The sequence below is a fragment of the Pseudomonas sp. AC169 genome (genome assembly GCF_979258515.1).
Genome location: NZ_OZ409866.1, coordinates 6,616,364 through 6,836,193, shown reverse-complemented (window position 1 = coordinate 6,836,193; position 219,830 = coordinate 6,616,364). Strand labels below are relative to the sequence as shown.

Annotated in this window: 167 protein-coding genes and 3 pseudogenes (1 of these 170 cut by a window edge); 73 read left to right on the top strand and 97 right to left on the bottom strand. The window is 60.1% G+C overall.

The features are described 5' to 3' along the window. Positions 1-459 (bottom strand): annotated as a pseudogene (locus ACZZ0G_RS30350) (copper homeostasis membrane protein CopD); the annotation flags it as partial. Between the two features lie 3 nt (positions 460-462). Beyond that, positions 463-825, bottom strand: a complete 363-nt coding sequence (gene copC / locus ACZZ0G_RS30345) for a copper homeostasis periplasmic binding protein CopC (RefSeq protein WP_463558804.1) — start codon at positions 823-825, stop codon at positions 463-465. Positions 826-964: 139 nt separating this feature from the next. On the opposite strand from copC, the gene ACZZ0G_RS30340 reads away from it, so the two are divergent. Then, entirely contained in the window at positions 965-1,585 is a 621-nt protein-coding gene (locus ACZZ0G_RS30340; RefSeq protein ID WP_463558803.1) for a TetR/AcrR family transcriptional regulator, read from the top strand. 282 nt (positions 1,586-1,867) lie between these two features. On the opposite strand, the gene preA is transcribed toward ACZZ0G_RS30340, so the two are convergent. The 3 genes from preA to hydA form a co-directional block, all read right to left on the bottom strand. Continuing rightward, a complete protein-coding gene (gene preA, locus ACZZ0G_RS30335) occupies positions 1,868-3,142 on the bottom strand; it encodes an NAD-dependent dihydropyrimidine dehydrogenase subunit PreA (protein WP_463558802.1) in 1,275 nt (424 codons plus the stop codon). Then, positions 3,143-4,510: an NAD(P)-dependent oxidoreductase gene (locus tag ACZZ0G_RS30330; RefSeq protein ID WP_463558801.1), complete on the bottom strand. Its 1,368-nt coding sequence runs from the start codon at positions 4,508-4,510 to the stop codon at positions 3,143-3,145. A gap of 159 nt (positions 4,511-4,669) precedes the next feature. Then, positions 4,670-6,109 carry a dihydropyrimidinase gene (gene hydA / locus ACZZ0G_RS30325; RefSeq protein WP_463558800.1) on the bottom strand — a complete coding sequence of 480 codons (1,440 nt, stop codon included), beginning with the start codon at positions 6,107-6,109 and terminating at the stop codon, positions 4,670-4,672. 624 nt (positions 6,110-6,733) lie between these two features. Between hydA and ACZZ0G_RS30320 the strand changes: the two genes are divergently transcribed. The 6 genes from ACZZ0G_RS30320 (at position 6,734) to ACZZ0G_RS30295 (ending at position 13,861) form a co-directional block, all read left to right on the top strand. After that, positions 6,734-8,218 (top strand): NCS1 family nucleobase:cation symporter-1, encoded by a 1,485-nt coding sequence (locus ACZZ0G_RS30320; RefSeq protein ID WP_463558799.1) that lies wholly within the window; start codon positions 6,734-6,736, stop codon positions 8,216-8,218. Positions 8,219-8,354: 136 nt separating this feature from the next. Continuing rightward, a complete protein-coding gene (locus tag ACZZ0G_RS30315; protein WP_463558798.1) occupies positions 8,355-9,638 on the top strand; it encodes a Zn-dependent hydrolase in 1,284 nt (427 codons plus the stop codon). A 196-nt stretch (positions 9,639-9,834) separates the two neighbouring features. Continuing rightward, positions 9,835-10,884: a selenide, water dikinase SelD gene (selD, locus tag ACZZ0G_RS30310; protein WP_463558797.1), complete on the top strand. Its 1,050-nt coding sequence runs from the start codon at positions 9,835-9,837 to the stop codon at positions 10,882-10,884. 1 nt (position 10,885) lies between these two features. Beyond that, positions 10,886-11,656, top strand: coding sequence for a sulfite exporter TauE/SafE family protein (locus tag ACZZ0G_RS30305; RefSeq protein ID WP_463558796.1), 771 nt, complete (start codon positions 10,886-10,888; stop codon positions 11,654-11,656). Between the two features lie 70 nt (positions 11,657-11,726). Further along, the gene (locus tag ACZZ0G_RS30300; RefSeq protein ID WP_463558795.1) at positions 11,727-12,923 is read left to right on the top strand and encodes a cysteine desulfurase family protein; all 1,197 of its coding nucleotides are present in this window, start codon (positions 11,727-11,729) and stop codon (positions 12,921-12,923) included. Continuing rightward, positions 12,920-13,861 carry a DHH family phosphoesterase gene (locus tag ACZZ0G_RS30295; protein WP_463558794.1) on the top strand — a complete coding sequence of 314 codons (942 nt, stop codon included), beginning with the start codon at positions 12,920-12,922 and terminating at the stop codon, positions 13,859-13,861. Before ACZZ0G_RS30300 ends, ACZZ0G_RS30295 begins: the two co-directional genes overlap by 4 nt. Here the strand turns inward: ACZZ0G_RS30295 and ACZZ0G_RS30290 are convergent. Then, complete coding sequence (locus ACZZ0G_RS30290) at positions 13,831-14,697, bottom strand: CAP domain-containing protein (protein WP_463558793.1); 867 nt, start codon at positions 14,695-14,697, stop codon at positions 13,831-13,833. The genes ACZZ0G_RS30295 and ACZZ0G_RS30290 overlap by 31 nt on opposite strands. A gap of 88 nt (positions 14,698-14,785) precedes the next feature. Then, a complete protein-coding gene (locus ACZZ0G_RS30285; protein ID WP_463558792.1) occupies positions 14,786-15,556 on the bottom strand; it encodes an alpha/beta hydrolase in 771 nt (256 codons plus the stop codon). Between the two features lie 117 nt (positions 15,557-15,673). Between ACZZ0G_RS30285 and ACZZ0G_RS30280 the strand changes: the two genes are divergently transcribed. After that, positions 15,674-16,618, top strand: a complete 945-nt coding sequence (locus ACZZ0G_RS30280) for an aldo/keto reductase (RefSeq protein ID WP_463558791.1) — start codon at positions 15,674-15,676, stop codon at positions 16,616-16,618. A gap of 322 nt (positions 16,619-16,940) precedes the next feature. Here ACZZ0G_RS30280 and ACZZ0G_RS30275 read toward each other — a convergent pair whose 3' ends face one another. Next, positions 16,941-17,834 carry a LysR family transcriptional regulator gene (locus ACZZ0G_RS30275; protein WP_463558790.1) on the bottom strand — a complete coding sequence of 298 codons (894 nt, stop codon included), beginning with the start codon at positions 17,832-17,834 and terminating at the stop codon, positions 16,941-16,943. A gap of 97 nt (positions 17,835-17,931) precedes the next feature. Here ACZZ0G_RS30275 and ACZZ0G_RS30270 point away from each other — a divergent pair, with 97 nt between their 5' ends. After that, a complete protein-coding gene (locus ACZZ0G_RS30270; RefSeq protein WP_463558789.1) occupies positions 17,932-18,408 on the top strand; it encodes a (R)-mandelonitrile lyase in 477 nt (158 codons plus the stop codon). Between the two features lie 1,159 nt (positions 18,409-19,567). Here ACZZ0G_RS30270 and paoC read toward each other — a convergent pair. The 4 genes from paoC to ACZZ0G_RS30250 all read right to left on the bottom strand — a co-directional run bounded on the left by paoC (position 19,568) and on the right by ACZZ0G_RS30250 (position 25,381). Then, positions 19,568-21,766, bottom strand: a complete 2,199-nt coding sequence (gene paoC, locus ACZZ0G_RS30265) for an aldehyde oxidoreductase molybdenum-binding subunit PaoC (protein ID WP_463558788.1) — start codon at positions 21,764-21,766, stop codon at positions 19,568-19,570. Next, a complete protein-coding gene (locus ACZZ0G_RS30260) occupies positions 21,763-22,719 on the bottom strand; it encodes an FAD binding domain-containing protein (RefSeq protein ID WP_463558787.1) in 957 nt (318 codons plus the stop codon). Before ACZZ0G_RS30260 ends, paoC begins: the two co-directional genes overlap by 4 nt. Further along, the gene (gene paoA / locus ACZZ0G_RS30255) at positions 22,716-23,339 is read right to left on the bottom strand and encodes an aldehyde dehydrogenase iron-sulfur subunit PaoA (protein ID WP_463558786.1); all 624 of its coding nucleotides are present in this window, start codon (positions 23,337-23,339) and stop codon (positions 22,716-22,718) included. The genes ACZZ0G_RS30260 and paoA overlap by 4 nt, the downstream gene beginning before the upstream one ends. Before the next feature lie 287 nt (positions 23,340-23,626). After that, positions 23,627-25,381, bottom strand: coding sequence for an L-lactate permease (locus ACZZ0G_RS30250; protein WP_463558785.1), 1,755 nt, complete (start codon positions 25,379-25,381; stop codon positions 23,627-23,629). Positions 25,382-25,624: 243 nt separating this feature from the next. Here ACZZ0G_RS30250 and ACZZ0G_RS30245 point away from each other — a divergent pair, with 243 nt between their 5' ends. Beyond that, positions 25,625-25,828 carry a hypothetical protein gene (locus tag ACZZ0G_RS30245; protein ID WP_463558784.1) on the top strand — a complete coding sequence of 68 codons (204 nt, stop codon included), beginning with the start codon at positions 25,625-25,627 and terminating at the stop codon, positions 25,826-25,828. A 55-nt stretch (positions 25,829-25,883) separates the two neighbouring features. Here the strand turns inward: ACZZ0G_RS30245 and ACZZ0G_RS30240 are convergent, their stop codons facing one another. After that, on the bottom strand, positions 25,884-26,162 hold the full coding sequence (locus ACZZ0G_RS30240; protein ID WP_007918828.1) for a hypothetical protein: 279 nt from the start codon (positions 26,160-26,162) through the stop codon (positions 25,884-25,886). 286 nt (positions 26,163-26,448) lie between these two features. On the opposite strand from ACZZ0G_RS30240, the gene ACZZ0G_RS30235 reads away from it, so the two are divergent. Continuing rightward, positions 26,449-27,531, top strand: coding sequence for a hypothetical protein (locus tag ACZZ0G_RS30235; protein WP_463558783.1), 1,083 nt, complete (start codon positions 26,449-26,451; stop codon positions 27,529-27,531). 2 nt (positions 27,532-27,533) lie between these two features. After that, complete coding sequence (locus ACZZ0G_RS30230) at positions 27,534-27,887, top strand: DUF1428 domain-containing protein (RefSeq protein ID WP_463558782.1); 354 nt, start codon at positions 27,534-27,536, stop codon at positions 27,885-27,887. A 161-nt stretch (positions 27,888-28,048) separates the two neighbouring features. Here the strand turns inward: ACZZ0G_RS30230 and ACZZ0G_RS30225 are convergent, their stop codons facing one another. Beyond that, positions 28,049-28,243, bottom strand: coding sequence for a hypothetical protein (locus ACZZ0G_RS30225; RefSeq protein WP_463558781.1), 195 nt, complete (start codon positions 28,241-28,243; stop codon positions 28,049-28,051). A 107-nt stretch (positions 28,244-28,350) separates the two neighbouring features. Here ACZZ0G_RS30225 and thpR point away from each other — a divergent pair, with 107 nt between their 5' ends. Next, on the top strand, positions 28,351-28,872 hold the full coding sequence (gene thpR, locus ACZZ0G_RS30220; protein ID WP_463558780.1) for an RNA 2',3'-cyclic phosphodiesterase: 522 nt from the start codon (positions 28,351-28,353) through the stop codon (positions 28,870-28,872). Positions 28,873-29,032: 160 nt separating this feature from the next. Here thpR and ACZZ0G_RS30215 read toward each other — a convergent pair whose 3' ends face one another. From ACZZ0G_RS30215 to ACZZ0G_RS30195, 5 genes are all read right to left on the bottom strand, one after another. Next, a complete protein-coding gene (locus ACZZ0G_RS30215) occupies positions 29,033-30,130 on the bottom strand; it encodes a polyamine ABC transporter substrate-binding protein (protein ID WP_463558779.1) in 1,098 nt (365 codons plus the stop codon). A 79-nt stretch (positions 30,131-30,209) separates the two neighbouring features. Then, a complete protein-coding gene (locus ACZZ0G_RS30210) occupies positions 30,210-31,085 on the bottom strand; it encodes an ABC transporter permease subunit (protein WP_064120851.1) in 876 nt (291 codons plus the stop codon). Continuing rightward, on the bottom strand, positions 31,082-31,963 hold the full coding sequence (locus ACZZ0G_RS30205) for an ABC transporter permease subunit (RefSeq protein ID WP_463558918.1): 882 nt from the start codon (positions 31,961-31,963) through the stop codon (positions 31,082-31,084). Before ACZZ0G_RS30205 ends, ACZZ0G_RS30210 begins: the two co-directional genes overlap by 4 nt. Positions 31,964-31,992: 29 nt before the next feature. After that, positions 31,993-33,135: an ABC transporter ATP-binding protein gene (locus ACZZ0G_RS30200; RefSeq protein ID WP_463558778.1), complete on the bottom strand. Its 1,143-nt coding sequence runs from the start codon at positions 33,133-33,135 to the stop codon at positions 31,993-31,995. 346 nt (positions 33,136-33,481) lie between these two features. Continuing rightward, positions 33,482-34,243: a gamma-glutamyl-gamma-aminobutyrate hydrolase family protein gene (locus ACZZ0G_RS30195; protein ID WP_463558777.1), complete on the bottom strand. Its 762-nt coding sequence runs from the start codon at positions 34,241-34,243 to the stop codon at positions 33,482-33,484. 282 nt (positions 34,244-34,525) lie between these two features. Here ACZZ0G_RS30195 and ACZZ0G_RS30190 point away from each other — a divergent pair, with 282 nt between their 5' ends. From ACZZ0G_RS30190 to ACZZ0G_RS30175, 4 genes are all read left to right on the top strand, one after another. Beyond that, a complete protein-coding gene (locus ACZZ0G_RS30190) occupies positions 34,526-35,902 on the top strand; it encodes a glutamine synthetase family protein (RefSeq protein WP_064120847.1) in 1,377 nt (458 codons plus the stop codon). A 270-nt stretch (positions 35,903-36,172) separates the two neighbouring features. Further along, positions 36,173-37,663 (top strand): aldehyde dehydrogenase, encoded by a 1,491-nt coding sequence (locus ACZZ0G_RS30185; protein ID WP_034155535.1) that lies wholly within the window; start codon positions 36,173-36,175, stop codon positions 37,661-37,663. Positions 37,664-37,712: 49 nt separating this feature from the next. Continuing rightward, positions 37,713-38,996 carry an NAD(P)/FAD-dependent oxidoreductase gene (locus ACZZ0G_RS30180; protein WP_463558776.1) on the top strand — a complete coding sequence of 428 codons (1,284 nt, stop codon included), beginning with the start codon at positions 37,713-37,715 and terminating at the stop codon, positions 38,994-38,996. 631 nt (positions 38,997-39,627) lie between these two features. Next, positions 39,628-40,176 (top strand): cupin domain-containing protein, encoded by a 549-nt coding sequence (locus ACZZ0G_RS30175; RefSeq protein ID WP_007950154.1) that lies wholly within the window; start codon positions 39,628-39,630, stop codon positions 40,174-40,176. Between the two features lie 186 nt (positions 40,177-40,362). On the opposite strand, the gene ACZZ0G_RS30170 is transcribed toward ACZZ0G_RS30175, so the two are convergent. Together ACZZ0G_RS30170 and ACZZ0G_RS30165 are read right to left on the bottom strand one after the other, a co-directional pair. Then, the gene (locus ACZZ0G_RS30170; RefSeq protein WP_463395774.1) at positions 40,363-41,103 is read right to left on the bottom strand and encodes a hypothetical protein; all 741 of its coding nucleotides are present in this window, start codon (positions 41,101-41,103) and stop codon (positions 40,363-40,365) included. A 515-nt stretch (positions 41,104-41,618) separates the two neighbouring features. After that, the gene (locus tag ACZZ0G_RS30165) at positions 41,619-41,912 is read right to left on the bottom strand and encodes a fructose-bisphosphate aldolase (RefSeq protein WP_463558775.1); all 294 of its coding nucleotides are present in this window, start codon (positions 41,910-41,912) and stop codon (positions 41,619-41,621) included. Positions 41,913-42,440: 528 nt separating this feature from the next. On the opposite strand from ACZZ0G_RS30165, the pseudogene ACZZ0G_RS30160 reads away from it, so the two are divergent. Together ACZZ0G_RS30160 and ACZZ0G_RS30155 are read left to right on the top strand one after the other, a co-directional pair. Then, positions 42,441-42,765: pseudogene (locus tag ACZZ0G_RS30160) on the top strand (cupin domain-containing protein); the annotation flags it as partial. 389 nt (positions 42,766-43,154) lie between these two features. Beyond that, positions 43,155-43,421, top strand: coding sequence for a hypothetical protein (locus ACZZ0G_RS30155; protein ID WP_463558774.1), 267 nt, complete (start codon positions 43,155-43,157; stop codon positions 43,419-43,421). A gap of 770 nt (positions 43,422-44,191) precedes the next feature. Here the strand turns inward: ACZZ0G_RS30155 and ACZZ0G_RS30150 are convergent. After that, positions 44,192-44,980, bottom strand: coding sequence for a DUF4225 domain-containing protein (locus ACZZ0G_RS30150; RefSeq protein ID WP_463558773.1), 789 nt, complete (start codon positions 44,978-44,980; stop codon positions 44,192-44,194). Continuing rightward, on the bottom strand, positions 44,973-45,473 hold the full coding sequence (locus ACZZ0G_RS30145) for an Hcp family type VI secretion system effector (RefSeq protein ID WP_463558772.1): 501 nt from the start codon (positions 45,471-45,473) through the stop codon (positions 44,973-44,975). Before ACZZ0G_RS30145 ends, ACZZ0G_RS30150 begins: the two co-directional genes overlap by 8 nt. A gap of 351 nt (positions 45,474-45,824) precedes the next feature. Between ACZZ0G_RS30145 and ACZZ0G_RS30140 the strand changes: the two genes are divergently transcribed. After that, entirely contained in the window at positions 45,825-46,109 is a 285-nt protein-coding gene (locus ACZZ0G_RS30140; protein WP_463558771.1) for a hypothetical protein, read from the top strand. Between the two features lie 77 nt (positions 46,110-46,186). On the opposite strand, the gene ACZZ0G_RS30135 is transcribed toward ACZZ0G_RS30140, so the two are convergent. Continuing rightward, on the bottom strand, positions 46,187-46,618 hold the full coding sequence (locus ACZZ0G_RS30135; RefSeq protein WP_463558770.1) for a hypothetical protein: 432 nt from the start codon (positions 46,616-46,618) through the stop codon (positions 46,187-46,189). 118 nt (positions 46,619-46,736) lie between these two features. Here ACZZ0G_RS30135 and ACZZ0G_RS30130 point away from each other — a divergent pair. The 4 genes from ACZZ0G_RS30130 (at position 46,737) to ACZZ0G_RS30115 (ending at position 50,064) form a co-directional block, all read left to right on the top strand. Next, positions 46,737-47,878 (top strand): IS3 family transposase gene (locus tag ACZZ0G_RS30130; protein WP_463556477.1). Its coding sequence is split into 2 segments (ribosomal slippage): positions 46,737-46,998 and positions 46,998-47,878, totalling 1,143 coding nucleotides; the frame shifts between segments, so codons are not numbered across the junction. Between the two features lie 165 nt (positions 47,879-48,043). Next, positions 48,044-48,433: a hypothetical protein gene (locus tag ACZZ0G_RS30125; RefSeq protein WP_463558769.1), complete on the top strand. Its 390-nt coding sequence runs from the start codon at positions 48,044-48,046 to the stop codon at positions 48,431-48,433. A 15-nt stretch (positions 48,434-48,448) separates the two neighbouring features. Next, positions 48,449-48,871, top strand: coding sequence for an HD domain-containing protein (locus ACZZ0G_RS30120; RefSeq protein WP_095113587.1), 423 nt, complete (start codon positions 48,449-48,451; stop codon positions 48,869-48,871). 170 nt (positions 48,872-49,041) lie between these two features. Continuing rightward, positions 49,042-50,064, top strand: coding sequence for an AbrB family transcriptional regulator (locus ACZZ0G_RS30115; RefSeq protein WP_463558768.1), 1,023 nt, complete (start codon positions 49,042-49,044; stop codon positions 50,062-50,064). 344 nt (positions 50,065-50,408) lie between these two features. On the opposite strand, the gene ACZZ0G_RS30110 is transcribed toward ACZZ0G_RS30115, so the two are convergent. After that, the gene (locus ACZZ0G_RS30110; protein ID WP_463558767.1) at positions 50,409-51,185 is read right to left on the bottom strand and encodes an NAD(P)H-dependent oxidoreductase; all 777 of its coding nucleotides are present in this window, start codon (positions 51,183-51,185) and stop codon (positions 50,409-50,411) included. 85 nt (positions 51,186-51,270) lie between these two features. On the opposite strand from ACZZ0G_RS30110, the gene ACZZ0G_RS30105 reads away from it, so the two are divergent. Further along, on the top strand, positions 51,271-52,164 hold the full coding sequence (locus tag ACZZ0G_RS30105) for a LysR family transcriptional regulator (protein WP_463558766.1): 894 nt from the start codon (positions 51,271-51,273) through the stop codon (positions 52,162-52,164). A 255-nt stretch (positions 52,165-52,419) separates the two neighbouring features. Beyond that, positions 52,420-53,205, top strand: coding sequence for a DeoR/GlpR family DNA-binding transcription regulator (locus tag ACZZ0G_RS30100; RefSeq protein ID WP_463558765.1), 786 nt, complete (start codon positions 52,420-52,422; stop codon positions 53,203-53,205). A 132-nt stretch (positions 53,206-53,337) separates the two neighbouring features. On the opposite strand, the gene ACZZ0G_RS30095 is transcribed toward ACZZ0G_RS30100, so the two are convergent. From ACZZ0G_RS30095 to ACZZ0G_RS30060, 8 genes are all read right to left on the bottom strand, one after another. Next, the gene (locus ACZZ0G_RS30095; RefSeq protein ID WP_463558764.1) at positions 53,338-54,621 is read right to left on the bottom strand and encodes an NAD(P)/FAD-dependent oxidoreductase; all 1,284 of its coding nucleotides are present in this window, start codon (positions 54,619-54,621) and stop codon (positions 53,338-53,340) included. 148 nt (positions 54,622-54,769) lie between these two features. Beyond that, entirely contained in the window at positions 54,770-56,134 is a 1,365-nt protein-coding gene (locus tag ACZZ0G_RS30090) for a glutamine synthetase family protein (protein ID WP_463558763.1), read from the bottom strand. A gap of 407 nt (positions 56,135-56,541) precedes the next feature. Continuing rightward, a complete protein-coding gene (gene chrA / locus ACZZ0G_RS30085; RefSeq protein WP_463558762.1) occupies positions 56,542-57,885 on the bottom strand; it encodes a chromate efflux transporter in 1,344 nt (447 codons plus the stop codon). A 460-nt stretch (positions 57,886-58,345) separates the two neighbouring features. Beyond that, positions 58,346-58,807: a molybdopterin synthase catalytic subunit MoaE gene (moaE, locus tag ACZZ0G_RS30080; protein WP_463558761.1), complete on the bottom strand. Its 462-nt coding sequence runs from the start codon at positions 58,805-58,807 to the stop codon at positions 58,346-58,348. 3 nt (positions 58,808-58,810) lie between these two features. Further along, positions 58,811-59,062: a MoaD/ThiS family protein gene (locus tag ACZZ0G_RS30075; protein WP_463558760.1), complete on the bottom strand. Its 252-nt coding sequence runs from the start codon at positions 59,060-59,062 to the stop codon at positions 58,811-58,813. After that, complete coding sequence (gene moaC, locus ACZZ0G_RS30070) at positions 59,059-59,544, bottom strand: cyclic pyranopterin monophosphate synthase MoaC (protein WP_463558759.1); 486 nt, start codon at positions 59,542-59,544, stop codon at positions 59,059-59,061. The genes ACZZ0G_RS30075 and moaC overlap by 4 nt, the downstream gene beginning before the upstream one ends. Continuing rightward, a complete protein-coding gene (gene fdhD, locus ACZZ0G_RS30065) occupies positions 59,541-60,386 on the bottom strand; it encodes a formate dehydrogenase accessory sulfurtransferase FdhD (RefSeq protein WP_463558758.1) in 846 nt (281 codons plus the stop codon). Before fdhD ends, moaC begins: the two co-directional genes overlap by 4 nt. 216 nt (positions 60,387-60,602) lie before the next feature. Further along, complete coding sequence (locus tag ACZZ0G_RS30060; protein ID WP_463558757.1) at positions 60,603-61,502, bottom strand: LysR family transcriptional regulator; 900 nt, start codon at positions 61,500-61,502, stop codon at positions 60,603-60,605. A 288-nt stretch (positions 61,503-61,790) separates the two neighbouring features. On the opposite strand from ACZZ0G_RS30060, the gene moaB reads away from it, so the two are divergent. Next, positions 61,791-62,330 carry a molybdenum cofactor biosynthesis protein B gene (moaB, locus tag ACZZ0G_RS30055; protein ID WP_038365659.1) on the top strand — a complete coding sequence of 180 codons (540 nt, stop codon included), beginning with the start codon at positions 61,791-61,793 and terminating at the stop codon, positions 62,328-62,330. Then, the gene (locus ACZZ0G_RS30050) at positions 62,327-63,532 is read left to right on the top strand and encodes a molybdopterin molybdotransferase MoeA (RefSeq protein WP_463558756.1); all 1,206 of its coding nucleotides are present in this window, start codon (positions 62,327-62,329) and stop codon (positions 63,530-63,532) included. Before moaB ends, ACZZ0G_RS30050 begins: the two co-directional genes overlap by 4 nt. Positions 63,533-63,672: 140 nt before the next feature. Here the strand turns inward: ACZZ0G_RS30050 and ACZZ0G_RS30045 are convergent, their stop codons facing one another. Then, entirely contained in the window at positions 63,673-64,572 is a 900-nt protein-coding gene (locus tag ACZZ0G_RS30045; RefSeq protein ID WP_463558755.1) for a bestrophin family protein, read from the bottom strand. A gap of 35 nt (positions 64,573-64,607) precedes the next feature. Next, positions 64,608-65,606, bottom strand: a complete 999-nt coding sequence (moaA, locus tag ACZZ0G_RS30040) for a GTP 3',8-cyclase MoaA (protein WP_463558754.1) — start codon at positions 65,604-65,606, stop codon at positions 64,608-64,610. A 355-nt stretch (positions 65,607-65,961) separates the two neighbouring features. Here moaA and ACZZ0G_RS30035 point away from each other — a divergent pair, with 355 nt between their 5' ends. From ACZZ0G_RS30035 to ACZZ0G_RS30020, 4 genes are all read left to right on the top strand, one after another. Continuing rightward, positions 65,962-68,286 (top strand): FdhF/YdeP family oxidoreductase, encoded by a 2,325-nt coding sequence (locus ACZZ0G_RS30035; RefSeq protein ID WP_463558753.1) that lies wholly within the window; start codon positions 65,962-65,964, stop codon positions 68,284-68,286. A 106-nt stretch (positions 68,287-68,392) separates the two neighbouring features. Continuing rightward, entirely contained in the window at positions 68,393-69,796 is a 1,404-nt protein-coding gene (locus ACZZ0G_RS30030; RefSeq protein WP_463558752.1) for a cytochrome ubiquinol oxidase subunit I, read from the top strand. Between the two features lie 3 nt (positions 69,797-69,799). Continuing rightward, on the top strand, positions 69,800-70,816 hold the full coding sequence (gene cydB / locus ACZZ0G_RS30025) for a cytochrome d ubiquinol oxidase subunit II (protein WP_007918423.1): 1,017 nt from the start codon (positions 69,800-69,802) through the stop codon (positions 70,814-70,816). After that, positions 70,803-70,958 carry a DUF2474 domain-containing protein gene (locus ACZZ0G_RS30020; RefSeq protein WP_080762077.1) on the top strand — a complete coding sequence of 52 codons (156 nt, stop codon included), beginning with the start codon at positions 70,803-70,805 and terminating at the stop codon, positions 70,956-70,958. Before cydB ends, ACZZ0G_RS30020 begins: the two co-directional genes overlap by 14 nt. A gap of 184 nt (positions 70,959-71,142) precedes the next feature. Here the strand turns inward: ACZZ0G_RS30020 and ACZZ0G_RS30015 are convergent, their stop codons facing one another. After that, positions 71,143-71,994 carry a CAP domain-containing protein gene (locus ACZZ0G_RS30015; RefSeq protein ID WP_463558751.1) on the bottom strand — a complete coding sequence of 284 codons (852 nt, stop codon included), beginning with the start codon at positions 71,992-71,994 and terminating at the stop codon, positions 71,143-71,145. A gap of 199 nt (positions 71,995-72,193) precedes the next feature. Between ACZZ0G_RS30015 and ACZZ0G_RS30010 the strand changes: the two genes are divergently transcribed. Continuing rightward, positions 72,194-72,814, top strand: coding sequence for a cell wall hydrolase (locus ACZZ0G_RS30010; RefSeq protein WP_463558750.1), 621 nt, complete (start codon positions 72,194-72,196; stop codon positions 72,812-72,814). Here ACZZ0G_RS30010 and ACZZ0G_RS30005 read toward each other — a convergent pair. Continuing rightward, positions 72,811-73,698 (bottom strand): LysR family transcriptional regulator, encoded by an 888-nt coding sequence (locus tag ACZZ0G_RS30005; protein ID WP_463558749.1) that lies wholly within the window; start codon positions 73,696-73,698, stop codon positions 72,811-72,813. The genes ACZZ0G_RS30010 and ACZZ0G_RS30005 overlap by 4 nt on opposite strands. Before the next feature lie 103 nt (positions 73,699-73,801). On the opposite strand from ACZZ0G_RS30005, the gene ACZZ0G_RS30000 reads away from it, so the two are divergent. Further along, entirely contained in the window at positions 73,802-75,214 is a 1,413-nt protein-coding gene (locus tag ACZZ0G_RS30000; RefSeq protein WP_463558748.1) for an MFS transporter, read from the top strand. A gap of 56 nt (positions 75,215-75,270) precedes the next feature. On the opposite strand, the gene ACZZ0G_RS29995 is transcribed toward ACZZ0G_RS30000, so the two are convergent. The 4 genes from ACZZ0G_RS29995 to ACZZ0G_RS29980 all read right to left on the bottom strand — a co-directional run bounded on the left by ACZZ0G_RS29995 (position 75,271) and on the right by ACZZ0G_RS29980 (position 78,584). Then, a complete protein-coding gene (locus ACZZ0G_RS29995) occupies positions 75,271-76,674 on the bottom strand; it encodes a heavy metal sensor histidine kinase (RefSeq protein WP_463558747.1) in 1,404 nt (467 codons plus the stop codon). Next, on the bottom strand, positions 76,671-77,342 hold the full coding sequence (locus ACZZ0G_RS29990; protein WP_016985270.1) for a heavy metal response regulator transcription factor: 672 nt from the start codon (positions 77,340-77,342) through the stop codon (positions 76,671-76,673). Before ACZZ0G_RS29990 ends, ACZZ0G_RS29995 begins: the two co-directional genes overlap by 4 nt. 9 nt (positions 77,343-77,351) lie before the next feature. Beyond that, on the bottom strand, positions 77,352-77,609 hold the full coding sequence (locus tag ACZZ0G_RS29985) for a DUF2790 domain-containing protein (protein WP_463558746.1): 258 nt from the start codon (positions 77,607-77,609) through the stop codon (positions 77,352-77,354). A gap of 261 nt (positions 77,610-77,870) precedes the next feature. Next, entirely contained in the window at positions 77,871-78,584 is a 714-nt protein-coding gene (locus ACZZ0G_RS29980; protein ID WP_463558745.1) for a murein L,D-transpeptidase catalytic domain family protein, read from the bottom strand. 151 nt (positions 78,585-78,735) lie between these two features. Here ACZZ0G_RS29980 and ACZZ0G_RS29975 point away from each other — a divergent pair, with 151 nt between their 5' ends. Then, complete coding sequence (locus ACZZ0G_RS29975; RefSeq protein ID WP_463558744.1) at positions 78,736-80,352, top strand: L,D-transpeptidase family protein; 1,617 nt, start codon at positions 78,736-78,738, stop codon at positions 80,350-80,352. 3 nt (positions 80,353-80,355) lie between these two features. Here ACZZ0G_RS29975 and ACZZ0G_RS29970 read toward each other — a convergent pair whose 3' ends face one another. From ACZZ0G_RS29970 to ACZZ0G_RS29950, 5 genes are all read right to left on the bottom strand, one after another. Further along, positions 80,356-80,871, bottom strand: coding sequence for an HvfX family Cu-binding RiPP maturation protein (locus tag ACZZ0G_RS29970; protein ID WP_463558743.1), 516 nt, complete (start codon positions 80,869-80,871; stop codon positions 80,356-80,358). 204 nt (positions 80,872-81,075) lie between these two features. After that, positions 81,076-82,221: an integrase core domain-containing protein gene (locus tag ACZZ0G_RS29965; protein WP_463556462.1), complete on the bottom strand. Its 1,146-nt coding sequence runs from the start codon at positions 82,219-82,221 to the stop codon at positions 81,076-81,078. A gap of 615 nt (positions 82,222-82,836) precedes the next feature. Then, positions 82,837-83,466 (bottom strand): DNA-3-methyladenine glycosylase family protein, encoded by a 630-nt coding sequence (locus ACZZ0G_RS29960; RefSeq protein WP_463558742.1) that lies wholly within the window; start codon positions 83,464-83,466, stop codon positions 82,837-82,839. Position 83,467: 1 nt separating this feature from the next. After that, positions 83,468-84,265: an isocitrate lyase/PEP mutase family protein gene (locus ACZZ0G_RS29955; RefSeq protein WP_463558741.1), complete on the bottom strand. Its 798-nt coding sequence runs from the start codon at positions 84,263-84,265 to the stop codon at positions 83,468-83,470. 32 nt (positions 84,266-84,297) lie between these two features. Next, complete coding sequence (locus tag ACZZ0G_RS29950; protein ID WP_463558740.1) at positions 84,298-85,380, bottom strand: bifunctional transcriptional activator/DNA repair enzyme AdaA; 1,083 nt, start codon at positions 85,378-85,380, stop codon at positions 84,298-84,300. A 192-nt stretch (positions 85,381-85,572) separates the two neighbouring features. On the opposite strand from ACZZ0G_RS29950, the gene ACZZ0G_RS29945 reads away from it, so the two are divergent. Further along, the gene (locus ACZZ0G_RS29945) at positions 85,573-85,986 is read left to right on the top strand and encodes a VOC family protein (protein WP_463558739.1); all 414 of its coding nucleotides are present in this window, start codon (positions 85,573-85,575) and stop codon (positions 85,984-85,986) included. On the opposite strand, the gene ACZZ0G_RS29940 is transcribed toward ACZZ0G_RS29945, so the two are convergent. Then, entirely contained in the window at positions 85,983-86,603 is a 621-nt protein-coding gene (locus ACZZ0G_RS29940; protein WP_463558738.1) for a LysE family translocator, read from the bottom strand. The two genes, ACZZ0G_RS29945 and ACZZ0G_RS29940, sit on opposite strands and share 4 nt — an antisense overlap. Before the next feature lie 275 nt (positions 86,604-86,878). On the opposite strand from ACZZ0G_RS29940, the gene ACZZ0G_RS29935 reads away from it, so the two are divergent. From ACZZ0G_RS29935 to ACZZ0G_RS29925, 3 genes are all read left to right on the top strand, one after another. Next, positions 86,879-87,493 (top strand): biliverdin-producing heme oxygenase, encoded by a 615-nt coding sequence (locus tag ACZZ0G_RS29935; RefSeq protein WP_463558737.1) that lies wholly within the window; start codon positions 86,879-86,881, stop codon positions 87,491-87,493. Continuing rightward, positions 87,490-89,727, top strand: coding sequence for an ATP-binding protein (locus tag ACZZ0G_RS29930; protein WP_463558736.1), 2,238 nt, complete (start codon positions 87,490-87,492; stop codon positions 89,725-89,727). Before ACZZ0G_RS29935 ends, ACZZ0G_RS29930 begins: the two co-directional genes overlap by 4 nt. A 217-nt stretch (positions 89,728-89,944) precedes the next feature. After that, complete coding sequence (locus ACZZ0G_RS29925) at positions 89,945-90,532, top strand: LysE family translocator (RefSeq protein WP_122600306.1); 588 nt, start codon at positions 89,945-89,947, stop codon at positions 90,530-90,532. Positions 90,533-90,649: 117 nt separating this feature from the next. Here the strand turns inward: ACZZ0G_RS29925 and ACZZ0G_RS29920 are convergent, their stop codons facing one another. From ACZZ0G_RS29920 to ACZZ0G_RS29885, 8 genes are all read right to left on the bottom strand, one after another. Continuing rightward, positions 90,650-90,958: an antibiotic biosynthesis monooxygenase family protein gene (locus tag ACZZ0G_RS29920; protein ID WP_463558735.1), complete on the bottom strand. Its 309-nt coding sequence runs from the start codon at positions 90,956-90,958 to the stop codon at positions 90,650-90,652. Between the two features lie 21 nt (positions 90,959-90,979). Continuing rightward, a complete protein-coding gene (locus ACZZ0G_RS29915; protein ID WP_463558734.1) occupies positions 90,980-91,963 on the bottom strand; it encodes a zinc-dependent alcohol dehydrogenase family protein in 984 nt (327 codons plus the stop codon). A 61-nt stretch (positions 91,964-92,024) separates the two neighbouring features. Further along, the gene (locus ACZZ0G_RS29910) at positions 92,025-92,327 is read right to left on the bottom strand and encodes an ArsR/SmtB family transcription factor (RefSeq protein ID WP_077572353.1); all 303 of its coding nucleotides are present in this window, start codon (positions 92,325-92,327) and stop codon (positions 92,025-92,027) included. 185 nt (positions 92,328-92,512) lie between these two features. Continuing rightward, the gene (locus tag ACZZ0G_RS29905; protein ID WP_463558733.1) at positions 92,513-93,346 is read right to left on the bottom strand and encodes an AraC family ligand binding domain-containing protein; all 834 of its coding nucleotides are present in this window, start codon (positions 93,344-93,346) and stop codon (positions 92,513-92,515) included. Positions 93,347-93,380: 34 nt separating this feature from the next. Further along, positions 93,381-93,884 (bottom strand): VOC family protein, encoded by a 504-nt coding sequence (locus ACZZ0G_RS29900; protein ID WP_463558732.1) that lies wholly within the window; start codon positions 93,882-93,884, stop codon positions 93,381-93,383. 91 nt (positions 93,885-93,975) lie between these two features. Next, positions 93,976-96,399 carry a TonB-dependent siderophore receptor gene (locus ACZZ0G_RS29895; RefSeq protein ID WP_463558731.1) on the bottom strand — a complete coding sequence of 808 codons (2,424 nt, stop codon included), beginning with the start codon at positions 96,397-96,399 and terminating at the stop codon, positions 93,976-93,978. 87 nt (positions 96,400-96,486) lie between these two features. Further along, positions 96,487-97,452: a FecR domain-containing protein gene (locus ACZZ0G_RS29890; RefSeq protein ID WP_463558730.1), complete on the bottom strand. Its 966-nt coding sequence runs from the start codon at positions 97,450-97,452 to the stop codon at positions 96,487-96,489. Positions 97,453-97,456: 4 nt separating this feature from the next. Next, a complete protein-coding gene (locus ACZZ0G_RS29885) occupies positions 97,457-97,981 on the bottom strand; it encodes a sigma-70 family RNA polymerase sigma factor (protein WP_463558729.1) in 525 nt (174 codons plus the stop codon). A gap of 287 nt (positions 97,982-98,268) precedes the next feature. On the opposite strand from ACZZ0G_RS29885, the gene ACZZ0G_RS29880 reads away from it, so the two are divergent. Beyond that, positions 98,269-98,520 carry a transmembrane sensor/regulator PpyR gene (locus ACZZ0G_RS29880; protein ID WP_463558728.1) on the top strand — a complete coding sequence of 84 codons (252 nt, stop codon included), beginning with the start codon at positions 98,269-98,271 and terminating at the stop codon, positions 98,518-98,520. A 156-nt stretch (positions 98,521-98,676) separates the two neighbouring features. Here the strand turns inward: ACZZ0G_RS29880 and ACZZ0G_RS29875 are convergent, their stop codons facing one another. From ACZZ0G_RS29875 to ACZZ0G_RS29835, 9 genes and pseudogenes are all read right to left on the bottom strand, one after another. Further along, the gene (locus ACZZ0G_RS29875; RefSeq protein ID WP_463558727.1) at positions 98,677-99,345 is read right to left on the bottom strand and encodes a class I SAM-dependent methyltransferase; all 669 of its coding nucleotides are present in this window, start codon (positions 99,343-99,345) and stop codon (positions 98,677-98,679) included. Between the two features lie 49 nt (positions 99,346-99,394). Further along, positions 99,395-100,288 (bottom strand): LysR family transcriptional regulator, encoded by an 894-nt coding sequence (locus ACZZ0G_RS29870; protein WP_463558726.1) that lies wholly within the window; start codon positions 100,286-100,288, stop codon positions 99,395-99,397. An 81-nt stretch (positions 100,289-100,369) separates the two neighbouring features. After that, complete coding sequence (locus ACZZ0G_RS29865; protein WP_463558725.1) at positions 100,370-101,422, bottom strand: alpha/beta hydrolase; 1,053 nt, start codon at positions 101,420-101,422, stop codon at positions 100,370-100,372. A gap of 49 nt (positions 101,423-101,471) precedes the next feature. Then, positions 101,472-102,416: an alpha/beta hydrolase gene (locus tag ACZZ0G_RS29860; protein WP_463558917.1), complete on the bottom strand. Its 945-nt coding sequence runs from the start codon at positions 102,414-102,416 to the stop codon at positions 101,472-101,474. Between the two features lie 121 nt (positions 102,417-102,537). Continuing rightward, positions 102,538-103,311 carry a carboxymuconolactone decarboxylase family protein gene (locus ACZZ0G_RS29855; protein ID WP_463558724.1) on the bottom strand — a complete coding sequence of 258 codons (774 nt, stop codon included), beginning with the start codon at positions 103,309-103,311 and terminating at the stop codon, positions 102,538-102,540. A 228-nt stretch (positions 103,312-103,539) separates the two neighbouring features. After that, positions 103,540-104,007, bottom strand: coding sequence for a (R)-mandelonitrile lyase (locus tag ACZZ0G_RS29850; RefSeq protein ID WP_463558723.1), 468 nt, complete (start codon positions 104,005-104,007; stop codon positions 103,540-103,542). A 68-nt stretch (positions 104,008-104,075) separates the two neighbouring features. Continuing rightward, positions 104,076-104,666 (bottom strand): flavodoxin, encoded by a 591-nt coding sequence (locus tag ACZZ0G_RS29845; RefSeq protein ID WP_463558722.1) that lies wholly within the window; start codon positions 104,664-104,666, stop codon positions 104,076-104,078. Next, positions 104,663-105,652 carry an aldo/keto reductase gene (locus tag ACZZ0G_RS29840; RefSeq protein WP_463558721.1) on the bottom strand — a complete coding sequence of 330 codons (990 nt, stop codon included), beginning with the start codon at positions 105,650-105,652 and terminating at the stop codon, positions 104,663-104,665. The genes ACZZ0G_RS29845 and ACZZ0G_RS29840 overlap by 4 nt, the downstream gene beginning before the upstream one ends. Before the next feature lie 158 nt (positions 105,653-105,810). After that, positions 105,811-106,177: pseudogene (locus ACZZ0G_RS29835) on the bottom strand (DUF6124 family protein). Positions 106,178-106,730: 553 nt separating this feature from the next. On the opposite strand from ACZZ0G_RS29835, the gene ACZZ0G_RS29830 reads away from it, so the two are divergent. The 3 genes from ACZZ0G_RS29830 to ACZZ0G_RS29820 are packed head-to-tail and all read left to right on the top strand — an operon-like array spanning position 106,731 to position 107,723. Further along, on the top strand, positions 106,731-106,877 hold the full coding sequence (locus tag ACZZ0G_RS29830; protein ID WP_463558720.1) for a hypothetical protein: 147 nt from the start codon (positions 106,731-106,733) through the stop codon (positions 106,875-106,877). A 6-nt stretch (positions 106,878-106,883) separates the two neighbouring features. Further along, positions 106,884-107,303, top strand: a complete 420-nt coding sequence (locus ACZZ0G_RS29825) for a type II toxin-antitoxin system YafO family toxin (protein ID WP_463558719.1) — start codon at positions 106,884-106,886, stop codon at positions 107,301-107,303. 27 nt (positions 107,304-107,330) lie between these two features. Further along, entirely contained in the window at positions 107,331-107,723 is a 393-nt protein-coding gene (locus ACZZ0G_RS29820) for a GFA family protein (protein ID WP_463558718.1), read from the top strand. 111 nt (positions 107,724-107,834) lie between these two features. Here the strand turns inward: ACZZ0G_RS29820 and ACZZ0G_RS29815 are convergent, their stop codons facing one another. Next, entirely contained in the window at positions 107,835-108,665 is an 831-nt protein-coding gene (locus ACZZ0G_RS29815; RefSeq protein WP_236429279.1) for an alpha/beta fold hydrolase, read from the bottom strand. Between the two features lie 265 nt (positions 108,666-108,930). Here ACZZ0G_RS29815 and ACZZ0G_RS29810 point away from each other — a divergent pair, with 265 nt between their 5' ends. The 4 genes from ACZZ0G_RS29810 (at position 108,931) to ACZZ0G_RS29795 (ending at position 113,176) form a co-directional block, all read left to right on the top strand. Then, a complete protein-coding gene (locus ACZZ0G_RS29810; protein ID WP_463558717.1) occupies positions 108,931-109,386 on the top strand; it encodes a (2Fe-2S)-binding protein in 456 nt (151 codons plus the stop codon). A gap of 22 nt (positions 109,387-109,408) precedes the next feature. Continuing rightward, on the top strand, positions 109,409-111,571 hold the full coding sequence (locus ACZZ0G_RS29805) for a xanthine dehydrogenase family protein molybdopterin-binding subunit (protein ID WP_463558716.1): 2,163 nt from the start codon (positions 109,409-109,411) through the stop codon (positions 111,569-111,571). 1 nt (position 111,572) lies between these two features. Then, entirely contained in the window at positions 111,573-112,148 is a 576-nt protein-coding gene (locus ACZZ0G_RS29800; protein WP_463558715.1) for a hypothetical protein, read from the top strand. A gap of 62 nt (positions 112,149-112,210) precedes the next feature. Continuing rightward, positions 112,211-113,176 (top strand): sensor domain-containing diguanylate cyclase, encoded by a 966-nt coding sequence (locus ACZZ0G_RS29795; protein WP_463558714.1) that lies wholly within the window; start codon positions 112,211-112,213, stop codon positions 113,174-113,176. A 151-nt stretch (positions 113,177-113,327) separates the two neighbouring features. On the opposite strand, the gene ACZZ0G_RS29790 is transcribed toward ACZZ0G_RS29795, so the two are convergent. The 9 genes from ACZZ0G_RS29790 to gloB form a co-directional block, all read right to left on the bottom strand. Then, on the bottom strand, positions 113,328-116,483 hold the full coding sequence (locus tag ACZZ0G_RS29790) for a hypothetical protein (RefSeq protein ID WP_463558713.1): 3,156 nt from the start codon (positions 116,481-116,483) through the stop codon (positions 113,328-113,330). 152 nt (positions 116,484-116,635) lie between these two features. Next, positions 116,636-117,430, bottom strand: a complete 795-nt coding sequence (fabI, locus tag ACZZ0G_RS29785; protein ID WP_007910591.1) for an enoyl-ACP reductase FabI — start codon at positions 117,428-117,430, stop codon at positions 116,636-116,638. Positions 117,431-117,449: 19 nt separating this feature from the next. Then, entirely contained in the window at positions 117,450-119,060 is a 1,611-nt protein-coding gene (locus ACZZ0G_RS29780) for an ABC transporter ATP-binding protein (protein WP_463558712.1), read from the bottom strand. Position 119,061: 1 nt separating this feature from the next. Further along, positions 119,062-120,081, bottom strand: coding sequence for an ABC transporter permease (locus ACZZ0G_RS29775; protein ID WP_064587187.1), 1,020 nt, complete (start codon positions 120,079-120,081; stop codon positions 119,062-119,064). Between the two features lies 1 nt (position 120,082). Then, a complete protein-coding gene (locus ACZZ0G_RS29770; protein ID WP_016987121.1) occupies positions 120,083-121,156 on the bottom strand; it encodes a microcin C ABC transporter permease YejB in 1,074 nt (357 codons plus the stop codon). A gap of 4 nt (positions 121,157-121,160) precedes the next feature. After that, the gene (locus tag ACZZ0G_RS29765; RefSeq protein WP_463558711.1) at positions 121,161-123,002 is read right to left on the bottom strand and encodes an extracellular solute-binding protein; all 1,842 of its coding nucleotides are present in this window, start codon (positions 123,000-123,002) and stop codon (positions 121,161-121,163) included. Further along, on the bottom strand, positions 122,999-124,831 hold the full coding sequence (locus ACZZ0G_RS29760; protein WP_463558710.1) for an extracellular solute-binding protein: 1,833 nt from the start codon (positions 124,829-124,831) through the stop codon (positions 122,999-123,001). The genes ACZZ0G_RS29765 and ACZZ0G_RS29760 overlap by 4 nt, the downstream gene beginning before the upstream one ends. Positions 124,832-125,265: 434 nt before the next feature. After that, positions 125,266-126,729 (bottom strand): lytic transglycosylase domain-containing protein, encoded by a 1,464-nt coding sequence (locus tag ACZZ0G_RS29755; RefSeq protein ID WP_463558709.1) that lies wholly within the window; start codon positions 126,727-126,729, stop codon positions 125,266-125,268. 99 nt (positions 126,730-126,828) lie between these two features. Next, positions 126,829-127,596, bottom strand: a complete 768-nt coding sequence (gene gloB, locus ACZZ0G_RS29750; protein WP_463558916.1) for a hydroxyacylglutathione hydrolase — start codon at positions 127,594-127,596, stop codon at positions 126,829-126,831. Between the two features lie 66 nt (positions 127,597-127,662). Here gloB and ACZZ0G_RS29745 point away from each other — a divergent pair, with 66 nt between their 5' ends. From ACZZ0G_RS29745 to ACZZ0G_RS29725, 5 genes are all read left to right on the top strand, one after another. Continuing rightward, positions 127,663-128,421, top strand: coding sequence for a class I SAM-dependent methyltransferase (locus ACZZ0G_RS29745; protein WP_463395838.1), 759 nt, complete (start codon positions 127,663-127,665; stop codon positions 128,419-128,421). A 91-nt stretch (positions 128,422-128,512) separates the two neighbouring features. Beyond that, positions 128,513-128,983 carry a ribonuclease HI gene (rnhA, locus tag ACZZ0G_RS29740; RefSeq protein WP_007910572.1) on the top strand — a complete coding sequence of 157 codons (471 nt, stop codon included), beginning with the start codon at positions 128,513-128,515 and terminating at the stop codon, positions 128,981-128,983. Between the two features lie 137 nt (positions 128,984-129,120). Then, on the top strand, positions 129,121-129,879 hold the full coding sequence (gene dnaQ / locus ACZZ0G_RS29735; protein WP_305442941.1) for a DNA polymerase III subunit epsilon: 759 nt from the start codon (positions 129,121-129,123) through the stop codon (positions 129,877-129,879). A 189-nt stretch (positions 129,880-130,068) separates the two neighbouring features. Next, on the top strand, positions 130,069-132,324 hold the full coding sequence (locus ACZZ0G_RS29730) for an Orn/Lys/Arg family decarboxylase (RefSeq protein WP_463558708.1): 2,256 nt from the start codon (positions 130,069-130,071) through the stop codon (positions 132,322-132,324). Between the two features lie 14 nt (positions 132,325-132,338). After that, positions 132,339-132,953 (top strand): GNAT family N-acetyltransferase, encoded by a 615-nt coding sequence (locus ACZZ0G_RS29725; RefSeq protein ID WP_463558707.1) that lies wholly within the window; start codon positions 132,339-132,341, stop codon positions 132,951-132,953. Here ACZZ0G_RS29725 and ACZZ0G_RS29720 read toward each other — a convergent pair. Next, positions 132,919-133,812, bottom strand: coding sequence for a LysR family transcriptional regulator (locus ACZZ0G_RS29720; RefSeq protein ID WP_463558706.1), 894 nt, complete (start codon positions 133,810-133,812; stop codon positions 132,919-132,921). The genes ACZZ0G_RS29725 and ACZZ0G_RS29720 overlap by 35 nt on opposite strands. An 85-nt stretch (positions 133,813-133,897) precedes the next feature. Next, positions 133,898-134,128, bottom strand: coding sequence for a hypothetical protein (locus ACZZ0G_RS29715; RefSeq protein WP_463558705.1), 231 nt, complete (start codon positions 134,126-134,128; stop codon positions 133,898-133,900). A gap of 184 nt (positions 134,129-134,312) precedes the next feature. Between ACZZ0G_RS29715 and ACZZ0G_RS29710 the strand changes: the two genes are divergently transcribed. Further along, the gene (locus ACZZ0G_RS29710) at positions 134,313-134,870 is read left to right on the top strand and encodes an NADPH-dependent FMN reductase (RefSeq protein ID WP_038366013.1); all 558 of its coding nucleotides are present in this window, start codon (positions 134,313-134,315) and stop codon (positions 134,868-134,870) included. Between the two features lie 165 nt (positions 134,871-135,035). Further along, positions 135,036-136,319 (top strand): arsenic transporter, encoded by a 1,284-nt coding sequence (locus ACZZ0G_RS29705; protein ID WP_463558704.1) that lies wholly within the window; start codon positions 135,036-135,038, stop codon positions 136,317-136,319. A 104-nt stretch (positions 136,320-136,423) separates the two neighbouring features. Here the strand turns inward: ACZZ0G_RS29705 and ACZZ0G_RS29700 are convergent, their stop codons facing one another. Beyond that, on the bottom strand, positions 136,424-137,374 hold the full coding sequence (locus ACZZ0G_RS29700; RefSeq protein ID WP_463558703.1) for a DUF1853 family protein: 951 nt from the start codon (positions 137,372-137,374) through the stop codon (positions 136,424-136,426). 115 nt (positions 137,375-137,489) lie between these two features. On the opposite strand from ACZZ0G_RS29700, the gene ACZZ0G_RS29695 reads away from it, so the two are divergent. Genes ACZZ0G_RS29695 through pepN form a run of 6 tightly spaced genes read left to right on the top strand, consistent with a single transcriptional unit; the run spans position 137,490 to position 144,006 of the window. Beyond that, positions 137,490-138,380 carry an NAD(+) kinase gene (locus ACZZ0G_RS29695; RefSeq protein WP_003224174.1) on the top strand — a complete coding sequence of 297 codons (891 nt, stop codon included), beginning with the start codon at positions 137,490-137,492 and terminating at the stop codon, positions 138,378-138,380. Next, positions 138,380-139,351, top strand: a complete 972-nt coding sequence (locus tag ACZZ0G_RS29690; protein WP_463395845.1) for a metallophosphoesterase — start codon at positions 138,380-138,382, stop codon at positions 139,349-139,351. Before ACZZ0G_RS29695 ends, ACZZ0G_RS29690 begins: the two co-directional genes overlap by 1 nt. After that, entirely contained in the window at positions 139,348-140,217 is an 870-nt protein-coding gene (locus ACZZ0G_RS29685; RefSeq protein ID WP_463558702.1) for a rhomboid family intramembrane serine protease, read from the top strand. Before ACZZ0G_RS29690 ends, ACZZ0G_RS29685 begins: the two co-directional genes overlap by 4 nt. A 33-nt stretch (positions 140,218-140,250) precedes the next feature. Further along, entirely contained in the window at positions 140,251-140,511 is a 261-nt protein-coding gene (locus ACZZ0G_RS29680; RefSeq protein ID WP_007919229.1) for a YeaC family protein, read from the top strand. Beyond that, entirely contained in the window at positions 140,508-141,338 is an 831-nt protein-coding gene (locus tag ACZZ0G_RS29675; protein WP_038366003.1) for a DUF2797 domain-containing protein, read from the top strand. Before ACZZ0G_RS29680 ends, ACZZ0G_RS29675 begins: the two co-directional genes overlap by 4 nt. A 10-nt stretch (positions 141,339-141,348) precedes the next feature. Continuing rightward, positions 141,349-144,006: an aminopeptidase N gene (pepN, locus tag ACZZ0G_RS29670; protein ID WP_463558701.1), complete on the top strand. Its 2,658-nt coding sequence runs from the start codon at positions 141,349-141,351 to the stop codon at positions 144,004-144,006. A gap of 388 nt (positions 144,007-144,394) precedes the next feature. Here the strand turns inward: pepN and katG are convergent, their stop codons facing one another. Further along, entirely contained in the window at positions 144,395-146,665 is a 2,271-nt protein-coding gene (gene katG, locus ACZZ0G_RS29665) for a catalase/peroxidase HPI (protein ID WP_463558700.1), read from the bottom strand. 275 nt (positions 146,666-146,940) lie between these two features. On the opposite strand from katG, the gene ACZZ0G_RS29660 reads away from it, so the two are divergent. After that, positions 146,941-147,354: a hypothetical protein gene (locus tag ACZZ0G_RS29660; protein ID WP_463558699.1), complete on the top strand. Its 414-nt coding sequence runs from the start codon at positions 146,941-146,943 to the stop codon at positions 147,352-147,354. Between the two features lie 67 nt (positions 147,355-147,421). Here ACZZ0G_RS29660 and ACZZ0G_RS29655 read toward each other — a convergent pair whose 3' ends face one another. Next, a complete protein-coding gene (locus ACZZ0G_RS29655) occupies positions 147,422-149,632 on the bottom strand; it encodes an LTA synthase family protein (protein ID WP_463558698.1) in 2,211 nt (736 codons plus the stop codon). Positions 149,633-150,067: 435 nt separating this feature from the next. On the opposite strand from ACZZ0G_RS29655, the gene ACZZ0G_RS29650 reads away from it, so the two are divergent. Both ACZZ0G_RS29650 and ACZZ0G_RS29645 read left to right on the top strand, forming a co-directional pair. Next, on the top strand, positions 150,068-151,087 hold the full coding sequence (locus ACZZ0G_RS29650) for a sterol desaturase family protein (RefSeq protein WP_463558697.1): 1,020 nt from the start codon (positions 150,068-150,070) through the stop codon (positions 151,085-151,087). A gap of 74 nt (positions 151,088-151,161) precedes the next feature. Further along, positions 151,162-152,178, top strand: a complete 1,017-nt coding sequence (locus ACZZ0G_RS29645) for an ABC transporter substrate-binding protein (RefSeq protein WP_038365959.1) — start codon at positions 151,162-151,164, stop codon at positions 152,176-152,178. 36 nt (positions 152,179-152,214) lie between these two features. Here the strand turns inward: ACZZ0G_RS29645 and ACZZ0G_RS29640 are convergent, their stop codons facing one another. Both ACZZ0G_RS29640 and ACZZ0G_RS29635 read right to left on the bottom strand, forming a co-directional pair. After that, a complete protein-coding gene (locus tag ACZZ0G_RS29640) occupies positions 152,215-152,412 on the bottom strand; it encodes a helix-turn-helix transcriptional regulator (protein ID WP_463558696.1) in 198 nt (65 codons plus the stop codon). Next, positions 152,409-152,783 carry a hypothetical protein gene (locus ACZZ0G_RS29635; RefSeq protein WP_102899169.1) on the bottom strand — a complete coding sequence of 125 codons (375 nt, stop codon included), beginning with the start codon at positions 152,781-152,783 and terminating at the stop codon, positions 152,409-152,411. The genes ACZZ0G_RS29640 and ACZZ0G_RS29635 overlap by 4 nt, the downstream gene beginning before the upstream one ends. 234 nt (positions 152,784-153,017) lie before the next feature. Between ACZZ0G_RS29635 and ACZZ0G_RS29630 the strand changes: the two genes are divergently transcribed. Next, positions 153,018-153,518 (top strand): hypothetical protein, encoded by a 501-nt coding sequence (locus ACZZ0G_RS29630; protein ID WP_463558695.1) that lies wholly within the window; start codon positions 153,018-153,020, stop codon positions 153,516-153,518. Between the two features lie 78 nt (positions 153,519-153,596). Here the strand turns inward: ACZZ0G_RS29630 and ACZZ0G_RS29625 are convergent, their stop codons facing one another. The 4 genes from ACZZ0G_RS29625 to ACZZ0G_RS29610 all read right to left on the bottom strand — a co-directional run bounded on the left by ACZZ0G_RS29625 (position 153,597) and on the right by ACZZ0G_RS29610 (position 157,061). Next, entirely contained in the window at positions 153,597-154,076 is a 480-nt protein-coding gene (locus ACZZ0G_RS29625) for a copper chaperone PCu(A)C (protein WP_463558694.1), read from the bottom strand. After that, a complete protein-coding gene (locus tag ACZZ0G_RS29620; RefSeq protein WP_008079652.1) occupies positions 154,076-154,681 on the bottom strand; it encodes an SCO family protein in 606 nt (201 codons plus the stop codon). Before ACZZ0G_RS29620 ends, ACZZ0G_RS29625 begins: the two co-directional genes overlap by 1 nt. Before the next feature lie 157 nt (positions 154,682-154,838). Beyond that, positions 154,839-156,233, bottom strand: coding sequence for an efflux transporter outer membrane subunit (locus ACZZ0G_RS29615; protein WP_463558693.1), 1,395 nt, complete (start codon positions 156,231-156,233; stop codon positions 154,839-154,841). Positions 156,234-156,266: 33 nt separating this feature from the next. Continuing rightward, positions 156,267-157,061, bottom strand: coding sequence for a helix-turn-helix transcriptional regulator (locus tag ACZZ0G_RS29610; protein ID WP_463558692.1), 795 nt, complete (start codon positions 157,059-157,061; stop codon positions 156,267-156,269). A gap of 488 nt (positions 157,062-157,549) precedes the next feature. On the opposite strand from ACZZ0G_RS29610, the gene ACZZ0G_RS29605 reads away from it, so the two are divergent. The 5 genes from ACZZ0G_RS29605 to ACZZ0G_RS29585 all read left to right on the top strand — a co-directional run bounded on the left by ACZZ0G_RS29605 (position 157,550) and on the right by ACZZ0G_RS29585 (position 198,186). Further along, positions 157,550-163,960 carry an amino acid adenylation domain-containing protein gene (locus ACZZ0G_RS29605; RefSeq protein WP_463558691.1) on the top strand — a complete coding sequence of 2,137 codons (6,411 nt, stop codon included), beginning with the start codon at positions 157,550-157,552 and terminating at the stop codon, positions 163,958-163,960. Positions 163,961-164,154: 194 nt separating this feature from the next. Continuing rightward, on the top strand, positions 164,155-177,171 hold the full coding sequence (locus ACZZ0G_RS29600; protein WP_463558690.1) for an amino acid adenylation domain-containing protein: 13,017 nt from the start codon (positions 164,155-164,157) through the stop codon (positions 177,169-177,171). Beyond that, on the top strand, positions 177,168-195,011 hold the full coding sequence (locus ACZZ0G_RS29595) for a non-ribosomal peptide synthase/polyketide synthase (protein WP_463558689.1): 17,844 nt from the start codon (positions 177,168-177,170) through the stop codon (positions 195,009-195,011). The genes ACZZ0G_RS29600 and ACZZ0G_RS29595 overlap by 4 nt, the downstream gene beginning before the upstream one ends. Before the next feature lie 65 nt (positions 195,012-195,076). After that, entirely contained in the window at positions 195,077-196,225 is a 1,149-nt protein-coding gene (gene macA / locus ACZZ0G_RS29590) for a macrolide transporter subunit MacA (protein ID WP_095118444.1), read from the top strand. A gap of 2 nt (positions 196,226-196,227) precedes the next feature. Continuing rightward, positions 196,228-198,186: a MacB family efflux pump subunit gene (locus ACZZ0G_RS29585; protein WP_463558688.1), complete on the top strand. Its 1,959-nt coding sequence runs from the start codon at positions 196,228-196,230 to the stop codon at positions 198,184-198,186. 298 nt (positions 198,187-198,484) lie between these two features. Here the strand turns inward: ACZZ0G_RS29585 and ACZZ0G_RS29580 are convergent. Together ACZZ0G_RS29580 and ACZZ0G_RS29575 are read right to left on the bottom strand one after the other, a co-directional pair. Further along, positions 198,485-199,626 (bottom strand): IS3 family transposase gene (locus ACZZ0G_RS29580; RefSeq protein WP_463554965.1). Its coding sequence is split into 2 segments (ribosomal slippage): positions 198,485-199,374 and positions 199,374-199,626, totalling 1,143 coding nucleotides; the frame shifts between segments, so codons are not numbered across the junction. A gap of 128 nt (positions 199,627-199,754) precedes the next feature. Continuing rightward, the gene (locus ACZZ0G_RS29575) at positions 199,755-200,501 is read right to left on the bottom strand and encodes a helix-turn-helix domain-containing protein (protein WP_463558687.1); all 747 of its coding nucleotides are present in this window, start codon (positions 200,499-200,501) and stop codon (positions 199,755-199,757) included. A gap of 321 nt (positions 200,502-200,822) precedes the next feature. Here ACZZ0G_RS29575 and ycaC point away from each other — a divergent pair, with 321 nt between their 5' ends. Next, positions 200,823-201,455 carry an isochorismate family cysteine hydrolase YcaC gene (gene ycaC / locus ACZZ0G_RS29570; RefSeq protein ID WP_007916011.1) on the top strand — a complete coding sequence of 211 codons (633 nt, stop codon included), beginning with the start codon at positions 200,823-200,825 and terminating at the stop codon, positions 201,453-201,455. Positions 201,456-201,525: 70 nt separating this feature from the next. Here ycaC and ACZZ0G_RS29565 read toward each other — a convergent pair whose 3' ends face one another. The 4 genes from ACZZ0G_RS29565 to ACZZ0G_RS29550 all read right to left on the bottom strand — a co-directional run bounded on the left by ACZZ0G_RS29565 (position 201,526) and on the right by ACZZ0G_RS29550 (position 206,859). Continuing rightward, complete coding sequence (locus ACZZ0G_RS29565) at positions 201,526-203,961, bottom strand: TonB-dependent siderophore receptor (RefSeq protein WP_463558686.1); 2,436 nt, start codon at positions 203,959-203,961, stop codon at positions 201,526-201,528. A 101-nt stretch (positions 203,962-204,062) separates the two neighbouring features. After that, positions 204,063-205,031, bottom strand: coding sequence for a FecR domain-containing protein (locus ACZZ0G_RS29560; RefSeq protein WP_463558685.1), 969 nt, complete (start codon positions 205,029-205,031; stop codon positions 204,063-204,065). Further along, positions 205,028-205,534, bottom strand: coding sequence for a sigma-70 family RNA polymerase sigma factor (locus ACZZ0G_RS29555; protein ID WP_463558684.1), 507 nt, complete (start codon positions 205,532-205,534; stop codon positions 205,028-205,030). Before ACZZ0G_RS29555 ends, ACZZ0G_RS29560 begins: the two co-directional genes overlap by 4 nt. A gap of 74 nt (positions 205,535-205,608) precedes the next feature. Next, positions 205,609-206,859 carry an MFS transporter gene (locus tag ACZZ0G_RS29550; protein ID WP_463558683.1) on the bottom strand — a complete coding sequence of 417 codons (1,251 nt, stop codon included), beginning with the start codon at positions 206,857-206,859 and terminating at the stop codon, positions 205,609-205,611. 266 nt (positions 206,860-207,125) lie between these two features. Here ACZZ0G_RS29550 and ACZZ0G_RS29545 point away from each other — a divergent pair, with 266 nt between their 5' ends. Next, on the top strand, positions 207,126-208,682 hold the full coding sequence (locus ACZZ0G_RS29545) for a sensor domain-containing diguanylate cyclase (protein ID WP_463558682.1): 1,557 nt from the start codon (positions 207,126-207,128) through the stop codon (positions 208,680-208,682). On the opposite strand, the gene ACZZ0G_RS29540 is transcribed toward ACZZ0G_RS29545, so the two are convergent. The 4 genes from ACZZ0G_RS29540 to ACZZ0G_RS29525 form a co-directional block, all read right to left on the bottom strand. After that, positions 208,644-211,106: a PAS domain-containing protein gene (locus tag ACZZ0G_RS29540; RefSeq protein WP_463558681.1), complete on the bottom strand. Its 2,463-nt coding sequence runs from the start codon at positions 211,104-211,106 to the stop codon at positions 208,644-208,646. The two genes, ACZZ0G_RS29545 and ACZZ0G_RS29540, sit on opposite strands and share 39 nt — an antisense overlap. A 127-nt stretch (positions 211,107-211,233) precedes the next feature. Continuing rightward, positions 211,234-212,772: a cryptochrome/photolyase family protein gene (locus tag ACZZ0G_RS29535; protein ID WP_463558680.1), complete on the bottom strand. Its 1,539-nt coding sequence runs from the start codon at positions 212,770-212,772 to the stop codon at positions 211,234-211,236. Positions 212,773-212,953: 181 nt separating this feature from the next. Next, positions 212,954-214,078, bottom strand: a complete 1,125-nt coding sequence (locus ACZZ0G_RS29530; RefSeq protein ID WP_463558679.1) for an alkene reductase — start codon at positions 214,076-214,078, stop codon at positions 212,954-212,956. A gap of 104 nt (positions 214,079-214,182) precedes the next feature. Further along, positions 214,183-214,860 carry a type 1 glutamine amidotransferase domain-containing protein gene (locus tag ACZZ0G_RS29525; RefSeq protein WP_463558678.1) on the bottom strand — a complete coding sequence of 226 codons (678 nt, stop codon included), beginning with the start codon at positions 214,858-214,860 and terminating at the stop codon, positions 214,183-214,185. A gap of 212 nt (positions 214,861-215,072) precedes the next feature. On the opposite strand from ACZZ0G_RS29525, the gene ACZZ0G_RS29520 reads away from it, so the two are divergent. Further along, entirely contained in the window at positions 215,073-215,657 is a 585-nt protein-coding gene (locus tag ACZZ0G_RS29520; RefSeq protein ID WP_463558677.1) for a TetR/AcrR family transcriptional regulator, read from the top strand. 165 nt (positions 215,658-215,822) lie between these two features. Beyond that, positions 215,823-217,949 (top strand): TonB-dependent siderophore receptor, encoded by a 2,127-nt coding sequence (locus ACZZ0G_RS29515; protein WP_463558676.1) that lies wholly within the window; start codon positions 215,823-215,825, stop codon positions 217,947-217,949. Between the two features lie 250 nt (positions 217,950-218,199). Here ACZZ0G_RS29515 and ACZZ0G_RS29510 read toward each other — a convergent pair whose 3' ends face one another. Both ACZZ0G_RS29510 and ACZZ0G_RS29505 read right to left on the bottom strand, forming a co-directional pair. After that, positions 218,200-219,156: a 2-hydroxyacid dehydrogenase gene (locus ACZZ0G_RS29510; protein ID WP_463558675.1), complete on the bottom strand. Its 957-nt coding sequence runs from the start codon at positions 219,154-219,156 to the stop codon at positions 218,200-218,202. A gap of 32 nt (positions 219,157-219,188) precedes the next feature. After that, positions 219,189-219,830: the 3' portion of an SDR family oxidoreductase gene (locus ACZZ0G_RS29505; RefSeq protein WP_463558915.1), read on the bottom strand. Its footprint extends 117 nt past the window's final position; 642 of the gene's 759 nt are visible here — the last part of the coding sequence; its start codon lies beyond the right edge, outside the window — the gene reads right to left on this strand; it ends in the stop codon at positions 219,189-219,191.

Sequence of the window (219,830 nt, the reverse complement as noted above, 5' to 3'; positions counted from 1 at the left end):
ATGTACGATCTGGTTGAGAATCAGCAATTGCCCGCTGACGCCATCGAGCATGGCGCCATGCCCAACCGGTGCGAGGGTTGCCAATAGCAAAGCGCTCAAGCCCAGCCGCAACGGCATATTTGAACGCCAAGGCGAAAACAACAGCGCCAACAGCACAGCATTGATCAGCAGATGCCAACGCCACACCTGACCAAAAAACGTGTTACCCAGCACCAGCGCAACCGTGTCCGGATCAAACGCCGCCGCTGCCGAACCGGCCATGCTCGCGGTGATCAACAGCGCCCAGGCGATCCCGCTGAGCAGTGCCACAGTGCTCAGCCAGCGCGCCAGCCGCGCCAGGTGCCGATCCACTTGTGGCGCTTCATCCTTGAGCAGCAACGGCCTGAACAGCCAGGCCCCGAACAGCATCAACACCACGATGAAATGCACAAAGCGGCACAGCACCAGCGCTTCACTCATGAATTACTGGCCCACCTTGAACTGGTAGGCGCCTTCGCTTTTGTGCGTGTCGACCGATACCGCGTGCCATTCGACTTTGTATTCACCGGCCGCCAGTGGTGCGGCGGGGGTGACGATCAGGGTTTTCTTGTCGCCTTCGGTGGTCAGCGGCTTGATCGCGACTGCTGCGCCATCCTTGGTCACGGTGACCTTAGTGAACGTGGCCTCGACACCTTCGGAAAAGGTCAGACGCAAATCGGCGGGAGCAGCGACGGTGCTGTCGGCAGCCGGGGTCTGGCTTTTCAGGTGGGCGTGGGCGAACACGGAAGATGCGGCGAACAGCGAAGCGAGCAGGGCAGTGGTGGTCATGACGTTCTTGAACAGCATCGCGAATACCTCTGAGGCAGGAGTAAAGAAGCGTCAGTTTAGCCATCCGCTTGCCGCTGTACGAAGTTTTGTTTGCAGCGGTCGCCCGCGGACCAGAGCGGATGCTAGTCTTGGACAACGCTGTTGTCAGGGAGCCCTCATGGGCAATCACAAGATCGAGATTCGTCGCAACAACGTCGAGAAAATTCTCCTCGCGGCGGAAAAAGTCTTCGCCGAAAAAGGCTTTGGCGGCACGGCCATGGCCGACATCGCGGCTGAAGTGCAACTGCCGCGCTCCAACCTGCATTACTACTTCTCAACCAAGAGCGAGCTGTACAGCGCGGTGCTGTTCGACCTGCTGGAGGTGTGGAAGCAGGACGCGTTGTGCTTCGAGATGTTCGACGACCCGCGTGTGGTGCTCAGCAGTTACATCCGCGCCAAGATGAACCACTCGCGCAGCCGGCCGTACGGCTCGAAAGTCTGGGCCAACGAAATCATCCACGGCGCGCCGACCTTGGGCGAGGCGCTGGATGTCAGCCTGTATGACTGGGCGAAGATGAAGGAAGCGAAGATTCGTCAGTGGGTCGAGGACAAGCGGATCTTGCCGGTGGAACCGTCGGGTTTGCTGTACATGATCTGGGCGTCGACGCAGCACTATGCTGACTTTGATCATCAGGTGAATATTCTGAATGAGCATCAGCCGTTGTCGGACATGCAGTTTGAGCGGGCGGTGCAGACGGTGACGAGTGTGATCTTGCGTGGGATCGGGCTGGAACCTTGAAGAGCAAGATCAAAGGCTGACCCTCACCCCAGCCCTCTCCCGGAGGGAGAGGGCCCCTACGGACGTGTCTCTCGAGGTACATCGACCTGAAGAACCGCGTCGATTATGGATTCAAAGGGGTTCTGGCTTGTTCATGCATCAGTTATGGATACAAAGCGGTTCTTGCCTTCGAACTCTGGTCGATTCTGGATTCACAACAGCTCTTTCAGGTCGGCGGAGTTTGCCAGCATCCCCCAATCAGTCCCCTCTCCCTTTGGGAGAGGGCTAGGGTGAGGGGCTTTTTCAGACTGCAACGTGATACGGATTGCGCGGATCATGATTCCAATCCAGAAACGGCTTCCCAGTCTCCGTCGGCACCATCTCGATGCAGTCCGCCACCGGACAAGTGATCTGGCACAAGTTACAACCCACACACTCCTCATCAATCACTTCATATTTATGCGTGCCGTCCGCCTGCTTCAGACTGCCAATCGCCTGGTGTGAAGTGTCCTCACAAGCAATATGGCAACGCCCGCAACCAATGCACGCCTCCTGATCAATCTTGGCGATCACTTGGTAGTTGATGTCGAGGTACTTCCAGTCCGTAGTATTTCCCACCGCACGCCCGCCAAACTCGGCGATGCTGGCGTAACCCTGACTGTCCATCCACCGCGACAACCCGTCCTTCATCTCCTCGACAATGCGGAAACCATGCAGCATCGCCGCCGTGCACACCTGCACCGCGCCGCTGCCCAGCGCCATGAATTCCGCCGCATCGCGCCAACTGCCGATGCCGCCAATGCCGCAGATCGGCAAGCCTTGGGTTTCTGGATCGCGGGCAATCTCGGCGACCATGTTCAGCGCAATCGGCTTCACCGCTGAACCGCAATAACCGCCGTGGGTGCTTTTGCTGCCGACGGTGGGCAGGGCGACCATGTGTTCCAGGTCGACACTGGTGATCGAGTTGATCGTATTGATCAGCGACACCGCGTCCGCACCACCACGATGGGCGGCGCGGGCGGCGACGCGGATGTCGGTGATGTTCGGCGTCAGTTTGACGATCACCGGCAGCGAGCAATAGGTCTTGCACCAGCGGGTGACTTGTTCGACGTACTCCGGCACCTGACCGACCGCCGCGCCCATGCCGCGCTCCGGCATGCCGTGGGGGCAGCCGAAATTCAGCTCGATGCCATCAGCTCCGGTGGCTTCTACCAGCGGCAGAATGTACTTCCACGACTCCTCGACGCACGGCACCATCAGCGAAACGATCAACGCGCGGTCCGGCCAGTCCTTCTTCACCTGAGTGATTTCGCGCAGGTTGATTTCCAGCGAACGGTCGGTGATCAGCTCAATGTTGTTGATGCCCAGCACTTCACGGTTGTTGCCGTAATGCGCCGAGTAACGCGACGACACGTTGACCGCCGCCGGATCCTCACCGAGGGTTTTCCAGACCACGCCACCCCAGCCCGCCTCGAAAGCGCGGACCACGTTATAGGCCTTGTCGGTCGGCGGCGCGGAGGCCAGCCAGAAAGGGTTCGGCGCTTTGATGCCAGCGAAGACTATCGACAGATCGGCCATTTACGCAGCCTCCACGTTGAGCATCAGTTGAACGTTGATCGCCTCGGCGGCGCGTTTGCCGTGCTGCACGGCTTGCACGGTGAGGTCTTGATCGAGGCTGGTGCAGTCACCGCCGGCATACACGCCGGGGATGCTGGTGCGCAGGTTTTCATCGACCTGAATGCGCTCGCCCTGACGCTTGAGTTCGCGAGCCAGCGGATCGGCGAGGGCGCTGCCGTCGAAGGCCTGGCCGATGGCTTTGAAGATTGCATCCGCGGCCAGTTCGAAGGTCTCACCGGTGGTTTGCAGGCGACCGTCGACCAGATCGGTACGGGCGAAACGCATGCCGCGCACCTGGCCCTGATTGTCGAGCAGCACCTCTTCCGGTTGTGCCCAGGTCAGCAGGCGTACCTGATTGGCTTTGGCGATGTCTTGTTCGTGATCGGTGGCGCCCATGTCGGCGGCCCCACGGCGATACACCAGATTCACATCACGGGCGCCGAGGCGAGCCATTTGCACGGCCATGTCGATCGCCGTATTGCCGGCGCCGAGGACGATGCAGCGTTCGGCCAGTGGCAGTTGCGTGAGGTCATCGGCCTGGCGCAATTCGCGGATGTAATCGGTGGCGGCGAGCAGGCCCGGGGCATCTTCATGGGCCAAACCGAGTTGCTTGCTGGCGTTGAGGCCGAGGCCGAGGAACACCGCGTCGAACTGTTGATGCAATTCGCTGAGGGTCAGATTCTCGCCGAGTTTTTGCCCGTGACGAATCTCGATGCCGCCAATCTGCAGGAGAAAATCCAGTTCCTTCTGCGCGTAGTCGTCGACCAGTTTGTACTTGGCGATCCCGTACTCATTGAGGCCGCCAGCCTTCTCCCGCGCTTCGAAAATCACCACGTCATGACCGTGCATGGCGCTGCGATGGGCGCAGGACAACCCGGCAGGGCCGGCACCGACCACGGCGATGCGTTTGCCGGTGGCGGCGGCGCGCTGGAACGGGTGTTCAGTGAAGTGTGCGTTGTCGACGGCGTAGCGTTGCAGCAGGCCGATCAGCACCGGCGCGCATTCCTGAGCGTTGTTGCGCACGCAAGCTTGTTGGCAAAGGATTTCGGTTGGACAGACGCGGGCGCAACTACCGCCGAGGATGTTCGCCGAAAGAATTTTCTGCGCCGCGCCGGGGACGTTGTCCTGATGAATGTTGCGGATGAACGACGGGATATCGATCTCGCTCGGGCACGCATTCACGCACGGCGCGTCGTAGCAATACAGGCAGCGCGAGGCTTCCAGATGCGCTTGCCGGTCATTGAGCGGCGGCGCCAGATCGGTGAAATGCCCGGCGAGGGCGGCCGCGCTTTCGTGCGGGTGGGGGAGATGGTTCAGGGTCTCGATCACGGTTTATGGCCTCACGGTTATTTGAGGTGCTGCCTCTGATGGGCAGATCGTTCCCACGCTCTGCGTGGGAATGCCTCTAGGGACGCTCCGCGTCCAGTGACGCGGAGCGTCACGGGCTGCATTCCCACGCAGAGCGTGGGAACGATCATCTTCGGGGGATCAGCGTTTAACGGCAGTCGGCCGGTGCAACTCAGCCCGCTTGCTCAGCAAATCAAACACCGCCGGATAAGCCGGCCGTTCGATATACCGCCCGGCACCGCGCTCGGCGCGCAGGTCGCCATCGGTCCAAACCACGCGGCCCTGGCTGACGGTATGGCTCGGCACGCCGCGCACGGTTTTGCCTTCGAAGATGTTGAAATCCACCTGCTGATGGTGGGTCTTGGCGGAAATGGTCCGGGTGCCTTGCGGATCCCACAGCACCAGATCGGCATCGGCACCGACGCGAATCGCGCCTTTGCGCGGATAGAGATTGAAGATCTTCGCCGTGTTGGTAGAGGTGAGGGCGACGAAATCCTGCATCGACAAACGCCCACTGTTGACGCCTTCGTCCCACAACACCGCCATGCGATCTTCGATACCAGCGGTGCCGTTGGGAATTTTGCTGAAGTCATCGCGCCCGGCGGCTTTTTGCTCGGCGCAGAAGCAGCAGTGATCAGTCGCTGTGGTGTGCAGATTGCCGTTTTGCAGCCCGTGCCACAGCGCCTCTTGATGGCCACGCGGGCGGAACGGCGGGCTCATCACGTAACCGGCGGCGGTCTGCCAGTCCGGGTGTTGATAGACGCTGTCGTCGAGCAGCAAATGCCCTGCGAGGACTTCGCCGTACACCGGCTGACCCTTGCTGCGCGCATAAGTGATTTCGTCGAGGGCTTCCTTGGTCGAGACGTGCACCAGATACAGCGGCGTGCCGATGGTTTCAGCAATACGAATCGCCCGGCTCGCCGCTTCACCTTCAACCTGCGACGGACGCGACAGCGGATGCGCCTCCGGCCCGGTGATGCCTTGGGCCATCAACTTGCGCTGCAGGTGATAGACCAGCTCGCCGTTTTCCGCGTGCACGGTCGGCACCGCGCCGAGTTCCAGACACCGCTCGAAACTCGCCACCAGCGTGTCGTCGGCGGCCATGATCGCGTTCTTGTATGCCATGAAATGCTTGAAGCTGTTGATGCCGTGATGGCTGACCAGTTCGGCCATTTCCTCACGCACCTGCTCGCTCCACCAAGTGATCGCGACGTGAAAGCCATAGTCGGACGCGGATTTCTCGGCCCAGCCGCGCCACTGATGAAACGCTTCCATCAGCGACTGCTGCGGATTGGGAATTACAAAATCGATGATCGACGTGGTGCCGCCGGCCAGACCGGCCGCCGTGCCACTGTAAAAATCTTCACTGGCCACGGTGCCCATGAACGGTAGTTGCATGTGGGTGTGCGGGTCGATGCCGCCGGGCATCAGGTATTGGCCGCTGCCGTCGAGCACTTCTGCACCGGCGGGAATATCCAGGTTTTCACCGATGGCTTTGATCACGCCGTCAGCGCAATAGACGTCGGCGCGGTAACTTTCATCATGGGTAACAACGGTGGCGCCACGGATCAACAGAGACATTCCGAGTTCCTCGCAGGCATTGACCGACTTTTGTCGGTTCTAGATGTTTTATTGATGTACGGCGTGCAGGGTGTATTCCTGTCAGCGCTGTCAGGAATAGAAACTAGTCGCAGATTTGCAATAGAGCAAGAATATTTTTTATAAGCTTATGGCTGTTTTAAGTTGCTGAAAAATAACGATAAAAATACAGAATCACCAAAATGGTGAGGCCGTTCACCATTTTGACGCACTTGACAGGATGGAAATATGAGCAAGATTTCCTATGTGAAATCAGCCGCTTGAAGTTGAGCTGCGGCTGCTCGCTCACAATGAAAATAAATGCAGTGCACCAGATTGAGTCCTGTCTGTTCGGACAACTTGCCAAGTGTTTAGCCTGAGCACCCAGACAAGTTTCCGCAAACTCACCCGGTGAATAATTAAAACTGATGAATATCAGAAAGTTGCAACGCGTTTAACGCTCGGCCATAGCGCGAAGCGGGGCACCCGGCACGTTTATTGATGCCGCCGCTGACACCATGGCCGGTGCATGAAAGTTGTCAGTTCCTCCGGCCATCGTCCGGCTCGCACCCTCGTGTGCAGCCGCCTGATGAGCAAAAAAATAATCAGAAGAACAGTGGAGCGGCCATGCAACAGAACAGATCGCAAGTGACCGAGCGCGACGGCTTGTTCGAACTCGAAGCCGGTAGCGACGTCCTCGACAGTCCCCGTTACAACCACGACATGGCACCGACCAAGGTGCGCGAACGAACCTGGAACAAATGGCACATCACTGCGCTGTGGGTCGGCATGTCGATCTGCGTGCCGACTTACACCCTCGGCGGCGTGCTCACGGCGTACTTCGGTTTGAGCGTTGGCGAAGCGCTGCTGGCGATTCTGTTCGCCAACATCATTGTGCTGATTCCGCTGACGCTCAACGCTTTCCCCGGCACCAAGTACGGCATTCCGTTTCCGGTATTGCTGCGCTCATCGTTCGGGATTCTCGGCTCCAACGTACCGTGTCTGATCCGCGCGCTGGTGGCGTGTGGCTGGTTCGGCATTCAGACGATGTTCGGCGGGCTGGCGATTCACCTGTTTCTCGGCTCGGTGTTCGAGGGCTGGAAATCCCTCGGCGGCACGGGGGAGGTGATCGGCTTCATGGTGTTCTGGGCGCTGAACCTGTGGGTGGTCATTCGCGGCGCCGAGTCGATCAAGTGGCTGGAAACCTTGTCGGCACCGCTGCTGGTCGCGGTCGGCATCGGTCTGCTGGTGTGGGCGATGCCCAATGTGTCGATGACTGAACTGATGGCGATCCCGGCCAAACGCCCAGAAGGCGCCAGCGTCTACGGTTACTTCGCCGCCGGGTTGACGGCGATGGTCGGTTTCTGGGCGACGTTGTCATTGAACATTCCGGACTTCAGCCGCTATGCCAAGAGCCAGAAAGATCAGATTCTCGGGCAGATCATCGGCCTGCCGCTGACCATGTTTCTGTTCGCTGCGCTGGGCGTTGTGATGACCGCCGCCTCGGTGAAACTGGTCGGTGTGACTGTCTCTGATCCGGTCACGCTGATTGGTCACATTCAAAGTCCGGTGTGGGTCGCGGTGGCGATGGCGCTGATCATCATCGCCACGCTATCGACCAACACCGCAGCCAACATTGTCTCGCCGACCAACGACTTTCAGAACATCGCGCCCAAGGTGATCAATCGCACCAAAGCGGTGTTGCTGACCGGCTTGGTCGGGCTGTTGCTGATGGGGCATGAGTTGCTGAAAAAACTCGGCTGGATCGTTTCCGAGGTCAGCCTGGAAAGTGTCTATTCCAACTGGCTGCTGGGTTATTCGAGCCTGCTCGGACCGATCGCCGGGATCATGGTGGTGGACTATTTCCTGATCAAGAAACAGCAACTGGACCTGGCCGGGTTGTACCGCGATGACGTCTATCCGGCGTGGAACCGGGCCGGTTTTGTCGCGTTTGGTGTGCCGGTGGTGCTGACCGTGATGTCGCTGGGCAGCGATGCGTTCAGCTGGTTCTACAGCTATGGCTGGTTCACCGGCTCGGCGCTGGGCGGGATTATTTATTACGGGTTGTGCGTGATGCGTGCGCAGCCTTCGGTCGTGAAGTCGGCGGTGTAGCACATGATCGTTCCCACGCTCTGCGTGGGAACGCAGCCCGGGACGCTCTGCGTCCCAACAGCGGACGCAGAGCGTCCATGGATGAGTTCCCACGCAGAGCGTGGGAACTATCGGCATCAACACTGAGGAGATCCCCATGAACGCAGCCGTAGACGTTCTGCAATCAACCCATCAGCACATCAACCGCGATCGCCTGTGGGCGTCGCTCATGGAACTGGCCAAACTCGGCGCGACGGTCAAGGGCGGCGTCTGTCGCCTGGCCCTGACCGACCTCGACCGTCAGGCCCGCGACCTCTTTGTGCAGTGGTGCAAGGACGCCGGATGCAGCGTCACGGTCGATGAGGTCGGAAACATCTTCGCCCGCCGCCCGGGGCGCAATCCCGACCTGCCACCGGTGATGACCGGCAGCCACATCGATACCCAACCCACCGGCGGCAAGTTCGATGGCTGCTTCGGCGTGCTGGCCGGCGTCGAAGTCCTGCGCACCCTCAACGACCTCAAAGTGGAAACCGAAGCACCGCTGGAAGTGGTGGTCTGGACCAACGAAGAAGGCTCGCGCTTCGCTCCGTGCATGATGGGTTCTGGCGTGTTCGCCGAGAAATTCACCCTCGAAGAAACCCTCGCCAAAGTCGATGCCGACGGCGTCACCGTTGGTGAAGCGCTCAACGCCATCGGCTACGCCGGCCCGCGCACAGTCAGCGGGCATAAAGTCGGCGCTTATTTCGAAGCGCACATCGAACAAGGCCCGATCCTCGAAGACGAACAGAAAACCATCGGCGTGGTGCTCGGTGCTCTGGGGCAGAAGTGGTTCGACCTCAAGCTGCGCGGCGTCGAAGCGCATGCCGGCCCGACGCCGATGCATCTGCGCAAAGATGCACTGGTCGGCGCCTCGGTGATCGTCGGTGCGGTCAACCGCGCCGCGCTCGGCCATCAACCTCACGCCTGCGGCACCGTTGGCTGCCTGCAAGCCTACCCCGGCTCGCGCAACGTCATTCCCGGCGAAGTGCGCATGACCCTCGATTTCCGTCACCTGGAACCGGCGCGCCTCGACTCGATGATCGCCGAAGTGAAGCAGGTCATCGAGGCCACTTGCGAAGAACATGGCCTGACCTATGAACTGACGCCGACAGCAGATTTCCCGCCGCTGTACTTCGAAAAAGGTTGCGTGGAAGCGGTGCGCGGTGCGGCGAAAGGCCTTGGCTTGTCGCACATGGACATCGTCAGCGGCGCCGGGCATGACGCGATTTTCCTCGCCGAACTCGGCCCGGCCGGGATGATTTTCGTGCCGTGCGAGGGCGGCATCAGCCACAACGAAATCGAGAACGCCGCGCCGGATGATCTGGCCGCAGGGTGCGCGGTGTTGTTGCGGGCGATGCTGGCGGCTTCGGCGATGGTCGCGGAAGGGCAACGCGCGGCTTGAGTGCGTAGTAACAACGGGATAACGCGTTATGAGCTGTTATCCCGTTGTCATTGTTCAGACGTCGAAATCTATTCGCCTTGTCATATTTCCGTCATCAGAGTGTGCGATTTTGCCCCTGCCTGAAACATGATGTAACAGGTGCTGGGCGGCGTAATACGCTGTTTTTAAAACGGAATATGGATTCTAAGGAAGTGTGATGTCGACGTTTTGCCAGATTATGGATAAATCTGAGAGTGGCGGATGCGGGTGCAAGATCCCATCCAGCGTTTTAAGCAAAATCCTGTCGGAAACCGCAGCGGCCAATACCGTTTCGGATGACAAAGTGGTGCTGGGTTTCGAGTCCTCCGATGATTGCGCCGTGTATGACAACGGCGACAATTACCTGCTGTTCACAACCGACTATTTTTCGCCGATCGTCAACGATCCTTACGTGTTCGGCCAATTGGCGGCCAGCAACGCGGTCAGCGATATCTTTGCGTCCGGCGGTTACCCGTTGATTGCCAACTCGATCATGGCGTTCGATCCGGAGCGGGTACCGGTGGAGCAGGTGACCCAGATGATCCTCGGCGCCCAGTCAGTCATGAACAAGTTCAATGTCAGCATCGTTGGCGGGCACACGATCAAGAACAGCCAACCGCTCTACGGCTTTTCAATCATCGGCCAGGTCGAAAAAAATCGTTTGAAAAAGAACAACACCGCCAAGGCCGGCGATGTGTTGGTGATGACGCGTCCGCTGGGCGTAGGCATCCTCGCCAACGCGCTGAAGGCCGGGATTCTCGAGCAAGCCGATATTGCTCCGCACACCCTCGCGCTGATCACGGGTGACAACGAATTTGGCCGCACCCTGAGCGCCAGTCCCGAGGTCAGCAGCCTGACCGACATCACCGGTTTTGGCCTGATCGGTCATATCAGTGAAATGGTCGGGCTAGGGCAGCTGGATGTGCCGCTGGATACCGCGGCACTGGCCTTTTATGACGCTGCCGAATCACTGGCGGTGGCGGTGACTTCCTCTGAAAGCGGCGTTTTCGCCAACATCAGAAAGTACGCGCAGCACGTCGAATACCTTGGCGAGTTGTCGCTGGCGCACAAGTTCCTGCTGCACGATCCGCAAACCAACGGCGGGTTGCTGTTTACCGTCAGCGAAGCGTGCCTGGCGGAAAACCGACAAGCGTGGCAATCGTTGTCTGCCGATCTGATGGTGATTGGCCGGGTGACGGACGGGACGGGCAAGATCAAGGTGAGCTGAGATGACTGCCATGACGTTCTACCCGGTCATGACCGGTGTGGGAGTGATGGCCGGGTTCATGTCGGGCCTGTTCGGTATCGGTGGAGGCATCATTGTGACGCCTCTTCTGGTACTGGTTTATCCGATGTTGTCCGGTCAGAAGTTACCGATTGAAGTGGTCACGGGGCTGTCTTCCGCACAGGGGTTTTTCTCTTCGCTGGTTTCGTTTGCGCTGCACCGGGTCCGCTTTGAGCCAGATTGGCGAGTGATCAGAAGTTTTGCGATACCAATGGCCGTTGCCAACTTTTTTGCCTCGGTTCATGCCGATGCGTTCAGCGAAAACTTCATTCTGTTTGTTTTCGGGCTGCTGGGTTTGTTGTCGCTGCTGGTGACGTACCTGTTCCGTCAGCCGGTTGCCCTGTTGTGCAACCACCCGGCGCTGTCGCTGCCGTTGACCGGGCTGCTGCTCGGCGTGGTGTGCGGACTGGTCGGGCAGGGGGGCGGCTTCATTTATCTGCCGGTATTGATCAGCCTGTTCGGCCTACCCATCAAACAGGCCATTTCGACCTCGGCGCTGATCGGCATCATCGGCGCCAGTGGGGCGTTGTTTGGCCGGCTGGGCTCAGCGGGGGAGTTTCTCGGTTACACCGGTGAACTGGTGATCGGGATTGTGTTGGGCGGATTTGTGGGCGCGGCCTTGTCTCATCGACTGGAGGCCAGGCATTTGAAACGTGCACTGAATGCCTTCGTTCTGCTCTGTTCGATTCAGCTCATGGCGCGCTTGATCATTTGAATAATCACGACTGTCCGAGGACTCGGGCAGCATCCTAATGACATAAAACAGAAAACTGGAAGTGTTTGATATGGATATCGCTGTGGATGCAATTTATGCCGATGTTTGTGGTTCGGCACCGGTCTCGATGGGCGTCAGCAACATGCTCCAGGCGCTGTTCTCGACTCGTCAGTGCGCTAACCCCAATGCCAACCATGCCCTCGGTGTGCAGTTGCTGGAACGGGTGGAGCGGGCGCGGGGCAGCGTCGCTCGACTGTTGAATGTCGACACGCAATGTCTGATTTTCAATAGCGGTTCCAGCGAAGGTTGCGCACAGGTTTTCCATGATTTTTTCGAACGCTACAAGCACGAGCGGCCGGTGGTGCTGTACTCGGCCATAGAACACGCTTGTACGCTGCAGAACATCAAGCGTTATTGCCTGGAAGGCCTGCACGCCGTGGCTGTCGGTCATGACACCAGCGGGTTGCTCGACCTCGAACAGCTGCAGCAATTGTTGATCGCTTATGCAGGGCGACCGACGCTGGTCTGTGTCATGGCCGTGCATAACGAAACTGGGGTGATTCAACCCCTCGAAGCCATTGCTCGTCGGGTCAAGGCGCAAAGCGGGTTGCTGTTTTCCGACATGACCCAGGCCATCGGTAAAATCCCCGTGGATCTGCAGGCATCCGGCGTCGACTTCGCCATTGCCTCGGGACACAAGTTCGGCGCACTGCCGGGCGCGGGGTTTCTGTATGCGAAGAATCGTTACGACTTATCGCCGTTGATTGCAGGTGGTGGCCAGGAGGGCGGGCTGCGCGGTGGTACGCAGAACTACCCGGGCATTCTTTCAATCGAAACCGCTTTGCAGGAAAAGCACGCCAAGTACTCGCTCGGTAAAGACGAGGTGCAACACGCGAGGGAGTGCTTTGAAAACACACTGCAAGACCTGCTCGGTGAAGTGGTCGTAATCGGACAGCAAGCGCCTCGAGTGCCCTGCGTCAGCTTCGTCGCACTGCCGGGGATCAACACCAAAAAACTGCAGTGGGCATTGAACAACCAGGCAATCTACATCACGGGTGGATCAGCCTGTTCGGACAAGAAAAACAACCTGTCCAATACCGTCACGCAATTGGGCTACCCTGAGCGGATCGCCGCGAGCACGGTGCGGATTTCCATTGCAGAGGAACAGTGTCAGGTTGCCTACCAACGGATTCTGACCGGCATCGCTCAGGCCCTGAATCTACCGCTGGGCACATCGGCAGAACGGCTTGAGGAGCACGCGTTGTGAGAGTGGTGACGTCCGGTTCGGCTTACCTGGACATTGATGCATATGCCTGCTGCATAGCGTATGCCGAACTGCTGAACTGCCAGGGCGTGGCGGCCCGGGCGGTCAGCGGTGCGCCGCTCAATGCCAGCATTCCTGAACGCCTGAAGATCAACGGTGACTCGCTCGACGATTACCTGCCGACAGCTGAAGATGAGTTCGTTCTGGTGGATGTCTCGGATCACCACCATTTCGACCCGATAGTGGTGCTCGATCAGGTGGTGGAAGTCATCGACCATCATCCCGGTTACGAGCATTACTGGGCGCAGAGACTTGGCTCTGCCGCCGATATCCGCCCGATCGGGGCTGCCGCCACGCAAGTTTTTCAGCGTTGGGAGAGGGCTGATTTGTTGCCGAACATCAGTCAGCGAAGCGCCGCGCTGTTGGCCACGGCGATACTCGACAACACCCTGAATTTCACCGGGCAAATGACCACGGCGCAGGATGTGCAGGCGTATGCGCTGCTCGCCCGGCTGGCGAATTTGTCGGCGGACTGGCCGGCGCAGTATTTCATCGAGTGCCAGGCTGCCGTGGAATCTGATATTTGCGCCGCTTTGGCCGCCGATCTCAAACAGATGAAGCCCGAAACCTGTCTGCCGCAGGTCTTCGCGCAAATGACCGTGTGGGATGCCGATACGCTGTTGCAAAAGCACGGTTCAACGATCAAGCGCTGGATGGCCGAGCAGGGCGATGACGGGCTGTTGAATGTGATCAGTATCCGCGATCGTAAAAGCTGTTTTCTGGCGCCAGCCGAGGTCAGCCAGCAAAAGCTCAATCGCTTGTTGCCACTCGACTGGCAGGCCGGATTGGCCGTGCTGGCGCCGTCAATGCTGCGCAAGGAACTTTTGAAATTGGCACTGGACGCGACCAGTCACTGCGCGCCAAACACCATCGTCCAGTAAACCCCTTCATCACTGCGTGCCTCACTGGCAAACCCGGCGCCGACCTGGGTAAACATCGGGTTCATCAGGTTGGCGCAGTGGCCGGGGCTGGCCAGCCATCCGGCCATGGCTTTGCCCGGTGAACGCTGTCCGGCGGCGATGTTTTCGCCGATTTGCCGGCCGCGATAACCCGCCGCGCGGGCGCGATCGGCAGGCAGGTCGCCGTCCGGGTCCTGATGGGCGAAATAGTTGCCGTAGGCCATGGCTTTGCTGTGCCCCTGCGCGGCGGCGCCCAGTGCGGCGTTCCAGCTCAATGGCCGGGCGGCGGCGAAGCGCTGGCGTCCGCACATCCGTGGCCGGGCGCGCGCGGCGTTGACCTCGGCAAGCAGTGCCTTGCCGACCCTGCGATTGTCGCCGACACGGCTGTCGAGCACCGGTTGCGCCAACACCACTTGCCATTCATTGCGCGAACGACTGACACCGATGTCGGCATAGCTCGCATCCAGCAGCGCGGCGCAGTGGTCGTTCTGCAGCAGGTCGAAAGCTTCTTCGGCATCCTCGGCGCCGATCACGCGAATACTACGCACCGCGACGGCGGAATAGCCGGACGACTTCAACGCTTCACGCATGCCACCGGCGTAGCGATAACCGACCGGCAAGGCCAGGTTCGACTTCAGCGCCAACGGTGCCAGGCGCTGCGCCGGGCGCCGATCACAGCGTTGCGGATGGGCACGATAGTCGTTGATGGCAGCCACCAGTTGGCGCTCCGCACCGGCGTGGGCGGTTTCAGCGAACAGTGGTGAAAGGATCAGCAGGCACAGCGAAACGAAGCGAGGCGAGCGAACGGCGTGGCGCATGGGACGGGCAGCTCTGAAGGAGGACAGCGCGAAGGTTGAGTGAACCGCAGAAAGCGGCGCGGGTAGGACTGAGGAATCGGGACTTGGTTCACCGATTCAACACATCCGCCATCCACTGCAAATATTGCGCTCGGTCGGAAATCGAGTTATGCCCCGAATCCGGCACCACCCGGAGCATCGCCACGCCTTGCGGGAAGTTCTCCAGCAAACGCTGGGTGCTGGCACGTGGAATCACCTCGTCGTCACTCGCCGCCAGCAGCAATGTCGGCACGCGGATATGCGCGGCGTATTTGCCCGACTCGAAGCGTTCCTTGAGCAACCACGTCACCGGCACCCACGGATACTGCCGTGCAGCGATTTCTTCGAGGCTGTTGTAAGGCGTTACCAGAATCAACTGTTGCACCGGCCGTTGACTGGCCAGACGCACCGCCACGCCGGAACCGAGACTGCGCCCGACCACGGCCACTTGCGGGTGACTGGCGTAGACCTGATCGAACAGCGCCAGCGCATCCTCGGCAATCGCCGCCTCGGACGGTGAACCATCGCTGCCACCGAAACCGCGATAGTTCAGCAGATACACCGCGTATTCGGGAAACGTCTCGGTAAACTCCGGCAGATTGCGCGACACGTCCTCGGCGTTGCCGCCGAAATAGATCAGCGCCCTTGGCCCGACGCGCTCGCGGGTGACCACTGAAACCTGGGCGTCCGGCATCGCCAGTGTCATCCGTGAATCAGCCGAGTTGACGGCATTGGGCTGCGGAAAATAGATCAGCGAACGCTGAAAAAAGAACAGCGCCGCGCACAGCACCAGGTACACGGCAACGATCAATGCGACGAGTGACATCAGGGTTCGGGACATTCGGCTACTTTTAACGGGGTGTGGAGGGTTCGCTGTCGCAGTGTAGTCCAGCGCTGCCACCGGGCCGCTCGCACACACACACAACATGCAACAGATCCACGCAGCAGGGGAACCAGCATGAGCCACACTGAGGGTTACTCCCGTCGCCGATTGCTCACGCTGGCTGCCGGGGTTTCGGCGGTCTTCACCTTTGATCGGGCGTTGGCCACCGCTACGACGCCCGCGACCACCGGAGGCCAAGCCATGCAGACCCGCGCCATCCCGTCCAGCTCCGAGTCGCTGCCCATCGTGGGGCTGGGCACCTATCGCGGTTTCGACGTCGCCCCCGGTGATCCGGCCTACCGGCAATTGCCGGCGGTGCTCGATGAGCTGTTCACCAAGGGCGGCATGCTGATCGACAGCTCACCGATGTATGGCCGGGCAGAGGAAACCACCGGTGAGCTGCTGTCGATCCACGAACCGCGTTCGCCGGCGTTTCTGGCGACCAAAGTGTGGACGCGCGGGCGCGAGGAGGGCATCGCGCAGATGGAACAGTCGTTCAACCTGCTGCGCACCGAACGCATCGACCTGATGCAGATTCACAACCTGCTCGACTGGCAAACCCACCTGCCGACCCTGCGTGAATGGAAAGCGCAGGGGCGCATCCGCTACATCGGCATCACCCATTACACGCCCTCGGCTTACGACGAAGTCGAGACGGTGTTGAAGGCCGAACCACTGGATTTTCTGCAAATCAACTACGCCCTCGATGACCGTGGCGTGGAAAAACGCATCCTGCCGTTGTGTCGCGAACGCGGGGTGGCGGTGATCTGTAATCGGCCGTTCGGTGGCGGCGATTTGCTCGCCCGGCTAAAGGGTAAGCCGCTGCCAGGCTGGGTGTCGGATGTGCAGGTCAACAGCTGGCCGCAACTGGCGTTGAAGTTTCTGCTCTCGCATTCGGCGGTGACTTGCGTGATACCCGGCACGGGCAATCCGCGTTACATGGCCGATAACGCCAGGGCCGGGTTCGGGCCGATGCTCACCGATGCGCAGCGCCATCAGTTGATTGCGTTGGTGGGCTGACGATGTCGCCAGCGACCGTCATTTAGAGTTGGTTCCTGAGCACATTAATTTCCAAATGGTCTGAAGGACTGTCATATCTGACAGTTGGAAGGCTTTTGGTGGCGAGCAATCATGGACGTGCACAGCCGGAGATGTGCTTATTTCACTGGGGTGTGTCTCGTCTTGATTTTGTTCGGGGCCTACGCCTTTGAGGAACAGTACGTGTGCATGGGCATGCAACGCGGGCAGATTGCGACGGTATCTGCAAGCTCTGTGGAGGCAGCAGTCAAAATCGCCAAGGCGTGCTGGGGCGCTGCCGGTTGTTATAAAAAGTGACAAGCCATCAACCGCGATAGCGCAACGCCTCCAGCAACAGGGCAAACGCCGGCGCAGCCTGACGTCGGCTCGGGTAATACAGGTGATACCCGGAAAACGTCGGGCACCAATCCTCAAGCACCTGCAGCAAACGGCGGTCGGCCAGATACGGCGCGACGACGTTTTGCGGGATGTAGCTCAATCCGAAACCGTCCAGCGCAGCGTCGAGCAACGGGTAAACGCCGTTCAGGGTGATCTGCCCGGACACCCGTACTTTCAGGCTTTCGCCAGCCTTCTCGAATTCCCAACTGTACAGCCCGCCGTTGGTAGGCAGTCGCAGGTTGTTGCAGGCGTGGTCGGTTAGATCGCGTGGCGTTTGCGGTGGGGTGCGTTTGGCGAAATAGGCGGGTGATCCCACCACCGCCATGCGCATGTCGGGGCCGATGCGGGTGGCGATCATGCCTTGCGCGACGTCTTCGCCCAGGCGCACACCAGCGTCGAAACCCTGGCCGGCGATGTCGACGAAACCATAGTCGCAACTCACCTCGATGCTGATGTCCGGGTACTGCGGCAGAAAGTCCTTGAACACCGGACGCAGCAACCAGTTCAGCGAGTGATCGGTGGCATTGATGCGGATCTTGCCCGCCGGGGTGTCGCGCAGGTTGCTCAGGGCGGCGAGTTCCAGTTCGATTTCTTCGAAGCGCGGGCCGATGGTTTGCAGCAGATGCTCGCCGGCTTCGGTGGGGGAGACGCTGCGAGTCGTGCGGGTCAGCAGGCGCAGGCCCAAACGCGCTTCAAGCGCGCGAATCGTGTGACTGAGCGCCGATTGCGAAACGCCGAGTTTGGCCGCCGCTTTGGTGAAACTGCGCTCGCGGGCGACGGCGAGGAAAGCGAGCAGGTCGGTGGCATTTTCACGCAGCATTGATGATTGTCCTGCATAAGTTTTTTCGAATTCTAGTCGATTATCTGAAGAGTTGATGCCGTTAGAGTAGTGGCACTGTTTATTTGGAGACATTGCCATGAACCCGATCGCCGCTTCTGCGTTGACCCTTTCCCTGTTGGCGGGTGAGGTGCAAGCCAATGAACTCCCACGCGTGACTGTTACACCGAATGGTTCGCAACCTTCGGCCAAGGGCCCGGCAGATTGGTTCACTGGCACTGTGCGGGTGGATGCGCCGTTCAAAGGCTCCGAAGCGGCGCGGGTCAGTGGTGCGACGGTGACGTTTGAGCCGGGCGCGCGTACCGCGTGGCATACCCATCCGTTGGGGCAGACCTTGATCGTCACGGCGGGTTCCGGTTTTGTGCAGGAGTGGGGGCAGCCGGTTCGTGAGATTCGTCCAGGGGATACGGTTTGGATTGCGCCGGGGGCCAAGCATTGGCATGGGGCGGCGCCCACCACTGCAATGACGCATATCGCGATTGCTGAAGTGCTCGATGGCAAGGTGGTGGAGTGGATGGAGCAGGTGAGTGCCGAGCAATATCCGCGATCCGAGTGAAGCGCTTCCCTCACCCCAGCCCTCTCCCGGGGGGAGAGGGGGCCGACCGAGGTGTCTGACGCCATACATCGACCTGAGTGACCGAGTCGATTATGGATTCACAGCCGATCCTTCAGGTCGGTGAGACTATCCAATTTCCCTCACCCCAGACCTCTCCCGGGGGGAGAGGGGGCCGACCGAGGTGTCTGGCGTCATACATCGACCTGAGAGACCGAGTCGATTATGGATTCACAGCCGATCCTTCAGGTCGGTGAGACTATCCAATTTCCCTCACCCCAGCCCTCTCCCGGAGGGAGAGGGGGCCGACCGAGGTGTCTGACGCCATACATCGACCTGAGAGACCGAGTCGATTATGGATTCACAGCCGATCCTTCAGGTCGGTGAGACTACCCAATTTCCCTCACCCCAGCCCTCACCCCCGGAGGGAGAGGGGGCCGACCGAGGTGTCTTGTGTCATACATCGATCTGAGAGACCGGGTCGATTATGGATTCACAGCCGATCCTTGGTCGGTGAGACTATCCAATTTCCCTCACCCCAGCCCTCACCCCCGGAGGGAGAGGGGGCCGACCGAGGTGTCTTGTGTCATACATCGATCTGAGAGACCGAGTCGATTATGGATTCACAGCCGATCCTTCAGGTCGGTGAAGACTATCCAATTTCCCTCACCCCAGCCCTCTCCCGGAGGGAGAGGGGGCCGAGCGAGGTGTCTGGCGTCATACATCGACCTGAGAGACCGAGTCGATTATGGATTCACAGCCGATCCTTCAGGTCGGTGAGACTACCCAATTTCCCTCACCCCAGCCCTCTCCCGGGGGGAGAGGGGGCCGACCGAGGTGTCTGGTGTCATACATCGACCTGAGAGACCGAGTCGATTATGGATTCACAGCCGATCCTTCAGGTCGGTGAGACTATCCAATTTCCCTCACCCCAGCCCTCTTCCGGAGGGAGAGGGGGCCGACCGCAGTGTCTTGCGTCATACATCGACCTGAGAGACCGAGTCGATTATGGATTCACAGCAAAGCGTTATCTATCGACTTGAAAATGCTCTATCGATAACGGATTCACAGCAAGACGTTCAAGTCGGCGCAGCTCCCGAAAATCCCCCAATCGGTCCCCTCTCCCTCTGGGAGAGGGCTAGGGTGAGGGGCTTTTCAGGGTTCAGATCATCTCCGGCAACGACGACAATATCTTGTCCAGCGTAATCGGATACTCCCGCACCCTAGCCCCCGTAGCGTTGTAGATCGCATTCGCCACCGCCGCACTGACCCCGCAAATCCCCAATTCACCAACACCCTTGGCCTTCATCGGCGAAGACACCGGATCGGTCTCATCGAGGAAAATCACCTCCTGATGCGGAATGTCGGCATGCACCGGCACCTCGTACCCGGCCAGATCATGGTTGACGAAAAAGCCCAGCTTCTTGTCCACCGCCAACTCTTCCATCAGCGCCGCACCGACGCCCATGGTCATTGCCCCGATAACCTGGCTGCGCGCCGATGTCGGATTGAGAATCCGCCCCGCTGCACACACCGCCAACATGCGCCGCACGCGTACTTCACCGGTGGCAGCGTCGACAGCGACTTCGACGAAATGCGCACCAAACGTCGACTGCTGATACTTCTCGGCCAGATCACCGAACTCGATGCTGTCCTCGCCGATCAGCGCGCCGCCTTCAGTCGCATTGCGCAATGGCACGCTCTTGCTGCCGAGCCGCACCTGACCGTCGACAAACTCCGCCTGATCCGCCGCCATGCCCAGCTTGCCCGCCACCGCTTCGCGCAATTTCATACACGCGGCATACACTCCAGCAGTCGAGCAGTTGGCGCCGAATTGCCCGCCGGAGCCTGCCGACACCGGAAAACTCGAATCGCCCAGATGCACGCTCACATCCTTCAAATCAACGCCCATCATCTCGGCCGCCGTCTGCGCGATGATCGTGTAGCTGCCAGTGCCGATATCGGTCATGTCGGTTTCCACGGTGACCTTGCCGTCACGCTCCAGCCGTACCCGCGCACCGGACTTGACCAGCAGGTTGTTGCGGATCGCCGCCGCGACACCCATGCCGATCAGCCAGCGACCCTCACGCCGCGTACCCGGTTGCGCATGGCGCTGACTCCAGCCGAATTTCTCCGCACCGGTTTGCAGGCATTCGACGAGACGTCGCTGCGAAAACGGCCGCTCGGTTTTCACCGGATCGACCTGGGTGTCGTTGAGAATGCGGAACTGGATCGGATCAAGTTTGAGCTGCTCGGCCATCTCGTCCATGGCGATTTCCAGCACCATCAACCCCGGGGTTTCACCGGGCGCACGCATGGCGTTGCCTTCGGGCAGGTCCAACGGAGCCAGGCGCATGCTCACTAGTCGATTTTCAGCGGCGTACAGCAACTGACTCGGCTGCGCCGCGACCTCGACTTTGCCTTCCGCCAGATTGCCCGACCAGCCTTCATGGGCGATCGCGGTGAGTTTGCCGTCCGCCGTTGCGCCCATGCGAATGCGCTGAATCGTCGCTGGGCGGTGGGTGGTGTTGTTGGCGATCTGCGGGCGGGCGAGGGCGACTTTCACCGGTCTGCCGGCCATACGTGCACCGAGGGCGGCGAGGATGGCATCGGCACGTATGAACAACTTGCCACCGAAACCGCCGCCAATGTACGGCGATACCAGCCGCACCTTTTCCTTGGGCAAACCGAGCGTCGTGGCGATGTCGCCGACGCTCCAGGCGATCATTTGATTGGAGGTCCACAAGGTCAGTTGATCACCTTTCCACGCCGCCAACGTGGCGTGCGGTTCCATCATCGCGTGGGACTGATCCGGCGTGGTGTAGGTCTGATCGAACTGCACCGGCGCGGCGGCGAATGCCTTGGCGAAATCGCCGTGGCTGACGTCGGGCAATTCCTCTTTCGGTTCGACGCCTTTGTCGCGCACGCTGGCCAGCTCGAATTCGCCCTTGGCGGCGACGTAGTCGACTTTGACCATTTGCGCCGCCGCACGGGCTTGCTCGAACGTCTCGGCAACCACCAGCGCGACGGCCTGGTGGTAGTGCTGAATCTCCGGCCCGGCCAACAAATGCGCGGCGTTGTATTTGCCTTTGCCGAGTTTGCCGGCGTTGGCGGCGGTGACGATGGCGAGCACACCGGGCGCGGCTTTGGCTGCCTCAAGATCGATGTTGTTGATCCGCCCCTTGGCGATGGCCGAGCCGACCATGACGCCGTAAGCCTGATTGGCCACCGCCTCATGTTGTTCGTAGGCGTACGGCGCCTGGCCGCTGGTTTTCAGTGGGCCTTCGATGCGCTCGGTGGGCTGGCCAATGACCTTCAACTGGTCGATCGGGTTGGTGGTGGCGGGCGTGTCGAATTTCATGCTTCATCCCTCGCTTGCGCCAACACCGAACCGAGCGTGCGCTCGACCAGGGTCAGTTTGAACTGGTTGTCGTGAGTCGGCGTAGCGCCGTCGAGCAGGCGTGCGCTGACGGCTTTGGCGCCTTGGGGCAGCAATGCTTCGGCGGCTTCAACCCGCCATGGTTTCGGCGCGATACCGCCGACGGCGACGCGGCCGCTGCCGTCCTTTTGCAGGATCAGACCGACCGAGACCAGCGCGAACGCATAGGACGAGCGATCACGCACCTTGTGATAAACGTGAGTGCCGCCGAGCGGCGCAGGCAACGTCACCGAGGTGATGAACTCGCCAGGCGTGAGGCTGGTTTCGATGTTCGGCGTAGTGCCCGGCAATTGATGAAAATCGGCGATGGCAATGCTGCGAGACGTGCCATCGGGTTTCACCGTTTCAATCTGCGCATCGAGGGCACGCATGGCGATGGCCATGTCGCTCGGGTGCGTGGCGATGCATGCCTCGCTGACGCCGATGATCCCCAGTTGTCGACTCACGCCGCCAATCGCCGCGCAACCGCTGCCGGGTTGGCGTTTGTTGCAGGCCTGATTGGTGTCGTAGAAATACGGGCAGCGCGTGCGTTGCAGCAGGTTGCCGGCGGTGGTCGCCATGTTGCGCAACTGCCCGGAAGCCCCGGCGAGCAAGGCGCGGGAGAGTAGTGCGTAATCTTTTCTGACGCGCGTGTCAGCCGCCAGATCGGTGTTGCGCACCAGTGCGCCGATGCGCAATCCGCCTTCGGGCGTGGCCTCGATCTGGTCCAGCCCGAGGTGATTGACATCGATCAGGTGCAGCGGGGTTTCGATGTCGAGTTTCATCAGGTCGAGCAAGTTGGTGCCGCCAGCGATGAAGCGCGCGCCTTCAACTTGCGCAGCTTGTGCGGCGGCCTCGGCGGGGGAGTCGGCGCGGCTGTAATTGAACGGTCTCATGCCGGCACCTCCGCGACTTCCGTGATCGCTTCAATGATGTTCGAGTAGGCGCCGCAGCGGCAGATATTGCCGCTCATGCGCTCCTGAAACTCACGGGCAATCAACTGCGGCGCCTCGGTGAGGCTCTCACTGACGTGGCTGGGGATGCCGTCGCGTATCTCTTTGATCACCGCCACTGCCGAGCAGATCTGCCCCGGCGTGCAATAGCCGCACTGATAGCCGTCATGCTTGATGAACGCGGCCTGCATCGGGTGCAGATTGTCGGGCATGCCGAGGCCTTCGATGGTGGTGATCTCATTGCCTTCATGCATCACCGCCAGGGTCAGGCAGGAATTGATGCGCCGGCCATCGGCGATCACCGTGCAGGCGCCGCACTGGCCGTGGTCACAGCCTTTTTTGCTGCCGGTCAGGTGCAGGTGCTCGCGCAAGGCGTCGAGGAGGGTGATGCGGGTGTCGACGTCAAGCTCGCGCGGCTTGCCGTTGACGTTGATCGTCACTTTGCTCATGGCCGGTTGCTCCAGGTTAGCCGCGTAGGCCTTGAGGCTGATAAACGGCGGCATCGCGAAGGCGGTAGCGGTCACGGCGCCGAGTATCAGAAATCTGCGTCGGGAAATCGTCATGGTTCGATTCCTTTTCTCTTCATCAGGGCAGCGGGGTGCGAATGGCCCAAACGGGCAGCCAGCGTCATCGCCGGTCTCGTTAAGGAGTGACTGTCGGAGAGAGGAAAAGGTTTTGTCGGATTTGCGCTATAGAGTTATGCGTGTGGCTCATTAATCGTCTGGACCACACACAGCCCTGTGGGAGCGAGCCTGCTCGCGAAGAGGCCGGCACAGCCAATATCTTCACTGGCAGACCGGACGCCTTCGCGAGCAGGCTCGCTCCCACATTGGATTGGTGTATGGCCGCCCTAATGCCCGCCCACCACCATCGAAGTAAACGGCGCCACATATGCCTGCAATGTCACCAGCCCGCCGACCAGGATCGCCAACACAATCGAGTGAAAGAACACGTAGCGCAGAATCTCGCCCTCATGCCCATACCAGCGGGTCGCAGTGGAGGCGACCACGATCGATTGCGCATCGACCATTTTGCCCATCACCCCGCCGGAACTGTTCGCCGCCGCCATCAAGACCGGGCTGATGCCGAGCTGTTCCGAGGTGACCCGCTGCAAGCCGCCAAACAGCACGTTCGACGCGGTATCCGACCCGGTCAGTGCCACACCCAGCCAACCGAGCAACGTGCCGAACATCGGATAGAAAATTCCCGTCGCCGCAAACGCCAGACCCATGGTCGCGTCGAGTCCCGAGTAACGCGTGAGAAACCCCAGCGCCAGCATTGCCGCAATGGTGATCAACGAAAACCGCACCACCCACAATGTGCGCAAGTACTGCTTGATCAGCTGCGGGATCGAATAGCCCATCAGCAAACCGCCGACAATCGCTGCCAGCAAGATCCCGCTGCCGGTGGCGGTGAGCCAAGTGAATTTGTACACCGCTTCTTCAGCCTTCGGTGCCGCGACCACCGGCGGTACTTTTTCGATTTGCAGGTGCAGGGTGGTAAAGGTCACCGCCGGAGCGAAAATCGGGTTGGCCTCGCGCAGCGGTTTGCCTGCGGGATCAAGCTTGGCCGACTGGGTGACCGGATCAATCGCTGGGCGGGTGTCGAACATGTTCTTGAAACCCTGTGTGCCCCAGGCAAACACGAACACCGTGAGGATGATCCACGGCATCCACGCGCGCATCACCGCCGGCCGCGCCTGATCACTGAACGCGGCGCTGGCAGTGACTTTTTCTTCTTCGACCTTGGAGTTGTCGACGCGCCCCGAAAGCGCAGCGGAGGTGTGAATGGTCGCCGGTTTCCACACCTTCAGGAACAACGTCAGACAGGCCATGGAAATCAGCGCAGCAATCACGTCCACCAGCATCGGCCCGTGGTAGTTCGAAACGAGAAATTGCGGCACGGCGAAACTCACCCCGGCTACCAGAATCGCCGGCCAGATCTCGAGCATCTTGCGCCACCCGGCAAACGCCCAGATCAACCAGAACGGCACCAGCACCGAGAAGAAGGGCAACTGCCGACCAACCATCATCGACAGTTCCATTTCATCCAGCCCGGTGACTTTGGCCAAGGTGATGATCGGCGTGCCCAGCGCACCAAACGCGACCGGCGCGGTGTTGGCGATCAACGCCAGACCCGACGCCGCCAACGGCGAAAAACCGAGACCGATCAGAATCGCCCCGGTCACCGCCACCGGCGTACCGAACCCCGCCGCACCTTCGAAAAACGCACCGAAGCAGAAGGCGATCAGCAGCAACTGCAAACGACGGTCATCGGTAATGCGCGCTAGAGAATCCTGCAGCACTTTGAACGAGCCGTTCTCGGTGGTCAGGCGATGCAGAAAGATGATGTTGAGGACGATCCAGCCGATCGGCAGCAAGCCATTGGCCGCGCCGAACAACGCGGCAGAACCGGCCATGCTCGCCGGCATGCCGAAGGCAAAAATCGAGATGAGCAGGGCGGACGCCAGCGCCAGCAACGCCGCGAGATGCGCTTTGACATGAAAGAACGCCAGCGCAGCGAGCATCACCACCACCGGTACGGCGGCCATGAGCGTGGAGATCACCGGGTTGCCGAACGGGTCGTAAATTTGCTGCCAGACCATGGTCCACCTCTGCTTGTTGTTTTTGAGGGCGCAGATCCATTGCGTGGGGCTAGGTTGCAAGCAGTATAGGTGGCATTTCGCCGCCGCTCGGGCCGCACGGGCGGGGCGACAAACGGTCAATAGTGGCCACTGAATCAACGGCGTTTTGCCCGGTCGTATCTGCGGCTGCGCGCACCGCGTCCTGAAGGCGTGGGCAGCGTCGCCGACTCCGTCGTCAAGACCTTGGTTTTAGGGAAGTATTGAATGAAGCGCGCTACAACGATGCTGCTGACCGTGACCGCCGCCGTATTGCTCGGCGGCTGTGTCGCGGATTTTGATGATGACCACCGCCATGGCCGGCATTATGACCACGACCATGGCCGCAATTACGATCATGACCGGCGCTGGGATGATCGCGATGATCGCCGCGACGGGCGTCGCTACTACCGTGATCGGGATGATGATTGATTGAACGCAAGAGGGCGTCCCGCGATGGGACGCCCTCTTTGTTTAGAGCTGTTGCTTAAGAAAAGTGAGCGCTCGCCCGGACGCTGGATCGCGCAGGCACAGAGGCCTCGATGTCCAGCAAATGGGTGGCGAGAATGTCGCTCAGAAAACGGAACTGATCGTTGATGCCGACCACTTCATTGCTGAAATGATTGGTGGCGGCGGGCATCAGCAGATCTTCGAAATCTTCGTTGAACACCAGTGCCTGAGCCTTGTGCGATACGGCGTGCTGGTCGTAATAGTTGCTGCCGAACACCGGGAAACTCACGGAGAGTGTGACGTGGGTGTGAATCATGTTGTGAACTCCTCGTTGTGTTTCGGATGGCTTAATCGTGCCTTTGCTGGGCGGTGGGCGGAAGGCAATCGTGGCGATGGTGAATATCGATGGCAGTGATGGTTCGGGTTTTTGGGGTGTTGCTGGTGGCGCCTTCGCGAGCAGGCTCGCTCCCACTTTGAAACGCATTCCCCTGTAGGAGCGAGCCTGCTCGCGAAGGCGCCAGTCCAGCCACAACCGGACAAACGGCCTTGCACCCACACCTATACTCAATCTGCATCCTCCCTGTTTAAAGGAAACCACCACCGTGAACCCGCGTGCGCTGCTCGTCGCCGCACTGTTGTTGCTGGCCGGCTGCGCCACCTCGGCGCGGGCGCCGGTGGCAGCGCCGCAAGCCGTGTTTGTCTCGCCGCAGACCTGGCAGCAGATCGACCGCGAAATCGTCAGCGCTTCGCAGCAGTCCACCGAGCAAGTAAAGGTATTCGCCCGTGGTTCGATGGAACATTGGCGTACTCGCGTCTATCAGCAAACTGAAGAAAATTTCATTCCGTGGTTCAGCAGCTACTGGACCCAGGAATGGCTGTCGATGAAGGTCAGTTGGTACACGATCAATGCCGGTGGCGAACAGGACGCCTCGGCCAAGCGGCTGGCGGCGTATCTGCTTGAGCAATATCAGGAAAGGGTGCTGGCGCCGGTGGCGGTGGAAATCGATCCGGATGCGATTCTCGGGCAGGCCACGGCGTTCTATGCGCAGTTGATGGCGCAGCAGATGCCGCTCATCGCCCAGCGCCATGGTGTGCCCGTTGGTCAGCTCAATGGACGCTTGCAGAAAATCCCCGCCATCGCGCTCGGCCCGCCACCGGCGCGGGATGCTTCGCTGTTTAAGGTCATCAGTACCGAGCCGCTGAATACGCTGCCGGCCTACGCCGCGTTGATCGACAAGATCCACACCGAGGGCGGCGCCAAAGGTATTGCCTCGACCGATGCCGGCATGGCGCCGGTGGCCAAGCGCGCCAGTCAGCGGATGGAAGCGGAAATGGCCCCGCGTGGCGCTGCCAGTGCGGTCGCCGCTGCTGCAGGGAAACTGGCCGGCGGGTTGATTTCAGTGGGTGTGGCGGGCATTCGCGCGATCATCCAGGCCAATGACCGTCCGGACAGCGAAGCGCTGATCCGCAGCAGTCTGGGCAGCACCTTCGACAAAGCCTGGCTGAAGCTGGTGCAAAACCCGACCACCGGGGTCATGGCCGGCACGCTGCACATGGCCGGGCAGGTCGAGCGCAATCTGGGCGGGGGCGAGGAACCGTCGGTCGGTTTGGGTGTGAATCGTGTCGAATGGCAGCCACCGCAATCGACCAGTCAGCAGATCGAACCCAACGTGCAAGGAGAGTGATCATGGCTTACATCGATATTTTTGTAGCGCCTGTGCCGAATGCCAACCGCGAGCAGTACAAAAAGCACTGTGAAATCGCCGCGAAACTGTTCAAGGAATACGGTGCACAGGAGGTGATTCAGTGCTGGGGCGATGACGTGCCGGAGGGCAAAGTCACCTCATTCCCGATGGCGGTCAAACTCAAGGAAGGCGAGACGGTGTCGGCCGGCTGGCTGATCTGGCCGGACAAAGCCACCCGCGATACGGGCATGGCCAAAATGATGGAGGATCCGCGCATGCAACCGGACGTCAACCCGATGGGGTTCGACGGCCAACGGATGATATTTGGCGGCTTCAAGAACATCCTTGAGCCCTGAACGCCTGCCAAATTTTGAATGGGCAAGATGCATGCTTCACCACAAAACCCTGTGGGAGCGAGCCTGCTCGCGAAAGCGGTGAATCAGTCACCGTTTTGCCGACTGACACACTGCCTTCGCGAGCAGGCTCGCTCCCACAGGGTTAGGTTTCAATGCTGCGATCACTCGGTTGAGGGAGTGATGCGGCAACTTTTGCGCTCGCGGATCTGTTCATCCGTGGGGCGTTCGCGGACGAACTCGAAGCGCGGCTCACCCTCGCTGTAATGCACCAGCCAACCCCATTCCAGTTCCTTCTCATCCTGCCCGGGATGCGGCGGGCGGGCCCACCACGGTTCTTTGCTGAGGATCTCGCGCATGGCGGCCTCCGGTTGATGGCAATCCTTGAACTATAGCTTCCTGTCGCGAGTCGTCAGATCAGGCTGTGTAGAATCCGGCGGATCACGATGAACAGGGGAGCAGGGCCATGACCGATGAAACAAAGCGACTGTTTTTCGCCCTCGATTGCCCGCCGGCGCAACGCAAGGCGATTGCTCAGTGGCGAGGGGAGTTGGGCTTGCGAATCGGTAAACCGGTGCCGGCCGACAATTTTCATCTGACGCTGCTGTTTCTCGGTGCGGTGCCATTGGCGCACATCAATGAAGTCTGCGAGGCTGCGGGGCAAGTGCGTACGCCGGGTGAGGCGCTGAAGATTGCGCTGGATCGCTTGCAGGTCTGGCATCGCGCAGGCGTGTTGTCGCTGGCGCCGGAGCAGGCACCGCAGGCGTTGTTGCGCTTGGTTTATGCGTTGGAGCAGGCGATGTTGCCGTTTGGCTTTGAAGAGACGCCACGCGAGTTTCGCCCGCATCTGACCCTGGCACGTGAGTACCGTGCGCCGGAGCCGGAATCCGCCACGCCGCCGGAGTTTTTCCTGCGTGCCGAGCGCTTCGCCCTGTTCGAATCACACAAGGGGCGCTATCGGGTTCTGCAAGACTGGCCGTTGATATGACGGCACAAAAAAAGGCGCCCGAGGGCGCCTGAGAATTCACCTGAGCCGAGGGAGCCAGGTGAGGCCGTTCATAGCAGGGTGCAGCGGTGGTAAGGCGCTGCGTGAACGGGAAATTTTTACACTGATCGTTCCCACGCGGAGCGTGGGAACGATCATCGGCTCACTTACCGAGTTTCACCCGGGTCCAGCCACGGGTCATGATTCGCTGCGTGGCAATCGGTTGATCCGGCACCGCATACAACGTCGCCATTACCGCTTGCGAAGGATACGAGCCAGGATCGTTGCGGATCGCTTCATCCACCAGTGGCGTAGCCGCCGCGTTGGCGTTGCTGTAGCCGTTGCTGTTGGTGATCTCGGCGATGATGTCCGGACGCATCAGAAAGTCCATGAACAGGTAAGCGTTCTCGACGTTCGCCGCATCGCGCGGGATGGCGATCATGTCGTAGAAGCTGCCGGCGCCTTCCTTGGGAATGCTGTAGTCGATCACCACGTTGTTGCCCGATTCCACCGCGCGGGCCTTGGCCTGCAGCACGTCGCCGGAGTAACCGACCGCCACGCAGATGTTGCCGTTGGCCAGATCGGAGATGTATTTCGAGGAATGGAAATACGCCACGTTCGGGCGAATCTTCATGAACAGCGCCTCGGCTTCCTTGATGTGCGCGGTGTCCTTGTCGTTCACCGGATAGCCCAGGTAGTGCAGGGCGGCCGGGATCATTTCGGTCGGCGAGTCGAGGAAACTGATGCCGCAGGCTTTCAGTTTTTCTGCGTTTTCCGGCTTGAACAGCAAGTCCCAGGAATTGGTCGGGGCGTTGGCGCCGAGCACTTCCTTGACCTTGGCCGGGTTGAACCCGATGCCGATCGAGCCCCACATGTACGGGAACGCGTGGGCGTTGTCCGGATCACTGGCGGCGGCGTTTTTCAGCAGCACCGGGTTGAGATTCTTCCAGTTCGGCAGCTTCGATTTGTCCAGCGTTTGATACACGCCGGCCTTGATCTGCTTGGCCAGGAAACTGTTCGACGGCACGACCAGGTCGTAGCCGGATTTGCCTGCCAGCAAACGTGCCTCAAGGGTTTCGTTGCTGTCGAAGACGTCATAAGTCACGCGGATGCCGGTCTCGTCTTCGAACTTCTTGACGGTGTCCGGCGCGATGTAATCGGACCAGTTATAAACACGCAGCACCTTGTCGTTGGCCTGGGCGCCCATGACCATTGCGCCCATTAAGGACAGTGTCAGCAGAGTCCTGCCAAACATTTTCATCGGTACAACTCCATTGTTTTTATTCACGTTACGCAAAGCCCCCTGACCCCCTCCCGAGGGAGAGGGTCAGGGATACAGGTTAAGCGGTTGCTGCGGATTGCTGAGGTTGCCACGACTCGTTCGCCGTCTGATCCATCGCTTCCTGAATCGCTTTTTTGCGGTTGGCTTCTGCCTTGCGACCGAAGTACCAGACCAGAAAGGTCACCAGCGACACCGCCAGCAGAATCAGGCTGGCCACGGCGTTGATCTCAGGCTTCACGCCCAGGCGCACCGCCGAGAATACTTCCATCGGCAGGGTCGTCGAACCCGGACCGGAAACGAAGCTCGCCAACACCAGGTCATCCAGCGACAGAGCGAACGACATCATCCCGCCCGCCGCCAGCGACGGCGCAATCATGGGAATGGTGATCAGGAAAAACACCTTGAACGGCTTCGCACCGAGGTCCATCGCTGCTTCTTCGATCGACAGATCCAGTTCGCGGAGGCGCGCGGAGACTACCACCGCGACATAAGCGGCACAAAACGTGGTGTGGGCGATCCAGATCGTGACGATGCCGCGCTCCTGCGGCCAACCGATCAACTGTGCCATGGCCACAAACAGCAGCAACAGCGACAGACCGGTGATAACTTCCGGCATCACCAACGGCGCGGTGACCAGGCCACCGAACAAGGTGCGACCCTTGAAGCGCGTTACACGGGTCAGGACGAAAGCGGCGAGGGTGCCCAATGCAACGGCGGCAATCGCGGTGTAGCAGGCGATTTCCAGTGAGCGCACCACCGAGCCCATCAGTTGCGTGTTGTCGAGCAAACCGACGTACCACTTCACCGACCAGCCGCCCCACACCGTCACCAGTTTCGAGGCGTTGAACGAGTAGATCACCAGAATCAGCATCGGCAGATAAATGAACATCAGGCCGAAGATCAGCATGAACTTGGAAAAACCGAAGCGTTTCATCCCCGTGCCTCCATCTCTTTGGCCTGGCTGCGGTTGAACAGCAGAATCGGCACAATCAGGATCAACAGCATCACCACCGCCAGCGCGGACGCCACCGGCCAGTCGCGGTTATTGAAGAACTCTTGCCACAGCACGCGACCGATCATCAGCGTCTCCGGGCCACCCAACAGTTCAGGAATCACGAACTCACCGACCACCGGAATGAACACCAGCATGCAGCCGGCAATAATCCCGTTCTTGGCCAGCGGTACGGTGATTTTCCAGAAGTTGTTGAAGTTGCTCGAACCCAGATCCTGCGCGGCTTCCAGCAGGCTGCCGTCGTGCTTGACGAGGTTGGCGTACAGCGGCAACACCATGAACGGCAAATACGCGTAAACCACACCGATATACACAGCGGTGTTGGTGTTGAGGATCTCGATCGGGTGATCGGTGAGCCCCGTCCACATCAGAAACGCGTTGAGCAGGCCGTTGTTGCTGAGGATGCCCATCCACGCGTAAACGCGGATCAGGATCGCAGTCCAGGTTGGCATCATGATCAACAGCAGCAGGACGTTTTGCGTTTCCTTGCCGGTCTTGGTGATCGCGTAGGCCATCGGAAAACCGATCAGCAGGCACATCATCGTGCTCAGCGTCGCGACTTTCAGCGAACCGAGGTAGGCCGACAGGTACAGCTCGTCTTCGCCGAGCATGGTGTAGTTGCCGATGTTCAGCAGCAGCTGGAATTTCTGTTCGGCGTAGGTGTAGATCTCCGAGTACGGCGGGATCGACAGCGCGGCTTCCGAGAAACTGATCTTCATTACCAGAAAGAACGGCAGCATGAAGAACAGGAACAGCCAGATGAACGGAATGCCGATCACCAGTTTTCGCCCGCTGGGCACCAGGCGCAGGAATTGCTGATTGAAGGTTTTCATGAGCGCAGTACCACGCCGCTGTCGTCTTCCCACCACACGTAGACTTTGTCGTCCCAGGTCGGACGTGCGCCACGGCGTTCGGCGTTGGCCATGAACGACTGGACGATTTTGCCGCCGGGCAATTCGACGTAGAACACCGAGTGACCGCCGAGGTAGGCGATGTCGTGCACCTTGCCTTCGGACCAGTTGTAGCGAAACTCGGGTTGGGTGGTGCTGACGAGCATTTTTTCCGGACGAATCGCGTAGGTGATCGACTTGTCCTGCACCGAGGTGCTGACGCCGTGACCGACGTAAATCTTTTGCTGCAAGTCCGGGCTGTGGATGATCGCGTGACCTTCAAGGTCTTCCACCACGGTGCCGTCGAAAGCGTTAACGTTGCCGATGAACTCGCAGACCATGCGGCTGACCGGTGCTTCATAGATGTCGACCGGGCTGCCGATCTGGGCGATCCAGCCGAGGTGCATGATCGCGATGCGCTCGGCCATGGTCATGGCCTCCTCCTGGTCGTGAGTCACCATCACGCAGGTCACGCCAACGCGTTCGATGATCTGTACCAGCTCCAGTTGCATCTGCGAACGCAGCTTTTTATCCAGTGCACCCATCGGCTCGTCGAGCAGCAACAGCTTAGGACGCTTGGCCAGCGAGCGGGCGAGGGCGACGCGCTGACGCTGACCGCCGGACAACTGGTGCGGGCGGCGTTTGGCGTATTGGGTCATGTGCACCAGACGCAGCATTTCATCGACACGGGCGTCGATTTCGCTGGCGGGCAAACGGTCTTGCTTGAGGCCGAAGGCGATGTTCTGCGCGACGGTCATGTGTGGGAACAGCGCGTAGGACTGGAACATCATGTTGATCGGCCGCTCGTACGGCGGCATGTCGGTGATGTCCACGCCGTCGAGCAGAATCCGCCCTTCGGTCGGGCGCTCGAAACCGGCGAGCATGCGCAGCAGGGTCGATTTGCCCGATCCGGAGCCACCGAGCAGGGCAAAGATTTCGCCCTGATGGATCTCCAGGGACACATCGTCCACTGCCACGGTTTCGTCGAACTTCTTGGTGACACGATCGACTTTCACCAGCACCTTTTTCGGTTGCTGATGACCTTCAAGTGCCTTCCTGTAAGTGCTGGAGGCGTTTGCCATGTGAAACTCCCAACAGGTTTCGTTCGCCTGGCCAATGTGGCCGGGCTTAAGTGGATTGCAAGCCAGGAACAACCATCCCCCTCGCATATGGCCCTGTAGGAGCTGCCGAAGGCTGCGATCTTTTGATCTTGTTTTTTACAATCAACATCAAAAGATCGCAGCCTTCGGCAGCTCCTACAGGGGCCACATTTTCAGTGGGCTGTCCTGGCTTGTTCGGCGCCGCCGTCCTGGCTGCCTGGGTCGTACTTGTTGTTATTACGGGTGTTGTTGTTCACGAATGACGGATGCGCAAAGGCACACCCGACATCCATGGGGGCAGTAAATCGTTGCGTATTCTTGGGTTGAATCAGCGCTTGTTGCGCCCCGCTGCCCGTTGCCGGCAAGCCGCGCCGAACGCCTGGAAAATCTTCAGGTAATTCGGGTTGTCGAGTACTTGCCATTCCGGGTGCCATTGCACGCCGAGGGCGAAGGTCGGGCTGTGCTCGACCGAGACCGCCTCGATCAATCCGTCCGGCGCCATCGCTTCGGCGCGCAGGCCGGGGGCGAGGCGATCGATGCCCTGGCTGTGAATCGAGTTCACCTGAAACTCGCTCGGCAGTTCCAGTGCTTCGAACACGCCACCGCCGAGCACAGTCACCGCATGGGCCGGTGCGTATTGCACGGCCACATCAGGGCTGTCGGCTTCGCGGTGATCGAGCATGCCCGGCAGCTCGTGCACCTTCTGGTGCAGGCTGCCGCCGAACGCCACGTTCATTTCCTGGAAACCACGGCAAATGCCGAGCACCGGAACGCCCGCCGCGATGGCTGCACGCAATAAAGGAAGGGTGGTGGCATCCCGCGCCGGATCGTGATCCGTGCCGGGTGCGCTGGCCGGGCCTTGATAGTGGAAAGGTTCCACGTTCGAGGGCGAGCCGGTCAGCAACAGACCGTCGAGTTGACCAAGCAGGTCGTCGATTTCAGTCAGGTTGCCAAGAGAAGGAATGACCACTGGCAGCCCGTTAGCGCCAACGCTGACAGCACGTACGTACTTGTCGCCGCTGATGTGGTAGGGGTGCAGGCCAATCTGTTTGACGCACGCAGTAACGCCGATCAATGGCTTGAATGCCATTTTTATTCACCTCGAAGTTTGACACTTGAACGAGCTTTTCCGGAGCTTAGCCTCGTTGATTTTAATTAACAACTGCCATGTAAAAAATTCTAAACGCCGTTCATCAAATCTTCATGATTCTCGGGGCTTTGGCACCTCTATTGGCACGCAAGTGTTAAAAAAAGCCCGAAAAATAAACCCTGAGCGGTCATCTGTTCGCTATTGACTTCACTTTGCCGTTCGGGTTGACTGGCTCGGCGAAACAGCAGTGAACATAATAATTAACAGCTAAATAGGTGCATCATGTCGGTCCCTCTGCGTACCGTTCAACTCAACGAAGCAAACGCATTCCTTAAGAAATATCCTGAGGTTTTGTACGTCGACCTTCTGATTGCGGATATGAACGGTGTGGTGCGCGGCAAGCGCATCGAACGCACCAGTCTTCATAAGGTTTACGAGAAAGGCATCAACCTGCCGGCCTCGCTTTTCGCCCTCGACATCAATGGCTCCACGGTGGAAAGCACCGGCCTGGGTCTGGACATCGGCGACGCTGACCGCATTTGCTATCCGATCCCCGGCACCTTGAGCATCGAGCCGTGGCAGAAACGCCCAACCGCACAACTGCTCATGACCATGCACGAGATCGAAGGCCAGCCGTTCTTCGCTGACCCGCGTGAAGTGCTGGCCAACGTCGTACGCAAATTCGACGACCTCGGTCTGACTATTTGCGCGGCGTTCGAACTCGAGTTCTATCTGATCGACCAGGACAACGTGAACGGCCGTCCGCAGTCGCCACGTTCGCCAGTGTCCGGCAAGCGTCCGGTGTCGACTCAGGTGTACCTGATCGACGATCTCGACGAGTACGTCGATTGCCTGCAAGACATCCTCGAAGGCGCGAAAGAGCAGGGCATCCCGGCTGACGCGATCGTCAAGGAAAGCGCCCCGGCGCAGTTTGAAGTCAACCTGCATCACGTCTCCGACCCGATTAAAGCGTGCGACTACGCCGTCCTGCTCAAGCGTCTGGTGAAGAACATCGCCTACGACCACGAGATGGACACCACCTTCATGGCCAAGCCGTATCCGGGCCAGGCAGGCAACGGTTTGCACGTACACATTTCGATCCTGGACAAAGAAGGCAACAACATCTTCGCCAGCGAGGATCCCGAGCAGAACGCCGCATTGCGTCACGCGATCGGCGGTGTGCTGGAGACCCTGCCTGCGCAAATGGCGTTCCTCTGCCCGAACGTCAACTCATACCGCCGCTTCGGCGCGCAGTTCTACGTACCGAACTCGCCGAGCTGGGGCATCGACAACCGCACCGTGGCCGTGCGCGTACCGACCGGTTCACCGGACGCCGTGCGCATCGAGCACCGTGTTGCCGGTGCTGACGCCAACCCCTACTTGCTGATGGCTTCGGTGCTGGCCGGTATTCACCACGGTCTGACCAACCAGATCGAGCCGGGCGCCCCGGTGGAAGGCAACAGCTACGAACAGAACGAACAGAGCCTGCCGAACAACCTGCGCGACGCACTGCGCGAGCTGGACGACAGCGAAGTCATGGCCCGCTACATCGACCCGATGTACATCGACGTGTTTGTCGCTTGTAAGGAGAGCGAGCTGGCCGAGTTCGAGAACTCGATTTCTGATCTTGAGTACAACTGGTATCTGCATACGGTGTGATTGGCTGAGGCCCCCAAAAGCCAAAAGCCCCTCACCCTAACCCTCTCCCAAAGGGAGAGGGGACTGACCGGGTTGTCTTGAGATATTCGGCGACCTGAACGATCCAGTCGATTATGGATTCGGCAAAGATTTTTCAGGTCGGCGGAGATTCTGAGCATCCCCCAATCGGTCCCCTCTACCTCCGGGAGAGGGCTAGGGTGAGGGCAGCCATCCCAAGCCAGACATCGCAGCCAGACAACACCCCCAATCCCCCCTTGTCGAGCCACAACAATGACAACGACCCGCAACGACTGGGAACAACGCTTCCAGTCCCTGACCATCGAAGCCCGCGCGTTCATCAATGGTGAATACCGCCCGGCCATCAGTGGCGATACCTTCGAATGCCTGAGCCCCGTTGACGGCCGTTTCCTCGCCTCCGTGGCCAGCACCGATGAAGCCGACGCCAACCTCGCCGTCGAAGTCGCACGCCAGTCTTTCGAATCCGGCATCTGGGCGAAAAAAGCCCCGGCCGAGCGCAAGCGCATCCTGATCCGCTTCGCCGATCTGATCCTGCAGAACCAGGAAGAACTGGCGCTGCTGGAAACCCTCGACATGGGTAAACCGATCAGCGATTCGATGAGCATCGACATCCCGGCGACCGCCAACGCGATCCGCTGGAGCGCCGAAGCCATCGACAAAATCTACGACGAAGTCGCCGCCACACCGCACGACCAACTCGGCCTCGTCACTCGCGAGCCTTCCGGCGTGGTCGCGGCCATCGTGCCGTGGAACTTCCCGTTGATCATGGCCAGCTGGAAGTTCGCCCCGGCGCTGGCAGCGGGCAACTCGTTCATTCTGAAACCTTCGGAAAAGTCGCCACTGACCGCCATCCGCATCGCGCAACTGGCGCTGGATGCCGGCATTCCGAAAGGCGTGTTCAACGTCCTGCCAGGCTTCGGCCACACCGTCGGCAAGGCGCTGGCGTTGCATATGGACGTCGACGTGCTGGCCTTCACCGGCTCCACGGCGATTGCCAAACAACTGATGATTTATGCCGGCCAAAGCAACATGAAACGCGTCTGGCTCGAAGCCGGGGGCAAGAGCCCGAACGTGGTGTTTGCCGACGCACCGGACTTGCGCGCGGCAGCACAAGCGGCGGCCGGCGCCATTGCCTTCAATCAGGGCGAAGTCTGCACCGCCGGTTCGCGTTTGCTGGTCGAGCGTTCGATCCGTGAACAATTCATTCCGCTGCTGGTGGAAGCGCTGCAAGCGTGGAAACCGGGTCATTCACTCGATCCAGCCACCACTGTCGGCGCCGTGGTCGATCAGCGTCAACTCGACAACGTGCTGCGCTACATCAGCATCGGTCGCGAGCAGGGCGCCGAGCTGATTGCCGGCGGCCAGCGCACCCTCGAAGAAACCGGCGGCCTCTATGTGCAACCGGCGCTCTTCGACGGCGTGACCAACGCGATGACCATCGCTCAGGAAGAAATCTTCGGCCCGGTGCTGTCGCTGATCACCTTCGACACCGCCGAAGAAGCGCTGCAGATCGCCAACGACAGCATTTTCGGCCTCGCCGCCGGCGTCTGGACCAGCAACCTGAGCAAGGCGCACACCTTCGCCCGTGGTCTGCGCGCCGGCAGCGTCTGGGTCAACCAGTACGACGGCGGCGACATGACCGCACCGTTCGGTGGCTTCAAACAGTCGGGCAATGGTCGCGACAAATCGCTGCACGCGTTCGACAAGTACACCGAGCTGAAAGCGACCTGGATCAAGCTCTGACTCTATTACAGCGGTGGTCGCTTTCTATTGGCGACCCTCGGAGAAACGTATGAAACAGCAACACGTAAACAGCTACTACGCCGCCACCCGCAACGAAGTCATCGACTTTCCGGTTCTGGAAGAGTCGGTCGAGTGCGACGTCTGCATCATCGGCGCCGGTTACACCGGCCTGTCTTCGGCGCTGTTCCTGACCGAAGCCGGCTACAAAGTGACGGTGCTGGAAGCGGCGAAAGTCGGCTACGGCGCCAGCGGTCGCAACGGCGGTCAACTGGTCAACTCCTACAGCCGCGACGTCGACGTGATCGAAGAGCGCTACGGCGACAAGACTGCAGAAATTCTCGGCAGCATGATCTTCGAAGGCGCCGACATCATCCGTTCGCGCATCAAGGAATACGACATCAAGTGCGACTACCGCCCGGGCGGCATTTTCGCAGCGATGAACAAAAAACAACTTAACGGTCTGGCCGAGCAAAAGCGCGGCTGGGAGCGTTACGGCAACCGCAATCTGAAGATGCTCGACGCAGCGGATATCCGGCGTGAAGTTGGCTCCGATGCTTATGTCGGCGGTCTGTTGGACATGCAGGGCGGCCACGTTCACCCACTGAACCTGGCGCTCGGTGAGGCGGCTGCGATCACGCGTTTGGGCGGCAAGATCTACGAGCAGTCCGCTGCCGTGGAAATCACCTACGGCGAGCCGATTACCGTGCGTACCGCCAAAGGCCAGGTTCGCGCCAAGTACCTGCTGATCGCCGGCAACGCCTACCTGCCACAAGGCCTCGACAACCGCGTGACCGCGAAAAGCATGCCGTGCGGCTCGCAGATTGTCGTCACCGAACCCTTGACCGAGAAACAGGCGCGCAGCCTGATCACCAACAACTACTGCGTCGAAGACTGCAACTACCTGCTGGATTACTACCGCCTCACCGCTGACAACCGACTGCTGTACGGCGGCGGTGTGGTCTACGGCGCACGTGAGCCGGACGACATCGAACAACTGATCCGCCCGAAGATCCTCAAGACTTTCCCGCAGCTCAAAGACGTCAAGATCGACTACCGCTGGACCGGCAACTTCCTGCTGACCATGTCACGCATGCCGCAATTCGGCCGCATCGAAAAGAACGCCTACTACATGCAAGGCTACAGCGGCCACGGCGTCACCTGCTCGCACCTCGCCGGCAAACTGATCTCGGAAATGATCCGCGGCGATGCCGAACGTTTCGACGCATTCGCGTCCTTGCCGCACATGCCAATGCTCGGCGGCCGCACCTTCTCCGCGCCACTCACCGCCCTCGGCGCCGCCTACTACTCCTTGCGCGACCGCTTCGGCATCTAGGTTACCTCCCCGGCGGCGGCCCAAGACCCCGCCGGTTTTTTTACCTGACGCACCGAAGCTCCAACTGTAGGAGTGAGCCTGCTCGCGATGAGGCCAGCCCAGTCATCCTCCCTCCCACAGAAACATCTGGAACCCTGTGGGAGTCTGGCTTGCCAGCGATGACAGTCTGACATCTGCCACCAAGCCAACTGACACAAAAGAGATCCAACTGTGGGAGCGAGCTTGCTCGCGAAGAGGCCATATCAGCCAACTTCCATGTCGTCTGACACACCGCTTTCGCGAGCAAGCTCGCTCCCGCAGTGACTGCATTACCAAGGCCAGAAGGACTTTTACCCCACCGTCCATCGAACCTGCTGAGCAACACCGGCAAACGTGATTTAATAGCCGCCTTTCACGGTTCCGGGACACGGGAGCAACGTGATCCGCGCCCCTCGCGCGGCACCCGCCACCCACCCCCATTACCCGTGGGTCTGCGCGAGAACCGCCGAGCGGCGATCAGGCAAGGCAAAAACAGGCGAGGAAGCGGAGTGTAGGGCCCTACATGAGCATTCCGAGCCTGTTTTCAACGCAGCATGATCGTCGCGCAGGCAGTTTTCGCGCAGAGCCTAAGTACTTCTCACATAAGGCAGTCATGGATACGGGTTCTCGACTCAAACTAGTACGCGAAAGCTACAAACTCTCCCAGCGCGAGCTGGCCCGGCGTAGCGGCGTGACCAATGCCACCATTTCCCTGATCGAACAGAATCGCGTCAGTCCTTCCGTCAGCTCACTGAAAAAGCTGCTCGAAGGCATACCGATGTCCCTGGCCGACTTCTTCACCTTCGACCAACCCCCGCGCGAACACCAATACGTCTTCCGCGCCAACGAACAACCCGACCTCGGCCGCCACGGCCTGCGCCTGCTGCTGATCGGCGCCTCCGTGCCCAGCCGCCAGATGCGCTTGCTGCGCGAGCAATACGCACCGGGCGCGAGTTCCGGGGAAGAGCCGATTGTGCATGCTGAGGGCGAGGAGTGTGGGTTGGTGACGCGGGGCACGGTGGAGTTGACCGTGGATGGGTCGGTGAGTGTGTTGAATGCGGGGGATGGGTATTATTTTCCGACGACATTGCCGCATAAGTTTCGGAATATCGGGGCGGATGAGGCTGAGATTATCAGTGCGAATACGCCGGCGAATTTTTGAATGTGCATAACTATTGTTGTTTGAGATAACAACTTTACGGCTTTACGCCTCCTTTCATAAGGACGTGGTAAGCCTGTAGTGATGATGGCAGACCTTATAATTAGGTCTGCCATTTTTTTGATTTTAGATAATTTGGTTTGGAGTGTTGTCAGTTATAAGTATTAATATTTTTGATTTTAGAGTGATTCATAATTTTTGAAGGTTGTTTTCTATTTTTGTGGCGAAGGCCCAAATAAATGCTGCAGGCACAGTCCAGAAGAGAAGTATTATAAATAGATTTTTTATTGTTGTGGTTGGAGCGATGCCTGGGGCGCATGCAAGTATGTATAGAGGTAATGCAAGTAACATCTGGAAGATGACGATAAGGAAAGAGTTTCCATGTTCGCGCATGTGTTTATAAGATTCTACATATCCTGAATTTTCAGGTTTTTGTCGCCGCTCAATAATTTTTTTATAGAAGCGAATTACCATCTTCCATTTTCTATTGAAAATATTGATTACTATCTGTAGCTGAAAGAATACTAGTAGAAGATATGCGCTCCATGCTCCGGCTTCGGCTACGGTTAAAACCCCGCAGGTAGCGAGATAGGAAGGAACTGTTAGCGAGAATATAAAAAGCCAAAGAATGCGCGAAATCATTCCGTCATAAGGGTTTGGATTAATAGCACTTTTGAATATCATTGCTCGTCCGGCGTGAAGAACAAGTATCGGTGCGCTTGCAATATAACAATATGTCAGTCCATAAATGGCTAATAATACTAGATGCGCCATGCCAAAATCTTTAGCTTCGGTTGGCAGAAAGAGAAGTTTTTTTAGGTTTTCATTTTGAGAAAATAGGAAATATACAATCATTGCGCCGATAACAGTGCCTTGTGCGTATCGTATTCCGTAAAATTCCCACCAGTTTTTGTCCGAATTGTTGCTCATGGTTTTAAGGTCCATTTTTGAGTTGGTGCGTGGTTTGTTTGTTTTGATTATGTTGCAGGTGGTCTGGTTTGTTGTTTTAGGGTGTTGCTGGTTTTTTATATTTTCTGTGCATCGTTAAGTTATTTCATAATAGTGGTTGATGAGTTTTCAGAAAATTTCTTGCAGTGATAAAGGCGCTAACTGGTTTTAAGTTTCCGGTCAATCGTAATTCGCCCAAATAATGAAAGTATTCAGCATGGCAATCGGTTTGTTTGAAGAATATGAACGTGGAGAACTCTTTTTATCCGGGAATCCTTTCCTTCGAAGTAGGTGTATTGCGTGACGTTAAGAAGAGTCAAAGCCACTACCCCGGTATTTTGCTCTGATGGGTGTCAGAGTGCCATCAGATTTTCAACCGGGGGAAGGGTTTTAGGCTTTAGTCGGTGAGGCGTGGTAAAGATCTCATGGGTAATCACCTACTTTTTGGGGTTGCGCCCTGGAAAAAACAACGGCAAGGGGGCGTTACATTAAAAATTCTACCGCTGAATATGCATATCAAACCCCCGCAGCTCAATCACCCGAAACACATCACTCACATCCTGCACCATGATTCTGGCGATGTTGGTTACGGTGTTGATGTCGTGTTCTGCGTGATCGGCGAGGCGGGTACAGGCGATGAGGTCAAGGTATTTGAGGACGGCGTTGAGGCGTTCGGCTGCGCAGGCGTGGAGGTCGCGTAGTGGGGCGTTGGTGTCGATGAGGAGGACGGGCTGGTCGGTGGCGGGGTGGGACATGTGGGCGTAGTGGTGGAGCGGTTTTTTGATCGTCATAGCAAAGGCCTCTCAGTAAAAATGAGCCACCGTTTTGCTGCGAAACAAGATGGGTGGCGGTTGTGAGCGGGTTCGCAGACCGAGGAGAAACCAGACTCGGCAGACTCGAAAGTCTCCCGCACACAACCGCCATAAAACGTAATGCCGGCGAATTTTGCCAGAATTGTCGCTAGACGGTGTTAGCCAATTTCTCGTTAGGGCTGCGAAACCCATCGCTAACGGCGGTCAGCGACAGATCCACTCTAGGCAGCAATTTCACCATCCACAACCGACCTGTAGGACGTGAAACGCGCACCTGTGGCGAGGGAGCTTGCTCCCGCACGGCGATGCAGTCGTCGTAATCCGGGGCGTACGGTATGTCTGGGAGAAACGGACTATCTGGCTTTGGGGCCGCTTCATAGCCCAGCGGGAGTAAGTTCCCTCGCCACACGGGGTGTTTTCCTACGAAGTTTTCAGATATCGAAATTGCGCGAGCCGTTAGGCGATAACTACTCGTCTGGCGCACCGCACCTTCTTCGCACACCCTCTTCCAATGCTGTAACTGACCTTGGCTGCCACGACCGGCGCCTGCTGCTTATCGGCCTCTCCGTGCTCAGCCGCCAGATGCGCTTGCTGCGCGAACAACATGTACCGGCGCAAGTTCTGGGGAAGAGCGGATTGTGCATGCGGAAGGCGAGGAGTGCGGGCTTGTCACCCGTGGCACGGTTGAGTTGCGGGGGATGGGTATTACTTTCCGACGACGCTGCTGAATAAGTTTCGGAATATCGGGGCAGATGAGGCGGAGATTATTAGCGCGAATACGCCGGCTAAACTCTGGATGGTGTCTGTAAGAACCGTCGTAGGGTGTGAATAATCCGATATCTGTTTGGGTGTCGGATTTTTTATTAATTTTTATTTTGAACGGGGCAGGTCGCTGCTTTGAACTCGACCAGTTCTATTGGGAAACGCTTGTAAGAGTTTTCGCGAGGTGCTGTAAGACGAGTATGAATTTTTACTGGTGATGTGGCCAAGAAGTGCTCGTCCTTTCTGGTTGTGTGTATATTGATTTTGTTTTTATCTTTCACTAATTGGGAGTGTGAGTGGAGATATGTTGGTTCGAGAGTTTGGTGTTGTTATTGGTCTTTTTATTGTCACTCTCCTTCTCAGTGCGCTGTATAGTGCGTTACTGGTGCATAATTTGGAAAAGCTTGTTCCTCTGGGTGGTGTTGTCAGAAAAGTTATTTTAGGTGGTGTTTTTTTGGAATGTTGTTTATTAATTTTCGTTATTTTTTTGTTGGGGAGCTTGCGGAGTGGCTTGGTCGAGATGCAGGGAGAGAAGAAACTCCAGTAATTGTCGGCTATATTTATATTTTTGTTTCCGCATTGTTTTGCGCTGAGATTGTTGTTCAATTCATCGTCCAATTTATCGGTGGCGGGTTCGATTTTACCGATCTTCATCGTGGTGTCATAGGTGTAGGGGCGTTTGTAATAATTTTTATTTGGCTCTGGTTGCGCACGATAGATTTGTGATGGTGCTAGTTTGTTGTTGGTGTGTTTGTGTTGTCTTTGTCTGTCATGCTTTTTATTGTAAGTGAACTGGTCATTGCTTCAAAGCCAAGGCCAATTTCCCCATCTGATTGTAGGTGTGTTCTTAATTCATTGGATCTCGAATAAATAGTTTGGTTGAGTTGGTTTTTCGAGTCAGTCTAAAGATGCCAATGATAGAGCGGCTCAAATCTGCTGAGTAGTAAATTATGTTTCCATCGGGTTGTCCTAGATAATGTTGATAGAACTGCCCAATAGAGGGGCGAGGATTTTGATTTGTAGAAAATATCTGAATGGTTGCATGAAGGTGCAGGGTCGGTGATGTTATGGATTTTTTGGCGTGTTTACATTGTGTTGCGGTTCAATTTTTTGAGGCTGAGAATTGGTCTTGAGGTTTTAGGGTGAGTTAATGAAACTGTATGACCTTCGGTATTATTTTAGTGTCTTCTGTCTTATTGTCGGTTCCGCTGGTTTCTGGGCGGTAATGATTGTGAGTGGTATTCGCCAGCTCATCGATCTAGAGGGAGGTTGGCTTTGGGTAGTTTTCTGGGGTATTTATATATTTCTTGTGGTGTTTGATTTGGTTTATAATTTACCGCGACTTCGTAACGTGCTCTATGGCGAAATGATTGAGGAAAAGTATTATAGCTTACGAGTTGCATGGATTCAGATAGTTGTTGTATCTATAACTGCGACTTTTATTTTTACTCCTTTTTTAATGGGGGTTGATTTATTTGTTGATGTCTCTTGCTGGGTTATGGCTGGTGGGCTGTTTTTTTTGTTTCTTGGGTTATTTTGTTATTTGAGTTTTTTCCAGCGATCATTTCGTTCTCGCCGTTGATAAAGCCGTCACTTGATAATTTTGCAGGAATCGACTCCTTTATAATGGTTCTCAGTGTGATGCTATCTGCAAGTGCTTCGAGGGCTAGTGCGAGCGCTCCCATTTGTTTGTATCCGCGCTCGTAGTTTATCGGGTCTCTATTGAAAAACTGTACCGAGTCAGGCTTTCGAACAAAACTCATCATTCCGTTAATAGATAGGTAGAAATCGAAGGTGTAATAGGCCAAGTTGCCATTTTCAATGCCGAAAGTTTTTTGATAACCCATCCTTATAGGCCCCAAAATACCTGGTTTTTCAGGGCCGACGTAGATGTTTCCCACTCCCTCGTAAATGTTGTTGATGCCATGAGCCACTAGGGCAGCGCCCTTGACACCGGCCCTCCCTCGGCTAGCTGAAATTACTAAGGCGCCCGCCTGAAGTTGCATGCTTCCCGCAGCGATAGTCACCCCATTCTGAAAATAAAACATGGATTTGGCAGAAAGCTCTGAATGCTCATCCCTGAGCTCCTTCAATCCTTGCTTTGCACTAATAACACCTTCATCCACCGCCCGAATAATCTCATTCGCATAAGCCGACACAATCTCGCCAAACTTGAGTTGGCTGAAACTGTCGTACAACTGCGTGGCGCCGATCTGGCAGCCGAAAGCGACCAGGTCTGACGCGGCACGGGTAACGTCGTTAATGTCGCATGAGTCCTCATTCATCGTTATTTCCCCACGTGCTGGAACCGCACGTGCCCGCTTGAATATGCGTCCAACTGATTTCGCGATAAGTGAACGACACCAGTTCCTGTGGTTGTGCGTCATTGAGGTGAATGGCGTGGGGTACTTGAAGGTTGATGTGGGCGACTTTGGCGCCGGTTATGTGGATTTTGAAATATTTATCTTGAGTGCCGGCGGGCGAGGTTCGGTAGAAAAATATTGTGCATTCCAGAACTTCGCGTTCGTGAAGTGCGGCGGACAGGAGAGGGGAGGATTTGTCGATGTTCTTGGTGATCATGATTGGCAGGTGTTGGCCTCGGTCGGCGCCCACGCTGCCGTTATTACCGGCGGTCATGTTGTGTGAGTAGGCCAGTACCATGATTTCATCCAGGTGGCCCAACTGGCATTTGTTGCCGATTGAATTAGTGTCGGAACATCCGCCGGAGATCAGTCCTTGTCGGTTTCCGGTGATAGTCATGTAACTGTGATTGGCCATGGCTGCTCTGCTTTATTAAAAGATTAGTCTTGTCTGCAGATTAACCGTCAAATAAGCCTATGGCGGAGAGGAAGAGGTTCAGTGGTTTTTAAACTCGGACGCGTCTTACAGGAACGGCGGAAGTCAGGAAGTGAATGTTCTGAAGTGGTAATAAAGTTATGTCCGATTTTTAGGCCGCTTTGTATCCCGGCGGGAGCAAACTCCCGCGCCACATGGGGTGTTTTTCTGCGAAGTTTTCAGACATCGAAATTGCGTGAGCCATTTGGGCGATAACCATTCGTCCGGCGCACCGCACGTTCGCCGCACACCTTCTTCCAATGCTGTAACTCACCCAGCAAAGGAAGAGCCACCATGCTGAACCATAAAATCGCGGTGTTCACCCTCGCGGCGTTGCTGTCCGGCAGTTCGCTTTATGCGGTCGCGGCCGGCGAAACGTCCACCCCAACGGCAAACGACGGCACCAGCCAGACTCGCGCCCCGGCATCCCCAGCCACCAATGCCGATCCCGATGCCAATTCGCTGCCCAAAGGTGGCGACGGCGGCAAGACTGATAGTGGTCCTGTGCCTTCAGCCACCAAACCCAGTGGTGCCGGGCAGACCACCGGTAGCAGCAGTGGTGGTAGCGGCGGCGGTTAATGGATATCGCGCACTAAAAAGCCCGGTTTTTTGAGCCGGGCTTTTCTTTGTGTATCGCCAGCGCAAATATCAAACGCTTACTTCGCCTTCCAATGCCCCCCGCCATTCTCACAATCAATCCGTGCCTGCGCCAAATGCTCCACGTCGTAGTAATACGTGGTCACTTGCGCGTTGTCGGGAATATTCAGCGCCTTGGCGTTCTTGTCTTTGCTGGTGGAGTGCGGGTTAGCCAGGGATTCCTGGGTGATCGTGGCGATGCACGTCGCCTGGTAGTGGTCGGCGCAGTGTTCGACCTTGGTTTTTTTGCTATTGAGCATGTCTTTGCTTTCATTGCTGCACGACCAGTCGATGGAGTTGACCGGCATGCCTTCGTATTCATAGCAGCTGTGGCTTTCGACCGCCGGCACCGAGGCGCTGGAGGATTGGGTCTGGACGTCGCAGCCTTCGGCCATGACGCAGGTGGGGATGATGGCGAAGGTGGCGATCAGAAGCAGGAAGCGAATGTTCATCGGGATTTCCTCTTCAAGGGCGCCGTGTCTGATCGGGGATTTGGCGCTGATTGATCTGGCTTAATGATTCTGGACACCCCTAAAGGGCGTTAATCTACGCCCAACGACGAGGTGTGATTTGACCAGACGCTATTTTTCGACAGATTTCAAACGGGACGCGGCTTGCCTGGTTTTGGATAAAGATTATTCGGTGAGCGAAGCCTGTGAAGCAATGGGTGTAGGCCCTACAGCTCTGCGCCGCTGGGTTGAGCAACTGCGTGCAGAGCGCAGCGGGAAGACACCTGAGAAGTCCAAGGCCATGACCGCTGACCAACAACGCATCCAGGAACTGGAAGCAACAATCCGACGGATTGAGCGCGAGAAGGAAATTTTAAAAAAGGCTACTGCTCTCTTGATGTCGGATTCCCTCGATCGGTAAAGCTGGTCGAGGAGTTAAGCGAGCAATATCCAAGATCCGAGTTGTGTGGCGTATTTGGTATCAACCGCAGCAGTTATTACGAGCGTCTGAAACGGCGGACAAAAGTGGATGTCGAGCGCGATCGCCTCAAGATCAAGGCTGCCGAACTACATGAGCAAAGTCGCGGCTCAATGGGCGCGCGCAGCCTGGCAAAGGCGTTGTGTAACGAAAAGGAGTCGGTAGGTCGTTACATGGCTCGTAGCCTGATGCGCGAGATCGGATTGAAGAGCCAGCAACGGCGCAGGCATCGTTACAAACCTAGCGGCGCGGAGGCTCAATACGCCCCTAATCATTTGCAGCGTAAATTCAACGTTGAGGCGCCCAATCAAGTGTGGTGTGGCGACGTGACTTACATTTGGGCCGGTACTTACTGGGTTTATCTGGCCGCGGTACTAGACCTGTATGCCCGACGCATCGTCGGCTGGGCGATATCCAGGAGTCCCGATTCGGCTCTGACCTGTAAAGCGTTGAAGATGGCTTTCGAGTCGCGAGGACGTCCTGCAAACCTGATGTTCCATTCGGATCAGGGCTGCCATTACAGCAGTAAAATGTTTCGTGAAACGCTGTCGGAGATGCGGATAAAACAAAGCATGAGTCGACGAGGAAACTGCTGGGATAACGCCCCGATGGAGCGTTTCTTCGGCAGTTTGAAATCTGAATGGATACCCAAGGCTGGCTACCGAAACGAAGACGAGGCCAGTACCGATGTGTTGCGCTACCTGACCCACTATTACAATCGGATCAGGCTACACAGTTACAACGGCTATCGAACTCCCGTAGCCATGGAAGCCCTGGCGGCATGAAAAAGGGTAAAACCCTATAACCGTGTCCAGTATCGTTTGACCAGATCAGATACAGTTTCGAGATTGTGCGGAGGAGGGAGGTTCCATCGGGTTTTTGATTTGCTCCCGTCGCGTACACTGCGAAACAATCGGAAACATTCAGCGCCCAAGGAATGGAACATCGCCATGATGGTTATCGGCAGCCGCAACAACGCTCCCACACCGCAACACAAAACCCACGACGTTTACATTTTCAGCCTCGACCTGTCCCGGCCGGCTACGCCTTTGTGTTTTGAGCAGTCAATCGGCGGCGGACATGCCGAACAGGGCGGTGCGCGGTGGCTGGCGCTGAATGAGCTGGATGCCTGGCCCGGCGACTGGCGTGAACATCTGAGAAAGGCTGATTGCGCCTGGGTGGCCGAGATAATCGATGCCGATCCGCAAGCTGACCAAGTCAGCATCGTGTCGTTGATTCTTCAGCGCCATTCCGGGCCCGCGAAGCCAGTCGGACGGTTGAAAGCTATCGGCGGCTGGCTTAAACGCAATTTCCACGTCGGCGGCCGCTACGGCGTTTAACCCTCGGAGACTCCCATGACCCAAACCCTCGAACGCGCTATCGCCATCGCCGCCACGGCCCACGCCGGGCAGGTGGACAAGGGCGGTGCGCCGTACATTTTGCATCCGCTGAAAGTCATGTTGCGCATGAGCACCCTGGAAGAACGTATCGTCGCCGTGCTGCATGACGTGGTTGAGGATTGTGGTATCAGCCTCGATGATTTGCGCAAGGAAGGCTTCAGCGAGGAAGTTTTGAGCGCTATCGAATCGGTGACTAAAGTGCCGGGCGAGTCCTACGAGGATTTCGTCGATCGCGCCGCGCAGAACCCTATCGGTCGGGTGGTCAAATTGGCAGATCTGGAAGAGAACAGCGACCTGTCGCGAATTGCCTCGCCAAGTTGGGAAGATCTCGAACGAATCGAAAAATACCGCCGCGCGATTGGCCGGTTGCGCGGGTAAAAACAAATAAATCCCCTGTAGGAACTGCCGAAGGCTCGGGCCGCGATCGGACGATCTTTTGATCTTGATCTTCAAAAACAAAGGCAAAAGATCGTCCGATCGCGGCCCGAGCCTTCGGCAGCTCCTACACGGGGTTGTGGTGTGTCAGGTAAATAGCCAGGAAGGCGACTATGAAATCCATTCTGTGTTTGTTGATTGCCGCCGGTTTCGGCGCACTCTTGCAGTTCCAAGGCGTGCCCCATGGCTTGCTGTTGGGGTCGATTGTGGTCACCGCGTTGTTCGCCAGCAATACCGGCATCGCCCCGGCAACCCCTTATGGACTGGGCTACATCCAGGTCACGCTGGGCATCGCCACCGGGCTGATGTTTGAAGCGTGGGACAGCGCGACGGCCTCGACGATGTTGCCGAGCCTCGGCGTGTTGCTGATTTGCCTGACGGTGCAGATCGCATTGGCCGGCTGGTGGCTGACGCGCGGCGCAGGCTGGAACCGCACTGATGCACTGTTGGCGGTTTATCCCGGCGCACTGGCGGCGGTGTTTGATTTGCTCGAGTCGGAGAAAGCCTCGAGCAAGGTCATCATCGTGCACTTGATGCGCTTGCTGTTGATCACGGTGTTGGTGAGTTTCCTGATTCCTGGCCAGGCCGCAGCGGTAGCCGTCGCCGATGGTGATCCAATGACCACAGGCATGGCGTTGACCGCGTTTTCGGTGATCGCGTTGAGCGTGCTGCTCGGGCGCTTGCTGCTGGTGATCGGCGTTCCGGCGCCGTTCATGCTCACCGCGATCATCATTACGGCGGTGTTTGTGAAATCGGGATGGCTGCATGGCTTTCACATGCCGGACTGGAGTCTGAATCTGGCGGCGCTGATTCTCGGTGTGCGGATTGGCTCAAGGTTTCAGGGGCTGGGCGTCGCGGAACTGGGACGTCATGGGCGCACGGCGTTGGTCTCGGTCGGGTTGATGATTGTGGTTGCGGCGGTATTTGCTGAAGTGGCGGCGCGCTGGTTGGGCAGTGATCCTCTGTCGCTGTGGCTGGCGTACATGCCGGGGGCGATCGAGACGATTGCGATTGTCGCGTTTGGTGGTGGGCTGAATGTGGTGTTTATTCTGACGCATCATTTGAGCCGGATGGTGTTGCTGCACTTTGCGCCGGCGTTGTTGGTGCAGGTGCGGCGGGCGCGGGAGGGAGCCTGACTCGAGCTGATGCCAATGTGTTGCGGTGTGTCAGTTAGAACCATCCCCCTCACCCCAGCCCTCTCCCCCAGGGGGGGCGAGGGGGAAAGGGAGCCGATTGTGGGCTGTTCAAAACTTGAGTTCGGCTCGATATTCCAAGTCGGCGTAGCTCGAAAAAACAACTCGGTCAGTCGCCTCTCTCCCTGGTGGTCGAGGGGGAAGGGAGCCGATTGTGGGCTGTTCAAAACTTGAGTTCGCGCGATATCCCAAGTCGGTGTAGCTCGAAAAAACAACTCGGTCAGTCCCCTCTCCCTCTGGGAGAGGGTTAGGGTGAGGGGCTTTTGCTCTACGTGGTCGATGCGGCGCTAGCGGATATGTGCGTCGAAGCCTTCGCTATCCGGCGCGATATCGCTCTTTAAAGTCAAAGCGGGGATTTCGTATTCGCCGGCATTCTGCTGCCGAAACCCAATCGGCCTTGCACTCCACAACTCATCCAGTCGCCGCCCCAACTCATCGCAAGTCTCGGCATACCGCGCCGCATCCATCCGGCTAGTCCGATACACCACAAACGGCGGCACCACTTCAAAACCGGGGTAGTACAAAATCCCGTGCTGAATCGGGAACAGCAAATCATCCATCGGCCCGTTAATCCCACGCGGCGCGTAATGCGATTCCCAGCCGCCAGTGGTGACCATCAACATCGCCCGTTTGCCTTTCATTTTCCCTTCGCCATAACGCTCGCCCCAACGACTGTCGGAGTGCTCGCCAACGCCATAGGCAAAACCGTAGGCATACACCCGATCAACCCAGCCTTTGAGGATCGCCGGCATGGTGAACCACCACAGCGGAAATTGCAGAATCAGCGCATCCGCCCACAACAGCTTTTCCTGCTCGCGGGCGATGTCGGCGGATTGGGTGCCGTCGGTGTAGGCGACTTTCGAGTCGAGGGAGGAGTGAAACGGCTTCGTCGCATCGCGTTGCGGGGCGTCATCGGCGTCAAGGGTGGCTTTCCAGTTCATCGCATAGAGGTCGGAGACCTGCACGGTATGGCCGGCGGCTTGCAGGCGCTGGACGCTGAAGTTGCGCAGCGAGCCATTGAGGGACGTCGGTTCCGGGTGTGCGTAGACGAGTAATACGTTCATGTTGAAGCTCCGTTAGCTGAGTGACAGCAGGATCGGCGCTCAACCGGTATATTGGAAATGAATGTCTGATATGTCTGGTATAGCCATGAATAATTTGAGACGGCTGGATATCAATCTGCTGCTGACCCTCGATGTGCTGCTGTCGGAGCACAACGTCACCCGCGCGGCGCAGCGGCTGAACCTGTCACAGCCTTCGGTGAGTGTGCATCTGGCCAAGTTGCGCGACATCTTTGGCGATCCGCTGTTGTTGCCTGGGCCGCGCGGCATGCGCCCGACGGCACGCGCCGATGAATTGCGTGAACCGTTGCGCGAGGCATTGGAAGCGTTGGAGAGAGCGGTGGCGCCGGCCAGTGCGTTCGACCCGGCGCATGCGACGCACACCTGGAAAATCGCCGCGACCGATTACGGCGAGTCGACGGTGGTGTTGCCGGCGTTGAGCGGCTTGCGCGAACAGGCGCCGGGCACGCGTCTGGCGGTGATCGATCTGACCCCGGCACATTTGGTCAAACAGGCTGAGCAGGGCGTGTTCGATCTGGCGCTGCACATCAGCGAAGACGCGCCGCCGGAGTTGCATCGACGACCGCTGTTCACCGAGCGTTATGTGCTGGCCGGTCGAGTCGGACATCCGGGATTAAAGTCTGCACCCACGCGCAAACAATTCTGCGCATTGGAACATGTGATGGTGTCGCGCGAGGGCGGGGGCTTTTTCGGGGTGACCGACCGGGCGTTGGCCGATGTCGGGCTGATGCGCAAAGTGGTGCTGTCGGTGCCGCACTTTCTGATGGCGATGTCGGTGTTGGCCAGCACCGATCTGGTGGCGATGCTGCCGTCACGTCTGGTGCGTGGCAACCCGGCCTTGCAAGTGGTCGACGCGCCGCTGGAAGTGCCCGGTTACGAGATGGCGATGTTCTGGGGCGAGCGTTCGCATCGCGATCCGGCGCACAAATGGTTGCGCGAGCACTTGCTGGCGTCGGTCTGAGGTGCTGTCAGGCGTGACCCAAGGCAATCGCAAACGACACGACGATCATGCACGCAAACGCAAAATTGAGATTCATGAGGTGTTCATCCTGAACCTTTTGGAAGTGGGGCCATTCTGAACAGGTTGAAAGCAAAGAAAAAATTCGCCTTGTCGATTCCAATGATCGAAACAATTGATACCCCGTCGGTTTGTGTTTGTTGACGCCTTTCGCTACTCTCGCAAAACATGCAATTACAAGCACAAACAGGCATAACCATGCGCGATCATTCTTCAGCCGAACTGCCCTCCCTGCGCCGGCAGAAAATCCTCTTGCTCCTCGAACGTGACGGCAAGGTCATGGCCTCCGAGTTGAGCCAGCACTTCGCAGTCTCCGAAGACACCATCCGCCGCGACCTCGCCGAACTGGACAACGCCGGTCTGGTACAGCGCGTGCACGGCGGGGCGCTACCGCGTCCGAAGGACTCCGGCAAGGACTACTTCACGCGGCTGGACGAGACGGATGAGATCAAGATCCGTTTGGCGCAACGGGCGGCGCAAGAGATTGAAGACGGGCAGATTGTGCTGTTCGACTCCGGCTCGACCACGCTGCAAGTGGCGCGCTCGTTACGTGCAGATATCAGCATCACGGCGGTGACCGCTTCGCCGATGACGGCGATTGCGCTCTCGGAATTCAAGGGTGTGAAGGTGATTCTCGCTGGCGGCCAGTTGAACCCGCGCACGATGGCGGCGGGTGGGCATGAGGCGCTGCGGCTGCTGGCCGGGATCAGGGCGGATCTGGCGATCACCGGCGTCTGTGCGATTCATCCGGAAGTGGGGATTACTTCGCTGCATTTTGATGAAGTGCCGGTGAAGCAGGCGATGCTGGAGGGCGCGGCGCGGGTGATTGCGGTGACATCGGCTGACAAGCTCGGCGCGGTGGAGCCGTTTGTGGTGGCGCCGTGTACGCGCCTGCATACGCTGATTACCGAGCGGCATGTGGCGTCGGGGAGTGTCGAGGATTATCGGCGGTTGGGGATTGTGGTGGAGCAGTTGCAGGATTGAGATTTTGCGGTGCATTCGAGGGCCCTTTCGCGAGCAAGCTCGCTCCCACATTCGAACGCGTTCCGAGATAGAACCCGGTCAACTGTGGGAGCGAGCTTGCTCGCGAAGGGGTCGGTACATTCAACCCATCTTTCAGCGCAGGCGCTCAAGCATTTGGTAGTACCACATCCCGGCAGCCAGTAACGGATTGCCCAACAAATCCCCCATCGGCACGCGAATGTGCTGGCACTGGGCAAACGTATCGAACTGCTCCATCTGCCCGGTGATCGCGCGGCTCATGATTTCACCCATGATGTGCGTCGTCGCGATGCCGTGCCCCGAGTAGCCCTGGCAATACCAGACGTTGTCCGAGAGCTTGCCCAGTTGCGGGATGCGGTTGATGACGATGCCCATCGCGCAGCTCCACTGGTAGTCGATCTGCACGCCTTTGAGCGCCGGAAAGGTTTGCTCGATGCACGGGCGCAGTTCGGCGGCGATGTCCCGTGAATCCTTGCCGCTGTAGTTGGCGCCGCCGCCGAACAACAGACGGCCATCAGCGGTGAGGCGGTAGTAGTCGAGGACGAAGCGGCAGTCGTATACGGCCAGATCTTCCGGGTTGATCTGCTTGGCCAGATCGCCGAGCGGTGCGGTGGTGACGATGCCGCCCATGGCCGGAAAAATCTTGCCCTTGAGCTGCCCCGGTTCGAGCTTGTGATAGACGTCGCCGGCGAGCATCACCTGATTGGCATCGATCTGGCCGTGAGCCGTGCGTACGCCCGGCGTAGCGCCGTGAGTGATCTCCAGCACTTCGCTGTTTTCGAAGATCAGCGCGCCGAGACTTTCCGCCGCCCGTGCCTCACCGATGCACAGGTTGAGCGGGTGCAGATGCATGTTGCGGGTGTTCTTGATTGCACCGTGGTAGAGGTCGCTTTGCAGCAGGTCACGCACTTGGCTGCGGTCGAGCAGGCTGACCTCATCGCCCAGTCCGCGCCGCACGGCTTCTTCGTAATCGTTGCGCAGACCGGTCATGTGACTGGGTTTGTACGCCGCGTGCAAATGGCCGTGTTTGAGATCGCACTGGATGCCGTATTTCTCGACACGCTGCTTGATGATTTCATGCCCGCGCCAGCGCAGGTGCCAGATGAAATCATCGACGTCATCGCCGAGTTTCCAGCGCATCTGTTTGCGCATCGCGCCGTCGCCGGAAAGGCTGCCGGTGACTTGGCCGCCATTGCGCCCGGTGGCGCCCCAGCCGATCTTGTGGCTTTCGACGATGGCGACTTTCAGGCCTTTTTCGGCGAGTTCGACAGCGGTGGCGACGCCGGTGAAGCCGCCGCCGATAATCACCACGTCGACGGTGTGCCGGCCTTGCAGGGTAGGGTAGTCGGTGTCCTGGTTGAGGGTGGCGGTGTAGTAGGAATTGCAGCGTTCGGTCATGTCAGTGTCCACACAAAATTCGGGAGGCTAAGCAGGATCCTTGTGGGAGCTGGCTTGCCAGCGATAGCGGAGTGTCAATCACCACAGAAGGTGAATGTGCTGGCCTCATCGCTGGCAAGCCAGCTCCCACAGGATCTATGTCCAATGGTTAAGCTTCGGTGAGATACCACCGCCAATCCTGCTCACCCACCTCGGCCATGAACTGCCGGTACTCGGCACGTTTCACCGCCAGATACACCCCGAGAAATTCCTGTCCTAACGCATCCCGTGCCCACACCGAATTCTCCAGCGCCTGCAGCGATGTCAGCCAATCCGTCGGCAGCAATTCCTTCGCTTGCGCATAGCCGTTGCCCTCAACCGGCGCACCCGGATCAAGGTCTTCACGAATGCCACGATGAATCCCGGCAAGGATTGCTGCTGCGGCGAGATACGGGTTGGCGTCGGCGCCGCAGATGCGGTGTTCGATGTGCCGGGTGTTGGCCGGGCCGCCCGGAACCCGCAGGCTGACGGTACGGTTGTCGACGCCCCAGGTCGGCGCCAACGGCGCGTAGCTGTTGGCCTGAAAGCGCCGGTACGAGTTGGCGTTCGGGCAGAACAGCAGCAACGAATCGAGCAAGGACGCGAGCATGCCGCCAATCGCCGTGCGCAGCAGCGGCGTGCCGGCCGGGTCTTCGGAGGCAAACAAATTATGTCCCGCGCCATCGGCCAGACTCACGTGCATGTGCATGCCGGTGCCGGCCAGATCATCGAACGGCTTGGCCATGAATGTCGCCTGCATGCCGTGCTTGTGGGCGATGGCTTTGACCAGACGTTTGTAGCGCACGGCCTGGTCCATCGCCTGCAGTGCATCGCCGTGTTCGAGGGTGATTTCCACCTGACCCGGCGCGTATTCGGAGATCGCCGTGCGTGCCGGAATGCCGTGCAGTTTGCAGGCACTGTAGAGGTCGGCGAGGAACGGTTCGATCTGCTCCAGTTCACGCAAACCGTAAACCTGAGTGTGTCGCGGTCGGCCTCCGTCAGCGTCCAGCGCCGGTTGCGGACGGCCGTTGTGATCGCGTTTGGCGTCGAGCAGATAGAACTCCAGTTCACACGCCATCACCGGGTGATAACCCTCCGCTTTGAGGCCGTCGATGACCTTGATCAGCAGGTGGCGTGGGTCGGCGATGCTCGCCGGCATGCCCTCGGTCGGGTGCATGCTGACCTGCACGGCGGCGGTCGGAATCTTGCGCCACGGCAGGCGCACCAGACTGCCCTCAAGCGGATAGGCGCGGCAGTCGATATCGCCGACGTCCCAGACCAGACCGGAGTTCTCGACGTCTTCACCCTGCACGGTCAGGCCGAGAATGGTGCTCGGCAGTGGCCGGCCGCTTTGGTACACAGCGAGCAATTCTTCGCGGTGCAACAGCTTGCCGCGTGGCACGCCGTTGGCGTCGAGGATGAACAGTTCGATCATGTCGATATCGGGGTTCTGTTCAAGGAACAGGCGTGCGTCTTCAAGGGCTGCGAATTTCATAACGATCACTCACGATGGCGCCGCACAGGCGCGCAGATTCGGGCCGGACACGACGCGGCAAAAAGGCGTGGGTGTCCTGGCAGGGATATCAGGAAGTAGGGGCTGTCGCGGTTCTTTAACGGACGCGATCAGACAGGCAGGGCGATATCCGGCGGGCGTGCGGAGTGACGTAGCTTGGATCGGCGCAGGGCCATGGGGAGATTGACGATACGATTCATACGCCGCCCCTGTGAGAGAGGGCGCGCAGGGTAGAGACGTTCAACGCTTCTGCTGGTTGTGGTGACGTACTCATAACGCGTGTTTCCGTTGGCGGAAAACGTCGGTGGCGGGCTGACCCGCCGACCGGTGTGCCCGGATAGTAAGGGGGAATTCGCGGGCGTGTAAACGGGAGATTCGCAGGCCGGGGTTTAGCCCATCAGCTCAAAGCCCAGCCCGGCGAGGGCGCAAACGATCAACACGCTGATCACACCGCGCTTGAAAACGAACAAGGCCAATGCCGCCGCAACGGCCAGCGTCAGCGAAAACAGATCCAGCGCCCCGGCAAAGCCATTCGGCCAGAACACGTGATAGGCGAAAAAACACGCCAGATTCACAATCACCCCGACCACGGCGGCGGTGATTGCCGTCAGCGGTGCGGTGAACTTCAGTTCGTTGTGCGTCGATTCCACCAATGGCCCACCGGCCAAAATGAACAGAAACGAGGGCAGAAAGGTGAACCAGGTCACCAGCGTTGCTGCCAGCGCGCCGGCGGCAAAGGCATGTTCCGGGCCGAATGCCGGTTGCACATAGGCACCGACGAAACCGACGAACGCCACCACCATGATCAGCGGGCCGGGGGTGGTTTCGCCGAGGGCGAGGCCGTCAATCATCTGTGTCGGCGTCAGCCAGCCGTAATGCCCGACGGCGCCCTGATAGACGTAAGGCAGCACCGCGTAGGCGCCGCCGAAGGTGAGCAGGGCGGCTTTGGTGAAGAACCAGGCCATTTGCGTGAACGTTCCGTCCCAGCCGAACAGCACCGTCAGTAACGCCATCGGTAAACACCAGAGCACCGCACCAACCGACACCAGGCGCAGCAGCTTCGGCAGGCTGAAACGGGCATGTTCGGGGGCTGGCGTATCGTCGTCGATCAACGCCGCGCCGAAGGATTTCTCGCTGTTGCGCGCACCTGCGTTGCTGAACTGTTGCGGCGCGAAACGTCCGCTCAGATAGCCGATCAACGCCGCCACGAGGACGATCAAGGGGAAGGGCACATTGAAGGCGAAAATCGCCACGAACGACGCCCCGGCAATCGCCCACAGCCAGGCATTCTTCAATGCGCGCGAGCCGATGCGATGCGCGGCGTGCAGGACAATGGCGGTGATTGCCGGTTTGATCCCGTAAAACACCCCGGCCACCGCCGGCACGTCACCAAACGCGACGTACAGCCAGGACAACGCGATCAGAATGAACAACGACGGCAACACAAACAGCGCACCGGCAATGATCCCGCCCCAGGTGCGATGCAGCAGCCAGCCGATGTAGGTCGCCAGTTGTTGAGCCTCGGGGCCGGGCAGCAACATGCAGTAGTTGAGTGCGTGCAGGAAACGCTTTTCAGAGATCCAGCGCCGCCGCTCGACCAGCTCCTGATGCATGATCGCGATCTGCCCGGCCGGGCCGCCGAAACCGATGCAGCCGAGTTTCAGCCAGAAACGCCAGGCCTGGCGCAGGGTGACGGGATCGGGACGGGGCAGATTGTTCGGCGCTGTGCTCAAGCGTGACTCCGGAGTTGAATCCTGGCGGAGCGGTTATCTAATCAGACTTTCAACCCTCACCCCAGCCCTCTCCCGGAGGGAGAGGGGGCCGACCGAGGTGTCTTGTGTTATCCATCGACCTGAAAGACCGAGTCGATTATGGATTCAGAGCCAATCTTTCAAGTCGGTGAATCTCTGCAATGTTCCCCAATCAGCCCCCTCTCCCTCGGGGAGAGGGGGCCGACCGCGGAGTCTGGTGCTATCCATCGACCTGAAAAATCGAGTCGATTATGGATTGGGTCATCAGCCAAACGCCTAAGGGAGAAGGGCCGACGGAGGTGTCTGGCGTCATCCGTCGACCTGAAAGATCTTATCGATTATGGATTCACCGCAACTGCTTCAGGTCGGCGTACTTCTGCAATATCCCCCAATCAGTCCCCTCTCCCTCCGGGAGAGGGTTAGGGTGAGGGGCTTTTGCTTTTCAGGCATGCGCCAGACTCCAGCGCAACGCCGCATCCTGATCGCTTTCCCGACCCTCGACCCAGTTAGAACCCTCAGGCGTAGTCTCACGCTTCCAGAACGGCGCGCGGGTCTTGAGCACGTCCATGATGAACGCGCAGGCCTCGAACGCCATATGCCGATGCTTGCTGCTGACGCCGACAAACACGATCGGCTCACTCACCGACAACGCGCCGACCCGATGCACAATCTCCACACCCAGCAGCGGCCAACGCTCACGGGCCTCTGCGGCAATCTGTTCAAGGGCTTTTTCAGTCATGCCCGGATAGTGTTCAAGAAATAGCTCGTTCACAGTCTGGCCAATGTTCAGATCACGCACGTAGCCAATGAAATTCACCACCGCGCCCACCCGTGGATTGCGCGCGTGCAGGTCGGCAGTCAACTGGCCGACATCGAAACTTTTGTGCTGGACTCGAATAGCCATCGATCAACCCCCGGTCACTGGCGGAAAAAACGCGATCTCATCGAAATCCTCAATCACCTGACTCGGCTGACACAGCTCCTGATTCACCGCGCACATCAGATTCCCGGCGCTGAGCACTTCACGCCACAGATCACCGCGCTGCATGAGCATCTGCCGCACGTCTTCAACGCTGCCCAAAGCCTCAGTCAGCGGGATTTTTTCACCACCGAGATTGAGCCGGTCACGGTAGCTGGCGAAGTAGTTGATCAGAATCATTGCGCGTCCTCCCATTGAAAGTGGCCCGATTGGCCGCCCTGTTTGCTGAGCAGGCGCATGTCGCCGATGACCATCGCCCGATCCACCGCTTTGCACATGTCGTAAATGGTCAACGCGGCAACGCTGGCGGCGGTCAGGGCTTCGAGTTCGACACCGGTCTGGCCGGTGAGCCGGCAAGTGCTGGTGATCTGCACGCGGTCCGGTTCGCAGGCCTTGAGTTCGACGTGAATCGAACTGAGCAACAGCGCATGGCACAGCGGGATCAGTTCATGCGTGCGCTTGGCCGCCTGAATCCCGGCGATCCGCGCCACAGCGAAGACATCGCCTTTCGGGTGACCGTTGGCCTGAATCATCTGCAGGGTTTCCGGACGCATCTGCACCCAGGCTTGCGCGCTGGCTTCGCGGTGGGTCGCGGCTTTGTCGCTGACGTCGACCATGTTGGCGCGGCCCTGATCGTCGAGGTGGGTGAGGGTGTGGCTCATGCGGAATATTCCTGGATCGGGCTGTAAATTCGCGGGGCGTTGCGGTGCGGCACATGGATCAGATTGAGCCGGTGCTTGAGCGCCCAGCGCACGGTCAACGCGGTGGGCGCTGACAGGCTGACGAGGGTGCCGAGGCGCGCACGCACGGCTTTGTGGATCAGTTCGAGGCTGCAACGGCTGGTGACCACGACGAAGCCTTCAGCAGCATCGATGGCGTCGATCTGCATTGCGCCGATCAGCTTGTCGAGGGCGTTGTGGCGGCCGATGTCTTCGCGGCACAGCAGCGCTTCACCGTCGACGTCGAAGTACAGCGCGGCGTGCAGAGCACCGCTGCTGCGCGCCAGTTGTTGAGCGGCTTCGATGCGTTGGCGGATGCCGTCGAAATGCTTGGCCGGCGGTAACGGCGAAGGTTGCAGGATCTGCAGTTGCGGCAGTGCCTGCTCCAGCGCTTCGACGCCGCAGATGCCGCAGCCGCTGGTGCCGGTCATTTGCCGACGATGATCCTTCAAGGCCCAGAACGCGCGACTGGAAATCTGCACATCGGCCTGACAGGCCTGATCGAAATGCGTGAGGCGGATGTCGTAGATCTCGTCGACGCTGTCGATGATCGCGTTGCTCAAGCTGAAGCCACGGATGAAGTCTTCGAGGTTGCCGGGCGAGACCATCATCACCGCTTGGCTGAGGCCGTTGTAGGTGATGGCAAGGGCGATTTCCGCGGCCAGCGCCGCTTGGGAGAGCGGGGCGTCCGGCAGGTATTCGCGAAACGCCACCTGCGCCGGTTGCGGGGCGGGGGCGTTGGGTTCGCGGGTGGATTCTGTGAGGGTTTCGACTTGGCAGAGCATCTTGAAAGTCCCGAAGCGCTGAAGAGTGTTCAGGCTACGGGGACGTTAAAAGTGCGTCCAATCGCTTGTTCCGATGTGGTGATTGCTTTGGTCGATCAACCAAAATATGTGTTGTCCGGTCAGGCCCCATCGCGAGCAGGCTCGCTCCCACAGGGGAATACATTTCAATTGTGGGAGCGAGCCTGCTCGCGAAGGCGGTCTGACATTCAACATCAATTATTCGGCTGGAACCTCAACCCCAAACAACTTCCGCGCCTCGGCAAAACACTTCTCGGCAATCGCCGAACGCGGTTCGGTCTTGCGCATCACCAGCCCCAACGGCGCGAGCACACTGGCATCCGGCAACTGCATGAACGACAGATGCTCGATCGGCTCTTCCAGGCCACTGTCCAGCGGCATGATCGCGCAGCAGAAGCCTTGGTGAATTGCCTGCAACAGCTGATAGGTGGAGTCGCTTTCCATGATCGGCTGCGGGCTGAGCCCACGGCTGCGGAAACTCAGGTCGATGGATTTACGGTAATGCATGCCGGCGGTGATCATCCCCAGCGGCAGTTCGGCGGCGTCTTCCCAGCTCATTTCTGTGCCTTCGAAATGGAAGTGGCGGTTGTCGTAGAGCAGGCCGACACGGGTTTCGCCGATCTCGAAAAACTCGAAATAGTTCGGGTTGACGTGGTCCAGATAGCACACGCCCAAGTCGAGTTGGTTATTGCCCAGACCGGCGATGATCTCGTCGGAGCTGAGCGACGACAGGCTGAATTTCAACTCCGGATAAGTGCCGGACAACCCCTGAATGTAATTGACCGGGTTGAAGCTGCTCAGCGGCACCAGACCCAGACGCAAACTACCGACCAATTGCCCGCGACACGCCGCCGCTTCGGCAAACAAACCGTCATGGGCGGCGAGCAAGGTGCGCGCCCAGGCCAGCACGCGCTCGCCAGCCTGGGTGAAACCTTCAAAGCGCTGACCACGATTGACCAGCACCAGATCCAGCTCATCTTCCAGATTGCGCAGGCGCATCGACAATGTCGGCTGGGTGATGTGGCAGCGTGCGGCGGCCTGGCCGAAGTGACGGGTTTCGTCCAGCGCGATCAGGAACTTGAGTTGTTTGATGTCCACGATGGCACCTGCTCGATGGAAATTTTTTGATTGAGTATTGACGCAGATGCGCGAGACGCACGAAAAGCGCAGGGTGCGACAATCTCATTTGAACTGTTGTTCGTCCAATCGGAAGTGTTTAAGGGACTATCGATCAGCTCTATCGGCCCCGGATTCATTGGCTTCGCGCGGGGCGAAAAACACCGATAGAGCCGGTCGATAATGTAGTTGGCGAGAGTGATTAGACAGTCCTGTAAGTGGCACTTAGGCTGCTTGGCAATGTTGATTGATTGCTGCCGGAGAACTGCCATGAGCGCAAAAGCCGATGCCCTGTTTGTCCCCCTGAATATTGCCGTGCTGACGGTCAGCGACACTCGCGACTATGCCAGCGACACGTCCGGTCAGTTATTGGTCAGTCGCTTGCTGGAAGCCGGGCATACCTTGAGCGAGCGCAATTTGCTCAAGGATGATCTTTACAAGATTCGCGCTCAGGTAGCGAACTGGATCGCCGACGAAGGCATTCAGGTGGTGCTGATCACTGGCGGCACAGGTTTCACTGGTCGCGACAGCACGCCGGAAGCAGTGGCCTGTTTGTTTGATAAGCAGATCGACGGTTTTGGCGAACTGTTCCGCGCCATTTCGATTCTGGATATCGGCACGTCCACCGTACAAAGCCGCGCGCTGGCCGGGCTGTCCAACGGCACGCTGGTGTGCTGCCTGCCGGGTTCCACGGGCGCTTGCCGTACCGCGTGGGAAGGCATTCTGGCCGAGCAACTGGATAACCGTCATCGCCCGTGCAACTTCGTCCCGCACCTGAAAGCCGTGCAAGCCTGCGGGCCACGCGGATGAGCAAGGCACCGTTGATGCCGGTCGAGGACGCCCTCGACCAATTGCTCGGCATGGCCAATGAGCAATGCCTGGCCGACAGCGAACTGCTGGCGCTCGACGATGCGCGTGGGCGGGTGCTGGCCAGTGATCTGGTGGCGACACTCGACCTGCCGCCATGGCCGAACAGCGCCATGGACGGTTACGCGCTCAATCTCGCCGATCTGCACCGACAGCCGCTGAAAGTCTCGCAAAAGGTTTACGCCGGGCTGGCGCCGGACACATTGCTGCCCGGCACCTGCGCACGGATTTTTACCGGCGCACCGCTGCCGCCCGGCGCTACCTGCGTCGAGATGCAGGAAAACGTCGAAGTGCTGGAGGACGGCCGCGTGCGCTTCTTGCAGCCGCTGAAGGCGGGGCAGAACATCCGCGCGCAAGGTCAGGAGAATCGCGTCGGCGACATCCTGCTGCGGGCCGGCAAACGTCTTGGGCCGTTCGAGCTGGCGGTCGCCGCCGGGCAAGGGCTGGCGCAATTGCACGTGGTGCGTCGCCCGCGTGTGGCGCTGCTGTCGACCGGTGACGAACTGGTCGAACCGGGTCGGCCACTGCGCCCAGGCAGCATCTACAACAGCAACCGCGTGTTGCTCGGCCACTGGTTGCGGGAGTTGGGCTGCGAAGTGATCGACGCCAGCATCCTCCCGGATCGCCCGGCACAGACGCGGCTCAAGCTTGAGCAACTGCAGGTGAGCGCGGATCTGATTCTGACTACCGGCGGCGTGTCTGCCGGTGATGCCGATTGTCTCGGGCAGGTGCTGCGCGACAACGGCAAACCGCTGTTGTGGAAACTCGCGATCAAGCCTGGCAAACCGCTGACGGTCGGGCATTTCGGCACGGTGCCGGTGATAGGTCTGCCGGGCAATCCGACCTCGGCGCTGGTGACGTTTGGCTTGTTGGCACGGCCGTATCTACTGCGCATACAAGGCGTTCAAGATGTCATGCCGCTGAGTTTCACAGTCAATGCAGGTTTCGATTGGCACAAGGCGGGCGGTCGTCGTGAATATCTGCGGGTGAGGCTTGAAGCGGGGCGTGCTGTGCTTTATCCCAATCAAAGCTCCGGCGTCCTGCTCGGCGCGACCTGGGCCGATGGCCTGGTGGAAATCCCCGAGAACAGCACGCACAACGCCGGCGACCCGCTGCGCTTTATTCCCTTCAGCGAACTCCTCTAAACCGACAACACAAATCAAAACTGTGGGAGCGAGCCTGCTCACGAAGGCGGTGGACCAGTCAACATCTGCATTGGCTGGTCAACCGCTATCGCGAGCAAGCTCGCTCCCACAGGGTTTTGAGGCGTCTGGAGAGCCAAGGATCAGCTCAGCACATAGTCCACCGGCATCAGCATCGGCGGCAGATCGGTCAGGCCCAGCTCGCTGAGGATGTCGCGTTCGATGGTGCGCACCAGTGAGTCGGTTGCCAGGTCGTTTTCATCGCGACCGAACGGGTCTTCCAGTTCATCGGCAATCGCATCCAGGCCAAAGAACGTGTAGCTGACAATCGCCGTAAACAACGGGGTCAGCCAGCCCAACGGCTCGGCCATGGCGAACGGCAGCAGGATGCAGAACAGGTAGATCGTGCGGTGCAGCAGCAGGGTGTAGGGGAAGGGCAGCGGGGTGTTCTTGATCCGTTCGCACACCGCTTGCGCCTGGGTCAGGCTGGTCAGGTGATTGGCCAGTAGCATGTAGCGCCATTCGCTGAGTTCGCCGTTCTGATGCAGGTCGGAACACTGCTGGCCGACCTGCTGCAAAATTCGCCCGCTGTAGTCCGGGACCTGCGCATCGTGTTTCGGCGTGATCCAGGCACTGCTGGCCGCCGCTTCGCTTTCCCGGCGCAGCCGCGCATTCAGTGCATGGGCAAAGCCACACAGGTTGAGCAGCAAAGGCTTGCGCTCAGCCGATTCACGAATCACATGGGTTTCGCGAATCACCGAGCGAATATGCACCAGCACATCGCCCCAGGCTTTACGCGCCTCATACCAGCGGTCATAGCAAGCGTTGTTGCGAAAATTCATGAAGATCGACAGCGACAAACCGAGCAAGGTAAACGGCGTGGCATTGACCTTGGTGAAGTTGCTCGGATGGAGGATTTCCACCAGCACGATAGCCGAAGCGAGCAGGGTGACCATCAACGTGCGCAGAGCGATGCGCTTGGCGATCGAACCTTTGAGGGTGAAGAGAATGGCGAACTGATTGACCTTGGGTCTGATGATCATGCTGTGCGGTTCCGATAACCCTTGGAAGGGGCGGTCTAGCCGCCCGTCATGTTCATGAAGCGCACGACCTGAACGTCGTCGTTCACTTCGAAATTGTGTCGGTACGGCTTGAGCTTCATCGCCTCGATGATGGCTTTCTCCAACCGCTGCGGTTGCCCTGGATGCGCACGCAGCACTCCTTTCAGATCCACCGAATGCTCGTTACCCAGACACAGTAGCAGGCGCCCTTCGACGGTGAGCCGCACGCGGTTGCAGGTACCACAAAAGTTGTGGCTGTGCGGCGAGATAAAGCCCAGGCGAATCTCCGGCGCTTCCGCCAGCCGCCAGTAGCGCGACGGGCCTTGAGTCGATTCCGCCGAGTCGATCAGGGTGTAGCGTTCGGCAATCTTTTCCCGCACCTGCGCACTGGAGAAAAACGACTCGGCGCGGCTGTGTTCGCTGATGATCCCCAGCGGCATCTCTTCGATGAAAGAGACGTCGAGCTGGCGGTCAATCGCGAAGCTGACCAGATCATTGATCTCCTCATCGTTGCGGCCCTGCATCACCACCACGTTGAGCTTAGTGCGGGTAAAACCGGCCTTGCGCACGGCATCGATGCCGTTGATCACCTGCGCCAGATCGCCGGTGCGGGTCATCTGTTTGAAGCGCTGCGGATCGAGGCTGTCGAGGCTGATGTTCAGGCGTTTGACCCCGGCGTCGAACAGCGGCGCAGCGAGTTTGCCCAGTTGCGAGCCGTTGGTGGTCATGCACAGTTCGCGCAGGCCGGGCAGGGCGGCGATTTGCTCGCAGAGCCTCACCACGCCCGGACGGATCAGCGGCTCGCCACCGGTAAGGCGGATCTTGCGTGTGCCGAGGGCCACGAAGCTCTGCGCCAGTTGGTAGATCTCCTCCAGCGTCAGCACTTGCTGGCGTGGCAGAAACTGCATGTCTTCGGCCATGCAATAGACGCAGCGGAAGTCGCAGCGGTCGGTCACCGACATGCGCAGATAGTCGACGCGGCGGTTGTAACCATCGATCAAGACACGCTCTGACATGACAGCCTCGCAGGAATGAAAAACCACTGTAGAAGCGGTTTGGTCAGCGCAGGTTATGGGCAACTTTCAGTGCCGTCCAATCACTGTTAATGAACGGCTGATTGATCCCGTCGATGATGAATTATATTTCGCCGAAAGTTGCTGTTTTAGTTTTGTAAGTATCAGTAAATAAAGGGTTTTTAACCGTGATAGATGCTTTCGATAAAGCGGTCATTAATAGCGATTAGACAATGTTTTGTAACGGTTCATATCCTTGCCCCGGCAAACCCAACGACCACTTTGCAACCTTGAAAGTCGGCCGTCGCTGTTTAACCGAATCAGGTTCATGCCTGTGTGCATCGTCATGGAGAGTCCCATGTCACAAGTCGACCGTTACAAACCCTACAAAGGCGCCGCTGCCGGTTGGGGCGCTGTCATCAGCCTGACCAAGAGCTGGCTGGGCAGCGAAAACGCCCTGAAAAACATCCGTGCCATGCTCAAGACCAACCAGAACGGCGGCTTCGACTGCCCGGGTTGTGCCTGGGGTGAAGCGCCGGGTGCGAGCCTGTTGAAGTTCTGCGAGAACGGCGCCAAAGCGGTGAACTGGGAAGCGACCGGGCGTTTGGTCGACCCGGCATTCTTCAACAAGTACACGGTGTCGAGTCTGGCCGAGCAGAGCGACTACTGGCTGGAATATCAGGGTCGCCTGACCCACCCGATGCGCTACGACGCACGGGTCGACCGCTATGTGGAAATCAGCTGGACAGACGCTTTTGCGCTGATCGCCGATCACCTGAAAAACCTCAAATCGCCCCACGAAGCCGAGTTTTACACCTCGGGCCGCGCGAGCAACGAGGCGGCGTTTCTCTATCAATTGTTCGTCCGCGCATTCGGCACCAATAACTTCCCCGACTGCTCGAACATGTGCCACGAAGCCAGTGCGGTGAGCATGAACGAGACACTCGGCGTCGGCAAAGGCACCGTGGTTTACGAGGATCTGCACCACGCCGACGCGATTTTCGTCATCGGCCAAAACCCCGGCACGAACCACCCGCGCATGCTCGAACCGCTGCGTGAAGCGGTAAAGCGCGGCGCTCAAGTGGTGTGCATCAACCCGCTGAAAGAGCGTGGCCTGGAGCGTTTCCAGAACCCGCAGAACCCGCTGGAAATGCTCAGCAACGGCTGGGAAGCGACCAACACCGCGTACTTCCGCCCGGCACTGGGTGGCGACATGGCGATGATTCGCGGCATGGTCAAATTCCTCCTGCAGTGGGAACGCGAAGCCCAGGCCACGGGTGGCGAACCGGTGTTCGATCATGCGTTTATTGCCGAGCACACCACAGGCCTCGACAGCTATCTGGCTGAAGTCGAGGCAACCAGCTGGGAGCACATTCTCGAGCAGTCCGGCGTGCCGCTGCATGACATCGAACTGGCCGCGCGCATGTATGGCCGCGCCAAAAGCGTGATCATGTGCTGGGCCATGGGCCTGACTCAACACGTGCACTCGGTGGCGACCTTGCAGGAAGTCATCAACCTGCAATTGCTGCGCGGCAATGTCGGCCGTCCGGGCGCGGGGCTGTCGCCAGTGCGCGGCCACAGTAACGTGCAGGGCGACCGCACGATGGGCATCAACGAACTGGCGCCGAAAGACTTGATGGACGCGCTGGAAAAGCGCTTCAACTTCGACGTGCCGCGCATGCACGGGCACAACACGGTGATGGCGATCGGCGCCATGGAACGTGGCGAAGCCAAGGTGTTTATCGGTCTGGGCGGCAACTTTGCCCAAGCCACGCCGGACACCCCGCGCACCCACGCGGCGATGCGCAAACTCGATCTGACCGTGCACATCGCGACCAAGCTCAACCGCAGCCATTTGGTGACCGGTCGCGACGCGTTGATCCTGCCGTGCCTCGGGCGTACCGACATCGATATTCAGGCTGAAGGTCCGCAAGGCGTAACCGTCGAAGACACCTTCAGCATGGTGCATTTGTCGTTCGGCCAGTTGAAGCCGAAGTCGGCGCAGTTGAAGTCCGAGCCGGCGATCATTGCCGGGATCGCCGCCGCAACGTTGGGCAAGCACCCGATCGATTGGGAATGGGTGGTGGGCGACTACGGGCGCATCCGCAACCTGATTGCCGACGTGATTCCGGGCTTCGAGAACTTCAATGAAAAACTGCTGATTCCGGGTGGCTTTCACCTCGGCAACGACGCCTCGGATCGGGTCTGGAACACCGAAAGCGGTAAGGCCCAGTTCACCCCGTGCGTGCTGCCGGAGCACTTGATCAGCGAAGGCGTGCGCAACCTGCCGGTCAAGCCGCATCTGATTCTGCAAACCATGCGTTCCCACGATCAGTACAACACCACGCTGTACGGCCTCGATGACCGTTATCGCGGGGTTTACGGCATGCGCGATGTGATCTTTGCCAACGAGCAGGACATCCAGCGCTTGGGTTTCGAGCCGGGGCAGAAGGTTGATCTGGTGGCGCTGTGGGATGACGAACGTGAGCGTCGGGTCAGCGGTTTTACCTTGATCGCCTACGACATTCCGGCTGGGCAAGCAGCGGCATATTACCCGGAGACCAATCCGCTGGTGCCGCTGGAAAGTTACGGCGACCGCACGTTCACGCCGACTTCCAAATTTGTGGCCATTCGCCTGGAAGCCGCGCAGGTCAGCAACCTGATCCCGTCGTCGGTGGCGTAACCCGCAACCCATAAAAACACTGGCAATTTGACTGGCTGCAGGCGTTCGCGCCTGGCGGTGGCCCGGGTTCGTGCTGCCGCTTTTCAGCCTGGATGAGGACATCATCATGTTCAATCTGGAGGCACTGGACCTGGCGCGGATTCAATTCGCGTTCACGGTTTCGTTCCACATTATTTTCCCGGCGATCACCATCGGCCTGGCGAGTTTCCTCGCGGTACTCGAAGGCCTGTGGCTGAAAACCCGCAATGACACGTACCGCGATCTCTACCATTTCTGGTCGAAGATTTTCGCGGTCAACTTCGGCATGGGCGTGGTTTCGGGGCTGGTCATGGCGTACCAGTTCGGCACCAACTGGAGCGGGTTTTCGGACTTTGCCGGGAGTATCACTGGGCCGCTGCTGACTTATGAAGTACTGACCGCGTTTTTCCTTGAAGCGGGTTTCCTCGGGGTCATGCTGTTCGGCTGGAACCGCGTGGGTCGCGGCTTGCACTTCTTCGCCACGGTGATGGTCGCGATCGGCACGCTGATTTCGACGTTCTGGATTCTCGCGTCGAACAGCTGGATGCAGACGCCGCAGGGCTTCGAAATTGTCGATGGCCGGGTGATGCCGCTGGACTGGCTGGCGATCGTGTTCAACCCGTCGTTTCCGTTCCGTCTGGCGCACATGGCGATTGCCGCGTTTGTCGCGACGTCGTTCTTCGTCGGTGCGTCGGCTGCCTGGCATTTGCTGCGCGGCAACAACACCGCGCCGGTGCGCAAGATGTTTTCCATGGCGTTGTGGATGGCGTTGATCGTGGCGCCGATTCAAGCGGTGGTCGGTGACGCTCATGGCTTGAACACGCTGGAGCATCAACCGGCGAAGATCGCCGCCATCGAAGGCCACTGGGAAAACGCCGACAACGGGCCGACGCCGCTGGTGCTGTTCGGCATCCCTGATATGGACGCGGAGAAGACCAAATATGCGTTGGAAATCCCGTACCTCGGTAGCCTGATTCTCACCCACAGCCTCGATAAGCAGATCCCGGCGCTGAAGAGCTTCCCGAAAGAAGACCGGCCGAATTCGACCGTGATTTTCTGGAGTTTCCGCGTCATGGCGGGGTTGGGGATGTTGATGATCCTTGTCGGATTGCTCGGTCTGGCGTTGCGCCGTGGCGGCAAGCTTTACCGGCAGCGCGGCTTCCAGCGTCTGGTGTTGCTGATGGGGCCGAGCGGTTTGATTGCGCTGCTGGCCGGTTGGATCACCACTGAAGTCGGGCGTCAGCCGTGGGTGGTTTACGGTTTGCTACGCACCCACGATGCTGCGTCGCATCACTCGGTGGCGCAGATGAGCACGTCGCTGGCGCTGTTCGTGGTGATCTATTTCACGGTGTTCAGCGTGGGCATCGGCTACATGATGAAACTGGTGAAAAAAGGCCCGCAACCTCACCACGAGCACCCGCCTGAGGGCGATGAATTGCAGACGCCGCGTCGGCCGATTTCGGCGGCTACCGCCCTTATGAAGGAGCATTGAGTCATGGGTATTCAAGGTATCGATCTGTCGTTGATCTGGGGCGTCATCATCGCCTTCGGGGTGATGATGTACGTGATCATGGACGGCTTCGATCTGGGCCTGGGGATTCTGTTTCCGCTGATCCCGGATGAACAGGAACGCGATGTGATGATGAACACCGTCGCACCGGTCTGGGACGGTAACGAGACCTGGCTGGTGCTCGGTGGCGCGGCGTTGTACGGGGCGTTTCCGCTGGCGTACGGGGTGATTCTCGAAGCGTTGTATCTGCCGCTGATTCTGATGCTTTGCGGGCTGATTTTCCGTGGCGTGGCGTTCGAGTTTCGCTTCAAGTCCTCGCCGCAAAAGCGTCATTGGTGGGACAAGGCGTTTATCGGTGGTTCGTTGCTGGCAACGTTCTCTCAGGGCGTGGTGATTGGCGCCTATGTGTCCGGGATTCCGGTGGTTGATCGTCAGTTTGCCGGTGGCGGGCTGGACTGGTTGGCGCCGTTTCCGCTGGTGTGTGGCGTGGGGCTGGTGATTGCCTACGCGTTGCTCGGCAGCACGTGGTTGCTGGTCAAGACCGAAGGCATGCTGGAGTCGCGGATGCGCCTGTTCACCCGGCCGCTGGCCTTGCTGTTGATGGCGATGGTGCTGGTGATTGGCGTGTGGACGCTGCAACTGCATCCGGAGCTGGCGACGCGTTGGTCGACGCACGGGCATCTGCAGGTGTTCGCCGGGCTGGTGGTTTTGGCGTTGCTGGCGCTGTTCGGGCTGCTGCGCACGTTGCGTCAGCGGCATACGCACTGGCCGTTCGTGTTCACGCTGGTGCTGATGTTGCTCGGTTACATCGGTCTGGCATTGAGCATCTGGCCAAACATCATCCCGCCGTCGGTGAGCATCTGGGCCGCCGCATCACCGCCCTCGAGCCAGTTGTTCGCGCTGATCGGCGCACTGTTCATCCTGCCGGTGATCCTGATGTACACCTTCTGGAGCTACTACGTATTCCGCGGAAAAGTGAGGATTGGCGATGGCTACCATTGATTCGCGCGAAGTGAAAAACAGTCGCTGGTACAAGCGTTTGGGCTGGTTGTTGTTGATCTGGCTGGGTAGCGTGGTGTCCCTGGCTGTTGTCGCCAGTCTGCTGAAACTGGCGATGTATGCGGCGGGCATGAGAACCCATTGACCGCAAAAAAACCGGAGCCTGGCTCCGGTTTTTTATGGTCAGGAATTTCGGAGGTACCACCGAACATTGTGGGAGCGAGCTTGCTCGCGAAGGCGTCAGGACAGACAACATTGATGTTGAATGTAATGGCCTCTTCGCGAGCAGGCTCGCTCCCACAGGGGAGGGTGGTGAACTTGAGAGCGGTTTATTGGGCGCCGAACATGGCGGTCCAGTAGATGCCCGCGCTGCTTTTCGGGTCGGTGGCGTAGGCGGCACCGAGTTCCTGGTATTGCGGGTTCATCAGGTTGGCGCAATGGCCGGGACTGGCGAGCCAACCCTCGACGACTTTGTGCACGGTGTCTTGCCCGGCGGCGATGTTTTCGCCAACCCGTTGGCCGCTGTACCCGGCGAGTTCCGCACGATCGCCCGGGGTACGGCCGTCTCGGTCCTTGTGGTCGAGGTAATTGTTGTTGGCCATGTCGCGGCTGTGATCCTGAGAGATCGTGCCCAGTGTCGCGTTCCAGGCCAGCGGTGCGGCAGCGGCGAACGCCTGACCGCCACACTGACGCGCCTGGCTGCGGGCGGCGTTGAGTTCACTGAGCAACTTCTGCCCCTCACTTTGCGCATCGCCCAACTTGGCCGACAGCAGCGGCCGCGCCAGCACGATGCGCCAGTCGCGGTCGTCGCGGCTGACACCGACATCGACAAACTGCGGATCAAGCACCACCTGACAGAAACTTTCCTGAATCGCCTGCATCGCCGATGCCGCGTCGCGCGGGCCGTTCAGGGTGATCGCCTGCACATTGACCATCGGGTAACTGGCACTGGCCATGGCTTGCTGCAGATCGACAGCACCGGTGGCGCGTAATCTCAGTCGTGGATCCGCTGAAAGCGGTGGCAGTTCATTCGACGCCTGCGAACCACACCGCTGCGGCTGGCTGCGATAGCTGTTGATCGACTCGATCAATTGCGATTCATCGCCAGCCAGCGCCGGGATGGCAAACATGACGCCCACGGACAACGCGGCAAGACGCAAAACGGATGGCATGAAGCGCATGGAAATCTCCCTTGAGCTGAATGCGCCCATGATGCGCGAAAGCCCCCCGGTGGGTGCAATGTCTTTTTTCTTCATTCAGCCGTTTTCCTGCGCAACTTTGCCTCTGGATTTGCCGTCTACACTCACCGAAGACCCCGGGAGCCGGGTGTCTCCCCGACGTAACACCTTGCCCGACTCGGGCGCTGCCGGAAGAATAGACATGGGATTGAAAGGCTGGGCGGGTTGTCTCGTATTCACCCTGTTGGCAGGCTCTGCATGGGCCACCGATCAGGCCCCGATCAAAGCGAAGGCTGAAGAAAAAGCCCAAGTACTGGAAGAGAAAGCGGCGGACAAAGTCAGCGTCGCCCCGGCACCGAAAGCCGAAGCCATCACCCCGACCGAAGTCCAAGCGGTCGACCCGGCCGGCGCGGCGCCGCTGGATGATCCGATTACCTGTCTGGCACGCAGTATCTATTGGGAAGCCAAAGGCAAGGACACGCCGGAAATGGAAGCCGTGGCCAGTGTGGTGATGAATCGCCTCGGCCACGAAGGCTTTCCCGACACGGTGTGCGCTGTCGTCAAACAAGGTTCGGAAACCAAGAGCTGCCAGTTCTCCTGGTGGTGCGATGGCAAGCCGGATCAGGTCAAAGAGGATTCCGAGTACGCGCTGGCCAAGGACATCGCCCGAAAAGCGCTGAACCGCCAGCTCAAGGACCGCACCAACGGCGCGCTGTATTTCCACGACCGCAACGTTCATCCGAGCTGGGCCAAGGAATACCGCAAGACTGCCGAAACCGGCAAATTCCTCTTCTACAAGCCGGCCGGTGGTGACGCGCGCTAGGCGCAGACTTGCCGCACACACTCACGCAACCAACGATGCGCCGGATCGGCATCCATGCGCGGGTGCCAGAGCATCGACACGCTGATGTCAGGCATCGCGAAGGGCAGGGCGAAGCTGTGCAGACCGGTGCGCAGTTTGCTGGTGTGACGCTGCGGGACCGTGGCGATCAGCTCTGATTCACGCACCAGCGTCAGCGCCGCCGAGAATCCACCGAATGAGGTGACGATATCCCGCGTCAGGCCGAGCGCGAGTAACGCTTCGTCGACCGGACCGCTGCTGCGCCCGCGCCGTGAAATGAGAATGTGCTCGCCGCCAGCGAAGCGTTTGCTGGTGACTTTTCCCGCGCTCAAGGCATGCCCCTCACGCACCACACCAATCCACTGATCCTGAAACAGGATGCGGCTGTGCAGCGTCGGATCGGTCGTGTCGTCGACCACGCCGGTTTCCAGATCGACACGACCTTCGCGCAGCGGCGTGCTGTCCTTGTCGGCTTTCTGTACAAAGCGCAGGCGTACATCGGGCGCCTCTTCAGCGATTCGCGCAAGCAGGGCGGCGGCAAAGGTTTCGACAAAGCCGTCGGTGTTGCGCAGGGTGAAGGTGCGTTGCAACCGACGTGGGTCGAGCACTTCGGCAGGACGCAAAACCGCCTCGGCGTCTTGTACCAGATGACTGACTCGCTCGCGCAGTTCCAATGCGCGGGGTGTTGGCACCAAACCACGGCCCGCTCGCACCAATAACGGATCGCCGGTGGTTTCGCGCAGACGGGCGAGGGCGCGGCTCATGGCCGATGGACTCAACCGCAGGCATTTGGCGGCGCGGGCGACGCTGCCTTCGCGCAGTAATACGTCGAGGGTGATCAGCAGGTTCAGGTCCGGGGCGGTCATGACATGGCGTTCCATGCAGGTATTGAGTGCAAAGCATGCGTCTTGCGCCGCGTGTTGTCGAGGCTCAGGCTATGCCCGGTCACCTTTGCATTGTGAGCCCGCCATGTCCCACGAATCCCTGAGCACCCCGGCCCGTTGGGCGCTGACCAGTCTGGCCCTGTCGATGTTGATGCCTTCGCTGGACACCAGCATCGCCAACGCGGGTTTGCCGATTCTGGCGACAGCGTTTGAGGCGACGTTTCAACAGGTGCAGTGGATCGTGCTCGCCTACCTGCTGGCGGTCACCACGCTGATTGTCAGCGTCGGGCGTCTGGGCGATGGCTTCGGTCGGCGTCGATTGCTGTTGATCGGCATTGGCATTTTCACCAGTGCTTCGCTTGCCTGCGCGCTGGCCCCGGGACTCGGTTGGTTGATCGGTGCGCGGGCGGTGCAAGGCGTCGGCGCGGCGATCATGTTCGCCTTGACGGTGGCGCTGGTGTCAGAAGCCGTGCCCAAATCGCGGGCGGGCAGCGCGATGGGCTTGCTGGCGACAATGTCTGCGACGGGCACCAGTCTCGGGCCGTCGCTGGGCGGGCTGTTGATGGCGCATGTCGGCTGGCAGGCGATATTTCTTCTCAACGTGCCGTTGGGGTTGCTCAATATCTGGCTGGTGTACCGCTTTTTGCCAGCGGATCGGGCAACAGGGCCACGCGCAGCGTTCGATTATTCTGGCAGCGCGGTGTTGGTGCTGACGCTGGCGGCCTATGCGCTGGCAATGACGCTTGAAGGTTTGCTGTTGCCATTGCTGCTGGCCAGCCTGTGCGGCGCGGGATTGTTCATCGTGGTCGAGATGAAGGCCAAGTCGCCGTTGATTCGTTTGTCACTGTTTCGCGACGCGCGACTGAGCAGCAGCCTGACGCTGACGTTGCTGGTGACGACGGTGATGATGACCACGCTGGTGGTGGGACCGTTTTACCTGCACCGGGGTTTGGGCCTCAGCAGCACCATGGTCGGCGTGGCGTTATCGATCGGACCGTTGTTGTCGGCACTGAGCGGGGTCCCGGCGGGACGTTTGGTGGATCGCTTCGGCGAGCGACGGATCGTGCCGGGCGCGTTGCTCGGAATGGCCGCCGGTTGCAGCTTGCTGGCCCTCCTGCCCATGAGTATGGGGCTGCCCGTGTACGTACTACCGATCATGGTGATTGCCGCCAGTTACGCGTTGTTCCAAGCGGCCAACAACACCGGATTGATGGCCGGGGTCAGTCAGGATCAGCGCGGCGTGGTCTCGGCCATGCTCGGGCTGGCGCGCAACCTCGGTTTGATTACTGGCGCAGCGGTCATGGGCGCGGTGTTTGCGCTGGCAGCGGGGAATCCGACGCAGGCGCCGGCAATGGCCATTGCCAGCGGATTGCACATCACTTTTGGCGTAGCGGTGGCGTTGATGCTCATGGCGTTGGTCATCAGCCGAGCACAGTTCAACTGTAGGAGCGAGCCTGCTCGCGAAGAGGCCGCCACAGCCAACATCTCCGCTGACTGACACACCGCTTTCGCGAGCAGGCTCGCTCCCACAGGGATTTGTGGTGTGTTGGCGATTTATGTTGGTTGGCGGGCGGGGAAGAACAGTTCGAAGCAGGTGATGCCATCTACACTGCTGACGCTGTAGCGGCCTTGATGCAATTGCATGATGGTCGCCACGATCGACAGGCCCAAACCGTTGGATTGCGCCGAGCGCTCGCGTGACTGGTCGACGCGGTAAAAGCGTTCGAACAGCCGCGCCAGATGCTCTGGCGCAATGGTTGTGCCGTGGTTGCGGACTCGCAGATAAGCGCCGTCGAGTTCGTTAACCGCTTCCACCTGCACCGTCGAATCCGCCGCGCCGTACTTGATCGCATTGGCGCACAGGTTGGCCAATGCGCGGCGCAGCAGCATCGGCTCGGCCCAGATTACACCGCTGCCGCGAGCCTCGATGCACACGCCGACATCCGCAGCCAGCCCTTCAAAATAATCGGCAATGCGCTGCATCTCATCCGCCGCGTCCAGTTCCTGGCGCTGGCTCAAGGCACTGGCCGGATCGGTGCGGGCGAGAAACAGCATGTTGTCGAGCATCCGCGTCAGGCGCTCGAGCTCTTCGACGTTGGAGGCGAGCAACTGCTGATAGGACTCGATGCTACGGTTCTGCTGCAACGCAACCTGGGTTTCGCCGAGCAGGTTATTGATCGGCGTGCGCAGTTCATGAGCCATATCGGTGGACACCTGACTCAGTTGCGCAAATCCCTTCGCGAGCCGATCGAGCATGGCATTGAACGCCTCGATCATCGGCTGCAATTCGCGCGGCGCACCGCTGCTGGCAAGGCGCTCGCCAAGGTTGCCGACGCCTATGCCGTGTGCGTGCTTCGCCAGTCGCCGCACCGGCAGCAAACCGCGATACACCAGCAAACAACCCACCACCGCCAGCAACAGCGCCGCCAGCGAGGCGAGGCCATAAACACTCAAGCGGTAGTTGGCGAGCATCGCCGTGCGCTCGCTCATCAAACGTCCGGTGGTGACTTGCAGATTGCCCAGTTCGCCGGAATCGATACTCGCCGCCACCGCCGAAAACGGCACGCCGTCGACGCTGGGCAGATGCTGCACATCTTTGAGCGTCATCGCTTGGTCGATGGGCACTGCTGGCAACGTCGGCGTGTTCAGATTGCCCGGGTTGACTACCAGCAGCGGCGGTTGCCCCGGCGCGCCGATGGTCAGCAGTGCTTCGCGGTTGCCGAGCATGTTCTGGAACAGCGCCGGTTTGTTCTTGATCAGCTCCAGGGTGTTGCTGTCATTAAGGAAGGTGCGCAACTGATCGACGCGACTGACCAGCGCAGTGTCATCACGGCGGATCAACTGTTGCTCCAGTTCGTTGTACAACGCGGCACCAAGCCCGGCCAGCGAGGCGAACGCGAGCAGGGCGAACACCAGCGCCAGACGCAGGGTCAGCGAATGCGGGCGATGGGCACTCATGGCTGCGTATCGAAGCGATAACCGATGCCGCGCACGCTGTGGATCAGCTTGAGCTGGAACGGATCATCGATCTTCGCCCGCAAGCGGCGCACGGCGACATCGACCACGTTGGTGTCGCTGTCGAAATTCATGTCCCACACCCGTGAGGCAATCAGCGAACGGGCGAGGACCTGCCCGGTATGCGTGGCGAACAACTGCAGCAACGCGAACTCCTTGTTGGTCAGGGTGATGCGCACCCCGGCGCGGGTCACGCGGCGTTTGAGCACGTCGATCTGCAGGTCGGCGACTTGCAATTGTTCGTCTTCATGGATCGGCCCGCGCCGGGTCAGGGTGCGCAGGCGCGCCACCAGTTCGGCGAAGGAAAACGGTTTGATCAGGTAATCATCGGCACCCAGTTCCAGGCCTTTGACGCGGTCGGCGATATCGTCGCGGGCGGTGAGGAACAGCACCGGCGTGTCGGCTTCCTTGCGCAACCGGCGCAGGACTTCCCAGCCATCCATTTTCGGCATCATCACGTCGAGCACGATCACATCGAAACTGTGTTCCAGCGCCAGGTGCAGCCCGTCGGCACCGTCGCGGGCGAGACTGACGCTGTAACCCAGTTCCTGCAAACCGTTTAGCAGGTAATTGCCGGCCTTGGGTTCGTCTTCGACAACCAGAATATTCATCGATCAGTCTCAATGGTCATTGGTGCAGCCGCTGCCTTGTACCTGATAGTCCAGCACATGTTCGCGGCCCTGATGGTCGAGGTAATTCAATTGCGCCGGGACCACACCGCACGCTTGTGAAATATCGGTGCTGGACAGGACTTTGTCGACATCCAGATTGACGTAGAAACCGGATTTGTCATGAATCACGGCGGTGTCGGGCATGTTCGCGGCGAACGCGGAACCGGTGGCGAGGAGGGCGGTGAAGGCGAGCAGAAGGGTTTTCATGGTCAGTCACTCAGTGGTCATGGTTGATCGGCATTGGCGCCGGGACAACCTCAGGCTACCGAGCGATCCGCACGGCAAACCGACAGCTGAATGACAAAGTTGTAATGAAACGGTGTGCGAAGATTTTCCAGGCTCAACGCTAACCCTGTGGGAGCGAGCTTGCTCGCGAAGGCGTCAGGTCAGGTGACATGCATGTTGAACGTGCCGGCCTCTTCGCGAGCAAGCTCGCTCCCACAGGGAGTTGCGGTGCAGGTGAAATCGTTAGCTCGCGTGGGTATTGAGAATGCTCGCCACCTGCTGCGGCTGGCAGTTCAGGTACGGCGACGACTTCAGCCAGCGCTGATCCGGGTACCACGAAAACATGAACTGGCCGTTCTTCAATCGGTCGATCACCTGCTTGGCAATCTGCGGCCGCACCGCCGGGCAACCCTGGCTGCGGCCGATGCGCCCCTGTTTCTTGCTCCACAACGGGTTCACATAACTGGCGGCGTGAATGACGATGGCGCGATCACGGGCCATGTCATTGAAGCCCGGTTCCAGACCGTCCATGCGCAGCGAATAACCGTGGGTGCCGCTGTAGCTTTCCTGGGTGCGGAACAGGCCGAGGCTGGATTGGTAGCTGCCTTCGACATTGGAAAACTGCGTGGCGAAGTTTTCCCCGGAATTGGAGCCGTGGGCGACCAGATCGCGCAGCACCAGTTTCTTTTTGCTGAGGTCGAAGATCCACAGGCGGCGTTCGGTGGACGGCTGCGAATAGTCGATGATCGCCAGATGGCGGGACGCTTTCGCACCGTTGTTGACCGCGCATTGCATGGCGTTCAACGCACCTTTCAGCGCTTGGGGATTGAGTTCTGGCGCGGCGTGCGCGAGGCTGGTGTAGAGAACCGGCGATGGTTTGCCGGCGGCAAAAACGGGACTGGACACCACGACCAGGGTCGCGGTGGTCAACAGAAGTCGGCGCAAAAACGTCAACATTTTATAAAGTGTCCTCACTTGTTACTTATTTGGCACTTTGGCTCCTGACTCCCAGTCAATACCCGCAAGCCCGTCGATCGAGCCTGACTGTTCAGCGCACCTGATGTAAGGTTGGCCATCATTTGGACGGCCATGGATTGGAGTAAAGCAGTTGTTCAAAAAGTACGCATGCTACTTGAGCATTTGTTTGCTCGCTGCGCCGTTTGTCGCTTGTGCCGATGAGCCGCTGCCGCCGCTGGAGACATTGCCTACGCCACCGGCGGAAATGCCGGTCGAGCCGCAAAGTCCGTTGCAGGCTGTATTAATCAGTCTGGCGCAGTCTTGCCCGGGGATTGCCGCACAGCTCAACCGCCCGGCGCTGACGCAATTGCAGGCGTTCTACCAGCAGCAGGACTGGATGCCGGTGTGGGCTGGTGAGTCGGCACGATTGCCGGTTTTGCGAGCGCAATTGCAGCTGTTGGCCGATGATGGCCTCAATCCAAAACGCTATCCGATCGCGACCACGGCGCCGCAAGATGGCGAGTTGTGTGCCGACATCGACATCAGTCGCAACTATCTTCAGGCCCTGCAGGACCTGCATTACGGTCGCCTGCTGCAATCGCACTTCGAACCGCTGTGGCATGCCGACGCCAGCCCCCGTGACCGTCAGGCGGAATTGTTGGCCATCGCCGTTCCCGGCATGCACGACATTCCCGCCGCATTTGATCTGGCTCGGCCGCGTCTGGCGCAATATCAGGACCTGCGCCAGCTGTATGCCGCGCAACGGCTGAAAGCCTTGCCGCAGTGGCAGTCGGTGGGCAGTGGACCGCTGTTGCGCCCGGACATGGAAGACAAACGCGTGCCGGAACTGGCCCAGCGTCTGTACAGCGAAGGTTATCTGACTCAGATCAATGGTACGCCGGGCAATGCGTATGACGGGGTGCTGGTCGACGCCGTGAAAAGTTTCCAGGCCAATCATTCGTTGCAGGCCGACGGTGTGGTCGGGCCTGGCACGATTGCCGAACTCAACATCAGTCCACTGACTCGCCGTGAACAACTGCGCGTCAACCTCGAGCGTTTCCGCTGGATGGCCCAGGACATCGAGCCCGATGGCCTGCTGGTCAATGTCGCCGCCGCTGAACTGACGCTGTATCAGGGCGGCGTAGCCGTGTGGCAAACACGCACTCAGGTAGGCCGCGCCGAGCGCCAGACGCCGTTGCTCAAATCCCGGGTGACGCGCCTGACTCTGAACCCGACCTGGACGGTGCCGCCGACCATCTGGAAGGAAGACAAACTGCCGGAGATCCGCAAGGACCAGACCTTTCTCAGCCGTCAGAACCTGCAAGTGCTCGACGCGAACGGTCAGCCGCTGGCGGCGGCGGACATCGATTGGGACAACCCCGGCAACATTCTGCTGCGTCAGGACGCCGGTCCGCGTAACCCGTTGGGGCAAATGGTCATCCGTTTCCCCAACCCGTTCTCGGTGTACCTGCACGACACGCCAAGCAAGGCGCTGTTCGAAAAAGGTCCACGCGCCTTCAGTTCCGGTTGCGTGCGGGTCGAGCACCCGATGCAGTTGCGCGATCTGCTGCTGACCCCGGCGGAAAAGGCCCGCACCGAAACCCTGCTGGCCACCGGCACCACCCACGAATTTCGTTTGTCGGCGCCGGTGCCGATTCTGATGACGTACTGGACGGCACAGGTCGACAGCAGTGGCCGCGTGCGTTACTCACCGGACATCTACAGCCGTGACAGCGCCTTGCTCGTCGGGCTTGATCGCGCGCATTGAGCCTCAGCGGGTGCTTCTGTTCCAGAACACCCGCGCCAGCCACGCATCGACACTCAACTTGCCCGCCCCGGCGAACACCAGCGGCAGCAGCGCGGCCAGGTAAATCGCCGGCAGCTTGAAGTTGCCGAAGCCTTTGTTGGTGATCGCATAACCCTGCGCCAGTTCGCTCAGCGTCGACCAGTCGGCCGGCCAGTGCACAGCGGCGGTGGCAACAACGGTGACCACGATCAGCGAGATCGCCGAAATCCGTGTGCCGAACCCCACCAGAATCGCCAGCGCGCAGATCAGCTCGGCCCACATCGACAGCTCCCAGTTGAGCGTTGCCGGCAGGTGATCGAACGGGAAGGGGAATTTGTCCTGGATGTCTTCGAACCAGTTCTGCCCGTTGAATTTCTCCAGCCCGGATTCGAAAAATTCCCAGGCGATGAACAGGCGCAGGGTCAGAGGAGCGAGCCAGGTGCCGGCGCGGTCGAGGTTCAGGTGTAGGTCTTTGACGGCGGTTGCAAGGGTGGTGGTCATGGTGCAGCTCCGGTGATGTGGGCAGGTTGGATCGACCGGGGTATTTCAGCGTCGGGGTGTATCGGGGGTGTGTCGGCGGGGTGGGGGATTGTGCTTTTGATGTGTCTGCGACGGGGGGATATACAGTGCGATACAGTCAGTCGGCCCTCACTGTAGAGACCGGTACATCCTTTACAAATTAGACCGGGGACATCGTTTACACCTTTAAAGGCTTGAAACGCGTTTGGCGCCGTTTTCAAGCCTGCCTAAACAGTGGGTGCAAAGGTACAGTTCCCAAGCGTCATCAGCCACTTCCTTCAGCGCGATGTCCTCTCCAATCAGAGCCTCTCCTAGAAAAATCAGCTGTCCTTTCCATTTAATTTCCCCATTTGACCGAACCTTGCGTACTTCAACATCGGAACCGTATTCAAACGCAGGCAAGTAACCAGGATAAGCGCGTGTCGACGGGCTATAGACAGATGCCGGCGGTTTCATGCCCAGCGCGGTGTGCGGTCGGTGGTGGTTGAAGTCTTGGATGAACTCCTGAAAAGCCAGCTGCTGGCGCACCATGTTTTCCGCCGGTGGCACTGCTGCCTTTAGCGTTCTATGCATCCGTTCATGTCGCCCATTTTGGTCGGGACGGCCAGGCGTAATCGTTTCGACATGGATTCCAAGCCTGATGAACCAAACCGATAACTTCGAAAGTCGCGCCAGACCTGTCGACGCAAAAGGAGCGCCATTGTCAGTGCGGATCACATCCGGCAGCCCATATTCTCGAAAAGCCCACTCGAAGCCTTCCCGCGTCGGCGCTCCGTGCGTACTGGGCAAGGCGCGACAGACGAATAAAAAGCGGCTCATCTGATCGGTAATGGTCAACGGGTAGCACCAATTACCGTCCTGCATTTTGAACTGCCCTTTGTAATCAGCACACCAAGTCTGGTTGGGCGCGTCGACCGGACGCAAATGTGTTGGAGCACGGGGACGCGGGGGATAGGGCCGTCGCGCCACCACCAAACCAGCTTTCTTCAACCACTCCCCGGCGGTGCTCGCGGCCGGCCATTGGATATGCGGATCGGAATCGCGCAGGCGACCAATGATCTGCTTGGGTCCCCGATCGGGATGTTCGTTTTTCTTGGCCAGCAGCGTGGCAATAATTTCGTCGGGCGTTTGATGAGGACAGTTCAACGGCTTGCGCGATTGCTCTTTCAAGCCATCTACGCCCAACGCTGCGTATCGTTCCAGCCACTTGTCGATGGTTGGACGGCTGACACCATAGCGCCGGCTTAATTGGCTCTTGGTGTAGCTGCCGCCAAGCCAGTCACTGACTAACTTCACTCGTTGATCCATTGGGGACTCTTGATTCCAGGGCATGGTCAGCACCTCCTGACCATGATTAATACCTGTAAACCATGTCCCCGGTCTCAAACGTAAAGGATGTACCCGGTCTTTACCCACCCCAGCCCTCTCCCGGAGGGAGAGGGAGCTGACCGAGTTGTCTTGCGTCATCATCGACTTGAAAAACCGAGTCGATTAAGGATCCAACCAGGCACGTTCAGGTCGGTGTAAATCTCCAATATCCCCCAATCAGTCCCCTCTCCCTCTGGAAGAGGGTTTGGGTGAGGGCAGTCGATTATGGGTTTGAGAAGTCTTGGCGATTGTGGATTCAGAGGCGCTATTTCAGGTCGGTGTAAATCTCCAATATCCCCCAATCAGTCCCCTCTCCCTCTGGAAGAGGGTTAGGGTGAGGGCAGTCGATTATGGGTTTGAGAAGTCTTGGCGATTGTGGATTCAGAGGCGCTATTTCAGGTCGGCGTAAATCTCCAATCTCCCCCAATCAGTCCCCTCTCCCTCTGGAAGAGGGTTTGGGTGAGGGCAGTCGATTATGGGTTTGAGAAGTCTTGGCGATTGTGGATTCAGAGGTGCTATTTCAAGTCGGTGTAAATCTCCAATATCCCCCAATCAGTCCCCTCTCCCCCCGGGAGAGGGCTAGGGTGAGGGCAACAGTTTCGGCACACGCCACAAATACCACGCCGCCACCGTCCGATACGGACTCCACGCCACCCCGATCTCAACCATCTGCTTACGCGTCGGCTGCACCTCCAGCCCCTTCAACCGCCGATACCCCTCACGCACACCAAAATCATCCGCCGGCAGAATATCCATGCGCTCCAGGCTGTAGATCAACAACATCTCCACCGTCCAGCGACCCACCCCGCGCAAACTGACCAGACGTTCGATCAACGTCTCATCGTCCATCGCCAACGCCGTGGCGTAATCCGGCACCACGCCATCCAGCGTCGCCTGAGCAATCCCCTGGATCGTCGCAATCTTGCCCGCGGAAAATCCACAACTGCGCAGGCGATCAAAATCCGCCGCAAGAATCTGCTCGGGCCGCGGAAACGACTGACTCGGAAACAGCCCGATCAAGCGTCCGACAATCGCATCCCCAGCCTTGGCATGCAGTTGCTGATAAGCAATCGCCCGCACCAGCGACTCGTACGGATCACGCGTCGGATGTGGTTGATGCAGGCACGGGCCGACAGCCGCGATATGGCGCTGCCAGTCTGGATCAAGCGCTGTCAGAAATTCGCTGGCCGCTACATAGGCGTCAGCCATGCTATTTCAGCAGGCCGTTGACTTCGCCGTAGGTCAACGCCTTGAGGTCATGGCTGTCGAGTTTGCCGCTGGCCAGAAAGCTTTTCACCAGCCCGCCCATGGCGCCATAGAGGAACTCAGCGATGCCGGAACCCGCGCTCAATCGGCGCACGCCCAGCGCTTGCAGCTCTTGCGGCGAAGGCAGGCAAGCGAAGCCAAGCACGTTGACTGGCAGCGTTGTGCCCTTGCAGATGGCCTCGATTTCATAGGCCGACGTGACGCCTGCCGCGAACAAACCATCGGCACCGGCCGCTTGATACAGCGCCGCACGCCGCAGGGTTTCGGCGACGCGATCTTCGGCAGGCACAAGGCTCTTCAGATAGACATCGGTGCGCGCATTGATGAACAGCTGCACATCGCGCTTGCCGGCAGCCTGCCGCGCCACTTCGATCTTGCGTGCGAGCAATTCAGGATCCGCCGAACCATCCTCGATATTGATGCCCACGGCACCCGCCGCGATCACCGCATCCAGCACTTCGGTCACGCGCCCGAGGTCATCGGAATAGCCGGCCTCGACATCCACGGTCAATGGAATACTGATCACCCGGGCAATGGATTCCACTGTCGACACCAGCCGTTCGAGGGGCAGGGCGTTGCCGTCCGGGTAACCGTGAGCCCAGGCCACTGCGGCGCTGCTGGTGGCCACCGCTTTACCGCCCAGGTGCTCGACCAGTCGCGCCCCGGTGGCGTCGGCGACGTTGGTCAGAATCAACAGGCCTTGCTGGTGCAACTGGTGAAACTGCGTAGCGAGCGCGTTCATCAAAATTCCTTCTTGTCAGTTGATTCAATTCGTCAGAATGCCAGGGGCTGCGTGAGCTGCACGGCGGCGTTTTCCAGTCGCAGCAGAAATGCTTTGCGCGGCTGCCCACCACCATAGCCGGTCAACGAGCCATCCGCGCCGATCACCCGATGGCAGGGCACCACGATCGACAGCCGATTGTGCCCGTTGGCCAGACCAACTGCGCGACTGGCGCCGGGCTTGCCCAAACCGGCGGCGATCGCGCCGTAAGTGCTGGTGTGGCCGAAAGGGATCTGCAGCAGCGCCGACCAGACCTGCCGGGCGAACTCGCTGCCGGGCAGGTGCAGTGGCACGCTGAATTCGCTGAGCTTGCCGGCGAAGTACGCCGCCAATTGCTGCTCGATCTGCTGCAAGTGCGCGTTGTGGCCTGGCGCGACCGCATAGCCGTAACGGTTCTGCAGTTCCTCGACTTCGCGGGTCAGCGCCGGGCGATCGAGAAACTCCAGCAACACCAACCCGCGCCGTTCAGCCATGGCAATCATCGGCCCCAGCGGAGTAGTTAATCGCGTGAACAACAGCGGCTCGCTGTGTTCGGCGCGGCCCGGGGTGATGTGGAAGGATTTCTGGAAGGCATCACGAAAACCGCTGAGCGACTCATAGCCTGAATCAAACGCGGCGTGATCAATCGAGGTGCCTTGCTTGATCCCGCCCAGGGCCATGCCCAGCCGGCGCGTGCGCAGCCATGCATGGAAGGTCATGCCGAAATGCTGCTTGAACCAGCGCCGCAGCTTCAGCGGTTCGATACCTTCGGCGAGCAATTGTGCATCGCTCCAGCGCACCTCCGGATCGGCTTCAACGGCCTTGAGCAAGCGTTGCACCCAGTCCGGCGCAATGGCCGCAGCGTCCAGCGGTTTGCAGCGCAGGCAGGCGCGATAGCCCGCCGACAGGCAATCGTCGGCATGGGCGAAAAACTCGACGTTCTCCGGCTTCGGCTTGCGCGCCGTGCAACTGGGGCGGCAGAAGATCCCGGTGGTTTTCACCGCCGTGAAGAACACGCCTTCATAGGCAGTGTCGCGTTCGAGCATGGCGCGAACCATTTCGGCGTGGGGCGGCAGGACAGCGGTCTGTATGTTCATGGCTTGAGAGTAAAACCAGATTCTCGATGGCTCCACCGAAAAATCGACAGTGAATTTTTTCGATTCTGCACCACAATGTCCGCATTGCAGGATCGTTCCCACGCTCTGCGTGGGAATGCAGCCCGGGACGCTCCGCGTCCCAACAAGATCGCTGCCCACGGGTAGCTAACAAGTTTTCGAGGTGCCGGGTTTATGCATCCATTTTCCATCCAACACATTGATCACATCGTCCTGCGCGTCGCGGATCTGCAACGCAGCATCGACTTCTACAACCAAGTCTTCGGCGCCGAAGTGGTCAAGCGCAACGAACCGCTGGGCCTGATCCACCTGCGCGCCGGCACTTCGATGATCGACCTTGTCGACCTGCAAGGTGAACTCGGCCGCAAGGGCGGCGGGGCGGCCGGTGCCGAGCGGCGCAATGTCGACCACTTCTGCCTGCGCATCGAACCGTTCGATGAGGCGGCACTGATTGCCCATCTGCAAACCTTCGGCCTCACCGCCGCAAAAGCCGAATCACGCTTCGGCGCCGAGGGCAAAGGCTTGTCGCTGTACTGCTTCGACCCGGACGGTAATCAGGTCGAACTCAAAGGCCCGTCCGAGGCTTAAGCGCGTTTCGCCATCAACAGCACCGAAGCCGCTGCCGAGAGCAGGCCTGCGCAGCAACGATTGAAGATCCGTTTGCCGCGCGGCTCGGCGAACCAGCGGCGCATGTGCAGGCCCATCCAGGCGTAGGCACTGATTGCGATCCACTCCAGCAAAAGGAACAGCACGCCAAGTACCGCGAATTGCGCCGGCACTGGCTGCGCCGGGTCGACAAACTGCGGCAGAAACGCAGTGAACAGCAGAATTGCTTTCGGATTACCTGCCGCCACCAGAAACTCCTGCCGGGCCAAGGCAAAGAGGCCAACGGTCGCGCCCGTTACCTGCTGCTCGGCCTCAGGGTTGGCCCGCCATAACTGCCAGGCCAAGTACAGCAGATACGCCGCGCCAATGATCTTGATCGCATGGAACAGCCATTCCGAGGTCTGCAACACCATCGACAGACCCGCGCCGGCCAGCGCAATCATCCCGGCGAACGCCAAAATCCGCCCGATACCCGCCGTGCAGGCGCGGCGAAAGCCATAGCGCGTAGCGTTGCTGACCGATAGCAGATTGTTCGGCCCCGGGGCCATGTTCAGGGCGAAGCAGGCCGGGAGAAACAGGGTGAGCGTGGCGAGATCCATGACGGCACTCCAGAAACCAGAGCGATATTTTTATCACAGCCTCAACGCGCCCAGACCCATACAGTCACGCAACGCTGTCGCGGTACAGCGCCCGGCGCTGTTGGGCAATGCGGTCGAACTTTTTGCAGATGCCATCACTCTGTATCAATCTGAGAGTGAGGGTTTCGTCAGAAAAAACTATCGGTCCGGTCAGAAACGGCGATTGCCGTGTAAGATTTCGCCGACGTTGCACTCATCCCGTTTGGCCCCAGGCGGCCCCACCAAGAGCGATTTACATGCAAGCAAAGGCCCGTGAAGTTTATGTGCCACCGGTGCTGCAAGATCTGCGAGCCGGCACTGCCGAACTGCACATCGCACTGGAAAAACGCCTTCCCTTTTTCTCCGATACTCTCGATACCCAGGCGTTTGTGCGGCTGGTCCAGGCCTATTACGGCTTCTATTTGCCCCTGGAAAACGCACTGCAACACAGCGGCGCAGTCCCGGCCGATTTTGATCTGGCGCCCCGTCTCAAAGCGCAGACATTACACGCCGATTTGCAGGCGCTGGGCGTATCCGCCGAGGCGCTGCAAAGCCTGCCGCACTGCCAGCAGTTGCCGATCATCGACTCGAGCGCTGCCTGCCTTGGCGTGCTCTATGTCCTCGAGGGTGCGACGCTCGGCGGGCAGATTCTGCGCCGCGAAATCTCTTCACGATTAGGCCTGGAAGCCAACAACGGCGCGGCCTTTCTCGATATCTACGGCGCCGCCACGGGTCGGCGCTGGCGCGATTTCATCGAATATCTGGGCAATCGGCCGATGAGCGCCGATGAGCGCGCCGCCGTCGTCACAGCGGCACAAACCACATTCAGTTGTTTCGAGCGCTGGCTCGAAAGCCGGGAGGTACTGGCATGAACCCGCAAGACAAAGAAGCCTTTGAAGAACTGCTGGCCAACTGTGCCGACGAACCGATTCGTTTCCCCGGCGCGATCCAGCCCCACGGTTTGTTGCTGACTTTGAGTGAGCCTGACCTGGCGATCATTCAGGTCAGCGCCAACGTCGAAACCCTGCTGGCCCGGGAGCCGCAGAGCCTGATCGGCCAGCCACTGGAAAATCTGATCGGTAATGCCGAAGCGGAAAAAGTGCGCGAAGCCTTGCTGCAACCGTCGCTGTCCGATGCACCGCCGCTGCGCTTCAGGCTCAACGGCACGGCGTTCGAAGGCTTGCTGCACCGTCATCAGGGCGTGCTGATTCTTGAGCTGGAAATCCACGTCGAGAACTTCCAGCCGCGCAACGTCGCCGGCAACCAGACCCATCTGGGGCGCATGCTCCAGCGTCTGCAAGCGGCCACCACGCTGCAGGCGCTGTACGACATCAGCGTCAAGGAAATCCAGGCGATGACCGGTTACGACCGGGTGTTGATCTATCGGTTCGAGGAGGAGGGCCACGGTCAGGTCATCGCCGAAGCCTCCGACCCGTCGATGGAAGTGTTCAATGGCCTGTTCTTCCCGGCGTCGGACATTCCCGAGCAGGCGCGCGAGCTGTATCGCACCAACTGGTTGCGGATCATCCCCAATGCCGACTACCAACCGGTGCCGCTGCTGCCAAAGCTGCGCCCGGACACCGACACGCCGCTGGACCTGAGTTTCGCCACGCTGCGCAGCGTGTCGCCGATCCATTGCCAGTACATGAAGAACATGGGCGTGCTTTCGTCGATGAGCATTTCCCTGCTCAAGGGTGACAAGCTCTGGGGCTTGATCAGTTGCGGCAATCGCCAGCCACTGCACGTGCCGCATGAGTTGCGCGCGGCGTGCCAGACCATCGGTCAGGTGCTGTCGCTGCAGATCAGTGCCATGGAAGCGCTGGAGATCAGCCGTCAGCGTGAGGAAAAAGTCGATGCGTTGGCGCTACTCAATCAAGCGATGATCGACTCGCCGCAGAACGTTTTCGACGGCCTGGCCAACCAGCCGCAAACGCTGATGGCGCTGACCAATGCCGGCGGTATCGCGATCATCGAAGACAAACAATTGCACCGCTACGGCAACTGCCCGGAGCCGGAACAAATCCGCGCCTTGCACAAGTGGCTGCAGGACAGTGGCGAGGCAGTGTTTGCCAGTCATCATCTGTCTAGCGTCTACCCGCCGGCCGCGCAGTATCAGCAGGTGGTCAGCGGCGTGCTTGCCATGAGCTTGCCGAAACCGGTGGACAATGGCGTGTTCTGGTTCCGCCCGGAGGTCAAGGAAAACATCAATTGGAGCGGCGATCCGCGCAAGCCGCTGGACCTGGAAAACTCCGACGCCGGCCTGCGCTTGCGCCCACGTACCTCGTTTGAAATCTGGAAAGTCGAGATGGCCGGGATCTCCACCAAGTGGAGCCACGGCGACCTGTTCGCTGCCAATGACCTGCGCCGTTCGGCGCTGGAAAACGATCTGGCCCGACAGGTCCGTCGCGAGCAGGAAGCGGTGCGCGCCCGCGACGAGCTGGTGGCGGTGGTCTCTCACGACCTGCGCAACCCGATGACGGTGATCTCGATGCTCTGCGGCATGATGCAAAAGGCGTTCAGCTCCGACGGCCCGCACACTTCGCGCCGGATCTCCACGGCCATCGACACCATGCAACAGGCTGCCGGACGCATGAATACGCTGCTGGAGGACTTGCTCGATACCTCGAAAATCGACGCCGGGCGCTACTCCATCACCCCGCAAAAACTCGATGTCGGGCAGATGTTCGAGGAGGCGCAGGCGTTGCTCGCGCCATTGGCACTGGACAAGGACATCAGCATTTCTTTCGACGCCGATCCTGATCTGCGTATCCACGCTGACCCGGAGCGGCTGTTTCAGGTGTTGTCGAATCTGGTCGGCAACGCGATCAAATTCACCCCGCGCCTGGGCACGGTGGGCGTGCTTGCCACCTCCGTCGGCGATGACATCGTCTTCACCGTGCGCGATAGCGGCGAGGGCATTCCCAAGGAGCACCTGCCGCACGTGTTCGACCGTTACTGGACGGTGAAAGAGGGCAATCCGACCGGCACCGGCCTGGGTTTATACATCACCCAAGGCATCGTCGAAGCCCACGGCGGGCGGATTTTCGCCGAGAGCGAACCGGGGCAGGGCAGTGAATTCCGCTTCACCGTGCCACGTCTGGACTGAGCGTCGATTTTTTGTGTTTGATCGTTCCAACGCTCTGCGTGGGAATGCCTCAACGGACGCTCTGCGTTCGGCTCTGGAAGGGACGCGGAGCGTCCCGGTCTACATTCCCACGCAGAGCGTGGGAACGATCAGGATCACAGGGGCATTTTCTTCAATACCGGGGATTGGGCGCTCGATACCGTGTGCACCTTGTTCCTCGATTTGAAGCAGGTGTGCGATGAGTCTGATTGTATCCATGGCGGCGTTTGCGCTGGCGGCGTCCATCACGCCGGGGCCGGTGAATATCGTGGCGTTGAGTTCCGGGGCGCAGTTCGGTTTTCGCGCCAGTCAGCGGCATGTCGCCGGGGCCACCTTAGGGTTTGTGTTGCTGCTGGTGCTGATGGGGCTGGGTTTGCACGAGGTGCTGAAACTCTGGCCGTTCATGACCCGAGTGGTGCAACTGGCCGGCGTGGCGTTTCTGCTGTTTATGGCGTGGAAACTCGCCGTGGATGATGGGCAGTTGAACGCCAAGGATTCCGGACGAGCGCCATCGATGCTCTACGGCGCGGTGATGCAATGGCTCAACCCGAAAGCCTGGCTGGCGTGTGTCGCGGGCATGGGCGCGTTCGTCGCCGATGGCGAAGCGCGGCTGGTGTGGCAGTTTGCGGCGGTGTATCTGGTGATCTGTTATCTGTCGGTCGGCTGCTGGGCGTATGCCGGGACGTTTTTGCGCGGGTATTTGAGCAATGCAGCGGGGATGCGCTGGTTCAATCGGAGCATGGCGGGACTATTGGCATTGAGTGCAATCTACCTGCTGTTCACTTGACCCTGTGGGAGCGAGCTTGCTCGCGAAAGCGGTGTGTCAGTCAATGGATGTGCTGACTGATGCACTGCATTCGCGAGCAAGCTCGCTCCCACATTGATCGGGCGTCGCTGCCAGAGATTAGTTGAACGGTTGCTGAAAGGCGCCTCCTTCAATGTGCCAGACCTTCGGCTCGTCCGAAAAATATTCCTCCAGACCCAGCATGAATAACCGATGGTCCTCACTCGCTTCAAACCCGGGCGAGTGGTCCTCGAGGGATTGCCAGCGCACGATCAGGTTGAAGACTTCGGGCGATTCAATCCCCTGCGCAAGCAAGTGACCGTCGTAACCCTTGGCGCGGCTGAGCAAAGGCTCGACCTCGGCAAAGGCCTGCCGGAAAGCTTCGATTTGCCCTTGGTGAACGGGTAGCAGTGCGATCTCGTAAATCATGATGTTGTCCTCGAAGTGAGCTCAGCGATTTTCGACTTGAGACGATGGTTCGACAGCAATCGCGATCTTCCCTTGGACGCCGTTGTTGGGCGTTTCCAGCCGGGCATGGGCGAGACCGACGTCGGCCAGCGAATAGACGGCGCCAACGTGTGGACGCAACTGACCGTTGGCGATCAATGCGCTCAGCTCATCGAGCTTGCCGCGGTTCTGTCGGGTGAACACGAAGTGATAACTGGCGTTCTTGCCCCAGGCCTGAATCAGGTTCTGTGGCTGGGCAAGGTCGACGATCGATACCACGCGGCCAAGCTGTGCGAGGGCGTCCGGGCTGCGTGTCAGCGTATTGCCGCCAATGGTGTCGAACACCACATCGACGCCGCGACCCTCGGTTTCGCGCAGGATCGCATCGACGTAATCTTCCTTTTCGTAGTCGATCAGCACATCGGCGCCCATGCGCCGGGCGAACTCGAAATTGCCTTCACGCACGGTGGTGAAGACCTTCGCGCCGATGGCTTTGGCCAGCTGAATCGCGACATGACCGACACCGCCCGCACCGCCGTGAACCAGAATGCTCTCGCCGACTCTGAGCGCCGCCCGCACGACCAGCGCTTCCCACGCCGTGCCGCCAACCAGACTCAGGCTCGCCGCTTCAAGGTGGCTGAGCGTGGCCGGCTTCTTGCCGACAATGTTTTCGTCCGCGACGTGGTACTCGGCATAACTGCCCGGGCCGTCGAATATTTGCGGGGTGTACCAGACTTCGTCACCCGGTATGAACGCTGTCACCCCCGGGCCGACCGCTTCGACAACGCCAGAGACGTCGTGCCCGGTGATGGCGGGGAGGGGCACCAGGTCGGCATAGTCGCCACGGCGCACCTGATAATCCAGCGGATTGATGGAGGTGGCGTGCACCCGCACCAGCACTTCGCCGGCTTGTGGCACTGGCTTGGGTACGTCGCGCAGTTCGAACGATTGCGCGCCACCAAATGATGTAAGGATCATCGCTTTCATTGCATTTCCTCGTTTCGGTAAAAAGGGATATCGGGAATTCTCGATATCTTGGGGCAAAAAATTACAGCTCGCTGCCGATGATCTCGGCCAGCGCACTGATCGCTGCTTCGTTGCGTTTGTAGTAAGTCCACTGGCCGATACGCCTGACTTCGACCAGGCCGGCGCGTTGCAGCGTCGCCAGGTAATCGGACACCGTCGACTGCGACAGCCCGACGCCTTCCTGAATACTGCTGACGCAAACACCCACCGTGTGCACGTCACCTTCATCCTGGGGAGGAAAGTGTTTCTCGGGATCCTTCAAGCCTTTGAGGATTTCCAGGCGTGTGCGGTTCGAGAGGGCTTTGAAGATTTCGAGTAGTTCCATGCCGCGAAGATATCGGAATTTACCGATATGTCAATATCTGAATATATTGGCCAGAAATTGATCGTTCCCATGCTCCGGGTGGGAATGCCTCATCGGACGCTCTGCGTTCGGCTCTGGAAGGGACGCGGAGCGTCCCGGGCTGCGTTCCCACGCAGAGCGTGGGAACGATCAATCGGGGCAAGGTGTCAGCCGCGATATTGGCCGGGTGTGGCCGCCAGATGCTGTTTGAACGCCCGCTGAAAATGCGCCTGGTCGGCAAACCCTGCCTCAAGCGCTACATCCGCAATCAACTGCCCGCTGCGCAAACGCTCGCGGGCGAACTGGATGCGTTGGTTGACGACAAAGGCGTGGGGCGTCATGCCGTAATGCTGTTTGAAGGCGCGGATCAGGTACGAAGGCGACAGTTGTGCCGCCGTGCAGATGTCGTCGAGGTTCAGCAGCTCGGTGCAGTGCTCACGGATGAAATCGGCCGCGCGTTCCAGCTTGAAATTGGGTTCGCGCAGCGGGGGGGCGGCGGGATTCAACCGCAGTTGCAAGTCGCTGAAAAACTCCACCGCAGCGCTTTGTTTGCGCAGTACGTCCTGCTGTTCGTCGACCAATGTTTCATAAAGTCCATTCAGGTCGTTGAACAGCGCGGTGTCGTCGAGATGAGTAGTGGAGAAACGCAGAAACTCAAGATCACTGGCGAAGCCCAACTGATGCTGCAAATCCGTCAGCCACGGCGTTTCGATGTACAGCATCACATACGACCAAGGCTGATCATCGATCGGATTGCATGCATGCACATCGCCGGGATTCATCAGCACCACGGTGCCCGCCGCGACTTCGAACTGCTCTTGCTCATGCACATAGGTGCTGCGCCCGGCAGTGATTGCACCAATGGAAAAATGCGCATGGGAATGCCGCGCGTAGCAGACCTCGCGGCCATCGGCGATGGCCCGCGCTTCAATGAACGGCAGCGCCGCGTCGCGCCAGAAACGCGGGGCTTTTTCAGGGTTTTTGGCGGCAACGTGTTTCATTGTTGTATTCCCGGCAGGCCAGGGTGCCAGTGTATTAGCTCTGGCCGGCAAAGGCCCGTTCCAGTTCGGCAATGTCGAGTTTTTTCATCGTGAACATGGCCTGCATCGCGCGCTGCGACTTGGCGGTGTCCGGGTCCAGCATCATGTGCATAAAGGCCACTGGCACGATCTGCCACGACACGCCGAACTTGTCCTTGAGCCAGCCGCATTGCTGGGCTTCGACGGGACCACCCGCGGACAGGTTGCCCCAGAAATGGTCGACTTCTTCCTGATTCTGGCAGTTGACCTGAAACGAGATCGCCTCGCTGAACTTGAACATCGGCCCACCGTTGAGGCCGGTGAAGGTCTGGCCATCGAGTTCGAAACTGACGGTCATCACCGCACCTTCGGGCTTGCCGTGAAATTCCTGGCCGACCTTGCTGTAGTGGGTCAGGCCGGTGATTTTCGAGTGGTCGAAGATCGAGCAGTAAAACTTCGCGGCCGCTTCGGCCTGATCGTCAAACCACAGGCAGGGCGTGAGTTTCTGAAAGCGTTGCATGGCAGTCATCCTCGGCAGGTTAGACACGCTGGATTAACAGCGTAGTCAGTCCTTGGTCGACTGGAGGTGCCGTAGATCGACAAGTTGCGCTTCAGAAATCCCAGCGCGCGGTCAGTTGCAGGCTGCGCGGTTCGCCGTAGAAACCGGTGCCGAAATTGCCCAGACCGGTGTAGTAGGTCTTGTCGAACAGGTTCTTGATGTTGAGCGAAGTGCTCAGGTGTTCGTTGAAGCGATAGCGCGCCATCGCGTCGACCAGGAAGTAACTGTCCTGCGTGATGCGCACGTTGTGCTCGGTGCCGGGCTGGAACACCTCGCCGAAGAATTCGCTCTGCCAACTGACCCCGCCGCCCAGGGTCAGATTCTGCCAGACGCCGGGCAGGCGATAGCTGCTGAACAGCCGTACCAACTGCTCGGGCGCGGTGGTTTGCAGAATCGAGGCGTAAACCGGATTACCCTTGGCATCGCGAGTGTGGTTATAGGCGTAGCCGGCCGAGAGATTCCAGCCTTCGGCGATTTCACCGGCCAGCTCGAACTCGAAGCCCTTGGTCGTCGCGCCTTGCACGGCGCGGTACACCGCCTGATTGTCGAAGCCGCTGACCTGTTCGGCGATGTTGTCCTGCTCGATGCGGAACACGGCAAAACTGGCGTTGAGCCGGCCGTCGAAGTATTCGGCTTTTATCCCCGCTTCGTAGCTATCGCCTTGCACCGGGTCAAGCACTTGGCGCGAGGCGTCCTTGCTCAGTTGCGGTTGATAGATGCGCGTGAAACTGCTGTAGATCGAGTAGGTGTCATCGAGGTCATAGACCGCACCGGCATACGGCGTGATCACACCGGTCTGGCGGTAGCCGTCGCGGACATTGGCGGTGTTCGAGTCGCTGTAGTCGAGGTGGTCGCTGGCGCTGAAATCACTCACCCGTCCACCGACGATCAGCGCCAGATTGTCGCTGGCCTTGAAGCGGGTAGAAACGTACGCGCCGGTCTGACGCTGGCGGATGGCGTCCGTGCCGATCTGCGGGATATCCGGTTTGGCGAACTCGCCGTGCCAGTCGAAAATGCTGCTGCTCAACGGCGGATAGACTGAGCCGTAGACCGGGTTGTCCTGGCGGGTGTTCATCGACATGAAACCGACGAGCACCTGATGCTCGCGACCGAACAGACTGAACGGTCCGCCAAGATTGATATCGATGTTGTCCTGCACCTCGTCGCCCTTGAATTTGCCCATGTAGAGGAACATGCCGTCGCCGCTCAGCGGGTCCGGATTGCCGCCGCTGGCCGAGCCGAGCAGGGTGTCGTGCTCGCGGTGTTTGCGGTCGTAGCTGAGCTTCAAAACCCAGTCATTCTGCAGTTGCCGGGTGAGGGCGGCGAACAACGTCTGGTTGGTGAAGTCGCGGCGGCTCCAGTCTGTGGCCGGGTTGAACGAACGGGAGAAATTCGTCCTTGAACCGTCGCTGTAGAACATCGGAAAACCGGTCCACGTGGCACCGCGTGAGCGGGTGTTTTGTTGGTCGAAACCCAGCGTCAGCAGAGTGTCCGGGGTCAGGTCGGCTTCGACGATGGCGTAGGCGATGTCTTTGCTGTTCTGGTAGTGATCGGCGTAGGCGCTGCGCTCCTGATGGACACCGATGAAGCGCGCGCGCAGCTTGTCGTTGAATGGCCCGGAAATGTCGAATTCGCTGCGGTAGTTGTCCCACGAACCGACGCTGCCGCTGAGTGAGGCTTTGAACGCGGGGGTAGGGCGTTTGCGGATCAGGTTGACCGTGGCTGACGGGTCGCCCGAGCCGGTCATCAAACCCGTGGCGCCCTTGATGATTTCGACGCGGTCGAAGGTCGCCATGTCGGTGCTGGTGGTGCCGTAATCGTAGACGCCGTCGTAGTCGGTATTGACCCCGTCGTACTGGAAATTGCTGATCGGCGCGCCACGGCTGGAAAACTCCCAGCGCTCGCTGTCGTAGTTCTGCACGCTGATGCCCGGCGCGCGGCGCAACACGTCGGCGATGCCGTTGGCGCCCTGATCGTCGAGTTGCTGGCGGGTGATCACCGTGACCGATTGCGGGGTTTCGCGCAGGGACAGCGCCAGGCCAGTAGCGGAGGCGCTAAGGCCGCTGGTGTAGGCGTGAGTGTCTTCGGTGATGGCGCCGAGGGTTTTGCCGCTGATGGTGGTGGCGTCCAGTTGCAATGGATCTGCAGTGGCTGTGCCGCGCAGGACATAACCGCCGCCGCTCAGACGCTGCGCTTGCAGGCCGCTGCCCTTGAGGAGAATCTGCAAGGCCTGTTGCGGGGTGTACTCACCGCTCAGACCGGCGCTGCGTTTGTCCGCTGCCAGATCATTGTGCCCAGCGATGAAGATGCCGCTCTGTTCGGCGAAGCGGTTGAGCACAGCGACCAATGAGCCAGGCGCCACCGAGTAATGCTGCTTTAGCGCCTGATCCGCAGTTGCCATCGACGCACACAGCCCCGGCACGGCAGACGCCATGGCCAAGGCAAAACGAATGCGGGCGAGGGTGGAGCGCAACATGGAGTTCCCGGGGGCGATCAACGAAATGAGGGCTGCTGAGGGTTAACCGAATGAACCAGCGAAAAGGGAACCGTGATATGAAAATCCTCAGGCTTTCGGCCCGACGCTGACCCACCAGTTGAAGGTTTTATCGACGCGTATCGGCAGCGCCGCTTCCAGCAGAAGCAAGGCCTGATCGGTGTCCTTGAGCGGGAACGAACCCATCACCGGCAAGTCCGCCACCGCCGGATCACAGTGCAGATGCCCCGGGCGATAACGGCTGAGTTCTTCGATCAGTTCACCGAGCGGCAGGTTATCAGCCAGCAACACGCCTCGGCGCCAGGCTTCGCGGGATGGATCCGCTGCAGTCGCGGTGTTCAGCCGGCCTGCGCTGAACACCAGTTGCTGTCCGGCTTGCACCACTTGGCTTTTGCCCTGGCGATTACTGGCTTCGACGGCGCCCTCGTAGACATTCAGCACCGTACTGCGATCATTCTGGCGCACGCTGAAACGCGTCCCCAGCGCACGCATCCGGCCCTGTTCGGTCTCGACCCAAAAGGCGCGACCAAGGTCTTTCGCCGTGTCGATCAGCACTTCGCCAGCGCGCAGTTGAAGCAAGCGCTGGCGGGCGTCGAAGCGCACATTCAAGGCACTCAAGGCGTTGAGCCAGATGCGACTGCCATCGCTCAACGTGGCCTCGCTGGTTTCTCCGGTGCCAGTGGAGAGGTCAGCGTTCAAGCGATCGATCGAGTCCAGCAGTGGCGTGTTGCGCCCGACCGCCCAGCCCGCCAGCCCGGTGGCCGCGAGAATCAGCAAACCCTTGAGCGACTGACGGCGGCTGATCGAACTGCGCGCGCTGTTGCGCAGGGTGTGGCTGACGGCTTCGCTTTCGTTCTGCAATGGCGCGAATCGCTGGCCGACCCGCTCGACATAACGCCATGCGGCCTGATGCTCGGGGCTTTGCGCCAGCCACGCCTGCCAGCGCAGACGTTCAGGCTCGGCAACCTGTTCGTCATGCAATCGCACGTACCAGTTCGCCGCCTGCTCAAGGCTGGCATGGCTGAGTGTGTTCATGGGGTTACTCAATCAACAGGCCGTCGAGTTCAGCTTCGAGGATCGCGCAATGCATCATCGCCTGCGCCAGATATTTCTTGATCATCCGCTCGCTGACGCCGATCTGTTCGGCAATCAGTTTGTAAGGCATGCCGTGCAGTTGCGCGAGGATGAACGCCGCGCTGACCCGTTGCGGCAGGCGCTGAAGCATGGCGTCCACTTCGTGCAGGGTTTCGACAATGATTGCCTGTTGCTCAAGCGACGGTTGCAAGGCAGGCGGGCGACTGGCGAGGGATTCCAGCCAGGTTTGTTCCAGTTGCTGACGGCGCCAGTGATCGATGCACAAACCCCGGGCGATGGTCGCCAGATGGGAGCGCTCGTGAACTTCGCCATTGAACGACTGCGGGCGTTTAAGCACACGGATAAAGGTGTCGTGGGCGAGGTCGGCGGCATCCATCGCGTTGCTCAGGCGTCGACGCAATAGCTCGTGCAGCCAGCGATGGTGGCTGAGGTAGAGATTGTGCACGAGCGAGGCATCGGCGACGGTCATCAGCGCAAGCGTCCAGGGCGACCGTTAACGGTCTAAATAAGAATGGGTCGCGATTAAATCAAAAGGATGAGTGCCGCGCAAATGATATTGGTTTGCTTTTAGGTGAGGAGTTTCTGGTTTTCTCTGTGTTGTAGTCGTAATGACAAGTATTCGAGTCAATTTGACTTTGGTGCATATGTGTCAAATTGACTCGTTAACGCGCAAGTGGCTGATTTTACGGGACTGAAAAGCTGGCACGGGACTTGAAGTATTCACACTACACAACGACCGATCAGGAGTCCGCCACCATGCTCACTTTCTTCGAAAGCCCGCTGAACGTTCTGCACCTGTCGAGCAAAGTCCTCGTCGCCGGTCTGATCATGCTGCTGGCCGGCATCTATGGCGCCTACCTCTACAGCGGCCAGATGCCGATTGCGTTGCTGGTGGCGATGCACGCCCTGACCATCCTCGGCCCGACCCTGATCAAGATCGGCTACGTCATGCGCCTGCTGGCGCAGTACCGCATCCATGACACGCAGATGATCCCGCAAACCGCATAATCCCTGTAGGAGCGTTCCCTGGATATTTGGATAACGCAAAACCCTGTGGGAGCGAGCTTGCTCGCGAAGGCCTCGGCACAGTCGGAAACTGCGTTGCCTGACACACCGCTTTCGCGAGCAAGCTCGCTCCCACCGAGTGGTGGTGTTACTGAAATTTCAGCGGCGCTCGGCAACCATCAGCAATGACTGCGGCAGCTGACTTTGCGGGTGTTGTGGCTCTTGCAGGCCGGCCAGTTGGAACCCGGCCATATCCAGCGCATTCAGCCAACTCGACAACGTGCGGAAATACCACGGCATCGGCTGCCACTGGCCCTTGAACCCGGCAAAGGTTTCTTCGCGCCAGCCATCCTGGTAATCCCCAGCCGCCACAGCCCATGGATGCAAGGTCTGAATGACCAAACACCCACCGGCGCCCAGCAGCGCATTCATCGCGCAAAGCAACGGGATGATGTCCTGATGCAGCAAAGAGAAATTCGCGCAGATAAGGTCGTAGTCGTGCCCGATGTCGACCTTGCCATCGACCAGCGCTTCGTAGCTCGCAACATGCACCCGCGCCGCCCCCGAAAGGCGCGCCGCCTCGATCAGCCGCGTATCGCCATCCACACCGACAGCATCAATCCCGCGATCCGCCAGCGCCCGCAACAACCAGCCTTCGCCGCAGCCAAGATCAAGCACGCGCTGCGGCTGACGGCCCATGATCGCCAGCAGAATCGCCTGATCGGTAACCTGCTGACGGCTTTCGATGGCGCCGCTGCGAATCACCTCGATCCAGGCGTCAGCGTTGTCGTGCCAGCTCTGCAAAAGGCTGGATTCGGGGGAGGGCATGGCGGTTTCCCAGTTACTCAAAAACCACAGTATGGACGCTGAACGCAAGCTAGGGCTTGTAGATCAGCGCATCCACCACAACCCCAAACGCCGACGAATGCTCACGACGATTCGGGTAATAAAGATGATAGCCGGCAAAGGGCTGGCACCACTCCTCCAGCACCCGCACCAGACTGCCATCGGCCAAATTCCCGGCGACCATGTCTTCTGGCAGAAACCCCAGACCGCATCCCGCCACGGCCGCGCGCAGGATCGGCACACTGCTGTTGAACGTCCATTGTCCCTCAACCCGGGCTTTCAACTCGTGCCCGTCCTTTTCGAAATCCCATTGCATCAGGCTGCCATGCGTCGGCAGACGCAGATTGATGCAGTTGTGCGCGGCCAGATCACCGGGCTCTAAGGGTATCGGCCTGCCGTTGAAATACTCAGGCGACCCCACAACCGCGATGCGCAACGATGGCCCGATCGGCACGGCGATCATGTCCTTGGCCACCTGATCACCCAGGCGAACACCCGCGTCATAGCGCTGCGCAACGATGTCGGAGAGGGCGTAATCGACGGTGATTTCGACCTTGATGTCGGGGTAGTCGGGCAGCACCTTCAGCAGCTTCGGCCAGAGAATATTGTTCGCCGCATGCTCGGACGCCTGGATACGCACATTGCCGGCCGGGGTGTCGCGAAACTCGCTGACTGCGGCCAGTTCCAGTTCGATCTCGTCGAAGCGCGGCGCCATCGATTGATACAAGCGTTGACCGGCCTCGGTCGGGGAAACGCTGCGCGTGGTCCGCGTCAGCAAGCGCACTCCCAATCGGCTTTCCAGCGCGCGCATGGTGTGGCTCAGCGCCGACTGCGAGACGCCCAGTTGCGCGGCGGCGCGAGTGAAGCTGCCTTCGCGAGTGATGACCACGAAGGCTTGCAGGTCGTTGAGGTTGGCGCGGGACATTGATGAGAACCTCTCATGAGGAGCGCGTGATTATTCCATGTAAGCAGGTCGCACACGGATGCGCGACCCTCAAAGCGCTCATCACAGGGTGCGTGCGTAGAACTCGCTCAGTTTGCCAATCGCCGCATCGACATAACGCGGCACCCAATAGGTTTCGATGTGGGTGGCGCCGTCGAGGATAAACACTTCCTTGTCCGTGGTGCCGGTGGCTTTGGGGAACGCATCCTGAGTCATGTACAGGCTGTCGGCCTTGCTGCCGGCGATCATCAGCAACGGTTGGTTGATCAACTCGATCTGATTGGTGGCGTCGAACCGCATCAAGTCGATCAGGCTGCTGGTGGTGTACTTGAAGGTCGAGTTCGGGTGCGCATGGGTCTTCCAGTAGTACTCGTAGCCTTGGCGATACAGCTCGAAGGGCAGCTTCGCGATCTGCTCATCGGTGAGGTTGGCATCGCCCGAATACAGCACCGCGCCGCCGGCCGCTTCTTGCGCGCGTGCCGCTGACGCCTGTTGCAAACGTTGCTGGATGCTGTCGATCTGCGAGTCGTTGTAGCCGTTGCGGCGCACCCGGCCCGAGTTGAACATGCTCACCGTCGCCAGCGATTTGAAGCGTTTGTCGGTTTGCGCCGCCGCCAACGAATAACCACCGCCGCCACAAATGCCGAGCAGGCCCAGACGCTTGTTATCGACGCCGGCAAACTGGCTGATGAAGTCGGCCATGCCGTGGATGTCTTCGATGCGATACGCCGGTTTATCGATGCTGCGCGGCTGACCACCGCTGGCGCCCTGATAGGCCGCATCGGCCGTGATAGTGATGTAGCCCTGTTCGGCCAGGCGCTGGGCATACAGACCGGCGACTTGTTCTTTTACGCCGCCATTGGGGTGCGCGACGACCACGGTCGGGTAGGTCTTTTTCGCGTCGTAATTGGCCGGGGTGTAAACGTTGGCGGCGATGTCCAGACCGTTAAGCTTGTAGCTGACCGGGTGGATGTTGACCTTGCCCGCTTCGTTCTTGCTGATCGCGCCGTCGTAGGCGAGGGTGAACGGGTTCTTTTTGTAGTCGGCGGCCAAGGCTTCGCCGCCCGAGAGGCCGACCAGTGCCGACATGAACGTGGCTTTGAGGGTGTTTTTCACGTGAAGCTCCTGAGCAATCAAAAGGGCGGCAGTTCAAACGAAGGGCGGGTCAGTCCAGCTGTTTTTCTTTGAAGAAATGCGCCACCAGGTCAGTGATCTGCACGTTGTTCAGATCCGACATGGGGAAGTGGGTGTTGCCGTGGATGCCAATCTCCGGCAGATGGATCAGGCGCACATCGCCGCCGTGGCGATTGACCGCATCACGCCACAGGCGGGCCATCTTCAGGCGCGCGCGCCAACTGTCCTGCGCGGGCAGGTCGACGGCCTGTTCAGGGATGTTGTCGCCGTAGAGGATCAGAATCGGAATGCGCGTCAGCGCCATGAATTGCGCCATCGGCACCGCTGCGCCTTGGACCGTGTCGAACGCGCTGGGGATCGGCGCCGGCACTTCACCGTCAGCAAACACGAAACTGCTGCCCGGTTCGAACGCCACGATGGCTTTGACCTTGTCGTTTTTGATCGCCGTCAACCAGCCCGGCCCGCCACCCTGAGAATGTGTAAACAGGATGCCGGGGCCGATTTTATCGAACAGCGCCGACACACCATCGGAGACCACGCCCATGTCGAACGGTCCGGTGTTCGGCGTCATCGCGCGGAAAAACTGCTCGCGGGTCTGGGCGTCCTGTGCCACTTGCACGTCGTTGAAGTAGCGGGGCCACAGGCCGATGCGGAACTGGTTGAACCACAGTTGTTCGTCCGGCACCGGTTTGATTGTGGTCTCGACCATGCTGCGTCCGGCGTCGCCACGCCGTGGTTGATCGATCAGATAAACGCCGTAATGGCGACGCAGGAAAATGTTCTGAAAACCTTCGCGGCCATCGGCGGTGGTTTCCCAGGTCTTGGAGAACTGACCCGCACCGTGCCACATGACGATGGGCAGTTTTCGCGCATCGACCGGGATCTGGTAGAACGCGTAGGCGTGATCACCGTGATAGGTCTGGCCGTCGGGCATCATCGGTTTGCGTGGATCGAATGTGCCCGGCGCGGTGGTCATCGTACCGCCAGCGGCGAAGCTGCCTTGCTGCTGAATCAGCAACGGGCTATCGGGTTGGTTCGCGCACGCCGCCAACAGGCTCAACAGCGTGACGCTCAGCAGATACTTCGCAGGTTTCATGTCATTTTCCCGAGGCCGCGAGGGCTTGGGTCAACGCTGCGTTGGCGCGTTCGGCAGTCTGTGCATCGCCATGTTTTTTCAGCAGATCGGTGACTTGGCGCAACTGTGCCGCGCTGAGCCCGACGCGCAGGCTCGCCGCCATGTGCGAGCGCAATTGCGATTCCACGCCCGGGGTTGCCGCCAGCGCCCCGACGGTGGCCAGTTCGCGGCTTTGCCAGTCGAGGTTGTCGCGCTCGAAGATATCGCCGAACAGGTGGGTTTGCAGAAACTGGTTGGCCACCGGCGCGAACTCGAATACCGGGCCTTTGACCGGAGCGCCGGAGATCTTCGTTTGATTCGCGGTGCCGGCGGCCAGCAGCTCATCACCGACTGGAATTGCCCGGCTCGGCTCACGTCCCGGCGCATCTTCGATGCCGCGTTGTTTGCGCGCCTGCACCACGGTCATCAGCTCGTTCAAGGCGTTGAGGCTGCGCGGGAAACCGACGTAGGCGTAGAGCTGAACAAGAATCTCCCGGGTTTCGCTGATGCTCAGGCCAGCATCGAGACCTTGATTGAGGGCTGCGTTGAGGTTGGGCATGTCGCTGGTCGCCATGAATGCGGCGATCAGTGGAATGGTTTGTTGTTTATCCGACAGGGTTGCTGCGCTGGCTGGCGTGCTGGTCATGGTTTGCGATGCCTCGGCTGCTTGAGTGGTAACGCTGAATATCGCCCCGACGCTCAGGCAGAGCGCCAATAGCGTTGGGATGGCAGTGCGGTTGCGTGCGTCAGTGTTCATCGTGAAAGGCTCCATCCATTGCAGGTCACTGCGGTGTCGCTGGATCGTACGGAGGATGGTTGGGGCGATTAACCCCGAAAATGCGCATGGACTCCTGAGTAGTACTCATGAGTGTGGTTTGCAATAACTGCTGAAATCCTGGCGTAACCGCGCAGCGGCGGGGCCTTGAGGTCGTGTGGCACTTTCTGGGACAGTGCCGGGCGAGATGCTTCGACACATTCCGTAACTTCATTGGCCTGCGTATTGCGCCTCTGAAACTTGTTCTGCCCAGGTGACGGTCTTGCCATCCTCGGCTTCAGCGATGGCGATGTGGGTCATGCCGTTGCTGGCGGAGGCGCCATGCCAGTGGCGGGTGTGCGGCGGGATCCAGACAATGTCGCCCGGTCGAATTTCCTGACGCGGGCCACCTTCTTGCTGCACATAGCCGACGCCTGCAGTGACGATCAATGTTTGGCCCAGCGGATGGGTGTGCCACGCCGTGCGTGCGCCGGGTTCAAAGGTCACCGTGCCGCCACCGATGCGCGCTGGCAGTTCTCCTTTGAACAGGCCATCGACGCGTACGGAACCGGTAAAGTTTTCCGCTGCGCCCTTGATCGAGGGCTGAGCGCCGTTCGGGGTAATGCGGATTTCGCTGGCGGCCCCGGCCTCAGCGGTCATGAGCGACAAGGCAAGAAATGGCGCAATTAATCGGTTCATTGGATGAACTCCGGTCAGACAGTGAAGTGATCCGTGCAGGGAATCGCCGTGGCAGGGCAAGTGATCGCCTAGCCCTTGAGAGGGTTATCCGATAGCCAGCCGTTTACGCGTTCCATGGTTCTGCGCTCCTGCTCGCCCTCCATTACAAAACCTTCGATCAGCCTGGCATTGGGCGCGTGCTGTTCGAGGACACTGCGGCTATTGCCCAAACCAAATCCACCGTGGGTGTTGAAGGGGATGAGGGTCTTGCCGGTCAGGTCGTGGGCGCTGAGGAATGCGCGCACGATCGGCGGGGCGGTTTCGCCCCAGATCGGAAAACCCAGATAGATCGTGTCGTAGTCGCTGAGGGCATGAACCGTGTTTTGCAGCTCGGGTTCGAAGCCGCTGTCTCGCTCCTGACGTGCCTGCTCCACGGTTTGCAGATAGTCCTCGGGGTAGGCGTGGGCCGGGCGAATCTCAAAGAGATCGGCACCCAGTCCACGTTGAATCAGCCCGGCGACCACGCGGGTATTGCCCGAGCGCGAGAAGTACGCGACCAGAATCCGCGAGCCTGAGCGCGGTGTTTCACTGGCACTCTGCGTGTCGGCGAGCGACAGCAGCGGGGCGCTGGCCAGTGCGGCGATTACCGTGCGCCGCAGCGGATCGTGATCGTTACTCATCGGCCGACGCGCGCCTTGAGGGCCTCGGGATAACGCTCGCCTTCGATGCGGATTTGCGCCAACGCGGTGTCAATTGCCTTGAGTTCAGCAGCGTCGAGCGTGATGTCCGCGCCGCCGAGGTTTTCTTCCAAACGATGCAGTTTGGTCGTCCCCGGAATCGGTACGATCCACGGTGCCTGCGCGAGCAGCCAGGCCAGCGCAATCTGCGCGGGTGTCGCTTGTTTCTGCGCGGCGATCTGACGGATCAACACCACCAGGCCCTGATTGGCCTGCAGCGCCGACTGGCTGAAACGCGGGACGATGCTGCGGAAGTCATCGCTGCCGTAAGTGGCCTCGGCCGACACCGTGCCGGTGAGAAAACCTTTACCTAGTGGGCTGAACGGCACGAAGCCGATGCCCAGTTCCCACAGCGTCGGCAGGATTACCTGCTCGGGCTCGCGCCACCACAGCGAGTATTCGCTTTGCAGCGCCGTAACTGGTTGCACCGCATGGGCGCGGCGAATGGTTTGCGCACCTGCTTCCGACAGGCCGAAGTGCTTGACCTTGCCTTCGCCAATCAGATCTTTCACCGCGCCGGCGACGTCCTCGATCGGCACGTCCGGATCGACGCGGTGCTGGTAAAGCAAATCGATGTAGTCGGTTTTCAGTCGGCGCAACGAACCCTCGACGGCTATTCGAATGTGCTCGGGGCGGCTGTTGAGAATCTGCTGCTTATTGTCATCGCCGAAGGTGAAGCCGAACTTGGTGGCGATGACCACTTGATCGCGAACCGGCGCCAGTGCTTCGCCGACCACTTGCTCGTTCAGGTAAGGGCCGTAGACCTCGGCGGTGTCGAAGAACGTCACGCCTCGGTCAACGGCTGAGCGGATCAGTGCGATGGCTTGTTGGGTATCCGTGGCCGGACCGTAGCCGTGGCTCAGGCCCATGCAGCCAAAGCCGAGGGCGGATACTTCGAGTGAACTGTTGCCGAGTGTGCGCTTGTGCATGTCGATCTCCCGTCGGGCGTGGGGAGAACAGTAAGCGAGGTGACTGGTGAGGACTAGACAGGTAAATCGGGATGGCTTGATGAGTTCTGTTCATTAATCGACAGAGGGGGGCAAACGCAAAAGTGAGGGGGGAACCCCTCACTTATTCGGTCTGGTGATTATTGCGGTACGCGCAGCTTGTCCAGCAGTCGATTGACCAACAGCTCGTTCAGCATGATCACCTGTTGCAGCGCCAGCAGTGGTTTGCGCTCCGGGCCGCCTATCGAATTGGCGATGTTACCCGCCATGGAGTGGGCGTATGAAAGCGACTCACAGGCTTCGACCAACAGGGTTTCTTCATCCAGCGTGGGGTCGACCAGATAGACCGGGCGAAACGGGGGGCGAGCCTGGTGGAGCACCCAGTGCTTCGGGTCGCAGGTAGTAGTCGAGGGCGCGGTCGGTGGCTTCTTTGACCTTTTGCGGGTTGAGCGCGGGGTCGTGAGGGATTGGGTCGGTGGGCGGTGGATTTGGCGTGATTTTGAACATGGATAAAACGCCTATCGCAGTTTAAGGAGCCATCACTCTCGCTACCAAACGAGTGGGTGGTGGCCATACGCGGGTTGGTAGACCGGCTGCAATAGGAACCCGGCGCTCACGAGTGAGCCCCACGCATGACTACCATTGAACTGAGCCTCCACAAAGAGACAGCACAGGGTGTTGTCACACGGCTTTTACAGGCGGGCTACCAAACCCGATCACTGTTTTGCAGTGACAGGCAAACGATATGGCCCGAACCATAGCCGTGTAAGCCGGCGGATTCTGGCGTACGCGTAGGTAACGACGCAAGGTGTTGTAGGGAGGATGGCGTAACGGTTTGTGTGTTTTAAACGCGGTAACCGGATGACGTTTGCCAATGGGCAGTGCCGAGCAATGAGATCCAAATTCAGGAGTTTTACGGACTACAATTTTGGGTGTAATGACCTACAGATCTGCAAGAATCCGCCGACTTGTCTGCCTTGAAACAAGATCCTATCGTTTGCCGGTCAAAACTTAATCACTTAAGCTGGTCAGCATGAATACACATCCTTCGGAGGCTCCGATGGCCACCACCAAAAAGATCGACAAACCCAACAAAAAGGAAGTTCGTGATGAGCTGACATTCCTTGATGTTCGGCAAGCCGCGCGTGATGGGCAGAAAGTGTTCGATAAATTTGTGATCACTGGCAGGCTACCTATTACAAAGTAGGGCTGAATGCCAGCCATCAAGATTTCTGCGCTTTTTGAACAAATCACTAACTGGCAAAACTTCGCTGCACATTTTTATAACTACAAGGTGTGCGGTGAATTACCCGGGATTTTCGGGCGTGACGAACGACTCGATCTGACCGATATGCACCATATCCACCTTGCCAGTACTTCGTCACTGCAAGCTCGATGGGCAAAAATAAATCGTCAGTATTACCGCACTGTATTGGTTGACGATGCTGATAATGACTTTTGGCTGATCTATGCCTATGACGCGTTTCGGGATGAATATCTGTTACTGACGGTCACCGGCCCGGATGCGCATAACCGAAGCGAGTGGGGTTCATTTCTGCGCAATGTGCATTGCCAGATTGTTGAGCCTTGGACGCTGGGCAGGATTGTCTTTCCCGATTTGGACGATCTGTAGTTTGATGTCGAGCAGAGGAGGTGTGACATGAATCGATTGACTGGCGGTTGCCTGTGCGGCGATGTCCGTTTCGAAGTGACAGGCCAGCCTTACCGCGTCGGCATCTGCCACTGCCTCGACTGCCGCAAACGCCATGGCGCGCTGTTCGGCGCCTCGGCCATATTTCCCGAGGATGCGCTGAAGGTCACCGGCGAAACCCGCGACTACAACGGGCGCTTTTTCTGCCCGCGCTGCGGCTCTCCGGTGTTCACGCGTTCGGCAGATGAAGTAGAGGTCAACGTCGGATCGCTCGATGAGCCTAATCAGTTCAAACCCACTTACGAACTCTGGACCATTCGGCGTGAATCATGGTTGCCGGCGCTTCCACTGGCTCACCACTATGACCGTGATCGCGAAAACACTGGCCGAACCGAAGATTAACTGCAGCCCACAATCTGCCTGTGTAGGAGCTGCGGAACGCTGCGATCTTTTGACGTTGATTTTCAAGGCGAAAAATCAAAAGATCGCAGCGTTCCGCAGCTCCTACATTGTTCAGCCGCGAATAAAGGCCAGCAGATCCGCGTTGATCGTTTCGGCCTCCGTCGTCGGCATCCCGTGCGGGAACCCCGGATATGACTTCAACGTGCCGTTCGGCAGCAACTTCGCCGACAGCGGCCCCGAGTCCGCATACGGCACAATCTGATCATCCTCACCATGCATTACCAGCACCGGCACCGTGACCTTCTTCAAGTCCTCGGTGAAATCCGTCTGCGAAAACGCGACGATCCCGTCGTAATGCGCCTTCGCCCCGCCAATCATCCCTTGCCGCCACCAGTTGGCAATAATCCCCTCCGAAGGCGTGGCACCCGGTCGGTTGTAGCCATAAAACGGCCCGGTCGGAATATCCCGATAGAACTGCGCGCGATTCGCCGCGAGTTGCGCCTGAAAATCATCGAACACCGATTTCGGCAGCCCACCCGGATTGCTCTCGGTCTGCACCATCAGCGGTGGCACCGCACTGATCAGCACGCCTTTGGCGACGTTGTCCTGGCCATGCCGGGCGATGTAATGGATCACCTCACCGCCGCCGGTCGAATGGCCAACGTGGACAACATTCTTCAGTCCCAGATGATTGACCACCGCCAGCGCATCGTCCGCGTAGTGATCCATATCGTGTCCATCCCAGACCTGGCTCGAACGCCCATGCCCACGCCGATCATGGGCAACCACCCGGAAGCCCTTGCCGAGGAAGAACAGCATCTGCGCATCCCAATCGTCCGAGCTGAGCGGCCAGCCGTGGTGGAAGTGGATCACCGGCGCGTCTTTCGGGCCCCAGTCTTTGTAGAAGATTTCGACGCCGTCTTTGGTGGTGACAAATCCCATGTTCGCGACTCCAGACCAATGTGATGGATAACCCGCGCGGCAAGCGCGGACCGGTTTTGCTCAGGATGGATTTCTGCTGCGCAGGCTCAGTGCGAGCCGTTATCAACTGTAGGATTAAAGTCGACATCTGCATGACCGGTGGTCGCAACGTCTGGCTTCGTGCGCAAATTAGGCTTTGCTGAAAGGGATAAGCCGAGGCGCGCGTAGGCTTTGATGGCCACAGCGACGCCCCTTCAGAACACCGTGAGTCTGAGGAAATTTCCCGATGCTGACCTTGAATATCAATGGCAAGGATCAGGAGCTCGATGTCCCCGCGGACATGCCGTTGCTCTGGGTCCTGCGCGATGTCGCGCACCTGACCGGCACCAAATTCGGCTGTGGCATGGCCCAGTGCGGGGCCTGCACCGTGCACGTTGACGGCGCGCCGTTGCGCGCCTGCATCACGCCCGCAACGGCTGTGGCCCACGGCCAGAAAATCCTCACCATCGAAGGCCTGTCCACCGATGGTTCGCACCCGGTGCAGCAAGCCTGGGCCGAACTCGACGTGGTGCAGTGCGGCTACTGCCAGTCGGGGCAGATCATGTCTGCGGCGGCACTGCTGGCGAAAATCCCCAAACCCACCGACAGGGATATCGATCAGGCGCTCTCCGGCAATATTTGCCGCTGCGGCACCTATCCACGGATCCGCGCGGCTGTGAAGCGTGCGTCGGAAATCGGCTGATTCAATCTGTGGGAGATAGACGATGAACAGTCCTGTATCGCGTCGGGGTTTTCTCAAGGGCAGCGCCGTGTTGGGTGGCGGGTTGGTGGTGGCGTTTGTCGTCCCCGGCGGCCACAAGTTTGCTTATGCGGCCGAGAATGAAGGCAAGGTGTTCGCGCCCAATGCGTTCCTGCGCATTGCCGCTGACAACAGCGTCACCGTGTTGCTCGGCCATTCGGAAATGGGCCAGGGCATCTGGACCGGCCTGACCATGTTGATTGCCGAAGAGCTGGACGCGGACTGGTCGAAGATCCGCGTCGAGCACTCGCCAGCGTCGGCGGCGGATTACGGCATGCCGGGGTTTGGCGGCATGCAGATTACCGGCGGCTCAACGTCGACGTGGATGGAGTTCGACCGTTATCGCCTGGCCGGCGCGACCGCGCGGCAGATGTTGGTGGAAGCGGCAGCGAAGCGTTTTGAGGTTGCGCCTTCGGCCATTCGCACCAAATCCGGCGTGGTGATTGCCGGCGACAAACGCGCCACCTATGGCGAACTGGCAGATGCCGCTGGGCAACTGCCGGTGCCGGATCCGAAGTCGATCACCTTCAAGGAAGCCAAGGACTGGAAAATCATCGGCAAACCGACCAAACGCCTCGACACGCCGGAGAAGATCACCGGCCGCGCCAAGTTCGGCATGGACGTGCAGTTTGAGGGTTTAATGACGGCAATGGTCGCTCGCGCTCCGGTATTCGGCGCCAGCGTCAAATCCTTCGAAGGTGCTGAAGCGCTGGCGGTGCCCGGCGTGCATAAGGTGGTGCAGGTGCCGAGCGGGGTCGCGGTGATCGCCGAGCATTACTGGGCTGCGAAGCTGGGCCGTGATGCGCTGAAGGTCGATTGGGATTTGGGCCCGAACGCGGATCTCAGCAGCGCGAAATTGCTGGAAAGCTTCCGCAAACTGGCCGCAACGCAAGGCACGTCGGCGAGTCAGGCCGGCGACGCCAAGAGCAACTTCGGCAAAGCCGCGAAAAAGATCGATGTCGAATACAGTGTGCCGTATCTGGCCCATGCGCCGATGGAACCGCTCAATTGCACGGTGAAAATCAGCACCGAGAAATGCGAAATCTGGACCGGTACGCAGTTTCAGACGCTGGATCAAATGGTCGCCGGCAAGATCACCGGGCTGAAACCGGAGCAGGTCGAAATCCACACTGAGTTTTTGGGTGGCGGTTTCGGGCGCCGGGCCAACCCAACGTCAGACTTCGTCGCCGAAGCGGTGCAAGTGGCGAAAGCCGCCGCGATGCCGGTGAAAACCGTGTGGTCGCGTGAGGATGACATTCGCGGCGGTTACTACCGCTCGATGTTCCTGCATCAGGCCAAGATCGGTTTGGGCGCCGATGGTTTGCCGTCGAGCTGGCAGCACGTGCTGGTTGGGCAGTCGATCATGGCCGGCACCATGCTGGAAAAAACCATGGTCAAGAACGGCGTTGATGCAACGTCGGTCGAGGGCGTCTCCGACAGCCCTTACGTCAAAGGCCTGGCCAATCATCAGGTCGACCTGCATTCGCCGCAGACCGGCATCAATGTGCTGTGGTTGCGCTCCGTGGGCCATAGCCACACAGCGTTTGTCATGGAATCGCTGATCGACGAAATGGCCACGGCGGCCGGCAAGGATCCGGTCGAATACCGACGATCGTTGCTCAAGGATCATCCTCGGCATTTGGGCGTGCTCAATCTGGCGGTTGAAAAAGCCAACTGGAAAGCGCCGCTGCCGGATGGCCATAGCCTCGGTGTGGCGGTGCACGAATCATTCGGCAGTTACGTGGCGCAGGTCGCCGAGGTGTCGCAGGACAATCTGGCGATTCGCGTGCATCGCGTGGTTTGTGCGGTGGACTGCGGGATTGCGGTGAACCCGCAGAGCATCGCCGCGCAGATGGAATCGTGCATCACCTTCGGTCTGGGCATGGCGCTGCACAGCAAACTGACGCTCAAGGACGGCGCGGTGGTGCAATCCAACTATCACGATTATCAGGTGCTGCGGCTCAACGAAATGCCGGTGGTCGAGGTGCATATTGTGCCGAGCAGCGACAAACCCGGCGGCATCGGCGAGGCCGGTGTGCCGCCGACCGCTCCGGCCGTGGCCAACGCGGTGTTCGCCCTGACCGGGCAACGTCTGCGCGAGTTGCCGCTGCAACTGTCGGGGGTGTGAGATGAAACGACATCTAGTGTTGGGCACGGTGGTTCTGCTGGGGCTCGGCGGTTATGCCTCGGACTTGTTTGCCGATGATCAGGAAGCGTTGAAGGCATTCGGCACGGTGCAGAAAGTCTTCCAGAGCCCGCGTTGCCAGAACTGTCACATTCCCGGTGATTCGCCGCTGCAGTTCGACGCCGGCATCCCCCAGATGAACGTGGTGCGCGGTATGGACGGCAAGGGTGCCGCCGGTTTGCCCTGTGCAACCTGTCACGCAGAAAACAATCCGCCGGCGAGTTACGGCCCGCATGCACCACCGGGGGCGCCGCACTGGAGCCTGCCGCCAGCGGCGCACAAAATGGCCTGGATCGGCCTGCCGCCGGACAAACTCTGCGCGATGATCAAGGACCGCTCCAGCAACGGTGATCGCGACTTTGCCGCACTGATCAAACACGTCAGCGAAGACAAACTGGTGCTGTGGGGCTGGAACCCCGGGGCAGGGCGCGCGCCGGTGCCGGTGCCGCACGATATTTTTGTCGCGCAATTCAAGCTCTGGGCCGATGCCGGTGGGCCGTGTCCGGTGGCGGGGATCTGACGGGGTGAAGCCTCGCTGATTTGCGCTACGCTCAAGTGCATTGATGACAATGGAGTGTGCTGATGCTGGTTCCAGGAAAACCCGCCAATGAAGCTGCGCGGATTCAGGTGTTGCACGGCCTCGACCTTCTCGATTCGGCGCCCGAGGAGCGTTTCGACCGCCTCACGCGGTTGGCCAAGCGCCTGTTCAATGTGCCGATTGCGCTGGTAACGCTGGTCGATAAGGATCGCCAGTGGTTCAAGTCCTGTGTGGGGCTGGATGTCTCTGAAACGTCGAGGGATGTGTCATTTTGCGGCCACGCGATCCTTCAGAACGAACTCCTGCTGGTGCCCGATGCCCGCGAGGACGTGCGCTTCCATGACAACCCTCTGGTGACTGGCGCGCCGAACATCCGCTTCTATGCCGGCTACCCGCTGACCGTGCCCAACGGCAATAAAATGGGCACGCTGTGCCTGATCGACACCAAGCCCCGCGAACTCGACGATGAGGAGCGCGCGCTGTTGCGGGATCTGGCCGAGATGGCTGAGCAAGAGCTGACGGCCGTGCAGATGGCGAGCATGGACGAACTGACCTTGCTGTCCAATCGTCGCGGCTTCAAGCAGTTGGCCCAGCATGCGCTGGACGCCTGTGCACGGCTGGAGCGGCCGGCGACCTTGCTGTTTTTCGACCTCAATGACTTCAAGCAGATCAACGATCTCTACGGCCATGCCGAGGGTGACAGTGCGCTGAAGACCTTTGCCGATGTGCTGCGCATCGCCTTTCGCGAGAGTGACGTGGTCGGGCGGCTGGGCGGTGACGAATTCGTCGCGCTGCTGACTGGCTCCAGCCATGTTGAAACCACGACGATCATGGCGCGGCTCAAGGAAATCCTCGAAGAGCGCAATGCCACGTTGCACCGCGGTTATGCGATTCGCTTCAGCGTCGGGCAGATCGAATACGACGCCAAACGCCATGAGACGGTGGATCGATTATTGGCGGATGCCGATGGTGCGATGTATGCGCACAAGCAGGCCCTGAAGCGCTGTTAGCACAGCTCTCTCAGATCCTTTTAGGAGTGAGCCTGCTCGCGATGGCGTCCGTCCATTCAACATCTTCATTGACTGACCCATCGGCATCGCGAGCAGGCTCACTCCTACCGCGCTCACAAAAACCTGGTTCACCTCAGATCTGGCCTGGCCATCACTCGGGTGGACTCAGGTCGGCGTAAAACTTCAGCCATTTTTCGTGACTGGCCTCGGCATCCTTGAGTTCGGGGGCGATCAGCGCGTCTTGCAGGGCTTTCGACTCATAGGCATCGAACAGATGCCGGGCAGCGGTATTGGCGATGGCGTTGACCTTGCTGGAGGCAAAGGTATCGGGAACGGCGCGGCGGACTTGCTGCGGCAGCGGCGCCCCTTCAATGTCGAGGCGCTTGATAATGGCTTGGCAGGTGGCGTTGGCTTTGGCGGTGGTTCCTTGCCGGTACGCCTCGGCGTCGAAGGGCAGGGTTCGTGCTGCCTCGCCCGTGGCTGACGGATTCAGCAACGCAAGGTCGATATCCCGGCGCAAGGTAACAGTACCCAAGCGGGTAAAGACCTCGAACACCCTGCGCGTCGAGCCGCGCAGGAGCGCAACAATCGCGAACGGTGCGGTTTCGCTCACGGTGGCGTGCTTTGTTGTCGATTTGGCTGGCACCAAGGGGTACAGGGCCAACAGTTCCAGCGCGTTGTCTTCGATGTCGAGCCTCTGCGCCAGCGGCAATTGGCAAAAAGCCTCTTTGATCATCGAGACGTAAGCCTCCTTCATTCTTGCCAGACGAGCACCCAGTGCGGCGTGGAAGCGTGCCGCCACGTTGTCGAGTCTTGCCAATTGCGCCGTCATTGACGCCAGCTTCACGTGCTCGCTGCTCGAACGCCAGCCTTGCACACCGGCTGACAGTTTGCCCGCCAGATGCAACTCGGTCAGCGAGTGCTGAGGCGCGGCGGAGTCTTCGCTCGCAGGGGCGGCGGGGTCATACAGAACCTTGTCCTCCAAATAGGCATTATCGGTAAAGACTTTGCGCAAATCCGCCAGAGCAACGCTCGCGGGCGTAGGGAATTTCGCCTGAAACGCCCGAAGATGCAGGCGGCGCAATTGCCGGTTGTGATTGCGGAAAACCCCATCGGCCTGTTTCAGCACAACCGCGTCATAGGGAGTGGCCGGCTGTTCGCGATCGCGGGTGGTCAAACCTCTGGACACTGCCCAGTCCAGGACGACAGACGCGCAGACGTGGTTGCCCAAGAAGGTGCGAAGACTGTTTGCTTGTGGCCCTTTCGTCAGGCTGAGCAGTTGCTCGAACGTCATCAACCGGGCCACCCCTGGCATCGAGTGCTCAATGTAAAGCACCCTCTGTTTCAGCCTGACCCACTGGGAAGGACTCATGTAATTGAGGCTCGCGGGGATGTCGCGGATCAAGAACTCCGGGGCGATGCCTGACAGCAAAAGGTGGGTGGCCAGGGTCTTGTTCCTGACTTTCGCCAGATCGAACTGATGATCAATGAACCGGCGTGCCTCGGCGCAGCTTTCGCCCCATAAAAAGCTGTCGTTCAGAGGTTGGCCGATGATTCGGTCCAGATGCTCGCCGGCCTGCGGGTCAAGGCTGAGAATCAATGCCGCGAGTAACAGACGTTCGCGATTGCTGGCCAGCAGCCCTTTGTTCTGCGCGGGTGGGGCGAGTTTCTTCAGCAACTGATTGCCCAGCGTGTGGGCACGAGCAGTGATCAGTATCCGGCCGATCAGGTAGTCAGCTTTTGCCTTGAGGGTGGCGAGGGGCAAGTCCGTGTCGACGCCGTCACTCAGGTAGTCGATCAGCGGCTCCGCGCCTGCGGGCAAAAACGCTTGGGTCGTGGCGATGATGAGCTGGCGTTGCGCGGCTGTGAAATGCTCGCTTTGTGTACCGGGCTGACCGAGCAGATACCAATGGTTCATGTGCCCGGGGCGCAGGTGCAAAAACAGTTTTTCGTGGCGTGCGATGGTGCGGGCGGCCTCGACGTTTTTCGGCAGGGCGATGTCGTAGTAGCGCAGCATTTGCTCAAGGCTGGCCTGGCCATTGCTGCGCAATGCGCCGCCTGCCTCTCGCGCCATGGCTTTGAGGCGATCACGGTGGCTTTTCAGGGCTGCACGGCCTTCCACTGCCGCCGTCAAAGTCACCCATCCGTTGTTGCCGGGAGCGCCTACGTGGCCGCTGGCGGTCACCAGCAGGCGCGCGTCGGTCGCGAGTTTGTGACCGCTCAAAATAGTCTGAAAGGCCGGGAGGCGTCTGAACTTGTCCAGTTCGATCTGGCCGCTGGCGAGCAATTTTCCCAGCGTCGAGTCCGAGTGCACGCTGTTATGTTCCTCAAGATCGATTTTGCTGTTCGGCGCCTTGTTCCAGCTCAGTGCTTCGAGGCGCCGGATGATGTGCCGACAGTCTTCGATTTCCGCAAAGTTCCTGCGATAGCGCCAGATGTGCTCGCCGGTCTGCACATATTCGCTGACATAGGGCAATGGCGGCCATGTGTGCTGGCGCAACCACTGCGCGAGTGACCGGGCTTCGTCGATGTTTTGTGGCAGCGCCAGTTCGTAGCGTCTGATGATCTGTTCGAGCGTCAGCGGGTTGCCGCCCAGCGCTGCCAGATAAGAGCAGGACGTCAGGGGCACGAGTGTGTCGGCAAGGCTCGAGGCGGCGAAGTTTTTTTTGCCTTGCTCGTTGGCGAGGAGTACTTCATCGATTTTCGCCGCTACGGTCTGGTAGTCCTGAAGCTGCGCATTGCGTTCGCTGACCACGGCCGAAGTGGTGTGGCCGTGCTCATCGAAACCGGCAAGCCCCTGCGCCTTCAGCTCGGTAACGATAACCTGCGCCTGAATTGCGTTTTGCGGTTCCGGATAGCCGTAAAACCCCAGCACCACAGCACGCGGAAACAGGTCAAGCGGGTTGGCGGACTTGCCGCCGATGTAGGGCAAACCGAGTGCCGCAGGATCTATACGCTGCGAAATCATCAGCAGCATCGGTGCCATTTGCCACCAGCCGGAGTCGTCTTCCAGGGTGAACGTGCGTTGCCCTGCAGTGCCGTTCGATGAGGTCTGTACTTCCAGGGTGTCGCCTTTGAGGCGCAACGTATCGAGGTCAATGTTGAATTTGCTGGCCCAGTCGAGAAATTCCGGGCGCTCCAAGGCGCTCCAGTACAGCTCCATCCATTCGCGCAGCAGGCAGGAACGAGGAACCTGCAGGGTTCGCGGAGGATCGGAGGAGTTGACCACGGGCACGGCGGTCAACTCGGCGATCAGGTGCTGAATCAATGTTTGTTCGGGACGAGGTGTTCTCAGGGATTGGCTCATCTGCATGCTCCTTGGCAACGGTCGGGCGGGGAGTGCCGATTGTCGAATGCGTGGAAGCGGGGCGGGCGGTACATATGTAGTGCGGTAACGGTTTTTTGCAGGCATAAAAAAACCCGCCGGATCCGGCGGGTTTTTCATTGGCTAGGCGAAGATCACTCTTCGATGTTGCCCATGGCGGTGGTGTTGAAGCCGCCGTCGACGTACATGATTTCGCCGCTGATGCCCGACGCCAGGTCGGAGCACAGGAAGGCGCCGGCGTTGCCGACTTCGTCGATGGTGACGTTGCGACGCAGCGGGGTTTGCGCTTCGTTGGCGGCCAGCATTTTGCGGAAGTTCTTGATGCCCGAGGCTGCCAGGGTACGGATCGGGCCAGCCGATACGCAGTTGACGCGGGTGCCGTCCGGGCCCAGGGAGCCGGCCAGGTAACGCACGCCAGCTTCCAGCGAAGCCTTGGCCATGCCCATGACGTTGTAGTTCGGCATGGTGCGCTCGGCGCCGAGGTACGACAGAGTCAGCAGGCTGCCGTTGCGGCCTTTCATCATTTCGCGGCCGGCTTTGGCCAGGGCCACGAAGCTGTAGGCGCTGATGTCGTGAGCGATGCGGAAACCGTCACGGGTGGTGGCTTCGGTGAAGTCGCCGTCCAGTTGGTCGCCCGGGGCGAAACCAACGGAGTGGACGATGCAGTCCAGGCCGTCCCACTTCTTGCTCAGTGCTTCGAAGACCTTGGCGATTTCTTCATCGCTGGCCACGTCGCACGGGAAGCACAGCTCAGGGCTCGAACCCCAGCCTTGAGCGAATTCTTCAACACGACCTTTCAGTTTGTCGTTCTGATAAGTGAAGGCAAGCTCAGCGCCCTCGCGATGCATGGCGGCAGCGATGCCGGATGCGATGGACAGCTTGCTGGCGACACCGACGATCAGTACGCGCTTACCGGCGAGAAAACCCATGTGTTGCTCCTCTTTCAGGTTATTGCGCAGTGGCTGGTGCCAAAAAAGCGGCTTCCAGCAACTGCTGTGTATACGGATGTTGGGGGGCGGCAAAAATACTTTGCGCGTCTCCCTGTTCGACCACTTGGCCATGCTTGACCACCATCAACTGGTGGCTCAGCGCTTTGACGACAGCCAAATCATGGCTGATAAACAAATACGTCAGGTTGTACTTGGCTTGCAGTGAACGCAACAGCTCCACCACTTGCCGCTGCACCGTCCGGTCGAGCGCCGAAGTCGGCTCGTCCAGCAGGATCAGCGCCGGTTTCAGCACCAAAGCCCGGGCAATGGCAATTCGCTGCCGTTGCCCACCGGAAAATTCGTGGGGGTAGCGGTGCCGGGTTTCCGGATCCAGACCTACCTCCTTCAATGCCGCAATAATCGCCGCCTGTTGTTCCTCGGCGGTGCCCATCTTGTGAATCCGCAGGCCTTCGCCAACGATGTCGCTGACACACATGCGCGGGCTCAGGCTGCCAAACGGGTCCTGAAACACCACCTGCATCTCCCGACGCAACGGGCGAACCTCGTTCTGCGTCAGGCAGTCTAGCTGCTTGCCTTCAAAGCGGATCGCGCCTTGGCTGCCGATCAGCCGCAAAATCGCCAGACCCAGCGTGGATTTGCCGGAACCGCTTTCCCCCACAATCCCCAGGGTCTGACCCTGCGGCAGGCTGAAATTGATGCCGTCCACTGCCTTGACGTGATCCACCGTGCGTTTGAGCAGGCCTTTCTTGATCGGGAACCAGACTTTCAAGTCCTCGACCTCAAGCAGCGGCGCGCCGATTTTATTGCTTGCCGGGCCGCCGCTGGGCTCCGCGCCGAGCAATTCCCGAGTGTACGGATGCTGTGGCGAACGGAACAGCTCTTCGCACGATGCCTGTTCGACGATGCAACCGCGCTGCATGACACATACACGATGCGCAATTCTTCGCACCAGGTTCAAATCGTGACTGATCAGTAGCAGCGACATACCCAATCTGGCCTGCAATTCCTTGAGCAGATCGAGAATTTTCAGCTGAACGGTCACGTCCAGCGCCGTGGTCGGTTCGTCGGCAATCAGTAGTTCCGGTTCGTTGGCCAAGGCCATGGCGATCATCACCCGCTGACGCTGGCCGCCGGACAATTCGTGGGGCAGGGCCTTGAGGCGCTTGTGCGGCTCAGGGATGCCGACCATCTCCAACAGCTCCAGCGTACGCTTGGTCGCGACTTTGCCGGTCAGGCCTTTGTGGATGCCGAGCACTTCGTTGATCTGCTTCTCGATCGAGTGCAGCGGATTCAGCGAGGTCATCGGCTCCTGAAAGATCATCGCGATACGGTTGCCACGAATGTGGCGGATGGTTTTTTCGCTCAGGCCCAGCAGGTTTTGCCCGGCGTAGTTGATGCTGCCGGCCGGATGGCGGGCCATCGGGTAGGGCAGCAAACGCAAGATCGAATGCGCGGTCACCGATTTGCCCGAGCCGGATTCGCCGACCAGCGCGAGGGTTTCGCCACGCTTGATGTCGAAACTCACGCCTTCAACGACCCGGTGTACGCGCTCGCCGAAACCGAATTCGACGGCGAGGTCGCGCACTTCGATCAGATTGTCCTGATTCATTTCACTTCCTCGGGTCGAAGGCATCGCGAGCGGACTCGCCGATAAACACCAGCAAACTCAACATCAACGCCAGCACGGCGAAGGCACTCATGCCCAGCCACGGCGCTTGCAGGTTGGATTTGCCCTGAGCGACCAGTTCACCCAGCGACGGACTGCCGGCCGGCAAGCCGAAACCGAGGAAGTCCAAAGCGGTGAGGGTGCCGATGGCGCCGGTGAGGATGAACGGCATGAAGGTCATGGTCGAAACCATCGCGTTGGGCAGGATATGGCGGAACATGATCGCGCCATTCTGCATGCCCAACGCCCGCGCTGCGCGCACGTATTCAAGGTTGCGGCCACGGAGGAACTCGGCGCGCACCACGTCGACCAGGCTCATCCACGAGAACAGCAGCATGATCCCCAACAGCCACCAGAAATTCGGCTGGACGAAACTGGCGAGAATGATCAGCAGGTACAGCACCGGCAAACCCGACCAGATCTCCAGAAAGCGCTGCCCGGCCAGATCGACCCAGCCGCCATAGAAGCCCTGCAACGCACCGGCAATCACGCCGATGATCGAACTCAACACGGTCAGCGTCAGCGCGAACAGCACGGAAATGCGGAAGCCGTAAATCACTCGCGCCAATACATCGCGGCCCTGATCGTCAGTACCGAGCAGGTTGTCCGCCGAGGGCGGCGCCGGGGCCGGGACTTTCAGGTCGTAGTTGATGCTCTGGTAGCTGTAGGGAATCGGCGCCCACAACACCCACGCATCCTTGGCCTTGAGCAGTTCGCGGATGTACGGGCTCTTGTAGTTGGCTTCCAGCGGGAATTCGCCGCCAAACGTCGTTTCCGGGTAGCGCTTGATCGCCGGGAAGTACCAGTTGTTGTCGTAATGCACCACCAGCGGCTTGTCGTTGGCAATCAGCTCGGCGCCGAGGCTCAGGCCGAACAGGATCAGAAACAGCCACAGCGACCACCAGCCACGCTTGTTGGCTTTGAACAGTTCGAAGCGACGGCGGTTGAGAGGGGACAGGTTCATCTCAATGCTCCCGGCTTTCGAAGTCGATGCGCGGATCGACCAGGGTGTAGGTGAGGTCGCCGATCAGTTTCACAACCAGCCCGAGCAGGGTGAAGATGAACAGGGTGCCGAACACCACCGGGTAATCGCGATTGATCGCCGCTTCGAAACTCATCAGGCCGAGGCCGTCGAGGGAGAAAATCACTTCCACCAACAAGGAGCCGGTGAAGAAGATGCCGATGAATGCCGACGGGAACCCGGCAATTACCAGCAGCATGGCGTTGCGGAACACGTGGCCGTAGAGCACACGATGGCGGGTCAGGCCTTTGGCCTTGGCGGTGACCACGTACTGTTTGTTGATTTCGTCGAGGAAGCTGTTTTTGGTCAGCAGGGTCATGGTCGCGAAGTTGCCGATCACCAGCGCCGTCACCGGCAGCGCCAAGTGCCAGAAGTAATCGAGGATCTTGCCGCCGAAACTCAGTTCATCGAAGTTGTTCGAGGTCAGCCCGCGCAACGGGAACCAGTCGAGATAACTGCCGCCGGCAAACACCACGATCAGCAGGATCGCAAAGAGGAACGCCGGGATCGCATAGCCGACGATGATCGCCGAACTGGTCCACACATCGAAGTGGCTGCCGTGCCGGGTGGCCTTGGCGATCCCCAGCGGGATCGACACCAGGTACATGATCAGCGTGCTCCACAGCCCCAGCGAGATCGACACCGGCATCTTTTCCTTGATCAGGTCGATGACCTTGGCGTCGCGGAAAAAGCTGTCGCCGAAATCCAGGGTCGCGTAGTTCTTGACCATGATCCACAGGCGTTCCGGGGCCGACTTGTCGAACCCGTACATGTGCTCGATTTCCTTGATCAGCGCCGGATCCAGCCCTTGCGCGCCGCGATAGGACGAACCGGCCACCGACACCTCGGCACCGCCGCCGGCAATGCGGCTGGTTGCGCCTTCGAAGCCTTCGAGCTTGGCGATCATCTGTTCCACCGGGCCGCCGGGCGCAGCCTGGATGATCACGAAGTTGATCAGCAGAATGCCGAACAGGGTCGGGATGATCAGCAGCAGTCGCCGAAAAATATACGCCAGCATCTGATTACTCCGTGCCCGCAGGGTCGGCTTGCAGTTTGGTTTCGACTTCTATCGCAGGTTTCGCGTCAGGCTTGACCCACCAGGTGTTGATGCCGATGTCGTACTTGGGTGAGACCTTCGGGTGGCCGATGTGATTCCAGTAAGCCACGCGCCAAGTCTTGATGTGCCAGTTGGGCACCACGTAAAAGCCCCACTGCAATACGCGATCCAGCGCACGGGCGTGGGCCACCAGACTGATCCGTGAATCGGCATTGATCAGGTTTTCCACCAGTTGATCGACGATCGGATCCTTCAGGCCCATGGTGTTGCGGCTGCTCGCCTTGTCGGCGGCGGCGCTCATCCAGTATTCGCGCTGCTCGTTACCCGGCGAGTTGGACTGCGGGAAACTGCCGACCATCATGTCGAAATCCCGCGAACGCACGCGGTTGATGTATTGCGAAACGTCGACGCGGCGGATTACCAGATCGATGCCGAGGTCGCTGAGGTTGCGCTTGAACGGCAGCAGAACCCGTTCGAATTCGGTCTGCGCGAGCAGGAACTCAATAACCACCGGTTTGCCCGTGGCGTCGACCATTTTATCGTCGACGATCTTCCAGCCGGCCTCTTGCAGCAGTTGATAGGCTTCGCGCTGCTGGGTGCGGATCATGCCGCTGGCGTCGGTCTTGGGGTTTTCGAAGGCTTCGCTGAACACCTGCGCCGGCAGCTTGCTGCGGAACGGGTCGAGGATCGCCAACTGATCAGCATCAGGCAGGCCGGTGGCGGCCATTTCCGAGTTTTCGAAATAGCTGCGGGTGCGGAAGTAGGCTGCGTTGAACAGTTGTTTGTTGGTCCATTCGAAATCGAACAGCAGGCCGAGCGCCTGACGCACGCGCACGTCCTGGAACACCGGGCGACGCAGGTTGAAGACGAAACCCTGCATGCCGGTCGGGTTGCTGTTGGCGATCTGTTCCTTGATCAGGCGTCCCTCGGTGACGGCCGGGATGTTGTAAGCGTTAGCCCAGTTTTTTGCGGTCATTTCCAGCCAGTAATCGAACTGGCCGGCCTTCAAGGCTTCGAGTGCGACGGTGTTGTCGCGGTAGTAATCAGTGGTCATCGTGTCGAAGTTGTAGAAGCCACGGTTGACCGGCAGGTCTTTGCCCCAGTAATCCTTGACCCGCTCGTAACGCACGGAACGCCCGGCCTTCACTTCGGCGACCTTGTATGGGCCGCTGCCGAGCGGAATTTCCAGATTGCCTTTGCTGAAATCGCGATCGGCCCACCAGTGTTTTGGCAGCACCGGCAATTGGCCGAGGATCAGCGGCAGCTCGCGATTATTGGTGTGTTTGAACTTGAACAGCACTTTCAGCGGGTCTTCGGCGATGACTTCGGACACGTCGCTGTAGTAGCCGCGAAACAGTGGCGAACCTTCTTTGGTCAGGGTGTTGAAGCTGAACACCACGTCGTCGGCGCGCACCGGGTGACCGTCATGGAAGCGTGCTTCGGGGCGCAGGTAAAAACGCACCCAGCTATTGTCCGGGGCCTTTTCGATTTTACCGGCGATCAGGCCGTATTCGGTGAACGGCTCGTCGAGACTGTGCTTGGTCAGGGTGTCGTAGATCTGCCCGATGTCATCGGCCGGCACGCCTTTGCTGATAAACGGGTTGAGGCTGTCGAAGCCGCCGAACCCGGCCTGACGGAAGATCCCGCCCTTGGGCGCCTCGGGGTTCACATAATCGAAATGCTTGAAATCGGCGGGGTATTTCGGCGGCTCGTTGTACAGGGTCACGGCGTGTTGCGGGGCGGCAAAGGCCAGCCCGGCGAACAGCAAGCCGCTGGCCTGGACGAGCAGGGCGCGGATAGGGTTCATCGATCTTTCTCCGAAGACTTCAGCCACCACGCGCTCAGGCCCAGGGTGTAGGGCGGCGTGGTGACAAAGGCCAACCGATTGCGGTAGGCCAGACGGTGATAATTGAGGTACCAGTTAGGAATGCTGTAGTGCTGCCAGAGCAGCACGCGGTCGAGCGCCTTGCCGGCGGCGACCTGTTCGTCGCGGGTGCGCGCGGCGAGCAATTGTTCGAGCAGGTGATCGACTACCGGGTTGGCGATGCCCGCGTAATTCTTGCTGCCCTTGACCCCGACCTGACTGGAGTGGAAGTACTGCCACTGCTCAAGGCCCGGGCTGAGGGTCTGGTTGAGCGTCATCGAGATCATGTCGAAATCAAATTGGTCGAGGCGCTGCTTGTACTGCGCCCGATCCACGGTGCGCAGGCGCGCGTCGATGCCAATGCTGTTGAGGTTCTCGATGTAGGGCTGGTAGAGGCGCTCAAGGTTCGGATTGACCAGCAACAGCTCGAACCGCAGCGGTTGGCCGTTAGCGTTTTGCAGGCGCTGACCGTTGAGCTTCCAGCCGGCTTCGGCGAGCAATGCCAAGGCTTTGCGCATGGTTTCCCGGGGAATGCCGCGACCGTCGGTTTTTGGCAGGGTGAACGGCTCGGTGAACAGCTTGGCCGGCAGTTGATCTTTGTACGGCTTGAGCATCAGCCATTCATGTCCGACCGGCAGGCCGGAGGTTGTGAATTCACTGTTGGGGTAGTAACTGGTGGTGCGTTTGTAGGCGTCGCTGAACAGCGCGCGATTGGTCCACTCGAAGTCGAACATCAGACCCAGCGCTTCGCGGGTCTTCACATCGGCGAAGGTGGCGCGGCGGGTGTTCATGAACAGGCCCTGACTCTGGGTCGGGATCTGATGCGGGATCTGTGCCTTGATCACATCGCCACGGCGTATGGCGGGGAAGTTGTAGCCGTTGGCCCAGTTTTTCGCCTGATGTTCGATGTAAATGTCGAACTCGCCAGCCTTGAACGCTTCGAAGGCGACATCGCTGTCGCGGTAGAACTCGACTTCCATGCGATCGAAGTTGTATTTGCCGCGATTGACCGGCAAATCCTTGCCCCAGTAATCCTTGACCCGCTCGAAGATCAACTGCCGGCCCGGCGTCACCGAGGTGATGCGATAGGGACCGCTGCCCAGTGGCGGTTCGAAGGTGGTGGCCTTGAAGTCGCGGCCTTTCCAGTAATGCTGCGGCAGCACCGGCAATTCGCCGAGGCGCAGGATCAACAGCGGATTGCCCGAACGTTTGAGCACGAAGCGGATGCGCTGTTTGTTGAGAATGTCGACCCGCAGCACTTCCTGCAGGGCGGTGCGGTACAGCGGATGGCCGTCCTTGAGCAGCGTTCGATAGGAGAACGCTACGTCGTAGGCGGTGATCGGCGTGCCATCGTGAAAACGCGCCTCGGGACGCAGATTGAACACCACCCAGCTGCGATCTTCGCTGTATTCCACCGATTGCGCGATCAAGCCGTAACTCGACGCGGGCTCGTCACCGGATGGCGAATATTGACCGGTGCCGACCATCAACGGCTCGTTCAGCTCATTGATGCCGTATTGGAGGAAATTCGCTGTAGTGACCGGGCTGGTGCCCTTGAAGGTGTACGGGTTGACCGTATCGAAGGTGCCGAACGCCATCACCCGCAATGTACCGCCCTTGGGCGCTTGCGGGTTGACCCAGTCGAAGTGGGTAAATCTGGCCGGGTACTTGAGCGTGCCGAACTGCGCATAACCGTGACTTTCGGTAATCGTCGCGCTTGCGGTTGAGCTCAAGGCCAGGCTGATCAGGAGCAGGAGGAGGGGACGCTTCAAGTCAGATCCGATCCAGGCGGCTTGGGCTTTGTGGGCCGTACAGTAACAGCTTGTCTGGGCAGGAAAAAGATGGGAGTTAATGCGCGGTTAATCGTTTGCGCGAAGAGCCCCTCACCCTAACCCTCTCCCAGAGGGAGAGGGGACTGACCGAGTTGTTTCTTTGAGCTGCACCGACCTGAACTGTCGAGTCGAGTGCACGTTTTGAAAAGCCCCTCACCCTAGCCCTCTCCCGGAGGGAGAGGGGACTGATTGCGGTGTTTAAGCGAATTGCGTCGACGTGCAATATCGTTGAACTCGGATTTTGAAAAGCCCCGGATCGGCTCCCTTTCCCCTCTACCCCTTGGGGGAGAGGGCTGGGGTGAGGGGGATCGATCTAAAGCGCTCCACAAAATCCGAATCAAAAAAAAGCCCTCGAAATCTCGAGGGCTCTTCTGTCAGTGCGGCTGATAAACCGTGAGCATCTGCCCCGGCTTCAACGCTTTACCCGCACCCGGATTCCAGCGCTTGAGATGCTGCATCTCAACGTTGAAGCGCTTGGCCACGACGTACAGCGTATCGCCACGCTTGACCTTGTACCGAGTCTGCTGCGCGCTGTCGTCCTTGCCTTTGCTCTTGCTGTTGGCCGCAACCACCGTGTTGACCCGGCCGGATTTGCGTGCCGGGGCGCGTTTGGTGGTGTCTTGCATCACCAACGTCTGGCCAACCTTGAGGTTCTTGCCGGTCAGCTTGTTCCAGCGTTGCAGATCCTTGACTTCGACCTTGTTGGCCTTGGCAATGGAACCGAGGTTGTCGCCACGCTTCACACGATAAGCACGCTTGAGCTGCGCTACTTCTGACGGATCCACACCTTCAAACACCGGTTTCAGCGAACGCGGGCTGATCAGCTCGTCAGGTCGCATGGTTTGCAAACTGGCGGTCAGCAATTGCGCCTTCGACGTCGGCACCAGCAGATGCTGAGGGCCGTCGATGGTGGTGCGTTGCTTGAACGCCGGGTTGAGCTGGAACAGTTCGTCTTCGTCGATGTTGACAACCGCGGCGACCTTGGACAAATCCATGCGCTGGTTGATTTCGACGACCTGGAAGTACGGTTCGTTGGCGATCGGGTTGAGGTTGACCCCGTAGGCTTCCGGCGCCAGTACCACTTGCGACAGTGCCAGCAGTTTCGGCACATACGCCTGGGTTTCTGCCGGCAGCGGCAGGTTCCAGTAATCGGTTGGCAGGCCAAGCTTTTCGTTACGCTCGATGGCGCGGCTGACGGTGCCTTCGCCAGCGTTATACGCCGCCAGGGCCAGCAACCAGTCACCGTTGAACATGTCGTGCAGACGGGTCAGGTAGTCCATCGCTGCCGTGGTCGAAGCAGTGATATCGCGACGGCCATCATAGAAGCGGGTCTGACGCAGGTTGAAGTAACGCCCGGTGGATGGAATGAATTGCCACAGACCCACAGCATCGGCCCGGGAATAGGCCATCGGGTTGTAGGCGCTCTCAATCACTGGCAGCAGGGCCAGTTCCAGCGGCATGTTGCGTTCTTCGAGGCGTTCGACGATGTAGTGAATATAGAGACTGCCGCGTTCGCCGGCGTTCTCGAGGAAAGAGGGATTGCTGGCGAACCACAGGCGCTGTTGCTCGATGCGCGGGTTGACGCCGAGGCCTTCCTGCAGCTGAAAGCCCTGGCGCATGCGTTCCCAGATATCCTGGGGAACCTGTGGGCTGGGCTTTTCGGTCAGCCAGATCGGCTTCTGCTTGGCTCGCGCAGCAATGTTCGGCGTATGGGTCGCTTCAGTCTGCGGAGCATGGCTGGAACAGCCCGCCAGCGTGGCGGACACAGCCACCGCGATGGCTTGCACCAGGCGGGTCAATGCGTCTGAATTGACGGACTTACGTATGGATGACGACATTGGCTGGAAGTAAGTTCCGGGCAAAAATGTCGGGCGATTCTAGAAAGCGCACCCCCCTAGGTCAACCATTCAGAATTTTTGTACCAAGGGGCGGGGTACTTAGAACTTATCTTTCCAGGCCCGCAGAGCCGCAAATACCTCACTCGGCGCCCGGTTTTGAGCGCCCGCCCGTTCGTCCACTTTTTGTGTAACTAATGTTTCAGAGGTGCGCAAAAACGGATTGGTGAGCTTTTCCAGGGCCAATGTCGAGGGCAGGGTCATGACGCCGTTCTGCCGCTGTTGAGTAACTTTTTCCAGACGGGCGGCAATGTCCGGGTTCGTCGGTTCGACGGCGGCGGCAAACTTGAGATTGCTCAAAGTGTATTCATGCGTGCAGTAGACCAGCGTATCTTCCGGTAAAGCGGCGAGACGGCTGAGAGAATGGTGCATTTGCTCCGGCGAGCCTTCGAATAAACGCCCGCATCCGGCAGCGAACAGGGTGTCGCCACAGAACAGCAAGCCGTGGTGGTAATAGGCAATGTGGCCCAAGGTGTGACCGGGCACCGCATAGACGTCGAAGTCCCAGCCGAGCACGCTGACCGTGTCGTTATCCTTGAGCGCCACATCGCGCGCCGGGATGCTTTCGCTGGCCGGTCCGTAGACCTTGGCGCCGGTCGCCGCTTTCAGGCGTTCGACGCCGCCAACATGATCATGATGGTGGTGGGTGATCAGAATATCGCTCAGCACCCAGCCTGTATGGGCGGCGAGCCATGCCTGCACTGGCGCGGCATCGCCCGGGTCGACCACCGCGCAGCGCTGGGTGCGGTGATCCTGTAACAACCAGATGTAGTTGTCGGTGAACGCGGGCAGGGCACTGATCTGTATCATCGTCGGAATTCGCCAAGCGGAAAACATTGGCGCATCTTAGTAGTTCCTGGCGCTTTGGAGAATGCGATGAGTGATAAAGCGTTCGCACAGGCTGATCCTGACTGGCTGGCCCTGATCGGTGCAGCCCGTGAATGGCTGTCCGGCCCGCTCGGGCAATTTCTGCTCGACGAGGAGCGGCGCATGCTCGAAGACGAGCTGGGCCGGTTCTTTGGCGGCTATCTGGTGCATTACGGGCCATCGGCGGAAACCCCGCCGGCAGCGCCGCAAGTGCAGCGCAATGTGCGTCTTGGCGCGCCGTTGCCCGGTGTCGAGATTGTCTGCGAAGAGCAGGCCTGGCCGCTGAGCGAGCACGCCGCCGACGTGGTGGTGATGCAGCACGGGCTGGATTTCTGTCTGTCACCCCATGGTTTGCTGCGTGAAGCGGCGAGCAGCGTGCGCCCCGGCGGGCATTTGCTGATCATCGGCATCAACCCTTGGAGCACCTGGGGATTGCGCCATGTTTTCGCCCACGACGCCTTGCGGAAGGCGCGCTGCATCTCGCCTTCGCGGGTCGCCGACTGGCTCAATCTGCTCGGCTTTGCGCTGGAGAAACGCCGCTTCGGGTGCTATCGTCCGCCGCTCGCGTCAGCCAAGTGGCAGGCCCGACTGGCCGGCTGGGAACGCAAGGCCGGTGACTGGCAACTGTCGGGTGGCGGCTTTTATTTACTGGTCGCGCGCAAGATTGTGGTGGGGCTGCGACCGTTGCGTCAGGAACGTCGCGAGCCGATGGGCAAGCTGATTCCGCTGCCAATGGCCAAGGTCAATCGCCGCCGCATTGAACCGTAAACCTTCTTTTATTTGTGGCCGGGCATGTCCCGGCCCGGGCCATCGTCGATCCGTGATCGACGAGGCAGGCATTTATTCTGGATAGAGTGGCATGAGCGAAAGCGTTGAAAGTGTCGACACCGTAGAACTGTTCACTGATGGCGCCTGCAAGGGCAACCCCGGCCCGGGCGGCTGGGGCGCCTTGCTGGTGTGCAAGGGCGTCGAAAAGGAACTGTGGGGCGGCGAAGCCAATACCACTAACAACCGTATGGAACTGCTCGGCGCGATTCGCGGCCTCGAAGCCTTGAAGCGGCCGTGCGAAGTGCTGCTGGTGACCGACTCGCAATACGTGATGAAGGGCATCAACGAATGGATGGCCAACTGGAAGAAGCGCGGCTGGAAAACTGCCGCGAAAGAGCCGGTGAAAAACGCTGATCTGTGGAAAGAACTGGATGAGCAGGTCAACCGCCACAAGGTCACCTGGAAATGGGTGCGTGGGCACATTGGCCATCACGGTAACGAGCGGGCGGACCAGTTGGCTAATCGTGGCGTTGACGAAGTGCGCGGTTACAAGCAGAGCTGATTTCACTTCTGAACCGTGGTGCGGCCATTCGCGAGCAAGCTCGCGAATGGGACACCACGGTCTGACTAAAACACCCCCACCGAGCGTGTTAACATCCGCGTTTTTTGCAAGATCGCCCCGTTGAGAGCTGAACACTGATGGCCACCAGATCCGTTGTACTCGATACCGAAACCACCGGCATGCCGGTGACCGATGGTCACCGGATCATTGAAATCGGCTGTGTCGAACTGATCGGTCGGCGCCTGACGGGCCGGCATTTTCACGTTTACCTGCAACCGGATCGCGAGAGTGATGAAGGCGCCATCGGCGTTCACGGCATCACCAATGAATTCCTGGTCGGCAAGCCGCGCTTTGCCGAAGTCGCTGATGAGTTCTTCGAGTTCATCAAAGGCGCGCAGCTGATCATCCACAACGCGGCGTTCGACGTTGGCTTCATCAACAACGAATTCGCCTTGATGGGTCAGCAGGATCGCGCTGACATCACGCAACACTGTTCGATCCTCGACACCCTGATGATGGCCCGGGAACGTCACCCGGGGCAGCGCAACAGCCTCGATGCATTGTGCAAACGTTATGGTGTCGACAACTCTGGCCGTGAACTGCACGGCGCTTTGCTCGACTCGGAGATTCTCGCCGACGTCTACCTGACCATGACCGGTGGCCAGACGAGTCTGTCGCTGGCGGGTAACGCGTCTGACGGTAATGGCACGGGCGATGGCGCGGACAACTCGGCGACCGAAATTCGTCGTTTGCCTGCGGATCGCCAGCCAGCGCGGATCATTCGCGCGACTGAGGATGAATTGGCGGCGCATCTGGTGCGGCTGGAAATTATTGCCAAGTCTGCCGGTGGGCCGGCGCTGTGGACGCAGATCGCCGAGGCCGACGCTCAAGCCTGAAAGATCAAAAGATCGCAGTCTGCGGCAGCTCCTGCATTGGAATGCAATCCCCTGTAGGAGCTGCCGCAGGCTGCGATCTTTGCTTTTGGCGGCATGAAGCCAAGTGGCCACCCTCGCCACTTTCGCCGCAACCCTCTACCCTGAGTGCATTGGCAGATTCCAATCGGCCGCCTCAGGACACTGAGCCTCATGTACAAAGATTTGAAGTTTCCGGTGTTGATCGTTCATCGCGACATCAAGGCCGACACGGTCGCCGGTGACCGTATCCGTGGCATCGCCCGGGAGTTGGAGCAGGAAGGTTTCAATATCGTTTCGGCCATCGACTACACCGAAGGGCGGTTGGTCGCATCGACCCACCATGGCCTCGCGTGCATGTTGATTGCCGCCGAGGACGCCAGTACGAACTCGCACCTTCTGCAAAACATGGCCGAATTGATCGGTCTGGCACGGGTGCGTGCGCCGGATCTGCCGATCTTCGCCCTCGGCGAGCAAGTCACCCTGGAAAACGCGCCGGCCGATGCCATGGCCGAGCTCAATCAACTGCGCGGCATTCTCTATCTGTTCGAAGACACCGTGCCGTTTCTGGCACGGCAAGTGGCGCGGGCCGCGCGTAAGTATCTGGATGGTTTGTTGCCGCCGTTTTTCAAGGCGCTGGTGCAGCACACCGCCGATTCCAATTATTCATGGCACACCCCCGGCCATGGCGGTGGTGTGGCGTATCACAAGAGTCCGGTGGGGCAGGCGTTTCACCAGTTCTTCGGTGAAAACACTCTGCGTTCGGATTTGTCGGTGTCGGTGCCGGAACTTGGCTCGCTGCTCGATCACACCGGGCCACTCGCCGAAGCGGAAGCGCGTGCGGCGCGCAATTTCGGCGCCGATCACACCTTTTTCGTGATCAATGGCACCTCGACCGCCAACAAGATTGTCTGGCACTCGATGGTCGCTCGCGATGATCTGGTCTTGGTTGATCGCAACTGCCACAAGTCGGTGCTCCACGCGATCATCATGACCGGCGCGATCCCGTTGTACCTGTGCCCGGAGCGCAATGAGCTGGGCATTATCGGCCCGATCCCGTTGAGTGAGTTCAGCCGCGAATCGATTCAGGCGAAGATCGATGCGAGCCCATTGACCAAGGGCCGTGCGCCGAAAGTCAAACTCGCCGTGGTCACCAATTCGACCTACGACGGCCTCTGCTACAACGCCGAGCTGATCAAGCAAAGCCTCGGCAACAGCGTCGAAGTGCTGCATTTCGACGAAGCCTGGTACGCCTATGCGGCGTTTCACGAGTTCTTCGCCGGGCGCTACGGCATGGCCACTTCGCGCAGTGACGATAGTCCGCTGGTGTTCACTACCCATTCCACGCACAAACTGCTCGCCGCGTTCAGTCAGGCATCGATGATCCATGTGCAGGATGGCGGCGCACGGCAACTGGATCGTGACCGCTTCAACGAAGCGTTCATGATGCACATCTCGACATCGCCGCAGTACAGCATCATCGCTTCGCTGGACGTCGCGTCGGCAATGATGGAAGGCCCGGCCGGGCGTTCGCTGTTGCAGGAAACCTTCGACGAAGCCCTGAGTTTCCGCCGTGCGCTGGCCAATCTGCGCCAGCACATTGCCGCTGATGACTGGTGGTTTTCGATCTGGCAGCCGCCGGGTGTCGAGGGCATCGACCGCGTGCGGACCGAAGACTGGTTATTGCAACCGGATGCCGAATGGCACGGCTTTGGCGAGGTGAGCGACGATTACGTGTTGCTCGATCCGATCAAGGTGACACTGGTGATGCCAGGGCTGAATGCCGGCGGCGCGCTGAGCGAGAAGGGCATCCCGGCGGCGGTGGTCAGCAAGTTCCTGTGGGAGCGCGGCTTGGTCGTGGAGAAAACCGGGCTGTATTCGTTCCTGGTGCTGTTCTCCATGGGCATTACCAAAGGCAAATGGAGCACGCTGCTCACCGAATTGCTCGAATTCAAGCGCAGTTACGATGCCAACGTGCGTCTGGAAACCTGCCTGCCGTGTGTGGCACAAGAAGACAATGTGCGTTATCGCGGCATGGGCCTGCGCGATTTGTGCGATCAGTTGCACGCCTGCTATCGCAGTAACGCCACCGCCAAACACCTTAAGCGCATGTACACCGTGCTTCCGGAAATCGCCATGAAACCGGCCCACGCCTACGATCATCTGGTTCGCGGTGAAGTCGAGGCGGTGCCCATCGATGAGCTGGAAGGACGCATTGCTGCAGTGATGCTGGTGCCGTATCCACCGGGGATTCCGCTAATTATGCCCGGCGAACGCTTCACCGAATCAACCCGCTCGATCATCGATTATCTGAAATTCGCTCGCACGTTCGATAGCAGCTTCCCCGGTTTTGTCGCGGATGTGCATGGATTGCAGCACGAAGACGAAGGCAATGGACGGCACTACACCGTCGATTGCGTCAAGGAATGAGGACTTTCCCGAGTATGCAACCGGTCATGAATCCAAAGTATCCAGGGCTGTCGGTGCGCGTCGCCGACGAAGGCTTTGCGCCGTATATCTGGGGCAGCGATTTCAGTTTCGAGGTCGCCGCCTATGGTGCCGCCGTGATTGGCCAGCCTGTTGAGCAATGGCGGGTGACGCCGATCGTGCCGTATCGCAAGTGCTACGGCATCGATCCTGAGGAATTCAGCAGTTTCCACAACGCGGCCGACAGCGCGATTTTCATGGCTTATCTGGACGATGAGCCAGTGGGCCATCTGGTGATCAGCACCAACTGGAACGGCTTCGCGCATATCGATGAGCTGGCAGTGCATGCGCCAGCCCGCCGGCATGGCGTGGCCAAGGCATTGCTGGATGTCGCGCAGTTCTGGAGCCGCAAGAAAAAGCTGCCGGGGATCATGCTCGAAACCCAGAACAACAACCTTGGCGCCTGTCGGCTGTATGAGCGTTGCGGCTATGTGATTGGCGGGGTCGACCAATTGCGCTATCGCGGCATTGATCCGAACACCGCCGAAGTGGCGTTGTTCTGGTATCGATTGTTCGATAATCCGCTGGAAAATTCCCTCAGTTCGCCAGCATCGCCTCGGCTTGTTCCGTGACGATAGTGAGCAAAGTCTCGATCGCCACTGACGGCGCAGCATGCTTGAAGGTCAGGGCGTAGAGGCTGACCGGTACGGCCGGTGACAGCGGACAGACATCCAGCCCGGCAGGGCGCGCGCCCAGTGCAGTGAACGGGTCGACGATGGCCAGGCCTTCGCCGGCTTCGACCATGCCGCGCATCATCTGATGGGTTTGCACCCTCGTCTGCACGCTCGGTGCCGGGCGCAAGGCCTGGAGTTTGTTTTCCAGCGCCGGGCTTAGCGGGTCCTGGCCTTCAAGGCCGACCATGGCCTGACCGGCCAGATCCTGCAGGGAAATGTATTTCTGTTTCGGTTGCAGCCAGCCGTGGGGCGCCAGCAGTTGCAGCTTGCCCTGGGCCAGTGGCCGGCAATCAATGTCGGGGTGTTCGGGATCGTGCAGACTCAAACCGAGATCGCTTTCGCGCAATAACAAGCTGCGGACGATATCGCGGGTTGCTGCGCTGAGCAGGCTGCACGGTGCATCGGGCAGACGTCGACGCAGGGCGGCGAGGCTTTGTGGCAGTAATTGTTGCGCCAGCGGCGGGGTGCCGATGATGCGCAAGGGCGGGGCGAGGTATTGCTTGAGGCTGCTGGCCAGGCGCTGTACCGGCTCCAGCGCTTCGTAAACGTGGGCGATTTCGACCTGCAATGCCCGCGCCTCGGGCGTCGATTGCAGACGTCCGCGCACACTGGCGAACAGCATGAACCCCAACTGACTCTCGGCTTCGCGCAAACGCTCTTCGACCTCGGCCACCGGCAACTGCAACCATTCGGCGGCGGTGCCCAGGTGACCAGTCTGCAAGAGCGCCTGAATCACTTCGATATGACGTAAACGCATGCGTGAAGTCCATGTTCAGCAGGTGGGGTCAGTGGCTGAATCCTACCCCAAGTCTGCGCATATGACTTCTGCTCATAACGGTTCGTTATGAAGCGACGGTTGGCTCGGGTTCGCGGGTCAGCATGACGCCCGATTGAACCAACTCAAATTGGTTGTCGTCGATCTTTTTAATGCGATCGCCAATGGCCAGTCTGTAAATAGGCTCCGAACCAGTGGAACCGTCTGCCGACGGGTTGGATTCCTGGAACTCATGCACGGAATAAACGCGGCCTTCCGCATCTCTTGCATGGAACTGACCGACGAGTACTGCTGCCATCTGCTTAGAACCTCTGGAGATAAAACGCTTGATTTGCGGCTTGGTAGACCGTCATCAAGGCCTGTAAGTTTTCCTACAGGAAAAAAATAATCAACACGCGGGAATTTACCTCGGGTGCTGGTGGAATCGTCACCGGATCATCTATAACTACGGGCTCCTCCCACGGACCATCGAGAGTTCTTCCATGAGCAATGTCTACAACGTCGCTGTAGTGGTCGGTAGCCTGCGCAAAGCTTCGATCAATCGCAAAGTCGCCCTGGCGCTGGCGGAGCTGGCCCCGGCGAACCTCAAGCTTGAGATTGTCGAAATTGGCGATCTGCCACTGTATAACGAAGACATCGACGGCGATTCACCGCCGGCAGCCTACAGCACTTTTCGACAAAAAGTGGGTTCATCCGACGCGGTGCTGTTTGTCACGCCGGAATACAACCGTTCGGTGCCGGCGCCGTTGAAGAACGCCATCGACGTTGGTTCGCGGCCTTATGGCAAGGCCGTCTGGAGCGGCAAACCGGGGGCGGTGATCAGTGTCTCGCCCGGTGCCATTGGTGGTTTCGGGGCGAATCAGCATCTGCGCCAGTCGTTCGTGTTTCTCAATGTGCCGTGCATGCAGCAGCCGGAAGCGTATCTGGGCGGGGCGGGTTCGGCGTTTGATGAGGCGGGCAAGTTGAGTGAATCGGTGAAACCTTTCCTGCAAAGCTTTATCAATGCTTACGGACAATTCGTAGAGCAACACAAGAAGTAAGCTCACCGAAATCCTTGGCACAGCAGAGATCCTGTGGGAGCGAGCTTGCTCGCGAAGAGGCCGTCAGCCACACATCATGGGTGACTGACAGTCCGCTTTCGCGAGCAAGCTCGCTCCCACAGGTTTTAGTGTTTAGCTCTTCTACTTAATTTAAGGCTGTTGCGGATGCTCGCTGCGTCACTGATTTTTCTGCTGACCATCACCCTGGTCATCTGGCAACCCAAAGGCCTCGGCGTCGGCTGGAGTGCAACGCTTGGCGCAGTGCTGGCGCTGATTTTCGGCGTCGTTCACCTCAGCGATATCCCGCTGGTTTGGCAGATCATCTGGAACGCCACCGGCACGTTTGTCGCGCTGATCATCATCAGCCTGCTGCTCGACGAAGCCGGATTCTTCAATTGGGCCGCGCTGCATGTGGCGCGATGGGGGCGGGGCAGTGGGCGCAAGCTGTTTGCTTTTATGGTGCTGCTCGGCGCTCTAGTGTCGGCGTTGTTTGCCAATGACGGCGCGGCGCTGATTCTCACGCCAATCGTGATTTCGATGTTGCTGGCGCTGCGCTTTTCTCCGGCGGCGACATTGGCCTTCGTCATGGGCGCGGGCTTCATCGCCGATACCGCGAGCCTGCCGCTGGTGGTGTCGAACCTGGTCAACATCGTCTCGGCGGACTTCTTTCACATCGGCTTCAACCGCTACGCGGCGGTGATGGTGCCGGTCAACTTCGTCAGCGTGGCGGCGACGCTGGGCATGCTGCTGTGGTTTTTCCGCCGTGACATTCCGGCGGCGTACGACCCTGAGCAACTCGAACATCCCGAAACCGCGATCCACGACAAAGCCACGTTCTTTGCCGGTTGGGCGGTGTTGGTGATTCTGCTGATCGGTTGTTTTGCGCTGGAGCCGCTGGGTATTCCGATCAGTGCCATTTCCGCCGTGTGCGCCGCGCTGTTGCTGGGCATCGCCGCTCGCGGCCACAAGATCTCCACGCGCAAGGTGATGAAAGAAGCACCGTGGCAGATCGTAATTTTTTCGCTGGGCATGTACCTGGTGGTGTATGGCCTGCGCAATGCCGGGCTGACCGGGTATCTGGCGGGTTGGCTGGATGTCTTCGCAGGTCACGGGGTGTGGGGCGCGGCCATGGGCACGGGTGTGCTGACGGCGTTGCTGTCGTCGATCATGAATAACTTGCCGACCGTGTTGATTGGTTTGCTGTCGATTGATGCCAGTCAGGCGAGCGGGGTGGTCAAGGAAGCGATGATTTATGCCAACGTGATTGGCAGTGACCTGGGACCGAAGATTACGCCGATTGGTAGCCTGGCGACTTTGTTGTGGCTGCATGTGCTGGAGCGCAAAGGCATTCACATTGGCTGGGGGTATTACTTCCGGGTCGGGATTGTGCTGACGGTGCCGGTGTTGCTGGTGACGTTGGCGGCTTTGGCTTTGCGGCTTTCACTTTAGACCGAGTCGGCCCCTTCGCGAGCAAGCTCGCTCCCACATTAGAATGCATTCCAAATGTGGGAGCGAGCTTGCTCGCGAAGGGGCCATATCAAACACCACATATCTCAGGATTGGCCCGGTACATTCGGCCAAAGGTCGGAAACCAGAAACAAGCGCTCAGCCTCTTCCCATTCCCCTCGCGCATTTTCGATCAGGCGCACCATCAACTGCGCCGGGGCCAGCGGCTCAAGATCTTCCAGCCACATCCGTAAATGCTCCAAAGACCACGTCTGATCCGCCGGATAATGCGCCGGCGCCAGCCAGGCATGGCGGGGCAGCGGCTGCCAGCGTCCCGCCGGACGTTGTGCGACAAACGCCGGCCAATCCTTTTGATGCAGCCAACTACCGCGCAAATGCTGCGGATGTGCACCATTTGGTGATTCGGCCTGCCCCGGCCACGGATACAGCAGATAACCACCGAGCCACAGCTGAGCACTGAACACCTCGATATCCAGCGCCGCCAGCACTTCGCGGCTTTCCGGGCGCGCCGAAATCGGCAACTGATGTTCGGCCAGATGCGCCAGTTTGCGATCCAGCCGATCATGACAACCCGGCCCCAGCCACTGCGCCGCATCACGCCCATCGCCATTCTGTGGACCGAGATAAAGCTTGATCGCCAGTTCCAGGTGATGCACGCCGTCGCGGTCACGCAGCAGCATGTCCAGCTCGCCCAACGTATGGCCTTCGCGGCGGATCGGCAGGTTGGCGGCGATCAGCTCAATGCCCGGCGCATGCTCCACGGCAAACTGCCACAGCCGTTCGTAATACAAGCCCAGACGCCGCGTGCGTGCCTGCGACAACCAATGCAGCAAGCCATAACTGTCGCGATCAAGCTGGCGCAGCCAGTGTTCCAGTCGCTCGGGATCGTGCACCCAGTCGCTACCGGCCAGCGGATGGCGCTGCGGCCACGGCGTGATGGCGAGCATTGGCGGGGCGAGGATCACCCACGCCAGATCCCGCACTTCCGGGTGGCGTAATTGGTGGGGCAACTGGAGCAAGTCGGGAAACAGGATCATCTTGCGAGCATAGCCTGAAACATGAGCGCACCCTTGAGGCTGAAAGGATTTTGTCTAACCGGCGCTTTCGCCCATAATCGGGTTTTTCGCGTTTTCGATTGTCCGCAGAGGTCCCATGGAGCAATTTCGTAATATCGGCATCATCGGTCGCCTGGGCAGTTCCCAGGTGCTGGATACCGTCCGCCGACTGAAACGCTTTCTGCTCGATCGTCACCTGCATGTGATCCTCGAAGACACCATCGCCGAAGTCCTGCCGGGCCACGGCCTGCAAACCTCGTCGCGCAAGATGCTCGGCGAAGTCTGCGACATGGTCATCGTCGTTGGCGGTGACGGCAGCCTGCTCGGCGCCGCGCGGGCGCTGGCCAAACACAATATTCCAGTGCTGGGGATTAACCGTGGCAGCCTCGGTTTTCTGACGGATATTCGCCCGGATGAGCTGGAAGTCGAAGTCGCCAAGGTGCTCGACGGCCACTATCTGGTGGAAAACCGCTTCCTGCTGCAAGCCGAAGTGCGCCGCCACGCCGAGGCTATCGGCCAGGGCGATGCACTCAACGATGTGGTGCTGCACCCGGGCAAGTCGACGCGGATGATCGAGTTCGAGCTGTACATCGACGGCCAGTTCGTCTGCAGCCAGAAGGCCGACGGCCTGATCGTCGCGACGCCGACCGGTTCCACCGCGTACGCATTGTCTGCCGGCGGGCCGATCATGCATCCCAAGCTCGATGCCATTGTGATCGTGCCGATGTACCCCCATATGTTGTCGAGCAGGCCAATTGTGGTCGATGGCAACAGTGAGCTGAAAATCGTCGTGTCGAAAAACATGCAGATTTACCCGCAAGTCTCCTGCGATGGGCAGAACCATTTCACCTGCGCGCCGGGCGACACCATCACCGTCAGCAAGAAAGCACAGAAGCTGCGGCTGATTCATCCGCTCGATCACAACTACTACGAAGTCTGCCGCACCAAGCTCGGCTGGGGCAGCAAGTTGGGTGGTGGAGGCGACTGATGCTCGATCCCGCGCGCAGTTATGACCTGATTGGTGACGTGCACGGATGCGCCTTGACCCTCGAACACTTGCTTGACCGCCTCGGTTATCACAAGCAGGGCGGGGTCTGGCGGCATCCATCGCGCATGGCCGTGTTCGTTGGCGACATCATCGACCGTGGCCCGCGCATTCGCGAGGCGCTGCACATTGTTCACGACATGGTCGAGGCCGGGCAGGCCTTGTGCATCATGGGCAATCACGAATTCAACGCGTTGGGCTGGAGCACGCCGGCGCCACCCGGCAGCGGCAAGCAGTTCGTCCGCGAACACACGCCGCGCCACGCACGCCTGCTGCACGAAACCCTGACCCAGTTCGAAGACCATCCCGGCGACTGGCATGATTTCCAGCGCTGGTTCTACGAGCTGCCGCTGTTTGTCGACGCTGGACGCTTCCGGGTGGTGCATGCCTGTTGGGATGCCGGCCTGATCGAACCGTTGCGTGCGCAATATGCGAATGGCTGCATTGATGAACACTTTCTTCAGGCGTCCGCCGTGCCCGGCAGTTTTGCCTGCACCGTGTTCGACCGCTTGCTGCGCGGCACCGACATGCGCCTGCCGGATGGCCTGACCATGACCAGCGGCGATGGTCTGGTACGTTCGTTCTTCCGCACCAAGTTCTGGGAAGACGATCCGAAAACTTACGGCGACATCGTTTTCCAGCCTGATGCCCTGCCGGAACCGGTGGCGCAGAAGCCGCTGACCTCCAGCGAGAAAAACAACCTGCTGCGCTACGGCGTCGACGAGCCGTTGCTGTTCGTCGGGCATTACTGGCGCAGCGGCAAACCGGCGCCGATCCGCCCGAACCTCGCGTGTCTGGATTACAGCGCGGTGCTCTACGGCAAACTGGTCGCCTATCGTCTGGATCAGGAAACCCGTCTGGATCCGCAAAAATTTGTCTGGGTCGATGTCGAGCGGCCGGAGGTGTTGCAATGAGTGCGGTAGCGGTATTGCGTCTGCCGTTGGCGGTGGACTTGAGCGGTTTCGTCAAACTGCTGCAACGCATGCAGGTCCCGCATCGGGTCAGCGAAGAGGCGGGCGAACAAGTGTTGTGGGCGCCGGCGGAAATCAGCGAAGACGTGCGTTCACTCTACGAACGCTTCCCGGCTGGCGATCCCGATCAGCAAATGGACATTCCCGTCGCGCCGACCGTCAAGCGGCCGAGCTTTGCCGAGCAACTGAAATACGCCAAGGCCACCGGGTTCATCCTGTTGTTGTGCCTGATCGTTGGCGGGCTGACGTACCTCGGCGAAAACCTGCAGACGTTGCGCTGGCTGACCTTCCTCGATTTTCAGGTAGTCGGCGAATACATCCATTTCACGCCGCTGGCTGACAGTCTGGCGGCGGGGCAGTGGTGGCGACTGGTTACGCCGATGTTGATCCACTTCGGCATCCTCCACCTGGCCATGAACGGCATGTGGTACTGGGAGCTGGGCCGGCGCATCGAGTCGCGCCAGGGCAGCATAAACCTGATCGGCCTGACGCTGCTGTTCAGCCTGGTGTCCAACTACGCGCAGTTTGTCTGGAGCGGCCCGACCTTGTTTGGCGGTCTGTCCGGCGTACTTTACGGTTTGCTCGGGCATTGCTGGATCTTCCAGCTGCTGGCGCCGAACCCGGCCTATCGCCTGCCGCGTGGCGTGCTGGTGATGATGCTGGTGTGGTTGCTGGTGTGCATGTCCGGGCTGATCTCGGTGATCGGTTTCGGCGAAATCGCCAACGCCGCCCACGTCGGCGGGTTACTCATCGGATGCTTCACCGGTTTGTTGGGCGGTTTGTATAACCGCCGTAAACTGGCCGCCTGAAATTTTCAGTAGATAAAGAGCACGGAGACCCTGATGTCCTCTTTTAACGACATGATCAACAACATTACCCCGGACATCTACGAGAGTCTGAAACTGGCCGTGGAAATCGGCAAATGGTCCGACGGTGGCAAGCTCACCGCCGAACAGCGCGAGCTGTCGCTGCAGGCGATGATCGCCTGGGAAATCCAGAACCTGCCTGAAGACCAGCGCACCGGTTACATGGGCCCGCAGGAATGTGCATCGAAGTCGATCGAAGTGCCGAACATCCTGTTCAAGTCGGATGCCATCCATTGATCGAGATTGGCCGCGGTGCAATCAGCAAAATGTCGGCGCGCCTGGACGGGCCGAACGTGCAATACGCGTTTCGTCTGGATGACGTCGAGGTGCCGGTCAACCCATTGATCGGCACTACGGTGCGTCTGGAATACCTGGGGGCGATCCACTGCACCCATTGCGGGCGCAAGACCAAAACCAGTTTCAGCCAGGGTTACTGCTATCCGTGCATGACCAAACTGGCGCAGTGCGACCTGTGCATCATGAGCCCGGAGCGTTGCCACTATGACGCCGGCACCTGTCGCGATCCAGCGTGGGGCGAGCAGTTCTGCATGACCGATCACGTGGTTTACCTGTCCAATTCGTCGGGCATCAAGGTTGGCATTACTCGTGCTACGCAACTGCCGACGCGCTGGATTGATCAGGGCGCATGTCAGGCATTGCCGATCATGCGCGTGTCGACACGTCAGCAATCGGGCTTCGTCGAAGATTTGTTCCGTAGCCAGGTGGCTGATAAAACCAACTGGCGCGCGTTGCTCAAGGGCGATGCGGTGGCGGTCGATCTGGCGCAGGTACGTGACCAGTTATTCGAAAGCTGCGCTGAAGGCCTGCAAGGTTTACAGGAGCGATTCGGCCTACAGGCTATTCAGACCATTGCCGATGTCGAACCGCTGGAAATCCGCTATCCGGTCGAGCAATACCCGGCCAAAATCGTCAGCTTCAACCTGGACAAGAACCCGATTGCCGAAGGCACGCTGCTGGGGATCAAAGGCCAGTACCTGATCTTCGACACCGGCGTGATCAATATTCGTAAATACACGGCTTATCAGCTCGCCGTGCATCAATAAGGACTTCAGCATGCGCACCGAACAACCGAAGATGATTTACCTCAAGGACTATCAGGCGCCCGAGTACCTGATCGACGAAACACACCTGACCTTCGAGTTGTTCGAGGATCACAGCCTGGTGCACGCGCAGTTGGTGATGCGCCGCAACCCGGCGCGTGACCCGGGCCTGCCGCCGCTGGTACTCGATGGCCAGCAGCTGGAATTGCTCTCGGTGACCCTGGCCGATAAAGAGTTGGGCGCCGCTGACTATCAATTGTCCGAGAACCACCTGACCCTGCAACCGACCAGCGAAACCTTCACGGTCGATACCAGCGTCAAGATCCACCCGGAAACCAACACCGCGCTGGAAGGCCTGTACAAGTCCGGCACGATGTTCTGCACCCAGTGCGAGGCCGAAGGTTTCCGCAAGATCACCTATTATCTCGACCGCCCGGACGTGATGAGCAAGTTCACCACCACCGTGGTCGCTGAACAACACAGCTATCCGGTGCTGCTCTCCAACGGCAACCCGATTGCCTCGGGCCCGGGCGAAGACGGCCGGCACTGGGCAACCTGGGAAGACCCGTTCATGAAACCGGCGTACCTGTTCGCGCTGGTGGCCGGTGATTTGTGGTGCGTTGAAGACACCTTCACCACCATGACCAACCGCAACGTCGCATTGCGCATTTACGTCGAGCCGGAAAACATCGACAAGTGCCAGCACGCGATGAACAGCCTGAAGAAGTCGATGCGCTGGGACGAAGAGGTCTACGGTCGCGAATACGATCTGGACATCTTCATGATCGTCGCCGTCAACGACTTCAACATGGGCGCGATGGAGAACAAGGGCCTCAACATCTTCAACTCCAGCGCCGTGCTGGCCCGCGCCGAAACCGCCACCGACGCCGCGCACCAACGCGTTGAAGCAATCGTCGCCCACGAATACTTCCACAACTGGTCGGGCAACCGCGTGACCTGCCGCGACTGGTTCCAGCTGTCGCTGAAAGAAGGCTTCACCGTGTTCCGTGATTCCGGCTTCTCCGCTGACATGAACTCGGCGACGGTCAAGCGCATTCAGGACGTCGCGTATCTGCGAACCCACCAGTTCGCCGAAGATGCCGGCCCGATGGCCCACGCCGTGCGCCCGGACAGCTTCATCGAGATTTCCAACTTCTACACCCTTACCGTGTACGAAAAAGGCTCGGAAGTGGTCGGCATGATCCACACCTTGCTCGGCGCCGAAGGCTTCCGTAAAGGCAGCGATCTGTACTTCGAACGCCACGATGGTCAGGCAGTGACTTGCGATGACTTCATCAAAGCCATGGAAGATGCCAACGGCGTCGACCTGACCCAGTTCAAGCGCTGGTACAGCCAGGCCGGCACGCCGCGTCTGGCGGTGAGCGAGTCTTATGACGCCACCGCGAAAACCTACAGCCTGACCTTCCGCCAGAGCTGCCCGGAAACCCCGGACAAAGTTGAAAAACTGCCGTTCGTGATCCCGGTCGAGTTGGGCCTGCTCGATAGCAAAGGCAACGAGATTGCCCTGCGTCTGGCTGGCGAAGCATCGGCACAAGGCACTACTCGCGTAATTTCGGTGACCGAAGCCGAGCAGACTTTCACCTTCGTCGACATCGCTGAGCAGCCACTGCCATCGTTGCTGCGCGGTTTCTCGGCGCCGGTGAAACTGAGCTTCCCGTACAACCGCGATCAGTTGATGTTCCTGATGCAGCACGACAGCGACGGTTTCAACCGCTGGGATGCCGGTCAGCAACTGTCGGTGCAAGTGCTGCAAGAACTGATCGGCCAGCAGCAGAAGGGCGAAAGCCTGAAGCTCGACCCGCGTCTGGTCTCGGCACTGCGTACGGTGCTGTCGGACGAATCGCTGGATCAAGCGATGGTCGCCGAAATGCTGTCGTTGCCGGGTGAGGCGTATCTCACCGAAATCAGCGAAGTGGCGGATGTCGAGGCGATCCATATCGCCCGTGAATTCGCTCGCCAGCAATTGGCCGAAGGTTTGTTCGAGGCGTTGTGGCTGCGTTATCAGGCCAACCGTGACCTGTCGAAGCAAACCCCGTACGTGGCCGAAGCCGAGCACTTTGCTCGTCGTGCGCTGCAGAACATTGCGCTGTCGTACCTGATGCTCAGCGGCAAGCCGGAAGTCCTCGCGGCGGCGCTGGAGCAATTCGAAACGGCCGACAACATGACCGAGCGCCTGACCGCGCTGGCGGTGTTGGTCAACTCGCCGTTCGAAGAGCAGAAAGCGCTGGCACTGGCCAGTTTCGCCGAGCACTTCAAGGACAACCCGTTGGTCATGGATCAGTGGTTCAGCGTGCAGGCTGGCAGCACCTTGCCGGGCGGGCTGGAACGTGTGAAAGCGTTGATGCAGCACCCGGCGTTCAACATCAAGAACCCGAACAAGGTGCGTGCACTGGTCGGCGCGTTTGCCGGGCAGAACCTGATCAACTTCCACGCGGCCGATGGCTCGGGTTATCGCTTCCTTGCGGATCTGGTGATTGAGCTGAACGGCTTCAACCCGCAAATCGCTTCGCGGCAATTGGCACCGCTGACTCGCTGGCGCAAATACGACGGTGCGCGTCAGGCGTTGATGAAGGGCGAGTTGGAGCGGATTCGCGCGTCGGGGCAGTTGTCGAGTGATGTGTATGAAGTGGTGAGCAAGAGCCTGGCTTGATGGTGGATTGGAGTCGGTGTTCCAGCTGTGGACCGGCCCTCACCCTAACCCTCTCCCAGTGGGAGAGGGGACTGACCGAGGTGTCTTTTGCTATACGCCGACCTGAATGACCGAGTCGAACTCAGGATCTGAAAGGCCCCTCACCCTAACCCTCTCCCAGTGGGAGAGGGGACTGACCGAGGTGTCTTTGCGCTATACACTAACCTGAACGTCCGGAGTCGAACTCTGGTTTTGAACAGCGCGAAGATCGGCTCCCTTTCCCCCCTCGCCCCCTTTGGGGGAGAGGGCTGGGGTGAGGGGGTAAGATTTATGCATCAACACAACTCTCGAAGCCGTACACACAAAAAAACGCCGCATTAACCAATGCGGCGTTTTCATTCACCGAAAATTACTTCAAATCAAACCGATCCAGATTCGTCACCTTCGTCCACGCAGCAACAAAGTCCTTAACAAACTGCTCCTTCGCATCCGAACTGGCATACACCTCAGCCAACGCCCTCAACTGCGCATTGGAACCAAACACCAGATCAACCCGCGTCGCCGTCCACTTCACGCTGCCGGTTTTACGGTCGCGCCCCTCGAACTCATCGGCATCCCTTGAAGTCGGCTTCCACTCCACGCCCATGTCCAACAGGTTGGTGAAGAAGTCGTTGGTCAGCGCTTCAGTCTGTGAAGTGAACACGCCGTGCCGGGTTTGCCCGACGTTGGTGTTCAACACCCGCAGACCACCGAGTAGCACAGTCATCTCCGGCGCGGTTAGGGTCAGCAGTTGCGCCTTGTCGATCAGCAGCGCCTCGGCCGAAACGGTGTATTTGCCCTTACTGTAGTTGCGGAAGCCATCGGCGATCGGTTCAAGGAAACCGAACGAGTCGACATCGGTTTGCTCTTGCGAGGCATCCGCACGTCCCGGTGTGAACGGCACCGTGACCGAATGGCCGGCGTTTTTCGCCGCTTGTTCGATCCCGGCATTGCCCGCCAACACGATCAGGTCTGCCAGCGAAACTTTCTTGCCAGTGGCGCCGCCGTTGTATTCGTTCTGAATGCCCTCAAGGGTTTGCAGCACTTTGGCCAGTTGCTCAGGCTGGTTGGCCTGCCAGAACTTCTGCGGCGCCAGACGCAGGCGTCCACCGTTGGCGCCGCCACGTTTATCCGAACCGCGGAACGTCGAGACTGCGGCCCATGCAGTCGAGACCAACTGCGACACCGAAAGCCCTGACGCAAGGATTTTGCCTTTCAGCGCAGCCGCATCGCTGTCGTCGATCAACGGGTGTGTGACATCAGGAATCGGGTCCTGCCACAGCAGTTCTTCGTTCGGCAGTTCCGGGCCGAGATAGCGAGACAGCGGGCCCATGTCGCGGTGGATCAGTTTGTACCAGGCGCGGGCGAAGGCGTCGGCCAGTTGATCCGGGTTGGCGAGGAAGCGCCGGGAGATCTGCTCGTAGGCCGGGTCGAAACGCAGCGCCAGGTCAGAGGTGAGCATGGTTGGCGAAAGCTTTTTGCTCGGATCATGGGCATGGGGAACGGTGCCGGCACCGGCGCCGTTTTTTGGTATCCACTGGTGTGCACCGGCCGGGCTTTTGCTCAGCTCCCACTCGAAGCCGAACAGGTTCTCCAGATAATTGTTGCTCCACTGCGTCGGTGTAGTGGTCCAGGTTACTTCGAGGCCGCTGGTGATGGTGTCGGCACCCTTGCCGGTACCGAACGCGTTGCGCCAGCCGAGGCCTTGCTCTTCGAGGCCGGCCGCTTCCGGCTCCGGGCCGACGTTATCGGCAGGGCCGGCGCCGTGGGTTTTCCCGAAGGCGTGACCGCCAGCGATCAACGCCACGGTTTCTTCATCGTTCATGGCCATGCGGCCAAAGGTTTCGCGGATGTCGCGAGCTGAAGCGACCGGGTCAGGATTGCCTTCCGGACCTTCGGGGTTGACGTAGATCAGGCCCATTTGCACTGCGGCGAGCGGGTTTTCCAGATTGCGTTCGCCCTGATCGGTGCGGCTCTCTTCTTCGCCATGCAAATCCGGCTCGGCGACCAGCGTGCCGTCACCGGGCTCCTGCATGGCGGACTTGTCTTTGCCGTAACGGCTGTCGCCACCCAGCCATTCGTGTTCCGAACCCCAATAAACGTCTTCGTCCGGTTCCCACACATCGGGACGGCCACCGGAGAAACCGAAAGTTTTGAAACCCATGGATTCCAGCGCGACATTACCGGTGAGAACGATCAGGTCAGCCCAGGAAATATTGCGGCCATATTTCTGTTTGATCGGCCACAACAGCCGGCGGGCCTTGTCGAGGCTGACGTTGTCCGGCCAGCTGTTCAGTGGTGCAAAACGTTGTTGACCGGAACCGGCGCCACCACGGCCATCAGCGGTGCGATAGGTGCCTGCACTGTGCCAGGCCATGCGGATGAAGAGAGGGCCGTAATGGCCAAAGTCGGCCGGCCACCAGTCCTGAGAGTCGGTCATCAGTGCGGTGAGGTCTTGTTTCAGTGCCTGGAAATCCAGGCTCTTGAAGGCTTTGGCGTAGTCGAAATCCTTGCCCAGCGGGTCGGACTTGGGCGAATGCTGGCTGAGGATTTTCAGGTTGAGTTGATTCGGCCACCAGTCACGGTTCGTCGTACCACCACCGGCGGCGTGGTTGAACGGGCATTTCGATTCGTTTGCCATGTTCGGGTCCTTATCAGGTCTGCTACGGCCGGCTCGTGCCGACTTCGGATTAGTAAGGCTAGACCCGACTTGGGGAGTCAGCTAATAGGCCGACTATTGGAGGCTGATAGGTAAAGTCTTCAGCGTGTTGCAAAAAAGTTTACTGGCTAGTTTTTTTATTTCTTATAGATATAAAAAACTAGTATTTATGACAGTGGTCGAGAAAGGAGTGCCCGCCTACAGTAGCAGCGTTCCAAACGAAAATTTAACTATGAAAAGTGCGTTGAGGAGAATGTATGGACCGCAATCTTATTGAAGCGCGTATTAAATCCTTCTTGGAAGCTAAAGGAACTGACGGAGGATTTGTTTATGGGAAATTAAGTAATGGGGTGGTTTATGCGGCTGACGATGTGGCTCTCTCATTCGAAGGGCCCTATTGTTACGTTCTCTCTCGCGCTGGCCCTGGAAATAATACGTGGATGAGTTTTATGGCCAATGTAGTGGGTAATGGGCCTCATGAAATAGAGTTGTCCGAGCTCCCTTCTGCTGCGCCTTGGCAGGTTGCGTCGGGCAGTGTTTATTATGATTTCGTCCAAGGTTCCGCCGTTTATACTTTCAATGATGATCGCAATACGATTCATGGAGTTTTTGATCTTGTACTTGATGATGGCATAACAATGGTCGGCGGGTTTTATTTGACGAAAGCTTAGTTATAAGTACGCGGGGTGCCGTCAACTAGTACCCCGTTTTTACATGGAATTGTCTGGAAGCATTTGATCAGCTGGCTTGCTCTTCTTCAATCTGCGAAGTTTCATCCAAAGTATCCTCCTGTCCCGGCAATTCAGTAATCACACTGAAATCCGTCACTTCAACCGCACCCAGCCCATACCCCAGCAAATGGAAAGAAAACGCTTTGCGCTCTTGCGGGTTGTCGAAGCTGAAGTTCATTTGCAGTGGCTGCTCGGCGGTCGCCACCATTTCCTGCGGCAAACCGATCTGCACATCCTGTTCAAACTCCTTGGCCTTGAGCTGAATGTACGCCGCCTGTTGCGGATCGACCGAGCGTACGGTCAGGCGCACGCGGGTGTGCGAGCCTTTGGGCATTTCCAGGTACTGCGCGCCGATCAGGTTGTCCGCCCAGTCATCGTTGATCTGCGCTTGCAGCGGGATGACGTTGGTGCTGCCGAACTGATATCGGTGATTGAGCGGTGTGCGCAGTAACGACAGGTCGAGGGCATTGGCGCGGGCGGCGATTTGCCGGGCCGGGTGGCCGCTGTAGTTGCCTTTATAGATGGCGCTGTCGGCGATGAAGCCGGTGCTTTCGTAGTAACGGCAGCGACGCGGCATGTCGCACTCGGAGAAGATCCCCTGACCGTTGTGATAGCGCAGTTTGCCGTTGGTGAACGACATGATTTCGCGGCCGCTGTCGTAGTCACGAAACAGCGAGCGACCGCTCAGCGCGGAAGGCACCGGCAGGTCGAAGTAGTCGAGGATCGAGGTGCTCAGATCGACGTGACCGTAGACGCCTTTGTTCAGTCGTGGCAGTTGTTCATGCTCCGGCGCCAGGGTCAGATTGAAGCCCCACGACGAGGCCAGTCGCACACCGTCGATGCCGTGGGATTCGTCCGAGGTGATCACCACCAGCGTGTCTTTCAATACGCCTTGGCGTTCGAGGCCGCTGAGGAACTGCTCCAGTGCATCGTCGAGATAACCGACGGCGGCCTGTTTTGGCGTTTCGTAACGCTCCAGGTATTCCTCGGGCGCGGAGTAGGGCTGATGGGTGCCGACGGTCAGCAGAGTCAGCATCCACGGTTTTTTCTGCTTTTTCAGTTGGCCGACATAGTCCAGCGCACCTTCGAAGAACGCCTTGTCATCCTTGCCCCACGGGAATTCCAGATAGTTGCTGTTGCTGAACCACTCCAGACCGTGCGTCGCATCAAAACCGATGTGCGGCATGATCTTGTCTTTGGCCATGAAGCGCAGGCCGGCACCTTGCAGATAGTGCGTGCTGAAGCCGTGTTCACGCAGTTGCGCCGGCAGGCAGGCCTGATTGCGCTCGTTGAGGGTAAGCATTTCCACGCCTTTGGGCGTGCCGTTGTTGAGTTTGTCGTAATCGCCGCAAAGCATCGCGTACAGACCGCGAATGGTCTGGTGTGTATGCAGCACGTAATCCGGGGTGTTCATGCCGCGCTCGGCCCAGCGGCTGAGATTCGGCATCAGGTCTTCCTGATAGTGGCTGCCGATGGCCTCGCGGTTGGCGCGGATGTAGGCGCCGGGAATGCCTTCCAGGGCGATGACCAGCACATTGCGCGCTTGCCCCGGTGCGGCCAGCAGTTTCTGCCCGTTGAGGTCGACGTCGGTGAGTCCGGCCATGGCCGGCGCAGGTTCTTCGACATCGCCGTCCAGCCATTCCTCGGCCTGAATCTGCAGATCGGCGACCTCGTTGGCCAGCAACTGATGCGGCAGGTTGTACTGGCGCCATGGATCGGCTTCACTCGGCCACAGGTTCTGCGCGCCCCAGTGTGCGGCGAACAGCACCAACGGTGCGCCCCAGATTGCGCGGGGCAGGGGCGGACGCGGAAGATCGCGGTTGGCAAACTGTGTCAGCAACCAGAACAGCAGGGCCAGCAACAAGGAGATGCCCAGGGCAGGATGCGCCAACCCGCCACCGGTGGAGTTCTCGACGAACTGCGGATCGATCAAATAATGAATGTCGGAAGGCGTCGGAAAACGGCCGACGGCGCTGACCAGTTCAGCGGTCGCCACCGCCAGCAATCCCCAAAACAGCAATACCGGCAAGGCCAGCCACCAAGCCCGGCGATGCAGCAACACCACCAGCAGGCTGCCGATGGCCAGGTCCGACAAATAGCCCAATGGTGCCGACCAGCCCAGCGCCGCACGCAGGCACACCGGCACCACCAGCACCAGAACAATCAGCGAAAAAAGGCGGGCATGTGGCTGCCGCAACCGGTTAAAAAGAGCGCTCACAAAAAAGACCTTCCAGCCATTAAATCGTCATAAAAGTGTGGGCGATGATACCAAGGGTGAGCTGTCTGATCGCCTTTTTAAGCGCTCATCTGATGCGCTGGTGCGGTGCTCTTTGAAGGTGATGGAATGTCTGCAGCCCTGACCGGCCCTGATGTGGCAGGGCAATCGGCGATATTGCTGTCGCTGGATTTATTGTTTCAGGCTGTTAAACCCGTCACCTGCCGACGAAGATCCAGTGTAGGAGCGAGCCTGCTCGCGAAGGCAATGTTCCAGTCGACAGAGTTTTTACCTGGGCCGACGCTTTCGCGAGCAGGCTCGCCCACCATTTGCTGTGTATGCAGACCAGGCAACAACAATGATCCTTTGATCCGCAAAAGCTGCACTTGCGAAACGTTGCGATTTACAATGCCCGACCTCTGATGGAGATCGGCCTCCGTGGATGTTCTCGCGCAACTCTATGTCCATCTTGATCGGTGGATCATCGCCCCGGTCAGCGGGCAGTTCATCGGTCTGTTCGATCTGAATGGCCGCCTCGGCGTGACCTTTCTTGTCGCGTCCTACAGCGTCGCTTACGTCCTGTTTCGCTACAGAAAATCCCGACAACTCACCGAAGCCATTTCCTTCTGGCAATTCATCGGTGGCAGTCGCGTGTTCGGACATCGCTCGGCGTGGCTGGACTATCGCTACTTTTTCATCAAAGCCGTTCTCAAAGTCGTCTGGGTGCTGCCGATTGTGGCGCTGGTCGATCCGTGGATCCTGCGCTCCGGCGACTATCAGCAGTTTTTTACCCAACTGTGGGGCGCCCGCGAACAAGTGCCGAATCACCCATTGATTGCGTTGTGCTACGGCTTGGGTGTGTTCCTGCTCAGAGACTTCCTGCATTACTGGATTCATCGCGCCTTTCATTCGCGCTATCTGTGGGACTTTCACAAGGTTCATCATTCCGCGCCGGTGCTGGTGCCCGCTACGGCGAGCCGGATTCACATCGTCGAAACCCTGGTAGAACGACTGGTGATGACGGTCGGCCTTGGGGCATTTGCCGGTGTGATATGGTACGCGTGCGGAGGGGAAATCAGCCGTTACACCTTGTTCGGTGTGACCTGGCTGGTGTTGATCGTCAACAGCCTGGCGGCCAATCTGCGCCACAGCCACGTCTGGTTATCGTTTGGACCGACGATCGAACACGTGCTCAATAGCCCGGCGCAGCACCAGATTCACCACAGCGATGCGCCACGCCACCACAACAAGAATTTCGCCACCAATCTGTCGATCTGGGACTGGATGTTCGGCACGCTTTACCTCACCACCTCGGCACCGGAACCTTTGCGCTTTGGCACGGGCGAGGCCGATCGCGAGCGTTACCTCACGCTGTATGGCTTGATCGTCACACCCTTCGTCGACAGCGCGCGGCGCCTTCTGCCCACCAGACGTCCTCGTGCTATCGATATGCGATAAAGGTATTTAATTTCTGTTTTTTATAGCGATAAAGTCAGGCCTTTCAGCAAACCACCCCATGCTGCGAGGTTGTCATGGCCACACCGTTCAAACGTTCCGCACTGACTCTGTTGGCCGCTTCTCTGGCCGCGAGTGCGTTGTTCAGCACCGGCGCTCAGGCTGAAGGCAAGATCAGCATCGCTCAACAATTCGGCATCGGTTACCTGATTCTCGATGTAGTGCGCGATCAGAACCTCATCGAAAAACACGGTAAGGCGCAGGGTCTCGACATCAAGGTCGACTGGAACAGCATTTCCGGCGCCACCGCGATGAACGAAGCGCTGCTGACCGGTTCGCTCGATGTAGTGTCTGCCGGTGTACCGCCGATGCTCACCGTGTGGGATCGCACCAAAGGCAAACAGAACGTCAAAGCCATCGCCGCACTGGGCTCGATGCCCAACTATCTGCTGACCAACAACCCGAACATCAAAACGCTCAAGGACTTCACTGACAAGGACCGGATTGCCGTGCCTGCCGCCGGTGTGGGCTTTCAGTCGCGCACCTTGCAGATCGAAACCGCCAAGGAGTTCGGTGACGCGCAGTACAAGAAATTCGACGACATCTCAGTCAGCCTGCCGCACCCCGATGCGACGGCGGCGCTGATCGCCGGCGGCTCGGAAATCAACTCGCACTTCTCCAGCCCGCCATTCCAGTACCAGGCGCTGCAGAATCCCAACGTGCACAAAGTGTTGAGCTCTTATGACGTGCTCGGCGGCCAAGCGACATTCAACGTGCTGTACACCACGGAAAAATTCCACGACGAAAATCCGAAAACCTACAAGGCGTTCTACGACGCTTTGGCCGAGGCCGAGAAAATAATCAAGGCTGACAAACCGGCGGCGGCTCAGGCGTACATTCGTGTCGAGCAGTCGAAACTGCCGCTGGCGCTAGTGGAGCAAATCGTCAAAGACCCGGAAATCGATTTCACTGTGGTGCCGCAGCGCACCTTTATCTATGCCGAGAAGTTGCAGGAGCTGGGCGTGCTGAAGAACAAGGCCGATAGCTGGAAGGATTACTTCTTTGAAGAGGCGCATGGTGGTGCGGGGAGTTGATAGAAAAGGGGCAACGTCTGTTGCCCCTTTTTCCATTCAGGATTCGCCATCATCAAAGATGCTTTCAATCGGCATCTCGAACGCCCGGGCAATCTGAAAGGCCAGTGGCAGACTCGGATCGTAGCGTTCGTTTTCGATGGCGTTGATGGTCTGGCGCGACACGTTCAAGCGCTCCGCCAAATCAACCTGCGACCATTTGCGCTCGGCGCGCAATTCCTTGAGGCGGTTTTTCATTGGTAGCGGCGTCGTGCAATTTGCAGGCCGACAATCCACATCAGCCCCATCACCGGCCACACACACGTCCATGGAATGTGCGGGGCGCCGACGTTTTCGAGAAAACCGTAGCTGAAGGTCAGCAGTGCCGAGGCGGCGAAGGCAAAGCCCAGCGCTTCAAACTGGATGCGCAGATGCATTTCGTCCATACGCCGCATGTTGCGCACGATCGCCCAGCACATCAGTCCCGCCGGAATGATCGGCGTCAGTGCGACGGCCGAGCGCAGCACAATGGGGGCGTCCATCAGGTATTGCGAGGCAATCAATGAGGCTGTCAGGACCAGCATGTAGATGATCAATGCTGCGCCCAATTCGAGGTAATAGCGGTTCATTCTTCACTTCCTATGTAAAAGACCCTTTACATGGTCGCTGAAGATTTATCCGATGTAAAGCACGCTTTCCATTATGGGTGATAGCCTCGAACAGACTCATGCCGGAGGATTTTCGCCTAGGTCTTTAGCTTAGAGGCACGCTTTCTGGACAGCGTAATAGCCACTCAGTAGCATTCGAGCCCAACGGATTATCCCTTCGCATGTCGTCCGACGTGGAACGCTCAAGGAATCGACATGCGCGACACCCGCATTGGCCAAAAACGAACGGTCGTGACCCAAGTCAACGGCGAGATTCACTATGAAACCCAGATTAGTTTCAGCTCCATGTCGCTCGTCGATGGCGAAATTCGTGTGCATCGTGCTGAAGGCAATCAGCTAGACGTTCCGGTGGCCGGGGCGGACTTCGCTTTGCGCTTTGATCTGGATGGCGTGCATAGAGTACCGGTGACGCAGCAGGCAGCGGTTGAGCCGGTGGAAACGCTGCCTGTCGATGACAGTGTGAAGTTGTTCACCTCGAAAACCGTGTGGATCACCCTCGGGCTGTGGTTCTTCGTCAGTTCGGTTTTCGGTTGGCTGGGGATTGTGGCGGCAGGCGGATATCTCGGTTACCAGTGGCGTGAGGTGGAAAAGCGCAAGGAACAGTTGGCCAAGGCAACCGTTGTTGAAGCCGTTCCCCGTTCCGGCTCGGGGATGTCACGAGAAAGCGTGCGCAGGGCATTGGCCCGCAAGCGTTAATTCGGCACAGATCAAAAACAAAAAAGGGGCGGTCTGATCATCGATCAGGCCGCCCCTTTTTATTGCCGCTCAGTCAGATCAGTGCATTTTGCTGTGATCGTGACCTTCCATGTTGGTCAGCGCGCGAACCGGCGCGTTGACTTCGATGGTCTCTTTCTCGCCCTTGGCGTTTTCCACGGTCAGGGTCAACGGCACTGTTTCGCCTTCCTTCAACTGACCGGTCAGCCCCATCAGCATCACGTGGTAGCCGTTCGGATCAAGCTTGACGGCTTTGCCGGCCGGCAGTTCGACGAACTTCACCGGGCCCATGCTCATGACGTCGTTCTTCATGGTCATTTCGTGGATCTGCACGTCTTTGGCCACGGGCGTCGCGACGCTGAGCAACTTGCTGTCGCTGTCGGCGGTGAGGGTCATGAACGCGCCGCTGGCGGATTGGGTCGGCACGGTGGCACGGACCCAGGCGTCGTCGACCTTGGTCTGCGCCGAGACCTGGAATGCCAGGCCCAGCAGCGAAAGACCCAATACCACGTGTTTGATCTGGTTCAGCACAGGTTGCATCAGCAAACCTCCATAACAGTAAGCAAATCTTCCGTGCATTGTTCTGCCGAAAGCGAGGTGGACAGACCCAGGCGCAAGCCGCCGTTGGAGTCGTAAACGTAACTGGTGGCAGTGTGCGAGATGGTGTAGGTGTCGCCGGCCGGGACTTTTTCGTAGAACACGTCGAATTCCTTGGCGGTGGCGGCGGTTTCCTCAAGCGTGCCGTAGAGCGCAACGAAGGTCGGGTCGAAGGCTTTCATGTAAGCGTCGAGGATTTCTGGCGTATCGCGCTCGGGATCGAGGCTGATGAAAATCACCTGCAAACGGTCGCCATCAGCGCCCATCAGCTTCTTGATTTTCGCCGCGCGGGCGAGGGTGGTCGGGCAGACTGCCGGGCACTGGGTGAAGCCGAAGAAGACCATCGGCATCATGCCGCGAAAGCTCGACAGCGTCATGGTTTCGCCATCGGTGTTCTTCAGTTTGAAGGTGCGCCCCATGATCTTGTTACTCAGATCCTTGCCGTACTTGTACGACAGTTGGCCGCGGGTGTCGCAGCCGGCGAGCAGGCCTAGCCCGAGCACGCCCATTCCCGCAAGCACCTTGCGGCGAGTCAACAAAGCCGTCATCTAATACCGCCTTTTGCAGCCCGTCAGTCAGCAGGACTGGCGGGGGGTTAACCGTAAAAGCGGCGCATGATACCAAACTGAAGGCAGAGGCCGGCCACGGATCGCCGCACGGCGCAGGATCGAGCGACAAAAGGTGTAAGAAAAAGTGACGGGAGGCTCACTGCACGCGCGCTTCATCGGCGCTCCAGCCACCGCCCAACGCGGTGTACAGATTGACCTCGGCGACCAGTTGCGCGAGGCGATCGGTGATCAGGCCTTGCTGCGAACTGAACAGCGAGCGCTGCGCATCGAGGAACGTCAGGCTGCTGTCGACGCCATTCTGATAGCGGTTCTGCGCCAGGTTGTAGTAGGTCTGCGTGGCCTCTACCAGATCGCGCTGCGCCTGCAATTGCTGCTGATACGTGCTGCGTGCGGCGAGACCGTCGGCGACTTCCTGGAATGCGGTCTGAATGGATTTTTCGTATTCGGCCACTGCCACGTCTTTCTGCAACTTCGAATAATCCAGGCTCGCGCGCAGGCTGCCGGCGTTGAAAATCGGCAGGTTGATCTGCGGCTGAAAGGTCCACGCCCCAGAACCGGCGCCGAACAATCCGGACAGGTCACGACTGGAGGTGCCGGCATTAGCGGTCAGGCTGACACTGGGGAAAAACGCCGCCCGCGCCGCACCGATATTGGCATTGGCGGCTTTCAATTTGTATTCCGCTTGAAGAATGTCCGGGCGCCGTTGCAGCAGATCCGATGGCAAACCGGCGGGCAGTTGTTGCACCAGATCGCTGGCCAGTGGACGGCCGGGCAGGGCCTCGGGCACCGGTGCGCCGACCAGCAAGGTCAAGCTGTTCAAGTCCTGCGCGACCTGCCGCTGGTAGCGCGCCAGATTGGCCCTTGAACTGTCGACGCTGGTCTTCGCCTGCGCCTGCTCCAACGCCGAAGACTTGCCGGCCTCGCGGTTGCGCGTGGTCAGGTGCAGGCTCTGTTCATCGGCGGCGAGGGTGTCGCGGGTCAGTTCCAGCAGTTCCTGATCGGCGCGCCAGGTCAGGTAGGCGTTGGCGACGTTGGCCACCAGACTCAGCTCGGCACTGCGTCGTGCTTCTTCAGTCGAGAGCCAGGTCTGCAAGGCCTCCTCGCTGAGGCTGCGCACGCGGCCGAAGAAGTCCAGCTCATAGGCGCTGATGCCGAGGTTGACCGAGTACGTCGAGTTGATCAGCGCTTTGCTGCCGGTCACGCTCGGCGGCATCCGTTGGCGTGATCCTGCGGCATTGGCCGACACGGCCGGCAGCAGATCGGCGCGCTGAATGCGGTACTGCGCCTGGAATGCCTCGACGTTAAGTGCCGCCACGCGCAGATCGCGGTTGTTGACCAGCGCGCTTTCGATCAGTTGTTGCAACGCCGGATCAGTGAACAGCGTGCGCCAGTCCTCGGTGCTCGTTGCAGCTTGTGTCGCTGTCGGATACTGCGCGGCGGTGGGTGAAGCTGGCCGCTGATACTCGGGAATCAAAGAGCAACCGCCCATCAGCAGCGCCGTGGACAGCAGGGAAAGTCGCAACGTCAACATCGAACTGCCTCATGCATTAAAAGAGCGTTGTGCTCAGGCTCCGGCCATCCATTTCGCCAGACCATGGCGACCACTGACCCCGAGTTTGGCCGTGGCGCGTTTCAGGTACGTCTCGATCGAGCTGTTTTTGACTCGCAGTTGTTCGGCCATTTGCGGCACGGTGCCGCCGGTCAACAAGCCCAGGCAGACTTCTTTCTCACGCACCGACAGGGCGATGTCGCTGATCGCCAGGCGCTCATCGAACACCTGCGCCAGTGGCGCCTGATCCAGCTCGGCCAAGGGTTGGCGCGGTTGCCGGGCGAGGATTTGCCGACTGATCTGCGCATGGCGTTCGATCAAAGGCAGCAAGGTGTCGGACAGACGCTTGAGAAACGACAGTTCGGGCAGAGAAAACACTCGCTGGGTATGCGGTCGGTAAAACGAAATGACGCAACGCCGGTTGGAGGTGCGCGAGACCAGATTGCATTGATGGACGCTGTGTTGCGGGTGGCGAGGCTGGAGTGAGGCTTTCAGTTGAATCAACAGCGAGTCGTTCATCTCGATCATCTTCTGCAACAACGGGTGATCGTCGGGGCTGTCCAGCGGATCGGCCGGTGCGCAGGTCTGCGTCAGACCGGCACTGCCCAACGGCTTGATGTCGACCACGCTGGCCTGACGCTCATCCAGTGTCCACTCGCTGAGATCTACCCGATTGACCGGCACCAGCGTGTCGACCAACTGGAACATGTTCGTGGCAAAGTGATCATTGCCCGTGCTTGCAATCAGTTCACCCAGTTGCCAGTAGAAATGCGGGTTTTCCATATTGCGAATACTGCCGGTCAGATTCATATCCTTGTCATCCCTGGTTCAGAACCTTCACTGAATCGTCTGCCGTCTATGCAAAAGCCGCCCACGCCGTCCTTTCTCCTTGAACACGATCTGGAGCGGGATTTAAGCCCATGGATTTGTCCTACGTCTGTAGGGGAAAACAGGGACACAAAGTGCCACTATTTCTGATTGTTGGCGCCGGGGTTCTGACAGCACTGAACTCAGGCGTACCAGCGTGAGTGACTATTCAGTCACGTTCTAGCCCCGGAAACCCGGACGATGATCAATTCTGATCGGCAGTGCTCGGGCAAATAGCGGCGCTGGTATGTGGTTTTTTTCCTACAAGCTTTTCAGTATTTCCTCTCCGATTTTTTAGATCTTGCCTGCGATTACCGCGCCAGCAACGTCTGCCGGGCGTCTCCCGCCGCGTTGATTGTCCGGGTTTCAGGTGTCATGTCGGTGGCGGGGCCGATGCTTGAATACTGGCAAAATCACATGAGAAGGATCTTATGCAGCCTACTTCTGCCAACGTGGCGGGCGATCTGTCCGTGCCTGTCGAGACATTCGCGCTGACCGCTGCCCAGCGGGATATCTGGCTGGACCAACTGAGCCGCGGTGATTCGCCGCTGTATAACATTGGCGGTTACGTCGAACTGAGCGGGCCGCTGGATCCGGCATTGCTGCAATCGGCACTCGAATGCCTGGTCGCAGCGAACGACGCCTTGCGCATCGTGCTGCTGGCGGACGTCGGGCACGACGGGTTGCCGTTGCAAGGGTTCGCACAGAAGTTGCCGGTGGCCATGCCGCTGTTCGATTTCAGCGGGCACCCCGATCCACAGTCGGCGGCTCGGGCGCTGGTCGAAGAGCAAATGGCGCAGGCGTACGTGATGAGCGGGCAAGCGCTGTTCCGCTTCTGTCTGATTCGCCTCGATCATCACCGTTATTGGCTGGCGGCGCAGGCCCATCACTTGATTATCGATGGCTGGGGGTTTGGTCTGCTGTTCAAATCAGTGGGCGACATCTACAGCGCGCTGTCCCGTGGCGAGCGTCCAGATGTGGCGGCACCGTCCTATGTCGGCTTCATCGAAGATGACGCACGCTATCACCAGTCACCACGCTATGCGCTTGATCAGCGCTACTGGCTGGACAAGTACCGCAGCCTTCCCGAACCCTTGTTGATTCCCCGTCACCGCGAACCCCTAGACCCGGAAACGGCGCCCAGTCGCATTCACGTCGAGGCTTTTCCGGCCTTGCTGCATGAACGCATGAAAGACACCGCGCGGCACCTCGGCGGTTCGGCCTTTCATGTGTTGCTGGCGGCGCTGCATGTGTATTTCAGTCGTACCGCGCAACGGGACGAGTGGGTGGTCGGCTTGCCGATTCTCAATCGCTCCGGTGCCCGTTTCAAAAGCACCTTGGGCTTGTTCACCCAGGTCAGTGCAATGCACATGGGCTTCGGTCGAGCGTTGTCATTCGCTGAATTGATCAAGGCAATCGGCGATAGCCTGAAACAGGATTTTCGCCATCAACGCTACCCGCTGAGCGAGATGAACCGCGCGCTGGGCCTGTTGCGTGAAGACCGCGCGCAACTGTTCGAGCTGTCGGTATCCTACGAGCAGGACGACCATGACTACCGTTACGCTGAGGCGCCGGGGCACGTGGTCAAAGTCTCCAACCAGCACGAGGCGACACCGCTGGCCATCCACCTGCGCAGCAATCGTTTCAACGACAAGGCCTGGTTGCATCTGGTGTACTCGCCGGCCTATTTCGCGGCCGATGAGATCACGGCATTCACCGAGCGCTTGTTGCTGATTCTGGAGCAAGGCCTGGAACAACCGCAGTTGTCCGTCGCCGATTTCAACCTCAATAGCCCGGCAGAGCTAGCCCTGCTCAAGGAGTGGAACGACACCCGCGTCAGTTATCCGCAGGGGCAACTGATTCATCAGCGATTCCAATCCCGGGTGGCCGAACAGCCGGACGCTGTGGTCGCCACTTATCAGGGGCGGTCGCTGACTTACGCCGAGCTGAACCAGCAAGCCAATGCGTTGGCTCATCATCTGCTGGGCCTCGGTGTGCGGCCCGATGACAGGGTCGCAATTGTCGCGCGCAGAAGCCTGGAGACATTGGTCGGGCTGCTGGCGATTCTCAAGGCTGGCGCCGCTTATGTGCCGATTGACCCGGCGCATCCACCCGAGCGCCTGAGTTATCTGCTCAGCGACAGCGCTCCGGTGGCGCTGCTGACCCAAAGCGATCTGCGCGAGCGTTTGCCTGCCACCGCGCTGCCGGTGATCGAGCTTGATCGGCGCGAGTGGTCGCTCGACAACTTCACCGATCCGCTCGTGGTGGCTTTGAGCACCAGCCACCTCGCCTATGTGATTTACACCTCCGGCTCAACCGGGTTGCCGAAAGGCGTGATGGTCGAACACCGCACGCTGGGCAATCTGGTCGACTGGCATTGTGCGGCGTTCGGGCTCGGCTCCGGCCAGCACACCTCGAGCCTCGCCGGCTTCGGTTTCGACGCGATGGCGTGGGAGGTCTGGCCGGCGTTGTGTGCCGGGGCGACGCTGCATTTGTCGCCCGCAAGCGAAGGCAGTGAAGACATCGATGCGCTGCTCGCCTGGTGGCGGGCGCAGCCGCTGGACGTGAGCTTTTTGCCAACGCCGATTGCCGAATACGCTTTCAGCAAACAACTCGATCACCCGACCTTGCGCACACTGTTGATTGGCGGTGATCGCCTGCGCCAGTTCAACCGTGCGCAGTCGTTTGCGGTGGTCAACAACTACGGCCCGACCGAAGCCACGGTGGTCGCCACTTCAGGACTGATCGCACCGGGCCAGGCATTGCACATCGGCAAACCGGTGAGCAATGCCACCGCCTACCTGCTCGATGATCAGCAGCGCCCGGTGCCGATCGGCATCATCGGCGAGTTGTATGTCGGTGGCGCCGGGGTCGCTCGGGGCTATCTGAATCGCCCGGAATTGACCGCCGAACGCTTCCTCGACGACCCGTTCAGTGCGCAGCCGGATGCGCGCATGTATCGCACCGGCGACCTCGCGCGGTGGCGCGCCGACGGCAATCTTGAGTACATCGGTCGCAACGATGACCAAGTGAAAGTCCGCGGTGTGCGTGTCGAGTTAGGCGAAATCGAAGCGGCACTGGCCAGCCATGACGCGGTGCAGGAGGCCGTGGTGTTGGTGCGCGACGGTCAATTATTGGCATGGTTCACCGAGCGCGAAGCACTGGACATCCTGCAACTGCACACGCACATGAGCTCCCGTTTGCCAGCCGCGATGCTGCCGGCCGCCTACATTCGCCTGCCGACGTTGCCGCTGACCGCCAACGGCAAACTCGATCGCCAGGCATTGCCGGCACCGGGGCCGGAAGCGTTGATCCGCCGTCAATACGAGGCGCCACAAGGTGACGTCGAAATTGCCTTGGCGCAGATCTGGGCCGAGGTCCTGCAGGTCGAACGGGTAGGGCGTCACGACCATTTCTTCGAGTTGGGCGGGCATTCCTTGTTAGCCGTCGGCCTCATCGAACGCATGCGCCAGATCGGCATGAGCAGCGACGTTCGCGTGTTGTTCAGCCAACCGACACTGGCCGCATTGGCGGCGGCAGAGGGCAGCGGACGTGAAGTCGAGGTGCCGGCCAATCGCATTGCGGCCGATTGCACGCACATCACGCCAGACCTGCTGCCGCTGGTGCAACTGGATCAGGCGATGATCGAGCGTATCGTCGCGACAGTGCCGGGCGGTGCCGCCAATGTGCAGGACATCTACCCGTTGGCGCCGTTGCAGGAAGGCATTCTCTATCATCACATCACTGCCGCGCAGGGTGATCCGTATCTGCTGCAATCATTGCTGGCATTCGACAGCCTCGAACGGGTCGAGGCCTTCGCCGCTGCGCTGCGTCAGGTCATGGCGCGGCACGATATCTTGCGTACGGCGGTGGTTTGGGAAGGGCTGACGTCACCGGTTCAGGTGGTGTGGCGCGAGGCGATTCTGCCGGTGCAGGAGGTCGAGTTCGATCCTGCCTGCGGTGCGATCATCGATCAATTGCACGCGCGTTTCGACGCGCGGCGCTATCGCCTTGATGTCAGTCAGGCCCCGCTGCTGCGGCTGATGTATGCCCGTGATCCCGCCCATAACCGGGTGGTCGGCATCTTGCTGTTCCATCACCTGGCGATGGATCACATTGCGCTGGAGGCGATGCGTGAAGAAATTCACGCCAGCCTGTCCGGGCACGGCGAACCGCTGGCGGCACCGGTGCCGTACCGCAACTATGTGGCGCAAACACGCCTGGGCGTGAGTGAGCAGGAGCATGAAGCGTTCTTCCGGCAGATGCTCGGCGACATCGACGAGCCGACATTGCCGTTCGCTTTGCAGAACGTGCAGGGCGACGGCAGCAACATCGAAGAAGCCGAGCAGGCGCTGGCGAGCGATCTCTATCAGCGCTTGCAGCAGCAGGCGCGTCTGGCCGGCGTGAGTGTCGCCAGCCTGATTCACCTCGCCTGGGCGCAAGTACTGGCGGCAACCTCGGCTCAGCAAAGTGTCGTATTCGGCACGGTGCTGATGGGGCGTATGCAGGGCGGCGCCGGTGCCGACCGGGCGCTGGGTGTGTTTATCAACACTTTGCCGCTGCGGGTCGATGTCGGCGAGGGTGCGCGTGCAGCGGTGAAATCCACCCATGCACGCCTGACCGCTTTGCTCGCCCATGAACACGCGTCCCTGGCGCTGGCCCAGCGGTGCAGCGGCGTTGCTGCGCCAGCGCCGTTGTTCAGCGCCTTGCTCAACTATCGGCACAGCGATGATGTCGAGCAAAAAACCTCCCGGCAGACCTGGCAGGGCATCGAGACCCTGGCCAACGAGGAACGCACCAATTACCCGTTTACCCTGAGTGTCGATGACCTCGGCACGGGCTTGCGTTTGACCACCCGAACCCTGTCGAGCATCGGCGCGCAACGGATTTGCGCTTACGTGCAAGCAGCTTTGAGCGGGTTGGTCGAGGCGCTAGAGAACACACCGCAGCAGCCGCTGAACAGCCTGCCGTTGTTACCGCAGGAAGAACAGCAACGGCTGCTGATCGAGTTCAACGCTACTGAAGTCAACTGCCCCATAGACCAGCCGCTTCAGGCGCTGTTCGAACAACAGGTGCAGCGCAAGCCGGATGCCATCGCCGTGCAGTTCGCCGAACAGCGCCTGACCTATCGCGAGTTGAATGAGCAAGCCAATCGCTTGGCTCATCACCTGCGCGGGCTCGGCGTACAACCGGATTCGCGAGTCGCAATCTGCGTCGAGCGCGGGCCGGAACTGGTGATCGGTCTGCTGGGCATTCTCAAGGCCGGCGGTGCTTATGTGCCGCTCGATCCGGATTATCCGCTGCAACGCCTGAACTACATGTTGCAGGACAGCACACCGGTAGCGCTGCTGGTGCATGCCGCGACGCGTGATCTGCTTGGCGATTCTGACGTGCCGTTGATCGATCTCGACCTCGGCGCCTGGCAGGACCAGCCGCACGACAATCCGCAGGTACCCGGTCTCGGCGCGACGAGTCTGGCCTACATGATCTACACCTCCGGCTCCACCGGCACGCCCAAAGGCGTGATGATCGAGCACCGCAGCGCCTGCAACATGGTGCATTGGGGCTCACAGTTGTCGCCGCCGACCGAGCATGGGGCATTGCTGCAAAAGGCCTCGTACAGTTTCGACAGTTCGGTGTGGGAGATTTTCTGGCCGCTGTGCTCGGGCATGCGCCTGGTGCTGGCGCGGGCCGATGGCAATCGCGATTCGGCGTATGTCACGCAAGTGATCCGCGAGCAGAACATTACCGTGGTGAAGTTCGTGCCGGCCTTGTTGCAGCAGTTCATCGAACAGGGCGATGTCAGCCAGTGCACCAGCCTCACCGACGTGCTCAACGGTGGCGGTGAGTTGACCGTTGCGCTTGCTCGGCAAGTGCGCGAGCGCCTGCCGTGGGTGCGCCTGCACAACGTCTATGGGCCGACCGAAACCACGGTCGACAGCAGTGGCTGGACGCTGCAACCCGGCGAGCCGGTGCCGCCGACAGTGGTGCCAATCGGCAAGGCGCTGAGCAACACGCGCCTGTATGTGCTCAATGCCGGCGATCAACCGGTGCCGTTTGGCGTCAGCGGGCATTTGCACATTGGCGGGGTGGGCGTGGCGCGGGGCTATCTGGGACTGCCGCAATTGCAGGCCGAGCGCTTTATCGACAGTCCATTCGTGGCCGGTGATCGCTTGTATCGCACCGGCGATCTGGTGCGTTACGACGCTGACGGCAATCTCGAATTCCTCGGTCGCAATGACTTCCAGGTCAAGCTGCGCGGGGTGCGTCTCGAGCTGGGCGAGATAGAAGCGCGGCTGCTTGAACACCCGGCCATCCGCGAGGCGGTGGTGCTGGTGCGCGACGAGCGACTGGTGGCGTATTACAGCGTGCGCGCCGAGCAGGCAGCACCGACGCTTGAAGCGTTGCGCGCGCATGTGTTGGCGCGCTTGCCGGAGTTCATGGTGCCTGGTGCCTACGTGATGCTGGCGGCATTGCCCTTGACGCCCAACGACAAAATTGACCGTAAGGCGTTGCCGGAACCGGGGGCGGAGGCGCTGCTCAGTCGGCCTTATGCGGCACCCGAAGGCGACGTGGAAACGGCCCTGGCGCAGATCTGGGCGCAGGTGCTCAAGGTCGAGCAGGTCGGGCGCGACGACAACTTCTTCGAGCTGGGCGGACATTCGTTGCTGGCGGTCAGTCTGGTCGCGCGCATGCGTCTGGCCGGCCTGCATGTCGACGCGCGCACGCTGTTCAGCCAGCCGACGCTGTCGGCGCTGGCGGCCCAGACCTCGCGGCAGGCGAAGCATGTCGAGATCGCCCCGACCACCATCCCCAACCTCAACCGCAAACGCCGGCTCTGACGGCGCACCCAAACCCTGTGGGAGCGAGCTTGCTCGCTCCCACAGGGGGCTTGCGGTGCTCAAGCACGCGGCTTGTCCCCGCTTCCCATGTCAGACACCCACGCCCCGATGTTTTAGTTTTTCCAGGCTGCGCGCCACGTGCACGGACTCGCTGCTGCGCGCTCCTTTTTTCCGTATTTACAGCAGGTTACCTCATGCATTTCAGCGAACTGATGGCTGCCATTTCCACCCATGCGATCCGCCTTCAACAGGAAGATGAAGACCTGGTCATTCTGGGCAGCGACGACGCGCTGGACGACGCGTTGTGGGACAGCCTTTCGGCGCACAAGGCACAGTTGCTGGAGTTGGTCGCCCAACACGGCGGCGACTGGCTGAGTCCTGCGTTTCGCATCACTCCGGACATGCTGCCGCTGGTGAAGCTGAATCAGGACACGCTTGACCGCATCGTCGCCACCGTGCCGGGTGGCGCCGCCAATGTGCAGGACATTTATCCGTTGTCCGCGTTGCAGGAGGGCATGCTGTATCACCATCTCTCGGCCGCTGCCGGCGATCCTTACATCTCTCAGGCGCGCTTCGTGTTCGACAGCCCTGAGCGGCTGGACGCCTTCGCCGACGCGCTGCGTTGGGTGGTCAAACGTCACGACATTCTGCGCACTTCGTTCGTCTGGGAATACCTCGACGAAGCGGTGCAAGTGGTCTGGCGCGAGGCGCCGCTGGTGTGTGAGGAAGTCAGCGTCGACAGTGGCGCCGACGTGCTGACGCAACTGCTCGAACGCCACGACCCGCAGCATTTTCGCCTCGACATGCAGCAGGCGCCGTTGCTGCGCATGGTCTATGCGCAGGATCCTGCTCAGGGCCGCGTGGTGGCGCTGCTGCTGTTTCATCACATGATCATGGACCACGTGGCGCTGGATGTGCTGCGCCGGGAAATCCAGGCTTGTCTGCTCGGGCAGACCGCGCAAGTGCCTGCGGCCGTGCCGTATCGCGATCACTTGGCGATGGCGCGCAATGCCGGCAATCAGCAGGCGCAGGAAGCGTTTTTCCGCGACATGCTCGCCGACATCGACGAGCCGACATTGCCCTGTGGCTTGCAGGATGTGCAGGGCGACGGTCATGCCATTGAAGAAGCTTCTTTGATGCTCGACAGCCGCTTGAGCCAACAGTTACGTGAGCAGGCGCGGCAGCTCGGCGTCAGCGTCGCGAGTCTGACGCACCTGGCGTTGGCGCGGGTGCTGGGGCAATTGTCCGGGCGCACGGCGGTAGTGTTCGGCACCGTGCTGTTGGGGCGGATGGACGCGGGCGAGGGCGGCGAGCAGGCGTTGGGCATGTTCATCAACACCTTGCCGCTGCGGGTTGATGTCGGCGCGCAAAGCGTGCGTGCCGGCGTGCGGGCGACCCATCAGCGCCTGACTGCGTTGCTGGCGCATGAGCAAGCTTCGCTGGCGTTGGCACAACGCTGCAGCGCCGTCGCGGTGCCGACGCCGCTGTTCAGCGCGATCCTCAACTATCGGCACAGCAGCGTCGAAGAAGTCGCTGACGTGGTCGACATTGCCCCCGGTGTGCAGGTATTGGGTGCCCGCGAGCGCACCAACTACCCGCTGACCGTCAACATCGATGACCTCGGCGCTGACTTGCGCATCACCGCACTGGCAGATGCGGCGCTGGGTGCCGAGCGCATGGCCGCGTACCTGCACACGGCGCTGGAGAGTCTGCTTACGGCCCTGCAAACCGGCGCCGATGTGCCGCTGCAAACCCTGCGCATCCTCCCGGCGAGCGAACGCGAACACCTGCTGCGCGGCGTCAATTCGCCGCTGGCACAGTTCCCGCAAACCCCACTGATTCACCAGCAATTCGAAGCCCATGCACAGGCCCGGCCTGATGCTACGGCGCTGATTTTCGAGGGGCAGACGCTCAGCTACGGTGAGCTCAACCGTCGCGCCAATCAGGTTGCGCATCATCTGCTGGCCCTGAACATCCGCCCGGATGACCGCGTGGCAATCTGCGTCGAACGCGGCCCGCAAATGATCATCGGCGTGCTCGGTGTGCTCAAGGCAGGCGCCGGTTATGTGCCGATCGATCCGGCCTATCCGCTCGACAGAATCAGCTTCACCTTGCAGGACAGCGCCCCGGCAGCGCTGCTGATGCAGGCAGCGACCCGCGATCGCGTGGCCGCTCTCGATGTGCCGCAGATCGATCTCGACAGCACTCACCTCAAAGCCGAACTCGACAGCAATCCGCAGATTCCCGAACTGACCCCCGCGCATCTGGCCTACGTGATCTACACCTCCGGTTCCACTGGTCTGCCCAAAGGCGTGATGGTCGAGCATCGCAACGTGGCGCGCTTGTTCACTGCCACCGATGACTGGTTCCAGTTCAATCAACAAGATATCTGGGTGCTGTTCCATTCCTTCGCCTTTGACTTTTCGGTGTGGGAAATCTGGGGCGCGCTGGCGTTCGGCGGGCAACTGCTGTTGATTTCGCAAGCCGTCAGCCGCTCGCCGGACGACTGCTATGCATTGCTCTGCCAGACCGGCGTGACCGTGCTCAACCAGACGCCGAGCGCGTTCCGCCAACTGATCGCCGCCCAGGGCCGCAGTCCGCATCAACACTCGTTGCGGGAAGTTGTTTTCGGCGGCGAAGCGCTGGAGCCGGGCCTGCTCAAACCGTGGTATGCGCGGGTCGGCAATGCCGGAACGCGGCTGGTGAACATGTACGGCATCACCGAAACCACGGTGCACGTGACGTATCGACCGCTGCAAGCCGCCGACGCACAGTTGCTCGGCGTCAGCCCGATTGGCGTGCGCATTCCCGACCTGCAACTTTATGTCCTCGATGCTCAGCGTGAACCCGTTCCAGCCGGGGTGATTGGCGAGTTGTACGTCGGTGGCGCGGGTGTGGCGCGCGGTTATCTGAATCGCGAGGCATTGACCGCCGAGCGCTTTATCAATGATCCGTTCAGCGAAAACGCCGAGGCACGGTTGTATAAAACCGGTGACCTCGCGCGCTGGGCGGCAGATGGCAGCCTCGAATACCTGGGGCGCAACGACGACCAAGTGAAAATTCGCGGTTTCCGTATCGAACTGGGCGAAATCGAAGCGCGGCTATCTACTTGTGAAGGTGTGCGTGAAGCCGTGGTCATCGCCCGTGAGGACAGCCCCGGTGATCAACGTCTGGTTGCCTACTGGCTGGCTGACGAAAGCGCCGCGCCTGACGTGGCGCAATTGCGCGATCATTTGCTGGCCACGCTGGCTGACTACATGGTGCCAAGCGCGTTTGTGCGCCTCGAGGCCTTCCCGCTGACCACCAACGGCAAGCTTGATCGCAAAGCCTTGCCGGCACCGGACAGTGATGCATTCGCCCATCGTGGTTTCGAAGCGCCGGTTGGCGCCGTGGAAAATCTGATCGCCGGGCTCTGGCAAACCTTGCTCGGTGTCGAGCAGGTCGGTCGTCACGACAACTTCTTCGAACTGGGTGGTCATTCGTTGCTGGCGGTCAAGCTGATAGAGCGCATGCGCCAACAGGATCTGCACTGTGACGTGCGCGTGCTGTTCGGGCAGCCGAGCGTGGCGGCACTGGCAGCGACCTTGAGCAGCGAGCGCGGCATCGTCGTTCCCGACAACCAGATCGAACCGGGTTGTACGCGCATTACTCCGGCGATGCTGCCGCTGGCCAATCTCGATCAAGCCGCGATCGACCGCGTCGTTGCAACTGTGCCGGGCGGCATCGCCAATGTGCAGGACATCTACGGTCTGGCGCCGTTGCAGGCGGGGATTCTCTATCACCATCTGGCCACCAGCGCCGGCGATCCGTATGTGTTGCAGGCGCAATTCGCCTTCGACGGTCTGGCGCAGATCAAGGATTTTGTCCGTGCCTTGAATGGCGTGATCAAGCGCCATGACATTCTGCGCACCGGCATCGTCTGGGAAGGATTGGAAGAGGCGGTGCAAGTGGTTTGGCGTGAAGCACCACTGGCACTGGAACGCGTCGATGCCGATGAACTCGACGGCGACGTGCTCGAGCAGATGCAGGCGCGTTTCGATCCACGCCACTATCGTCTGGACCTCAATCGCGCGCCGCTGATGCGCTTTGTCTACACCGAAGATCAGCCTAACCAGCGCTGGATCGGCATCCTCCTGATGCACCATATCGTTCTCGATCACACCGCGCTGGAAGTGCTGGTCACGGAAATGAACGACGTCATGCTTGGTCGCAGCAGCGACCTGCCGCCGCCGGTGCAATACCGCCACTTTGTCGCGCAGGCGCGGCTCGGCGTTGATGATCAGGCCCATGAGGCGTTCTTCCGCGAGATGCTCGCCGATATCGACGAACCGACGGTTGCCTTCGGTTTGCAAGACGTCCATGGCGACGGCAGCGCCATCCTCGACAGCCATGCCGAACTGGACGCCGGCCTCGGCCAACGTCTGCGCGAGCAGGCGCGGCGGTTGGGTGTGAGCGTCGCGAGTCTGGTGCATCAGGCCTGGGCTCAGGTGTTGGCGCAGGTTTCCGGCCAGCAAGACGTGGTGTTCGGCACCGTATTACTCGGGCGGATGCAGGGCGGCGAGGGCGCTGATCGGGCGTTGGGCATGTTCATCAACACCTTGCCGTTGCGCGTCAGCGTCGGGGCGGACTCGGTAGAAAGCAGCGTGCGTGCCACCCATGCGCGTCTGGCGCAGTTGCTTGGCCATGAGCAAGCCTCGCTGGCACTGGCCCAGCGTTGCAGCGCTGTCGCCGGTTCGCAGGCGCTGTTCAGCACCTTGCTCAACTACCGCCACAGTGCGCCGGAGTCGGCCGCTGTAACGTGGGACGGCGTGCAGATTCTCAGCTCCCGCGAACGCAGCAACTATCCGCTGGTGGTCAGTGTCGACGATCTCGGCGAAGGTTTCCGCTTGAGCGTGCAAGCCGTGCCGCAGGTTGATGGCGCACGGGTCTGCGATTACTTGCAAACCGCATTGCACAGCCTGGTCACGGCGCTGGAGTACACGCCGACGGCGCCGTTGCAGCAGCTGTCGATTGTGTCGCCAAGTGAGCGGCAGCGGGTACTGGTCGGCTTCAATATCAGCGGTCGTCAATATCCGCCCGCGCAGACAGTGCCGCGTCTCTTTGAAGCGCAAGTGTTGGCGCATCCCGAGGCGCTGGCGGTGGTGCAGGGCGAGCGACAGCTCAGCTACCGCGAACTGAATCAGCGCGCCAATCGTCTCGCTCATCACTTGATCGGCCTCGGGGTACAAGGCGATGACCGCGTCGCGCTGTGCCTGCGTCGCGGCCCGGACATGCTTGTTGCAATGCTGGCAATTCTCAAGGCTGGCGCGGGTTATGTGCCGATCGATGCGGATTATCCGGCAGAACGTATTGCCTACCTGTTGCAGGACAGCGACCCGATCGCGGTGCTGGCACAGGCGTCGACGCGCGACCTGCTCGGCGTTGTCCCGGTGATTGATCTGGACGCCAGCGACTGGCGCCACCTGCCTGACAGCAATCCGCAACGGCCGGGGCTGACGCCGGCGAATCTGGCCTACGTGATCTACACCTCGGGTTCTACCGGGCAGCCGAAAGGCGTGATGGTCGAGCACCGTACCCTGGAAAACCTCGTGCACTGGCACGCCGAAGCCTTCGACCTGCACGCCGGTATCCACACTGCCAGCGTCGCCGGTTGTGGTTTCGATGCCATGGCCTGGGAAGTCTGGCCAGCGCTGTGCGTCGGCGCGACCGTGCATCTGCCGCCGCCCGCGATCAAAAATGAACACCTCGATGAATTGCTCGAGTGGTGGCGCGCGCAGCCGTTGCAGGTGAGCTTTCTGCCGACCCCGGTGGCCGAATACGCGTTCAGTCGCGAGCTGAGCCATCCGACCCTGCGTACGCTGCTGATCGGTGGCGACAAGTTGCGGCAGTTCCCGCGTGAGCAGACGTTCGACGTGATCAATAACTACGGCCCGACCGAAGCCACGGTGGTAGCGACTTCCGGGCGCATCGAACCCGGGCGGATTTTGCACATCGGCCGGCCAATCGCCAATGCGCGGATTTATCTATTGGATCGCCAGCAACAGCCCGTGCCGACCGGTGTGCAGGGCGAGTTGTATGTCGGTGGCGCCGGGGTTGCACGCGGCTATCTGAATCGCCCGGATTTGACCGCCACACAGTTCCTCGACGACCCGTTCAGCGACGAGCCGCACGCACGGATGTACCGCACCGGTGACCTCGCGCGCTGGCTGGCTGACGGCAATATCGAATACCTCGGGCGCAACGACGATCAGGTGAAACTGCGCGGCGTGCGCATTGAACTCGGGGAAATCGAAGCGGCGCTGAGCGCTCACGCCGCGGTCCGCGAATGCGTGGTGCTGGTGCGTGACGGGCGTTTGGTCGCCTGGTTCACCGCAATCAAATCGGTCGAGATCGGCGACTTGCATCAGCATCTGCAAGCACGACTGCCCGACACATTGGTGCCGGCGGCTTATGTGCGCCTGGACAGCCTGCCGCTGACCGCCCATGGCAAACTCGACCGCAAGGCCTTGCCCGAACCGGATCAGGATGCGTGGCTCAGCCGTGAATATGCAGCGCCGCAAGGCCCGGTCGAGATCGCGTTGGCGCAGATCTGGGCCGACGTACTCAACATCGAGAAGATTGGCCGTCACGACAATTTTTTCGAACTCGGCGGCCATTCGCTGTTGGCGGTGAGCCTGATCGAACGCATGCGTCAGGCCGGTTTGAGCGCCGATGTGCGCGTGCTGTTCAATCAGCCGAGCCTGGCTGCACTGGCGCGTGCCTTGGGCAGTGGCCGGGAGATCGCAGTGCCGGCCAATCTGATTGCGGCCGATTGCACGCACATCACCCCAGAGATGTTGACCCTGACCACACTCGATCAGGCCAGCATCGAGCGCATCGTCGCGACGGTCCCGGGCGGCGCTGCCAACGTGCAGGATATCTATCCGCTGGCACCGTTGCAGGAAGGCATTCTTTATCACCATCTCAGTGCCGAGCAGGGCGATCCGTATCTGCTGCAATCGCGTCTGGCTTTCGACAGCCTCGAACGTTTACAGACCTTTGCCGCGCACTTGCAGCAGGTCATTGCGCGCCACGACATTCTGCGCACCAGCGTAGTCTGGGAAGGCTTGCCCAGCCCGCAGCAAGTGGTCTGGCGTCAGGCGCAGATGGTCGTGCAAAAGGTGCCGCTGGATGCGCAGGACGGCGACATTCTCGAGCAGTTGCATGCGCGTTTCGATGCCCGGCATTTCCGCCTCGACCTCAATCAGGCACCGTTGATCCGCATGGTCTACGCCGAGGATCCGGCACAACAGCAAGTCGTCGCCATCGTGTTGTTCCATCACTCGATTCTCGACCACACCGCCATGGACGTGATCGGCCGGGAAATGCACGCGTTGATGTTCGAAAGGATCGACACGCTGACGCCGCCGATGCCTTACCGCAATTACGTGGCGCAGGCACGCTTGGGCGCCGACGAGCAGGCGCACGAAGCGTTCTTCCGCGAGATGCTTGGCGATATCGACGAGCCGACCTTGCCCTTCGGTCTGCAGGATGTGCAGGGCGACGGACGTGGCATCGAAGAAGCGCTGCAAGCGGTCGATGCCGGGCTCAATCTGCGCCTGCGTGAACAGGCCCGGCAGTTGGGGGTCAGCCCGGCGAGCCTGATGCACATGGCCTGGGCGCAGGTGCTGGGCGTGGTCTCCGGCCGCCGCGACGTGGTGTTCGGCACCGTGTTGATGGGGCGGATGCAGGGCGGTGAGGGCGCCGACCGCACGCTGGGGGTGTTCATCAATACCTTGCCGCTGCGAGTTGATCTCGCTGAAGGCGTACGCGCCGGGGTGAAGTCCACCCATGCGCGGCTGACGGCGTTGCTCGGCCATGAGCACGCCTCGTTGGCGCTGGCTCAACGATGCACTGGCATGGCCGGTTCCGCGCCGCTGTTCAGCGCCTTGCTCAACTACCGCCACAGCGCCGCCGCACAACAGCCGCGCGACGGTCAGGGCATCTGGCAGGGCGTGCGCATGCTTGGCGGTGAGGAGCGCAGCAACTATCCGCTGACTCTGTCGGTGGATGATCTGGGCGAAGGGTTTGCCCTCGACGTACTGGCAGTCGCCGAGATCGGTGCGCAACGGATTTGCAGTTACATGCACACCGCACTCGAACATCTGGTGACGGCACTGGAAGAAGCACCGCAACGTCCGCTCAACCGTTTGCCAGTGCTCTCGGTGACGGAATACGAACACCTGCTGGCCGGCTTCAACCAGCACTCAGCGGCTTATCCGCGTGGCGCGACGATTCACCGCCTGGTCGAGGCTCAGGCCGAGCAGCAACCAGATGCACCGGCAGTGGTTCAAGGCGCCCGGCAACTGACCTACGCTCAGCTCAATCAGCGCGCCAATCGTCTGGCCCATCACTTGCTCGGGCTCGGCGTGCAGCCCGACGACCGCATCGCCGTGTGTCTGCGCCGTGGCCCGGACATGCTCGTTGCGCTGCTGGCGATCCTCAAGGCCGGCGCCGCTTATGTGCCGGTCGATCCGGCGTACCCGGCGGAACGCATCGCCTATCTGCTGCAGGACAGCGCGCCGATGGCGGTGCTGGCGCAGGCTGCGACGGCTGATTTGCTTGGCGTTGTGCCGTTGATTGATCTGGACCATCCCACTTGGCAGCACTTGTCCGAGAGCAATCCGCAAGTACCGACGCTGACCCCGGCGCATCTGGCCTATGTGATCTACACCTCGGGTTCCACCGGCCAACCGAAAGGCGTAATGGTCGAACACGCGACGCTGGAAAACCTCGTGCATTGGCACAATGGCGCCTTTGACCTGCGCGCTGGCAGCCACACGTCGAGTGTCGCCGGTTTCGGTTTCGATGCGATGGCGTGGGAGGTCTGGCCGGCGCTGTGTGTCGGCGCGACCCTGCATCTGCCACCGCAATCGGTGAGTAACGAGCACCTCGACGAGTTGCTGGAATGGTGGCGCGCGCAGCCGTTGCAGGTGAGTTTCCTGCCGACGCCCGTCGCCGAATACGCGTTCAGTCGCGACCTCGGCCACCCGACCTTGCGCACGCTGTTGATCGGTGGCGACAAACTGCGCCAGTTCCCCCGCGAGCAGACTTTCGCGGTGATCAATAACTACGGCCCGACCGAAGCCACGGTGGTTGCCACCTCCGGCGCGGTCGAGGCCGGGCAGGTGTTGCATATCGGTCGGCCGATGGCCAACGCGAAGATTTACCTGCTTGACGACCAGCAGCGGCCCGTACCGGTCGGTGTCGCTGGCGAGTTGTATGTCGGCGGCGCCGGTGTCGCGCGCGGTTATCTGCATCGCCCCGAACTGAGCGCCGAACGCTTCCTCGACGATCCGTTCAGCGACGAACCGCAGGCGCGCATGTACCGCACCGGCGACCTCGCACGCTGGCTCGCCGACGGCACAATCGAATTTCTGGGACGCAACGATGATCAGGTCAAACTGCGCGGCATGCGCATCGAACTGGGGGAAATCGAAGCGGCATTGAGCGGTCACGAAGCGGTGCAGGATTGCGTGGTGCTGGTGCGCGACAGCCAGTTGCTGGCGTGGTTTACCGAACGCCTGAATGTCGAGATCGAGGATTTGCGCAGTCATCTGCAGGCGCAGTTGCCGCAAGCGCTGGTGCCTGCCGCTTACGTGCGCCTGCAATCGCTGCCGCTGACCGCCAACGGCAAACTCGACCGCAAGGCCTTGCCGGAGCCGGATCAAACGGCGTGGCTGAGCCGCGAATACGCCGCGCCACAGGGTTCGGTGGAAATCGCCCTGGCGCAAATATGGTCTGACGTGCTCAAGGTCGAGCAGGTCGGTCGCCACGACAACTTCTTTGAACTGGGCGGGCATTCGTTGCTGGCGGTGACGCTGATCGAACGCATGCGTCAGGTCGATCTGAGCACCGACGTGCGCGTGCTGTTCAGCCAACCGACATTGGCCGCGCTGGCGGCGGCGGTGGGCAGCGGTCGCGAGGTCGCCGTGCCGGACAATCTGATTGCCGCCGATTGCACGCAGATCACCCCGGACATGCTGCCGCTGGTGCAACTGGATCAGGCCAGTATCGAACGCATTGTCGCCACGGTGCCGGGAGGTGCGGCCAATGTGCAGGATATTTATCCGCTGGCGCCGTTGCAGGAGGGGATTCTGTATCACCACCTCAGCGCGGCTCAGGGCGATCCGTACCTGCTGCAATCGTGCCTGGCGTTCGACAGCCTCGAACGTTTTCAGGCGTTCGCGGCGGCGTTGCGTCAGGTCATGACACGTCACGACATCCTGCGCACTTCCGTGGTCTGGCAAGGCTTGGCGACGCCGGTGCAAGTGGTCTGGCGCCGCGCTGAGCTGCCGGTCCAGGCCGTGGCGCTGGAGCCTGCGCAGGGTGAGGCCATCGATCAACTGCGCGCGCGCTTCGATGCGCGGCACTGGCGTCTGGACCTGGATCAGGCACCGCTGCTGCGTCTGGTGTATGCCCTCGACCCGGACAATCAGCGTGTCGTCGCCATGCTGTTGTTCCACCACATCGCCATGGATCACACCGCGCTGGCGGTGGTCAGCGACGAAATACAGGCGATTTTGCAGGGCGATGAGCAGTTGCCGGAGGCAGCGGTGCCGTACCGCAATTATGTTGCGCAGACCCGCCTCGGCGTCAGCGAGCAAGAGCACGAAGCGTTCTTCCGCGAGATGCTCGGCGACATCGACGAACCGACACTGCCGTTCGGTTTGCAGGATGTCCACGGCGACGGTAACGACATCGAGGAAGTCTGTCAGCCGCTGCCCGCCGTGGTGGCGCAACGTCTGCGCAGTCAGGCGCGGTTACTCGGCGTGAGCGTCGCCAGTCTGTTCCATCTCGCTTGGGCACAGGTGCTGGCGGCGACGTCCGGTCAGGAGCGGGTGGTGTTCGGCACGGTGCTGCTGGGCCGCATGCAGGGCGGGGCGGGCGCGGATCGCGGCTTGGGCATGTTCATCAACACCTTGCCATTGCGTGTGGATGTCGACGAAAGCAACGTGCGCGCCGGGGTCAAGGCGACGCATGCACGGCTCAGTGCGCTGTTGGCCCACGAACATGCTTCGCTGGCGCTGGCCCAGCGTTGCAGCGGTGTTGCGGCGCCGTCGCCGTTGTTCAGCGCGATGCTCAACTACCGGCACAGCGACAGTGACGTCCGCCAAGACGCCAAGCGTGAGGCTTGGCAAGGCATTGAAGCCCTTGCCGGCGAGGAGCGCACCAATTACCCGTTGACCCTCAACGTCGACGATCTCGGCAGCGGTTTCGAACTGACGGTGATGACTCCCTCGCGCATTGGTGCGGCACGCATCGGCCAGTACATGCACAACGCGCTGATCGCACTGGTTGAAGCATTGGAGCACGCACCGCAGCACGCGTTGAATCGCCTGACGGTGTTGTCGGACGAGGAGCAGCAGACGTTGCTGTTCGGCCTCAACGACACCGCCGTCGATTACGATTTGCAGCAGACGCTGCATGGTTTGTTCGAGGCGCAGGTGCAGCGTTCGCCGGAGGCTGCGGCGGTCATTGCCGGCGATCAGGCATTGAGCTACACGCAGTTGAACGAACGCGCTAATCGCTTGGCCCGGCACTTGATCAGTCTTGGCGTGCAGGTGGATTCGCGGGTGGCAATCTGCGTCGAACGCAGCCTGGAAATGGTCATCGGCCTGCTGGCGATCAACAAGGCCGGCGCCGCTTATGTACCGCTGGATCCGGCCTATCCGCCGGAACGGCTCGCCTACATGCTCGAGGACAGCGCGCCAGCCGTGGTGCTGGTGCACGGGGCGACCCGTTCGTCGCTGGGGGATATCACGACACCGATGGTCGACCTCGACCAGAACACTTGGCAATCCTTGTCCGCCGAAAATCCGCAAATCCCGGCGCTGACACCACAACACAGCGCCTACGTGATCTACACCTCCGGCTCCACCGGCCAACCGAAAGGCGTGGTCAACGAGCATGCCGGAGTGGTCAACCGCTTGTTGTGGATGCAGGACGCCTATCGCCTGACCGCTGCCGATTCGGTGTTGCAGAAAACCCCGTTCAGCTTCGACGTATCGGTGTGGGAGTTCTTCTGGCCGCTGATGACCGGTGCGCGACTGGTCATGGCGCGGCCCGACGGGCACAAGGATCCGCAATACCTCAGCGATGTAATCGAGCGCGAACACATCACCACGCTGCACTTTGTGCCGTCGATGCTCGATGTGTTCCTCGCCAACAGCGACACCACGCGTTGCGACAGCCTGCGTCAGGTGATGTGCAGCGGTGAGGCGTTGCCGGGCAGTCTGGTGCGGCGTTTCAAACTTCAGTTAACCGGCAGCGAGTTGCATAACCTCTACGGTCCGACCGAAGCCGCCGTCGACGTCACCGCTTGGGATTGCGCCGGATCGATCGAGCAGACTCCGGACAACACGCCAATCGGCAAACCGATCGCCAACACCCGGATGTACATCCTCGATGCGCAACAGCAGCCGGTGCTGCAAGGCGTGGTCGGTGAGTTGTACATCGCCGGTGTGCAGGTGGCGCGCGGTTATCTGAACCGACCGCAGCTGACCGCCGAACGCTTCCTTGATGACCCGTTTCATCCGCACGGGCGCATGTACCGCACCGGCGACGTTGCGCGGTATCGGCCGGACGGCAATATCGAGTACCTGGGGCGTAACGATGATCAGGTGAAGATCCGTGGCTTGCGTATCGAACTGGGCGAAATTCAGGCGCGCCTGACCCAGATCGAAGGTGTGCAGGAGGCCGTGGTGGTCGCCCGTGAAGACGTGCCGGGCGACAAACGTCTGGTCGCGTATTACTCCGGTGAACGGCTGGACATCGACCTGCTGCGCAGTCATTTGCTTGAGCACTTGCCCGACTACATGGTGCCCGCCGTGTTCGTGTATCTCGACGCCTTGCCGCTGAGCCCCAACGGCAAGCTCGACCGCAAGGCGTTGCCGGCACCGGATCAGCAATCGCTGAAAACCCGCGAATACGAAGCCCCGGTCGGCGACGTCGAAATCACCCTCGCACGGCTCTGGGCCGAACTGCTCAACGTCGAACGGGTAGGGCGTCACGACCATTTCTTCGAATTGGGTGGTCACTCATTACTGGCGGTCAGTCTGATCGGCCGGTTGCGTCAGGAAGGCATGGAAGCCGATGTCAGGGCGTTGTTCGAACAACCGACCCTGGCCGGCTACGCCGCAATTACGGAAAGAATGGAGATCGTCCTGTGAATGTGCTCGAACTGTTGGCAACCCTGAAGGCAAAAGACATTCAGTTGGCGGTGACCGATGAGCAATTGCGCGTCAATGGCAACAAACAGGCGTTGAGCGATCCGGCGTTGCTGGCCGCGCTGCGCGAGCACAAACCGGCGCTGATTGAACTGATCAAGGCCGGCCAATACTCGGCCACCCGCGTCGGCCAGATCGACGTTCCGGCCAACGGCATTCTTTTCGGCAGCACGCACATCACGCCAGCGATGGTGACCCTCGCTGAAGTGGATCAGCCGACCCTTGACCGTTTGATCGCCGAGGTGCCGGGCGGCGCCGCCAATGTGCAGGATATCTACCCACTGGCGCCGTTGCAGGAAGGCATTCTCTATCACCACGCGAGCAACGAGCAGGGCGATCCTTACGTCATGCAATCGTACTTTGCGTTCAGCAGCCGTGAGCGTCTGCATGACTTCGCTCAAGCCTTGCAAAAGGTTATCGATCGTCATGACATCCTGCGCACGGCGGTGCATTGGGAAGGGCTGGACGTGCCGCTGCAAGTGGTCTGGCGCCAAGCGCAACTGCCGTTGGAAGAGGTCATGCTGCGCGACGACGGAAGCGATGCGCTGCAGCAACTGCACGAGCGTTTCGATGCGCGACATTTCCGTCTTGACGTCCGGCACGCGCCGATGATGCGTCTGGCCTACGCGTGGGATGAGGGCGGGCAGCGCGTGGTCGCGACGTTGTTGTTCCATCACATGGCCTTGGATCACTCGGCGCTCGATGTGGTGCGTCACGAACTGCTCGCCTGCCTCACCGGTCAGGATCAATCGCTCGGCCGGCCGGTGCCGTTTCGCAATTACGTGGCGCAAGCGCGGCTGGGCATCAGCGAAGCCGAACACGAGGTGTTTTTCCGCGAGATGCTCGCGGACATTGCCGAGCCAACGCTGCCGTACGGTTTGCAGGACGTGCAGGGCGACGGCCTCGGCATCGCCGAGCTGAGCCTGCCGATCAATCCGTTGCTCGGCCAGCGTCTGCGCGCGCAGGCGCGGCAGCTCGGCGTGAGTGCCGCGAGCCTGTTTCACCTGGGCTGGGCACAGGTATTGGCGGTGCTCACCGGCAAACAAAACGTAGTGTTCGGTACGGTACTGATGGGCCGCATGCAGGGCGCCGAAGCCACCGAACGGGCGCTGGGGATTTTCATCAACACCTTGCCGCTGCGGGTCGATGTCGATGCGCAGGGCGTGCGTGCGGCGGTGGAGGCGACGCACAAACGCCTGACCACATTGATGCGCCACGAACACGCGCCGCTGGCACTGGCCCAGCGTTGCAGCGGCGTGGTCGCGCCGACGCCGTTGTTCAGTGCCTTGCTCAATTACCGTCACAGCCACACGGCGGCGACGGCCAGTGCCGAGGTGCTTGCCGCTTGGGAAGGCATCAGCACGATCAGCTCCGAAGAACGCACCAACTATCCGCTGACCCTGAGTGTCGATGATTTCGGCGATGCGTTCAGCCTGACCTTGCTCGCCACCACTGAGGTCGATCCACAGCGTATCTGCGCTTACCTGCATTGCGCCCTGGAAAGTCTGGTGTTGGCGCTGGAGCAGGCGCCGGACACAGCACTCAACCACTTGCCGATTCTGCCGGCGGCCGAGCGCGAGCAGTTGCTGCTGGCGTTCAATGCCACTCACGCCGACTACCCGGCAACGCTGACCATTGCCCAGCGTTTCGAAGCGCAAGTGGCGCAGCGGCCCGAAGCCGTGGCCGCGCAATACCTCGGTGAGCAACTGAGCTATGCCGAACTCAACCGGCATGCCAACGCCTTGGCCCAGCATCTGATAGTGCTCGGGGTCAAGCCGGATGATCGCATCGCCATCGTCGCCCGCCGTGGCCTCGATACGCTGGTCGGGCTGGTCGCCATTCTCAAGGCCGGCGCCGGTTATGTGCCGGTCGACCCGGCACACCCGGCCGAGCGTCTGCACTACTTGCTGAGCGACAGCGCCCCCGTCGCCGTGCTCACTCAAAACAATTTGCTTGAGCGCTTGCCGGCGCTGGCGGTGCCGGTGATCGATCTCGACCCGCTGACCTGGCCGCTCAGCGAAACCTCTGATCCGCACGTGCCGGGCCTGACCACCGCGCATCTGGCCTACGTGATCTACACCTCCGGTTCCACCGGTCTGCCCAAAGGCGTGATGGTCGAACACCGCACCTTGTCGAATCTGGTCGACTGGCATTGCTCAGCGTTTGATCTGTGCGCCGGTCGCCACACTTCAAGCCTTGCCGGCTTCGGTTTCGACGCCATGGCCTGGGAGGTCTGGCCGGCGTTGTGTGCCGGCGCGACCCTGCATCTGGCACCGACGCACGAGGGCAGCGAGGACATTGATGCGCTGCTCGATTGGTGGTGCGCGCAGCCGCTGGACGTGAGTTTCCTGCCGACACCCGTCGCCGAATATGCCTTCAGCCAGAACCTCGAACACCCGACGCTGCGCACGCTGCTGATCGGTGGCGACCGCTTGCGCCAGTTCAGCCGCAACCAGCAATTCGACGTGATAAACAACTACGGCCCGACCGAAGCCACCGTGGTCGCCACCTCTGGCCGCATCGAGGCGGGCGACGCTTTGCACATTGGCAAACCGGTGGCCAACGCCACGGTGTACTTGCTCGATGAACAGCAGCGGCCGGTGCCGATTGGCGTCATGGGCGAGTTGTATGTGGGCGGTGCGGGGGTCGCTCGCGGTTATTTGAACCGTGCCGACCTGAGCGCCGAACGCTTCCTCCACGACCCGTTCAGTGCCTTGCCGAATGCGCGCATGTATCGCACAGGTGACCTCGCACGCTGGCGTGCCGACGGCACGATCGAGTACCTGGGGCGTAACGACGATCAGGTGAAAATCCGTGGTGTGCGCATCGAACTCGGCGAAATCGAAACCCGCCTGAATCAGTTGCCCGGCATTCAGGAAGCCGTATTACTGGCGCGCGAAGATCAACCCGGGCAACCGCGCCTGGTGGCGTATTTCACCGAGCAGAGCCAGGTCGAACCGCTGGCCGTGGCCGAGTTGCGCGCGCACCTGTTGAGCCAGTTGCCGGAGTACATGGTGCCGGTGGCCTTCGTCAGACTCGACGCATTGCCGTTGACCGCCAATGGCAAGGTCGACCGCAAGGCGCTGCCGAAACCAGAACTCACCGCACTGTTCACCCGCGAATACGAGGCGCCGCACAACGAACTGGAAAGCGCCTTGGCGCAGATCTGGGCGCAGGTGCTGCAGGTCGAGCGAGTAGGGCGTCAGGATCATTTCTTCGAACTCGGCGGCCATTCGCTGTTGGCCATGCGCATGGTGTCCCAGGTTCGCCAGCGTCTTGGCGTGGAGCTGGCGCTGGGCGATCTGTTCGCCAACGCCGAACTGGCCGCGGTCGCCGAGGCAGTGGCGCAGGCCGGGCGCAGCACGCAACCGGAAATTGTCGCGGTGGTCCGTGACGGCGCCTTGCCGCTGTCGTTCGCTCAGCAGCGCTTGTGGTTTCTGGCGCAGATGGAAGGTGCGAATACTGCGTACAACATTCCCATCGGCCTGCGCCTGCGTGGGCAATTGAATGAACCGGCCCTGCAACAAGCCTTGGCGCGCATCGTTGCGCGGCATGAAACCCTGCGCAGCCGTTTCGCCCAGTTCAATGACCAGGCGCAAGTGCTGATCGCCCCGGTCGACAGCGGTCTGCTGCTGCGCGTTGAAGACCTGCGCCAACACCCGCAAGCCGACGAGACCTTAGCGGCGCTGATTCAGGGCGAGGCTTCAGGGCCGTTCGACTTGCAGGATGATGCGCTGATTCGCGGTCGCTTGGTGCGCCTCGCCGACGATCATCATGTGCTGCTGCTGACCCTGCACCACATCATCTCTGATGGCTGGTCGATGGGGGTTCTGACCCGTGAACTGATGGCGTTGTATGAGGCGTTCAGTCAAGGTCAGCCGGATCCGTTGCCACCGCTGGCGCTGCAATACAGCGATTACGCAGTGTGGCAGCGACGCTGGCTCAGTGGTGAGGTGTTGCAGCGCCAAAGCGAATACTGGCAACAGACCCTGGCCGGCGCTCCGGCGCTGTTGACGCTGCCGACTGACCGCGTGCGCCCGGCACAGCAGGATTACGCCGGCAATACCGTCGAGGTGGTGCTCGACGAACGCTTGAGCGCCGCACTCAAGGCCTTGGCTCAGCGACATGGCGTGACGATGTACATGCTCATGCTCAGTGCCTGGGCGAGCCTGTTGAGTCGTTTGTCCGGGCAAGCTGAAGTGGTCATTGGTTCGCCGGTCGCCAACCGTACCCGCGCCGAGATCGAAGGCTTGATCGGCATGTTCGTTAACACGCTGGCCCTGCGTATCGATACCTCGGGCGAGTTGAGCAGCGAAGCGCTACTGGCGCGGGTCAAGACGCGCACGCTGCAAGCGCAGGCGCATCAGGATCTGCCGTTCGAGCAAGTTGTGGAAATCACCAAACCGGCGCGCAGCATGGCGCACAGTCCGCTGTTTCAAGCGATGTTCAGTTGGGACAGCGGCCACGGCGCCAGCCTGAGCCTGGGCGAGCTGACGCTGGAAAGCGTCGCCGAGCCGAGCCACTTTGCCAAATTCGATTTGTCGCTGACGCTGGCAGACGCGCCGGGCGGGGTTCGCGGTGTGCTGGAGTACGCCGTTGCCCTGTTCGACGAATCGACCATTGAGCGTTATGTCGGTTACTTCCAGCGACTGTTGCAGGCAATGGTCAACAACGATCAAGCGGTACTGGAGCAGGTGGCGCTGTTGGCAGATGACGAGCGTCAGCATCTGCTGTTCGATCTGAACGCAACCGCCGTCGCCCACGATCTCGAGCAGACCGTTCATGGTCGCTTCGAGGCGCAGGTATTGCGCACACCTGACGCTGACGCCGTGGTGGCCGGTGAGCTGCGTTTGAGCTACGCCGAGTTGAACCGCCGCGCCAACCAACTCGCTCATCACTTGCGCCAGTGCGGTGTCGATCGCGATTCGCGGGTGGCAATTTGCGTCGAGCGTGGGCCGGAGTTGTTGGTCGGTCTGCTGGCGATTCTCAAGGCCGGCGGCGCTTATGTCCCGCTCGACCCGGGTTATCCCGCCGAACGTCTGGCCTACATGCTTGAGGACAGCGCGCCCGTGGCGGTGCTGGTGCATGCGCCGACGCGTGCGCTGATCGGCGAGTGGGCGGGCGTGCGGGTCGATTTCGACCAGTGCACCTGGCAAGACCTTGCGCAGAGCAATCCGCAGGTGCCGGACTTGAGCGCGGCGAATCTGGCCTATGTGATTTACACCTCCGGCTCCACCGGCACGCCGAAAGGCGTGATGGTCGAGCACCGCAACCTGGGCAATCTGCTGCACTGGAGCGCCGGGCTGTGTCCGCTTTATACCGGCGCCGCGCTGCTGCAGAAAACCCCGTTCAGTTTCGACGCTTCGGTGTGGGAGCTGTTCTGGCCGTTGACCAGCGGCATGCGCCTGGTCCTCGCCGGCCCGGACGATCACCGCGATCCGGCCGCGCTGGTGCAGCTGATTCGTGAGCAACAGGTCAATGTCGTCCAGTTCGTGCCGGCGCTGTTGCAGCAATTTCTTGAAGTGGAAGAAGTCGGTGAGTGCAGCAGCCTGAGCGATGTGTTCTGTGGCGGCGGTGAACTGACTGCCGCGTTGGTGCGCAGTGTGCGCGAGCGTCTGCCGCAGGTGCGCCTGCACAACGTTTATGGCCCGACCGAAGCCACCGTCGACAGCACCGTGTGGACGCTAGAACCGCATGCACCGGTGCCGCAAGGCGCGCCGCCGATTGGCAAACCGCTGCGCAACACCCGCGTGTACATCCTCGATGCTCATCGGCAACCGACGCCATTGGGTGTGGTCGGCGAGATGTATCTCGGTGGCGTGCAGGTGGCGCGGGGGTATCTGAATCGGCCTGAGCTGACGGCCGAGCGCTTCCTCGACGATCCGTTCAATGATCAGCCCGGCGCGCGTTTGTACCGCACCGGCGACATCGCGCGGTATCTGGCCGATGGCAACATCGAGTACCTGGGACGCAACGATGATCAGGTCAAGATTCGTGGTTTGCGCATTGAACTGGGCGAGATTCAAGCGCATCTGGCGCATATCGACGGCGTGCGTGAAGCGGCGGTGCTGGCCCGTGAAGACGTGCCGGGCGATCAACGGCTGGTGGCGTATTACAGCGGCGAGCTACTGGAAACAGATCAGCTACGCAGCCAATTGCTCACGCATCTGCCGGATTACATGGTGCCTGCCGTGTTTGTGCATTTGCAGGCCTTGCCGCTGAGCCCCAACGGCAAACTGGATCGCCAGGCTTTGCCGGCCCCCGACCAGTCGGCGCTGTTGACCCGCGCGTACGAAGCGCCGGTCGGTGAAGTCGAAACCGTGATTGCCGGTATCTGGGCCGAGTTGCTGAAGGTTGAGCGGGTCGGGCGCTTTGATCATTTCTTCGAGCTGGGCGGCCATTCGCTGCTGGCGGTCAATCTGGTCGCGCGCATGCGCCGGGCTGGCCTGCCGGCGGATATCCGCGTGTTGTTCGGTCAACCGACGCTTGCCGCTTTGGCAGCGGCGGTAGGCGGAGAGCCTGAGGCAGCGGTGCCGGCCAATCTTGTTCCGGCCGATTGCACGCGCATCACGCCTGATTTGCTGCCACTGATTACGCTGGATCAAGCGACGATTGACCGCATCGTTGCGAGTATCCCCGGCGGTGCGCGCAACGTGCAGGACATCTACCCGCTGGCGCCGTTGCAGACTGGCATTCTGTTCCATCATCTGTCGGCCGCGCAGGGCGATCCGTATGTGCTGCAGGCGCAGTTTGCATTCGTCGATGAACAGCGTTTGCAGGCCTTCACCACTGCGCTGCAACGGGTCATCGAGCGCCATGACATTCTGCGCACTTCGCTGTTTTGGGAAGGCCTTGAAGAGCCGGTGCAAGTGGTCTGGCGTCAGGCTTCGCTGGGCTGCGAGGCCTTGCAGCTGGACACCGAAGCGGGCGATGCGCTGAGCCAGTTGCGGAGCCGCTTCACCATCGATAACTACCGCATGCCCGTCACCGAGGCACCGCTGATGCGCGTGGTGTACAGCCGCGACGCCGCCCATCAACGGGTGGTGGCGTTGTTGCTGTTCCATCATTTGGTCATGGATCACGTCGCGCTCGAAGTGTTGCAGCATGAGATGCAGGCGTTTCTGCTGGGCAATGCCGAGCAACTGAGCGATCCGGTGCCATACCGCAATTACGTGGCGCACACCCAGGCCGGTCTGAGTGAGCAAGAGCACCAAAGCTTCTTCCGCGAGATGCTCGGCGCCGTCGATGAACCGACCTTGCCCTACGGTCAGAATCTGGCCGATGACGGCCCCGCGCAAGAAGCGCAGTTGACGCTGGAAAACACACTCAGCCACAGCGTACGTCAACAGGCACGGCGCTTGGGTGTCAGCGCCGCCAGCCTGATCCACCTCGCCTGGGCGCAGGTGCTGGGGCAATTGTCCGGGCGCGATGCCGTGGTTTTTGGCACCGTCTTACTCGGCCGATTGCAGGGCGGCGAAGGCTCGGAACGGGCGCTGGGTGTGTTCATCAACACCTTGCCGCTGTGCATCGAGCTGAACGCCCACAGCGTCAAAGGCGCGGCATTGGCGACTCATCAACGCCTGAGTCAGTTGCTCGCTCATGAGCACGCGCAATTGGCGCAGGTGCAGCAGTGCAGCGCGATGCCGGCGGGCACGCCGCTGTTCAGCACACTGCTGAACTATCGTCACAGCGCTCCGGTCGGGTCGGTGTCCGCCGAGGTGCAAGCGGCGTGGCAGGGCATGCAATTGCTGGCAGCCGAGGAGCACACCAACTATCGCCTGACCCTCAGCGTTGACGATCTCGGTGAAGGTTTCAGCCTGAAAGTATTGGCCGGGGCCGGCATTGATGCGCAGCGTATCTGCGGGTACATGCAGCGGGCGTTGAGCGTATTGCTCGATGCGCTGGAGCACACGCCGCACATGGGTTTTGATCGGTTGTCGATCCTGCCGGTGCATGAGCGTGAACAGTTGCTGGTGAGCTTCAACGCGACCGAGGCTGACTACTCGCGCGGACTGACGATTGCCCAGCGCTTCGAATCGCAGGTCGCCGAGCGTCCACAAGCGGTAGCAGCGGTGTTTGCCGGGCAGCCACTGACTTACTTGCAGCTCAATCGCCGGGCCAATGCGTTGGCGCATCACTTGATCGAATCAGGCGTGAAACCTGATGACCGCGTGGCCATCGTCGCCCGTCGGGGTCTGGATACGTTGGTCGGTCTGGTCGCCATCCTCAAGGCTGGCGCCGGTTATGTGCCGATCGACCCGGCGCATCCTGCCGAGCGGATCAGCTATCTGCTCGGCGACAGCGCGCCGGTCGCGGTGCTCACTCACAGCGATCTGCACGAGAGACTACCGGCGCTGGCCGTGCCAGTGATCGATATCGACCTGTGCGCATGGCCGGCGCAGGCGCAGCACAACCCTGCGGTGCCGGGTCTGAGCGCTGCGCACCTGGCGTACATGATCTACACCTCGGGTTCGACCGGTCTGCCCAAAGGCGTCATGGTCGAGCATCAGACGCTGTCGAACCTGGTCGACTGGCACTGTGAAGCGTTCGATTTACGCGCCGGCAGCCACACCTCAAGCCTTGCCGGGTTTGGCTTCGATGCGATGGCGTGGGAAGTCTGGCCGGCGCTGTGTGTGGGCGCGACCTTACACCTGGCACCGACCCATGACGGCAGTGAAGACATCGACGCATTGCTCGAGTGGTGGCGCGGGCAACCACTGGAGGTGAGCTTCCTGCCAACGCCGATTGCCGAATACGCATTCAGCCAGAACCTCGATCACCCGACTTTGCGCACCTTGCTGATTGGTGGCGACCGCTTGCGCCAGTTCAACCGCGACCAGCGCTTCGCCGTGATCAACAACTACGGCCCGACCGAAGCCACCGTGGTCGCCACTTCCGGGCGTATCGACGTCGGCACGGCATTGCACATCGGCAAACCGGTGGCGAACGCGGCGGTCTACTTGCTTGACGAGCAGCAACGCCCGGTGCCAATGGGCGTGATGGGCGAGTTGTACGTCGGTGGCGCGGGCGTGGCCCGGGGTTATCTGAACCGCGCCGATCTGACCGCCGAGCGCTTCCTGCGCGACCCGTTCAACCCCTTGCAGAATGCGCGCATGTACCGCACCGGTGACCTTGCGCGCTGGCGCGAGGACGGCACGCTGGAATACCTGGGACGCAATGACGATCAGGTGAAAATCCGTGGCATGCGCATTGAATTGGGCGAGATCGAGACCCGCCTCAATCAGCTCCCCGGGATCAACGAAGCGGTGCTAATGGCCCGCGAGGACCAACCCGGCCAGCCGCGACTGGTGGCCTATTTCACCGAACAGGCAGGGGCCGAGCCGCTGGCGCTAGGCGAGTTGCGCACACAGTTGCTGACACAGCTGCCCGATTACATGGTGCCGTCCGCGTTTGTCCGGCTCGAAGCTTTGCCGCTGACCGCCAATGGCAAGGTCGATCGCCGAGCATTGCCGAAACCGGATCTGGCCGCGCTGCCGACTCGCGAATACGTGGCGCCGCAAGGCCAACTGGAAACCGCCTTGGCGCAGATCTGGGCCGAAGTGCTGCAAGTCGGGCAGGTCGGCCGGCACGATCATTTCTTCGAACTGGGTGGTCATTCGCTGTTGGCGATGCGCATGGTTTCGCTGATCCGTCAGCGCCTCGGCGTCGAGCTGGCGCTGAGTGATCTGTTTGCCGACGCGCAATTGAGCGCAGTCGCTGAAGTATTGAATCGCGCCGGGCGCAGCGTGCTACCGGACATTGTGCCGGTGCCGCGTGATCAAGCGTTGCCGATGTCCTTCGCCCAACAGCGCCTGTGGTTCCTGGCGCAGATGACGGGTGGCAACTCGGCGTACAACATTCCCCTCGGCTTGCGCCTGCGCGGCCACCTCCACGTTGATGCCCTGCAAGCGGCGCTGGCACGGATCGTTGCCCGCCACGAAACCTTGCGCAGCCGTTTCATCAGCCTCGACGACAGCGCTCACGTGTCGATTGCCCCGGTCGACAGCGGTTTACTGTTGCGCGTGGAAGACCTGCGCCGAGACTTGCAAGCCGAACACACCTTGCAGGGATTGATGGCGCAGGAAGCCTCGACAGCATTTGACCTGCACAACGATCCATTGATTCGCGGACAACTGGTGCGTCTGGCCGACGATCATCATGTGCTGCTGTTGACCGTACATCACATCGTTGCCGACGGCTGGTCGATGGGCGTGCTGACCGGTGAGGTGATGGCGTTGTATCAAGCGTTCAGCCACGGTCAGCCGGATCCGCTGCCTCCACTGACCCTGCAATACGGCGACTACGCGGTGTGGCAGCGTCAGTGGCTCAGCGGTGAAGTGCTGCAGCGGCAGAGCGACTACTGGCAGCAGACCCTCAACGGCGCGCCGGCCTTGTTGACGCTGCCTACCGATCGCCCGCGACCGGCACAACCGGACTATGTCGGCAGCCACGTCGAGGTGCTGCTGGACGAGCGCCTGAGTACCGGCCTCAAAGCGCTGAGCCAGCGTCACGGCGCGACCCTGTTCATGACCCTGATGAGTGCCTGGGCAATGCTGATGAGTCGCCTGTCCGGGCAGTCCGATGTGGTGATCGGCTCGCCGGTGGCCAACCGCAGCCGCGCTGAAGTCGAAGGCCTGATCGGCATGTTCGTCAATACGCTCGCCGTGCGCATCGACACCTCGGGCGCACCGAGCGTCGAAGCGCTGCTGGCACGGGTCAAGGCGCGGACACTTGAGGCGCAGGCGCACCAGGATCTGCCGTTCGAGCAGGTGGTGGAAATCACCCGGCCGGTGCGCAGCCTGGCCCATAGCCCGCTGTTCCAGACCACGCTGAACTGGGACAGCGGCGTCGGCCCGCAACTGGCGTTGGGTGATCTGACGCTGGAGGGCGTTGCCGGCCCGGACGAGGTCGCCAAGTTTGACCTGACGCTGACACTGGGTGAGGTCAACGGGGTGATTCGTGGCACGCTGAACTACGCCACAGCGTTGTTCGAAGCGCCGACGATTGCGCGTTATATCGGTTACTTCGAGCGCCTGCTCGAAGCAATGATTGCCAGTGACCAAACGCTGCTGGAACGCGTGCCGTTGCTGGCGGCGGATGAGCGCCAGCGCTTGCTCAGCGACTTCAACGCCACCGCGCGTGACTACCCGCAAACGCTGACCGTGCACGGGATTTTCCAACAGCAGGCCGCCGCGCATCCCAAGGCTGTGGCGGCGGTGCATGGCGCACATTCGCTCAGCTACTTTGAGCTGAACGCTCAGGCCAACCGGCTGGCCCATCACCTGATCGCTCACGGCGTGCAGCCGGGTGACCACGTGGCGATTCTGCTGCCACGTTCGCTGGAACTTCTGGTCGCGCAACTGGCCATTGCCAAATGCGCGGCGGCCTATGTGCCGCTGGACATCCATGCGCCGAGCGAGCGCCAGGCGTTCATGGTCGAGGATTGTCAGGCAGTGGCGCTGTTGACCCTCAGCAGCGAAGTCATCGACTACGCCGCGCCGCGCATCGATCTCGACACCCTGACCCTCAATGGCCAGCCGACGCACAACCCGAACCTGGTGCAATCGTCCGAGACACTGGCGTACATCATGTACACCTCCGGTTCCACCGGCACGCCGAAAGGCGTGATGGTGCCGCACCGGGGCATCGGCCGCTTGGTGCTCAACAACGGTTACGCCGATTTCAATGCGCAGGATCGTGTGGTGTTCGCCTCGAACCCGGCGTTCGACGCGAGCACCATGGACATCTGGGGGCCGTTGCTCAATGGTGGTCGCGTGGTGATCATCGACCATCAGACCTTGCTCGATCCGAATGCCTTCGGCCGTGAACTGAGCGCCAGTGGTGCGACGATTCTGTTCGTCACCACCGCGCTGTTCAACCAGTACGTGCAACTGATTCCGCTGGCACTCAAAGGCCTGCGGATTTTGCTGTGCGGCGGCGAGCGTGGCGATCCGGCTGCGTTTCGTCGCCTTTTGGCCGAGGCACCCGCGTTACGCATCGTGCATTGCTACGGCCCGACCGAAACCACCACCTACGCCACCACATACGAAGTGCCGGAAGTGGCGCAGGACGCCGAGAGCGTGCCGATTGGCGGGCCGATTTCCAACACTCAGGTCTATGTGCTCGATGCGCATCAGCAACCGGTGCCGATGGGTGTGACCGGCGAGCTGTACATCGGCGGGCAGGGCGTGGCGCTGGGTTACCTGAACCGACCGGATCTGACCGCCGAGAAATTCCTCCGCGATCCATTCAGCGACACGCCGGGCGCGTTGCTGTACCGCACCGGCGACCTCGCGCGCTGGCTGGCGCCGGGGCAACTCGATTGCATCGGGCGCAACGACGATCAGGTGAAGATTCGCGGCTTCCGCATCGAACTGGGAGAAATCGAGAGTCGCCTGCTGAACTGCGCGGGGATCAAAGAGGCGGTGGTGCTGGCGCGCCGCGACGGACAGGACACTCCGCGTCTGGTGGCTTACTACACGGCGCACGCGGGACTGTTGGACAGCGCCGCACTGCACGCGCAATTGCATGCCCGTCTGCCGGAATACATGCTGCCGACGGCGTGGGTGCAACTCGAGGTATTGCCGCTGAACAACAACGGCAAGGTCGACCGCAAGGCACTGCCGGCACCGACCCAGGAGGCGCTGCTCAGTCGGGTCTACGAGGCGCCGGCCAATCCACTGGAGGCAAGCCTGGCGCGGGTCTGGGCCGAGGTGTTGCAGGTCGGGCAGGTCGGTCGCCACGACAACTTCTTCGAACTCGGCGGCCATTCATTGCTGGCCATGCGCATGCTCTCCCAGGTACGCCAGCAATTGGGCGTGGAACTGGCGCTGGCCGATCTGTTTGCCAACCCGGAACTGGCGGCGGTCGCCGAGCTGTTGAGTCAGGCCGAACGCAGCCGCTTGCCGGAGATTCTGCCGGCACCGCGCGATCAGGCGCTGCCGTTGTCCTTCGCCCAGCAACGCTTGTGGTTCCTCGCGCAGATGGACGGCGGCAACACCGCCTACAACATTCCTCTGGGCCTGCATTTGCGTGGCCGCCTCGATGCCGTGGCCCTGCAACGGGCATTGGCGCGGATCGTCGCGCGTCACGAAACCCTGCGCAGTCGTTTCGCACAATTGAACGACGAAGCGCAGGTGCTGATTGCCCCGGTCGACAGTGGCCTGCCGCTGATTGAAGAGGATTGGCGACAACAGCCGCAGACCGACGAGACCTTGCGCGCGCTGATCGAAACTGAAGCGCGCGGACCGTTCAATTTGCAGGACGGTTCATTGATTCGGGGACGGTTGGTGTGTCTGGCCGATGAGCACCATGTGCTCTTGTTGACGATGCACCACATCATCTCCGACGGCTGGTCGATGGGCGTGCTGACCCGCGAACTGATGGCGCTGTATCAGGCGTTCAGCCACGGCGAGGACGATCCACTGCCGCCACTGGCCCTGCAATACGCCGACTACGCGCTGTGGCAAAGGCGCTGGCTCAGCGGCGAGGTGTTGCAGCGCCAGAGCGATTACTGGCAGCAGACCCTGGCCGGCGCCCCGGCCTTGTTGAGCCTGCCAACCGACCGCGCACGCCCGGCACAACAGGATCACCACGGCGGCAGTGTCGAGATCGTGCTGGACGCGCAGACCAGCGCCGGTCTCAAGGCGTTGTGTCAGCGCCACGGTGTGACGCCGTACATGGTGCTCATGAGCGCGTGGGCAATGTTGCTTGCGCGCCTGTCCGGGCAATCCGATGTGGTCATCGGCTCGCCGGTGGCCAACCGTAACCGTGCCGAGATCGAAGGGTTGATCGGCATGTTCGTCAACACCCTCGCGCTGCGTATCGATACCTCCGGCGATCTGACCGGTGCGGCGCTGCTGGCGCAGGTCAAGGCCCAGACGTTGGCCGCGCAGGCGCATCAGGATCTGCCGTTCGAACACGTGGTGGAAATCACCCGGCCGGTGCGCAGCCTTTCCCACACACCGTTGTTCCAGACCCTGGTGAGCTGGGACAGCAGCGTCGCGCCCGCCCTGGCGTTGGGCGGGCTAACGCTGGAAGGCCTGGCCGGGGAAAATCACTTTGTGAAGTTCGACCTGTCGCTGAGCCTGGGGGAAAACCCGCAAGGCATCCGAGGCGCGCTGCGCTATGCCACAGCGTTGTTCGATGAGTCGACCGTGCAGCGTTTTGTCGGTTACTTGCAGCGCTTGCTGACGGCGCTGGTCAGCGATGATCAAGCAGTGTTGGCGCAGGTCAATCTGCTTGCGGCGGATGAACAGCAGCGCTTGCTCGGCGACTTCAACGCGACGCAAGTCGATTGCCCGGTCGAGCAACCTATCCAGAGCCTGTTCGAAGCGCAGGTGCAGCGCCAGCCTGAAGCCATCGCCGTGCAGTCGGGCGAACACAGCCTGACCTATCGCGAGCTGAATGCCCGTGCCAACCGTCTCGCGCATCACCTGCGCGAACAGGGCGTGGGGCCGGATGCGCGAGTGGCGCTGTGCGTCGAGCGTGGACTCGATCTGGTGGTCGGGTTGCTCGGCATTCTCAAGGCCGGTGGCGCCTACGTGCCGCTGGATCCGGCTTACCCGGCGGAGCGCCTCGACTTCATGCTCAGGGACTGCGCGCCGGTGGCGGTGCTGGTCCACACAGCCACCCGATCGTTGTTCGTCGAAAGTGAGGTGGCGTTGATCGACTTTGATCAATGCACCTGGCATGACCAGTCGCAAAGCAATCTGCAGGTGCCTGGCCTGAGCCCTGCGAATCTGGCCTACATGATCTACACCTCGGGTTCGACCGGTACGCCAAAAGGCGTGATGCTGGAACATCGTGGCTTGTGCAATCTGATGCATTGGGGTTCGCAGATCTGCCCGCCGACCCCGGAGAGCGCGTTGTTGCAGAAAGCGCCGTTCAGTTTCGATGGCTCGGTGTGGGAGTTCTTCTGGCCGCTGACGGCCGGTGTGCGTCTGGTGCTGGCACGACCGGGCGGCCATCGGGAACCGGCCTATCTGGCGCAAGTGATTCGTGAGCAGCGGGTCACTGTGGTCAAGTTTGTGCCGGCGCTGTTGCAGCAGTTTGTTGAACTGCAGGAGATCAGTGAATGCACCAGCCTCACCGACATTTTCTGTGGTGGCGGCGAACTCACCGCGGCGCTGGCCGCTGCTGTGCGCCAGCAACTGCCGTGGGTGCGCCTGCATAACGTGTATGGCCCGACCGAAGCCACGGTCGACAGCACGGCATGGACACTGGAACCGCACATGCCTGTGCCAACATCGGAATTGCCGATCGGCAAAGCCATCTGCAACACCCGCCTGTATGTGCTCGATGCGCACGACCAACCGGTGCCGCTCGGCGTCATTGGCCAGTTGCACATAGGTGGTGTCGGCGTGGCGCGCGGTTATATGGGACTGCCGCAGATGCAGGCTGAACGCTTCATTGACAGCCCGTTCGTGGACGGTGATCGCTTGTACCGCACCGGCGATCTGGTGCGATACCGCGCTGACGGCAACCTTGAGTTCCTCGGGCGCAACGACTTCCAGGTCAAGCTGCACGGCTTGCGTCTGGAACTCGGTGAAATCGAAGCACGGTTGATCCAGCACCCGGATGTGCGCGAAGCGGTGGTGTTGATGCGCGACGAGCGTCTGGTCGCCTATTTCACTCTGCGCGACGGCCGCGCTGCACCGGCTATCGACACGCTGCGCGCGTTCATCCTCGAGCAGTTGCCCGAGTACACAGTGCCGGGCGCGTTTGTCGCGCTCGATATTTTGCCGTTGACTCCCAATGGCAAGATTGACCGTCAGGCGCTGCCAGCACCGGGCTTCGACGCTGTGCTCAGCCGACACTACGAAGCGCCGCAAGGCGAGGTCGAAAGCTTGCTTGCGCAGGTCTGGGGCGAGGTGCTCAAGGTCGAACAGGTCGGTCGCCACGACAATTTCTTTGAGTTGGGCGGGCATTCATTGTTGGCGATTCGTCTGGTCAACCTGCTGCAACGTGCGGGGCAACAGGTGACGCTGGCGGAGCTGTTCCAGCGTCCGAGTGTCGAGTCGCTGGCGGCGCTGCTCAGTCAACGCAGCGCAGTGCCCGAACATCCGGAAGGGCTGGTCGTGGTGCGTCCGGGCGAGGGCGGCAATGCGCTGTTCCTGATCCATGAGTTCAGTGGGCGGGACGTGTATTTCCCGGCTCTGGGGTTGCACATCGACGGGCAGTTTCCGATTTACGGTTTGCCCGGTGTGCCGCTGGGGCAGCCGCAACTGCGTACCCTTGAGTGCATGGCCACGCGGATGATCGGGATTATCCGCGCGGTACAACCCCATGGGCCGTATCGTCTGGCCGGGTGGTCGTTTGGTGGCTTGCTGGCGTACGAAGTCGCGCAGCAATTGCTCGGTCTCGATGAGGCGGTGGCGTTTGTCGGACTGCTCGATACCTACGCGCCACATCCCGCAAGTCAGGATAAAACCCGCTGGATTGGCGAGCATCGCGACAAGCGTCAATTGCTCGAGCACTGCCGCGCGCGTTCGCAGATGCGTGGTGCAGAAGGGCTGCCAGCATTGGCTGACGTAGAGAGGCTTGAGGCTGAAGTCGAACGGATCGCCTTCGACGAGCTGTTCCAGCGCTGCTGCGAACAGCAATTGCCCGACCCGGAACTGGCCGCACTGACGGCGGCGCAGGCCTGGAGTTACTTCGATCGCGAGGCTGCTCATGGTCTGGCGCTGGCGCATTACCGGGTCAGCCCGGCCAGTCAGCCAGTGCACTTGTTCCGCGCTCAGGCATTGATGCCGGGGCAGGCACAACCGAGTCCGAGCCGTGGTTGGGAGAACAAGGTCGGCAGCGGTTTGCTGCGCTGCATCGATGTGCCGGGGGATCACCGTAGCATGATGAAAAACCCGGATATCCAGGCACTCGGCCAAGCCTTGAGTCAGGCCATGACGGCGGCGCAGGTCCCGCAACCACAGGTGTATCAGCCAGTATTGACGATCCAGAGTGGGCACGCCGGGCATGCGCCGATCTTCTGCGTGCCGGGGGCGGGCGACAGTGTCACCGGGTTTATTCACCTGACCGAAGCACTGGGTCCGGAATGGCCGATTTTCGGTCTGCAACCGCGCGGGCTCGATGGCAGCGGCGTGCCGCACAGTCAGGTTGAAGCGGCGGCGGCGTGTTACCTGCAAGCCGTCGAACAGTTGTATCCGCAAGGCCCGGTGCACCTGATCGGCCATTCGTTCGGCGGTTGGGTCGCGCATGCCATGGCGGCGCAGTTGCAGGCGACCGGGCGTGAGGTAGCGTCGTTGACCTTGATCGACAGCGAATCTCCCGGCGGCAACGGTACGGCGGGCAAGCCGTACACGACGACCGCCGCACTGGAACGCTTGATCGAGACGCTGCAACTGTCCAGCGGCAAGTCGTTGGGCATCGATCCGCTGGCGTTCGCCGAGGCTGACGACACCACGCAAATGCGCCTGTTGCACGAGGGCATGGTGCGCGCCGGTGTGTTGTCTGCGCGTTCGTCGGCGCAGGCCATGCACGGCCCGGTCCGCACCTTCGCCACCGCGCTGCGCACGGTCTATCAACCGCAACGGGCCTACACCGGGCCGGTGCGGCTGGCGCTGGTCGATGACCCGACGCTGGATGCCTGGGGCAATCAGCGCGAGCACGCGGCGATGGTCGAAGGCTGGCAACGCCAGGTCGCGGATCTGGCGGTGTGGTACGGGCCGGGCAACCACTTCACGATTCTCAAGGCGCCCAACGTCTTCAGTCTCGCGGCGTGGTGGCATGACGGCCTGAAAGTGCCGGCCGGCCAAGTGTTGTCATGAATGTTGTTTTCAATTGGAGCCCGGCGTTAAGCCGGGCTCACCCCTGAACGGACTTGTGGTCATTTATGGAAAAGTCGAAGTTGCGCAAAGTCGGTATGGGCCTGGCGTTGGTGGCAGTAGCGGGATTGGCGTTCTACGCGGTGCAGGCACCGGCCGAGGCGCCGCAATACCTGACCGCGCCGGTTGAACGCAGTGATATTGAAAACGCGGTGCTGGCCACCGGGTTGCTCGAAGGCATCAAGCAAGTGGACGTCGGCGCGCAAGTGTCCGGGCAATTGAAGTCGCTCAAGGTCAAGGTCGGCGACAAGGTAAAGAAAGGCCAGTGGCTGGCGGAAATCGATCCGCTGGTATTGCAGAACACCCTGCGTCAGGCCCAGGTCGATGAGGAAAACCTGCAAGCGCAAAAACGCGCGACCCAGGCTCAACTCAGGCAAACCAAAGCGATTTACGAGCGCTACAAGAACTTGCAGGACGACGCGTCGATCTCGCGCCAGGATTTTGAAACCGCCGAGTCGGACTATCAGGTGCAGCAGGCCAATCTGATGTCGCTGGACGCGCAGATCAAAAGTGCGCATATCCAGATCGACACGGCCAAGGTCAATCTGGCGTACACGCGCATCGTCGCGCCGATCGATGGCGATGTGGTCGGCGTGGTAACGCAGGAAGGGCAAACGGTGATCGCCAGCCAGTTGGCGCCGGTTCTGCTGAAGCTGGCGGATCTGGACACCATGACGGTCAAGGCACAGGTTTCCGAAGCGGATGTGATTCACATCGCGCCGGGACAAGAGGTGTATTTCACCATTCTTGGCGAGGACAAACGCTACTACGCGAAACTGCGCGGCACGGACCCGGCGCCACAGAACTTTCTTGAAACACCGCCCGCCGGAACGCCGAAGCAAAGCAGCGCGGTGTTCTATAACGCGTTGTTCGAGGTGCCGAACCCCGACCATCGTTTGCGCATTTCGATGACCGCGCAGGTGCGCATTATCCTCGACACCGCCAAGGCAGTGCTGACCGTGCCGGTGGCGGCGCTCGGGCCGCGCAATGCCGATGGCAGCTTTCCCGTGCGCGTGCTTGACGCGAAGGGCCACGCGCAGTCGCGCAATGTGCAGACCGGGATCAACAACAACGTCAAAGTGCAGATCAATGACGGCCTGGCGGAAGGTGATCGCGTGGTGATCGGTGATCCGCTGACCAATGTGGCGGGGGCTTGAGCATGACTGAGCCACTGCTACAGCTAACCGGCATCACCCGCAGTTTTACCGCCGGCGACCGCGAATTTCTCGCGCTGAAGAACATCAATCTGACGATCAATGCCGGGGAAATGGTCGCGATCATTGGCGCTTCGGGCTCGGGCAAATCGACCCTGATGAACATCCTCGGCTGCCTCGATTACGCCACCGCCGGCAGCTACAGGATCAACGGCCAGGAAACCCGCGATCTGGACAATCAGGCCTTGGCCGAACTGCGCCGCGACTACTTCGGTTTCATCTTCCAGCGTTACCACTTGCTGCCGCATTTGAGCGCGATGCACAACGTCGAGATGCCGGCGATTTATGCCGGGACGCCGCAACTTCAGCGCCATGCCCGCGCCCGTGAGTTGCTGGCGCGGCTGGGACTGGAAGGGCACCTGACGCATCGGCCGAGCCAGCTCTCCGGCGGTCAGCAGCAGCGGGTGAGTATCGCCCGGGCCTTGATGAACGGCGGTGAAGTGATCCTCGCCGACGAACCGACCGGCGCCCTCGACACGGCCAGCGGCAAAGAGGTGATGCGCATCCTGCTGGAGCTGCACGCTGCCGGGCACACGGTGATTCTGGTCACCCACGACCCGAAAGTCGCGGCCAACGCCGAGCGCATCATCGAAGTCAGCGACGGCGAAATCCTCAGCGACCGTGCGAACGAACGCGACACCACGCACTTGCTCAGCGAAGAACCGGTGACACCGAAAGCCACCGCTTCACGGCGCCTTGTCGCCAGTCTCGGATTGTTCAAAGAGGCGTTCGCCATGGCCTGGGTGGCGTTGATCTCCCATCGCATGCGCACCTTGCTGACCATGCTCGGCATCGTCATCGGCATCACCTCGGTGGTGTCGATTTCGGCGGTGGGCGAGGGTGCCAAGAATTATGTGCTCAAGGACATCGCCGCGATTGGCAGCAACACCATCGATGTCTATCCAGGCAGCAGTTACGGCGACAAGCGTGCTGCGGCCATCGAAACCCTGACGCCGGCCGATGTCACCGCGCTGAATCAGCTGTACTACGTCGACAGCGCCACGCCGATGATCGGCCGCAGCCTGTTGCTGCGCTATCGCAATATCGACCTGGATGCGCAGGTCAACGGCGTCAGCGATCAGTACTTCAAAGTGCGCGGAATCAAGATGGCGGCGGGTATCCCGTTCAGCGAAAACGACGCACGGCGTCAGGCGCAGGTGGTGGTCATCGATCACAACACCCGACAGCGTCTGTTCGGGCAAGACGTCGATCCGTTGGGCCAGGTGATCCTGATCGGTAACCTGCCGTGCACGGTGATCGGTGTGGCCGCGCAGGATAAGGGCCTGTTCGCCTCGGGCAAGACCCTCAACGTCTGGGTGCCTTACGAAACCGCCGCCGGGCGGGTGTTGGGCCAGCGTTATCTGGACAGCATCAGCGTGCGCATGAAGGACGGCCAGCCAAGCAAAGTGGTGGAAGAGCACGTCACCCAGCTGTTGCTACAACGTCACGGCACCAAGGATTTCTTCACCAACAACCTCGACAGCGTCTTGCAGACCGTGCAGAAGACCAGCCGCTCGCTGGCGTTGTTGCTATCGCTGATTGCGGTGATTTCCCTGGTGGTCGGCGGTATCGGGGTGATGAATATCATGCTGGTGTCGGTGACCGAGCGGACCCGCGAGATTGGCATTCGCATGGCAGTGGGCGCGCGGCAGTCGGACATTCGTCAGCAGTTTCTGGTGGAGGCGGTGATGGTTTGCCTGTTGGGTGGGGCGATCGGGATTTCCCTGTCGTATGCGATCGGGCATTTGTTTTCGGTGTTTATCAAGGAATGGGAGATGGTGTTTTCGCTGGCGTCGGTGTTGACGGCGGTGGTGTGCTCGACGTTGATCGGGATTGTGTTCGGGTTTGTGCCGGCGCGGAATGCTTCGCGGCTTGATCCGATTGAGGCGTTGGCGCGGGATTAAAAGCGGCCCTCATCATACCTGTTGGGGCATTGCTCAGGTCGTGATGTTGGGAGAATTGGCGGTGAATCAGGCATTGGTGCACGTCGCGGGATTGCCCTCACCCTAACCCTCTCCCAGAGGGAGAGGGGACTGATCGCGGTGTTCTTTCGAGGTACGCCGACTTGAAATATCGCGTCGAACTCAGGCTCGAAAACTACACAAATCTGCTCCCTTTCCCCCTCGCCCCCCCTTGGGGGGAGAGGGCTGGGGTTGATCTGGTCAAACGATACTGGACACGGTTATAGGGTTTTACCCTTTTTCATGCCGCCAGGGCTTCCATGGCTACGGGAGTTCGATAGCCGTTGTAACTGTGTAGCCTGATCCGATTGTAATAGTGGGTCAGGTAGCGCAACACATCGGTACTGGCCTCGTCTTCGTTTCGGTAGCCAGCCTTGGGTATCCATTCAGATTTCAAACTGCCGAAGAAACGCTCCATCGGGGCGTTATCCCAGCAGTTTCCTCGTCGACTCATGCTTTGTTTTATCCGCATCTCCGACAGCGTTTCACGGAACATTTTGCTGCTGTAATGACAGCCCTGATCCGAATGGAACATCAAGTTTTCAGGGCGTCCTCGCGACTCGAAAGCCATCTTCAACGCTTTACAGGTCAGAGCCGAATCGGGACTTCTGGATATCGCCCAGCCGACGATGCGTCGGGCATACAGGTCTAGTACCGCAGCCAGATAAACCCAATAAGTACCGGCCCAAATGTAAGTCACGTCGCCACACCACACTTGATTGGGCGCCTCAACGTTGAATTTACGCTGCAAATGATTAGGGGCGTATTGAGCCTCCGCGCCGCTAGGTTTGTAACGATGCCTGCGCCGTTGCTGGCTCTTCAATCCGATCTCGCGCATCAGGCTACGAGCCATGTAACGACCTACCGACTCCTTTTCGTTACACAACGCCTTTGCCAGGCTGCGCGCGCCCATTGAGCCGCGACTTTGCTCATGTAATTCGGCAGCCTTGATCTTGAGTCGATCGCGCTCGACATCCACTTTTGTCCGCCGTTTCAGACGCTCGTAATAACTGCTGCGGTTGATACCAAATACGCCACACAACTCGGATCTTGGATATTGCTCGCTTAACTCCTCGACCAGCCTTACCGATCGAGGGAATCCGACATCAAGAGAGCAGTAGCCTTTTTTAAAATTTCCTTCTCGCGCTCAATCCGTCGGATTGTTGCTTCCAGTTCCTGGATGCGTTGTTGGTCAGCGGTCATGGCCTTGGACTTCTCAGGTGTCTTCCCGCTGCGCTCTGAACGCAGTTGCTCAACCCAGCGGCGCAGAGCTGTAGGGCCTACACCCATTGCTTCACAGGCTTCGCTCACCGAATAATCTTTATCCAAAACCAGGCAAGCCGCGTCCCGTTTGAAATCTGTCGAAAAATAGCGTCTGGTCAAATCACACCTCGTCGTTGGGCGTAGATTAACGCCCTTTAGGGGTGTCCAGAATCATTAGGCCAGATCAGGTGAGGGGGGAATCTCACAGGCACACCGCAAAAACCGAAGTTCTCGCTAATTCCTGCGTATCACGCCGCACTCGACGCCAACGCCTCCAACGGCGAATACATCCAGCGCATCAACGAATGCCGCCCGCTGATCCCCAACTTGATCGCCGCCCGTTTCAGATAACTCTCCACCGTGTTGACCTTCAACGCCAATTGTTCAGCCAGTTCTGGCGCCGTGCGACCGGCGAGCAGGCCGACGCATACTTCGGTTTCACGGTTGGACAGGCTCAGCCCCAGTTGCTCCAGGCGCTCGTCAAAGCGCGACCGCAAGGTTTCCAGGCCGCTGCCTTCGGCGGCCTCGGCTGGCGTCTCTGGCTCGAGGTTGGCCGGTTGCAGGGCGTTGATGTGTTTTTCCACCATCGGCAGCAGCACCGGGGAGATGTCTTGCAACAGGCTGCGTTCCTGCGCGGAAAAACGCTGCGACTCATCGTTGCGATACACCGAAATCACGTAGCGGTAGCCGTCCTTGCGCCGGGTCAGGTGCAGCTGCGAGGCGTCCGCACGGGTCGAACTCGGCGGGTTCTGTAAATGATGGGCCGCCGCACTGTGTTCGGAAAACACCGTTTCGGCGAGCAGGGCCTGCTCTTTCAGCGGCTCTGGCTCACTGCGGCTCGACGCGCGGCCCACCGGTTCGACGCGCATCTGCCGGATGTGCGTGGCGTCTACCGCCAGTTGCGTCAGGATCAGGTCATGCAACATGCGCGGAAAGTGCCGGCTGCCGGTGCTTGCGATGACTTTACCGATGTGGGGGAACAAGTGTGAGTTCATATGCGTGTCATCCCTGAGAGGCGTTAATTCAAAAACGTCTGCAGTCCTGTCGACGATCTCCTTGAACGACGAAATACCGCAGACTTGGATCCTATCCTAGTACAACGTTTGAGAGACGGTTTAATGAAGGTGTTATTAGCTAATAACCCCCGACTTTGTTGGCTTCAGTGTGGGAACGAAGAGCACACCGTCACTGAATTGTCCTGCACAGGTTGACGGTGAAACGCGTTTGAACCGATTTATCCCTTTTCGATGCGTCAGTAACCTGTACACAACTTGAACGCAACAACAACTTTCCAACATTGAAAAGGGACGCCCACCATGACCACTCCAACCTACAACCGCCTCAACAAAGACGACGCCATCGTGCTGCTGGTCGACCACCAGACCGGCCTGATTTCTCTGGTGCAGGACTTCTCGCCGAACGAGTTCAAGAACAACGTGCTGGCCCTGGCCGATCTGGCCAAGTTCTTCGAACTGCCGACCATCCTCACCACCAGTTTCGAACAAGGCCCGAACGGCCCGCTGGTACCAGAACTGAAAGAGATGTTCCCGGACGCGCCGTACATCGCTCGCCCAGGTCAGATCAACGCCTGGGACAACGAAGACTTCGTGAAGGCAATCAAGGCCACCGGCCGCAAGCAGATCATCATTGCCGGTGTCGTGACCGATGTGTGTGTGGCGTTCCCGACCTTGTCGGCGCTGGCGGAAGGGTTTGATGTGTTTGTGGTGACTGACGCCTCCGGCACCTTCAACACCACCGTGCAGCAAGCGGCGTGGAGCCGCATGACGCAGGCTGGCGCACAGATGATGAACTGGTTCTCGGTAGCGTGTGAGCTGCACCGTGACTGGCGCAACGACATTGAAGGCTTGGGCAATCTGTTGTCGCAGCGTATCCCCAACTACCGCAACCTGATGAACAGCTACTCGGCGTTGACCGCTCAGCAGAAGTAAGCCGACGCGACCCGAAACAGAAAGCCTGCTTTGAAAAGCAGGCTTTCTGTTTTTGCAGTTAACGCGGTCCTCAAAATTCGGGCGTGTACTTCACACTGAACATCACATTGCGCGGATCACCGAAGTTGTTGTTGCCGTTGAGCTGGTTATACGCGGCGGTGTAGTAGCGCTTGTCGAACAGGTTGTTGGCGTTCACCGCCAGGCCGATTTCCTTGCTCAACTGGTAGCCGAGCCGCGCACTCCACACGGTATAACCGCCGACATCGTAAGTGTGTTCATAACCCAGCGTATGGCTCTGGGTGGTGAAGCCCAGACCGGTGCTGACACGATTCCAGTCGCCGCTGAACTGGTAATCGCCCCAGACCCGCAACATGTGTTTCGGCGTCCAGGTGCTGAAAACTTTGCCTTCGTTGTCCGGGTCATCCAGGTATTTGGTGGTGTTGTAGGTGTAGCCGGCGAACAGTTGCAGATTAGTCAGCACTTCGCCGCTGATCTCGGCTTCGATCCCCTGGCTGCGGACTTTGCCGGCGGCGTTGGAGCAATACCAACCGTCGCAGACCATGCCCGACGCGAGGTCGTTGACGGCGCGGTTCTCCTGGTCATAGCGGAACACCGCCAGCGAGGTATTGACCCGGCCATCCGTCAATTCGCCCTTGAGGCCGATTTCGTAGTTGCTGCCGACCACCGGTTTCAGTGTTGCGCCGCTGGCGTCGCGGTTGGTCTGTGGCTCGAACACATCGGTGTAGCTGGCGTACACGGCCCACTCGCGGCTCAAGTCGTAGACGATGCCGGCGTAGGGCGTGACCACGCCGGTTTCCGTTACGGTGCTGTCCGGTTGCGCGATCGCCGCGTTGAAGGCTCTTTGCGTCGCGTACTGATAGCTGTAGTCATACCAGCTGACGCGCGAGCCGAGCACCACGGTCAGCGGCTCGATCGGCTTGATCCGCCAACTGCCATACAAGCCTTTCTGGCGAATCTCGTATTTGCTCGGGGTGGCTTGACCGCCGGCTGTGTTGAGAATCCCTTCGTAGCTGATGTCCGGTCGATTGTGATCGATGTCGAAAATGGTATCGCTGGTGTTGTTGTTGAAGGTTCGGGCGATTTTGTCGTCGCTGGTGTATTTCGAGTAGTTGCCGCCGAGCATCACTTCATGGGCCATGGACAAGGCGTCGAAATGGCCGGTCACGTTCATGTCGAGGCCGAGCTTGGTCGCGTCGAAATCGGTGACGAAATCGGCGTACTGAATGCCGCTGCCATCGGCGTTGATCCCGTCGCCGCTGGTTTGCAGGCGCTGGCTTTTGCCTTTGTTGGTTTCGTCCATGCGCACCGCGCCGACCTTGAATGCCCAGTCGTCGTTGAAACGGTGTTCCAGATCGGCGTAAAGCGTGGTGACGTCGATGTCCAAATGGTTCCAGCGTGCGCCGCCGTAGGTCGAGCGCGGCACATTCAGCGGCTTGCCATCGGCGTAACGGGGCAGGCCACGGATCATCGGGCGGGACTCGCCATCGGAGTTGCTGATGGCCAGACCGAGGCTGGTGTCGTCGCGCAGATCGAAGTCCAGTGCGCCATAGAGCGAGTGGGTTTTGCTCCATTCGTAGTCGACGAACGACTGGCTCTGGTCTTCGTCGGCGACAAAGCGGCCGCGTACCGTGCCGCTGGAGTTCAGCGGGCCACCGGCATCCAGTTGCAGGCCGTAGTGATCCCACGAACCGGCCTTGCCGGTGATGGTCACGGTGGGCGTGTTCTGGCCGCGCTTGCGCACCAGGTTGATCGCGCCGCCGGGGCTGCCGGTGCCTTGCAGCAGGCCGGAGGCACCGCGCAGGATTTCCAGACGATCGAAGAAAATCAGGTCCTGTGTGGCCCAGTTGCCCAGGGCGTAGGTGTTGCGCGGAATCGGCACGCCGTCGTACTGCCAGTCGTCGATCTGAAAGCCGCGCGAGGTAATGATCATGCCTTTGCCGACGCCCTGCAGACCGACGAGGCCGGTGGTCTTGTTGACCGCGTCTTTGAGATCGACGAGGTCCTGATCATCCATCTGCTTGCGGGTCATGACCGTGACCGATTGCGGAATTTCCTTCAGCGTATGGGTGCCTTTGCCGATGGTCACGGCGCGCGCGGCGTAAGAGCCCGAGCCTTCGGTGGTGGCGTCAAAGCTGCGTTCAACGATGTTGGTGGCATCCAGTTGCAGCGCCGCGTTGCTGTCGCTGGCCGGTTCGACGCTGAAGTTGCCTTGCCCCGTGACCCGTAGCTCCAAACCGCTGCCCGCCAGCGCCTTCTGCAGTGCTTGCTCGGCCGGCATTTGCCCGATGACTGCTGGCGCACGTTTACCCTGCACCAGCGCCGGCTCCAGCGAAATGATCTGTCCGCTCTGGCCGGCAATGGCGTTGAGCGTGCTGGCGAGCGGGCCGGCCGGCAGGTTGAACGTGAGGTCTTGCGCCAGCGCTGAAGTCGTCAGCGTTGCCAGCGCAACGGCGACGGAAAGGGTACGGGGCCACGAGTTGAACACAACATTCTCCTGTTTTTTGTGAAAGTGTCAGGAGATAGGTCGGATGAGAAATGAAAACCGGACACAAACAAGAATGGTTTTCATAAGATATTTTTTGCCCATCACTTTTTGCCGATCAACGTCAGCCATGGACTGTAGCGATCCACGCGAATCGGCAGGGTTTCGGCCAAGGCTGCGAGGGTTCGTTCGGGATCATCAAGCGGAAACACGCCCTGAACGCGCAAGTCCCGCACATCGGGGGCAACGCGCACGAATCCGCGACTGTAAGGACGCAGGGCGTCGACGACACGCGCCAACGACTCATCGAGCACGTTCAGTCGACCGTTCAACCAGTCGGCGCGGCGGCGCTCATCGCCGTTGGCGACGCTGATGTTGCGCGAGGAGAGCACAACCGACTGACCTTCCCCGACCACCTGCGTGGTGCCGTCGAACAGCCGCGCTTCAACCGAATGCTGCAACACCACAAGGCGACTGGCGTCCGGTTCCTGAGCAACGAGAAATCGCGTGCCCAAGGCGCGCATTTCGCCTTCGGCGGTGCGCACGATCAGCGGCCGGCGCGGGTCGGGGGCGACATCGATGATCAACTCACCATGACGCAGAATGACCACGCGTTGCCGACCATCGAAACGCAGATCCACGGCGCTGTCAGCGTTCAGGCTAAGCCGGCTGCCATCAGCCAGATTGAAAGTTTGCCGCTGGCCGCGTCCGGTGTGCAGGTCGGCCAGCAACGACTCGCCGAACTGGCTTTTGCTACCGAGCCACAGGCTGCCACCGAGCAGACCGAGGCCGGCAATCGCACGCAGTGCGTCGCGGCGCGAAGCGTGTGGCTGCAAAAGTACCTGGCGAGCCTCGCCAGCCTGGCCGGGCAAACGTCGGTCGAGTGCGCGAACGGTGTTGAACGAGCCACCGAGACGTTCCTGCAATCTGTCGAAAGCCTGACTGTGCGCCCGGTCCATCGCCAGCCAGGCATTGAAGCGTTCCTGCAACGCCGTATCGGGCGTACCGGCGCGCAGTCTGACCATCCAGTCGATGGCTTGCTCGCTGACGGCATCCAGGCGCGGCTTGCTCATGGCGCCACTTCGCACAGATAACACTGACGCAACGCCTGCTTCATGTAGCGGCTGACCGTGCGCTCCGAAAGCCCCAGTTTCTGCGCGATGGCCACATAGCTCAGGCCATCCAGTTGGCTGTAGAGAAAGGTGGTTTTGACGATCAAAGGCAAACCGTCGATGGCACGGTCGATGGCGACCAGCGCTTCGATCAGTTGCAGCTGTTCCTCGGGCGAGGGCGCCAGTGCCTCGGGCAGTGTCGACAAGCGCTCAAGGTAAGCCAGTTCCAGCTTGCGTCGTCGGTGACGGTCGAACATCAGCCGTCGGGCAATGGTCGACAGATAGGCGCGCGGTTGTTCGATGCTGTCCGGATCGACACGCGCCGCCAGCAACTGGCAAAACGTATCGGCGGCAGTGTCCTCGGCGTCCGCGTGGTTGCGCAGATGTCGATTGATGTGCTGCAGCAGCCAACGATGGTGATCGCTGAAAAAGAATCCCAGCTTGCTGGACGGAGGAGAGTGCACTGGCGGGCTTTCCAGATGTTAGTGAGAATACATCTCAATAGTACCCGCGCGCAGAGCGTCAGTGCAATCGGACCTCAGGATTCAGCATTGACCACCACTGAGCCGCTTTCAGGCTGCCGGCCATTGCGCTGAGTCTCGGGAACCCCGATCCCGAGCAGCACAACAGCCACTGCCGCAATCGCGGCCAGGGTCAGAAACGCCGCGCTGTAACCGGCCTCCTGCACAACGAACCCGGCGAGGCCGTTACTCAGCGCCGCGCCGAGTCCGAAGGCCGTCGTCAGTGCGCCGAGGCTGACGTTGAAGTGTCCAGTGCCCTGCGTGAGGTCTTTGACCATGATCGGAAACAAGGCGCCGAACAGGCCGGCGCCGACGCCGTCGAGCAGTTGCACCGCGACCAGCCAATAGGCATCGTCCGACAGCGTATAGAGCACGCCGCGCAAGGGCAGGATCAGAAAACCGGCCAGCAGTAGTGGTTTGCGTCCCCACACATCGGCTTTCGCCCCGACCAGTAACGCCGCTGGCACCATCACCAGTTGCGCCGCGACAATGCAGGCCGAGGTCAGCGGGGTGGCCATCTGCAAATTGGTTTGCGCGAGTTTTTGGCTCACCAGCGGCAGCATTGCGGCGTTGGCGAGGTGGAACAATGCACAGCAAATGGCGAACAGCAACAGCGAGCGGTTGCCCAGCAGCACCGATAAACCGGAAGGCTGGCGATGGCCAGTGTCGGCGGGATCGAGTCCGCGTGCCTGATCATGGTCGATGGCTTCTGGCGACACGCAGGCAATGGCGATGACGCTGGCCAGGGCCATGGCCGCCATCAGATAGAACACCGCCACCGGGCCGAACAGATACGCGAACACGCCGGCCAGCAGGGCGGCGCAGGCATTGCCGGCATGATTGAAGGTTTCGTTGCGCCCGGTTCGCCGGGTAAATGCTCGTGGCCCGGTCATGCCGAGAGTAATCGCGCAAATGGCCGGGGCGAATATCGAAGCGGCCATTGCACTCAGGGTTTGCGTCAGTGCCACCCAAGTGAACGACGTTACGAACGGCAGCAGCAAGCAACTGCCGGTCACCAGCAGCGCGGCGATTGCAATCAGTGCGCGCTTGCGATGGCTGTTGTCGACCCAGGCGCCGGCGGGTGTCTGGGTAATCAACGCGGCGACGCCGGCGATGGTCATCACCAGGCCAATGCTCGCCGGCTCCCAGTGATGCACCGCCAACAGGTAAATGGCCAGATAGGGGCCGAGACCGTCGCGCACGTCGGCGAGGAAAAAGTTGAGGCTGTCCAGTGACAGATTATTGCGGCGATCCAGATCTGCGGTCACGGGCAGTGTCTTCAATGTTCGAGGTCTGCGAATGGATTCAACCTCAGCATTCCTAATGACCTGCGCCCGTGAATATAAGTTGCAGACCGCCGCTGTGTCGTTGCGGAACATCGCCCAGAGCCTGAAAACGACGTTCCGTCACGCAGTTGCTGCGCGTTCAACGCGCTACTTGTATCCTTGCGCCGGTCGAGGACATACGACCGCTGTTATTGCCTTGAATCAGTAACGGCCGGAACGGAAAACCGGACTTTCCATTAGGTACTTTCGTGAAGCGTGATACCCACCTCGTCATCCTCTTGCTGTTGGTGATCGGCTGCTCTCTGGCGTCACTGACGATCTGGAAAGTGCTTTCTTCGCGCGATCGCGCGCTGGAGGAAGTCAACGTGCACGGGTTGAACCTGACCCAGGCACTCGAGACCTATTCCGAAGGCATTGTCCGGCAAAGTTCGCTGCTGCTACTCGGCCTGGTCGAACGCCTGGAAACCGAAGGCAGTGGCCCCACGCAGATCCAGCGCCTGAGTGCGCTGATCAACCGCCAGCAGCCGTTGATGCCACAAATGAGCGGTATCACCATCTATGACCGTCAGGGCCATTGGCTGATGTCGTCGAACCGGCCGATTCCGGCGGGGGCCAACAGCAGTGACCGGGCGTATTTCATCCATCATCGCGACGACCCGAGCCGCGAACCCTTTATCGGGCCACCCATCCGCAGCCGCTCCAATCAAGAGTGGGTGATCACCGTCAGCCGCCGTTTCAATGATGATCGCGGCGAGTTTGCCGGGGTCGTGGCCGTGACGCTGGGCGTAGAAAACTTTCTGCGCCTGTTCGGCAAACTCGACATCGGCCAGGAGGGCGCCATCGGCTTGTCGTATACCGACGGCACGTTGCTGGTTCGTTACCCGTTCCGCGAGCAGGACATGGGCCGCAACTTTTCCAAGTCGCCGATCTACGCCAAGTACCTGGTCGATCAATCGGTCGGCACCGCGTCTTATAGCTCCAGCCTGGATGGCGTCGAACGCCTCTACGCCTTCCGCAAAAGCGAGAAATTGCCGCTGATCACCACGGTCGCCATCGGCAAGCGTGAAGCGCTCGCGGCCTGGCGAACCGAGGCGTTGCTGTCGGCGGTGGTGGTGGCGGGGCTGTTGGGGCTCACCGGTCTGATCGGTTGGTGCTTGATTCTCGATATCCGCCGCCGGACCCAGGTGGAAGGCGAACTGCGCATCGCTCAGCAGCAGTTGCTCGGCTCCAATCGACAGTTGGAGTTGTTGGCCATGAAGGATGCACTGACCGGTCTGGCAAATCGGCGCTGCTTTGACCAGACCCTGGCCACAGAGGCGCGGCGGGCACAACGCGACAGGTCTTCGCTGGCCTTGCTGATGATCGATATCGACTATTTCAAACAGTTCAATGATGCGCTTGGGCACGTTGCCGGTGACGCCTGTCTGCAGGCTGTCGCTAACGTGCTGGATGCGTGTGTGCGGCGGCCGTCGGATCTGGTGGCGCGGTATGGCGGTGAAGAGTTCGCGGTGATAATGCCCGACACCGATATTGACGGTGCCGAGGTGGTGGCGCAGTTGATTATCGAGCGCTTGCAGCAAGCCAACATCGCCCACCCCACCAGTCCCGTGCCCCGCGTGAGCCTGAGCATCGGCATCGCCGCTGCGCGCGGTGCGCGCGGTGCGCAGCTGGACCCGGTGCACGGTCTGATCGAGTGCGCCGATCAGGCGCTGTATCAAGCGAAGACGGCGGGGCGCAACAGGTTTATGACGTCTCCTGCGCAACCCTCATTCGACGTCGATGGACAGCAGGCCACTGACCCGTGACACCAGGGTGTCGACGGCAAACGGTTTGGTCAGCACCTGCATGCCCGGGCCGAGTTGGCCGTTACCGATCACCGAGTTTTCCGCGTATCCGGTAATGAACAAGGTCTTCAGCTTCGGCCTGATTTGCCTGCCCGCATCGGCCATTTGCCGGCCGTTCATGCCGCCCGGCAAGCCGACATCAGTGATGAGCAAATCGATGTGCGCGCTGGAGCGCAATGTCTCCAGTCCTTCAACGCTGTCGGCGGCTTCGAGCAGGTTGTAGCCAAGTTCGTTCAGCACGTCTTTGAGCAGCGTGCGAACGGTAGGTTCGTCGTCGACAATCAGGATGGTCTCGCCGGCCTTGGCATGAGGCGTTGCCGGGTTTTGCGTGTCATCGTGATTGCGCAGCGTTTCGCCGAGGTAGCGCGGCAGGTAGATGCAGATGATGGTGCCTTGCCCCACGGTCGATTGCACCCGCACTTGGCCGCCGGATTGCTTGGTGAAACCGTAGATCATCGAGAGCCCCAGGCCCGTGCCCTGGCCCAGTGGTTTGGTGGTGAAAAACGGGTCGAAGGCCTTGGCGATCACTTCAGCGCTCATACCGGTACCGGTGTCGGCGACCGACAGGCACAGGTATTGCCCTTCGGGCATTTCCCGTATGCGCGCTGATTCCGCATCCAGGGTTCGATTGGCGGTTTCGACGGTGATGCTGCCGCCATCGGGCATCGCATCGCGGGCATTGATGCACAGGTTGAGCAGGGCGTTTTCCAGTTGGCTGGCATCGACCAGCGCCGGCCACAGATCGGCCGCTACGACCGTCTTCAGGCGAATGCTCGGGCCGACGGTGCGCTGGATCAACTCGGTCATGCCGGCAATCAGCGCGTTGACTTCAGTCGGCCGTGGATCGAGTGTCTGTCGGCGGGAGAAGGCCAGCAGGCGATGGGTCAGGGCGGTCGCGCGTTTGGCGGCGTCCTGAGCGATCAGCATGTATTTGTCGATGTCGTTCAGACGACCTTGGGCAATGCGTTTTTCCATCAGCTCAAGGGAGGCGCAAATGCCTGCCAACAGGTTGTTGAAGTCATGGGCCAGACCGCCGGTGAGCTGCCCGACCGCTTCCATTTTCTGCGATTGCCGCAACTTTTCTTCGGCCTGCATCAGTTCTGCTGTGCGCGCCGAAACCCGTTGTTCCAGGGTGTCGTTGAGCGTCTTTAACGCGGCGGTGACCCGGTCGCGCTCGGCTTCGACGTTGCGCCGGTCTTCGACATCGATAAGCACGCCGGGAAAGCGCACAGGTGTGCCGTCTTCAGCGCATTCGACGCGTCCGTTGGCTTCAATCCAGGTGTATTGGCCATCCGCGCCGCGCACTCGGTATTGGTGCGAATAGGCACCTCCACGGGCAATGACTTCGTTGATCGCGGTTGTGAGTCCTTCCCTGTCGTCGGGGTGAACGGTCATCACCACTTGCTCCAGGCTCAGACCATCGAGACCCCAGGCAGGGTCGAGGTTGAACACCCGGGCGAAGGCCTCATCAACGCTGAAGCGATCGCTGGGCAAGTGCCAGTGCCAAGTGCCGATAATGGCGCCGGCGGCCAGGGCGAGCTGGACCCGTTCGACGTTTTCCCGGGCGACCGCCTCGCTGACGCGCAAGCGTTCTTGCGCATCGCGGCGCTCGGTGACATCGCTGAAGAAGATCGCAATCTGCCGATCGTCCGGGTCACCGACACGCACGGCGCGCACATCGAACCAACGTTCGAAGGTATTGGCGTAGTTCTCGAAGTTGGCCGGCTCGCCGGTCTTGGCCACATGGCCGTAGGTCTCGAACCAGAATTTCTCCAGGTTGGGGGCAAACTCGGTGACCCACTTGCCGCGCAGATTGACCCCGGCCTGACGTTCGAACGCCGGGTTGGCCTGGACGAAGCAATAGTCGATGGGGTGGTCGTCGGCGTCGAATTTGACTTTGACGATGGCGAACGCCGCCTCGATGGTTTCCAGAATGGTGCTGAAGCGTTCTTCACTCTGGCGTAGTGCCGTTTCGGCGCTGCGCGAACGGGTCAGGTCGAGCATCGCCCCGATCATGCGTTCGGCCTGGCCATCGGCATTGCGAATCAGATGTCCGCGATCGAGCACTTCGGCGTATGAACCATCGTGGCAGAGGAAGCGATACTCCGCGCTCCAGGTCGTACCGGCCCCGTCGATCGCCGAGCGAATCGAAGTCGTCACGCGTGCGCGATCCTGCGTGTGAATCTGCGCGAACCGCCAGTCACACGTCGGCTCGATGGCTGCAGACCCGTAGCCATACGCCTGTTGCAGCGAGTCGTTCCAGATGACCTGGTTGGTTTTCAGATCCCAGTCCCAGACGGCGTCGCAGGTCGCCTTGACGGCCAGACGCAGGCGCGTGACCTCAGACTCAAGCTCCTCGCGAGTAAGCTGTTTCAGGATGTTCACCCTTCATGCGTTGATGGTTGGCTTGCGTTCAACTGGCGTGTTTCAAGCCATCGGCCTCACAAGCTTTGTCAGCCATTGACCCGGGCCCTTATGGTTAAGTTGCACGGGGATCAAGGCTCGCGCGTTTTCATAACGATTCGCCGCGATCCAGGCTGGCGAGCAGGCTCTGCCCGCGTTGCCACAAAGCCTCCTGCTTTTGCGGCGGCATGCGATCGAGGTTTTTGTACATCATGCCCATGCGCTGATTGCCGCGCAGAAGGTCACCGTGGCGCATCAGGAAATGCCAGTACAAGGCATTGAACGGGCACGCGTTGTCAGCCGTGGTTTCGCGCACCGAGTAAGCGCAGTCGCGACAGTAATCGGACATCCGGTTGATGTACTGGCCGCTGGCGCAATAAGGCTTGGAACCGAGGTAACCGCCGTCGGCGTGCATGACCATGCCGAGGGTGTTGGGCAGCTCGACCCAATCGAAAGCGTCCATGTAAATCGCCAGATACCACTCACAGATCTGGCTCGGCGCGATGCCGGCGAGCAGGGCGAAATTGCCGGTCACCATCAGGCGCTGAATGTGATGGGCGTAAGCGTGTTTCAGGCTCTGGCCGATGGCCTGGCGCATGCAGTTCATCTGCGTTGCGCCGGTCCAGTAGAACTCCGGCAAACGCCGCGTGTTACCGAACGCATTGCCCTCGGCGTACTCCGGCATGTGCAGCCAGTAAACGCCACGGACGTATTCGCGCCAGCCGATCAGTTGGCGGATGAAGCCTTCGGCGGCATTCAGCGCGATGGTGCCGGACCAGTAGGCGGACTCCACGTCACTGCACAGTTGACGCAGGTCGAGCAAGCCAATGTTCAGCGCTGCGCTGATACGCGCATGGAACAGAAACGGTTCGTTGCTGGCCATGGCGTCCTGATAATCGCCGAACCCGGCCAGGGCGTAGTCGAGAAACCAGGCCCAGAGCGCCTGGGCGTCGGCGTGGGTTACCGGGTAGTTGAAATCATCCAGACTGCCGTAGTGATTGGCGAAGCGCTCCTTGACCAAGGCGAGGACTTCGAGGGTGATTGCATCGTGGGTAAAACCAGCCGGGTAGGGCGCCTTGACGGATTTGGGCAGGGCTTTGCGATTGTCTGCGTCAAAGTTCCACGCGCCGCCGACCGGCGTGCCGTCACCGTTGAGCAGCAGACGACTCTTGCGGCGCATCTCGCGATAGAAGAACTCCATGCGCAGTTGCTTTTTACCAGCGGCCCACGCGCGGAATTCGTCGCGGCTGCACAGGAAGCGGCCGTCGGCGTGCCAGTGGATCGGCACACCGCAGTCCTTGAGTGATTGCTCAAGACGCCAGTCTCCGCACTCCGTGACGTGCAACTCGTTGGCCTGCAACAAAGCCTGCCAGCGCTTCAACTCGCCGGGCACCGAGCCGCTGTTCTGCGGGTCATCAAGGGTCACGTAATGCACTCGGATGCCTTGGTTCTCCAAGGCCTGAGCGAAGTGACGCATGGCGCTGAAGATCAGGGCGATCTTCTGCGGATGATGGGCAACATGGCTGGCTTCTTCCATGACCTCGACCAGCAGCACACGGTCGTGTTCGCGATCCAGACCTGCCAATGAAGCCAGATCGAACGATAACTGGTCGCCCAGAACGAGGCACAGCCGATGGGTTTTGTTCATTTCACGGATTCAGCGTAGTGAGCAGCAGGCTGCCGAGTGGACGTTTAAGTGCTAAGTCCAGATAGTTGTACAGATTGTAGTTGGTGTATAGGTATTTATGGCCAGGATTGAGCAAAATCAGGGCGAACGCGAAAAGCGCCCCCTGATGTTTCAGGTGCGCCTTTGGCGAGGTGTTTAACGGTTAGCCGCGATAAACGGGGTAGTCGGTATAGCCTTCGGCGTTGCCGCCATACACCGTCGCCGGGTTCAACGCATTCAACGGCCAGTCATTGGCAATCCGCGCCGGCAGATCGGGGTTGGCCATGAACGGGCGGCCGAAAGCGACGAAGTCTGCCAGCCCGGATTCAAGCAGTTGCGCGCCGGATTCTGCGGTGTAACGCCCGGCATAAATGATCGCGCCGCTGAAGGTGTCGCGCACCGCCTGACGAAACGTGAGGGGCATCGCCGGCGCGTTGTCCCAGTCGGCTTCGGCAATCGACAGATAGGCAATGCCCACGTCCTGCAGCACTTTGATCGCTTCGATGTAAGTGGTGTGCGGATCTTCCTCGACCATACCCAGGTAGGTGCGCGCTTCATCGGTGGTGGTGAACAACGGGGCAAAACGCACGCCGACTTTTTCCTTGCCGATGCACTCGGCGACGCCAGCCACTACTTCCTTCAAAAAGCGCAGGCGGTTGTGCAGCGAGCCACCGTACTGATCGTCGCGCAGGTTGCTGTGGGCGGAGATGAACTGGTTGACCAGATAACCGTTGGCGCAGTGCAATTCGATGCCATCGAAACCCGCGTCCATGGCGTTGCGCGCCGCCTGAATGTACAGCTGAACCAACTCCTGAACCTCATCGGTGCTCAGCGCTCGAGGTGCAGACGGTGGCACCAGTTCACCGGCACCGGGTGCGGTTTCGATAAACACGCTGACCCGGTCGGTGGCTACGGCGGAGGCGGAAACCGGAGCGGCGCCGTCAGGTTGCAACGCGGTGTGCGAGACGCGGCCGACGTGCCACAACTGGGCGAAAATCACCCCGTCCACGGCATGCACGGCCTCGGTGACTTTGCGCCAGCCGGCGATTTGCTCAGGCGTATGAATGCCCGGTGTCCACGCATAACCCTGGCCACGCGGTTCGATCTGCGTGCCTTCGGTGACCAGCAAACCGGCGCCGGCACGCTGTTGGTAATACTCGGCCATCAGCTCATTGGCGATATTCCCCGGCTGGGTGCTGCGCTGGCGGGTGAGGGGCGGTAGGACGATACGGTTTTTCAGGGTGTGATGGCCGAGTCTGGCGGGGGTGAAGAAAGGGTTGTTGTTCATGAGTGACCTTTTTCGCAGTTTATTAGACCAGTCGTCTATTAATCGGGTGAAAAAATAACGCCGGGCGAGACGCGCCCGGCGTTTGCAAGGGTTTTACGCGGGTTTTAGCCCAGCATCTCCAGCAGCTTCTTGGCGACAGCGGCCGAGCTGGCAGGGTTCTGGCCAGTGACCAGTTGCCCGTCGGCGACCACATGAACCTGCCAGTCATCGACTTTCGAATAATAGCCGCCGAGGCGCTGGAACTCGTCTTCGATCAGGAACGGCACCACGTCCGTCAGGCCCACTGCCTCTTCTTCGGCATTGGTGAAACCGGTGACCTGACGATGCTGGACCAGCGGTTTGCCGTCAGCGGTGAGGACATGACGCAATACGCCAGGCGCATGGCAGACAAAACCGTGCGGCTTGTTAGCGCGGTCAAACGCTTCGATCAACGCGATCGACTGCTTGTCTTCGGCCAGATCCCACAGCGGGCCGTGGCCACCCGGGTAAAACACGGCATCAAAACCATCAGCGCTGACGTCGGCCAAGCGCCCGGTGTTGGCGAGTGCCTGCTGTGCGGTCGGGTCCTTGCGGAAACGATCGGTCTCGGCAGTCTGCGCATCGGGCTCATCGCTTTTCGGGTCCAGCGGCGGCTGACCACCGGCCGGCGAAACCAGCGTGACCTCGGCGCCGGCGTCCTTGAAGGCGTAGTAGGGCGCGGCGAACTCTTCCAGCCAGAAGCCGGTTTTCTTGCCGGTGTCGCCGAGTTGATCGTGGGAAGTCAAAACCATCAGGATTTTCATAGAGCACCTTGAGTCGATCAGGTGTCTTCGATTGGGCGAAGGATTCGCACATCGGCCACACCGGTCAGAAAACGTTTGTCGGGGCGCAGCATAGATTCCAATTAGACCAGTCGTCTAGTAATTTTTTATCCTGCGGTTTTTCATCGACAGGTGTGGCAAACTTCCGTTCCTCCCAATATACGACTGGTCTATTGCCTGGTAATTTGCGCCCCATGAAAGCGACCTACGACGATACCCGCCAACACTTGCTCGACACCGGCCACAGGATGATGGCCGAGAAGGGCTTCACCAGTGTTGGCCTCAACGAAATCTTGCAAACCGCCGGTGTGCCCAAGGGTTCGTTCTATCACTACTTCAAGTCCAAAGAGCTGTACGGCCAGGCATTGCTCGCGGATTACTTCGTCGACTACCTCGCCGACATGGAGCGGCGCCTGACGCTGCCAGGGCTGAGCGCCTATGAGCGGCTGATGGATTACTGGCAGGGCTGGCAGAACCGCTGCACCCTCGAAGGGCACGGTGACGAGTGTCTGGTGGTGAAACTCAGCGCCGAAGTCGCCGACTTGTCGGAGTCGATGCGCCTGACCTTGCGCGACGGCGCCGAGCAAGTAGTCGCACGTATTGCGCTTTGCATCGAACAGGGCCAAGCCGAAAACAGCCTGCCTGAGGGCGACGCCCGGCATCTGGCGGAAACCCTGTATCAGCTCTGGTTGGGCGCCAGTTTGCTGAACAAATTGCAGCGTACCGGGCAATCTCTGGACACCTCGATGGCAATGACTAAACAGCTGTTGCAGGTTTGACCGGGTTTTTGTTCGACGCAATGGATGACATCCGCACCGACGCATGATCATTTCAAACATACGAATGGGAATAAGTTTCAATAACGGAATGCTTGGTATACCATCCGCGGCGCTTTGCTGGCGGTTTTACCCTTCGTTCTGGCCTATTCGTAAGGTTCTCATTTCATGCGTCGTACTCTGCTTTCCGTGTGTGTGCTGCAAGCGTTGTCTTCTTCCTCGTGGGCTGAACAGGCCGATTCAACACCCGCAGCACTTGAACTGGACGCAACCGACGTGGTCGGTACGGCGGATTACGAACGGGCCGACGGCCCGGTGCAGGGTTATCGCGCGACACGTTCTGCCAGTGCTACCCGCACCGACACCTCGATTCATGAAACCCCGCAATCGATCAGCGTAGTGACCAAGGATGCGGTCGAAGACCTCGGCGCCACCCGCCTGCAAGACGCACTGGACTACGCCGGCGGCGTCGGTCGGGCGAACAATTTCGGCGGGCAGGGGCTGACCACCTTCACCGTGCGCGGCTTCACCACCGGCGAGTTCTACCGCAACGGTTTCCCGATCAACCGCGGCTACCCGAATATGCCTGACGCCAACACCATCGAGCGTCTTGAAGTGTTGCGCGGGCCGGCGACGATGCTCTACGGCCGTGGCGATCCCGGCGGCACCTTCAACGTTGTTTCCAAGCAGCCGTTGGCCGAGCGCACGGTCACGCTGGGCAGTCAGTTGAATGATCAAGGCATGAAGCGCGGCACATTGGATGCCTCTGGCCCACTGGATGAAGAGGGGCGCCTGGCCTATCGATTGAACGTGGTGGGCGAGGGCGGCGATACCTTCCGCGATCACGTGGAAACCGAACGCTACGGCGTCACGCCAGTGCTGACCTGGCAGGCCAGCGATACCACCCGAGTGATCTTCGAGGGTGATTTCATGCGCAACAATCACCCGCTGGATCGCGGCGTGACGCGCTACGCCAAACAGATCGGCACCGCCTCGCGGGACACGTTCTTCGGCGAAAAAGACGCCGGCAAATTGCACAACGACAACAACATGGCGCAACTGCGCTTCGAACATCTGCTCAATGATGACTGGACGCTGGGCGGTGGCTTCCAGTGGCTCGACGGCTCGCTTGAGGGCAACGCGATCGAAGCCAACGGCATTGCCGCTGACGGTCGAACCCTGGGACGCAATTTCAACTACCGCAAGCTGGAGTGGACCGACAAGGACACCCAACTCAACCTGACCGGGCATTTCAGTACCGGCGGCCTGCAGCATACCTTGCTGACCGGTATCGAATACGAAGATTACGACTACAAGTCGATCATTCAGCGCTCCAGCGGCGCGGTCGGCGCCTACCCGATCGACATCTTCGATCCGGTCTACGGCCAGCCGCGCCCGGCACTGACCCGCACGCCGACCCACGACAAGGAAAACCTCAAGACCTACGCCGCGTTCGTGCAGGATCAGGTGGCGTTGACCGAGCGCCTGAAGGTTCTGGCCGGGGCGCGTTTCGAGCGTTTCGAACACGACTATGAAACCTACGTACCGGGCGGCAAAAACTGGCAAGCCAGTGATAACGCGGTGACCCCGCGTCTCGGCGTCACCTACGATCTGACCGAGACTCTGGCGATCTACGCCGACACTGCGCGCTCGTTCAAGCCCAACACTGGCGCGAGTCGCGTGGGCGGGGGCCTTGCGCCGGAGAAAGGCAAGTCCTATGAAGTGGGCGTGAAGTGGGAGGCGCTGGATCATCAGTTGAGCGTCGATGCGGCGATCTATCAGATCGAAAAACGCAACGTGCTGACCACCGACCCGGTGGACTCGACCTTCAGTGTGGCGGCCGGGGAAGTGCGCAGCCGTGGTTTCGATCTGAACGTCGCCGGCAATCTGACACCTGAGTGGCGAGTGATCGGCGGCTACGCCTACGTGGATGCCGAGGTGACCAAAGACAACGTGATCCGCTCAGGCACGCGGCTGATGAACATTCCGCAAAACAGCTTCAGCCTGCTCAACGTCTATGAGTTTCAGGACGGAGCGCTTAAAGGTTTGGGCATGGGCACCGGACTCAAATACGTCGACGAACGCGCCGGGCAAACCGCCAATACCGCGTTTTCGATGGACAGCTACACGGCTGTTGATTTGCTCGGCTTCTATAAGGTCAACGAGAAGGTGCGGCTCAATCTAGACGTGAAGAATCTGCTTGACCGCGATTATGAAGAGGGCGCGTTCGGTAATGTCTACGCCTATCCGGGTGCGCCGAGAACGGTGCAGGTGGGGATTTCCTACACCTTGTAAGCCGAGCTCGACGCTGCAACGGCGGCCCTCACCCCAGCCCTCTCCCGGGGGGAGAGGGAGCCGACCGAGGTGTCTGGCGTTATGCATCGACCTGACAGATCGCGTCGATGACGGGGTCATCCTTAATGCTTGGCGGTACTGGATTCACAGACGCTATTGCACGTCGGCGCTCATCGCCAATATCCCCCAATCGGTCCCCTCTCCTGGGGGAGAGGGCTAGGGTGAGGGCAGCTGTTTCGGCACCTGCCACTTAACCAGTGACACAACCTTGCGGCGTTTTCCCGGCGAAGCTGTCCAGCAAACTCGCCACCACCATTTCCCCCATCCGCGTGCGCGTCTGCAATGTCGCGCTGGCGCGGTGCGGTTGCAGCACCACCTGTTCGTTGCCGAACAAAGCCTCTGGCACATTGGGCTCATCGACAAACACATCCAGCCCCGCACCGGCGATTTCGCCAGCGGCGAGTGCTGCCACCAGATCAGCCTCGTTGACCAGTTTGCCCCGCGCCACGTTGATCAGATAACCGTCCTTGCCCAAGGCCTGCAGCACCTCGGCATCGATGATGGCTTCAGCCTTGTCGGCAGCGGCGGCGAGAATCAGCGCATCGCTGTCGCGGGCCAATTGCTTGAGGTCGGCGACGAACGTGTGGGGTACATCGCTCATCGGTTGCAGGTCGGTGTAACTGATCGGGCAGCCGAAGGCCGCCGCGCGACTGGCCACCGCGCGGCCAACCCGGCCCATGCCGACAATGCCGATGCGCATGCCGGACACCTGACGGGCCAACGGCAGGGGCGCCAGCGGTGTTGCGCTGTGCGGCCATTGGCCCGAGCGCACATAGCGATCGCTGGTGCACAGCCCGCGACAGACTGAAATCAGCAAGCCGATGGCAAGGTCGGCGACGTCTTCGGTCAGCGCGCCAATGGTCGCCGTCACGCGGATACCGCGATCCCGAGCGTAAGCCAGGTCAACCGCATCGGTGCCGACGCCGTTGACCGCCACCACTTCAAGTTTCGGCAGTTGCGCCATGACGGCCTGGGTGATGCCGGTATGGCCACCGGTGATCACCCCGCGAATATTCGCGCCGTGTTCCTGCAAATACGCCGCTTTGTCCGTTTGCTGGAAATAGCGTCTGACCGTGAACAGTTCGTCGAGACGCGTGTTGATTTCAGGAATCAGGATCGGGCTCAGCTGCAAGACTTCTGGCTTCATGTAAACCTCTCTTACCGAATAAAAAGGCCGGCTCAACCGCGGCCGGCAAACGGCATGGCGGTGGCCATGACGGTCATGTTCAGAACGTTGGCCGACAGCGGCAGGGCGGCGATGTAGCGCACCGCATCAGCGACATGCTTGACGTCGACCATCGGCTCGACGGCGATGCTGCCGTTGGCCTGACGTACACCTTTGGTCATGCGCACCGACATTTCGGTCAGGGCGTTGCCGATGTCGATCTGGCTGCAAGCGATGTTGAATTCGCGACCGTCCAGCGCCAGGGATTTGGTCAGCCCCAGCACCGCATGTTTGCTGGCGGTGTAGGCGCTGCTGAATGGCCGTGGCGTGTGTGCCGAAATCGAACCGTTATTGATGATGCGTCCGCCCTGAGGCTGTTGACGACGCATCAATCCGAAGGCACCACGAGCGCAGAGGAAAACCCCGTTGAGGTTGGTGTCGATGACGTTGCGCCACTGCTCGAACGTCAGTTCGTCCAAGGGCACGGCGGGGGCATTGACCCCGGCATTGTTGAAGACCACATCCAGACGCCCGTAGACCTCGGCAATGGTTGCGAAGAGCGCGTCGACACTGGCCGGATCGCGCACATCGGTGGGCACCGCGAGGGCTTCGTGCCCTTCGCTCGCCGCCAGTTCGACCAGCGCTTGCAACGGTTC

Coding starts and splice junctions, on each gene's coding strand:
- ACZZ0G_RS29875 (WP_463558727.1), bottom strand. CDS start 99,345: ATGCCCTCCCCCGAATCCAGCCTTTTGCAGAGCTGGCACGACAACGCT.
- thpR (WP_463558780.1), top strand. CDS start 28,351: ATGACCGATGAAACAAAGCGACTGTTTTTCGCCCTCGATTGCCCGCCG.
- ACZZ0G_RS29585 (WP_463558688.1), top strand. CDS start 196,228: ATGACTGAGCCACTGCTACAGCTAACCGGCATCACCCGCAGTTTTACC.
- moaE (WP_463558761.1), bottom strand. CDS start 58,807: ATGGCTATTCGAGTCCAGCACAAAAGTTTCGATGTCGGCCAGTTGACT.
- ACZZ0G_RS29805 (WP_463558716.1), top strand. CDS start 109,409: ATGAACAGTCCTGTATCGCGTCGGGGTTTTCTCAAGGGCAGCGCCGTG.
- moaC (WP_463558759.1), bottom strand. CDS start 59,544: ATGAGCCACACCCTCACCCACCTCGACGATCAGGGCCGCGCCAACATG.
- ACZZ0G_RS30225 (WP_463558781.1), bottom strand. CDS start 28,243: ATGCGCGAGATCCTCAGCAAAGAACCGTGGTGGGCCCGCCCGCCGCAT.
- ACZZ0G_RS29790 (WP_463558713.1), bottom strand. CDS start 116,483: ATGAGCCAATCCCTGAGAACACCTCGTCCCGAACAAACATTGATTCAG.
- ACZZ0G_RS29970 (WP_463558743.1), bottom strand. CDS start 80,871: ATGACCACCACCCTTGCAACCGCCGTCAAAGACCTACACCTGAACCTC.
- ACZZ0G_RS29765 (WP_463558711.1), bottom strand. CDS start 123,002: ATGAACCCTATCCGCGCCCTGCTCGTCCAGGCCAGCGGCTTGCTGTTC.
- ACZZ0G_RS29730 (WP_463558708.1), top strand. CDS start 130,069: ATGTACAAAGATTTGAAGTTTCCGGTGTTGATCGTTCATCGCGACATC.
- ACZZ0G_RS30240 (WP_007918828.1), bottom strand. CDS start 26,162: ATGATTCACACCCACGTCACACTCTCCGTGAGTTTCCCGGTGTTCGGC.
- ACZZ0G_RS30275 (WP_463558790.1), bottom strand. CDS start 17,834: ATGCTGCGTGAAAATGCCACCGACCTGCTCGCTTTCCTCGCCGTCGCC.
- ACZZ0G_RS30090 (WP_463558763.1), bottom strand. CDS start 56,134: ATGAAATTCGCAGCCCTTGAAGACGCACGCCTGTTCCTTGAACAGAAC.
- ACZZ0G_RS30075 (WP_463558760.1), bottom strand. CDS start 59,062: ATGATTCTGATCAACTACTTCGCCAGCTACCGTGACCGGCTCAATCTC.
- ACZZ0G_RS29995 (WP_463558747.1), bottom strand. CDS start 76,674: ATGAGTGCCCATCGCCCGCATTCGCTGACCCTGCGTCTGGCGCTGGTG.
- ACZZ0G_RS30260 (WP_463558787.1), bottom strand. CDS start 22,719: ATGAGACCGTTCAATTACAGCCGCGCCGACTCCCCCGCCGAGGCCGCC.
- ACZZ0G_RS29945 (WP_463558739.1), top strand. CDS start 85,573: ATGCATCCATTTTCCATCCAACACATTGATCACATCGTCCTGCGCGTC.
- ACZZ0G_RS30245 (WP_463558784.1), top strand. CDS start 25,625: ATGAAGCGCGCTACAACGATGCTGCTGACCGTGACCGCCGCCGTATTG.
- ACZZ0G_RS30125 (WP_463558769.1), top strand. CDS start 48,044: ATGATGGTTATCGGCAGCCGCAACAACGCTCCCACACCGCAACACAAA.
- ycaC (WP_007916011.1), top strand. CDS start 200,823: ATGACCACTCCAACCTACAACCGCCTCAACAAAGACGACGCCATCGTG.
- ACZZ0G_RS29560 (WP_463558685.1), bottom strand. CDS start 205,031: ATGAGCAAGCCGCGCCTGGATGCCGTCAGCGAGCAAGCCATCGACTGG.
- paoC (WP_463558788.1), bottom strand. CDS start 21,766: ATGAAATTCGACACGCCCGCCACCACCAACCCGATCGACCAGTTGAAG.
- ACZZ0G_RS30175 (WP_007950154.1), top strand. CDS start 39,628: ATGGATACGGGTTCTCGACTCAAACTAGTACGCGAAAGCTACAAACTC.
- ACZZ0G_RS29685 (WP_463558702.1), top strand. CDS start 139,348: ATGAGTGCGGTAGCGGTATTGCGTCTGCCGTTGGCGGTGGACTTGAGC.
- ACZZ0G_RS29630 (WP_463558695.1), top strand. CDS start 153,018: ATGCGCGACACCCGCATTGGCCAAAAACGAACGGTCGTGACCCAAGTC.
- ACZZ0G_RS30190 (WP_064120847.1), top strand. CDS start 34,526: ATGTCGGTCCCTCTGCGTACCGTTCAACTCAACGAAGCAAACGCATTC.
- ACZZ0G_RS30140 (WP_463558771.1), top strand. CDS start 45,825: ATGCTGAACCATAAAATCGCGGTGTTCACCCTCGCGGCGTTGCTGTCC.
- ACZZ0G_RS29775 (WP_064587187.1), bottom strand. CDS start 120,081: ATGAACCTGTCCCCTCTCAACCGCCGTCGCTTCGAACTGTTCAAAGCC.
- ACZZ0G_RS30110 (WP_463558767.1), bottom strand. CDS start 51,185: ATGAACGTATTACTCGTCTACGCACACCCGGAACCGACGTCCCTCAAT.
- ACZZ0G_RS30320 (WP_463558799.1), top strand. CDS start 6,734: ATGCAACAGAACAGATCGCAAGTGACCGAGCGCGACGGCTTGTTCGAA.
- dnaQ (WP_305442941.1), top strand. CDS start 129,121: ATGGCCACCAGATCCGTTGTACTCGATACCGAAACCACCGGCATGCCG.
- moaB (WP_038365659.1), top strand. CDS start 61,791: ATGAGCGCAAAAGCCGATGCCCTGTTTGTCCCCCTGAATATTGCCGTG.
- ACZZ0G_RS29530 (WP_463558679.1), bottom strand. CDS start 214,078: ATGAACAACAACCCTTTCTTCACCCCCGCCAGACTCGGCCATCACACC.
- ACZZ0G_RS30115 (WP_463558768.1), top strand. CDS start 49,042: ATGAAATCCATTCTGTGTTTGTTGATTGCCGCCGGTTTCGGCGCACTC.
- ACZZ0G_RS29990 (WP_016985270.1), bottom strand. CDS start 77,342: ATGAATATTCTGGTTGTCGAAGACGAACCCAAGGCCGGCAATTACCTG.
- ACZZ0G_RS29820 (WP_463558718.1), top strand. CDS start 107,331: ATGAATCGATTGACTGGCGGTTGCCTGTGCGGCGATGTCCGTTTCGAA.
- ACZZ0G_RS30340 (WP_463558803.1), top strand. CDS start 965: ATGGGCAATCACAAGATCGAGATTCGTCGCAACAACGTCGAGAAAATT.
- ACZZ0G_RS30180 (WP_463558776.1), top strand. CDS start 37,713: ATGAAACAGCAACACGTAAACAGCTACTACGCCGCCACCCGCAACGAA.
- ACZZ0G_RS30045 (WP_463558755.1), bottom strand. CDS start 64,572: ATGATCATCAGACCCAAGGTCAATCAGTTCGCCATTCTCTTCACCCTC.
- ACZZ0G_RS29600 (WP_463558690.1), top strand. CDS start 164,155: ATGCATTTCAGCGAACTGATGGCTGCCATTTCCACCCATGCGATCCGC.
- ACZZ0G_RS29705 (WP_463558704.1), top strand. CDS start 135,036: ATGCTCGCTGCGTCACTGATTTTTCTGCTGACCATCACCCTGGTCATC.
- fdhD (WP_463558758.1), bottom strand. CDS start 60,386: ATGCTCTGCCAAGTCGAAACCCTCACAGAATCCACCCGCGAACCCAAC.
- ACZZ0G_RS29915 (WP_463558734.1), bottom strand. CDS start 91,963: ATGAAAGCGATGATCCTTACATCATTTGGTGGCGCGCAATCGTTCGAA.
- ACZZ0G_RS30195 (WP_463558777.1), bottom strand. CDS start 34,243: ATGGCATTCAAGCCATTGATCGGCGTTACTGCGTGCGTCAAACAGATT.
- ACZZ0G_RS30305 (WP_463558796.1), top strand. CDS start 10,886: ATGACTGCCATGACGTTCTACCCGGTCATGACCGGTGTGGGAGTGATG.
- ACZZ0G_RS29910 (WP_077572353.1), bottom strand. CDS start 92,327: ATGGAACTACTCGAAATCTTCAAAGCCCTCTCGAACCGCACACGCCTG.
- cydB (WP_007918423.1), top strand. CDS start 69,800: ATGGGTATTCAAGGTATCGATCTGTCGTTGATCTGGGGCGTCATCATC.
- ACZZ0G_RS29800 (WP_463558715.1), top strand. CDS start 111,573: ATGAAACGACATCTAGTGTTGGGCACGGTGGTTCTGCTGGGGCTCGGC.
- ACZZ0G_RS30155 (WP_463558774.1), top strand. CDS start 43,155: ATGTTGTTTATTAATTTTCGTTATTTTTTTGTTGGGGAGCTTGCGGAG.
- ACZZ0G_RS29825 (WP_463558719.1), top strand. CDS start 106,884: ATGCCAGCCATCAAGATTTCTGCGCTTTTTGAACAAATCACTAACTGG.
- ACZZ0G_RS29520 (WP_463558677.1), top strand. CDS start 215,073: ATGAAAGCGACCTACGACGATACCCGCCAACACTTGCTCGACACCGGC.
- ACZZ0G_RS29885 (WP_463558729.1), bottom strand. CDS start 97,981: ATGACCGTCGCCGATGCCTCGCTCGTGCACAATCTCTACCTCAGCCAC.
- ACZZ0G_RS30270 (WP_463558789.1), top strand. CDS start 17,932: ATGAACCCGATCGCCGCTTCTGCGTTGACCCTTTCCCTGTTGGCGGGT.
- copC (WP_463558804.1), bottom strand. CDS start 825: ATGCTGTTCAAGAACGTCATGACCACCACTGCCCTGCTCGCTTCGCTG.
- ACZZ0G_RS29900 (WP_463558732.1), bottom strand. CDS start 93,884: ATGCAACGCTTTCAGAAACTCACGCCCTGCCTGTGGTTTGACGATCAG.
- ACZZ0G_RS30185 (WP_034155535.1), top strand. CDS start 36,173: ATGACAACGACCCGCAACGACTGGGAACAACGCTTCCAGTCCCTGACC.
- ACZZ0G_RS29890 (WP_463558730.1), bottom strand. CDS start 97,452: ATGAACACACTCAGCCATGCCAGCCTTGAGCAGGCGGCGAACTGGTAC.
- ACZZ0G_RS29850 (WP_463558723.1), bottom strand. CDS start 104,007: ATGAACCGATTAATTGCGCCATTTCTTGCCTTGTCGCTCATGACCGCT.
- ACZZ0G_RS30030 (WP_463558752.1), top strand. CDS start 68,393: ATGTTCAATCTGGAGGCACTGGACCTGGCGCGGATTCAATTCGCGTTC.
- ACZZ0G_RS30315 (WP_463558798.1), top strand. CDS start 8,355: ATGAACGCAGCCGTAGACGTTCTGCAATCAACCCATCAGCACATCAAC.
- ACZZ0G_RS29950 (WP_463558740.1), bottom strand. CDS start 85,380: ATGAACATACAGACCGCTGTCCTGCCGCCCCACGCCGAAATGGTTCGC.
- ACZZ0G_RS29510 (WP_463558675.1), bottom strand. CDS start 219,156: ATGAAGCCAGAAGTCTTGCAGCTGAGCCCGATCCTGATTCCTGAAATC.
- ACZZ0G_RS29610 (WP_463558692.1), bottom strand. CDS start 157,061: ATGAATCTGACCGGCAGTATTCGCAATATGGAAAACCCGCATTTCTAC.
- ACZZ0G_RS29840 (WP_463558721.1), bottom strand. CDS start 105,652: ATGCACAAGCGCACACTCGGCAACAGTTCACTCGAAGTATCCGCCCTC.
- ACZZ0G_RS30145 (WP_463558772.1), bottom strand. CDS start 45,473: ATGGCCAATCACAGTTACATGACTATCACCGGAAACCGACAAGGACTG.
- ACZZ0G_RS29905 (WP_463558733.1), bottom strand. CDS start 93,346: ATGAAACACGTTGCCGCCAAAAACCCTGAAAAAGCCCCGCGTTTCTGG.
- ACZZ0G_RS29635 (WP_102899169.1), bottom strand. CDS start 152,783: ATGAACCGCTATTACCTCGAATTGGGCGCAGCATTGATCATCTACATG.
- rnhA (WP_007910572.1), top strand. CDS start 128,513: ATGAGCGAAAGCGTTGAAAGTGTCGACACCGTAGAACTGTTCACTGAT.
- ACZZ0G_RS30120 (WP_095113587.1), top strand. CDS start 48,449: ATGACCCAAACCCTCGAACGCGCTATCGCCATCGCCGCCACGGCCCAC.
- ACZZ0G_RS29895 (WP_463558731.1), bottom strand. CDS start 96,399: ATGTTGCGCTCCACCCTCGCCCGCATTCGTTTTGCCTTGGCCATGGCG.
- ACZZ0G_RS30020 (WP_080762077.1), top strand. CDS start 70,803: ATGGCTACCATTGATTCGCGCGAAGTGAAAAACAGTCGCTGGTACAAG.
- ACZZ0G_RS30035 (WP_463558753.1), top strand. CDS start 65,962: ATGTCACAAGTCGACCGTTACAAACCCTACAAAGGCGCCGCTGCCGGT.
- ACZZ0G_RS29830 (WP_463558720.1), top strand. CDS start 106,731: ATGGCCACCACCAAAAAGATCGACAAACCCAACAAAAAGGAAGTTCGT.
- ACZZ0G_RS30210 (WP_064120851.1), bottom strand. CDS start 31,085: ATGAAACGCTTCGGTTTTTCCAAGTTCATGCTGATCTTCGGCCTGATG.
- ACZZ0G_RS29955 (WP_463558741.1), bottom strand. CDS start 84,265: ATGAACGCGCTCGCTACGCAGTTTCACCAGTTGCACCAGCAAGGCCTG.
- ACZZ0G_RS30250 (WP_463558785.1), bottom strand. CDS start 25,381: ATGGTCTGGCAGCAAATTTACGACCCGTTCGGCAACCCGGTGATCTCC.
- ACZZ0G_RS29795 (WP_463558714.1), top strand. CDS start 112,211: ATGCTGGTTCCAGGAAAACCCGCCAATGAAGCTGCGCGGATTCAGGTG.
- ACZZ0G_RS29815 (WP_236429279.1), bottom strand. CDS start 108,665: ATGGGATTTGTCACCACCAAAGACGGCGTCGAAATCTTCTACAAAGAC.
- ACZZ0G_RS29715 (WP_463558705.1), bottom strand. CDS start 134,128: ATGGCAGCAGTACTCGTCGGTCAGTTCCATGCAAGAGATGCGGAAGGC.
- ACZZ0G_RS30200 (WP_463558778.1), bottom strand. CDS start 33,135: ATGGCAAACGCCTCCAGCACTTACAGGAAGGCACTTGAAGGTCATCAG.
- ACZZ0G_RS30010 (WP_463558750.1), top strand. CDS start 72,194: ATGGGATTGAAAGGCTGGGCGGGTTGTCTCGTATTCACCCTGTTGGCA.
- ACZZ0G_RS30290 (WP_463558793.1), bottom strand. CDS start 14,697: ATGCGCCACGCCGTTCGCTCGCCTCGCTTCGTTTCGCTGTGCCTGCTG.
- pepN (WP_463558701.1), top strand. CDS start 141,349: ATGCGCACCGAACAACCGAAGATGATTTACCTCAAGGACTATCAGGCG.
- ACZZ0G_RS30170 (WP_463395774.1), bottom strand. CDS start 41,103: ATGAGCAACAATTCGGACAAAAACTGGTGGGAATTTTACGGAATACGA.
- ACZZ0G_RS29985 (WP_463558746.1), bottom strand. CDS start 77,609: ATGAAAACCCTTCTGCTCGCCTTCACCGCCCTCCTCGCCACCGGTTCC.
- ACZZ0G_RS29960 (WP_463558742.1), bottom strand. CDS start 83,466: ATGGCTGACGCCTATGTAGCGGCCAGCGAATTTCTGACAGCGCTTGAT.
- ACZZ0G_RS30095 (WP_463558764.1), bottom strand. CDS start 54,621: ATGACCGAACGCTGCAATTCCTACTACACCGCCACCCTCAACCAGGAC.
- ACZZ0G_RS29645 (WP_038365959.1), top strand. CDS start 151,162: ATGGCCACACCGTTCAAACGTTCCGCACTGACTCTGTTGGCCGCTTCT.
- ACZZ0G_RS29920 (WP_463558735.1), bottom strand. CDS start 90,958: ATGATTTACGAGATCGCACTGCTACCCGTTCACCAAGGGCAAATCGAA.
- ACZZ0G_RS29575 (WP_463558687.1), bottom strand. CDS start 200,501: ATGAACTCACACTTGTTCCCCCACATCGGTAAAGTCATCGCAAGCACC.
- ACZZ0G_RS29755 (WP_463558709.1), bottom strand. CDS start 126,729: ATGTCGTCATCCATACGTAAGTCCGTCAATTCAGACGCATTGACCCGC.
- ACZZ0G_RS29615 (WP_463558693.1), bottom strand. CDS start 156,233: ATGTTGACGTTGCGACTTTCCCTGCTGTCCACGGCGCTGCTGATGGGC.
- ACZZ0G_RS30005 (WP_463558749.1), bottom strand. CDS start 73,698: ATGACCGCCCCGGACCTGAACCTGCTGATCACCCTCGACGTATTACTG.
- ACZZ0G_RS29725 (WP_463558707.1), top strand. CDS start 132,339: ATGCAACCGGTCATGAATCCAAAGTATCCAGGGCTGTCGGTGCGCGTC.
- ACZZ0G_RS29710 (WP_038366013.1), top strand. CDS start 134,313: ATGAGCAATGTCTACAACGTCGCTGTAGTGGTCGGTAGCCTGCGCAAA.
- ACZZ0G_RS29745 (WP_463395838.1), top strand. CDS start 127,663: ATGAGTGATAAAGCGTTCGCACAGGCTGATCCTGACTGGCTGGCCCTG.
- katG (WP_463558700.1), bottom strand. CDS start 146,665: ATGGCAAACGAATCGAAATGCCCGTTCAACCACGCCGCCGGTGGTGGT.
- ACZZ0G_RS29935 (WP_463558737.1), top strand. CDS start 86,879: ATGCAAGCAAAGGCCCGTGAAGTTTATGTGCCACCGGTGCTGCAAGAT.
- ACZZ0G_RS30285 (WP_463558792.1), bottom strand. CDS start 15,556: ATGTCCCGAACCCTGATGTCACTCGTCGCATTGATCGTTGCCGTGTAC.
- ACZZ0G_RS29680 (WP_007919229.1), top strand. CDS start 140,251: ATGTCCTCTTTTAACGACATGATCAACAACATTACCCCGGACATCTAC.
- ACZZ0G_RS29515 (WP_463558676.1), top strand. CDS start 215,823: ATGCGTCGTACTCTGCTTTCCGTGTGTGTGCTGCAAGCGTTGTCTTCT.
- ACZZ0G_RS29870 (WP_463558726.1), bottom strand. CDS start 100,288: ATGTCCCGCGCCAACCTCAACGACCTGCAAGCCTTCGTGGTCATCACT.
- ACZZ0G_RS30050 (WP_463558756.1), top strand. CDS start 62,327: ATGAGCAAGGCACCGTTGATGCCGGTCGAGGACGCCCTCGACCAATTG.
- ACZZ0G_RS30135 (WP_463558770.1), bottom strand. CDS start 46,618: ATGAACATTCGCTTCCTGCTTCTGATCGCCACCTTCGCCATCATCCCC.
- ACZZ0G_RS30105 (WP_463558766.1), top strand. CDS start 51,271: ATGAATAATTTGAGACGGCTGGATATCAATCTGCTGCTGACCCTCGAT.
- ACZZ0G_RS29525 (WP_463558678.1), bottom strand. CDS start 214,860: ATGAAAATCCTGATGGTTTTGACTTCCCACGATCAACTCGGCGACACC.
- gloB (WP_463558916.1), bottom strand. CDS start 127,596: ATGATACAGATCAGTGCCCTGCCCGCGTTCACCGACAACTACATCTGG.
- ACZZ0G_RS29690 (WP_463395845.1), top strand. CDS start 138,380: ATGCTCGATCCCGCGCGCAGTTATGACCTGATTGGTGACGTGCACGGA.
- ACZZ0G_RS29925 (WP_122600306.1), top strand. CDS start 89,945: ATGAGTCTGATTGTATCCATGGCGGCGTTTGCGCTGGCGGCGTCCATC.
- ACZZ0G_RS29880 (WP_463558728.1), top strand. CDS start 98,269: ATGCTCACTTTCTTCGAAAGCCCGCTGAACGTTCTGCACCTGTCGAGC.
- ACZZ0G_RS30000 (WP_463558748.1), top strand. CDS start 73,802: ATGTCCCACGAATCCCTGAGCACCCCGGCCCGTTGGGCGCTGACCAGT.
- ACZZ0G_RS29770 (WP_016987121.1), bottom strand. CDS start 121,156: ATGCTGGCGTATATTTTTCGGCGACTGCTGCTGATCATCCCGACCCTG.
- ACZZ0G_RS29700 (WP_463558703.1), bottom strand. CDS start 137,374: ATGATCCTGTTTCCCGACTTGCTCCAGTTGCCCCACCAATTACGCCAC.
- ACZZ0G_RS29780 (WP_463558712.1), bottom strand. CDS start 119,060: ATGAATCAGGACAATCTGATCGAAGTGCGCGACCTCGCCGTCGAATTC.
- ACZZ0G_RS29810 (WP_463558717.1), top strand. CDS start 108,931: ATGCTGACCTTGAATATCAATGGCAAGGATCAGGAGCTCGATGTCCCC.
- ACZZ0G_RS29620 (WP_008079652.1), bottom strand. CDS start 154,681: ATGACGGCTTTGTTGACTCGCCGCAAGGTGCTTGCGGGAATGGGCGTG.
- ACZZ0G_RS30150 (WP_463558773.1), bottom strand. CDS start 44,980: ATGAATGAGGACTCATGCGACATTAACGACGTTACCCGTGCCGCGTCA.
- ACZZ0G_RS29695 (WP_003224174.1), top strand. CDS start 137,490: ATGGAGCAATTTCGTAATATCGGCATCATCGGTCGCCTGGGCAGTTCC.
- ACZZ0G_RS29625 (WP_463558694.1), bottom strand. CDS start 154,076: ATGCAACCTGTGCTGAACCAGATCAAACACGTGGTATTGGGTCTTTCG.
- ACZZ0G_RS29640 (WP_463558696.1), bottom strand. CDS start 152,412: ATGAAAAACCGCCTCAAGGAATTGCGCGCCGAGCGCAAATGGTCGCAG.
- ACZZ0G_RS30280 (WP_463558791.1), top strand. CDS start 15,674: ATGAGCCACACTGAGGGTTACTCCCGTCGCCGATTGCTCACGCTGGCT.
- ACZZ0G_RS30215 (WP_463558779.1), bottom strand. CDS start 30,130: ATGAAAATGTTTGGCAGGACTCTGCTGACACTGTCCTTAATGGGCGCA.
- ACZZ0G_RS30165 (WP_463558775.1), bottom strand. CDS start 41,912: ATGACGATCAAAAAACCGCTCCACCACTACGCCCACATGTCCCACCCC.
- macA (WP_095118444.1), top strand. CDS start 195,077: ATGGAAAAGTCGAAGTTGCGCAAAGTCGGTATGGGCCTGGCGTTGGTG.
- ACZZ0G_RS29860 (WP_463558917.1), bottom strand. CDS start 102,416: ATGACCACCGCGCCGGGCACATTCGATCCACGCAAACCGATGATGCCC.
- ACZZ0G_RS30015 (WP_463558751.1), bottom strand. CDS start 71,994: ATGCGCTTCATGCCATCCGTTTTGCGTCTTGCCGCGTTGTCCGTGGGC.
- hydA (WP_463558800.1), bottom strand. CDS start 6,109: ATGTCTCTGTTGATCCGTGGCGCCACCGTTGTTACCCATGATGAAAGT.
- ACZZ0G_RS30230 (WP_463558782.1), top strand. CDS start 27,534: ATGGCTTACATCGATATTTTTGTAGCGCCTGTGCCGAATGCCAACCGC.
- ACZZ0G_RS29535 (WP_463558680.1), bottom strand. CDS start 212,772: ATGAACAAAACCCATCGGCTGTGCCTCGTTCTGGGCGACCAGTTATCG.
- moaA (WP_463558754.1), bottom strand. CDS start 65,606: ATGTCAGAGCGTGTCTTGATCGATGGTTACAACCGCCGCGTCGACTAT.
- ACZZ0G_RS29720 (WP_463558706.1), bottom strand. CDS start 133,812: ATGCGTTTACGTCATATCGAAGTGATTCAGGCGCTCTTGCAGACTGGT.
- ACZZ0G_RS30300 (WP_463558795.1), top strand. CDS start 11,727: ATGGATATCGCTGTGGATGCAATTTATGCCGATGTTTGTGGTTCGGCA.
- preA (WP_463558802.1), bottom strand. CDS start 3,142: ATGGCCGATCTGTCGATAGTCTTCGCTGGCATCAAAGCGCCGAACCCT.
- fabI (WP_007910591.1), bottom strand. CDS start 117,430: ATGGGTTTTCTCGCCGGTAAGCGCGTACTGATCGTCGGTGTCGCCAGC.
- ACZZ0G_RS29845 (WP_463558722.1), bottom strand. CDS start 104,666: ATGAGTAACGATCACGATCCGCTGCGGCGCACGGTAATCGCCGCACTG.
- ACZZ0G_RS29930 (WP_463558736.1), top strand. CDS start 87,490: ATGAACCCGCAAGACAAAGAAGCCTTTGAAGAACTGCTGGCCAACTGT.
- ACZZ0G_RS29605 (WP_463558691.1), top strand. CDS start 157,550: ATGCAGCCTACTTCTGCCAACGTGGCGGGCGATCTGTCCGTGCCTGTC.
- ACZZ0G_RS30100 (WP_463558765.1), top strand. CDS start 52,420: ATGCGCGATCATTCTTCAGCCGAACTGCCCTCCCTGCGCCGGCAGAAA.
- ACZZ0G_RS29980 (WP_463558745.1), bottom strand. CDS start 78,584: ATGTTGACGTTTTTGCGCCGACTTCTGTTGACCACCGCGACCCTGGTC.
- selD (WP_463558797.1), top strand. CDS start 9,835: ATGTCGACGTTTTGCCAGATTATGGATAAATCTGAGAGTGGCGGATGC.
- ACZZ0G_RS29855 (WP_463558724.1), bottom strand. CDS start 103,311: ATGAACACTGACGCACGCAACCGCACTGCCATCCCAACGCTATTGGCG.
- ACZZ0G_RS29965 (WP_463556462.1), bottom strand. CDS start 82,221: ATGCCCTGGAATCAAGAGTCCCCAATGGATCAACGAGTGAAGTTAGTC.
- ACZZ0G_RS29940 (WP_463558738.1), bottom strand. CDS start 86,603: ATGGATCTCGCCACGCTCACCCTGTTTCTCCCGGCCTGCTTCGCCCTG.
- ACZZ0G_RS29660 (WP_463558699.1), top strand. CDS start 146,941: ATGGACCGCAATCTTATTGAAGCGCGTATTAAATCCTTCTTGGAAGCT.
- paoA (WP_463558786.1), bottom strand. CDS start 23,339: ATGACGATTTCCCGACGCAGATTTCTGATACTCGGCGCCGTGACCGCT.